Below are 225,321 nucleotides of genomic sequence, written 5' to 3'. Positions count from 1 at the left end.
GCTCGGCTTCACCGGCATCTATTCGTATCAGCGGCTCGGCCGTGCCGAAGATCCGTCGTTCACCGTCAAGGTCGCGGTGGTGTCGGCGATCTGGCCGGGCGCCACCGCCAAGGAGATGCAGGAACAGGTCGCCGACCCGATCGAGAAGAAGCTGCAGGAGCTGCCTTACTTCGAAAAGGTGCAGACCTATTCGAAGGCGTCGTTCACCGCGATGCAGGTGACGTTCCGCGACTCGACGCCGCCGTCCGAAGTGCCGCACCTGCTCTATCTGCTGCGCAAGAAGCTGTGGGACGTCGCGCCGCAATTGCCGAGCAGTCTGATCGGCCCGTCGATCAACGACGAATACGGCGACGTCGATTCCATACTCTACATGATGACCGGCGACGGCGCGAGCTACGCGCAGCTCAAGAAGGCCGCCGAAGGCCTGCGCCAGCGGCTGCTCAAAGTCGCGGGCGTCACCAAGGTCAACATCTACGGCACCCAGGACGAGAGGATCTATGTCGAATTCTCGCACGCCAAGCTGGCGACGCTCGGCCTGACGCCGCAGGCGATCTTCGACTCCCTCGCCAAGCAGAACGCGGTGGTGCCGGCCGGCACCGTCGAGACCTCGTCACAGCGGGTGCCCCTGCGGGTCACCGGCGCGCTCGACGGCGTCCAGGCGGTGGCGGAGACGCCGGTCGAGAGCGGCGGCCGGGTGTTCCGGCTCGGCGACGTCGCCGAGATTCGCCACGGCTATGTCGACCCGAGCGATTACCAGGTGCGGCAGAAGGGCAAACCGGCGATCGGCATCGGTGTCGTCACCGCCAGGGGCGCCAACATCCTGCAGCTCGGCGAGCAGGTCGGGGCGGCGACCGCCGGCTTCATGGCCGACGTGCCGCAGGGCATCGACATCGAACAGATCGCCGACCAGCCCGAAGTGGTGAAGCACGCGGTCGGCGAATTCATGCGCTCGTTCGTCGAGGCGCTGGTGATCGTGCTGTTCGTCTCGTTCCTGGCGCTCGGCTGGCGCACCGGCATCGTGGTGGCGCTGTCGGTGCCGCTGGTGCTGGCGATCGTGTTCATCGTCATGAACGCGATGTCGCTCGATCTGCACCGGATCACGCTCGGCGCGCTGATTGTCGCGCTCGGCCTGCTCGTCGACGACGCCATCATCGCGGTGGAGATGATGGTGGTGAAGATGGAGCAGGGCTGGGACCGCGCCAGGGCGGCGTCGTTCGCCTGGGAATCCACCGCGTTTCCGATGCTGACCGGCACGCTGGTCACTGCCGCCGGGTTCCTGCCGATCGGCTTCGCCAATTCTGCGGTCGGGGAGTATGCCGGCGGCATCTTCTGGATCGTGGCGATCGCTCTGATCGCCTCGTGGTTCGTCGCGGTGATCTTCACGCCCTATATCGGCGTCAAGCTGCTGCCGGACTTCGCCGGCAAGAAAGGCCACAATCCGGACGAGGTGTATCACACCCGGATCTATCGGGCGCTGCGCGCGGCCGTCTCTTGGTGCGTGCGCTGGCGTGGCACGGTCGTCACGGCCACGGTCGGCATCTTCGTCGCCGCGGTGGTCGGCTTCGGCCATGTTCAGCAGCAGTTCTTCCCGCTGTCGGAACGGCCCGAACTATTCCTGCAACTGCGCCTGCCGGAAGGCACCGCCTTCGATGTCACCACGAAGTCGGTGAAGGAAGCCGAGACGCTGTTGAAGGACGACGGCGATATCGCGACCTACACAGCCTATGTCGGTAAGGGCTCGCCACGGTTCTGGCTCGGCCTCAACCCGCAGCTTCCGACCGAGTCCTTCGCCGAGATCGTGATCGTCGCCAAGGACGTCGCGGCGCGCGAACGGATCAAGGCGCGGATCGAGCAGGCTGCGCACAGCGGCCGGCTCGCAGCGGCGCGGGTGCGCGTCGACCGCTTCAATTTCGGCCCGCCGGTCGGCTTCCCGGTTCAGTTCAGGGTGATTGGCCCGGACACCGCCAAGGTGCGCGAGATCGCCTATCAGGTCCGCGACGTGGTGAAGAACAACGCGAGCGTCATCGATCCGCATCTCGATTGGAACGAGCAGTCGCCGTATCTCAAACTCGTCGTCGACCAGTCCCGCGCCCGCACGCTCGGTCTGACTCCGCAGGACGTCTCGCAGGCGCTGGCGATGCTGATCTCGGGCGCGCAAGTCACCACGGTGCGCGACGGCGTCGAGAAGATCGGCGTGGTCGCCCGTGCGGTGCCGAACGAGCGGCTCGATCTCGCGCGGATCGGCGAACTCACCATCATGGCCCGCAACGGCGTGGCGGTGCCGCTGTCGCAGGTCGCCAAGGTCGAGTACGCGCACGAGGAGCCGATCCTGTGGAGGCGCAATCGCGACATGGCGATCACCGTGCGCGGCGACGTCGTCGACGGCGTTCAGGCCCCGGACGTCACCAATGCGATCTGGCCGCAGCTCGAGAGCATCCGCGCCAATCTGCAGCCGGCCTACCGGATCGAAGCCGGCGGCGCGATCGAAGAGTCGACCAAAGGGAATGCGTCGATCTTCATCCTGTTTCCGGTAATGGTGATCGCGATGCTGGCGCTGCTGATGATCCAGTTGCAGAGCTTCCCGCGGCTGCTGCTGGTGTTCCTCACCGCCCCGCTCGGCATCATCGGCGCCTCGCTCGGCCTCAACGTCGCGGCCGCGCCGTTCGGCTTCGTGGCGCTGCTCGGCCTGATCGCGCTCGCCGGCATGATCATGCGTAACGCGGTGATCCTGGTCGACCAGATCGAGAGCGACGTCGCGCACGGCTCGACCCGGCGCGAGGCGATCGTCGAGGCGACGGTACGCCGGGCGCGGCCGGTGGTGCTGACCGCGCTCGCGGCGATTCTGGCGATGATCCCGCTGTCGCGCTCGGCGTTCTGGGGCCCGATGGCGATCACCATCATGGGCGGCCTGTTCGTCGCCACCTTCCTGACGCTGTTCTACCTGCCGGGCCTGTACGCGCTGTGGTTCCGCAACAGTCTCGACGAGCGCGGCGGCGACGCTGCCGATCTTGCGGCGCAGCACGGCGCCGATCCGTCGCGGAGCTTTCCGCTTGCCGCCGCGGCCGAATGATTGAATATCTGTGCTGATGACGCTGCTGACCGAGAATACCGAAGCCGACATGCGCCACCGCATCCTGGTGGTGGCCGAGCGCCTGTTCCGTGAGATCGGCTACCAGAAGACCACGGTGGCCGACATCGCCAAGCTGCTGCAGATGAGCCCGGCCAATGTCTATCGCTTCTTCGATTCCAAGAAGGCGATTCACAAGGGCGTGGCCCGGCATCTGATGAGCGAGGTCGAGCAGGCGGCCGCGACGATCGCGCGCGCGCCAGGCTCCGCCCGGCAGCGGCTGCGCGATCTGCTCACGACGGTGCACCGGATGAATTGCGAGCGCTACATCGGCGACGCCAAGCTGCACGAGATGGTGGCGATCGCGATGGAGGAAAACTGGGATGTCTGCATCGCCCACATGGAGCTGGTCACCGGCACCATCGGCGAGGTGATCGCGCAGGGGGCCGAGAGCGGCGAATTCGACATTGCCGACGTGCCTGAGGCGGCGAGCTGCACCTGCGCCGCGATGGTCCGTTTCTTTCACCCGCAGATGATCGCGCAGAGCTTCACCAAGGATCGGCCGACCCTCGACCAGATGATCGATTTCGTGCTGGCCGCGCTCGGCGCCGGCCGGCGCGCCGAGACGCAATAACAACAAGGAAACCCGCGTGTCCGATCTGCACTCCTACCGGCCGGTGAACGGTCACGGCCTGAAGCACGACCCGTTCAACGCCATCATCGCGCCGCGGCCGATCGGCTGGATCTCGTCCTGCGACGCCGAAGGCCGCGTCAACCTCGCGCCCTACAGCTTCTTCAATGCCTTCAACTACCACCCGCCGCTGATCGGCTTCTCCTCGACCACCTGGAAGGACACCGTCGCCAATATCCAGCGTACCGGCGAGTTCGTCTGGAATCTGGTGACGATGGATCTGGCGCAGGCGATGAACGCGACGTCCGCGACCGTCCCGCACGAGGTCGATGAATTCACGCTCGGCAATCTGACCAAGCTCGGCAGCGAACTGGTCAAGCCGCCGCGCGTCGCCGAGAGCCCGGTGTCGTTCGAATGCAAGCTGTCGGAAATCGTTCGGCTGAAGGGCGCCGATGGCGTCGAGGTCGACGCCTGGCTGACGATCGGCGAGGTGGTGATGGTTCACATCGACAAGCGCCTGATCGAAGACGGTGTCTATCAAACCGCCGCGGCGCGGCCGATCGTGCGCGCCGGCCGGCGCGGCGACTATTTCGAGATCCGCCCCGACGCGATGTTCGAGATGCCGCGTCCGGCCTAGCGGCTTGTCAGTCCAGACGGCCGTCGCCTCGGTTTTGGCCTGTCCTACGGCCTTGCTGCGGTCACTGAGTCCTCACCCTGAGGAGCCCGGCGCAGTCGGGCGTCTCGAAGGGTGGGCCGCGCAGTACCAGCAGCCCATGGTTCGAGACGGCGGTTCGAGACGGCGCTTCGCGCCTCCTCACCATGGGGCCGTGCGTGTTGCGGAGCGCAGCCGTCTCGCGCCGCGCGTTGACCTGACGCGCGAACAGCCGCACCATGGCGCATCAACGTTGCAAGGTGCGTGCGTGACGGCTCTGACCCATCGTCAGTCTGAAATCCTCAATATCGCCCGGGCCTCGGGCCGGGTGATGGTCGAGGATCTGGTGCGGCGCTTCGAAGTGTCGGCGCAGACCATCCGCAAGGATCTCAACGATCTGTGCGACCAGCGCTCGCTGACCCGAATCCACGGCGGCGCGATCATCGCCTCCGGCGTCGCCAACCTCGCCTACGAGGCGCGCCGCTTCGTCGCCGCCGAGGAAAAGAAGGCGATCGGCGCGGCGGCCGCGGCGCGGATTCCCAACGGTTGCTCGCTGTTCATCAACATCGGCACCACCACCGAGGAGGTCGCCGGCGCGCTGTCGTCGCACCAGGATCTGTTGGTGATCACCAACAACCTCAACGTCGCGATGCTGCTGTATCGCCATCCGCGAATCGAGGTGGTGGTGGCCGGCGGCACCGTGCGCCGCGCCGACGGCGCGGTGATCGGCTCCACCGCCACCAGCCTGATCGGCCAGTTCAAGGTCGACTACGCCATCATCGGCGCCTCGGCGATCGATGAGGAGGGTGCGCTGCTCGACTTCGACTACCGCGAAGTCCAGGCGTCGCAGGCGATCATCGCCAACGCCCGCAGCGTGATGCTGGTGGCGGATTCGACCAAGCTGGAGCGCAACGCGCCGGTGCGGATTGCCCATCTCAGCCAGATCCAGACCTTCGTCACCGACAGGGCGCTGCCGCCGTCGCTGCAGGCGATCTGCGATGCGAAAGGTATCGAGGTAATCGAGGCCTGCCCGGCGAAACCCGATCTCGACGAATCCGCGGCCTGAACAGCCTTTCCACATCGTCAGTTGTGCTTGTCTCCCAGCGTTCGGCTGCGATTTCGCGCCGGAAACGCGATCCCTTTGCAGATCACAGTTGCTTTCGTTTCGGTTTGTGATTTATTCGCTTTCCAGCGTAAATCGACAGAAGCGAAAGTGCGTTGCAGCAATTTGTTGCAATGCGGTGAGGAGCGTCGGTGGGAACGGTGTACGACCTCGCGATCATCGGGGGCGGGATCAACGGCTGCGGCATCGCGCGCGATGCGGCGGGCCGCGGACATTCCGTGTTCCTGTGCGAGATGAACGACCTCGCCAGCGGCACCTCGTCGTGGTCGACCAAGCTGATCCATGGCGGCCTGCGCTATCTCGAATATTTCGAGTTTCGCCTGGTGCGCGAGGCGCTGATCGAGCGCGAGCGACTGTGGCAGATCGCGCCGCACATCATCGGGCCGCTGCGCTTCGTGCTGCCGCATCACGACGGCCTGCGCCCGGCCTGGCGGCTGCGGCTCGGGCTGTTCCTGTACGATTATCTCGGTGGCCGGAAGCTGCTGCCGCCGACCCGTTCGGTCGATCTGGCGCATGACGAAGTCGGCAAGCCGCTGATCCCCGGCCGCTACACCAAGGGCTTCGAGTATTCCGATTGTTTCGTCGACGACGCTCGCCTCGTGGTGCTCACCGCGCGCGACGCCGCCGAGCGCGGTGCCGAGATCCGCACCCGCACGCGCGCCGTGCAGGTCAGCCAGCAGGGCGGCATCTGGCAGGTGACGCTGGAAGACGTCGGCAGCGGCGCGCGCAGCACGATCCAGGCGCGTGCGCTGGTCAATGCCGCCGGTCCCTGGGTCGAGGGCGTGCTCGGCTCCGGCGCCGGGGTCGATGCCCGCTACAAGGTGCGGCTGGTGCAGGGCTCGCACATCGTCACCCGCAAGCTCTACGACCACGACCGCGCCTATATCTTCCAGAATGCGGACGGCCGCATCGTGTTCGCGATTCCGTATCAGGGCGAATTCACGCTGATCGGCACCACCGACCGCGACTATCACGGCGATCCGTCGCAGGTGAAGGCGACGCCGGAAGAGATCGAGTATCTGTGCGCTGCGGTGAGCGGCTATTTCGCCAAGCCGGTGACGCCGGCCGACGTGGTGTGGACGTTCTCCGGGGTGCGGCCGCTGTATGACGACGGCGCCAGCGAGGCCAAGGCCGCGACCCGCGACTACGTGTTCGAGCTCGACACCCCCGGCGGCGCGCCGCTGCTGTCGATCTATGGCGGCAAGATCACCACCTATCGCCGGCTCGCCGAAGAGGCGCTGGAGAAGCTGTCGTCCTATCTGAAGGGCGGCTCGGCCGAGCAGGGCTGGACCGCGCATCAGCCGCTGCCGGGCGGCGATTTCCCGGTCGACGGCGCGCCAGTGCTGATCGGCGATCTGTTGCGCGACTATCCGTTCCTCGCCTCGGCTCACGCCTCGCGTCTGGTGCATGCCTACGGCACCCGGGCGCGCGACGTGCTCGGTTCGGCCAAGTCGGCCGCCGATCTCGGCCGCGACTTCGGCGCCACATTGACGGAGGCCGAGGTCCGCTATCTGATGAGCCGTGAATGGGCCTGCAGCGCGGACGACATCGTCTGGCGGCGATCCAAGCTCGGCCTGCGGCTGACGCCGGCCGCGATCGCCGCACTCGACGAGTGGGTGATTGTCCATCGCGCCGCCCAGGCGTCGCTGCAGCAGGCGGGAGCATCGGCATGAGCGTCAGCCTGGAGAATGTCACCAGAGTGCTCGACGGAGTGCCGGCGATCCGCGACGTGTCGCTGACGCTGGAGCGCGGCACGCTCAGCGTGCTGCTCGGGCCGACGCTGTCGGGCAAGACCTCAATCATGCGGCTGCTCGCCGGGCTCGACAAGCCGACCACCGGCAGGGTGCTGGTCGACGGCAAGGACGTCACCGGTGCCGATGTGCGCAGCCGCTCGGTAGCGATGGTGTATCAGCAGTTCATCAACTACCCGTCGCTGACGGTGTACGAGAATATCGCCTCGCCGCTGCGGGTGCAGCGCAAGCCGCGCGCCGAGATCGAGCAGCGTGTGCAGGAGGCTGCGAAGCTCTTGAAGCTCGAGCCGTATCTGCAGCGCACCCCGCTGCAGCTCTCCGGCGGTCAGCAGCAGCGCACCGCGATTGCCCGCGCGCTGGTCAAGGGTGCCGATCTGGTGCTGCTCGACGAGCCGCTCGCCAATCTCGACTACAAGCTGCGCGAAGAGCTGCGCACCGAACTGCCGAAGATCTTCGAGGCGTCGGGTGCGATCTTCGTCTATGCGACCACCGAGCCGTCCGAGGCGCTGTTGCTCGGCGGCCGGACCATCTGCATGTGGGAAGGCCAAGCGCTGCAGGTCGGGCCGACGCCGCAAGTCTATCGCAAGCCCGACACCATGCGGGTGGCGCAGGTGTTCTCCGATCCGCCGCTCAACATCGTCGGGGCCGAGAAGAAAGCCGGCACCGTGCATTACTCCGGTGGCGTCACCGCGCCGGCGACCGGTGTATTCGCGAGCCTCTCTGACGGCACCTATCGGGTCGGCTTCCGTGCGCATCAGATCGAGGTGAAGAGCGCCGATCCGGAGCGGCATGCGTTCCAGGCGACCGTCGCGGTGACCGAGATCACCGGCTCGGAGAGCTTCGTGCATCTGAAGCGCGGCGACGACTATTGGGTCGCGGTGCTGCACGGCATCCACGAGTTCGAGCCGGGCCAGACGCTCGACGCCATCCTCGACCCCGCCAATCTGTTCGTGTTCGACGCGGCCGATCGTCTCGTCGCCGCGCCGAAGCCGATCTGAGGGGACAGCCCGATGGCGCGCATCGATCTCGTCGATCTTGCTCACTCCTATCTGGTCGGTGACGACCTGCCGCCGGCCGCCTATGCGCTGAAGCCGGTGTCGATGACCTGGCGGCAGGGCGGCGCCTATGCGCTGCTCGGGCCAAGCGGCTGCGGCAAGACCACGCTACTCAACATCATTTCGGGGATCGTGACACCGTCGCGCGGCAAGATCCTGTTCGACGGCCGGGACGTCACCGAGCTCTCCACCCGCGACCGCAACATCGCGCAGGTGTTCCAGTTTCCGGTGATCTACGACACCATGACGGTGCGCGAGAATCTGGCGTTTCCGCTGAAGAACCGCGGCGTGCCGAAGGCCGATATCGCCAGGCGCGTCGCCGAGATCGCCGATCTTCTGGACCTGACGCCGAACCTGAACCGCAAGGCGACGCGGCTGACCGCCGACGCCAAACAGAAGATCTCGCTCGGCCGCGGACTGGTACGCAGCGACGTCGCCGCAATCCTGTTCGACGAGCCGCTGACGGTGATCGATCCGCATCTAAAGTGGGAGCTGCGTTCGAAGCTCAAGGCGCTGCACCGCGCGCTCGATCTGACGATGATCTACGTTACCCACGACCAGACCGAGGCGCTGACCTTCGCCGACACCGTGGTAGTGATGCACGACGGCCGCGTCGTGCAGAGCGGCACGCCGGAAGAACTGTTCGAACGCCCCGCCCACACCTTCGTCGGCTATTTCATCGGCTCGCCGGGCATGAACATCGTTCCAGCCGAAGTGAAGGGTCGCGAGGCGCTGGTCGCCGGCCATCGCGTGCCGCTTGCGCGCAGTTACGAGAAACTGCCCGCCGGCAAGATCGAGATCGGGGTGCGGCCCGAATTCGTCCACCTCACCGCCAAGGCCCCGGGCCTGATGACCGGCCGCATCGAACGGATCGACGATCTCGGCCGTATCCGCTTCGCCTCGGTGCGGGTCGGTGACGTCAAGATCGCCGCGCGCGTGCCGGATGGCTTTTCGCCGAGCGGGGATGAAGCCGCGCTGCGGTTCGAGCCGTCGCGCATCCACGTCTATGCCGACAGCGAAATCGTCGAAGGCAGCTCACTGGAGCAGGTCGCCTGATGGACAAGGTCGTCAACCAGAAAGCCTGGTTCCTGGTGCTGCCGGTGTTCGCCATCGTGGCGTTCTCGGCGATCCTGCCGCTGATGACGGTGGTGAACTATTCGGTGCAGGACACCTTCGGCAACAATCAGTTTTTCTGGAACGGGGTCGGCTGGTTCAAGGAACTGCTGGATCCGTCGACCGATCTCGGCGGCCGGTTCTTCGCCTCGCTGTGGCGCAATCTGGCGTTCTCGGCGATCATCCTGGCGATCGAAGTGCCGCTCGGCATCGTGGTGGCGCTGGCGATGCCGCGTCACGGCTGGTCGGTCGCGTTCTGTCTGGTGATCATGGCGTTACCGCTTCTGATCCCGTGGAATGTGGTCGGCACCATCTGGCAGATCTTCGGCCGCTCCGACATCGGCCTGCTCGGCTACACGCTGAACAGCCTCGGCATCAATTACAATTACGTCTCCAACGACTTCGACGCCTGGGCCACGGTGGTAGTGATGGACGTCTGGCACTGGACCAGCCTGGTGGCGCTCTTGTGCTACGCCGGCCTGAAGTCGATTCCGGACGCGTATTATCAGGCGGCGCAGATCGACGGCGCCTCGCGCTGGGCGGTGTTCAAGGCGATCCAGTTGCCGAAGATGCACCGCGTGCTGCTGATCGCGGTGCTGCTGCGGTTCATGGACAGCTTCATGATCTACACCGAGCCGTTCGTCGTCACCGGCGGCGGGCCGGGCAATTCGACCACCTTCATCTCGATCGAGCTGGTCAAGATCGCGCTCGGCCAGTTCGACCTCGGCAAGGCCGCGGCGCTGTCGATCGTCTACAACCTGATCATCATCATCGTGTGCTGGGTGTTCTACACCGTGATGACCAATGCCGGCGCCGAGCGGCGGCCGGTCGAAGGGGGCATGTGATGCATTCGATCCCCGGCCGCCGCGTCGTCATGGTGCTGTATCTGTTGTTTTTGATGTTGCCGATCTACTGGCTCGTCAACATGAGCTTCAAGACCAATGGCGAGATCGTCTGGACCATGACGCTGTGGCCGCACCAGCCGACGCTGGAGAATTACCGGACGATCTTCACCGATCCGAGCTGGTATTCGGGCTACATCAACTCGCTGCAATACGTCGTCATCAACACCGTGCTGTCGATCTCGTTCGCGCTGCCGGCCGCTTATGCGTTCTCGCGCTACCGCTTCCTCGGCGACAAGCACCTGTTCTTCTGGCTGCTGTCGAACCGGATGGCGCCGGCCGCGGTCTATGCGCTGCCGTTCTTCAATCTGTATTCGGCGCTGAACCTGTTCGACACGCCGTGGGCGGTGGCGCTGGCGCACTGCCTGTTCAACGTCCCGCTGGCGGTGTGGATCCTGGAAGGCTTCGTCTCCGGCGTGCCGAAGGAGATCGACGAGACCGCATTCCTCGACGGCTATTCGTTCCCGCGGTTCTTCGTGAAGATCCTGATGCCGCTGATCGCCTCGGGCATCGGCGTCGCGGCGTTCTTCTGCTTCATGTTCTCCTGGGTCGAGCTGCTACTCGCCCGCACCCTGACTTCCGTGAACGCCAAGCCGATCTCAGCGGTGATGACCCGGACGGTGTCGGCGGCCGGCATGGACTGGGGCCTGCTCGCCGCCGCCGGCGTGCTCACCATCATCCCGGGTGCGCTGGTGATCTGGTTCGTCCGCAACTACATCGCGCGCGGCTTCGCATTGGGGCGGGTGTGAGGGCACGATGATGGATTCCTTTGCCTGGATGGCCTGGACCTGGCCGACCGCGATCTTCTTCATCGCGCTCGCCGGCACGCTCGCGACCATGACCTGGCTCGCGGTGGCCTCTCCCGAGGTCGAGCGCGTCGGCATCTTGCGGATCCCGACGACGCGCGGCGACCGGCTGTTTGTCTCGCTGATCCTGGCCGCGGTGATCCATCTCGTCTGGATCGCGCTGGTCGGGACCGATCCGATTGCGACCTTGCCGATCGGAGAAGGAGTCGAAGTGTCGAGCCTGTGGCTCGCCACGCTGCTGTCGCTGGTCTCGGCCGCTGCGATCTTCCGCACCGTCTGAGCCCGGCGAACGAGGAACAGATCCGGGATCAACCCGGACCTGAATGATATCGCTCAACGGAGGAAACGAACGATGACTGGATCGAAGCTCCACCTCAGCCGTTTGCGGCTGATGACGATGGCGAGCGCCGCAGCGCTGATGGCGGCGTCGATGACCCTGGCGGCGCCGGCATGGGCAGCCGACGACGCGGTGCTGAAGAAATGGATCGACGAGGAATTCCAGCCCTCGACGCTGTCGAAGGAAGAGCAGCTCAAGGAGCTGCAATGGTTCGCCAAGGCGGCCGAGCCGTTCAAGGGGATGGACATCAACGTCGTCTCCGAGACCATCACCACCCACGAATACGAAGCCAAGACGCTGGCCAAGGCGTTCAGCGAGATCACCGGCATCAAGCTGAAGCACGACCTGATCCAGGAAGGCGACGTGGTCGAGAAGCTGCAGACCCAGATGCAGTCCGGCAAGAACGTCTATGACGGCTGGATCAACGATTCCGACCTGATCGGCACCCACTTCCGCTACGGCCAGACCGTGGCGCTGTCGGACTACATGACCGGCGAGGGCAAGGACGTCACCAATCCGGGCCTCGACATCGAGGACTTCATCGGTCGCTCGTTCACCACCGCGCCCGACAAGAAGATGTACCAACTGCCCGACCAGCAGTTCGCCAACCTGTACTGGTTCCGCTACGACTGGTTCACCAATCCGGACTACAAGGCCAAGTTCAAGGCGAAGTACGGCTACGACCTCGGCGTTCCGGTCAACTGGTCGGCCTATGAGGACATCGCCGAGTTCTTCACCAACGACGTCAAGGAGATCAACGGCGTCAAGGTCTATGGCCACATGGACTACGGCAAGAAGGATCCGTCGCTCGGCTGGCGCTTCACCGACGCCTGGCTGTCGATGGCCGGCAACGGCGACAAGGGCCTGCCGAACGGCCTGCCGGTCGACGAATGGGGCATCCGGATGGAAGGCTGCCGGCCGGTCGGCTCGTCGATCGAGCGCGGTGGCGACACCAACGGTCCGGCCGCGGTGTACTCGATCGTCAAATATCTCGACTGGATGAAGAAGTACGCCCCGCCGCAGGCGCAGGGCATGACGTTCTCGGAATCGGGGCCGGTGCCGGCGCAGGGCAACGTCGCCCAGCAGATCTTCTGGTACACCGCCTTCACCGCCGACATGGTGAAGCCGGGCCTGCCGGTGATGAACGACGACGGCACGCCGAAGTGGCGGATGGCGCCGTCGCCGAAGGGCGCGTACTGGAAGGACGGCATGAAGCTCGGCTATCAGGATGTCGGCTCCGGCACGCTTCTGAAGTCGACCCCGCCGGATCGTCGCAAGGCCGCCTGGCTGTATCTGCAGTTCATCACCTCCAAGACTGTCTCGCTGAAGAAGAGCCATGTCGGCCTCACTTTCATCCGCGAGAGCGACATCTGGGACAAGTCGTTCACCGAGCGCGCCCCCAAGCTCGGCGGTCTGGTCGAGTTCTATCGCTCGCCGGCCCGCGTGCAGTGGTCGCCGACCGGCAACAACATCCCGGACTATCCGAAGCTGGCGCAGTTGTGGTGGCAGAACATCGGCGATGCGTCGTCGGGTGCCAAGACGCCGCAAGCCGCGATGGACTCGCTCGCGGCGGCGCAGGACTCGGTGCTGGAGCGTCTCGAACGCTCGAAGGTGCAGGGCGATTGCGGTCCGAAGCTGAACAAGAAGGAGACCGCCGAGTACTGGTACGCCAAGGCGGAGAAGGACGGCAACATCGCTCCGCAGCGCAAGCTGGCGAACGAAAAGCCGAAGGGCGAGACCGTCGACTACGACACCCTGATCAAGTCGTGGCCGGCGTCGCCGCCGAAGCGCGCGGAAGCGAAGTAACCACTCGCGAAGCCTCATGATGAGGCCTTTGCAAGAATCGAAAGGCCGGGGAGCGATCCCGGCCTTTTCATTGCGTCTTGGCAGTCATTCCGGGGCGCTCGCGAAGTGAGCGAACCCGGAATCTCGACATTGTGGAAATGTTGGAAGGTGCAGAACATCTCGGGATTCCGGGTTCACGCGCGTTGCGCGTGCCCCGGAATGACCCGTGCGTGGGGCTGGGCGCTTACTGCGCCGCCTGCGCCGGCTCCAGCGTCGGGTAGTCGGTGTAGCCCTTGGCGCCGCCGCCGTAGAAGGTGGACTTGTCGGGCTCGTTCAGCGGAGCATTCCGCTTTAGGCGTTCGACCAGATCGGGGTTGGAGATGAACGGCTTGCCGAACGCGATCAGGTCGGCCGCATCGGCGTCGAGCTGCTTGTCGGCGAGCGCGAGGTCGTAGGCGTTGTTGCCGATGTAGCTGCCGCTGAAGCGCTTGCGCAAGGATGCGTAGTCGAACGGTGCGATGTCGCGCGGCCCGCCGGTGGCGCCCTCGATGACGTGGATATAGACCAGCTTCAGCTTGTTCAGCTCGTCGGTGATGTAGTCGAACAGCGCCTGCGGGTTGGAGTCGGAGACGTCGTTGGCCGGGGTCACCGGCGAAATCCGGATGCCGGTGCGTTCCGGTCCGATCTCCTTGGCCACCGCCGCGGCGACTTCCAGCATCAGCCGCGCGCGGTTCTGGATCGAGCCGCCATACTCATCGGTGCGCTTGTTGGAGCTGTCGCGGGCGAACTGGTCGAGCAGATAGCCGTTGGCGCCGTGGATCTCGACGCCGTCGAAGCCGGCCGCAATCGCATTGGCGGCGGCTTTCCGGAAATCCTCGATGATGCCGGGAATTTCAGACAGCTCCAGCGCGCGCGGTTCGGAGACGTCGGCGAACTTGCCGCCCACGAAGGTCTTGGTGTTGGCGCGGATCGCCGAGGGCGCGACCGGAGCGCCGTGGTTCGGCTGCAGGTCGACATGAGAAATGCGGCCGACGTGCCAGAGCTGGATGAAGATCTTGCCGCCGCGCTTGTGGACCTCGCGGGTGACCTGTTTCCAGCCTTCCACCTGGGCCTGCGAATAGATGCCGGGCGTATCCTGATAGCCCTGGCCCTGCTGCGACACCTGGCTGGCTTCGGTAATCAGCAGGCCGGCGCTTGCGCGCTGGCCGTAATACTCGGCCGCCAGCGGGCTCGGGACCAGACCCTCGGGCACTGCGCGGTTGCGGGTCAGCGGCGCCATCACGACGCGGTTCGCGAGCGTGATCGCACCGAGCTTGTAGGGCTCGAACAGCTTGGAATTCGACATGAGGCGGTCCTGGACGGTTACGGATGTCAGGAACTTGGGGGGCGGCTCCCGAAACACAATGGCCCAGCCGAAAATAGATGCGCTCGCATGAAACTTTGGTGCGCGGCTTCCAAAATGTCGTTCAACAGGGAAGAGATTTGCCGAGAATAACGCTGCGCCGGGATATTTCCTGCTGACCCAAAGTTCGGCGGCGGACCAGCGCCGCCGAACTTTGTCTTCGCTATCGCGCGGTCGGTGCGCCTCTGTCAGGCGGCTACGACGGTGCGGCGCTGGCGGCGGAAGAACCAGAACACGATCGGGCCGACGAACAGCGTGCCGAATGCCGGCAGCGCAGCGACCCGCAGCATCGCGGTGGCGTCGAGCACTTCGCCGCCGATGCCGGCCTTGCCGAGCACGAAGACGGCGACCAGCGTGATAAACGGCCCGACCACCATCGAGGCGGCGCCGGCCGCCTGGCAGTACAATTTTCCTTCCGGCGCGGAGGCGGCCAGCACGCGCGCCACCATGGCGGTGGCGACGAAGGCGATCGCGGTAAGGACCAAGAGCAGCATCATTCCAACTTCCTGTTTGGTCGGACGATCCCCTGCCGCAGCGTGAAGATGGTGCTGGAGTAGGGAGAATGTCCTATGTCGACAAAGGCGCGGACTATGGGAGGGCGCCTGTTCAGCGGCAACAGGATACTTTGTGCGCTGCAAACGATGTTGATCGAGCGCAGAAATTGCTTCTTATTTTACCGTCGCGGGTGCTTGTCCAAGAGGTATCTCAGGACGCGAACAGGCAGTTTAATACCTAAATCCTGCACCCGTGCGCTGAGTGATCGCCTCGCCATCAACCTCCGGGGGTGAGAGGCGGCACTAAAAAGCCCGAAGCTGGAATCATTCAAAACGCCAAGCCCGGTTACGATGCGCCTACGACTTTCGTCGGGTCAATCTGCCGGCTTCGGCGCCCCGCGCAGCCGGCCGACGATTCCGGTCGGGAAGAAATACACGCTGGCGACGAACAGCAGCCCGAGCCACAGCAGCCAGCGGTCGGGATGCAGCAGGTTCGGCAGCAGCGGAAGGCCGAGCGATGCGGTGGCTTCGGAAGCGGCGCCCATCAGCGCCTGCAGATAGTTCTGCGCCAGGATGAAGATGGTGGCGCCGATGATCGCTCCGTAGATCGTGCCCATGCCGCCGATCACCACCATCAGCAGGATGTCGAGCATGATCGAGAAGCTCAGCGACGTGTCCGGTCCGGCATAGCGCAGCCACATCGCGTTGAGCACGCCGGCGGCGGCGGCGACCAGCGCCGCGATGACGTTGGCATAGGTGAGGTGGAACACGGTGCGATAGCCGAGCGCTTCGGCGCGGAAACGATTCTCGCGGACCGCCTGCAGCACCCGGCCGAACGGCGAATTCACCACCCGCAGCAGCGCCAGAATCATGCCGGCGCAGCCGATCAGGATGATGTAGTAGGTCAGGGTCCGACCGGTGATCCGCACCCCGAAGAAGTCCTTGATGAACACCGTGCCGGGCCGCAGAAGTTCCGGCAGGCTGAAGCTGCGGCCGTCCTCGCCGCCGGTCAGCCACGACAATTGCGACGCCAGCACCAGGAAGGCGGAGGCGACCGCAAGCGTGATCATCGCGAAGAAGATCGCCTCGACCCGCAGCGAGAACAGCCCGATGCCGAGCGCCAGCAATGCTGCGAGCGGCAGGCCGATCGCGATGCCGGTGCCGACCGCAGCCCAGCTCGGGCCCATGCCGTACAGCGCGATCGCAACCGCATAAGAGCCGATGCCGTAGAACATGGTGTGGGCGAACGACACCGTGCCGGTGTAGCCGAGCAAGAGGTCGTAGGACGCCACCAGCGCCGCGAAGATGCAGATCTTGGCGGCGACATTGAGCGGCTTGGCGCCGGGGAATAGGAACGGGGTGATTGCCAGCAGCACCACAATCGCGATCAGGAGCAGCGACAGCACCCGGCTGCGCGGCGGATCGCCCGACAGGATCATCATCGACTTGTCACCGCATAGAGCCCGCGCGGCCGCCACATCAGGATCGCGACCATCAGCAGGATGTTGGAGACCAGCGCCAGTTTCGGCAGCAGGAAGCCGCCGTAATTGGCGACCATCGCGACCAGGAGGGCGCCGATGAAGCAGCCGCCGACCGAGCCGAGCCCGCCGATGATCACCACGATGAAGATCAGCACGGTGAGCTCGTTGCCCATCGAGGCGTGAACCTGCTCGCGATACAGCGCCCACATCACGCCACCGAGCCCGGCCAGCGCCGAACCGACCATGAACACGCCGAGGAACAGCCGCTTGACGTGATAGCCGAGCGCTTCGACCATCTCGCGGTTCTCGACGCCGGCGCGGATCAACAGCCCGATCTTGGTACGGTTCAGCGTGAGCTGGATGCCGACGAACACCACGAGGCCGACCAGCATCACCAGCAGGCGATATTTGGCGATCGCGACGTCGCCGATGATGAACGAGCCGCGCAGCGACGTCGGCAGCGGCAGCGGGATGATCTGCGGGCCCCACAGCGCGTACAGCGCCTGCTCGGCGACGATCAGCCCGCCGGTGGTCATCAGGATCTGCTTCAGATGCTGGCCGTAGACCGGCAGGATCAGCACCCGCTCGACCACCACGCCGAGCGCGCCCGACACCGCCATCGCGGCCAGCACCGCCGGCACCAGCACGGCGAGATTGGTGAGCAGCGAATCCGCGCCCGACATCGCCGCCAGCGGCAGCAGCACCAGCGTCGCCACATAGGCGCCGACCGCGATGAACGCGCCGTGGCCGAAATTCAGTACGTCCATCAGCCCGAACACCAGCGTCAGGCCGGACGCCATGATGAAGATCATCATGCCCATCGCCAGGCTGGCGATCGTGAGCGTCACCCAGGACGAGAACGAGCCGACCAGCGGCAGCATCGCCAGCGCCAGGATCGCCGGCAGCAGCACCGGCACGAGGTCGCGCCTGGCCTGCGGCAGCGGGTCGGAGGTGGAGGGGGCGGGGATGTCGGTGCTGGTCATAGTTGCGCCTCCCGGCTGAGCGCGTAGCCCGCATGAGCGAAAGCGACATGCGGGGATGAGGCGACAACCCGCATATCGCTGCGCTCATGCGGGCTACGCGTTTCGCCGTCGGCTCGCAATGACGGGGAGAGGGCGGTGGTTCTCATCACTGATGCGCCTCCAGGCTGAGGCCGAGCAGGCGTTCCTGCAGCGGCACGTCGGCGGCAAGCTCGGCCATGGCGCCGCGATGCACGATCATGCCGTTGTCCATCACCAGCACGCTGTCGCCGATCTGTTGCGCGACATGGAAGTTCTGCTCGACCAGCAGAATGGTGGCGCCGGTGCGCTTGAGTTCGGCGAAGCAGTCGATCAGCGCGCCGATGATCGCCGGCGCCAGCCCTTTGGTCGGCTCGTCGATCAACAGCAGCTCGCGTGGCTCGACGATGGCGCGGGCGATCGACAGCATCTGCTTCTGCCCGCCGGACAGTGAGCCGGCGCGCGACAGCCAGAATTTTCGCAAGGCCGGGAAGAAGCCGAAGATCCAGTCGAGCCGCGCGGTGTCGAGGTCGCCGTCGCGCGCCGCCAGGATCAGGTTTTCCTTCACGGTGAGATCGGAGAACACCGCCATGGTCTCCGGCACGTAGCCGACGCCGAGCCGCGCGATGTCCGGCGTCGCCATCGCTTCGATCCGCCGGCCGCCAAGGGTGATCTCGCCGCGCGAGGCCGGCCACAGCCCCATGATGGTGCGCAGCGTCGTGGTCTTACCGGCGCCGTTGCGGCCGAGCAGCATCGTGGTCTGTCCGGCGGGGACGGCGAAGTCGACGCCCTGCAGGATGTGATAGCGGCCGATATTGGTGTGCACGCCTTCGAGCGTGAGGAGGTCAGTCATGCGACGTCCGTTGATGTGGAGGTATGACCTCTACCCGAAGCGAAGCCTGCTCCCCTCCCCCTTGCGGGGAGGGGTCGGGGGTGGGGGTCCACAACGGGACGCCATCCTTGGGGCGCCCTCACCCCAACCCTCTCCCGCAAGCGGGAGAGGGAGCGGGTTGGCGTGCTGGGAGGGGGCGTGACCAACATCGCAGAAGCTGGCGTCACCAACATCGAAGCATTCGACATCTTCATCATCACGCTCACGCCGCACTCTTCCCCGGTGCAATGCCCAGATAGGCCTCCTGCACAATCGGCGAAGCGATCACCTCGGCTGGCTTTCCGTCGGCGACGAGTTTGCCGTGGTGCAGCACGATGATGCGGTCGGCGAGGGAGCGGACGACGTCCATTTTGTGTTCGACCAAGAGGATGATTTTTGACGGATCGGTCTTCAGCCTCGCGATCAGATCGAGCACCACCGGGACCTCGTCGACGCTCATGCCGGCGGTCGGCTCGTCGAACATGTAGACCTTCGGCTCAAGCGCCATCATCAGCGCGACTTCGAGCTTGCGCTGGTCGCCGTGCGACAGCGCGGTGGCGGCGACGGTGCGGCGGGCACCCAGCGCAACGCTGTCCAGGATGGCGTCGGCGCGCTCGATCAGGTCGCGCCGGGTGCGCCACGGCCGCAGCATGTCGTAATGCGTGCCGCTGTGCGCCTGCACGGCGAGCCGGACGTTCTCCTCGACCGACAGATTGGGAAACAGATTGGTGAGCTGGAACGCGCGGCCGAGCCCGGCGCGGGTGCGCAGCGGCGCGGTCATTTGGGTGATGTCCGCGCCGTCGAACAGGATGCGGCCGGCGCTCGGGCGAAGCTGGCCGGAGATCAGATTGAAATACGTGGTCTTGCCGGCGCCGTTCGGTCCGACGATCGCGGTCAGCTCCCCGGGGCGAAACGCACAGCTCACCGCATCGACCGCGACATGGCCGCCGAACCGGATGGTGAGGGATTGGGTCTCGAGGGTGGTCATGAGGGAGCGAGCCTGCACGACGTTAGAGTTCGTCATTCCGGGGCGCGAGCGCAGCTCGCGAGCCCGGAATCTCGATGTAACAATCTCGGGATTCCGGGGGCGCGCTTCGCGTGCCCCGGAATGAATCCCTTGTGGCTGTCACCGTTTGTTCTTGATCGGGATCTCCATCTCCTCGATCTTGAGTTCGCGCACCGGCTCGAGCACGGCCCAGGCCAGCGCCGGCTCGACCTTGACCTTGAAGTGATACATGCTCTGCAGCGCCTGATGGTCTTCCTTGCGGAACATCATCTTGCCCTTGGGCGTGTCGAACTCCATGCCTTCCATCGCGGCGATCAGCTTCTCGGTGTCGGTCGACTTCGCCTTCTGCACGGCGGTGACCACCGCCATCGCGGCGGTGAAGCCGCCGGCAGTGAAGAAGTCCGGCGGCGCGTTGAAGCGCTTCTGGTGCTCGGTGACGAGCCAGTCGTTGATCGGGTTCTTGGGGATGTCGTAGTAGTAATAGGTCGCGCCTTCCATACCGGGCAGGCGCTTATAGGCGGCGAGCGCCGGCAGGATATTGCCGCCGGTCGACAGCTCGATGCCGTAGCGCTTCGGGTCCATGTCCTGCAGCTTGGTCAGCGGATCGCCGCCGCCGGCCCAGATCACCCAGATGACTTTTTTGCCCGGCTTGTCCTTCAGCGCATCGAACAGCCGCTGGCCGACCGCGGTGAAGTCGGTGGTGGTGGTCGGCACGTATTCTTCGGCGGCCAGCGTTGCGCCGGTCTTGGCCAGGGCTTCCTTGAAGGCGGCGACGCCGTCGCGGCCGAACGCGTAGTCCTGCGCCAACGTTGCGATGGTGACGCCCTGTTTGCCGATCGCGACCGCGTTGGAGATCGCGTCCTGCGACGAGTTGCGGCCGGTGCGGAAGATGTAGCGGTTCCACTTCTCGCCGGTGATCTGATCGGCGACCGCCGGCTCGACGATCAGGATCTTCTTGTTCTCTTCGGCGACCGGCAGGTCGGCGAGCGCCGCGGCCGACGACGAGGTGCCGATCGCGATGTCGGCGCCGTCATCCTGATAGGCTTCGGCGAGAGCGGCTTTGGAGAGGTCGGGCTTGGACTGATCGTCCTTGGTGATCACCACGATCTTGCGGCCGTCGAGCGTCATCGTGCCCTTGGTGGCGTATTCCAGCCCCATCATCAGGCCGGTCTCGGTCTGCTTGGCATAGGCTTCGAGGGGGCCGGTCTTGCCGTAGATCAGCGCGATCTTGAGGTCGTCGGCGGCATGGACCGCGGTGGTAGCCAGCGCGACAGCCGCGGCTGTCATGATCAACAGATGACGCACGTCGTTTCCTCCAGGATGTTATTGCGTCGCACCCTAGAGCAAGTCGGCGGAATTTGAAAAGCCGCGGCGCGGATTTTTCCGCTATTGCGGCAGCGGCGCGGCCGGTCGGTCGCGCCTGGCGCGCCGCGGTTCGGTGGCCGGCTCCGGTTCGGCGGAGGCCGACGGGGCCGCCGTGCCGCCCATCCGGGTGAGCAGCTCCGCGGTCGGCCAGGAATCCGCCGGCAGACGATATTTGATCTGCATCGCCTTCACGGCGCTGCGGGTGTTCTGGCCGAGCACGCCGTCGACCTTGCCGACGTCGTAGCCGGCGCGCACCAGAAGCTGCTGCAACTGCTTCATCTCGTTGAACGAGAGCTGCGCCACCGCGGCACGGGGCTTCTGCATCGGCGGCGCTCCGGCGATCCGGGTCGCCAGGTAAGCGGCTGTGGTGGCGTAGATCAGCGAATTGTTCCACTCGGTATAGGCGTCGAAATTGGCATAGGCCAGGAACGCCGGGCCGTGCCGTCCCATCGGCAGCAGCAGCGAGGCCGGCAGGGCATCGCTTTGCAGCGGGCGCCCGTTCGGGTAGGTCACGCCCCATTGCGCCCATTGCGAGCGCGGATGCTTCACGGTGAGATCGGCCTGATCCCACGGCAGGTTGTCCGGCGCCTGCACCTCCTGCAGCCACGGCTCGCCGCGACGCCATTTCAGGCCGGTAGCGATGTAGTGCGCGGTCGAGCCGATCACGTCGGGTGCGCTGCGCAGCATGTCGCGGTGGCCGTCGCCGTCGTAGTCGACCGCGTAGTCGTAATAGTGCCGCGGCAGAAACTGGGTCTGGCCGAGCTCGCCGGCCCAGGAGCCGATCATTTCTGCCGGCGTCAGATCGCCGCGATCGATGATCTTCAGCGCCGCGATGGTCTCGTCCTGGAACATCTCGGAGCGGCGGCAATCATAAGCCAGCGATACCAGCGAGCGCAGCGTCGACAGATTGCCCTGCACCGCGCCGAAATCGCTTTCCAGCGCCCAGAACGCCGCGATCACCGCCGGTGGCACGCCGTACTCCTTCTCGGCGCGGGCGAACGCGCCCGCGTATTGCTTGATCAGTTGCTGGCCCTTGACGCGCCGTCCTTCGGACGCCATCCGCCCGGCGAACACCGTGAAGATCTGCCCGAACACCCGCTGGCCGCGGTCGCGATTGACGATGCTCTGGTCGTAGACGAGATACGGCGAGGCTTGCGCGATCGCGCCTTGCGACACCCCGGCCGCGACGGCTTTCTGTTTCAGGCCGGCGAGGAACTGCGGAAAGCTCTGGCCGCCGTGGCACGACGCGCCGCGCTGGGCGAGGGCGGGGGAGGCCGAGATAGCTATCGCGGCCATCGCAAGTGCGCCTACTTTCAGTCCCGTCTTCTGTGCCGTCAAGTCGATCCGAAGAATTTTCTGCAGCATATATTCCTCAGCAGCAGGTCATTTCAGATTGCGGCCAATTGGGTAGGCACGCATTCGCTTTGAAGACTGTTGAAACAATTCGAGCGCTACAGTATCGCTGCATAGCGCAATTTTCAGTTCTTCTGTACGAGTGGTGCGGCATTTTCTGGTATATCGAATCCGATTCCGTAACCACCAGTTTCTTTGCGTACATTTATTCTCCAGAACGCGCAGTTACATTCTCTTGCTAGTCGTTGCTCGATTTTTTCCGAGGTAACTTCTCTTATAGGGCGAGCAAAACTGATGCCACCGTCCCATCTTCGAAATAATAAGCAGTAGTTGGCGTTGCGGAAGTAGATTGCTAGAGCATTGTGAGAAGGGATCTGCGCTGGAATAACCTCAAAATTGTAGTCGCCGGTTCGCGCCTCTCCAAAGAGGATGTCTCGCTCCGCGGACGGCGATATGTCCGGGTTTGGTTTTGCAAAGAGCGCAGATAGTTCTGGCCATAGTTGAGCTCGTTCATGCCCAATGACTAGGGTAATAGGAAATCCACCTACTGAGGGGATGCTTGAATCTTGTATTACGTCCGCCATTGCGCAAGAAGTTCGGGTACAAATTTGATGGACGGCATCATTCACGATCGCGGGGCGGATTGCACGGGTTCCTCGTTCGAAGCGAACAATGTTTGATACGTCTCCCTTTTTGGGATTTCCTGTTGGAACGAAGCTCCGTTGAAATCTATCAAATGCAAGTCCGTCGCCAATCCAAGTCGTATTACAAGTGGATCGATTGCAAATTCCACCTTTAAAGACATGAATGGCTGCTGTCCTGACCGAGATAAGAAGAAAGTCCGTTTCCCCATCGGGGTTGCGGCGCGATTCTTTGTGTGCGGATAATAGAATTTCGCTTGCGGTATGAAATGCTGGCGAGCCGGAAAATTGCTTCAAGGCGACATCTGCAAAATATGTATTACCTGCAAAGGCGACCACCCAGTTGCTATCAATGTTGACTACTTTGAGCGACTGGTCCAGCGGGGTCCATTTGCAACGTGTTGGGTCGGTTAGTTTTGTGTCAGAAACGATGAGCAAGAAGTCCTGCACTCGTTTCACTACAACTAGTGTCATGCATCCCTCCAGTCCCTCACAACTCCCTTGCATTGCTGAACGCAAAGCTGCTGGCCCTTCTCGTGTTCTCGTCGAGGATCAGCGTCCGTGTGATCGGCGGCTCGGCGCGTTGGCTGCAGTGTTCGCGTTCGCAGAGGCGGCAGTTGACGCCGATCGGAGTGCCTTCGGCTTTTTCCAGGTCCATGCCGGCGGCGTAGATCAGCTTTGAGGCGTGGCGGATTTCGCACCCTAAGCCGATGGCGAAGCGCGGTTGCGGCTGCGGGTGCGGGGCGATCGGGCGGCGGACCATCTGGGCGATCGAGAAGTAGCGGCTGCCGTCGGGCAGTTCGATCACCTGCTTGAGTAGCCGGTCCGGCGTGTCGAAGGTCGAGTGCACGTTCCACAAGGGGCAGGTGCCGCCGAATTTCGAGAACGGGAAGGTGCCGGACGAGAACCGCTTGGAGACGTTGCCGGCGTTGTCGACCCGCAGCATGAAGAATGGCACGCCGCGGGCGTTCGGCCGCTGCAGCGTGGTGAGGCGGTGGCAGACCTGCTCGAAGCCGGCGTTGAAGCGCTGCGCCAGCACGTTGACGTCGTAGGAGAGTTGCTCGGCGGCGGCGTGGAACGCCGCATAGGGCATCATCACGGCAGCAGCGAAGTAGTTGCCGAGCGTGATGCGATACAGCCGCCGCGCCTGGTCCTCGAGCCCGCCGGCCCGATGCACGATCGCGTCGATCACCCCGCCATGCTCGGTCAGCCCGGTCTGGAACGCGACCTGGAAGGCGCGGCCGGGGCCGTCGATCAGCTCGGAGATCAAGAGTTGCCGGCGATGGCGGTCGAACCTGCGCAGCGTCTCGCGCATCACGTCGACCGGCATGATCCGGGTGGTGATCGAATGGCGCTCCCGCAGTCGGTCGGTCAGCGCGCCGAACATCTCCTGCGAGCCGATATTCAGCTCGTCGCGCACCGCTTCGGCGGCCTGCTCCAGCTCGGGGAAGTAGTTGCGGTTGGCCTCGATCATGTCGCGGATCCGCTCGATCGGGTTGGCCTCGTAGCGGATCTGTTCGCGGTCGGCCATCTGCGCCGCCACCATGGTCTCGCCGCGGCGGGCCTCGGTATAGGCTGCGTACAGCCGCTGCAGCGAATGGGTCACGCCGGGGCACAGTTCGGCGAGGTCGCGCAGCTCCTGCTTGGGCAGGTCGATCTGCCGGAACAAGGGATCGGAAAAGATCTCGTTGAGTTCGGCGAAGAACCGGTCCTCGTCGGCGGTGGCGAGGTCGCGCAGGTCGAGATCGTAGGTTTCGGCAAGCCGCAGCAGGATCTGGGCGGTCACCGGGCGCTGGTTGCGTTCAATCAGGTTGACGTAGCTCGGAGAAATGCCCAATCCTTCGGCGATCTGGGTCTGCGACAGACCGAGCTGCTGCCGAATGCGGCGGAACCGGGGGCCCACGAACAGTTTTTTACCGGTATCGCCGGCCATTTTCACGATCCTTTCAGATTCCGCCCCGGATATCGCTTTTTACAAAATTTACAAAATAACAATTGTGACATGTACTGAAGTTACATGACATCACCATTCGTTCGCAAGAGGTCTGTACGTCTTCTGTCATCTCGCGTTTATCTCCCGGCACGTTTCGCAGCGCGATTGTCACGAATGTCGTGACTGCGAATTATTCGTACCGAAGGGATCATCGACATGAACTTCCAGCCCCGTGGGATCAGCGACCTGGCCATCCAGGGTCCGGCCACCTACAAGAGCGAAATCGAAGCCGCCGAAGCCCTCCTCAAGGACAAGCCGACCTGGACCGGTGTGACCGCTGAAGCCGTCGCCCGCATGCGGCTGCAGAACCGTTTCAAGACCGGCCTCGACATCGCGCGTTACACCGCGGCGGTGATGCGCGCCGACATGGCGGCCTACGATGCCGACCCGACCAAATTCACCCAGTCGCTCGGCTGCTGGCACGGCTTCATCGCCCAGCAGAAGCTGATCTCGATCAAGAAGCACGGCGGCGGCAAGACCGATCGTCGCTACATCTACCTGTCGGGCTGGATGGTCGCGGCGCTGCGCTCCGAATTCGGCCCTCTGCCGGACCAGTCGATGCACGAGAAGACCTCGGTGCCGGCGCTGATCGAAGAGATCTACACCTTCCTGCGCCAGGCCGACTCGCGTGAACTCAACGACATCTTCCGTCAGCTCGACGCCGCCCGCAAGGAAGGCGACAAGGCCAAGGAAGCGGCGCTGATCGAGAAGATCGACAACTTCCAGACCCATGTCGTGCCGATCATCGCCGACATCGACGCCGGTTTCGGTAACGCCGAAGCCACCTACCTGCTCGCCAAGAAGATGATCGAAGCCGGTGCCTGCGCGCTGCAGATCGAGAATCAGGTCTCGGACGAGAAGCAGTGCGGCCACCAGGACGGCAAGGTCACCGTGCCGCACGACGTGTTCATCGCCAAGGTCCGCGCGGTCCGTCACGCCTTCCTCGAGCTCGGCGTCGAAGACGGCATCATCGTCACCCGCACCGACTCGCTCGGCGCCGGCCTGACCCAGCAGATCGCCGTCAGCCACCAGCCGGGCGACATCGGCGACCAGTACAACAGCTTCCTCGACTGCGAGGAAGTCGACGTCAACAAGGTCGGTAACGGCGATGTGGTCATCAGCCGCAACGGCAAGCTGCTGCGTCCGAAGCGTCTGCCCAGCAATCTGTACCAGTTCCGTCCCGGCACTGGCGAAGACCGCTGCGTGCTCGACTGCATCACCTCGTTGCAGAACGGTGCCGACCTGCTGTGGATCGAGACCGAGAAGCCGCATATCGAGCAGATCGCCGGCATGGTCGACCGCATCCGCGAGGTCATCCCGAACGCCAAGCTGGCCTACAACAACTCGCCGTCGTTCAACTGGACGCTCAACTTCCGCTGGCAGGTCTACGATGCCTGGAAGGCCGAAGGGAAGGACGTCAGCAAGTACAACCGCGCCGAGCTGATGAAGGCGGAATACGACGACACCGCGCTGGCGATCGAAGCCGACGCGCGGATCCGCACCTTCCAGGCGGATGCCGCCAAGCGCGCCGGCATCTTCCATCATCTGATCACGCTGCCGACCTATCATACGGCTGCGCTGTCGACCGACAATCTCGCCAAGGAGTATTTCGGCGACCAGGGCATGCTGGGTTATGTTAAGAATGTGCAGCGCCAGGAGATCCGTCAGGGCATCGCCTGCGTGAAGCATCAGAACATGGCCGGTTCGGATATCGGCGACGACCACAAGGAATACTTCGCTGGCGAAGCCGCTCTGAAGGCCGGCGGTGCCCATAACACGATGAACCAGTTCAGCTAAACGGAAAGAAGCAGGAGAAGGACCATGACAGCGGGCAGCAACTTCTGGGTGATCGGTGGCGAGTTCGGTTCGATGAACTTCCACAAGCTCGTCGAAGGGTCGGCCCAGGTGAAGGGTCCGTTCAAGACGCGCAAGGAGGCCGAAGAGGCCTGGAAGGTCCTTTCCGAGGAGAATCGCCATCGCGCAGGCGTGCGGTTCTCGATCGTGGAAGAGCCGAACCGGGCCGTCACCCCGGCCTGATGCGTTCCTGAACCGCGGCGGCGCACGCGCCGCCCGGCGAGCTGACGAGATAGAAGACGTCCAAGGACTTTGGCGGTCCTGTCGGGGCAACCCGGCAGGGCCGCCATCGTCGTTTTGGGGAGCCCTCAAACCAGACGGTGGCACGTCCGTCAGACTGCCGTGGATGAGCCAACTGGTTGATCCGCAACCGGCTTTCGCGGCCGAAGGGTTACTGATAGGTTAATCGGCGGCGGGCTCAGGCAAGCATGAGGCTGAAGTCGAGAATGGCGGATGCTCACAACTCCGGAAGCACGGCGGCGCGGCCGATGCGGCTCAAGGATGCGCTGCGGCAGGCCCGGATCGAGGCCGCCGACCGCACCGGCGTGGTCGTCGACCTGCGCGATGCCGAGATTGCCCGGCTCGAAATCCTGAGCGAAGCGCTCGACCCGCTGTTCGCCGACATCCCGGCCGGGATCGAGCTGTTCGACCGCGGCATCAGCCAGGGCGACACGCCGCGGCTGTGGATCGATGTCGTCGCCCATGTGGTGATGGGCCGCGACAAGCGGATCTACCGCTTCGTCCAGGATACCGCTTACGGCCGGATCGTGCTGGCCGAATCCCATGAGGCGGCCAGGATCGTCGATGCGGTGACCGCCTATGTGGCCCGCCGGTTGGTCGAACGCGAGCGGGCGCTGTCGGCGCCTCCGGTCCAAGCCGCGCCGCCGCCGCCCGCGCCGCAGCGCCGCAGCGGATTGTGGACCTTCGTACTCGGCTTTGTCGCCGGCGCGCTGGCGCTGTTCGCCCTCGCGCTGTTCGCGGCGCTGCGGATTTCCTGACGCCGCGCGCGGCGCGCAGCCGCGGTATGCGGCACCCGGCGCTACAGCATTTCGGGCGGGCGCACGTCGACAATCTGTTCGCTGGCCTGGAAGCCGCGGACGCGGTGCTCGCAGCGCCAACCGTCATTGCCTTCGCTGATCGTAAACAGGTTGTAGGCTGCCGACGGGCGGTGACGGTCGTTCATCGCCGAGGCGGACGGCACGCCGACCACCGGAATCGCGCCGGACGGCGTCTCGATCCGAACCGTGGCGTGGACGTGGTCGTGGCCGTGCAGCACCAAGTCGACCGGATGCCGTTGCAACAGCGCGATCAGCTCCGCGGAATCGGTCAACCGCTTGTGCCGCGACCGCGATTGCAGCGGATGATGGATCAGCAGCACCTTGAACACGCGCTCGCCGGAAAGGCTCTGCAGCAGCGTCTCCAGCGCTGCGCGCTGCGCCGCGCCGAGCCAGCCGGTGGCGCGCAGCGGCGCGGTCGGCACCGCGCTCGACACCCCGATGATGGCGATTCCCTCGCGGCGGCGCAGATACGGAAAGCCGGGCACCGCGTCGTCGCCGCTGATGTAGTCCGGAAACGTCTCGGCGAAGCGGTGCGCGGTGGAGCGGACATAGGCGTCGTGATTGCCCGGCACCAGGCTGACGCGGTCGGCCGGCCCGACGCTCTCCAGCCATTGCCGCGCCGGGGCGAACTCGTTCAGCAGCGCGATGTTCATCAGATCGCCGGTGACCGCGATATGGTCCGGCTGCTGCGCCTGCAGATCGGCGACCAGCCTGTCGAGGATGTCGCGGCGGTGGATCTGGTGCCGGTTACGCCGCCAGTTCAGGTAGCCGAGCGCGCGCTTGGAGGCGAGGTGGCGCAGGCCGGTCTTGGGCGGCAGCGGCAGATGCGGGTCGGACAGATGCGCCAGAGTGAATACGGTCATCGCCCGATCCTGTCGCGACGCCGCGCATTGCGAGCCGGTCGCGAACTGCCGCCTGTGAAAACCTCTGCGGTTTTGGCAAGTTGGCCGGACCGGCGCAAGCCTCCGCTGCGCCTTTGGCGGAAGGGACGTCCGGCGGTGACGGCGGTTCAGAATCTACGTTTGAAGTTCGAGCCGGTGCTGACACGGGCGTTTCATCTGTATTGGCGATTCGCGCGCGGCATGACGCTCGGGGCCCGCGCCGTGGTGCTGGACGACCAGGACCGGGTGTTCCTGATCAAGCATTCTTATGTCGTCGGTTGGCATCTGCCGGGCGGCGGCGTCGAGGTCGGCGAGAGCTTCGTCGATGCGCTCGCCCGCGAGCTGATGGAGGAGGGCCGGATCGCGCTGACCGGCGCGCCGACGCTGCACGGCATTTTCCTCAACAGCCATGTGTCGCCGCGCGATCACGTTGCCGTTTACGTGGTGCGGAATTACCAGCAAGACAGGCAGCCCGAGCCGAACCGGGAGATCATCGCCAGCGGCTTCTTTGCGGCTGATGCGCTGCCGGCCGAAACCACGCCAGGGACGCGGTTGCGGATCGCCGAGGTGCTCGGCGGTAGACCGCCAATCGCGACCTGGCGCTAGCCTCAGCGCGTGTTCCCGAATGCTGGTGTCGCCACCGTTTCACAGCTTGTCTTGCGACCACAAACTGGCGACCACACAGATGGCCCATTTCGCCGCTAGTGGCGGTGCAGCATTGTCATGGTCTCGGATTGTCAGCCTCGCCCAAGGCGGGGCGAAGGCCGCCAGCGCGACCATTCATCCCGTATTCCTGCGAGAGGATCGATTTTGACGTCAACTGCACGTGCATTGGTTCGAGTTCTGATCGTTGTCGCCGCGATGTTGGCCGCTGGCCCCGGATGGGCACAGGTTCCTGGCGTCAACGGTAACGGCAGCGCCGCGGCGCCGGCGGCGCCGCCGGCACCGACCGATCCGCTCGGCCGCGAGACGCCGGCCGGCATGGTGGCGGGCTTTATCGCTGCTGCCGCGGAGCAGAACTACGAACGCGCCGCGATGTATCTCGATCTCAGCCAGGAGAAGGATGCCTGGGGACCAAGCGTCGCGCAGCAGCTCCAGCGTATCCTCGATCGCGGCGGCCTGTTGTATTCCCGGCTACGCCTGAGTTCGGAGCCGCAGGGCGACCAGGAAGACGGCCTCGCCCCGGACCTCGAGAAGTTCGGCCTGGTCCGTACCGACCACGGCACGGTCGACCTGCTGGCGCAGCGGGTCGACAGCAAGGACGGCGTCAAGATCTGGCTGGTGTCGGCTCGCACCGTCAGCGAGCTGCCGGAACTGTCCCGCACGGTGCTGTCGAGCTGGGTCGACAGGCTGCTGCCTTACGCCCTGCGTGACGAATATCGCATCGCCGGCGCGCCGGTCGGGCACTGGCTCGCCGTGCTGGTGCTCGCCGTCTTGGTCTATGGCGCGATCTGGCTGATCACCGGCGCGCTGGGGCTGCTGGTGTTCCGGCTGCGCAAGGCGTCCGGCGACTCGCGGTTCCGGCGCGTGCTGAGCGCCTCCGCGCTGCCGGTCCGGCTGTTCCTGACCGCCTGGGCGCTGCGGGTTGCGATGGTTCTGGCCGGCGTCTCGATCGTGGCGCGCCAGCACATGTCCGGCGTCACCGAGTTTCTGGCCTGGGTCGCGCTGTCGTGGATCGTCTGGCGGGTCGTCGATGCGCTCGCCGCATTCGCGATCGACCGCATGACGCTGCGCGGCAGGTTGTCGATGCTGTCGGCGGTCACCTTCATCCGCCGCAGCGTCAAGTTCGTCATCATCGCGTTTGCGATCATCGCCGGTCTCAACGCTTTCGGCTACAACGTCACCGCCGGTCTCGCCGCTCTCGGTATCGGCGGTATCGCGATCGCGCTGGGTGCGCAGAAGACCATCGAGCACCTGGTCGGCAGCCTGACCCTGGTCACCGACCAGCCGATGCGGGTCGGCGATTTCTGCAAGTTCGGCGAGACGATGGGCACCATCGAGGACATCGGTATGCGGTCGACCCGCATCCGCACCCTCGACCGCACAGTCGTCACGGTCCCGAACGGCCAACTCGCCGCGGTGCAGATCGAAAACTACAGCCGGCGCGACAAGTTCTGGTTTCACCCGGTTCTCGACCTGCGCTACGAGACCACGCCGGATCAGATCCGCGCGCTGATCGCCTCCCTCCGGCAAATGCTGCTCGATCATCCCAAAGTCGACGACGATCCCGCGCGGGTCCGATTTATCGGGCTCGGGGCGACTTCGCTCAGGGTGGAGATCTTCTCCTACGTCCACGCCGTGAGCATGGACGAATTCCTGGAGGTCCAGGAAGAACTGAACCTGCGGATCATGGAGCTGGTTGCGGAGGCCGGCAGCGGCTTCGCCTTCCCGTCGCAGACGGTCTATGTCACCCGTGACAAGGGCGTCGCGGTGCCGACGGAGCAGGCCGATGCCACGCAGTCTGCCGGCGGTCCCGACGGCGCCTCGCCCGCCGCCGCGCCTCAACGGGTTTAGGCCGGGAGCAGTCTGGCGGCGATGGACCTGATGCGGAGGCGGTGCTATTTCGCCTCCGTCATGTCCGATCTGAAACTCACCATCCTGCCCGAAGCCCCCAACGACGCGCACGCCATCGAACGGCTGCACGAGCGTACCTTCGGGCCCGGCCGCTTCGTGCTCAGCGCCTATCGGTTGCGCGAGCATGTCGACCACATCGCCGAGCTGTCGTTCACCGCCTGGATCGGCACGCTGCTGGTCGGCTCGGTGCGGCAATTGCCGGTGACGATCGGCGACACCCCGGCGCTGCTGCTCGGTCCGCTGACGGTCGAGCCGCCGTTCCGCTCGCGCGGAGTCGGCCGGCTGTTGCTCGAACGCGCGCTGGCGGATGCCAGGGCGCAGGGCCACAAGCTGATCGTGCTGGTCGGCGACGAGCCGTATTACAGCCGGGCCGGCTTCAAGAAGATTCCGAAAGGCCGGGTGACGATGCCGGGACCGGTCGATTACGGCCGTCTGCTGGTCGCCGAACTGGTCGAGGGCGCGTTCGATGGCGTCAGCGGCCCGATCCGGCCGGACTGGAGCAGGGCGCGGGCGTAAGCTCACTGCCCAGCGTATTCCGGGGCCCGCGGAGCAGCGAACCCCGGAATCTCTTTTTGCAACAACTTCTGGATTCCGGGTTCGCTCGCTGACGCGAGCGCCCCGGAATGACTTCGGTGGATCAGAACTTCACGTTGGCGAAGGCCCGGACGCCGATGCCGGGCATCAGCACGTTGTCCTTGCTGTAGGAGGTGGCGATGCGGATGTCCTCGTTCAGCAGATTGTTGCCGACGAGGCCGAGCAGCATTTCGCGCGCGCCCCAGACATTGGGATCGAGCTTGGTGCGATAGCTCACCTCGGCCTTCAGCAGGTTGTAGCCGGGCGTCGTGGTCTCGGCGATCGGGGCGACGTCGTTCTGCGCGAAGGCGTGCAGCAGGTTGACCTTCATCAGCCAGTTGGCGTCGCGCCAGTACAGGCCGCCGCCGACGCGCATCGGCGGAATCCGCGGCACGTTGGTGCCGTCCGCGAAAGTCGCCCGCACGATGTCGAACTGGTTCTCGATGCCGAAGGTGCCGCCATAGAGCTGGGCGACGTCGAGCTGGCTCTGGAATTCGCCGCCCTTGAAGGTGGCGTCACGCTGCGAATAGATCGCCTGATTGAGTTCCAGTCCGGCGCCGGCCGCGCACTCCACCTCCTCGCAGGTATTCCCGGTCAGGCGGCGATAGATGAAGCCGCTGAACTGCGTGTAGTAGGCGGTGATCTCGAACCGGAACGGACCATCGGCGCGGCGCAGTCCGACCTCGACCGACTTCGCGGTTTCGATCTTCAGGTTCGGGTTGCCGATGTCGAAGGTCGCGGTGGCGTCGTGGCCGCCGCGCGAGAACAGTTCGGCGGGCTTCGGCGCACGCTCGGTGTATTGTCCGGTGATGCTGGCGGACAGGCCCCACGGCAGCGCCTGGATCAGACCCAGGCTCAGGCTCTTCGGCGTGAACGACAGGTTGCGCTGGGTTGCCGGGCCGATCGCGCTCGGGTCGCTGTTGAGGTCGAAGATTTCCGGAATCAACGACGGCGTCGAGCCGGACAGTTCGACGTGCTCGATCCGGCCGGCGACCTGCGCCTTGGTGGTGTTGGTGAACTGCAGCTCGTTGAACACGTAGCCGGCCACCCGGGTGTTCTTGTTCGGGTCGAACAGGCCGTTCAGCGGGCTGCCCGGATCGTCCGGGCTCGGCGCGGTCAGTTCCTGATGTCCGGCCTGCACACCGACCGCGGTGGTGACCGCCGCGAAGCCGGCGTTGAACGGCGCCAGTTGCACTTCGAGGCGGCCTTCCTGCTCGCGGTTGGTGAAGGTCTGGCGCACGCCATCGGTGGTCGGGTCGCCGGCGGTGGCCTGACCGACCTCGTTGTGCTTGTAGTCCGTGGCGCCGACCCAGAACCGGATCGCGTCGATCGCTGCCGCATCCGGGCGATATTCGCCCTTGGCGTTGAACTTGGTCTGCTTGGCGTCGATCCGGGTGCCGACCTCCGAGCCCTCCACACCGGGGATGCGATACAGCGAATTGTTCTGGGTGATCGACGCGCCGATGAAGCCGCCGTCGAACAGATACGAGCCGCCGATCGAGGCACCTGCGGCGGTGGCGGCGGAGTTGGGCTGGCGGCCGTTGAACGGCATACCGGGGGCCGCATAGGGATAGCTCGGCACGTTGTAGTCGCCGGCGTTGCGGCCGTAGACGTCGGCATGGACCGCGACGTTCTTGCCGCCGGCATCGAGCAGCACTGCGCCTTCGACGCCGCGATCGACCGAGCTGACGGCGCTGCGGACTTCGCCGTTCATGCAGCCGGCACCGCCGATCAGCGTCGGCGCCTTGGCCGGCAGGCCGTAGCTCTGGAACGGCTGCGCGCACGGCGGCAGCGCATCGGGAATGCGGTTGTTGGTGGCGCTGACGACGCCGCCGATCGCGGTCGAGCCGTAGCGCAGCGTGGCTGGGCCGCGGATCACTTCGATCTGGTTGGTGGATAGCGGATCGACCGGCACGAAATGGTCTTCGCCGAGGTCGGAGGCGCCGTTGCTGCCGATGCCGTTCTCGATGATGCTGACGCGGTTGACGTCGAGGCCGCGGATGATCGGCCGGCTGGCGCCGCCGGGCGCGTATTGCGAGCCGGTGATGCCGGGCTTGTTGCCGAGCAGGTCGCCGAGCGTGCCGCCGCCGTTGCGGCGGATCTCCTCGTTCGGCACCACCGTGACGGTGGCGAACTGGTCGGTGACGATCGGCAGGATGCCGGGTTGCGGCGCCGGTGCGGCCTGCGCCACCGGGGGCGTCTCGGGCTGGGCGGGACCGCGCTGGCGCGTCGTGGTGGCGACGCGGGCGGCCGGGCGCTGCTGCGGGGCCGCCTGATGACGGCGCACGATCGGGCTGGGCGCCGTGACGGTGACCTCGGGCAGTGTGGTGGCGGATTGCGCGAAAGCGACCGGAGCACCGGCGCTGTAGACGGCGAGCGTTGCGGTGCCGAGCAGAAGCCCGGTCTTGAAACGAGATGACATGGTTCGGTCCTGACTGTCCGGCTCACAGTGAGCCGGGATCTGCGGTGACGCAGATCGATCACGAGGCCGCGCAGCGCCGTTTTGCGGCGTGGCGCGATGTTCACGAGGGATCGAGGTCAGGACAGCGGGGGCGCGCGGGGCTGGAATGCACCGGGCGGAGCGGACGGCTCGGCAATGCCGGATGCGGCCAGGCGGTAGTGGATGGCGTGTGCCTGCTGCTGCGGCAGCGTCGGGGGCGCGGCATCCAGCGCCGAGCCGGCCATCGCCGTGACGGCGCAGATCGCGCACAGATCGGCGGCCGCGCCGTGATGACGATCGTTATCCGGTTCGGCCGGGCTGTTGGTCTCCGCGGCTTCGACGATCGCCGTCGCCACCGCTTCCAGGCCATGGATGTGGCCGAATGACAGGGCGAATTGCAGCGCCAGCGCGATCAGCGCCAGCTTTGCCCCCCATCCGATGTTCGCCCGCGCCCAGCTCATCCCCACCCGCCCCGAACACCACCGGCGAGCCCGGGCCGATGGCGTTACACTGTAACATCACGGGAAGGTCGGCGGCTGTCAACGGAGTAGGGATAGTCCGTAGCCGAGTGTGTCTTTTGCGCACGGAGCGCCCCGCCGGAATGCGGGCATGGCCGCTGAGAGCCGTCTTAGAGCGGTTCATCGTTTGATTGAAACGATCCGACCTTTCCGAAGGCACTGAGTCCTCATCCTGAGGAGACCGGCGAAGCCGGGCGTCTCGAAGGATGGGGCAACGCATTCCCTGCGTCACATGGTTCGAGACGGCGCTACGCGCCTCCTCACCATGAGGTTGTGCGTGTGGCACGCGGTGCGGATCAGCTCTGATTCTATAAAAAGCAGAACTGCTCTGGGGGACGGCTCCGGTCTCGGCCGTTACTTGATCGTTACTTGGCCTTCGGAATCAGCGCCTTGAGCTTTTCGATGTCGGCGATGTTCATCTTCAGTCCGCCCGGCATCACGATGTCGCCCGGCTTCTGACCGTCCTTGCACGGGCCCAGCCATTTGGCTTCCAGCGTCATGCTGCCGTCCTTCGGCAGGCCGGGGAGCGGCTTGTCGGTGTGCGACGTGACTTTGACCGTATAGGCCGAGTTGAAGTCGCCGGTGACCTCGGAATGCGAGGTGGTGCTCATGCCGGCGACGTCGCAAACCGCATCGGTGACGTAGCCGGCCGCAGTCTTCTGCGTCTCCTGCTTGGAGCAGGTCTCGCTCGCCATCGGTTGCAGCGACTTCGTCATCCGCTTGTCGGTGGCTTCGTCGGTGCAATGCAGGATGGTGATGTCCGAGCCGGGGTCGCCGCCGGGCCGTGCCATCTTCAATTCCCACAGGCCCGCCTTGCGGGTCGGCAGCTCGATCGCCTGCGCCGCCGTCGCCGGTGCGGCGAGCAGAAGCGGAAGCAGCCAGACAGAACGAAGGCGGCCACGGCTCATCGCTGCGGCTCCGCTCAGTATTTGGTGCGCAGCGGCCGCTCGTCGGTGCCATACGGCACCCAACGGCAGGCGAACGAGATGTAGCCGCCGTAATTGGCCTGGACGCCGAGCAGCTTCACCACCTTGCCGTAGCGGGCGCAGTGATCGATCGCCATGGCGCGGACGTCGGCGTGGCCGATCAGATTGGAGGAGATGATGCCGCCGGTATCATTACCCTTGAACGGTGGCACATAATCGGCGCGCGCCGCCGTGCCCGCCAGCATCGCGCCCAGAACGGCCAAGCCGGCAGCCCCCATCAATCGCATCGCAATCTCCTCATGTCGCTGAAGACGAGTCTAGAACGCCGCCACGAGAATGGAAAGAATGCGTCTCCGTTCCGCATCGGGTTGTGCCGAGGTGTGGCCGGGCCGCACTTGACCTCGGCATGGCTTCGCGGCACCGTCCGCCGCATCGAATTCCGGTGGATGAGCCATGCGATTCATTTCGACGTTGAAAACGCCCGTCGCCGCGGTCGCGGCTCTGCTCGGCCTGTTCGCGCTGGCGCCGACCGCCCAGGCGGCCAATCCGCTCGAGATGAACTTCTGGCTGTCGGGGCCGCGCTACGACGGCAATCTGCCGCCGTGCGAAGCGGCGCTGCCGTCGATCACCCACCAGTTCGCCGAGAAGGAAGGCACCTTCTGGAATTCGGATCTGCGGATCACCGCCTACGGCAAGATCCGCGACGTCGCGTTCCGGCCCTGGCAGAGCGACAACATTCCGCGTCGCTTCTGCGCCGCCGAGGTGCTGCTGAACGACGGCAAGACCCATCCGGTGTATTTCTCGATCATCGAGGACGGCGGCCTGGCCGGCTTCACCGACGGCGTCGAGTTCTGCGTGGTCGGGCTGGATCGCAACTGGGCGTTCAATCCGGCCTGCAAGGCCGCCAAGCCCTGAGCCGGGCAGCGTTGCCACGCCGCAGCGCCATCGACCATTTGGGTTCTTGAAACGTTCCTGAGCTCGGGTAGGCTGATCGCACGCCGGCAGCGGGGCCTTGTCGCATGGTTGGATTTATTGGTCGTCGACGGTCGCTGATCGCCGCCTGTGCGGCGCTTGCAGTGCTGTTCGCAGCGCTGGTTGGGGCGCCGGGAGCCGAGGCTCAGGACCGCCAGAATGCACCCGGCGAGTTCGACTTCTACGTGCTGGCGCTGTCGTGGTCGCCGTCCTATTGCGAGCAGGCGTCCGAACGCGGCCTCAGCGGCCGGTCGCAGCAATTGCAATGCGGCGGACGCCCGTTCGCCTTTGTGGTGCACGGGCTGTGGCCGCAATACGAGCGCGGCTTTCCGGAATATTGCGAGCGTCCGGCGCCGCGGCTCGACCGCCGCATCGTCGAGTCGATGCTCGACCTGATGCCGGCGCCGGGTCTGATCTATAATCAATGGGACAAGCACGGCACCTGCACCGGGCTGCCGCAGCGCAGCTATTTCGAGCAGATCCGCAAGGCCCGCGCCGCGGTCCGGGTGCCGCCGGACTTCATCGACGCCAAGGAGCCGCGCACCGTCACCGCCGACGAGGTCGAGGACGCCTTCATCAAGGTCAATCCCGGGCTGTCGAACGCCGCGATCGCCGTGATGTGCGACCGCAAGCGGCTCAGCGAGGTGCGGATCTGCATGAGCAAGGATCTGCAATTCCGGGCCTGCGAGGAGATCGACCGCCGCGCCTGCCGCCGCGACCGGCTCGAAGTCCCGCCGCTGCGCGGCGGCTGAGCGAGCGTTTCCGGCTTCAGTCTCGTCAGAGGTGTCCCTGGGCGCTCCACGGCTTGACACCGCGCGCGGCTCCGCGTCACGGTCGCCTCCCCACCCGAAAGCGATGAACTGAATCCCAAATGACAGGCTTTGCCGTAATCCGCGACGAGACGCCGACGGCCGCGATCCCGAAGGGCGCGGTGGTGGCGATGGGCAATTTCGACGGCGTCCACCGCGGCCATCGCGCCGTGATCGGCGCCTGCCTCGACATGGCGCGGATCAAGAAAGCGCCGGCCCTGGCGGTGACGTTCGAGCCGCATCCGCGCAAGTTCTTCAGCCCCGATGTCCCGCAGTTCCGCCTCACCGACGAGACCGCCAAGCTGCGGCTGCTGGCCGGCACCGGGCTCGACGGTGCGGTGATCCTGAGTTTCGACGCGCGCCGCGCCTCGACCACGGCGCACGACTTCATCCAGCACGAGCTGATCGGCCGGCTCGGGGTGCAGGGCATTGCGATCGGCTACGACTTCCATTTCGGCAAAGGCCGTGGCGGCTCGCCGTCGATGCTGGTCGGCGAGGCGCCGGCGCTCGGCATCGAGGTCGACGTCCAGCCCCACGTCGATTTCGGCGATCACCCGGTGTCGTCGAGCGCGATCCGCAAATGCCTGGAGCAGGGCCATATCGCCGCCGCCACCGAGATGCTCGGCGGGCCGTGGTTCGTCACCGGCGAGGTGATCCACGGCGACAAGCGCGGCCGCGACCTCGGCTATCCGACCGCCAATATCAGGCTCGACCCGGAGTGCAGCCTGAAGCACGGCATCTATGCGGTGCGGGTCGGCCGCAAGGGCAGGCATTACGACGCGGTGGCGAATTTCGGTCGCCGCCCGACGTTCGACAACGGCGCAGCCTTGCTCGAAGTGTTCGTGTTCGATTTCAACGAGCCGCTGTATGGCGAGACGCTCGACGTCGCCTTCATCGCCTTCATCCGCGCCGAGGAGAAGTTCGAGAGCATCGAGGCGCTGATCCGGCAGATGGACGACGACTCGGCCCGCGCCCGCGCCGCGCTCGCCGCCGCCGCCGGCGCGTTCCCCAAGCTCGGGACGCTCGGATGAGCCGCACTGAGAAGGAGAAGATGCTGGCGGGCGAGCTGTATCGCCCCGGCAGCCCCGAGCTTGCCGCCGACGAGGCCGCCAACAAGGCTTGGATCGCCCGCTATAATGCGTCCGGCGCCCAGCCGGCTGCGGAGCGGCATGTGCTGCTGTCCGAGCATTTCGGCCATGTCGGCAAAAGTGCGGTGGTGCGGCCGCCGTTCTTCTGCGACTGCGGCTACAACATCTTCCTCGGCGACAACGTCTTCCTCAATTTCAACTGCGTGATCCTGGACATCATGCCGGTCCGGATCGGCGACCGCACCCAGATCGGGCCGGCGGTACAGATCTACGCCGCCGACCACCCGCGCGATGCCGCCACCCGCCGCGACGGCCTGGAATTCGGCCGCCCAGTCACGATCGGCGCCGACGTCTGGATCGGCGGCGGTGCCATCATCCTGCCCGGCATCAGCATTGGCGACGGCGCCGTGATCGGTGCCGGCAGTGTCGTCACCCGCGACGTCGCCCCGCACGCCATCGTCGGCGGCAACCCGGCCAAGCCGCTGGGGAAGGGCTGAAACAGCTCTATTCGCCGATCAGCCGCCGATCGAACGGAGCGTGGATGATCTCGGCGATCGCGATGCCTGCCGCGCCGGGGTGAGCCGGATTGAGCAGGTAGTTGACGGCTTGTGGCACGATGACTGAGGGCACCCGGAGCAACGGGTGCGACCCGCGATCGAGCCAATTGTCGCCGATCCGGCGACTTACTTCGAGCCGTTCGGCCCAATCCGAAGGCAGTTCGTCAGCCGCGACGATATCCGTTTCGACCCCGCTCGGGATCGCGACGCGCAGCATTTGGTAGGTCGGAGGCAGAAACTCGCGGTCCATGTGGACGAGCATTTCGAGCAGCGCGCTCGACGGATGATCGGCCAGATAGACGATCCGCCGCCCTCGGCTGTGCCAGCGGCCGCTGGCTCTGAGTCCGCCGGTCCCGGTCAGGTCCGCATAATTCGAGATCCGCCAAAGCTCCACGGCAGGGGACTCAGGCAAAGATTCCGTGGTCGATCTGCTCCAGTTCTTCGCGAACGACCGCAGCGCCGAGTTCGTCACGCAGCAGGTCCACGGGACGCTGTCCGTTCAAGCTGCGGTTCGGACGGCTGAGCCAGCCCTCTGCCTTGGCCGGATCGGCAAAGACCCGGTCCGCCAATGCGCGGATTTCGAGGGTGCGGATCAGGTCTATGGCGGAGTCGACCGGTCCACGAAGGGCCTGTCGGGCATCGTCCAGCAATTGGTCGAGGGGACGGCTATCTCCCTCGCGGCGAAGCCTCTTCAATTCCTCAAAAACTTCAGCAGGCGGCCTGACCGACATGGAATTCCTCCATCGATCAATAGATTAGTCTTTTGGAGGGCGGCTGCAACCGGCACCTTGCGGGTGTCCCGCAATCGGCGCATCTCGAAGCAAATTCGATTGCCGGGACGGTTCAATCGGGTTTCCGAAGCCCTCCAAAACCGCTATTCACGCCGCCATGACCGATAAGCCCGCCAAGACCGACGCCGCCCCGAGCGGCAACGACTATTCCAAGACCCTGTTCCTGCCGCAGACGGAGTTTCCGATGCGCGCCGGGCTGCCGCAGCGCGAGCCGGAGCTGCTGAAGCGCTGGGAGGAGATCGACCTCTACGGCAAGCTGCGCGAGGGCGCGAAGGGCCGCGCCAAATTCGTGCTGCACGACGGCCCGCCTTACGCCAACGGTCACATCCATATCGGCCACGCGCTGAACAAGATCCTCAAGGACGTCGTGACCAAGAGCCAGCAGATGCTCGGGTTCGACTCCAACTACGTGCCAGGCTGGGACTGCCACGGCCTGCCGATCGAATGGAAGATCGAGGAAGAGAACTACCGCTCCAAGGGCAAGCCGAAGCCGAACTTCAAGGACTCGGCCGCGATGGTGGCGTTCCGCAAGGAGTGCCGCGCCTATGCGCAGAAATGGCTCGACGTGCAGCGCGAGGAGTTCAAGCGGCTCGGCGTGATCGGCGACTGGGATCATCCCTACGCGACGATGAACTACGCCGCCGAAGCGCAGATCGCCCGCGAATTGATGAAGTTCGCCGCCAACGGCACGCTGTATCGCGGCAGCAAGCCGGTGATGTGGAGCGTGGTCGAAAAGACCGCGCTCGCCGAAGCCGAGGTCGAGTACGAGGACTACACCTCGGATACGGTGTGGGTGAAGTTTCCGGTCAAGACCGGCGATGCGTCGACCAAGGACGCCAGCGTGGTTATCTGGACCACGACGCCGTGGACGTTGCCGGGCAACCGCGCGATCAGCTTCTCGTCCAAGATCGGCTATGGTCTCTACAAGGTCACCGACGCTCCGGTCGATAACTGGGCCAAGGCCGGCGAGTTGCTGATCCTTGCGGACGCACTCGCCGAAAGCGTGTTCAAGCAGGCGCGCGTCGCGGCCTACGAGAAGGTGATGGACGTCGATGCCGACGTGCTGAAGGCGAGCGAGTGCGCCCATCCGCTGCGCGGTCTCGCTGGCGGCTATGAGTTCACCGTCCCGCTGCTCGACGGCGACCACGTCACCGACGATACCGGTACCGGCTTCGTCCACACCGCGCCGGGCCACGGCCGCGAGGACTTCGATATCTGGATGCACAATGCGCGTGCGCTGGAAGCGCGGGGCATCTCGTCGACCATCCCCTACACCGTCGACGAGAACGGCGCGCTGACCGATCACGCGCCGGGCTTCACCGGCAAGCGGGTGATCAACGACAAGGGCGAGAAGGGCGACGCCAACGAGGCGGTGATCCAGGCGCTGATCGCACGCGGAGCGCTGCTGGCGCGCGGCAAGCTGAAGCATCAGTACCCGCATTCATGGCGCTCGAAGAAGCCGGTGATCTTCCGCAACACGCCGCAATGGTTCATCGCGATGGACAAGGACATCCTCCCCCCTCCCCCTTGCGGGGAGGGGTCGGGGGTGGGGGTCCACGGCGGGACGCCATCCTCGGGGCGCCCTCACCCCAACCCTCTCCCGCAAGCGGGAGAGGGAGCGCGCAGCGATGCGGTGAGGGGGGATACGCTCCGAGCGAGGGCCCTGCAGGCGATCTCCGTCACCCAATGGGTGCCGCCGGCCGGCCAGAACCGCATCAACGGCATGATCTCCGGCCGTCCCGACTGGGTGATCTCGCGGCAGCGCGCCTGGGGCGTGCCGATCGCGGTGTTCATCAAGGACAAGGGCGACGGTTCGGTCGAGATCCTGCAGGACGAGATCGTCAACCAGCGCATCGCGGAGGCCTTCATGCAGGAAGGCGCCGACGCCTGGTACGCCGAAGGCGCCGCCGCGCGCTTCCTCGGCGAACGCGCGGCCGAAGGCTGGCAGAAGGTCGACGATATTCTCGACGTCTGGTTCGACTCCGGGTCGACCCACGCGTTCGTGCTGGAAGACGCGCAGAACTTCCCCGGCCTCGCCGGCATCCGCCGCAAGGTCGACGGCGGCGCCGACACCGTGATGTATCTCGAAGGCTCGGACCAGCATCGCGGCTGGTTCCATTCGTCGCTGCTGGAGAGCTGCGGCACCCGCGGCCGCGCGCCCTATGACGTCGTGCTGACTCACGGCTTCACGCTCGACGAGCAGGGCCGCAAGATGTCGAAGTCGCTCGGCAACACCACCGATCCGGCCAAGGTGATCGCATCCTCCGGCGCCGACATCCTGCGGCTGTGGGTGTGCGCCACCGACTACGCCGACGATCAGCGCATCGGTCCCGAGATCCTCAAGAACGTGGTCGAGACCTATCGCAAGCTGCGCAACTCGATCCGCTGGATGCTCGGCACGCTGCATCACTATCGTCGCGACGAGGCCGTGGCGTTCGCCGACATGCCGGAGCTGGAGCGGCTGATGCTGCATCAGCTCGCCGAGCAGAGCGCGACGATCCGCGCCGCTTATGCCGAGTTCGACTACAAGACGGTGGTGGCGTCGCTGGCGGCGTTCATGAACACCGAGCTGTCGGCGTTCTATTTCGATATCCGCAAGGACACGCTGTATTGCGATCCGCCGTCGTCGCTGGCCCGCAAGGCCGCGCTGACCACGATCGACATCATCTGCGACGCGATCCTGAAATGGCTGGCGCCGGTGCTGTCGTTCACCGCGGATGAAGCCTGGACGATGTATCGCCCGGACGCCGAGCCGAGCGTGCATTTGACGCTGTTCCCGCTGGATCTCGGCGGCTATCGCGACGACGCGCTGGCCAAGAAGTGGACGCTGATCCGCGCGGTGCGCCGCGTCGTCACCGGCGCGCTGGAAGTCGAGCGTGCGGCCAAGCGGATCGGATCGTCGCTCGAAGCCTCGCCGATGATCTACCTGCCGGAAGCGTTCATGGGCGACATCTTCGACGTCGACTGGGCGGAGATCTGCATCACTTCGAACGCGATGGTCGAGATCCTGCGCGGCAACGACACCCCGCCGGCCGACGCGTTCCGGCTGCCGGAGCTGGCCGACGTCGCCGTGGTGGTCGAACGCGCCCAGGGCACCAAATGCGCCCGTTCCTGGAAGATCCTGTCCAGCGTCGGCAGCGATGCCGACTACCCCGACGTCTCCCCCCGCGACGCCCAGGCGCTGCGGGAATGGAAGGCGCTGGGGGGCGCAGCGGCTTGAGCGGCGTGGCGCGCGCACCGGTCCCTCATGGTGAGGAGCGCGCCGATCGGCGCGCGTCTCGAACCATCAGGTTCCGTGGCCCTCATCCTTCGAGACGCGGCGCAGACGCCGCTCCTCAGGATGAGGAGGAAGCGACGGTTGCTCCGTCGCGGCTATGGCCGGGCATGACGACAGAGTGTGGGGCGAGGCCAAACCTATGACCCCCGTCCGCCTCGGCGTCCTCGCCGCCGTCGTCGCGCTGGTGCTCGATCAGGCCACCAAGCTGTGGCTGCTGTATGGTTTCGAGCTGGCGCGGAAGGGCGTCGTCCAGGTGCTGCCGTTCTTCGATCTGGTGCTGGCCTGGAACACCGGGATTTCCTACGGCTGGTTTTCCGACCAGGGCCCGACCGGGCAAATCCTGATGCTGGGGTTCAAGGCGGTGGCGATCGTGGCGCTGGCGATCTGGATGGCGCGCTCCACCACAAAGGTTGCGACCATCGGTCTCGGCCTGATCATCGGCGGCGCGATCGGCAATGCGATCGACCGGCTGGCCTATGGCGCGGTGGTCGATTTTGCGCTGCTTCACGCCGAAATCGGCGGCAAAATCTACAATTGGTACGTGTTCAACGTCGCCGACGTCGCGATTGTTGTCGGGGTGGCGGCCCTGCTGTATGACTCCCTGCTGGGGCCACCCGCCGCAAAAGCGCCCTGATCCCGGCCGATACCGACCGCGCGGAAGTGGGCCGCTCCCCGGGTGCAGCCCGATCGCAAGACGTGAATAGGATCAACGCCATGCGCCAGACCGACAGCCGCCTTCCGACGCTGGACACGTCCACCGCTGCGATGCTCCGCACCGTCCGGCTGGCCGCCGTTGCCATCGGGATCGGACTGGTGCTGACGGCCGGCGTCGCCCATGCCGAGGACGATGGTGACGACACCACCTTTGAGGAGAAGATCATCAAGGGTCTGATGTCCGGCATCGGCGCCACCAATATGGAAAATTCCGGCATCAATTATCGCGAGCGCTCGCCGCTGGTGGTGCCGCCCAAGCTCGACTTGCCGCCGCCGGAAACGGCGGCCGCCGCGGCCCCTGCGCCGAACTGGCCGAAGGACGCCGACCTGCAGCGCCGCAAGGAGATCAGGGCCGCCGAGTCCAAGGCGAAGCCGTCGCCGTGGGAATCGGCGCAGCCGCTGACGCCGTCGCAGCTCAAATCGGTCCGAGCCGAGGCCGGCAAGGGCGGCAACGATCCGATGCAGCCCGGCAACCAGCAGAACAATCCGATGTTGAGCCCGTCTCAGCTCGGCTTCAACGGTTCGCTGTGGAGCGTGTTCGGCGGCAGCAAGACCGAGACCGCGACCTTCTCGGGTGAGCCCACCCGCGAGACCCTGACCCAGCCGCCGGTCGGCTATCAGACGCCGTCGTCGAATTATGCCTACGGCACCGGTCCGAAAGAAGCGCTCGGCAACAAGCGCATCGACATCATGACGGGCAAAGAAACCAGCAATTGAGTCTGGTTGCTGTCCGGTCCGTCACGGCACGGAGCGCCGTCTCACGCGGCATCACCTGTATTGGTCTGCTCGGTTGCGCAGGCCCCGGCATCGTCGGGCCGTGGCGACGCCGCGCGACCTGCACTCGACCCTGCCCACGCACGCTCGACCCTGTCCTAATCTCCAGCCGGGATGATGCCTGATATGACCGCATCCGTCGCTTCGCGCCGCCGCCCGCTCGCCGCGTTCGCGGTCCTCGCCGCGGTGTTCGCCGCCGCGCCGCCATCCGCCGCCCAGACCGTCACCGCCGCGCCGCCGACGACCTTCACGCTGCAGAACGGCCTGCGGGTGGTGGTGATCCCCGATCATCGCACCCCGGTGGTGACGCAGATGATCTGGTACAAGGTCGGCTCCGCGGACGAGACCCCGGGCAAGTCGGGGCTGGCGCATTTCCTCGAACATCTGATGTTCAAGGGCACCGCAAAGCACCCGGCGGGCGAATTCTCGCAGACCGTGCTGAAGATCGGCGGCAACGAGAACGCGTTCACCTCCTACGACTTCACCGGCTACTTCCAGCGCGTGCCGAAGTCCCACCTCGAACAGATGATGACGTTCGAGGCCGATCGGATGACCGGCCTGGTGCTGAAGGACGAAAACGTGCTCCCCGAGCGCGACGTCGTGCTCGAAGAATACAACATGCGGGTCGCCAACGATCCCGATGCCCGGCTGACCGAGCAGATCATGGCGGCGCTGTATCTCAACCATCCCTACGGCCGGCCGGTGATCGGCTGGCATCAGGAGATCGCCAAGCTCGACCGCGAGGATGCGCTGGCGTTCTATCGCCGGTTCTACGCGCCCAACAACGCCACGCTGGTGATCGCCGGCGACGTCGAGGCCGGCGAGGTTCGCCCGCTCGCCGAGCGGATCTACGGCCCGATCCCGGCGCAACCGGCGATTCCGGCGCAGCGGGAGCGGCCGCAGGAGCCGACGCCGGCGGGACCGCGCACGGTGACGCTGGCCGATCCGCGCGTCGAACAGCCGGCGGTGCGGCGCTACTATCTGGTGCCATCGGCCCACACCGGAGCCAAGGGCGACAGCGTCGCGCTGGAAGTTCTGGCCCAACTGCTCGGCCACGGCAGCAATTCGTATCTGTACCGCGCGCTGGTGATCGACAATCCGCTGGCGATCACGGTCGGCGCCAACTACCAGGGGAATGCGCTCGACGACAGCTACTTCATCGTGGCGGGAACGCCGAAGCCCGGCGTCGAGTTTTCGGCGATCGAGAAGAAGATCGACGAGGTGATCGCCGACCTCGTCGCCAATCCGGTCCGCTCCGAGGATCTGGAGCGGGTCAAGACCCAGCTCATCGCCGCCGCGGTCTATGCCCAGGACAATCAGGCGACGCTGGCCCGCTGGTACGGCCAGGCGCTGACCACCGGACTGAGCGTGCAGGACGTCCAGAGCTGGCCGGCCCGCATCCGCGCCGTCACCTCCGACGACGTGCGGGCGGCGGCGAAACAATGGCTCGACCGCAATCGTTCGGCGACCGGCTATCTGGTCAACGGCCCGGCGGCGAAGCAGGAGGAGAAGCGCTCGTGAGCATCGACCTGTCTTCGGCGCGCCGCATCGCGCTCGCCGCCTGCGTCGGCATCGCCGTCGCATTGTCGTCCGCGCCGTCTGAGGCCGCCGCCAAGATCCAGCGGCTGGTCACCCCCGGCGGGCTCGAGGCCTGGTTCGTCCAGGACGCCACCGTGCCGCTGATCTCGATGGAGATCTCGTTCGACGGCGGCGCCAGCCAGGATCCCGCCGACAAGCCGGGCGTCGGCCACATGGTGGCGAACCTGATCGACGAAGGCTCCGGCGACATGGATTCGGCGAGCTTCCACGAGCGGCTGGATCGGCGTGCCATCAAATTGTCCTATGCGGTCAATCGCGATTATTTCCGCGGCTCGCTGCGGATGCTGAAGGAGAACCGCGACGAGGCGTTCGGCCTGCTGCGGACCTCGCTGACCAGGCCGCGGTTCGAGCCGAAGGACGTCGAGCGCATTCGCGCGCAACTGATCTCGACGCTGCGGCGCCAGGCGCTCGATCCGAACACGCTGGCGAGCCGCAAGTTTCTCGAAGTGGCGTTCGGCGATCATCCCTACGGCCGCCCCTCGACCGGGACGCTGGAGAGCCTGCCGAAGATCACCGCCGACGACATGAAGAGCTATGTCGGCCGGGTGCTGGCGAAGGACACGCTGAAGATCGCCGTGGTCGGCGATATCGACGCCGATGCGCTCGCCAAGCTGCTCGACGACACTTTCGGCAGTCTGCCGGCGAAGGCGCAACTCACGCCGGTGCCGGACGTCGTCGCCGCCAAGCCGCCGCAGCGGACCAACGTCACGCTGGAGGTGCCGCAGACCGTGGTGATGTTCGGCGGGCCGGGCGTCAAACGTCACGATCCGGATTTCATGGCGGCCTACGTCGTCAACCACATCCTCGGCGGTGGCTCGCTGTCGTCGCGGCTGTACAGCGAAGTGCGCGAGAAGCGCGGGCTGGCCTATTCGATCTACGAGCAACTGCTGTGGATGCAGCATTCGGCGCTGTTCATCGGCTCCACCGGCACCCGCGCCGACCGCGTCACCGAGACGATCGACGCCATCACCGCCGAGGTGAAGCGGATCGCCGAGCAGGGGCCGAGCGAGCAGGAACTCGCCGAGGCGAAGTCCTACATCAACGGCTCGCAGATGCTGTCGCTCGACACCTCGGCCAAGCTGGCGCAGGCGCTGCTGCAATATCAGAACGACGGGCTGCCGATCGAATACATCGACAAGCGAAGCGAAGTGGTCAACGCGGTGACGCTCGACGATGCCAAGCGGGTCGCGCAGCGGCTGTGGTCGAACGGCCTGCTCACGGTGGTGGTCGGCCGCCAACCGCAGGCCGCGGCCGAGCCCAACATGGTGAAGCCCGCCGGCACCCCGCCGCCGGCACGAGCGAACTGACGCCACGCTCAGACTCGTATTCGCCCAAGCTTTCCCCGAGCACGACCGAACCTCTCCCCGAGGCATAGTTGAACCTCTCCCCGCGCGCGGGGAGAGGTCGACCGGCGAAGCCGGGCGGGTGAGGGGGCGCCTCGACACGGCCGAGCCTCTGCGACGTGTGGAGACGCCCCCTCACCCCAGCCCTCTCCCCGCTCGCGGGGAGAGGGGGCGCGCCGCGGACGGCGAGATGCAGCTCTCTTCGCCGCAAGGAGCGCCTTGGTCGGCAAACATGCTACACAGCGGGCCGCCGTGCGGTCCGCGCGGCATCAACCGCTTTGGTGCCCCATGCTGCGGATCAGCCGCAACCTCGTGATCGAGGACGACGACATCGAGATCAGCTTCATCCGCGCCTCCGGGCCGGGCGGGCAGAACGTCAACAAGCTCGCCACGGCGGCGCAGCTTCGGTTCGACACCGCCAGGATCGCGCTGCCGGAGGATGCGGCGGCGCGCCTCGTCGGGCTCGCCGGCCAGCGCATGACCAAGGACGGCGTCATTGTCATCCGCGCCGACCGCTTCCGCACCCAGGAGCGCAACCGCGCCGATGCGCTGGAGCGGCTCGAACAACTGCTGAAAGCCTCCCTGGTGCGCCCGATCCCGCGCCGCGCCACCCGCCCGACGCTGGGCTCCAAGAAGCGCCGCCTCGAAGGCAAGAAGCGCCGCGGCGACATCAAGGCGGGGCGCAGCGGCAAGAGCTTCGATGATTGAGTGAAAGTTCCCCTCCCCCTTGCGGGGAGGGTGGCCGGCCGTAAGGCCGGTCGGGTGGGGGTAAGCCCCAAGCGCAGTGCCCGGGGCCCCCCACCCCGGCCTCCGCTTCGCTCGGCCGACCCTCCCCGCAAGGGGGAGGGGATCGGCAGCGCTAGCGTCGCAATTCCTCCTTCGCTCCCCTAAAGTCCGCGCTCTGCCAACCGAGTCGCCGCATGCCCGTCCGCCAGCTTCCCGAAACCATCGTCAACCGCATCGCTGCCGGCGAGGTGGTGGAGCGGCCGGCGAGCGTGGTGAAGGAGCTGGTCGAGAACGCGATCGACGCCGGCGCCAGCCGGATCGACATCTTTTCGGACGGCGGCGGGCGACGGAAGATCGTGATCGCCGACGACGGCTCGGGCATGACGGCGGCGGATCTCGCGCTCGCGGTCGATCGCCATGCGACGTCGAAGCTCGACGACGAGGATTTGCTGGCGATCCGCACCCTCGGGTTTCGCGGCGAAGCGCTGCCGTCGATCGGCGCGGTGGCGCGGTTGTCGATCACCACGCGCCATGCCAGCGAGCCGCACGCCTGGGCGATGCGGGTCGAGGGTGGCGACAAGACCCCGATCGCTCCGGCCGCGCTGAGCCAGGGCACCCGCGTCGAAGTCGCCGATCTGTTCTTTGCAACGCCGGCGCGGCTGAAGTTTCTCAAGACCGATCGCACCGAGGCCGAGGCGATCCGCGAGGTGGTGCGGCGGCTGGCGATGGCGCGACCCGACGTCGCCTTCACGCTCGCCGGCGAAGAGCGCGCGCCGGTGACCTGGGCAGCGGCGCTGCCCGGCGCGCCGGGGCAATTGATCCGGCTCGGCGACATTCTCGGCGCCGACTTCCGCGCCAATGCCATCGAGGTCCGCGCCGAGCGCGAGGGCGTGGTGGTCGAAGGCTTCGCCGCGGCGCCGTCGCTGACCCGCGCCAATGCGCTCGGCCAGTATCTGTTCGTCAACGGCCGCCCGGTGCGCGACAAGCTGATCTTGGGGGCCGTGCGCGCCGCGTATTCGGATTACTTGCCGCGCGACCGCCATCCGGTGGTGGCGTTGTTCGTCACGTTGGATAGCCGCGAGGTCGACGCCAACGTGCATCCGGCCAAGACCGAGGTGCGTTTCCGCAATGCCGGCCTGGTCCGCGCGCTGATCGTGCACGCGTTGAAGGAAGGTCTGGCGCGCGAAGGACGCCGTACCGCGGCCAACAGCGCCGGCAGCGTGATCTCGACCTTCCGTCCTGCTTCTATGCCGCCGGCGAATTGGGACTGGCGGACTTCGCCGTCCTATCCGGTCGGCGGCAGCGCGGCGCCGTCGTTCGCCGAGCGGGCGCAGGCGGCGTTCGATGTCGGCGCGCCGAGCGCCGACATTCGTCCGCAGGAGGTGACGCCGGATCTGCTCGACCGTCCGCTCGGTGCTGCGCGCACGCAGATCCACGAGACCTACATCGTGTCGCAAACCCGCGATGGCCTGATCGTGATCGATCAGCACGCGGCGCACGAGCGCATCGTCTATGAGCGGCTGAAGGCGTCGCTCGAAGCCAACGGCGTGCAGCGCCAGATCCTGCTGATCCCCGACATCGTCGAGATGGACGAGGCGACGGTCGAGCGTCTCGTGGCGCGCGGCGAGGAACTGGCGAAGTTCGGCCTCGTCATCGAGAGCTTCGGCCCCGGCGCGGTGGCGGTGCGCGAAACGCCGTCGCTGCTCGGCAAGACCGATGCCGGCGGTCTGCTCCGCGATCTCGCCGAACACATGGCCGAATGGGACGAAGCGCTGCCGCTGGAACGCCGCCTGATGCACGTCGCCGCCACCATGGCCTGCCACGGCTCGGTGCGGGCCGGGCGCGTACTCAAGCCCGAGGAAATGAACGCGCTGCTGCGTGAGATGGAAGCGACGCCGAATTCCGGCCAATGCAACCACGGCCGCCCGACCTATGTCGAACTGACGCTGACCGACATCGAGAAGCTGTTCGGGCGGAGGTAATTGGCTCCGTCATTCCGGGGCGCGAGCGGAGCTCGCGAACCCGGAATCTCGATATGTTCTGCGGAGCGAGATTCCGGGTTCGCCCGCTGGCGCGAGCGCCCCGGAATGACTCGTGGTGAGAGTGGTGCCCTAACTAATAGACCCTCAGAACACCTTCTTGATCCAGCCGTGCTTGTCTTCGGCGCGGCCGTATTGGATGTCGACGAGCTGTTTGCGCAGGCCCATCGCCACTTCGCCGGCCTGGCCGCCGCCGATGGTGAAGTCACCGTGGTTGGAGCACACCTTGCCGATCGGCGAGATCACCGCGGCGGTGCCGCAGGCGAACGCTTCCTTCAGCTTGCCGCTCGCCGCATCGGCGCGCCACTGCTCGATGGTGTACGGCTCCTCGCGCACGGTGCGGCCGGCGGCGCGCGCCAGGGTGATGATCGAGTCGCGGGTGATGCCGGGCAGGATGGTGCCGAGCGGCGGCGTCGACAGCGAGCCGTCGTCGAACACGAAGAACACGTTCATGCCGCCGAGTTCTTCGACGTAGCGGCGCTCGAGCGCGTCGAGAAACACCACCTGGTCGCAGCCGCGCTCGATCGCCTCGGCCTGGGCGCGCAAAGACGCCGCGTAGTTGCCGCCGCATTTGACGCCGCCGGTGCCGCCGACCGCCGCACGGGTGTAATTCTCCGAGACCCAGATCGACACCGGGGCCGGGCCGCCCTTGAAGTAGGAGCCGACCGGCGAGGCGATCACCGCGAAGATGTACTCCGCCGACGGCTTGACGCCGAGGAAGATCTCGCTGGCGATCATGAACGGCCGCAGATACAGGCTGCCTTCGCCGCCCGGAATCCAGTTGCGGTCGATCTTCACCAGTTGCTCGATCGCCTCGATGAACACCTGCTCGGGAAGCTGCGCCATCGCCATGCGGTCGGCGCTGTCGCGGAAGCGGCGCGCATTGGCGTCGGGGCGGAACAGGTTCACGCCGCCGTCGTCGCGCTTGTAGGCCTTGAGACCCTCGAAAATCTCCTGCGCGTAGTGCAGCACGGCGTGAGCCGGATCGAGCGGGAAGTTCGAGCGCGACTCGATGCGGGCGCCGTGCCAGCCGTGGGTCTGGTCGTAGCGCACGATCGCCATGTGGTCGGTGAAGACCCGGCCGAAGCCGAGATTTTCCAGCTTCGCGTCGCGTTCCTTGTCGGGGGTCGGGTTCGCCGAGGGCTGGATGTCAAAGTTCAGCCAGAGCGAGCCGTCGATCTTGTCGAACGAAACTCCCATCGATCTTCTCCTGGACCGGCGCGCCTGCGGGTGGCCGTGGTTGTGGCGGATCCCGCTGCGAAGCCGGCCGCATAGGGTGGTTATCGGTCCCGGCGCATCGCCGGGAGATGTCTTTGGCGGAATTGCCGAACTCCGCTAATGTTTCGGCCGAGCCGTCCGACCATCGCATGCAGGCCGCCGGGCAGCTTTCCTTTATCGGACTGCACGGGCGCGGGTCGCAAGCGGAATAGTCGAATATTTCGTCTTGGTCGGCGGTTTTGTAACATAAAGACCTGATATGTCAACATGGCTGACATAAATTTCAACGAGATGGTTCGGCCGACCGCCGACATCCCCGCGGAGACTGCGTCCGGTGCGGACCCGCATCCGCCGCGCTGGGACATTATCGAGCTGCTGTTCTTCGCCTATCGCGACTTCGTCGGCGACGCCGACCATGTGCTGGAGGCGTTCGGCTTCGGCCGCGCCCACCACCGCGTGGTGCATTTCGTCTGCCGCTATCCCGGCCTGACGGTGGCGGATCTGCTCGACGTGCTCCGGATCACCAAGCAGTCTCTCAGCCGGGTGCTGAAGCAGCTCCTGGACGAGGGCTACATCGTGCAGAAGGCCGGCGACAGCGACCGCCGCCAGCGCCTTCTTTTCGCCACCGCAAAGGGCGAGGCGCTGGTGGAGAAACTGGCCCGGCTGCAGACCGAGCGGATCGACCGCGCGCTGCGCGATCTTCCGCCCGCCGGCGCCGAGGCGGTCGGCAAATTCCTCCGCGCCATGATCGATCGGGACGATCCGGACAAGGTGCTCCAGACCATCCTGCACGGCGGCGCCAGCGCAAAGGACGTGACGTGATCCAGCTCGCAGCACTGGCGAAGAAACCGGTCCGCCCCGCCGACGATGCGCCGCATCTGCTGCTGGTCGACGACGACCGCCGGATCCGCGATCTGCTGTCGCGGTTTCTCGCCTCCGAGGGCTACCGCGTCACCACCGCGCAGAGCGTGCGCGACGCCCGCGCCAAGCTGGCGGGGCTCGACTTCGACCTCTTGATCCTCGACGTGATGATGCCGGGCGAGACCGGCTTCGATCTCGCCCGCTCGATCCGCCAGACCTCCGACGTGCCGATCGTGATGCTCACCGCCCGGCACGAGGCGGAGAGCCGGATTGAAGGGCTGCAGATCGGCGCCGATGACTACGTCGCCAAGCCGTTCGAGCCGCGCGAATTGCTGCTGCGGATCGGCAATATCCTCAAGCGCACCGCGCCGGCGCCGGCCGCCAAGGCCGAGACGGTGGCGTTCGGGCCTTACGTGTTTCACATCGAGCGCGGCGAACTGCGCCAGGGCGACGAGATCGTCCATTTGACCGACCGCGAGCGTGACATGCTGCGGATGCTGGCCGCGGCGCCCGGCGAGACGGTGCCGCGCGGCGATCTCAGCGGCGCCGGTAATGCCAATGAGCGCGCGGTCGACGTCCAGATCAACCGCCTCCGCCGCAAGATCGAGCGCGATCCAGCCAACCCGCTATTCCTGCAAGCCGTCCGCGGCATCGGCTACCGCCTGGTGGCGGCGCCGTAGGGCCTGATTAGTTTGGTGATGAGCAGAGCTTTGCCCCAGGCACCGTGCAACCTCTCCCCGCAAGGGCGGGGTGAGGGAGCTCGCCATGCTGGGGGCGGGTGCTTTGCTTTCAGCGTCGGCGCTGAAAGGGAAAGCGCTCGCGCATTTGGGCGGCCTTCGTCATGAGCACGCTCGACACCGGGCTGACGCTGATCCGCTCCGCGACGCGGCGGGTGTCGGCGGCCAACGGTTACTTAGGGCAGCGCTTCAACGACTTCATGCCGAAGGGGCTGTATGCCCGCGCGCTCTTGATCATCATCGTGCCGATGGTGCTGCTGCAGTCGGTGATCGCCTTCGTGTTCATGGAGCGGCACTGGAACACGGTGACGCAGCGGCTGTCGGCGGCGGTGGTGCAGGACATCGCGACGCTGATCGACGTCTACAAGAGCTATCCGCAGGACAAGGACCGCGCGGTGCTGCGGCGGATCGCGCAGACCCGGCTCGGGCTCGTCGTCGACTTCCTCGGCCCCGGCGAAATGCCGCCGCCCGGGCCGAAGCCGTTCTTCTCGCTGCTCGATCAGTCGATCAGCAAGCAGATCAGCCGGCAGATCGCCCGGCCGTTCTGGATCGATACTGTCGGCCGCTCCAGCCTGGTCGAGATCCGCATCCAGCTCGACGACGCGGTGATGCGGGTGTTCGCGCTGCGCAGCGCCGCCTACGCGTCGAACTCCGAAATCTTCCTGCTATGGATGGTCGGTACATCGACGGTGCTGCTGATCGTCGCGGTGCTGTTCCTGCGCAATCAGATCCGGCCGGTGCTGCGGCTCGCCGACGCCGCCGAGAGCTTCGGCAAGGGCCGCGACGTGCCGAACTTCCGGCCGCGCGGCGCCCGCGAGGTGCGGCGCGCCGCCTATGCGTTCATCGAGATGAAGGCCCGCGTCGAGCGCTCGATCGAGCAGCGCACCGCGATGCTGGCCGGCGTCAGCCACGATCTGCGCACCATCCTGACTCGCTTCAAGCTCGAACTCGAACTGATCGGCGACGCGCCCGAGACCGAGGGGATGCGCAAGGATGTCGACGAAATGTCGGCGATGCTCGAGGCGTATCTGGCGTTCGCGCGCGGCGACAGCGGCGAGCAGTCGCAGCCGACCGACATGGTGGCGGCGCTGGAGGAGCTGCGCTCCGACGCCGAGCGCCACGGCCACGTCGTCAGCGTCGCCTTCAGCGGCCAGCCGGTGGTCACGGTGAAGCCGGCCTCGTTCAAGCGCTGCCTCGCCAATCTGGTGTCGAACGCCGCTCGCCACGCCCACACCATCGCCATCACCGGGCAGCGCGATCACCGTTATCTGACGGTGACCATCGACGACGACGGTCCGGGGATTCCGACGGCGATGCGCGAGGAAGTGTTCAAGCCGTTCCTGCGGCTCGACGATGCCCGCAACCAGGACGAAGGCGGCACCGGCCTCGGCCTCGCCATCGCCCGCGACATCGCCCGCTCGCACGGCGGCGACATCACCCTCGGCGACAGCCCGATGGGCGGCCTGCGGGCGATCGTGCGGGTGCCGGTGTAGTTGTATTCGTGTCGTTCGCGGCGTCTCTCCATCCTCAATCGTCATCACCCGCGCATGCGGGTGATCCAGTATTCCAGAGCGCCAGTTATTTCACACGAGCGCTCTGGAATACTGGGTCGCCCGGACGAGCCGGGCGATGACGTGGGTGTGTTTAACGAAGCGTCATCGCCGGGCTCGACCCGGCGATCCATCCTCTTCGCGGAATGCTGCTGCATCTGAGCGCGCGCTTGCGCGCGATGGATGCGCGGGTCAAGCCCGCGCATGACGTCGGTATTCTGCTTACTTCGCCAATTCCTTCGACCGCTTCGTCGCCGCCGCCACCGCGCGGGTCAGCAGCGGGCGGAAGCCGTCCTCCGCCATCAGCACCTCCAGCGCCGCAGCGGTGGTGCCGCCGGGGGAGGTGACGTTCTTGCGCAGCGTTGCGGCGTCGAGGTCGGAGCGGTGCAGCAGCTCGCCGGAGCCGGCGACGGTGGCGCGCGCCAGCGTCATCGCGAGCTCTTCCGGCAGGCCCGCTTCGACGCCAGCGCGGGCGAGTTCTTCGGCGAGCAGGAACACGTAAGCCGGGCCCGAGCCGGACACCGCTGTCACGGCATCGATCAGGGCCTCGTCCTCGACCCACTCGACGCCGCCGGTGGCACGCAGCAGCGCATCGGCAGTGCCGCGCTGCGCGGGGGTGACGCTAGAGGCCGCGACCGCGACGGTGATGCCGCGGCCGATCGCGGCCGGCGTGTTCGGCATGGCGCGGACGACGTGGCCGCCGAGCTGCTCGGAGAGCGCCGCGATCGGCTTGCCGGCCATGATCGATACCACCAGGGTCGACGGCCCGACATAGCCGCGCAGCGCTGCGGCGGCGTCGGCGAACATCTGCGGCTTGACGGCGACCACCAGCGTCGACACCGCGCCGACGTCGCTGGCGGAGGCATTGAGGCGGACGCCGCGCGCGCTCAGCGCGGCGATGTCGTCGGTGGGATGCGGTTCGATCACCACCACGTCGCCGCCGTCCAGTCCCTGCGCCAGCCAGCCGGTGAGCAGCGCGCCGCCCATTTTGCCGGCGCCGGCCAGCACCACCGTGCCGCCGAGCTGTTGCAGGGGAGACTTCGAGGAAGTGGTCATCGCGCGCATCCATCGGCGCCGCAGGCGGCGGCGTCATCCGGTCAGCGTTCTAGGAGAAGGCGGCAGCGCTCACAAGGGCCGAAACGCGCAAGTGGCCTCTCCACGTCATTGCGAGCCGAAGGCGAAGCATCCAGAGGATCAGTGCACGGAGCGCTTGGTCGGCTTTGCCTTCTCGCAATGACGGAGAAATCGAGCAGGGAGCCGTCAGGCCTCGCCCTGAGTGTCGAACATCGCCGCGCTCATCGCTTCGGCGGCGGTCTTGCCGGCCCACACCGTGAACTGGATCGCCGGGTAGTAGCGCTCGCAGGCGTGGATGGCGCTGATCAGCATGGTCTCGCACTGCGCTTCGGTGGCGGCGAGCCCGCCCGGCAGCACCAGCGCCTGACGGTACATCACGGTGCCGGTGTGATTCCACACGTCGAAATGACCGACCCAGAGCTGTTCGTTGACCGCTGCGATCAGCCGCAGCGTCTCGGTGCGGCGTGCGGCCGGCACCTTCATGTCGAAGGCGCAGGCCAGATGCAGCGCTTCGATCTCGTGCATCCAGGTGAACGACAGCGTGTAGTCGGTCCACTGGCCCTTGGCGACGATGGTGATTTCGTCCTCGCCGGAGCGCTCGAAGGCGAGGTCGTTCGACGCTGCGATGTCTTCGACGACCGCGAGCGGATTATTTCGTGAATCGATGATGCCTTCGAGCAAGGGCATGCCGTCTCGACCTTACGTTGGATTATGCTGATACGCATGAGGCAGGCCGGTACGCGCCTGTACCCGTGCTCGTGCCGGAAGGATTAGTCCGGACGAACCGAGGTTGCAGGGATGAAATGATGTGATTTGCGGAATCCGTGCAATGCCGGGCTTCGCCAATTCCACAACCAAAGAGTAACCCGTCCACAGCCGAGCGAGCAGGGCGAGAACAAAACGGAATCGGATTCGCGTGGTCCGAGTCCGGCGCGCGGAATTCGCTCCACACGAGTCTTTCGACGCAGCCGCAACTTTGATTCGTGCGCGCCCGCTGGTAGCCTGGGCCGACCTTCAGATCACAGCCGAGCGAGCCTGCCGATGACCGACACCGTGACCGATCCCGCCGAAACGGCTCCGCCGCCGGCCGAACGGACCTATCCGCGCTTCGCCAAGCCGCAGCGCGTCGCCTTCGTGCAATCGTCGTGGCATCGCGACGTGGTCGGCGCTTGCTGGGAGTCGTTCGAGCGCGAGATCGTCGTGCGCGGCATCCCCGCTTCGCAGGTCGATCTGTTCGAGGTGCCGGGCTCGTTCGAAATTCCGCTGCATGTGCAGCTCCTGGCGAAGACCCGGCGCTATACCGCGATCGTCGCCGCCGGCCTCGTGGTCGACGACGGGCTGACCGGCTTCGTCGCGCCGACGGTGATCGAGGCGTTGATGGAGGTGCAATTGCGCACCGAGGTGCCGGTGTTCTCCGCGGTGGCGACGCCGCAAGGCTTCGATCGCGACGCGCCGCAAGCCGAGCGCTTCACCCAGCATTTCGCCGCCAAGGGCGCCGAACTCGCCCACGCCTGCGCCGACACTCTGCTCAGCCTCGAACGCCTGCGCGGCCAGGTCGCGGCGGGGATCGTGTAGTCGCGGGATCGTGTGGTCGAATGACTCCGTCATTCCGGGGCGCGAGCGAAGCTCGCGAACCCGGAATCCAGAGATTGTTGAAATATCGCTGGTGCCTCGAACGTCGAGATTCCGGGTTCGCTCACTTCGTGAGCGCCCCGGAATGACGACGTTCTTGTCGATTAAGAGATTCCGGGTTCGCGAGCTCTACTCGCGCGCCCGGAATGACAAAAGAGACGCTGATTGCGTCGAATGACGACGGAGATCAGGGAAACTTAGTCGAACAGGCTCGACACCGACTCTTCCGCCGCGGTGCGGCCGATCGCTTCGGCGATCAGGGAGGCGATGGAGATGGTGCGGATGTTCGGCGCCTTGCAGACGCCTTCGGTCGGCTGGATCGAGTCGGTGATCACCAGTTCCTTGAGCTTGGAATTGGTGATGCGGGCGCAGGCGCCGCCGGATAGCACGCCGTGGGTGATGTAGGCATAGACGTCGGTGGCGCCGTTGGCCAGCAGCGCTTCGGCCGCGTTGACCAGGGTGCCGCCGGAATCGACGATGTCGTCGAGCAGGATGCAGGTGTAGCCGGCGACTTCGCCGATCACGTTCATCACTTCGGATTCGCCGGCGCGTTCGCGGCGCTTGTCGATGATCGCCAGCGGCGCGTTGATGCGTTTGGCGAGACCGCGGGCGCGGACCACGCCGCCGACGTCGGGCGACACCACCATCACCTTCGACAGGTCGAAGCGCTCCTTGATGTCGCGCACCATCACCGGCGAGGCGTAGAGGTTGTCGGTCGGAATGTCGAAGAAGCCCTGGATCTGGCCGGCGTGCAGGTCCAGCGTCATCACCCGGTCGGCGCCGGCATGGGTGATCAGATTGGCGACCAGCTTGGCCGAGATCGGCGTGCGCGGGCCTGCCTTGCGGTCCTGCCGGGCGTAGCCGAAATACGGGATCACCGCGGTGATGCGGCGCGCCGAGGCACGGCGCAGCGCGTCGGTGATGATCAGGAGTTCCATCAGGTGGTCGTTCGCCGGAAACGAGGTCGACTGGATGATGAAAACGTCCGAGCCGCGGACGTTCTCCTGAATCTCGACGAACACTTCATTGTCGGCGAAGCGGCGGACGCTGGCTTTGGTCAGCGGCATGTTCAGCCACTGCGCGATGTCGCGCGCCAGCGCCGGATTGGAATTGCCGGCGACCAGTTTGACCGATCCGTTCTTGCCCGACATCGACGCGTCCCCCCTCGGCGCGGTGGATACTACGTTCAGCATATCGGTTGACTCGCGAAATCGGACTGTTTTGCGAGCGAGGTGATATCAGTCGCCCGCCAGCGATGGCAACCCATCGTGACGGTTTTCCGGTGCGGATTCGACCTATGTCGCGTGCAATTGCGGCAATCAGCGTGCAGCGTAACTCAGGGCTGCGGAGGGCGCATCGCTGCTTGCCGCCGGTGCCGGCTCGGCGCTCGCGATCGCCGGACCGCTCGCCGCTGTCGCCGAAGGCGCGGCCGGCTCGGCTGGTAACCCGCCGTTCACCAATCGGCCGAGCCCGGTCAAGCCGGCCTGGGCGATCCGGCGCAGCACCACGTCGTCGGCCTGCGCCCATGCATCGCGGCCGTTGCCGGCCGGTTCCTCACCGGACAGCCGCAGCGCGCGCTGCTGGTCGCGGTCGTAAACGTCCCACACCCAGGCGATGTTGGTGCGATTGCCGCGGACCTGCGCCGACAGATAGCTGCGGACCCGATAGGCCGCGCCGCCCTCGCGAGAGACCACCGGGATCTGGCGCAGCTTGGATTCACTGTCGAGCACCGCGACCATGCGGTCGAACACCTGCGGCGGCGGGCCGTCGATCGACTCGAACGCGACGCCGCTGCCGCCTGCCGAAGCCATCGGACCGGCACCGGGGCCGCCTTGGGTGACGCAGCCGGCGAGGCCGGTGAGCAGTGCGAGCAGAAGGGCGGTGCGCGTCGTGCGCGAGGCGATCAGGCGGGGCAGGCGAGCCGACATGCAGGGTCCCGTCGAAAGCGCGGCGCAGCGGCCGCCGAACGACGGAAGCGATATCGTTAAAATGCATTAAGGTCTAGGGCGGGGCGAGTCCCAGGTTAACCCTTTGCCGCCGGCCGGATCAAATTTATCTAAAATTTTCAATCGATTGCCGCGACTGCCGGGGGCTCGGGCGTAAACCAACGTGGTTAATTCTCGTTCATCATTGCCGCTTGCCGGAGGCGCGGCACTCAGGCGTCCGTGTCCAGCACGATGGCATGGACGTGGCGGCCGTAGTCCGGCTCGTTGCGATGCGTGGTACGGCGATAGGAGAAGAATCGCTCGTCCGGATAGGTGTCGATGCCGAGATCATCGATCGCCCCGACGCCGGCGGTCTGAAGCCGCATCCGGATGAAGCCGCCGAGGTCGAACATCGCGTGGCCGGCGCGTTCGGCTGCGGCGAAGAAGGCCGCGTAGGCCGGATCGGCCGCGGTGAAGCGGGCGACGAACTCGTCGCCGACCTCGTAAGACGGCTGCCGGATCAGCGGGCCGATCGCGGCGACGACGCGGCTGCGGGCGGCGCCGAGCCGTTCCATCGCATCGAGGGTGGATTCCAGCACGCCGGTCAGCGCGCCCTTCCAGCCGGCATGGGCGGCGCCGATCACCCGCGCGGCCGGATCGGCGAACAGGATCGGACCGCAATCGGCCGCAGAGGCTCCGATCGCGAGACCCGGCGTCCGGGTCACGATGGCGTCGGCCTTCGGCCGGTTCGCCGCGGCCCAAGGCGTCTCGGCCACCGCCACGTCCGGCGAGTGCACCTGATGGACGGTGAGGAAATGCTCCGACGCGACCCCCAGCGCTGCTGCCATCCGCCGCCGGTTCTCGGCAACCTTGGCCGGGTCGTCGTTCGAGCCGACGCCGGCGTTCAGCCCGGCATAGATCCCCTCGGATACGCCGCCTTCGCGGGTGAAGAACGCGTGACGCACGCCCGGCGCGGCCCCGAGCAGCGGCGAGGTGATGATCATCCGCTGATCCCTTGCCGGCGCTCGGCGGCGCGATCGGTGTCGTCGCTGAGCGCGACCAGGGTCTCGATCTTCGGATCGGACACCCCGATCACCTTGAACATCGAGCCCATTGCGCCGCGGCCTTCGCCGGTCAGGCGCTGCAGCGCGCCGGCGATGTCTTCCGACACCTGCGGCGTCGCCTTCGCCATCAGCGACAGCGCCCGGGTTTCGATGCCGAGCCGCCTCAGGAACGTGCCCTGCGTCACCGGACCATGGGCGCGGGCGCCGACGCTTTCGGCGGCGCGGCCGAGCGCGTCGAAATCGACATGCGCGGTGAGGTCGGCGCGGCCGGGATGCTGCAGCGGATCGGCATAGCTGTGGCTGGCGATCGCCTGGAACGTGTCGCCGACGTCGCTGCGCAGATGGCCGTAATCGATGATCAGTGCGGCGCCGCCCTGGTCGCGCACCCGGCTGGCGATCTTGAGGATTTCGGCGTCCGGCCGCCATTCGAACACCGCGCCGGGCGGTGCCAGCCGCGCCAATGGCGGCAGCAGCGCCTCGAAACCGGGGATCGGATCGGCGGCGACGCCGAACACCAATTCGCCGGCCGGGCCGATCTCGATCACCCGCTCGTGCCAGCCGGTCTCGCGCTTGGTCGCCTGGTGGATCGGCAGCACGTCGAAATATTCGTTGGCGAGAACGACGGCGGGGCCTTCCGGCACGTCGTCGAAGCTGTCGTGCCAGTGGATGTTGCGGATGCCGGCCAGCGTGGTCTGCTGCTTCTGGCGCAGCACCGGATTGATCTCGACCAGATGCACGCTGAGCGACTGGTACAGGATCGGCAGCACCCGCAGCGCGCGCAGCGCGTCGGCCATCATGGTGCCGCGGCCGGGTCCGATCTCGATCAGCCGCAGCGTCTGCGGCTCGTCGGCGGCCTTCCACACCGAAGCCGACCACAGCCCGAGCAGTTCGCCGAACATCTGGCTGATCTCGGGCGAAGTGGTGAAATCGCCTTCGCGGCCGAGCGGATCGCGGGTGACGTAGTAGCCGTGCTCGGGATGGCTGAGGCACAATTCCATGTAGCGCCACACCGGCATCGGGCCGGCCGCCTTGATCAGCCGCTTGATCTCGGTGGCGAGCGCAGTCTGGTCGATCATGACGCCACCTCGCCGGACCGGGGCGCCGCCGCTCGTCCGCGACGCCAGGTCGTGATCATCACCGCGATGCCGACGATCACCATCGGCACAGACAGCAGCATCCCCATGGTCATGCCGCCCCACAGGAAGCCGAGCTGCGGGTCGGGCTCGCGGAAGAATTCGCCGGTGATGCGGGCGAGGCCGTAGAAAGCCAGGAACGCGCCGATGATCAGGCCCGGCCGCTTCAACGCGCCGGCGCGGATCATCACCGCCAGCACGATGAACAGCGCGATGCCCTCGAGCCCGGCTTCATAAAGCTGGCTCGGATGCCGCGGCAGCGGCCCGGCATTGGGAAACACCATCGCCCACGGCACCGAGGCGTCGGCCGGCCGGCCCCACAATTCGCCGTTGATGAAGTTGGCGATGCGGCCGAGGAACAGCCCGATCGGGCCGACCGCGCAGGTGATGTCGCCGAGCGACAGGATCGGCACCTTGCGCTTCCATCCGAACAGCACGACCGCCAGCACGCAGCCAATGAAGCCGCCGTGGAACGACATTCCGCCCTTCCACAATTCGAAGATCTCCGCCGGATGCCGGATGAAGAAGTCGAGATTGTAGAACAGCACATAGCCGGCGCGGCCGCCGAGGATGATGCCGATGGTGATCCACAGGATGAAGTCGTCGAACGCCTCCAGCGAGATCGGCGACGGGCCGCCCCACAGCCGCTGACGCTTGATCAGGATGCGGGCGTACAGCCAGCCGACCACAATGCCGGCAATATAGGCCAGCGCGTACCAGCGGATCGCGAACGGACCGATCGCGACGGCCACCGGATCGAATACGGGAAAGGCGACGGCGAAGAATGGCATTGTGGGTTTGGCTTATCTCCAAAGCCCGCAACGGTACAGCGTCAATTGCCGCCGCGCGCGCCGCCGGAGTTGTCGACCGATCCTTAAATCGACCTTGCGACGAGGGTGCGAACGTCGCAAGGAGGGGCACATTGGATCGGGCCGGCGCGGGGCGCGTCAGGCGGCCTTGAAGTAGGCCCGATCCATCGCCATTGTCACCGCCAACGCCTGTTCGGCCTGCAACCGCGCACGATGCGCGACGGAGATCTCGACCATGACCCAGACCAACAACCGGCTTTTCGACGAGATCGGCCGCCTGATGAACGACGCCGCCGGCGCCGCGCAGGGCGTCAAGCGCGAGCTCGACGGGGTGGTGCGCAGCCAGGCCGAGAAGATCCTGCGCGACCTCGATCTGGTGAAGCGCGAGGAGTTCGAGGCGTTCAAGGAGATGGTCCGCCTCACCCGCGAAGAGAACGAGGCGCTGAAAGCCCGGATCGCCGCGCTGGAAGCCCGTCAGGGCGGCGGCTCCGAACCCCCGACGGCGCTGGCGTAAGGACGGCGGACAGGCGCCAGTTTGCCTGCTTGAGTCCCTGATGGTGAGGAGGCCGCGAAGCGGCCGTCTCGAACCATGAAGGCCAATGAGGTCAAGCCGACACACGGGTGCATCCTTCGAGACGCCCCGCCGCCGCGTTGCGGGCGGCGCCGGGCTCTTCAGGATGAGGCCGTGCTCGGAAAATGCGATTTCCTTGTCATTTGCGGCCTTTGCGGCTAGAACCCCGGCACGTCAGCGGCCCCCGCACCCCTGGAGGCTTGCCGCGACGTCTGCAATGGGCCGCTTCGCGGCCTTTAACTTTTTACAGATCAAGGACTTAAGCAGATGACGAGCGTCTTGGAACTGAAGGCGACCGCGCGTCCGAAGAGCGGCAAGGGGGCCGCCCGGGCCGAGCGTCGCGCCGGCCGCGTGCCCGGAGTGATCTACGGTGACAACCAGCCCCCGCTGCCGATCTCGGTCGAAGAGAAAGAGCTTCGCCTGCGGATTTTGGCAGGCCGGTTCCTGACCACGATTTTCGACGTCGTCCTCGACGGCCAGAAGCATCGCGTCATCCCGCGCGACTATCACCTCGATCCGGTGAAGGACTTCCCGCTGCACGTCGACTTCCTGCGGCTCGGCGCCGGTGCGACCATCCGCATCAGCGTGCCGCTGCACCTGAAGGGTCTTGAAGTCGCTCCGGGCGTGAAGCGCGGCGGCACCTTCAACATCGTCACCCACACCGTCGACCTGGAAGCGCCGGCCGACAACATCCCGCAGTTCATCGAAGCCGACGTGTCGAACCTCGACATCGGCGTGTCGCTGCATCTGTCGGACATCGCGCTGCCGACCGGCGTCAAGTCGGTGTCGCGTGAGGACGTCACGCTGGTCACCATCGTGCCGCCGTCGGGCTACAACGACGACAAGGCGGCGGCGGGTGCCGCACCTGCGGCCGCTGCCGCGCCGGCCGCTGCGGCGAAGGCTCCGGCTGCCGCCAAGGCTCCGGCGGCTGCGGCTCCGGCGGCCAAGAAGAAGTAATCCGGCGCGGGGTTCCGCGTCATGCGGCTGTTCGTCGGGCTCGGCAATCCCGGTACGAAGTACCAGGACAACCGGCACAACATCGGCTTCATGGTCATCGACGAGATCGCACGGCGTCATGGCTTCTCGCCATGGCGCCGTCGTTTTCAGGGCGAGACCGCCGACGGCGTGCTCGACGGGATCCGCATCACGCTGCTGAAGCCGTCGACCTACATGAACGACTCCGGGCGCGCCGTGCAGGAAGCCGCCGGCTTCTACAAGATCGGGCAGGACGAGATCGCGGTGTTTCACGACGAGATCGAACTGCCGCCGGCGAAAGTTCGCGTGAAGGTCGGCGGCGGCATCGCCGGACACAACGGCCTGCGCTCGATCTCGGCCCATGTCGGCAACGATTATCTTCGCGTCCGTCTCGGCGTCGGCCATCCGGGCGCGAAGGAGCTGGTGCACAATCACGTGCTCGGAGATTTCGCCAAGAGCGAGCGGCCGTGGGTCGAAGCTCTGTGCGAGATCTCCGCAGACAATGCCGGGCTGATCGCCAACGGAAAGGACGCCTCGTTCGCCAACAAGGTGCACCTGGCGATGCAGGCCAAGGGATTTTACGACAACGACAAGGGCGACAAAGTCGCCAAGTAACACACCGTCATGGCCGGGCTTGTCCCGGCCATCCACGCCTTCGCCGAGCGGCAACGCCGTAAGGCGTGGATGCCCGGCACAAGGCCGGGCATGACGAACTCTGGATCGAGGACGACATGGGCTTCAAATGCGGGATCGTCGGGCTGCCGAATGTCGGCAAATCGACGCTGTTCAACGCGCTGACCGAGACTGCGGCGGCGCAGGCGGCGAACTATCCGTTCTGCACCATCGAGCCGAATGTCGGCGAGGTCGCGGTGCCGGATCCGCGGCTCGACAAGCTGGCCGAGGTCGGCAAGTCGCAGCAGATCATTCCCACCCGGCTGACCTTCGTCGACATCGCCGGCCTGGTGAAGGGCGCCTCCAAGGGTGAAGGTCTCGGCAACCAGTTCCTCGCCACCATCCGCGAGGTCGATGCGATCGCGCATGTGGTGCGCTGCTTCGAGGACGGCGATATCACCCATGTCGAGGGCCGGGTCGCACCGCTCGCCGATATCGAGACCATCGAGACCGAGCTGATGCTCGCCGATCTCGAGAGCCTGGAGAAGCGCGTCGACAACCTGACCAAGAAGGCCAAGGGCGGCGACAAGGATTCCAAGGAGCAGCTCGAGCTGGTCACCCGCGCGCTGACGCTGCTGCGCGACGGCAAGCCGGCGCGTTTCCTGGAGCGCAAGCCGGAGGAAGAACGTGCGTTCCGGATGCTCGGCCTGCTCACCTCGAAGCCGGTTCTGTACGTCTGCAACGTCGAGGAAGGCTCGGCCGCCGAAGGCAACAAGTTCTCCGAACAGGTGATGGCGCGCGCCAAGGAAGAAGGCGCGGTCGCGGTGGTGATCTCGGCCAAGATCGAATCCGAGATCGCGACGCTGTCGAAGGAAGAGCGCACCGACTTCCTCGATACGCTCGGCCTGCACGAGGCCGGTCTCGACCGGCTGATCCGCGCCGGCTACGAGCTGCTGCACCTGATCACCTATTTCACGGTCGGCCCCAAGGAAGCCCGCGCCTGGACCATCACCAAGGGCACCAAGGCGCCGCAGGCCGCCGCCGTGATTCACACCGATTTCGAGAAGGGCTTCATCCGCGCCGAGACCATCGCCTATGACGACTACATCCGTCTCGGCGGCGAAGCCGGCGCCCGCGACGGCGGCAAGCTCAGGCTGGAAGGCAAGGAATACATCGTCGCCGACGGCGACGTGATGCACTTCAGGTTCAATACCTAAGGCTGATCTTCCGGCGACGTCTCATCGAGTCATTCCGGGGCGCTCGCGCCAGCGAGCGAACCCGGAATCTCGTTCTTTGCGGTGCTGTCTTAAATCATCTCCAGATTCCGGGTTCGCGCTGCGCGCGCCCCGGAATGACGGTCACTTTGTTATCTGAACCCCTGCTGGTCGCGGATCGCGCCGAGGTGTTCGTTGATGCGGAACACGATCAGCACGAACTCGGCGACGATACGCGAGAACACGATCCCGACCAGGATCGAGGCGAGGCTGGACAGCACCAGGAGAAAACCGCCGAACGGGCTCACCGCCATCGCCGCCAGCCCGGAAAACACGCCGGATATGCCGAGCAGCACGATCATCGCGATCACCAGCCAATAGAAGGTCTTGATGATGGTCGGCGTGATGAACCGGTCCCATTGAAACAGGTCCCGAAAATTGAACATCGGTGGTCTCCCCCAACAAACCGAATGATGGGGTTGTGATCGACCGCAATAACGGCCACAATCAGGCCTCCCACCAGCAAATGCCATGACAGCCCTGTTCTTCGAAAACTTCGCCCCCGGTCACTTCGGCCGCTACGGACCTCGCCGCGTCACGCGCGAGGAGATCATCGCTTTTGCTTCGGAATACGATCCGCAGCCGATGCATCTGGACGAACACGCCGCCAACGCCTCGATGCTGCAAGGCATGTCGGCCTCGGGCTGGCATCTGTCGTCGCTGATGATGCGGATGATGTACGACGGCTTCATCAAGGACACCGCCTCGCTCGGCTCGCCGGGCGTCGACGAGATGCGCTGGATGTCGCCGCTGCGCCCCGGGGACGACCTGCTGCTCGATGTCGAAGTGATCGAGGCGCGGGTGTCGAAAAGCCGGCCGGAGACCGGCATCGTCACCTTCAAGTGCTATGTGCGCAACGGCCGCGGCCAGATGCTCAGCGAGATGGTGTCGCCGATCATCGTCAAGCGTCGCGCCGCCGCCGCCGGCAGCAACGGATAGCGATCACCATGCGTTTCCTGGAAGACATGACGGTCGGCGAACGCCGCGAGGTCGGCTCGTTCACCTTCACGGCCGACTCGATCAAGACCTTCGCACAGCAGTTCGATCCGCAGCCGTTCCACCTCGACGAGGAGGCCGGCAAGAACTCGCTGTTCGGCGGGCTCGCCGCGTCCGGCTGGCACGTCGCCGCGGTGTGTATGAAACTGATGGTCGCGGATGCCCAGCGCGAGTCCGCGGAGGCCGCCAAGCGCGGTGAGCTGGTGGCGACCGGCGGTCCGTCCCCGGGATTCCGCGAGCTGCGCTGGCTGAAGCCGGTGCTGGCCGGCGACACCGTCACCTACTACAAGCAGATCGAGAATCTGCGGCCGTCCGATTCGCGTCCGCAATGGGGAATCTTGCAGGCCCGCAACACCGCGATCAATCAGCGCGGCGAGGTGGTGTTCTCATTCCTCGCCACGGCATTCGTGCCGCGTCGGCCGAATGCGGAGTGAGGCGCACGGGACACAACCGCCGGCATTTTAACCAAATGCGGGGTTTTTCCGCGAGACGGCTCCGGAACGCTCGGGATATTAACAAGTTGTGAACCTTGCGAGCGTCACGGTCGACGAACGCAGGGCTGAGGGAAATTCAAGACAATGGCTGACCAGGCTGGACTGAAATGGGTGGGCGTGATCTTCGCGACCGTGACGGTCGCGGTGATGATCACCACCGGAATGATCGTGAAGGGTTACGCGGTGGGCTCCTACAGCCTCGACCCCGCGCCGGTGGCGAGCTCGTCCACGTTCTCCGACCGCTGAGCTGAAGCTCGCGGGTGGCCGGCCGCCGCGCCGGCCTTTTCGGCTTCGATCCGAATCGCAATTCGAACCGTCGCAAAAGAAAAGCAGCCACCTCGCGATGGCTGCTTTTGTCGTTTCAAGACGGGTCTTGTCGTGACGTGTCTTGACGTTCAGGGCCGGCGATCCTCAGGATCGCGGCCGGATCAGCCGTGACGCAGCGTGTCGGCGGTGCGTTTCCACTGTGCGACGTTGTCGGCGATCATCCGGGTGGACTTCATCGCCGCCTGGCTGAGCTGGGCATAGCTCGAGATCTCGCGCTGAACCCGCTGACCTTCGGCGTGCAGCAGGTCGCGCAGCGCTTCCAGTTCGCCGATCAGGCTTTCGATCTCGCCGAGCGAGGTGCCGGCGACGCGCTGGATCAACGAATTGACGTTGTTGACGGCGGCCTCCGCGGTGCTGTCGAGCGCCAGCCCGGAGGTTGCTGCGGCAGCATCCGGCGAGGTCGTCGCCGAGGGCCGGCGCAGATAGGCGATGTCGTTGCGGACGAAGTCACGGATACCGGCTTCCACTTCGGAGACGGCGGCGAGGTTTTCGTCGGCTTCCGACGTCTCGATCTTTTCAGAAGGAATGGCGTTCATTCGGTTGGTCCCCTGTTTGAGCGTCACGCCGCGCGGGGATCCCCCGCACGCAATCTGCCGCCGCATCACTCCAGTGTAATTTGACCGCATCGCGGCCGTTCTGCGGCGCCGCCTCGGTGTTTCGGCGACAATCCTCAACGTCCCATTAACGACGCGGCTGCCAGCCTCAGGGGAGAAGCCGGCAGCGCCACAACTCCGACGATTGTTTCAGGCGATCTTCGGCAGATGGATCGGGCGGCCGAGGGCCTGTTCGACCAGGTCGAAGGTGTCGATCACCATCCGCAGATTGGTCAGCCGGCCGTCGTGGAATTGGGTGAACAGCGCCATCCGCACGCTGATCGGCCGGTTGGTCCCGGCGGCGGTGAGCGAGTAGCGCACCATCGAGGCGGCCAAGTCGACCCCGAGCATCACCGACTCGCGATGATAGCGAAAGATCCGCACGCTGTCGGCGATCTGCCGGCAGACTTCCAGCACCGCGACCTTACCCTGACGGGCGCCGAAGAAGGGAAACATCGCACTCGGACCGTAGATCGCCCAGTCGATGTTGTCGTCGAGGATGGCAGCGAGGTCTTCCTGCTGGCGGTCGTTGAGGGCGCGATGCAATGCGCGCGAGAACCGCCAGAGACTGTGCTCTGTCATTTGGCAATCCCGTTCGAGGTTGGGTGTCAATGCAAGCAGCGGCACCTGGGCATCGCTGACGATGCCGTGCCCTTCGCGATTTGCTGCGCTGTGCGCTTCGATTAGTTACACTAAGAGTTAATTGCAATCTAATTTTGTGCGTTGCACAAATTTCGTCTCGCGGACCCGGATCGCCCTTTCGGCAGGCATCGGTCGGTCAGAACCGCCACAGTTCTGCCGGCATTCCTGCAGTTTTCGGATACTCGCGGTCGATATCGAGCAATCAGGTTGCTGCGACCTCGGAGAAGTCCGAGGGTGACGGCGGGCCGATGGCTGTCGCCGCAGTGGCCGTCATCGGCGCTGATCCGGCGCGAACGGCACGGCGCCCGACAGACGCCCTGCGCGACGAAGATCTGATTCGCAAAATCGCCGCGGCGCTGACGGGCGATATAGCCTGCTGATAGCAGGGGGCGGCCGTATTCGAGCCGCCCCCCCGCCACGATCAGGATCAGCGCCCGGCCTGCTTGGCGGCCCGCTTCTTCGCGCCGGTCTTGGCCGGCTTCGCGGCGGGCTTGTCGGCCGCGGTCTTCGCCCCTGGCTTTGGCGCCGTCTTGTCCGCCGCTTTGGATTTCTCCGCCGCCTTGGACTTGGCAGCCGCTGCGGCTGCCGCTGCCGCGGCGGCATCTTCGGCCGCCTTGCGCATCGCGCGGGCGTAGGCATCGGCGGCGTTGTCGGCCGCGGTCTGCAACCGCTTTGTCGCCGCCAGTCCGAGTTCATAGGCGACGGTCGCCAGCGCCTTGGCCTGCGCCTTGCCGGTCGCATCCTTGGCCTTGGCGCCGCGCGCCAGCAGCGCGGCGCGGCGTTTCTTCACCACGGCCGTGAGCGTCTTCGTTTGCTGTTTCGCGAGCTGCCGGATGATCGCGTCGAGATCGGCCTCGGCCATGTTGATAGTCCCCCAGAACTGTCTCGGTAGAAGTGTCTTGTTTGCGCGCGACTATGCAGAGGCGCATCGCGCTTGGCAATTCGCCAGTTCCGCTGTGCGGCATAAGCCGCCGCGCCGGGACGATTGCATGGTGCGGCGTCGCCGCTGCGGCTTGACTTCGTCGCCGTCTCGGACAATCTCGCCGCCAAGCCCCAACAAACCGCAAACAACATCGGGAGAAGAACAAGATGGCAGACGCCTATATCATCGACGCAGTCCGCACCCCCCGCGGCATCGGCAAGGTCGGAAAGGGCGCTCTGGCCGACATGCATCCCCAGCACCTCGCCGCCACCGTGCTGAAGGCGATCGCCGAACGTAACAAGCTCAACACCGCCGACGTCGACGACATCATCTGGTCGACCTCGACCCAGCGCGGCAAGCAGGGCGGCGACCTCGGCCGCATGGCGGCGCTCGACGCCGGCTACGACATCAAGGCCTCCGGCACCACGCTCGACCGCTTCTGCGGCGGCGGCATCACCGCGGTGAACTTCGCCGCGGCGCAGATCATGAGCGGCATGGAAGACGTGGTAATCGCCGGCGGCACCGAAATGATGTCGCTGACCGCGTCGATGGCGGCGGAGGACATGGCGGCCGGCAAGCCGCCGCTCGGCATGGGCTCGGGCAACGCCCGTCTCGCCAAGGTGCATCCGCAGTCGCATCAGGGCATCTGCGGCGACGCGATCGCCAGCATGGAAGGCATCAGCCGCGAGACCCTCGACGCGCTCGGCCTCGAAAGCCAGCGCCGCGCCGCGATCGCGATTCAGGAAGGCCGCTTCGACAAGAGCATCGTTCCGGTGGTCGACGACGAGGGCAAGGTGGTGCTCGGCAAGGACGAGTATCCGCGTCCCGAGACCACCGCCGAAGGCCTCGCCGCGCTGAAGCCGGCCTTCACCGCGATGGCCGACTATCCGCTCGACGACAAGGGCACCACCTATCGCAAGCTGATCAACCAGAAGTATCCGGACCTCGAGATCAAGCACGTGCACCACGCCGGCAATTCGTCGGGCGTGGTCGACGGCGCCGCGGCGCTGCTGCTGACCTCGAAGGAATACGCCGAGAAGCACGGCCTCAAGCCGCGCGCCAGGATCCTGGCGATGGCCAATATCGGCGACGATCCGACCCTGATGCTCAACGCCCCGGTGCCGGCCGCCAAGAAGGTGCTGCAGAAGGCCGGCCTGACCAAGGACGATATCGACCTCTGGGAGATCAACGAGGCGTTCGCGGTGGTCGCCGAGAAGTTCATGCGCGACCTCGACCTCGACCGCTCCAAGGTCAACGTCAACGGCGGCGCGATTGCGCTGGGCCACCCGATCGGCGCCACCGGCGCGATCCTGGTCGGCACTGTGCTCGACGAACTCGAGCGCCGCAATCTCAAGCGCGGCCTCGTCACCATGTGTGCCGCCGGCGGCATGGCGCCTGCGATCATCATCGAGCGGGTGTGAGGCGAGAGGACGCGTAGGATGGGTTGAGCGTCAGCGAAACCCATCGCCCGCGCACCAGAGCTGAAGTGGTTAAAAAGGGCGGCGCCACAAGCGTCGCCCTTTTTCTGTGTCACCCCACCGCGGTCCCTCATGGTGAGGAGGCGCGCAGCGCCGTCTCGAACCATGAGGTCGTGAGGCCGCCGCCATCCTTCGAGACGCCCGGCGCGCCGGGCTCCTCAAGATGAGGTCCGTGCTTGGAGCAAGAATTCGTAAGATGGGTTGAGCTCAGCGAAACCCATCATTCACGCGCGTGGAGTTCGATGGGTTTCGCTGCGCTCAACCCATCCTACGCGGCCCGATCGTCCCTATATGACGATCATGCCCACCAAATCCTCCCTCCCCATCGCCCGCCCCAAACGCCCGCCGCCGGTGCTGATCTGCGGCAAATGCCTGTCGAAGATCGACGGCGGCAAGAAGCTGAAGCAGGCGCTGAAGGCCGAACTGAAGCACGCCGCCGCCGCGCAGGGCGGCAAGCGGCCCAAGCTCGTCACCACCGGCTGCCTCGGCATCTGTCCCAAGCGCGCGGTGGTCACGGCGAGCGCAGCGACGTTGGGACGCGGGGAGTATGTATTGATCGGGAGCCGGGATGAAGCCGGGGAAGCGGTGACAGCATTGGTGAATCAGAGCTGAGCCGCGCCGAAAAGTCACGAATTGACGTCACCCTCGATGTCCTCGTCGGGACCGAACACCCTGCCTTCCGTCAGTTCCGTTATGCGCTTCAACGTCTCTGCTGGCATGGTCTTGAGCTGCGCCGGGGCGCGCCTCACCGTCGCGATCGCCTTATCGATCAAAGCGGGATCTTCGGAAGCAAGAGCCTCGTCAAGATAGGCGGCGATCATCTCCGGACTGTCGAGATAGTCGGCCACGTCGAACGCCGTTGTGCTCACCATGTCCGATCCTCCAGCTTCGGTGTCCGTTGCTTCCGTAGTCCGTTTACTCCGCGGCGAGCACGCGGACGCGCGGCTCGATAGCGGGCCAGTCTGCGGCGCGGGCGCGGCGCAGGTCGTAGGACGCCTGCAGGTTCATCCAAAGTTCGGGCGTCGTGCCGAAGTACTTCGCCAGCCGCAGGGCGACGGCGGCGGTGATCGCAGAGCGGCCGTGCACGATGTCGTTGACCCGAGCCGGGTTGATGTCGATATCGCGCGCCAGCCGGTTCTGACTCATCCCGTTCGGGCGCATGAATTCATCGATCAGAATCTCGCCGGGAGGGATCGGGGGGAGCTGCTTTGGTTTGGCCATCCTGAGCGCCTCAACTGATAGTCCACAATTTCAACCATCTCGGCGCCGTCGTCGCGCCAATCAAAGCAGATCCGCCATTGATCGTTGATGCGGATCGAATGTTGGTCACGGCGTTCCGAAGCCCTCCCATCTTCCGGGCGCCCGCTTCCAAGCCTAGCTCGATTTTCCGAGGATTCCTGTGAATTTTGCTTGAGAACAAATGGAGTACATTGTACAAATCGCTTCTAGGCGGCGCCAGACCATGAACAATGGTCACATGCCGAATCATTCGTTTGTCCCTGACGATATTGCTGCGCGTTACGAGGTGTTCGAGTGGCGCAACGGGATTGCGATACTTTCGGCGGCACACCCCGAGAAATGGGCCGACATCCTCGCCGTCCTGCGGGGCTTTTCGTTCTCGACCTCCGATGTGATGATGCCTGGAGGGGCGAAGGGACTTATCGCGAGCAAGCTGGATTCGCATTTCACCAAGCTCGGATGGGTCGAGAAGAAATTCGAGACCAAGATTGTCGTGGACGAAGCAGAACATGCTGCCCCCACACACAAGGTCGATTGTTACAAGGATCGTGTCGCGCTCGAAGTGGAGTGGAACAACAAGGATCCATTTTACGATCGGGATCTCAACAACTTCCGTCTGCTGTTCGATCTGCGCGCGATCGACGTCGGCGTCATCATCACGCGTTGCTCCGAACTTCAGACCATCTTCAACGAACTGGGTAGAGGGCCGAGCTTTGGGAACTCAACGACCCACATGGCGAAACTACTACCGAGGCTTGAAGGCGGAAGCGGCGGCGGATGCCCCGTTGTTGTCTTTGGAATTAGAGCAACCTGCTATGTCAAAGACAAATAACTCCGCCGCTGACGATCTGCTGAGGTTCACCGGCAAGCGAAAGTTCGCGACGATCCTGGCTGACCCGCCTTGGCAGTTCACAAACAAGACAGGTAAGGTTGCGCCGGAGCATCGCCGTCTGTCGCGCTACGGCACCATGAAGCTGGACGAGATTTGTTCGCTGCCGGTACAAGACATCGCTGCTCCGACATCGCACCTCTACTTGTGGGTGCCCAATGCGATGCTGCCGGACGGCCTCGCCGTCATGCAAGCTTGGGGGTTCACCTACAAGTCAAACATCGTCTGGCACAAAGTTCGTAAGGATGGTGGTTCTGACGGTCGAGGCGTAGGCTTCTATTTCCGTAATGTCACCGAACTAATCTTGTTCGGCGTGCGCGGCAAGAACGCGCGCACGCTGGCGCCGGGCAGGCGGCAGGTCAATTTGTTGGCGACCCGCAAGCGCGAGCATTCGCGAAAGCCTGATGAGCAGTATGAAATAATTGAGTCTTGTTCGCCTGGCCCCTTTGTCGAGCTTTTCGCTCGCGGAACTCGGCAAGGTTGGGCGAACTGGGGCAACCAAGCAAACGAGGATTATCGTCCAACGTGGAAAACGTACTCGCATCATTCGCGAGCAGGACTAGAGGCGGCCGAGTAGAATGGCGGAAGTTCAACATTCACAAATAAAGAGTAAGCTCCTCGAAATAGTTGCTCCACTCGTTGATCAGTCGGATATTAGCGGAAAAGCCCCATCGGACGTTGAGACACACTCGCTCTCTCGATCCATGGCGGTGGCTGCTGTTAAGATTCTGGCCGAAATCGAGTATGATGCTGCGGTTGCCTCACTAGTGGATGGTGGGAAAGATAACGGAATTGATGCAATCTATTACGATGCGCAGGCGAAGACTCTTTATCTGGTCCAGTCCAAATGGAGTAATTCTCACGCAAGTTCGATAGCAAGCGGTGAAGTTCTGAAATTCCTCCAAGGGGTGCAGGATCTCGTATCTCTCAAGAAGGGCCGCTTTAATGAGAAAATTCAGAAGCGTTGGAGTGTTATTGAAGACTCCTTGAAGAGGCTAACGAGTGTTCGGCTTGTGATTGCGTATCCTGGGTCCGGTAAAGTTGATCCGGATATTCAGAGTAAGATAGATGATTTCCTTAAGAGCCAGAACGATACCTCTGATCTGTTCTTTTTTTCGGTTTTGACGCAACGAGAATTATTCCAGCACTTCGTTCACGAGGCAGCACCACCGCAAATCGATTTGACTATTCGACTCACGCACTATGGTCTGGTTGAAAGCCCGCTGCGGGCCGTTTACGGGCAGGTTTCGGCGGTAGACGTTGCAAGCTGGTACAGAACTCACGGAAACAATCTGTTCGTGGGGAATATCAGAAATTTTCTTGGATCATCTGAGGTGAACTCCGCAATTGAACAGACTCTAGTCGGAGACCCGGCGCATTTTTGGTTCTACAACAACGGAATTACAATTATTACAACTAACCTTAAGCGCCAGCCCATCGGGGGTAACGATCGGTCGGTCGGTATTTTCGATTGCGGGAACGTAACCATCGTGAACGGTGCTCAGACCGTAGGAACGATAGGTCGAGGCCTTGTAGGAGACGACAGTTCTGCCTTCTTACAGGTTCGTGTCATCGAAGTTAGTGATCCTGATTCTTCGCTGGGTAAGCTAATTACGCGTGCTTCAAACACGCAGAATAAGATCGATGCGAGAAACTTCGTTGCACTTGATCCGGAACAGGAGCGTATCCGGACGGAATTGCTAATTGAAAAGGTTGCCTACGAGTATCGTGAAGGCGAGCCGCTCGAATCGACTGTCGATGGTTTCGAATTTATCGAAGGTATCGCTGTTTTGGCTTGCGCTAGCGACGAAATCTCTTTCGTTGCCCTCTCAAAGGGGTACGTAGGAGGGCTTTATGCAGATATCAACACTACGCCGTATAAGGCCCTATTTAACCCTTCGACCTCGTCTCTACGTCTCTGGAGCCTCGTTCAATTGGCGCGGCGAATAGACCTCGCAATCAAGAAAAGTGCAGACCAGTCCTCGCCCACGCAACGAGGTATCGTTGTTCACGGCAATAGGTTTACGCTTCACTGTATATTGAGAAGGATTTCTCAATTTGCTGATATCTCAGCGAGTCCCTCGATAGCTGAAGATGTCATTGGCGACGCCGTGATGCACGTGCTTGCAGGCGTTTCGGAAATAATCGATGCTGATTACGCTGATGCTTACCTGGCGCCTCTCTTTAAGAATGTGAAGAAGTGCACTGATATTCGGATGAAGTACGAGAAACGATCTTAGCTCACCGCTTCTTCCACCCACCCCTCTTCCCCGGCGCGCCGCCGGTCGAGCGCGGGGAGGGGCCGAATTCGGGGCCGGCTTCGCGGCTGGAGGTCGGCTGATAGATCTTGCTCTCGGTCCCCGGGCCCATTTCGTCGAGCGTCGGTTTGCGCGGCTTGGGGCGCTGGACTTTCTTGACTTCGTGCCAGCCGGCGATGCCCATTTCGTCGAGGTCGGGTTTGTGGACTTTCGACACCGTGCTCGCGGCACCCCCACCCCGGCCTTCGGCCGACCCTTCCTGCGAGGGGGAGGGTGACGCGGCGGCGCCGCCTCGTGATCCTGACTTGCCGCGTCCGCCTTTGCCTGCCTCGGCCGGCAGGTTCGCGGCCGCGCCGTAGCGCTTGGCGCCGGCGTAAGCCCCGGCTTTGTCGGCGACCTTGCGCTGCTTCACGGTCGGATCGTCGATCACCGCGAGCTCGGTGGCGCGGAGGCGTTTGACTTCGTCGCGCAGCCTTGCGGCTTCCTCGAAGTTCAGATCGGCGGCGGCTTCGCGCATCCTGGTTTCGAGATCGGCCAGCACCGCCTCGAAATTGTGGCCGATCACAGCGGCGTCGTCGGTGAAGCCGGCGCCCTTGCCGTCGCCGATCTCGACCAGCACATGGTCGCGCTCGTACACGCTGTTCAGGATGTCGCCGATCGACTTCTTGACGCTCTCCGGCGTGATGCCGTGCGCGGTGTTGTATTCGATCTGCTTCTCGCGGCGGCGGTTGGTCTCGTCGATCGAGCGCTGCATCGAGCCGGTGATCTGGTCGGCATACAGGATCACCTTGCCATCGACGTTACGCGCTGCGCGGCCGATGGTCTGGATCAGCGACGTCTCGCTGCGCAAAAAGCCTTCCTTGTCGGCATCGAGGATCGCCACCAGCGCGCATTCCGGAATGTCGAGGCCTTCGCGCAAGAGGTTGATGCCGACCAGCGCGTCGAACGCCCCGAGCCGCAGGTCGCGGATGATCTCGATCCGCTCGATGGTGTCGATGTCGCTGTGCATGTAGCGGACGCGGATGCCCTGCTCGTGCAGGAACTCGGTGAGGTCCTCGGCCATCCGCTTGGTCAGCACGGTGATCAGCGTGCGATAGCCGCGCGCCGCGGTGGCGCGAACCTCGCCGACGAGGTCGTCGACCTGGGTGCGGGCTGGGCGGATATCGACCGGCGGATCGATCAGCCCGGTGGGGCGAATGACCTGCTCGACGAACACGCCGCCGCTCTCGTTCAGCTCCCACGCCGCCGGCGTCGCCGACACCGCGACGGTCTGCGGACGCATCATGTCCCATTCTTCGAAGCGCAGCGGCCGGTTGTCCATGCAGGACGGCAGCCGGAAGCCGTATTCGGCCAGCGTCGCCTTGCGGCGGAAGTCGCCTTTGAACATCGCGCCGATCTGCGGGACCGAGACGTGGCTCTCGTCGGCGAACACCAGCGCGTTGTCGGGCACGTATTCGAACAGCGTCGGCGGCGGCTCGCCGGGCCGGCGGCCGGTCAGATACCGCGAGTAGTTCTCGATGCCGGCGCAACTGCCGGTCGCTTCCATCATTTCGATGTCGAACGTGGTGCGTTGCTCCAGACGCTGCGCTTCGAGCAGGCGGCCCTGCGCGTGCAACTGATCGAGCCGCCATTTCAGCTCGGTCTTGATCGAGGAGATCGCCTGGATCAGCGTCGGCCGCGGCGTCACGTAGTGCGAATTGGCGTAGATCTTGACGAACTCCAGCTCGTCCTGCTTGTGGCCGGTGAGCGGGTCGAATTCCTCGATGCCCTCGATCTCGTCACCGAACATCTTCACCCGCCAGGCGCGATCCTCGTAGTGCGCCGGGAAGATGTCGATGACGTCGCCGCGCACCCGGAAGGTGCCACGGGTGAAGTCGGCCTGGGTGCGCTTGTATTGCAGCGCCACCAGATCGGCGATCAGTTGGCGCTGGTCGATGCGCTCGCCGCGCTTCAGCGCGAAGGTCATCGCCGTATAGGTCTCGACCGAGCCGATACCGTAGATGCACGACACCGAGGCGACGATGATGACGTCGTCGCGTTCCAGCAACGCGCGGGTGGCGGCGTGGCGCATCCGGTCGATCTGCTCGTTGATCGACGAATCCTTCTCGATATAGGTGTCGGTGCGCGGAACGTAGGCTTCCGGCTGGTAGTAATCGTAATACGAGACGAAATACTCGACCGCGTTGTCGGGGAAGAAGTTCTTGAACTCACCGTAGAGCTGCGCCGCCAGCGTCTTGTTCGGCGCCAGGATGATCGCCGGGCGCTGCGTCGCCTCGATCACCTTGGCCATGGTGTAGGTCTTGCCCGAACCGGTGACGCCGAGCAGCACCTGGGTGCGATCGCTGCGGTCGATGCCTTCGACCAGCTCCTTGATCGCCTGCGGCTGGTCACCGCGCGGCTGGTAGTCGGATTTCAGTACGAAGCGCACGCCGCCTTCGGACTTCTCCGGGCGCGGCGGCCGGTGCGGCACCCACAGCTTGACGCCGCCGTCCTCGCCCTTGAATTCGGGGCGGCCGTCGCGGATCAGGCTCTCCAGTGCGTCGGCCGTGGCCTTGACGCCGAGCGCCTCCATCTTGCTGCGCGGCGGCCGCGCCAGCGCGTCGGCGTCGTCCTCCTCGGTCGGCAAGCCGAGCTGCCGCGCCAGCTCCGGATCGAGCGTCGGGATGGTGGCGGCGGTGCCGTAATTGGCCTGCGGCGCTTCGGCAAAGCCTTGACCCAATCCTTGCCCGAGGCCCCCCACCCCCGACCCCTCCCCGCGAGGGGGAGGGGAGCCCCGAGGCGGCTGCGGATAAGGCTGCAGCGCGGTCGGCCGCGGCGTCGCGCCGTCTCCCGCTCTGGCGGTCGAGGCCCGGCCGCGATGCACCGCGGCCTCGCCGCCGCTGCGGCGGTCGTGCGAATTGTCCGGCGGCGGCTGCAAGCCGGTGCCGGAGCCGAGGCCGGCATCGCCGCGGTTCAGCGCCGGGTTCAGCAGCTCGGCCAGCGCCGGGCCGATCGGCTTCACGTCCGGCCGATGTGCTTTGGATTTCGGGGTTTTTGCCGGCTTGCCAGGCTTGTCGGGAGTCTTCGCCATGCCGGCAATATGGGGCGAAGCGGGGGGCGAATAAAGGGTGCGCCGCCCACTCGTGTCGCCTAGGCCGGCACCACCCGCAGACGCCGCATCCCCTTCGGCAGCCGCGCGTCGCACCACGCTTCGATTGCCGGCTGGCGGCGATGCAGGAACAGCCCGAGCGCGATGATGGCGATGCCGATCAACGACAGCGCGAACGGGAACAGCAGCGAGTCGCGGAACAGTTTTTCGGCGAGATCGCCGAGATAGATCGCGATCCCGAGCGCGCCGAACACCGCGAACACCCGCCGGCCCAGCACCACCGCGATGCCGAGGAAGACGACGTTCATGGCGCAGTACAGCGCCTTGTCCAGGTTGGTCCCGTTCGAGGTCGCGGTGATGCCGCCCCAGAACGTCATCACGCCGAACAGATACAGCCAGAATGCGAAGTCGCCGCTGCGCTGGCGCAGATGCACGATCACCGCGGCGATCACCATGCCGGCGCCGAAGCCGATCGAGACCTTGCGGGCGGTTTCGAAATTGCCGTGCGGCGCGCCGGTGATCCACGGCACCAGGTCCATCGACAGGAACCACAGCGCCACCGCCATCAGAAACACGATGAACGGAAAGCGGTAGAACGCCAGCGCCACCAGGGTCGCCACGATGGTGGCAAGCTCCATGAAGATGAAGCTGCCTTTGACCCAGATGTAGAAGCTGCGAACGGTGTCTGGCTTGCCGAATTCGGACCACAGCCCGAACGCCTCCTGCACGCCGAACACCGCGAGCGGCATCATCCCGACCGCCACGGCGATGCACAACCCGCCCGGCGTGCGCAGATCTTTCACGTGCCACAGATAGTGCCCGGTCCACCAGAACGCGACGGCGTAGATCAGCGCGGTGGCGGTCAGCGCCGCGCCGCCGAGGCCGGCGAACGCCATGGTCGAGAACAGCCCCATGGCGCTGATCACGATCAGCGCGCCCGCATACCAGAGCAGATGTACGATATCGAAGCGTGGGGCTTCGTTCGCGGCCGCCGGGCGCCGGGCGTCCAGGAAGGTGCGGAGCGCCGCTTCCTGCGCCGGCGTGATCACGCCAGCCTGGGTCGCTGCCTGCAGGTCTTCGCCCGAATAGCGCATCGTCGCTCCCCTCCACCGGGCCGCTCGCGGCCGCCGGTAGTGTCAGTGAGGAGCGATCATGTTCAATTCGCGTTACGGAATACTTTGCAGTGCGGGAAAAACAGGAGCTGTGGAGAGCTGAAGCCGAGGGAGGAAATTTCAATGTCGCGAGCAGGATTGCGATGGCCATCGCGACGGGAACCGGGCGATGATCCGTGCCCTTCCGGAGATTGAGCATGGCACGAATTATACCGTCATTGGCATTGGCGGCTGCCGCCGCGATGTCGCTGCTGGCCGCGCCGCTGGCCGCCCAGCCGAACGACGCCGAACCGGCGACCCGCGCCGCCAACGAGGCGGTCGCCAAGGCGCTGCCGCTCGCCGACCGCGCCGATTTCGAAGACGCGCAGCGCGGCCTGATCGCGCCGCTGCCGGACGGCGTCGTCGCCGGTGCCGCGGGTGCGCCGCCGGTGTGGAATCTGAAGCCCTTTGATTTCCTGAAAGGCGGAGCATCGCCGCCGACGGTGAATCCGAGCCTGTGGCGGCAGGCGCAGCTCAATCTCGCCAACGGCCTGTTCCAGGTCGCCGAGCGCGTCTATCAGGTGCGCGGGCTCGATATGGCCAACCTCACCATCGTCGAGGGTGACACCGGGCTGATCGTCACCGACACCACGATGACGGTGCCGACCGCCAAGGCGGCGCTCGATCTGTATTATCAGCACCGGCCGAACAAGCCGGTGGTGGCGCTGATCTACACCCACAGCCACATCGACCATTTCGGCGGCGCGCGCGGCCTGATCAGCGAGGCCGACGCCGCGAGCGGCAAGGTCAAAGTGATCGCGCCGGCCGGCTTCATGGAGCACGCGGTCGCCGAGAACGTCATCGCCGGCAACGCGATGAGCCGCCGCGCCCAGTTCCAGTTCGGCGCGCCGCTGCCGGTCGGCGCGCGCGGCCAGGTCGATGCCGGGCTCGGCAAGGCGCTGGCGCTCGGGCCGTTGTCGCTGATCCCGCCGAACGACACCATCCAGCAGTCCTACGAGACCCGCACGATCGACGGCGTCGAGATCGAATTCCATCTCGTACCCGGCTCCGAAGCGCCGTCGGAGATGATCTCGTATTATCCGCAGTTCAGGCTGCTGAACATGGCGGAGGACACCACCCACACCCTGCACAACCTCTACACGCTGCGCGGCGCGGCGGTGCGCGACGGCCGGCTGTGGTCCAAATATATCGGCGAGGCGATTGCCCGCTACGGCGACAGGACCGAGGTGGTGATCGCGCAGCACCATTGGCCGGTGTGGGGCCGCGACCGCGTCGTCGGCTATCTGAAGAAGCAGCGCGACGTCTACAAATTCATCCACGACCAGAGCGTGCGGCTGCTCAATCACGGGCTGACGCCGACCGAGATCGCCGAGCGGCTGACGCTGCCGCCGTCGCTGGCCAGCGAATTCGCCGCGCGTGGCTATTACGGCTCAGTCAGCCACAACGCCAAGGCGGTGTATCAGTTCTATCTCGGCTGGTACGATGCCAACCCGGCCGACCTCAATCCTCTGCCGCGGGCCGAACAGGCGAAGAAGGAGATCGACTATATGGGTGGCGCCGCCGCCGTGCTGGCCCGCGCCCGCGACGACTACAAGGCCGGCCAGTATCGCTGGGTCGCGAGCGTCGCCAGCAAGCTGGTGTTCGCCGATCCGGCGAACACGGAGGCCCGCGCGCTCGGCGCCGACGCGCTGGAGCAGCTCGGCTATCAGGCCGAGGCGGCGACTTGGCGCAACGCCTATCTGCTCGGCGCGCAGGAACTGCGCAGCGGCCTCACCCCGATGCCGGTCAGCACCGCCAATCCGGATCTGCTCAAGGGCGTGTCGATCGATCTGGCGTTCGATTTCCTCGCGGTGCGGCTGAACGCGGCCAAGGCCGAAGGCAAGCACATCGTGGTGAACTGGACCTTCACCGACCTGAAGGAGACCTACACCATGAACCTGGAGAATTCGGCGCTGACTCACGTGGCCGGCAAGCTGTCCGACAATGCCGACGTCAGCGTCACGCTGAACCGCGCCACCTTCGACGCGATCTCGCTGAAACAGCGCGGCTTCCTCGGCGCCGTGCTGAGCGGCGATCTCTGGGTCAGCGGCAACCCGCTGAAGCTGCGCGAACTGTTCGGCCTGTTCGAGGAGTTCTCGCCGAACTTCGAAGTGATCGAGCCGGTCAGGGCGAAGCTGGAGTAGGGGCGCCTCTCGCGCACGTCATTCCGGGGCGCGCCTTTCAGGCGCGAACCCGGAATCCAGAAGTTGGTTCGGCAGGTAGTCCAATGAGATTCCGGGTTCGCCGCTGCGCGGCGCCCCGGAATGACAGTCGATGCATCAAATCCCGTCATGCGCGGGCTTGACCCGCGCATCCATCATCTTGAAAAAATGGATCGCCGGATCAAGTCCGGCGATGACGTGACGTGTGTGGCGAGCGCCCGGCGCCGGAATGTTCGGCGAGCGCCCGCGACCAACGCGAGACCCGAGGACGCGCGACATGACTCTCAAACTGTTCGAACTGGTCGGGGCCGATGTGGGCCGGCCGTTTTCGCCGTTCGTGTGGCGGACGCGGATGGCGCTGGCGCACAAGGGGCTGCAGGCGGAGACGATTCCGTGGCGCTTCACCGATAAGGCGGCGATCGCGCCGTACGGCTCCGAGAAAGTGCCGGTGCTGCTCGACGGCGACAAGGCGATCGCCGACTCCTGGGCGATCGCCAACTATCTCGAAGACGCCTATCCGGACCGGCCGTCGCTGTTCGGCGGCGACGGCGGCCGGGCGATGGCGCGGATGCTGAACTGGTGGGGCGATCTTGCGATCGTCGGCGGCATCTTCCCGTTGATCGTCGCCGACATCGTCGACCATCTGCGCCCCGAGGACGCGGCCTATTTCCGCGCATCGCGCGAAGCGCGGTTCAACAGGTCGCTCGAAGAGGTGTCGGCCGGCCGAGACAAGGCGGTGGAGGGCTTCCGTAAGTCGCTCGATCCGCTGCGTCTGACGCTGAAGACGCAAGCCTTCATCGGTGGCACTGCGCCGAACTACGCCGACTACATCGTGTTCGGCGGCTTCCAATGGGCCCGCATCGTCAGCGATTTCCAACTGCTGCAGAACGACGACCCGGTCTACGCCTGGCGCGAACGGCTGCTCGATGCGTTCGGCGGGTTGGCGCGCGCCACGCCGGGCTATCCGGTCTGAGTTGCCGCGCGCGGCCGGTCGCGCCAGTCGGCGAGGCCGCGCGCCAGCTCCTCGCCGCCGGCCAGTGCGGCGAATTGGGCGCGCTCGACCAGCAAACCCTCGTCGATCGACAGATTGAGCCCCCGCGTCGCGGCGGTGATCACCGCCGCCACTGCGCCCGGCGGATGCCGGATGATCTGCCGCGCCAGCGCGTCCGCCGCGGCCAGCAGCTCGCCATGCGGCACCACGCGATTGACCAGGCCGATCGCCAGCGCATGCGCGGGTGAAAACGGCTCGCCGGTGAGTAACAGCTCCAGGCCGCGCTTGCGGCCGGCGAGGCGCGGCAGCCGCTGGGTGCCGCCGAAGGTCGGCGGCATCGCCAGCTTGATCTCGGGCTTGGCGAAGCGGGCGCGCTCGCTCGCCACCGCCAGATGCACCGCCTCGGTGATCTCGCAGCCGCCGCCATAGGCGAGGCCGTTCACCGCCGCGATCACCGGCTTGGAAAAGCTCTCCAGCCGCGCCGTCATGGTCTGGCCGCGGCGGACGAAATCGCGCACCGCGTGATCCGCGCCGCGCGCGACGCTGCCGGAGAATTCGGCGATGTCGGCGCCGGCGGAAAACGCCCTGTCGCCGGCGCCGGTCAGGATCACGGCGCGGATCGCGTCATCGACCTCGATCGCATCGAGCCGCTGCATCAGCCGGTCGATCAGCGCGTAGTTCAGCGCGTTCAGTTTGTCGGGGCGGTTCAGCGTCAGCAGCGCGACGCCGTCGCGCAGCTCGATCGGCACCAGCTCGGTCATGTCCGGGTCTCCATCGGGGCACCCGATCGCTACCGCTTCAGCCGCGTTGTGTATATTCACTGGTCGGTATACATAAGGGGATGGCCGCCCCAACGTCCGCAGCATCTGCGAAGACCCGCGAGGGCAATACCACGCGCGAGCGCATCGTCGCCGCCGCCGCCAAGCTGTTCTATGCCGAGGGCATTCGCGCGGTCGGGGTCGATGCGGTAGCCGAGAAGGCCGGCGTCACCAAGCGGACGCTGTATTATCACTTCCGCAGCAAGGACGATCTGGTCGCCGCCTATCTCGAGGGCCGCGACCAGCCGAATCTGGCGCTGTTCCGGCAGTGGTTCGAGGGCACGCCGGGCGTGCTTCCGGACAAGGTCGAAGGCATCTTCACGAATCTCGCCCGCGCCGCGCGGCATCCGAAGTGGAAGGGCTGCGGCTTCCTGCGCACCTCGGCGGAGCTTGCCAATCTGCCGGGCCATCCGGCGATCAAGATCGGCGCCGCGCACAAGAAGAAATTCGAGCGCTGGCTACGCGACACGTTCGCCGAAGCCGGCATCGCCGGCGCCGACGAACTGGCGCGTCAGATGCTGCTGCTGCTCGACGGCTCGTTCGCCGTGGTGCTGCTGCATCGCGATGCGAGCTACATGGAAACCGCGGGGGCTGCGGCGGCCAGGCTGGTGGCCGCGGCGCTGCCGCGCCGGGTCAGCGCGGCGCGGCCAACGCGTCCGATGTCGCGAACCGGCCGCGGGTCTCGAGCAAACTCCGCACCGCGTTGAGATCCGGTAGCACCGCGGCGCATCTGCCGCGTGTCGTGGCATCGGGTTGCAGCAGGTCCGGCACCATCAGGGTGATGGCGCCTGCGGCGGCCGCCGCGGTGACGCCGACGCTGGAATCCTCGACCGCGATGCAATTCGCCGGCGGCACGCCGAGCCGGTCGGCGGCGAGCAGATACAGATCCGGCGCCGGCTTGCCGTGGGCGACGTCGTCGCGGGTCAGGATGGTGCCGAACCGGCCGCGGATGCCGGCGAGCGTCAGGTGCAGGTCGGCGGTCTTGCGCGACGACGAGGTCACCACCGCCACCGGGCAGCGCGCCTCGTCGAGCGTATCGAGCAGTTCGCAGGTGCCGGGCTTCACCGGCAGGCCTTGCGCGAACCGCGCGTCGCGCTTTGCGACGAAGGCGCGGTTGATGTCGGGCAGCGGCAGCGCCTCGCCGTAGCGCGCGACCAGCAACGCCTGGCACTCCGGCCCGGGCAGTCCGATCATCGACTCGCAAGTTTCGATCGCATCCGGCAGGCCGAACCCGTTCAGCACCTCGGTCAGGCTTTCAAGATAGACCCGCTCGGTGTCGACCAGCGTGCCGTCCATGTCGAGCAGCACCGCTGCGATCAGCCAGTCCTGCACGGCCCTCACGATTTGCGGCTCGCCTTCGCGGCCTCGCGCAGACAGTCCGGGCACAGGCAGTCGACCGCATCCGACGGCAGCGGCAGATGCGCCGGCTCCGCCGAGCACCAGCAGCCGCTGTCCATCGTGCACGAAAACTCGGCGCCGCAGCCGGCGCAGATCAACCGCCGCGGCGGCGGGGAAGGTGTGGCGGACGAGGTCGGGCGGAGCGGCATGAGCAAGGATCGGTGAACGCTGGTTTAAACACGCTCGCAGCGTACTCCGCCTGGGCCGCGAAGCAATACGCGGAAGGTCGCGGAGGCGAGGGGGGGCGGCGGCAGTCAGGATCCGGAGAACGGGCGCGATCTCTCCACCTGTCATTCCGGGGGGCTCGCGCAGCGAGCGAACCCGGAATCCCGCTGTGCAGGGCGAAGGGCCTCAATGCAGAACACCTCGAGATTCCGGTCTCGCGCCCTGACGGGCGCGCCCCGGAATGACCGTCGAGGTTGGACGACGGGCGCTGTCTGCCGCCAACTACCCCTTCGTAATCGCGTCGACCTCCGCCATCTCCTCGGCGGTCAGCTTCCAGCTCGCGGCCTTGACGTTCTGCTCGATCTGTTCCGGCGTGGTGGCGCCGGCGATCACGCTGGAGACTTGCGGGCGGCAGGCGAGCCAGGAGAACGCCAGTTCGAGCAGCGAATGGCCGCGTGCTTCGGCGAACGCCTTGAGCTGATCGACGACGTTGAGATTGACTTCGGTGAAGTAGCGGTCGCGGATCGCCGGCATCTTGGCGAAGCGGGTGTGCGCCGGCGCCTCCGTGCCGCGCTGATACTTGCCGGTGAGAAGTCCGCTCGCCAGCGGGAAGAACGGCAGCAGGCCGAGCTTGTATTCCTGCGCGGCCGGCAGCAGGTCTTTTTCGATGTCGCGGACGACGAGGCTGTATTCGTCCTGGCACGACACGAAGCGATGCGTGCCGAGCGCGCGGGCGACGTATTCGGCCTCGGCGATCCGCCACGCCGGAAAATTCGAATTGCCGATGTAGCGTACCTTGCCGGCGCGGATCAGGTCGTCGAGCGCGCGCAGCGTCTCGTCGATCGGCGTCAGCGGATCGTAGTCGTGCTGCTGATACAGGTCGATCCAGTCGGTCTTCAGCCGCTTCAGGCTGGCTTCGACCGCCTCGACGATGTAGCGCCGCGACGCGCCCTGCTTGGTGCCGTCGGTCGCCATCGGCTTGCAGAACTTGGTCGCCAGCACGATGTCCTTGCGGCGGTCGCCGAGCACATTGCCGAGCACGGTCTCGGAGCCGCCCATGCCGGCATAGATGTCGGCGGTGTCGAACAGCGTGACGCCGAGGTCGATCGCCTTGTGGATCACCTGCTTCGAGGTTTCGGGATCGGTGCGCTGGCCGAAATTGTTGCAGCCGAGGCCGACGACCGAGACCCGCAGGCCGCTGCCGCCGAGATTGCGAATGTCCATGAAGTGTCCTTGAGAGATGCTTGAAGCGGTGCATTGTGGCGCGCGCCCCGCAGCGCCGCAAGGCAGCGCCCCGATCACAGCCGCGTCATGCCGTGCGTCGTCACGGCATTGCTGAGCGAAGGCCGCTTTCGGCTTGCCACCCGACCTATTACTCATGCCTGCCCGAGGTCGTCATTCCGGGGCACGCGCGTCAGCGCGTGAGCCCGGAATCTCGCGGTTTGGGGCACGGCCGGGGCGCTTGTATCTTCCGGATTCCGGGTTCGCTCGCTTGCGCGATCGCCCCGGAATGACGGCTTGTGGCAGTGCGTGAGTGCTGCGCGCGCTACGCCGCTTCCGGCTGCACGTCTGGCGTCGTCACCGGCGCTGCGACGGGCCGCGGCGCGATGGTGCCGCGCATGCCGGCGCGGCGGGCTGCTTCGCACATCCGGCGGACCGACTGCTCGGCGTCGCGGGTGATCTGCTTGCGGTCGGCGGCGGAGGAGGTGGCGACCGCATTGCCCCAACTGACGGTGACGTCGATCGCGCCGGCCGACAGCAGCGCCACAAAATGCGGGATCAGATCGGCGTCGCCGTACCAGGCGACGCGGTCGCGCAGTTCGCGCCCGATCGGCAGGCCGCTGAGCCCGGTATAGGTCACTGCCATCGGCTGCACCGCGACGCCGGCGCCGCTCTGTTCGCCGATCGCGTGATGCACCGCGCCGACCAGCGCCGAGCGGAACGGCAGCACCCGGCTGCCGTCGGACGAGGTGCCCTCGGCGAACAGCACGATCGCGTCGCCGTCCTGCAGCCGCGCGCCGATTTCGCGCGTCACCTCGCCGGTGCGATGCCGCGCCTGGCGATCGATGAACACGGTGCGCTGCCAGCGCGCCAGCGCGCCGAACACCGGCCAGCCGGCAACCTCGCTCTTGGCGATGAACGACACCGGGGCCACCGCCGAGATCACGCAGATGTCGAGCCAGGAGACGTGATTGGACAGGATCAGCGCCGGCCCGTCGCAGCGGCGGCCGACCTGATGAATGCGGACGCCGATCAGCGCGCAGACGATGCGGTGATACAGTTGGGGAATCGTGCGCTGCGCGCGCCAGCCGAACCGCTTCGCCAGCAGATGCACCGGCAGCAGTGTCAGCGTCAGCGGCACCACGGCGGCAATGACCAGGATGAATCGCAGCATGGCAATGACTTTGCGCCGCTCAAAAAGGTGCGGCCCCGGTCAGACGCGGCGACTGACGGGGACCGCTGGGGACGTTGATCGGCGACGGGGGGCCTCGATCAGACGCGAGCGGACCCTAGCGGTAGTTTGTTACACGGCGGTGACGCGTCAACTACGTCTTAACCTGTGAGACGATCGCGGCGGTGAGCGGAGGTCTCGGCCGACATGACGGCTTAGTTCGCCGCCGGCCTCACCCGCAGAATCCGCCCCGCGGTGCTGTCGGTGAGCAGCCACAACGCGCCGTCGGGGCCCTGGCGAACGTCGCGAATGCGCTCGCTCAGCGTCTGCAGCAGCCGTTCTTCGCCGGTAATTCTGTCGCCGTCGAGCGACAGCCGCACCAGCATCTGTCCGGACAGCGCGCCGACGAACAGGTTGCCGTTCCAGCTCGGAAACAGCTTGCCGGTGTAGAACGCCATGCCGCTCGGCGAGATCGACGGCACCCAGTATTTTGCCGGCTGCTGCATCCCCGGCTTCGCGGTTGCCTCGTGGATCTTGGCGCCGCTGTAATCGACGCCGTAGCCGATCACCGGCCAGCCGAAGTTCTCGCCCTTGCGGATCAGGTTGACCTCGTCGCCGCCGCGCGGGCCGTGCTCGACTTCCCACAGGCTGCCGTCGGCGGGATTGAAAGCGAGCCCCTGCGGGTTGCGGTGGCCGAGGCTCCAGATCTCCGGCCGGGCGCCGTCACGGCCGGCGAACGGATTGTCCTTCGGCACGCTGCCGTCGGGCGCGATCCGCACGATCTTGCCGATATGATCCGACAGGCTCTGCGCCTGATTGCGCGGGCCGTAATGGTCGCCGAGCGTGACGAACAGATCGCCGCGCGCGTCCTGGGCGATCCGGCAACCGTAATGATTGCCGGACGACAGCGGTCCCTGCTGGCGGAAGATCACCTTCACGGCGTCGAGCCTCGGCGCTTCGCCGTCGACCAAGGTGCCGCGGGCCACTGCGGTGCGGCCGCCGCGGCCGTCGCGTTCGGCGTAGCACAAGTAGATCGTCCGGTTGGCGGCGACGTCCTTGTCGGCGACGACGTCGAGCAGCCCGCCCTGGCCCGAAGCCCACACTTCGGGCACGCCTGCGAGCGGTTGCGACAACTCGCCACGAGGCGTCACCAGCCGCAGCCGGCCGGGCCGCTCGGTCACCAGCATCCGGCCGTCGGGCAGAAACGCCAGTCCCCACGGATGCGCCAGATTCTGCGCAACGGTGTCGACCACCAGCGGGCCGGCGGAGGATGGAAACGTGGTGACCTCGCCGCGGCTGGCGGTGGCGATCAACAGCGAGGCGGCAACCAGCGCGGTGGCGGCCGTCAACGTGCCGGAAACCCAGACGATCGGTGCCTTCATCGCAATGCCCCTTCGCAGCAAGCTCTGGTCGCGGGCCGTCCGTCGCGGGCGCCGGACGGCGATCGTTTCATGCGCCGGTGCGGAAGACGATCTTTGCCGGGGCGATCAGAGCGCGAAAGGTGTCGACATGCCGCACGCATCGCCGCATTGGGCCGACAGCAGCGTCAGCGCCAGGATGGTGCCGAGCGATGCCACCGCGATGACGAGCGACGCGGCGACCGCGCGAAGCAAATGAGGGGAGGTGACGGGCGCGGCGGGTCGAATGAAGCCGGGCGCCGGGCCGGACGACGAATGCATGACTCGAAATCCTCGAACCAAATGCCGGCGAATCACCGGCATTGGTGGATTGTCCTGCAATCACCGGCATTTATGCGGCCCCGAAAGGGACAATCGTGACCAAAACGCGGCGGAAATCGAGCGCGGGGCCGCTCAGGCTTCGGCGGCGAAATCCGCGGCGTCGGCGGCCGCCGCGTCCGGGGTCCAGTCCATGGTGATGAAACCCGGGGTCTGTTCGACCCGTCGCAGCCAGGCGTTCACCGCCGGAAACGTCGACAGGTCGAAATCGCATTGGTCGGCGACGTGGGTGTAGCCGTACAGCGCGATGTCGGCGATGGTGAGCTGGCCGGCTGCGAAGTAATCGTTGGTCTTGAGGTGGTTCTCCATCACCTGCAGCGCCGCATAGCCGCGCTCCAGCCAGTCCTCCAGCGCGTGGGTCTGCAGGTCGCGGCCGCCCTTGACCAGACACAGCCAGAAATACGCCGAGCCGATGTTGGGCTCCAGCGCATGCTGCTCGAAGAACATCCATTGCAGCGCTTCGGCGCGGTCCATCCTGGTGTCCGGCGCCAGCGAGGTGCCGACGGCGAGGTACCACAGGATCGCATTGGATTCGGCGAGATAGCGGCCCGGCGCGGTCTCCAGCAGCGGCACCTGGCCGCTCGGATTCTTGGCGAGGAAATCGGGCGTGCGGCTTTCGCCGCGCAGGATGTCGACCTCGATCGCGCGGTACGGGGCATCGAGAAATGCCAGCGCAAGGCGCACCTTGTAGCTGTTTCCCGATCGCTGCATCGAATAGAGCTTGTACATCCTGAAGGTCGCTTCGCTCTCCCTGCCGCCGGCATCTGCCGCGCCCAACGCGGCTAAACAATGATGCCCCCCGGCAGGCGTCGCAAGCCCCAAGCGCTGGAAAGCGTCGAAATCCCATGCCGCACTGCGATCGAGCCGCTGCGGCGTGGAAAACCCCGCCGCGGCGTCCGTTTTATCCCTTTCGCCATGCGAAATCGCCGGGTGGCGGATGGCGTCGCGCATGACTGGCAACAGCCGTTTTCTGTCCGCGCGGCGAGACCGCCCGTGTCGGCGGTGCCTACGACCGGACAATGCCGCCATTCCCGCAAGCTTCTTGCGATGCAACGTGTCGGCGCTTAGTGTGTGGCCGTTCCCGTCAGATATGGAAGAGTCGCGCCAAATGCCGGCTCATGACGGCTGCAAGGAGAAGACGATGCCGTTCCTCGCCACCGCGCTCGATCGTGTGAAGCCGTCCGCGACCATCGCGGTGTCGGACAAAGCGCGCGAGCTGAAAGCGGCCGGGCGCAACGTCATCGGGCTGGGCTCCGGCGAGCCGGATTTCGACACGCCGGCCAACATCAAGCTGGCGGCGATCCATGCGGTCGAGGCCGGCAAGACCAAGTACACCGCGGTCGACGGCATTCCGGAGCTGAAGCAGGCGATCATCGACAAGTTTCAGCGCGAGAACGGCCTGACCTACAAGCCGAACCAGATCATCGTCGGCACCGGCGGCAAGCAGGTACTGTACAACGCCCTGATGGCGACCATCAATCCGGGCGACGAGGTGATCATCCCGGCGCCGTATTGGGTCAGCTATCCGGAGATGGTGGCGCTCGCCGGCGGCGAGAGCGTGCCGGTGGTGTGCACCGCCGAGTTCGGCTTCAAGCTGCAGCCGGCGGCCTTGGAAGCGGCGATCACCCCGAAGACCAAGTGGATCATCCTCAACTCGCCGTCGAACCCGACCGGCGCCGCCTACACCCGAGCCGAATTGAAGGCGCTCACCGACGTTCTGCTCAAGCACCCGCATGTCTGGGTGATGACCGACGACATGTACGAGCACCTCGTCTACGACGATTTCGAGTTCACCACCCCGGCGCAGATCGAGCCGAAGCTGTTCGACCGCACCCTGACGGTGAACGGCGTGTCGAAGTCGTATTGCATGACCGGCTGGCGGATCGGCTATGCCGGCGGCCCGGCCGAGCTGATCAAGGCGATGGCGACGATCCAGTCGCAATCGACTTCGAATCCGTGCTCGATCGCGCAGTGGGCTGCCGTCGAGGCGCTCAACGGTCCGCAGGAATTCATCGCCGCCCACAACAAGGTGTTCAAGGAGCGCCGCGATCTGGTGGTGTCGATGCTGAACCAGGCGGCCGGGATCGACTGCCCGCGCCCGGAAGGCGCGTTCTATGTCTATCCGTCCTGCGCCGGCACCATCGGCAAGACCTCGCCGTCGGGCAAGACCATCGAGACCGACGAGGACTTCGTCACCGAGCTTCTGGAAGCCGAGGGGGTCGCGGTGGTGCACGGTTCGGCGTTCGGCCTCGGCCCGGCGTTCCGCATTTCCTACGCCACCAAAACCTCTGATCTCGAGGACGCCTGCAAGCGTATCCAGCGGTTCTGTGGAAATTTGCGGTAAGTCTTCATCAAGAATCCGAAACCCCGCACAGGATTCGTTCCAAAATTGCGGAAGCGCCTTGTTTTGGCCAAGACGCTTCCTTCTTGTCGCCTCCGCAATCTCAATCCCACATGCGGAGTTTGTTTCTATGAAGACCCTCAGACAGTTCGGCATCGCTGCGGTCGCGTTGATCGCCTCGGTTGCGAGCGCGAGCGCTCAAGAGCGCGTGCAGGTCGGCGTGATCGAGTGCGCCGGCGGCCCGAACGTCGGTTACGTGGTGGGCTCGTCCACCCAGCTCGAATGTCTGTTCAAGTCCGGTGACCGCCGCCCCGAGCCCTACCTCGCGAACGTGCAGCGCATCGGCGTCGACCTCGGCTTCACCCAGAACACCGGCCTGGCCTGGGCGGTGTACGCCCCGACCCGTCGCATCGGTCGTGGCGACCTCGGCGGCAGCTATGGCGGCGTCGGCGCCAATGCGTCGTTCGGCTTCGGCTTCGGCGGCAACCTGCTGGTCGGCGGCTCCAACAACGCCTTCGCGCTGCAGCCGCTGAGCCTGCAGGGCCAGACCGGCTTCAACGCCACTGCCGGCATCGTCGACGTGCAGCTCCTTCCGGCGCCGATCGCCAAGAAGAAGTACCGCAAGCACCACCGCCGGCATCATCATCGCTGAGCGATGACGTTTACGAAGCATTAGCATCGTAGGTAAAAGGGCTCGCATTCGCGGGCCCTTTTCGTATCTATCAGCCGTGTATCAGCATCGATCGGTACGGCGGGGCGCAGGTGCCGTCATTGAAGATTTATCGATGCTGTGACTAGATGGCCGCGCTGTTCGATCGCGTTCGCCCGAATCGCGGCGCGTTTCGCATCACCATCCCACGTCGGAGATCTTCGCCATGCGCCGCCTCTCGCTTCTCGTTGGATTAGCCGCCGCCACGCTCACCGCCACCGCAGCCGATGCGCAGCAGGGCCGGGTGCGCGTCGGCATGCTGGAATGTCGCGGCGGTGCCAGCATGGGCTTCATCGTCGGCTCGGTCACCAATCTCGGCTGCGTGCTGCGCAGCGAAGGCCGGCCCGACACCCCCTATGTCGCCACCATCCGCAAGATCGGCCTCGACATCGGCATCACTCCGGAAACCGCGCTCGGCTGGGCGGTGTTCGCGCCGGTCGAGCGTTTCGGCCCCGGCGACCTCGCCGGCAACTACGCGGGTGCGCAAGGCTCGGCCTCGGTCGGCGTCGGGCTCGGCGCCAATGTGCTGATCGGCGGCTCGGCCAATTCGATCGCGCTGCAGCCGCTCAGCCTGCAGGGCCAGACCGGCGTCAACGTCGCGGTCGGCCTGCAGGAACTCGAGCTGCGTCCCGGGCGCTAACTAACAGCGCGCCTGCTGTTATTCCCGGTCCACGGTTTAGCGCTGCGATGCAACCGCGTCGCAGCGCTTATTTTTGCCTGTCCTTGATCCGGCTCAAGGTCGACATCGAAGCGTCGCAATTTTTCGCGCTTGCCAAGTGTCGTGTGTTGCGAAAGCATCACGTCTTGCCGACCCAATCACGGGCCGAGCTCCAAAGTCAGGAGGCGGCGATGGGACAAGACGTCAGAAGTCCCCGCGGTCCCCGGTGCATCGCACTGGTGGGCCCATTCCAAAGCGGAAAAACCACACTACTCGAAGCGATCCTGGCGCGAACCGGCGCCATCCCCCGGGCCGGCTCGGTCGATGCCGGCACCTCGCACGGCGACTCCAGCCCCGAGGCCCGCCAGCACAAAATGGGCCTCAGCCTCACCGCCGTCACCACCCAGTTCATGGGTGAGACCTACACCTTCCTCGATTGTCCCGGCTCCGTCGAATTCGCGCACGACATGCGCGCGGCGCTTCCCGCCGTCGACGCCGCCGTGGTGGTGTGCGAAGCCGACGAGCGCAAGCTGCCGCAGTTGCAGCTCATCCTGCGCGAACTCGAAGATCTCGGCATTCCCAGATTTCTGTTCCTGAACAAGATCGATCGCGCCAACAAACGCGTTCGCGAAGTGCTCGACAGTCTGCAGCCGGCATCCCGCATCCCGCTGGTGCTGCGCCAGATTCCGATCTGGAACGGCGAACTGATCGCCGGCTATGTCGACCTCGCGCTGGAGCGCGCTTTCGTCTATCGGGAGCACAAGCCCTCCGAAGTGATCGACCTCGAAGGCGGCGATCTCGACCGCGAGAAGGAAGCGCGGTTCTCGATGCTCGAGAAGCTCGCCGATCACGACGACGCGCTGATGGAGCAACTGCTCGAAGACATCCCGCCGCCGCGCGACGCGGTGTTCGACGACCTCGCCCGCGAGCTGCGCGAAGGCGTGATCTGTCCGGTGCTGCTCGGCTCGGCGCTGCGCGAGAACGGCGTGATGCGTCTGCTCAAGGCGCTGCGCCATGAAGCGCCGGACGTTAGCGAGACCGCGGCACGCCTCGGCGTCACTGCCGGCAAGGACGCGATCGGCTACGTCTTCAAGACCCAGCATCTGCAGCACGGCGGCAAGCTGTCGCTGGCGCGGGTGCTGTCCGGCACGCTTGCCGACGGCGACAATGTACAGTCGTCGGCCGGCGAGTCCGCGCGTGTCTCCGGCATTCAGGCGGTCGGCGGCGGCCATGACAGCAAGCGCTCGTCGGCCTCGGCCGGCGACGTCGTCGCGCTCGGCAAGCTCGACGCGATCAAAACCGGCGACACTTTCGCCAACGGCAAGGCCGCACCCGCCGCGCTGGTCGAGGTCTCCGCCGTCCCGCCGGTGCTGGCGATGGCACTGGCCGCCGCCGACCGCAAGGACGACGTCAAGCTCGGCCAGGCGCTGCAGCGGCTGAACGAGGAAGATCCCTCGCTGACCGTCGTGCACGATCCGCAGAGCCACGAGATGGTGCTGTGGGGTCAGGGCGAGATGCATCTGCGCGTGACGCTGGAGCGGCTGCACGACCGTTACGGCGTCACCGTGAAGTCGCACGCCCCGGCGATCGGCTACCGCGAGACCATCCGCAAGCCGGTGACCCAGCGCGGCCGGCACAAGAAGCAGTCCGGCGGCCACGGCCAGTTCGGCGACGTCGTGCTCGACATCAAGCCGCTGCCGCGCGGCGAGGGCTTCGCCTTCGCCGAGACCGTGGTCGGCGGCGCGGTGCCGCGCAACTACATGGGCGCGGTGGAGGAGGGCGTGATCGACGGCCTGCGCGCCGGCCCGCTCGGCTTCCCGGTGGTCGATGTCCACGTCACCTTGACCGATGGCTCGTACCACAGCGTCGATTCCTCGGATCAGGCATTCCGCACCGCGGCGCGGATCGGCATCACCGAGGCGCTGCCGCAGTGCCAGCCGGTGCTGCTGGAGCCGATCCACACCGTCGAGATCGTCTGCCCGACCGAGGCCACCGCCAAGGTCAACGCCATCCTGTCCGGGCGGCGCGGCCAGATTCTCGGCTTCGATACCCGCGAGGGCTGGCTGGGGTGGGACACGGTGCGGGCCACCATGCCGGAGGCCGAGATCGGCGACCTGATCGTCGAGCTGCGCTCGGCCACCGCCGGCGCCGGCAGCTTCACCCGCGGCTTCGACCATATGGCCGAGGTCACCGGACGCACCGCCGACCAGATCGTCGCTGCCCGCCGTCAGGCGGCGGCCTGACCCAGACCAGCGCCGGGCGGGAAGGCTCCGGCCCGGCGCTCACTAAAATATGACTGCTCTGGAGCGGCTGGATTGATGTTTTAAACATCACTCCAGCCGCTTTTTATTTGCATGGTGCTGCTCAAGGCATCATATTGCAGACTTCAGACATCAGAGTTCATGCCTCACCCATGATGACCGCAGCCCAATTGCGCGCCGCGCGCGCGCTGCTTGGCATCGACCAGCGCACGCTGGCCGAATTGTCCGGCGTGTCGCTGCCGACCATCCAGCGGATGGAGGCGAGCGAAGGCAACGTCCGCGGTGTGGTGGAATCCCTCACCAAGGTCGTCGAGGCGCTCGACCGCTGCGGCGTGACCCTGATCGGAGACAACTCCCGCAGCGAAGGCGGCGGCCGCGGCGTCCGGTTCAAAGAGCCGGCGCCGCCCCGCAACGAGGCCTGACGGTTTCGGTGCAGCAGCGGGGCGGACCAGGAGAAACGGCATGGACACCTCCCGGCGACTTGTATCTGCGGCCAAACCGAGCTTCCGCGAGCTGTTCACGCCCAAACTGATCACCGTCCTGCGCGAGGGCTACGGCCTCGGCGATTTCCGCGCCGACCTGATCGCCGGCCTCACCGTCGCGATCGTGGCGCTGCCGCTGTCGACCGCGATCGCGATCGCCTCCGGCGTCACGCCGGATCGCGGGCTGTACGCCGCGGTGGTCGGCGGTTTCCTGGTCTCGCTGCTCGGCGGCTCCCGCTTCCAGATCGGCGGGCCGGCCGGCGCGTTCATCGTGCTGGTGATGCTCAGCGTGCAGCGTCACGGCATCGACGGCGTGCTGCTGGCCACCTTCCTGGCCGGCATCATGCTGGTGATCGCCGGCTTCCTGCAGATCGGCACCTACGTCAAATTCATTCCCTATCCGGTCACGGTCGGTTTCACCGCCGGCATCGCGGTGATCATCTTCGCCAGCCAGCTCAAGGATCTGCTCGGCATCGATCTGGCGCACGAGCCGGGGCCGTTCATTCCCAAACTCGAGGCGCTGGCGCAGGCGCTGCCGACCATGAACGTCTACGCGCTCGGCATCGCCGTCACCGCGATCGTGCTGATCGTGGGCTTGAAGAAGCTGCGCCCGAACTGGCCGGGGCTGCTGATCGCAGTCGCCGTCACCGCGGCGCTGGTGTGGGGCTTCTCGCTGCCGGTCGCGACCATCGGCACCAAGTTCGGCGGCATTCCGGAGAGTTTTCCGCTGCCGTCCTGGCCGGTGTTCTCGGTCGCCAAGGTGATCGAGGTGCTGCCCGACGCGATCGCGTTTGCGCTGCTCGGCGCCATCGAGTCGCTGCTCTCGGCGGTGGTCGCCGACGGCATGACCGGGCGGCGGCATCGCTCGAACTGCGAACTGGTGGCGCAGGGCGTCGCCAATATGGGCTCGGCACTGTTCGGCGGCATCTGCGTCACCGGCGCGATCGCCCGCACCGCCACCAACATCCGCACCGGCGCGCGCTCGCCGATCGCCGGCATGCTGCACTCCGTTTTCCTGCTGGTGTTCATGCTGGTGGCGGCGCCGCTGGCGAGCTACATCCCGCTCGCCACGCTCGCCGCGGTGCTGGCGATCGTCGCCTGGAACATGGCGGAGAAGCACGAATTCGCCACGCTGGTGCGCTCGTCACGTGGCGACGCGGTGGTGGTGCTGGCGACCTTCCTGCTCACCGTGTTCCGCGATCTCACCGAGGGCATCGTGGTCGGCTTCGCGCTCGGCGCGGTGCTGTTCATCCACCGCATGTCCGAAGTCACCGGCGTCGAGGCCTATTCCGGTCTGGCGCAGGAAGACCGGGCCGACGAGAGCGGCAAGCGCCGCGGCACCGCCGCCGACCTGGCGCTGGTCACCGATCCGGATGTCGTCGTCTATCGTATCACCGGGGCGTTCTTCTTCGGCGCCGCCGCGACGGTCTCTTCGGTGCTCAACAACATCGCCGATCGCCACAAGGTGTTCGTGGTCGATTTCGCCGCGGTGCCGCTGCTGGATTCCACCGCCGCGAATGCGATCTACCGGGTCGCGCTGTCGGCGCAGCGCAAGCGCATCAGGCTGATCATCACCGGCGCCTCGCCGACGGTGCGCCGCGCGCTGCTGACCCATGGCGTCAAGCCGCCGCTGGCGCACTACCGCGCCGACATCGCCAGCGCGGTCGACGAGATCAAGGGCAAGACCGCGGCCCCCGAGGACGCGGCGTCACAACAGCCCGTCTCGGCGTGAGGCCACGACTTCCGTCGGGCCGGCGTGTTTTGCGTTGACGCTGGCGCGGCGGCCTGATTTTCACAGGCTTCGGAGGTCTCGCGTCTGCTGGAGGGCGAAATGGCTGCGACCAAGCGCGCCGCGTGTCTGATCGGCTGGCCGGCGGCGCATTCGCGCTCGCCGCTGATCCATCATTACTGGCTGCGCCAGCTCGGCATCGAGGGCGGCTATTCGATCGAGGCGGTGCCGCCGGAAGGCTTCGCCGAATTCGTGCTGCATCTGAAGTCGCACGGCTATGTCGGCGCCAACGTTACCATCCCGCACAAGGAGCGCGCGCTGCAGCTCACCGAGCCGGACGCGCGCGCCCGCGCGGTCGGCGCCGCCAATACGCTGTACTACGATGGTGACTTGCTGCGCTCGACCAATACCGACATCGAAGGCTTCATCGGCAATCTCGACGCCTCGGCGCCGGGCTGGGACCGTACCGCGCATGCGCTGGTGCTGGGCGCCGGCGGTTCGTCGCGGGCGGTGGTGTATGGCCTGCTGGAGCGCGGCGTGCAGCGCATCGCGCTCGCCAACCGTTCGATCGAACGGGTGCAGGCCTTGCGCGATCTGTTCGGCGACCGGGTGGTGCCGATCGCCTGGCAGGACATTCCGGTGGCGCTGCCGGGCGCCGGGCTCCTGGTCAACACCACCTCGCTCGGGATGAAGGGGCAGCCGCCGCTTCAGATCGACCTGTCGGCGCTGCCGGCCGACGCGGTGGTGGCCGATCTGGTCTACGTGCCGCTGGAAACCGATCTGCTCGCCGCCGCCAGGGCGCGCGGCCTGCGCACCGCGGACGGCCTCGGCATGCTGCTGCACCAGGCGGTACGCGGCTTCGACCTGTGGTTCGGCGCGCGGCCCCACGTCACCGCGGAGCTGCGGGCGCTGGTCGAGGCGGATCTGCTCGGACACACATGAGGCGGACGCCTGCCACCGGCCTGCACGCGTGTCATTCGTCCCGGGCGCCGGGCCGGGATCGATAACGCGGCAGCGACCAGCCGCGCTGCAGCGCCGCGGCACGGATCAGCAGCGCCAGCGTAAAGCCGGCGATCGTGCCGAGTTCGCGGCTCGCGCCCAGAGCGGTGGACGCCTCGTAGGTCGCAGCGCCGACCAGCGCGGCGGTGACGTAGATCTCGCGGCGGAGGATGACCGGAATTTCGCCGCCGAGCAGATCGCGGATGATGCCGCCGAAGGTCGCCGTGACGACGCCCATCGCCACCGCGACGATGCCGTTGGCGCCGGCCAGCGCGGCGCGCTCGGCCCCGCTGACCGCAAACAGCGCCATGCCGATGGCGTCGAGCCACAACAGCATTTTGTAGCGCGAATGCGGGATGTGCGCGGTGAAGAACACGATTCCGGAAACCAGCACGCAGGCCACCAGATAGGCCGGCTCGCGGATCCAGAACACCGGCTGGTCGAGCAGCACGTCGCGCAGCGTGCCGCCGCCGATGCCGGTCGCGGTGCCGAGCAGCGCGAAGCCGACGATGTCCATTTCCTTGCGCGACGCCACCAGCGCGCCGGTGACGGCGAACACCACCACGCCGAGCCAGTCGAGCAGCGTCGTGACGGTCTCGAACATCGTGCGTCTCCGAGCAGTCGCCGGTCCTCAGCGGCCGACGAACTTCGCCTCGCGCTTCTCCATGAAGGCCGCGATGCCTTCCTTCATGTCCTGCGTCTTGAACAGCGGCAGGAGCTGCAAGTACACGTGATGGACGTGATCCGGGAAGGTTTCGTTGAGGCCCATCCGCATCATCCGCTTGGCCGCCTGCACCGCCAGCGGCGCGTTGCCGGCGATCTCCCTGGCGACCGCGCGGGCGCGGCCCATCAGCTCGGCGTCGGGCACGACTTCGTTGGCGAGGCCCCATTCCAGGCTCTCGCGCGCGCTTAACGTACGCCCGGTGAAGATCAGCTCGGCTGCCTTGGCCCAGCCGATCATTCGCGGCAGAAACCAGGTGCCGCCGCTCTCCGGCACCACGCCGCGCTTGACGAACGCGGCAGCCAGCTTGGCGGATTCCGCCATGATCCGGATGTCGCAGCCGAGTGCGGTATCCATGCCGTAGCCGGCCGCGCCGCCATTGACCGCGCAGATGGTCGGCTTGTCCATCGCCTGCAGCACGGTCGGCGGGGTGTTGCGCAGGTCGAGCGTGGTCGGCGACGACGCAGCGCTGAGGCCTTCGTCGCCGCGCTCCTTGGTGAGGTCGAGCCCGGCGCAGAACGCCCGGCCGTTGCCGGTGAGAATGACGCAGCGGACGTCCGGGTCTTCATTCGCCTTGGTGAGCAGCGCCGCCAGCGTGTTGAGCATCGGCCCGGAGATGGTGTTCAGCCGCTCCGGCGCGTTCAGCGTGATCGTGGCGATGTGATCCTCGACCGCATAGAGCACTTCGCTGGAAGCGGTCTGCGGCGCGCGTTGCGTATCAGTCATGGATTTCCTCCGGTTGTTGTTGTTCGTTGTTTGTGAGTTATCTCCCCGTCATTGCGAGGAGGCGAGGCCGACGAAGCAATCCAGCTCAGAGGACCGGGCTCTGGACTGCTTCGCGGAGCTTGTCATCGGGCGTCATTTCGTGTCGCCCCGTTGGCGCGCAATGACGCGCGGAGAGTGCAGGTCGGACTTACTCCGCCAGCACCTTCTCGTCGATCTCGTGGATCGAATTGACGCCGCACAGGCCCATCGTGGTCGACAGCTCTTTGCCGATGATGTCGATCGCCTTGGCGACGCCCGGGCCGCCATAGGCGCCGAGGCCGTAGATGTAGGCGCGGCCGATCATGCAGCTCCTGGCGCCGAGCGCCAGCGCCCGCATCACGTCCTGGCCGGAGCGGATGCCGCCGTCGAACATCACCTCGATGTGCGACCCGACGGTGTGGACGATCTCCGGCAGCACCTCGATCGACGACGGCGCGCCGTCGAGCTGGCGGCCGCCGTGGTTCGACACCACCAGCGCCTCGGCGCCGACCTTCACCGCCTCGCGGGCGTCCTCGACGTCGAGAATGCCCTTGATGATCAGCTTGCCCGGCCAGATCGAACGGATCCAGTCGATGTCGCGCCAGTTCAGCGAGGCGTCGAACTGCGACGCCACCCAGGCCGACACCGATTCCAGATCCTTGGAACCGGGCAGGTGGCCGGCGATGTTGCCGAAGTTGCGCCGCGGCGTGCCGAGAATGCCCTTCACCCAGCCCGGTTTGGTGGCGATGTCGAGCACGTTCTTCAGCTTGAACAGTTGCGGCGGCACCGTCATGCCGTTCTTGATGTCCTGATGGCGCTGGCCGATCACCTGCAGATCGACCGTCAGCACCAGCGCGCTGCATTTCGCCGCGATCGCGCGCTCGATCAGCGCTTTGACGAAGCCGCGGTCGCGCATCACGTAGAGCTGGAACCAGAACGGCTTGTCGACATTGGCGGCGACGTCCTCGATCGAACAGATCGACATCGTCGACAGCGTGTAGGGGATGCCGGCGGCCTGTGCGGCGCGGCAGGCGAGGATCTCGCCGTCGGCATGCTGCATCCCGGTCGAGCCGACCGGCGCCAGAATCAGCGGCATCGCATAGGTGTCGCCCAGGATGGTGGTCGACAGTTCGCGCTTGGAGATGTCGACCAGGATGCGCTGACGGAACTTGATCCGCTTCAGGTCGTCCACATTCGCCCGCAGCGTCTCCTCGGCGTAGGAGCCGTGGTCGACGTAATCGAAGAACATCTTCGGCACCCGCCGCTTGTGAATCTGGCGGAGGTCTTCGATGCAGGTGATCTCTTTCATGGAATTGCCGTCTGCCTGTTGCCGTTGGGGTGCGCGGTCCGTCCTGTAGCACGCGGACGCAATGTGCAAAATCGTCGCGTCAGGGGCCCGGTGAGGTCCGGGAACTCGCTGCATCGCAGCGCGTTTTCCATTCCAGTTCGCAAAGGTGGAGCAGGAGGACGTGATGACCGACGCCAAGACCGCCGATACCCCGACCAAGGACAAGAAAGAGTTGGAAGAGCAGCTCAACGAGGGCCTTGAAGAGTCGTTTCCGGGCTCCGATCCGGTCAGCGTCACCCAGCCGGCACCGTCGAAGCCGGATGGGGATAAGCGCCGGAAGGGTTAATCACCCAACCCTGAGCATTGCCGGATAAACTCGGTATTTCAAAGGATTACGCCGCTGGCCCAGGTCGGCGGCGTAATCTTTGATTACATTTTTTGAAGTCCCCGCAACCATTTTGGGCCTATAAGGCCGTTTCGCCGCACGGCAAGCCCCGGACGAATCGGGGTTTTTTGATCGTGACCGGCAAGGGCGGGGGATGATTGGATGAGCCGCAGATATTTCGGGACGGACGGAATCCGGGGCCGCGCCAATGGTCTGATCACGCCGGAATTGGCGTTGAAGGTCGGTCAGGCCGCCGGCCTCGCGTTTCAGCGCGGCGAGCACCGCCATCGGGTGGTGATCGGCAAGGACACCCGCCTGTCCGGCTATATGATCGAGAACGCGCTGGTCGCGGGCTTCACTTCGGTCGGGATGGACGTGCTGCTGGTCGGCCCGATGCCGACGCCGGCGGTCGCGATGCTGACCAAGTCGATGCGCGCCGACCTCGGCGTGATGATCTCGGCGTCGCATAATCTGTTCGAGGACAACGGCATCAAGCTGTTCGGCCCGCTCGGCTACAAGCTCAGCGACGACGTCGAAAAGCAGATCGAGCTGATGCTCGACGATTCGCTCGACAAGAAGCTGGCGCAGAGCGCGAGCCTCGGCCGCGCCCGCCGCATCGACGGCGTCCACGACCGCTACATCGAATTCGCCAAGCGGACGCTGCCGCGCGAACTGAGCCTCGAAGGGCTGCGCGTGGTGATCGATTGCGCCAACGGCGCCGCCTACCGGGTGGTGCCGGAGGCGCTGTGGGAGCTCGGCGCCGACGTGATCTCGATCGGGGTCGAGCCCGACGGCTTCAACATCAACAAGGAATGCGGCTCCACCGCGCCGCAGGCGCTGTGCGCCAAGGTCCGCGAGATGCGCGCCGACATCGGCATCGCGCTCGACGGCGATGCCGACCGCGTCATCCTGGTCGACGAGCGCGGCCACGTGGTCGACGGCGATCAGCTTCTGGCGGTGATCGGCCAGAGCTGGAAGGAAGACGGCCGGCTCGCCAAGCCGGGCGTGGTCGCCACCGTGATGTCCAATCTCGGGCTGGAGCGCTTCCTGGCGAGCGAGGGCATCGCGCTGCTGCGCACCCCGGTCGGCGACCGCTACGTGCTCGAGCAGATGCTGAAGGACGGCTACAATGTCGGCGGCGAGTCCTCCGGCCACATCATCCTGTCGGACTTCAACACCACCGGCGACGGCTTCGTCGCGGCGCTGCAGGTGCTGGCGATGGTGCAGAAGCTCGGCCGTCCGGTGTCGGAAGTCTGCCACCGCTTCGATCCGCTGCCGCAGATCCTGAAGAACGTGCGCTATCGCAGCGGCCGTCCGCTCGACGACAGCGGCGTGATCGCGGCGATCGAGGACGGCGAGAAGCGGCTGAACGGCCACGGCCGGCTGCTGATCCGCCCGTCGGGCACCGAGCCGGTGATCCGGGTGATGGGCGAGGGCGACGATCACGACGTCGTCGAGGAAGTGGTCGACAGCATCGTCGACGCGCTCGGCAATGCGGCGTCGGCCGCCGCCTGAGCGGGGCATCTGCGACAGGCGGCGCGTTGCAACGCTGCCATCGCGAATCCGCGCTACACACCCGCGCTACCTGCTACTAATTTGACGGCGGTCGGCCAATGTGCCGGCCGTTCGTCGTTATTGCGCCGCGAAATTCAGCCGGCGCCAGCACGCCATTTCAGGAAACGCCGTGAACAAGCCTGTCATCGTCGATGCGGATATCGCTGCTCCGGTCAATCCGGCCGAGCTGCCGCTCCCCGAACTCACCAAGCCGGCGGCGCCGGCCGCGGCCGGGCCGGCCTATGTCGTGCTCGGGGGCATCAGTTTCTCGCATTTCCTCAACGACACCATGCAGTCGCTGATTCCGTCGGTGTATCCGATCCTGAAGGCGAACTACGCGCTCGACTTCGGCCAGATCGGCATGATCACGCTGGCGTTCCAGTTCACAGCCTCGCTGTTGCAGCCGGTCGTCGGGCACATCACCGACAAGAAGGCGCAGCCGTTCTCGCTGGCGATCGGCATGGGCTCGACCTTTCTGGGCCTGCTGCTGCTCAGCGTCGCGCATTCCTACGCGGTGATCCTGATCGCCGCGGCGATGATCGGGCTCGGCTCGGCGGTGTTTCACCCCGAGTCGGCGCGGATCGCGCGGCTCGCCTCCGGGGGCCGCCACGGCATGGCGCAGTCGGTGTTTCAGGTCGGCGGCAATGCCGGCACCGCGCTCGGCCCGATCCTGGCGGCGCTGATCGTGGTGCCGTTCGGCCAGCCGTCGATCGCCTGGTTCTCGTCGATCGCGTTCCTGGCCATCATCGTGCTGTGGCGGATCGGCGTGTGGTACAAGCCGCAGGTCGCCGGCAAGAAGAAGATGGTGGTGCAGCCGCATCCGCACGCTCCGAGCCGGCGCCGGGTGATGGTCGCGCTGGTGGTGCTGGTGGCGCTGCTGTTCTCCAAGCAGCTCTATCTGTCGAGCCTGTCGAGCTACTACACGTTCTATCTGATCGAGAAGTTCCAGGTCTCGACCCAGACCGCGCAGATCTTCCTGTTCATCTTCCTGGCCGCCACCGCGGCCGGGGTGTTCTTCGGCGGGCCGCTCGGCGACCGGTTCGGCCGCCGCTACGTGATCTGGTTCTCCATCCTCGGCATCCTGCCGTTCACCCTGGCGCTGCCCTACGCCGGGCTGTACGGCAGCGCGGTGCTGACGGTGTTCATCGGCTTCATCCTGGCGTCGGCGACGCCGGCCATCATCGTGTTCGCCCAGGAGCTGATGCCGCACCGGTTCGGCATGATCTCCGGGGTGTTCTTCGGCTTCGCCTTCGGCATCGGCGGCCTCGGAGCGGCGGCGCTCGGCGAGCTCGCCGACATCCGCGGCATCGATTTCGTCTACCAGGTCTGCTCGTTCCTGCCGGCGCTCGGGCTGCTGGCGGTGCTGCTGCCGAAGATGCCGCGTCACATGCACTGATTTGGGCCGTCCGCAGTCGGTACGCGTCGGCCGCAGCCTCGGTCGATCCACGGCTCCGGTTCCGTTCGGGAACCGGGGCCGTCGTCGTTTGGCACAGCGCTCTGCGCGGGCGTCGTCAACGATTTGTTAGCAATCAAGACCGTCGTGCCGGCTCGCTGCCGCCCGCTTGGTTATCAGTCAGGTAGTTGGGGTCATCAAATATCAACCTTAAAAATTAGGGTTAAGTTGCGCTTAAGGAATTGGTGGCATCGTCCGATCTCATAGGTTTCCGGGTGTGGGGCCTTCGTAATTGATCATTGGACCAAAGGACGAAGCCAATGCGTAGCGTGAAGATGATGATGGCCGCCGGAGCGGCTTCGCTGATTGCCTCGGCCGCGATGGCGGCCGACATGCCGATCGCCCCGCCGCCCGCTTATGCGCCGCCCCCGGCCGAGGATTTCGGCGGCTGGTATCTGCGCGGCGACATCGGGTTCAGCAACCAGCAGGTCAAGCGTCGCGAATATTACAGCTACCCGAACCTGCAGTCGCTCGACCAGAGCACCAGTTTCGACTCCGCGGGCATCTACGGCATCGGCGTCGGTTATCAATTCAATCCCTGGCTGCGTGGTGACATTACGGGTCAGTATCGTGGCAAGGCCAACATGAAGGGTCTTGATCTGACTTCGTATTACGACACGGGCACCCTACAGCGCGGCAGTAATGTCTATGGCGGTAGCAAGTCCGAGTGGGTCGTAATGGCAAACGCCTATGTCGATCTGGGCACTTGGTGGTGCATCACGCCGTTTGTCGGCGCCGGCGTCGGTATGTCGTACAACACCATCTCCAATTTCACCGACATGGGCGCGAACGGCTCTTATCTGTATGGTACTGTGCCGAGCGCGGCTTATGCGTCGAGCGCCTCGAAGTGGAATTTGGCCTGGGCGGCGCATGCCGGTCTGGCCTACAAGGTCAATCCGAACCTGACGGTCGAATTGGCCTACAGCTACATGAATCTCGGCGACGGTCTTACCGGCAGCTTGATCACCAAGGATGGCGCGACGGCGAATCAGGCGATGACCTTCAAGGACATCACCTCGCACGACGTGAAATTCGGCGTCCGCTGGAATCTCGACTCTGGTCCGGTCTACCCCGCCCCGCCGGTGCTGATGCGCAAGGGCTGACCGCCCTCCATTCGTTTACGAGTGTTAACGGCGCGGGAGCTTCCCGCGCCGTTTTTGTTATCTGCGGAGTTGCTCCGACAACGAAGAATTAAGGTTAACGCCGCATGATCAGCAGCGTGGAAAGGTTTCGTCGGGGGAGTGTGGCGATGCGTAGAGTTGTGGTGGCCGCTGCGGTCGGCGTGATGGCACAGACGGCGTATGCGGCCGACATGCCGGACTACGGCCCGCTCCGCGGCGCGCTGGTAGAGACTGCCCGGGTGGTCAATTGGGAAGGCTTCTACGTTGGTGGCCAGGCCGGCTACGGCACGTCAGACATGGATTTCACTGACGCCACCAGCAGCCTCGCGCATCAGCAGATGGTGCTGACCGCCATCGAGAACGAGTACAACGTTTCACGCTGGCCGGTCCTCGGCAAGAAATCCAGCCATGGCAGCGGCTACGGCGGATTCATCGGCTACAATTGGCAGTGGGACGATGTCGTGCTCGGACTCGAAGCCAACTACATGCATGGCAATTTCGGCGGTTCCGACTTCGGCGGGATGGGTCGCATCTTCACCACGTCGAACGGCTACACCAACGACGTGTATTATTCGGCCGCTGCGACGATGAATGTGAAAGACATCGGATCGGTGCGGGCCCGCGCCGCCTATGCGTTCGGCAGCTTCCTGCCCTATGCGTTCGGCGGGGTTTCACTCGGCCAGGCCGACATTGTCCGCACAGCCTCGATTTCGGGTACCCAGGTCAACACCAGCGCTGCGCCCGGCTTCCAGTATGTTCCGTTCAGCGGCAGCCTCACTCAGGTGCAGAACAACCACTTCATCTACGGCTACGCAGGCGGCGTCGGCATGGACATGATGATCACGCGCGGCCTGTTCGTCCGTGCCGAGTGGGAGTATCTGAAATTCGCGGCGCCGATCAACACGGCAGTGTCTACGGTCCGTGGCGGCATCGGCTACAAGTTCTGATCTTGCCGGTCGATGGAGGCGCGGGTCGCTGCCCGTCTCCATCTGGAGAGGGAGCATCCTGTAGGCTATGAAGATCTACGGCGATCTCAATTCCGGCAACTGCCTGAAGGTGAAGTGGACCTGCGACCGGCTGGGGCTGCCGTATGAGTGGATCGCCGTCGATACGATGAAGGGCGAGTCCCGGACGCCGGCGTTTCTGGCGCTGAACCCGGCCGGGCAGGTTCCGGTGGTCGGCTTCGACGATGGCCGCACGCTGGCGCAGTCCAATGCCATCATCCGCTATCTGGCCCGCGGCAGCGATCTGATCCCGACTGATCCGTGGCTCGCGGCCAAGATGGACGAGTGGCTGTTCTGGGAGCAGTACAGCCATGAGCCGTATATCGCGGTGTGCCGATTCCAGATGGTCTATCTCGGTATGCCGGCCGACGAACTCGACCCGGACAGGGTACGCCGCGGGCACGTGGCGCTGAAGCGGATGGAGCAGCATCTGGCGGCGTCCGCCGTTCTCGTCGGCGATCGGCTGTCGCTCGCCGACGTGGCGCTGCTGGCGTATACGCGGATGGCCGAGCAGGGCGGCTTCGCACTGCAGGACTATCCGGCCGTTCGGGACTGGATCGGCCGCGCCGAGGCCGGCCTCGGCCTGCCTGCGTTCGACCCCGCGACCTGATCGCCTCGATGAGTGCCGATCCCGCCGTCGCCATTCGCTCGGCCCGCCGCGCGGATGTGTTCGCGATCGTCGCGATGCTCGCAGACGATCATCTGGGCGCGGGGCGCGAGCGGCTCGAAGACCCGCTGCCGGACTCCTACTACGCGGCGTTCGACGCGCTGCAACGGTCGCCGCAGATCCGGATGGTGGTGGCGGAAGATCAGGACGGCCGCGTGGTCGGCTGCCTGCAGCTCGCGGTGCTGCCCGGCCTCAGTTCGCAAGGTGCCTCGCGGGCGATCATCGAGGATGTGCGCGTCGCCCGCGACTGCCGCAGCCGCGGCATCGGCGAGGTGCTGGTGCGCTGGGCGATCGGGCAGGCGCGCGACCAGGGCTGCCGGCTCGTCGAATTATTCACCCATCAGAGCCGCGTCGACGCCCAGCGGTTCTATGCCCGGCTCGGCTTTCAGCCGTCCCATGTCGGGATGACGATGCGGTTTTGAATCGATTGTTCCACAATACCATCATACCCAGGTATTGCTACTGAGTGGCAGTTTAACGCAGCAGTAAGCCGGTCGATCAGAATCTGTGCGGTAGAAGACGCGTCGTTGTCTCAGGGGGAAAACCCGTCTGAGACCGTCATTCAGGCGGAATCAACCAGGAGCGCACGACCGATGGCTCGGCCGCAGGTGAAGCCGACGGGTATCGAATGCCCGTTCGACGAAGATGAGTTGATCGTATCCAAGACCGACCTCAAGGGACATATTACTTACGCCAACGACGTGTTCGTCCGGCTGGCAAAATTCCCCCGCTCGGAAGTAATCGGCGCGCCGCATTCGCTGGTGCGCCACCCGGACATGCCGCGCGCGATCTTCAAGCTGCTGTGGGACACCATCCAGGCCAAGAAGGAGATCTTCGCCTATGTGGTGAACATGGCCCGCGACGGCGATCACTACTGGGTGTTCGCCCACGTCACGCCGACGCTCGACGCCAACCGCAACGTCACCGGCTTCCATTCCAACCGCCGCAAACCCGATCGCGAACAGGTCACCCGAATCGAGGCGCTGTATCGCCAGTTGCGCGACGAGGAGAACCGGCATCGCAACGCCAAGGACGGCATGTTGGCGGGCTATGCGTTGCTGATGAGCACGATCAAAGAGCGGGGAGTGGAGTACGATGAATTCATCTTCTCTGTCTAAGGCGATCGTCGCCCTCGTCGCCGCCGCGGTGGTGATGGTGGGGCTGAGCGCCATCGGCATGGTGATCGGGTCGCTCGGCTATGTCGTCGAGTTGGTTGCGATGGGCATCGGCCTTTCTTTGCTCGGTTACGCGGTGTGGCTGCTGCGCCGAACCTCCGCGGCGATGAACGAGATCGCCGCGGTTTGCGTCGAGGCCGCGCACGGCAATCTGGAGGCGCGTGTCCAGGGCCGCCGCGACGGCGGCGAGATCGGGCGGGCCCAGGCCGAGGTCAACAACATGCTCGACATCGTCGACGCCTTCGTTCGCGAGGCGTCGGCGTCGATGGAGTATGTCAGCCAGGGCAAGACCTTCCGCAAGGTGCTGACCCGCGGCCTGCCGGGCTCGTTCAAGAACGCCTCGGTGGTGATCAACAGCGCTTCCGACTCGATGGACCGCCGGGTGCGCGAGGTGGCCAAGGAAGCGCAGTGCTTCGCGGCCGGCATGGACGACGTCGCAGGACTGCTGACGACGGCTTCCACCGGGTTGAAGTCCGATGCCGGTGCGATGGCCGAGGCGGCCGAAGAAACCAGCCGTCAATCGGTCAGCGTAGCGTCGGGCGCCGAACAAGCCTCGGCGAACGTGCAGACGGTGGCCAGCGCGGCGGAACAGCTCACCGCGTCGATCGCCGAGATCTCCCGGCAGATCCAGCATTCCACCACCAGCACCCATCAGGCGGTGGACGAGGCGGCCCAGACCACCGACAAGATCAGGCGCCTCGCCGACGCGGCGCAGCGGATCGGCGACGTCGTCAAGCTGATCAACGCGGTCGCGGCGCAGACCAATCTGCTGGCGCTCAACGCCACGATCGAGGCGGCACGCGCCGGCGAGTCCGGCCGCGGCTTCGCGGTGGTGGCGGCGGAAGTGAAGGCGCTCGCCAGCCAGACCGCCAAGGCCACCGAAGAGATCACCGCGCGGATCGGCGAGATGCAGTCGATCACCGAGGAATCGGTCGGCGCCGTCGAGGCGATCAGCTGGCGGATCAGCGAGATCAACGAAGTCAGCACCTCGATCGCCTCCGCGGTCGAGCAGCAGGGCGCGGCGACGCGCGAGATCGCCAGCAACGTGCAGCAGGCCTCGTCCGGCACTGCGCTGGTGACGTCGAACGTCGTTGGTATCAGTCACGCCGCCGAAGACACCGGCAAGATCGCGATGCGGGTCAACGGCGTCTCCGGCGAGATCGCCGGCCAGGTCGATAAGTTGCGCGCCGAGGTGCACAGATTCGTCGCCAAGGTCGCCTGAGCCGGAGCGCGGACATCGCGCGGCCGATCTGATGCGGCGCCGGCGGGACACGTCGGCGTCGCTGTTGGTCGTGGTCGACCGTCATCGCCGCGTCACGGCCCGGCGGAACGGAACCCGGCGGTTCCGAAAGTCGTAGTTGTCCGTGATCTTCCGGATCGCGAAGTTCCTTGACATTGGAAGCCAAAGGACTATCCCCAGCGACGGGAAACCTCTCCCCACCGAGAGGCAGCTATCTGGAAGGATAGATGATGACTGCTACGAAGCCCGCATTGCGGCCCACGACGCCTAATTTCTCTTCCGGCCCCTGCGCCAAGCGCCCCGGCTGGTCCCCCGAAAATCTCAAGGACGCCCCGCTCGGCCGCTCGCATCGCGCGAAGGTCGGCAAGGCCAAGCTCAAGCTCGCGATCGACCTGACCCGCGAAGTCTTGGAAGTGCCGGCCGACTACAAGATCGGCATCGTTCCGGCGTCCGACACCGGCGCCGTCGAAATGGCGCTGTGGTCGCTGCTCGGGCCGCGCCCGGTCACCACGCTGGCCTGGGAATCGTTCGGCGACGGCTGGGTCGGCGACGTCACCAAGGAGCTGAAGCTCCCCAACGTCACCAAGCTCAAGGCTGGTTACGGCGAAATTCCCGACCTCACCAAGGTCGATTGCAACACCGACGTCGTCTTCACCTGGAACGGCACCACCTCGGGCGTCCGCGTTCCGAACGCCGACTGGATCAAGGCCGATCGTGAAGGTCTGACCATCTGCGACGCCACCTCGGCTGCGTTCGCGCAAGCCTTGGATTGGGCCAAGCTCGATGTCGTCACCTTCTCCTGGCAGAAGGCGCTCGGCGGCGAAGCCGCGCACGGCATGCTGATCCTCAGCCCGCGCGCCGTGGCCCGGCTCGAGAGCTACACCCCGACCTGGCCGATGCCGAAGATCTTCCGCCTCACCAAGGGCGGCAAGCTGATCGAGGGCATCTTCCAGGGCGAGACCATCAACACCCCGTCGATGCTGTGCGTCGAGGACTACATCGACGCGCTCGAGTGGGCGAAGTCGGTGGGCGGCCTCAAGGGTCTGATCGCCCGTGCCGACGCCAACACCAAGGTGCTGACCGACTGGCAGGCGAAGGCCAAGTGGGCCGACTTCCTGGCGGCCGATCCGGCGATCCGCTCCAACACCTCGGTCTGCCTCAAGGTGGTGGATCCCGCGATCACCGCGCTGTCTCCGGAAGCCCAGGCCGACTTCGCCAAGAAGCTGGTCGCGGTGGTTGAGAAGGAAGGCGCCGGCTTCGATCTCGGCGCCTATCGCGATGCCCCGGCGGGCTTGCGGATCTGGTGCGGCGCCACGGTGGAAACCGCCGATGTCGCCACCCTGACGCAGTGGCTCGACTACGCGTTCGAGACCACCAAGGCCGGCCTCGCGCAAGCCGCTTGAGCCTTTTCACCTCTCCCCGCTTGCGGGGAGAGGTCGACCCGGCGGAGCGCAGCGTAGCTGGGTCGGGTGAGGGGGCGCTTCCGCACATCGCGGACTCAGGTGCCCCTCACCCCAACCCTCTCCCCGCAAGAGCGGGGCGAGGGAGCGCGCCGCGACTCGTTGGACCGCTTCCCCTATTCAAGATTCATCAGGATCACATCCCATGACCGCTCCCAAAGTCCTCATTTCCGACGCGCTGTCGGAAGCCGCCGTGCAGATCTTCAAGGATCGCGGCATCGACGTCGATTTCCAGCCGAACCTCGGCAAGGACAAAGACAAGCTGGCCGAGATCATCGGCAATTACGACGGCCTCGCGATCCGCTCGGCCACCAAGGCGACCGCCAAGATCCTGGAGAAGGCCAACCGGCTCAAGGTGATCGGCCGTGCCGGCATCGGCGTCGACAACGTCGAGATTCCCGCGGCGACCGCCAAGGGCATCATCGTGATGAACACCCCGTTCGGCAATTCGATCACCACCGCCGAGCACGCCATCACCATGATGCTGTCGCTGGCCCGTGAGATCCCCGCCGCCGACGCTTCGACTCAGGCCGGCAAGTGGGAGAAGAACCGCTTCATGGGCGTCGAGATCACCGCCAAGACCCTCGGCGTGATCGGCTGCGGCAACATCGGCTCGATCGTCGCCGACCGCGCCCTCGGCCTGAAGATGAAGGTGATCGCGTTCGATCCGTTCCTGTCGCCGGAGCGCGCCAAGGACATCGGCGTCGAGAAGGTCGAGCTCGAAGACATCTTCAAGCGCGCCGACTTCATCACGCTGCACACCCCGCTCACCGACAAGACCAAGAACATCATCGACGCGGCAGCCATCGCCAAGATGAAGAAGGGCGTCCGCATCATCAATTGCGCCCGCGGCGGTCTGGTCGACGAGAATGCGCTCGCCGAAGCCCTGAAGTCCGGCCAGGTTGCCGGTGCGGCGTTCGACGTGTTCTCCGAAGAGCCGGCCACCAAGAACGTGCTGTTCGGTCTGCCGAACGTGATCTGCACCCCGCATCTCGGCGCCTCGACGACGGAAGCGCAGGAGAACGTCGCGCTGCAGGTCGCCGAGCAGATGAGCGACTACCTGCTGACCGGCGCGATCACCAACGCGATCAACTTCCCGTCGATCACCGCGGAAGAAGCCCCCAAGCTGAAGCCGTTCATCGAACTCGCCGAAAAGCTCGGCTCGTTCGCTGGCCAGCTCACCGAGACCGGCATCACCAAGGTCACCATCACCTATGAGGGTGAAGTGGCCGAGATGAAGATCAAGGCGCTGACCTCGGCGGTGCTGTCGGGCCTGCTGCGCCCGATGCTCGGCGACATCAACGTCGTTTCGGCGCCGGTGATCGCCAAGGAGCGCGGCATGGTGGTGGACGAAGTCGTCCGCGCCGCCGAGAGCGACTATGAGAGCCTGATCACCCTGACGGTGACCACCGAGAAGCAGGAGCGGTCGGTGTCTGGCACGGTCTATGCCGACGGCAAGCCGCGCCTGGTCGACATCAAGGGCATCCGCGTCGACGCCGAGTTCGGTGCCTCGATGATCTACGTCACCAACGAGGACAAGCCGGGCTTCATCGGCAAGTTCGCCAGCCTGCTCGGCGACGCCAAGGTCAACATCGCGACCTTCAACCTCGGCCGTCACACCGAAGGCGGCGACGCCATCGCGCTGGTGACGATCGACGGTCCGGCTCCGGCCGAGGTGCTGGAGAAGGTGCAGGCGCTGCCGCAGGTCAAGCAGGTCAAGGCGCTGACGTTCTGATCGAAAGGTCGAATCGTACCGCTGTGGAGCAGCTCAGCTCTGCAGCTTGATCCCGAGAACGACGACATCAAGCCCTCTCCCCGGTAACGGGGGGAGGGCTTTTGTTTGCACGCCGCGCGCGAAGTGGATGACAAGTTCGCAAAATGGATGATTGCGTGCGCTGCAGTAACCGTCCGGGAAGATTTCCCGCGTAGTTGTACGAGGCGCAAAGTTCTCGCGCGGCGTCGCATGTCGGGAGAAGTCCGTGAAGTTCAGTAATCTTCGAATTACTCCGAAGCTGGGCCTGCTGGTCGCAGGTACCCTGATCGGCTTGTGCGTGGCCGGCATTCTCGCCGGTGTGATGATGCAGCGTGAGATGCTCAACGCGAGGTTCGAGCAGGCCAAGGCGATCACCGAGATGGGCCGCAATCTCGCGGTCGGCCTGCAGAAGAAGGTCGATGCCGGCGAGCTGACCAAGGAGGCCGCCCAGGCCCAGTTCGCCAGCGCTGCCGCGATGGCGACCTACGACAACGGTCAGGGCTACCTGTTCGCCTACACCATGGACGGCGTGACCATCGCCACCCCGGACAAGAAGGCGGTCGGCACCAACCGGATGAACACCCCGACCGGCGACCGTTACCTGGTGCGCGAGTTGCGCGACGGCGTCGCCGCCAAAGGCGACGTCACGCTGTACTACGACTTCCGCCGCCCCGGCACCGAGGAGAACGTCCGCAAGGTGTCGTACGGTCTGGCGATCCCCGGCTGGAACATGTTCGTCGGCACCGGCGCCTATCTGGACGACATCGATGCCAAGCTGAAGCCGATCTTCTGGACTCTCGGCGGCGCGATCTTCGCGATCGCGATCGTCGCCGGTCTGTTCGCCGTGATGATCGCCCGCAGCATCACCCGCCCGCTCGGTCGGCTCGGCGCCCGGATGGCCTCGCTCGCCGACGGCCAGTTGGAGCAGCCGATTCCCGGCATCGAGCGCGGCGACGAAGTCGGCGAGATGGCCAAGACCGTGCAGGTGTTCAAGGACAACGCGCTGCGCATCCGCGACCTCGAACGGGCCGAGGAGGCCGTCAAGGAGCGCGCCGAAGCCGAACGCCGCGCTGCGATGGAGCGGCTCGCCGACGAGTTCGAACACAGCGTCAACGGCGTGGTGCAGTCGGTCGCCACCGCCACCGCCGGCATGCAGCAGACCGCGCAGTCGATGACCGCGACCGCCACCGACGCCAGCGCCCGCGCCGCGACGGTGTCGTCGGCGTCGGCCAACGCCTCCAACAATGTCGGCACGGTGGCGTCCGCCGCCGAAGAGCTGTCGGCATCGGTGACCGAGATTTCGCGCCAGGTCGAACAGTCCCGCGAGATCGCCGGCAAGGCGGTCGACGACGCCGCGCTCACCAACCAGACCGTCAAGCTGCTGGCGACCGGCGCCGAGAAGATCGGCGAGGTGGTGCAACTGATCCACTCGATCGCGTCGCAGACCAATCTCTTGGCGCTCAACGCCACCATCGAAGCCGCCCGCGCCGGCGAATCCGGCCGCGGCTTCGCGGTGGTGGCCAGCGAAGTGAAGGCGCTGGCCAGCCAGACCGCCAAGGCGACCGAGGAGATCTCGGCGCAGGTCGCGGCGATGCAATCCTCCACCAACGATGCGGTGCAGTCGATCGGCGGCATCACCGCGACGATTGCGCAAATGAGCGAGATCACCATGGCGATCTCGACCGCGGTGGAGCAGCAGGGCGCCGCGACCCGCGAGATCGCCCGCAACATCCAGTCGGTGGCGGCCGGTTCGAGCGAGATCAGCACGCATATCGGCGGTGTCACCGAAGCGGCGACCGCCACCGGCTCGGCAGCCGGCCAGGTGCTGGCGAATGCCCGCGAACTCGACGCCCAGTCCGGCGAGCTGCGCCGCGCGGTCGACGACTTCCTCGGCAAGGTCCGCGCCGCCTGAGCCGCCGCAGCTTCGGCTGATCACATAGCCCCGGGCAGATCCGACGGTCTGCCCGGGGCTCGGCGTTTGTATCTGTGAGAGCGCGCTCATCGACCGAGCGCTTTCGGAGCGCCGCGCTCATTCCAACAAGCAGGCCGGCGTCCGACCCTCGGGTTCCTACGAGGGAACTTATAAACTGATTGGAGACTCTGTGGCCGTAACACTCCCTGCACATCGTTCTGAATGCGCAGGAGTCCTTTGCTGTGAAGTTCACCAATCTGCGGATCACGCCGAAGCTCGGGATCCTGGTCGCCGTCGCAATGCTCGGCCTCCTGGCGTCCGGTCTGTTCGCCGCGTCGATGCTGCAGCGGGAAATGCGCAACGAGCGGTTCGAGCAGACCAAGGCGCTGGTCGAGACCGCGCTGAACATGGCGATCGGGCTGCAGAAGCAGGTTGCGGCCGGCAAGCTCACCAAGGAGCAGGCGATCGCCGAGTTCCAGCAGCGCAGTCAGAACATGACCTATGACGGCGCCAACGGTTACTTCTTCGCCTATAAGATGGACGGCACCACCGTGCTGATGGCCGATCCGAAGATGATCGGCACCAACCGTATCGACGTCGAGACCGCCGGTCGCAAGATCGTCCGTGAGCTGCGCGACGGCGTCGCCGCCAAGGGCGACGTGACGCTGATCTACGAATTCATGAAGCCGGGCAGCACCGAACTGCTGCGCAAAATCTCCTACGCGGCCGCGATTCCCGGCTGGGACATGTTCGTCGGCACCGGCGTGTACTTGCAGGACATCAACGCCAAGCTGAAGCCGCTTCTGACCTGGCTCGGCGTGGTCATCGTCGGCATCGGCGTGGTGTGTGCCCTGGTCGCCTGGCTGATCAGCCGCAGCATCACCCAGCCGCTCGGCGCGCTCGGCACCCGGATGACGGCGCTGGCCGAAGGTCAGCTCGACGCGCCGATCCCCGGCGTCGACCGCGGCGACGAAATCGGCGCGATGGCCAAGACCGTGCAGGTGTTCAAGGACAACGCGATCCGCATCCGCGGCCTCGAGCAGCAGGAGCAGGAAGCGCAGCGCCGCGCCGCGGCCGAGCGCAGCGCACTGATGCAGGGCATTGCCGACGATTTCGAGCGAAGCCTTCATGGCGTGGTACGCAACGTCGCTGACGCCACCCGGCAGATGCAAACGACCGCGCAGTCGATGACCTCGACCGCGGCGGACGCCTCGACGCGCGCGGCGGCGGTCGGTGCCGCGTCCGATTCCGCATCCGAAATGGTCGGCACCGTGGCATCGGCCTCCGAGCAGCTCTCGAGTTCGGTGCAGGAAATCTCCCGTCAGGTCGATCAGTCGCGCTCGGTCGCCGGCAAGGCCGTGAGCGATGCCGAACAGACCAACGAGACGGTGATGCAGCTCTCGGTCGGCGCCGAGAAGATCGGCGAGGTGGTGCAGCTCATCCATTCGATCGCGTCGCAGACCAATCTGCTGGCTCTCAACGCCACTATCGAGGCGGCGCGGGCCGGCGAGTCCGGCCGCGGCTTCGCGGTGGTGGCGAGCGAGGTGAAGGCGCTGGCGAGCCAGACCGCGAAAGCGACCGAAGAGATTTCCGCTCAGGTCGCAGCGATGCAGTCCTCGACCGCGAGCGCGGTGGAGTCGATCGGGGGCATTACCGCGACGATCGGCGAGATCAACAAGATCACCGTGGCGATTGCGACCGCGGTCGAGCAGCAGGGCGCTGCAACCCAGGAGATCGCGCGAAACATCCAGTCGGTGGCGGCCGGCTCCAGCGAGATCAGCGAACATATCGGCGGCGTCAGTTCAGCCGCTCAGGCGACCGGTGACGCGGCTTCAGACGTGCTGTCGCATGCCCGGGCGCTCGACAGCCAGTCGGGTGCGCTGCAATCGGCAGTCGACGACTTCCTGCGCAAGATCCGCGCCGCCTGATCGTGCGGCGGGCTTGAACCTTTTGGCCTCCAGCGCCGACAATTCTCTGCTGGGGGGATGCGTGAAGGACGAGAGGCAGCGCATGCCCATGATGTTGCAAGGCACCGTCGCTTTCGAACCTGAATTCGTCGGCAATCTGGCGTGGCTGACGCGTGCGCTGATCGCCCGCGACATCGATCCGGACGGGGTCAGCATCGCCAAGGATCTGGCCGGCGCAGGCCTGACGTCGCGGGCTGGCGGCCTGCGCTATGTCTACACGGTGTCGACCGGCGATGGGGATTTCGTCGTGATCGAAACCTCTGATGCGCTGTTTCTCGAACAGTTTCTGGGCCGCCTCGAATCCGCCGACGACACCCCGCCGGCGCTGCCGCCGAAAGGCGTGTTCGCACGGCTGACGCGCTGGATGTCGCCGCCGGCGTGAAGACGGGCGCCGCTTCGATTGCCGTAAGCGAGCCTTTCTATCACAACGTCATTCCGGGGCGCGCCGACAGGCGCGAACCCGGAATCTGGAGATGTTGAAGTAACGCCTCGGATCATCACCGCGAGGTTCCGGGTTCACGCGCTGATGCGCGTGCCCCGGAACGACGGCGGTGGTTGGTTTGCCGTGGGGCTAGGAGCGGCGCTCACTCCCGGGCGACGTCATTCGGGGATGCGTGCGCAGCACGCAGACCCGGAATCTGGAGATGTTGAAGTAACGCCTCGGATCATCACCGCGAGGTTCCGGGTTCACGCGCTGATGCGCGTGCCCCGGAACGACGGCGGTGGTTGGTTTGCCGTGGGGCTAGGAGCGGCGCTCACTCCCGGGCGACGTCATTCGGGGATGCGTGCGCAGCACGCAGACCCGGAATCTGGAGGTGTTGAAGCAACGCGTGGATCGTCACCGCGAGGTTCCGGGTTCACGCGCTGATGCGCGTGCCCCGGAACGACGGCGGTGGTTGGTTTGCCGTGGGGCTAGGAGCGGGCGCTCACTCCCGGGCGACGTCATTCCGGGATGCGTGCGCAGCACGCAGACCCGGAATCTGGAGGTGTTGAAGTAACGCCTCGGATCATCACCGCGAGGTTCCGGGTTCACGCGCTGATGCGCGTGCCCCGGAACGACGGCGGTGGTTGGTTTGCCGTGGGGCTAGGAGCGGCGCTCACTCCCGGGCGACGTCATTCGGGGATGCGTGCGCAGCACGCAGACCCGGAATCTGGAGGTGTTGAAGCAACGCGTGGATCGTCACCGCGAGGTTCCGGGTTCACGCGCTGATGCGCGTGCCCCGGAACGACGGCGGTGGTTGGTTTGCCGTGGGGCTAGGAGCGGGCGCTCACTCCCGGGCGACGTCATTCCGGGATGCGTGCGCAGCACGCAGACCCGGAATCTGGAGATGTTGAAGCAACGCGTGGATCGTCACCGCGAGGTTCCGGGTTCACGCGCTGATGCGCGTGCCCCGGAACGACGCAGTGGTTATGTCGGCTGTGACGCTTACTTCGCCTTGAGGAAGTCGGCGACTTCGAGCAGCACGAACTCGTTGTCGTCGGCCTTGTTCGGATCGCGGCTGGTCGAGAACGGCAGGTTGTTGTCGTTGCCGACGATGATGTGGCGGTCGTCGACCTTGTCGACGTTCTCGATCGTGAAGAACGGGAACGCCAGTACGCCGTCGGTCAGCGGCTTCTTCGCCTTCTTGTCCGGATCGCGGATCTTCATCAGGTCGATGAAGCCGATCTTCTTCACCGGTTTGCCGGCGCCGGCGTCGGTGAGTTCGATCTTGTAGATCCGCTTGAACTTGGCGAGATCGGCGAAGCAGTCGGTGCCCGGCTTGCCTTCGGGGCAGGCCTTGTCCTTGGTGCCTTCGCCGTTATCACGCTCGATGACGAGGCCGTGGCTGTCGTCGATCATGTTGAAGTCGCCGATCGCGTTGCCGTTCTGCTCGAACACGTAGGTCCAGGAGCGGCCGGTGAACTTCTTCTGCGCGACGTCGAATTCAAGGATCCGCGCGGCTTCCTTGCCACCCGACTTTTCCCAGTCCTTCTTGTCGGCGTCCCACAGCGGGCCTTCGAGCAGGCCGTACAGGAACTTGCCGTCCTTGGAGGCGGCGAAGCCTTCATAGCCCTTGGAGCGCTTCAGGTTGACGGCGGCGTTGTAGCTGGCGCCCGGCGCGCCGGGCGACTGCACCGACCAATGATCCGGCGACTTCACCGGCTTGCCGTCCGCGGTGGTCTCGTACACGCCGAGCACCTTGCCGGCCATGTCGGCCTCGATCAAATGCGGGCCGAATTCCTCGCCGATCCAGATGCGGTCGCCGATGATCTGAAAGCCCTCGGGGTCGAAGTCGGCGCCGGTCAGGTAGCGCTTGTCGGTGTTCTCGTGAACGATCCGGAACGGCACCTTCTTGTCGGGATCGTGCAGGAACACGGTGGCGATGCGGTCGACCTTGCCGCCGGCCCAGTCGATCTTGAGATGGCTGAGAAACAGCATGGTGTCGGCCGAATTGTAGCGCGAGCCGAAGCCGTTGTCGGTCAGCACCCAGAAGCTGCCGTCATCCATCTTCTTGATGCCGGAGTGGCCCTGCAGCGGTTGGCCCTTGAACGGCAGCGACACGCCGGTCGGTCGGCCGTTGGACTTGCCCTCGATGCTGCCGAGCGCTTCGATGCGCTTGCCGGTGGTGTACTTGCCCGACGTCTTCAGATCGTCCGGCGCGTCCTGCGGCGCGTCGATGAACGACGCCGCCGGCAGCATCGCGTGACCGGCGAGGGTCGCGGGGAATTCGCCTTCGGATTGCGCCAGCGCGGCGGACGTCGCCAGCGCAAAGACCGCGACCGAACCGAGCAGTAGTTTTCGCATGAAACAGCCTCCTGTGATGGAAAGCGGTCTTGTGGCCGCGCGACGTCACAGTGGCCTGACGAATCGATGAAGCAGCGATGACTGTCGGTGCGACGATTTGGTAGCGGGTCGATGCCGCGGCTTTGACAGTCGAGGGGCGCAAGCCTATTTAGAAGCGTTCTAAATTAAAGAGCAGTGCGATGAAGGCGTTTTCCGAGCTGACCGAACGCGAAATCCTGGCGGTGGCGATTGCCAGCGAGGAGGAGGACAGCCGGATCTATCTCGCCTTCGCCGAAGACCTCGCCGAACGCTATCCGGATTCGGCGCGGGTGTTCACCGAGATGGCCCAGCAGGAAAAGGGCCACCGCCACATGCTGCTGCGGATGTACGAGGAGCGGTTCGGTCCCAACCTGCCGCCGATCCGCCGCCAGGACGTCAAGGGCTTCATCCGCCGCCGCCCGATCTGGCTGACCCGCAACCTGCCGCTCGACCGCATCCGCAAAGAGGCCGAGACGATGGAGTTCGAGGCGCAGCGCTTCTACGAGCGCGCCGCCGAACGCGCCACCGACGTCCACATCCGCAAGCTGCTCACCGATCTCGCCGAGTTCGAAAAGCGCCACGAGCAGCGCGCGGTGCAGCTCACCGACAAGATTCTCACTCCCGATGCCCGCAGCGCCGAGGATCACGCGGCGCGGCGGATGTTCGTGCTGCAATATGTTCAGCCCGGGCTCGCCTGCCTGATGGACGGCTCGGTGTCGACGCTGGCGCCGCTGTTCGCCGCCGCCTTCGCCACCCACCAGAACTGGCCGACCTTCCTGGTCGGTCTTGCCGCCTCGATCGGCGCCGGGATCTCGATGGGGTTCGCCGAAGCGCTGTCCGACGACGGCTCGATGACCGGTCGCGGCTCGCCCTGGCTGCGCGGCAGCATCTGCGGACTGATGACCACGCTCGGCGGCCTCGGCCACACGCTGCCTTATCTGGTGCCCGATAGCTGGGCCAACGCGTTCTGGATCGCGACTGGCATCGCCGCGCTGGTGGTGTTCGTCGAACTGTGGGTGATCGCCTACGTCCGCGCCCGCTACATGGACACGCCGTTCCTGCACGCGGTGTTCCAGATTGTGCTGGGCGGCGTCATCGTGCTCGGCGTCGGCATCCTGATCGGCGGTGCGTAGTCCCGCCGCGGATCGTCGAGTGCGACCTAAGTTGTAGTCGGTCGTCCGGTTTCCTCGTAACCGCACGAGGCTTTTGCTTAAGAGATTCCATACGGCGGACGATCAGTCTGAGGCTCTCCCAGGAGTTCCTCATGTCGTTCTCGTTCAAGTCCATCCGCAAAATTCAGGTCAAGATCGCATTGGTCGCCGGCCTCTGCCTGACCGGCGCCAGCCTGATCCTGATCGGCTACAGCGTGCTGTCGGCGCAAAGCACCCATCGCTACGTTGCCGCCGAAGTGATGAAGCTGGTCGATCAGCAGACCAAGGAAAGCCTGCTCAACCGCGCCAATTCCGAAGCCGCGGTGATCAAGGCCGAACTCGACCTCGGACTCGATTCCGCGCGGAACATGGCGCACGCGTTCGAAGTGCTGGCCGATCCCAACAACGCCGGCACCACCGACGGCAACCGCCGGCTTCAGCTCAACGCGGTGCTCAAGAACACGCTGGAGCAGAACCCGGGCTTCAACGGCACTTACTCGGCCTGGGAGCCGAACGCTCTCGACGGCAACGACGTCGCGTTCAAGGGTCGCCAGACCATGGGGTCGGACAACACCGGCCGCTTCCTTCCCTACTGGACCCGCAGCGCCAGCGGCTCGATCGCGCTGCAGCCGCTGGTCGAATACGACAGCCAGGAACGGCATCCGAACGGTCTGGTGAAGGGTGCCTGGTTCATCAATCCGAAGGCGACCGGCAAGGAGAACATCCTCGGTCCGCTGCCCTACATCGTGCAAGGCAAGGCGGTGTTCCTCGCCACCATGTCGGTGCCGATCAAGATCGACGGCAAGTTCGTCGGCGTTGCCGGCGCCGACTACAATCTCGACTTCGTGCAGAAGCTCGCCGCCCAGGCCAACCGCTCGCTGTTCGGCGGCAAGGGCAAGGTCGCGATCCTCAATGACACCGGCCTGATCGTCGCCAACAGCGCCAATCCGGAATCGATCGGCAAGGCGGCGTCGAACGCCGATCCGCGCTGGTCGGAGAGCCAGGCGATCGTCAAGGACGGCAAGGGAGTGGTGCTCGACGATCCGAAGTGGGAGAATGTCGAGATCTACTCGCCGATCTCCGTGGGGCGCACCGGGACGCCGTGGTCGGTGCTGATCTCGGTGCCGCGCAGCGTGGTGCTGGCCTCGGCCCATGAACTCGACACCGCGCTGAACGACCGCGCCAACTCGGCGATGTTCTGGCAGCTCGGCACTGGCATCCTGGTGGTGGTGCTCGCCATCACGGTGATCGCTTTCGCGGCCCGCAGCATCGCCCGGCCGATCGGCGACTGCGCCACTTTCGCCGACGGCATCGCCAAGGGCGACCTCGACCAGAAGCTGGCGATCGAACAGGCCGACGAGGTCGGCGTGCTCGCATCCTCGCTGCGCACCATGCAGGGCGAGCTCAAGCGCAGTATCGCGCAGCGTGCGGAGGATCAGGCCAGCGCCGATCTGGCGCGCCGGCGCGACATGAACGACATGGCCGACAAGTTCGAATCCGCGGTCGGCAAGATCGTCGAAACGGTGTCGTCCGCTTCGACCGAACTCGAAGTCTCGGCCGGCAAACTGACGTCCACCGCCGAACGTTCGCAGCAATTGACCTCGATGGTCGCCTCGGCGTCCGAAGAGGCCTCGTCGAACGTGCAGTCCGTCGCCACCGCCACCGAGGAGATGTCGGCGTCGGTCGACGAGATCAGCCGGCAGGTGCAGGAGTCGTCGCGGATCGCGTCCGAAGCCGTGCATCAGGCCCAGACCACCAACGATCGGGTCGGCGAGCTCGCCAGGGCCGCGACGCGGATCGGCGACGTGGTCGAGCTGATCAACACCATCGCCGGCCAGACCAACCTGTTGGCGCTGAACGCCACGATCGAGGCGGCGCGCGCCGGCGAGGCCGGCCGCGGCTTCGCCGTGGTGGCCGCCGAGGTCAAGCAGCTCGCCGAACAGACGGCCAAGGCCACCGGCGAGATCAGCGCCCAGATCAGCGGCATCCAGTCGGCCACCGGCGAGTCGGTGACGGCGATCAAGGAGATCACCGACACCATCGGGCACATCTCGGAGATCGCCGCCTCGATCGCCTCCGCGGTCGAGCAGCAGGGCGCCGCCACACGGGAGATTTCGCGCAACATCCAGCAGGCCTCGCGCGGCACCAACCAGGTCACCGGCAACATCTCCGACGTGCAACGCGGCGCCAGCGAGACCGGCAGTGCGTCGTCGCAGGTGCTGGCGGCGGCGCAATCGCTCGCCGGCGACAGCAATCTGCTCCGACGCGAAGTCGCCCGCTTCCTCGACACGATCCGCGCCGCCTGACCTGGCTGTCGTCAGTCGCGGTAGCGACCCCGGCGCCGCCGTCTCGCACGGCGGCGCCGCCGTATTTTGAGGGTGTAAGTAACAAGCGACAGGGCCTTCGTCTTTCGTCGCTGAGGACTCATACGTAGTCCGCGATTAACGAAGATTGATACTCGCACAGGTAGTGTCGATCCGCCGCGATTGGCGTGATGCCCGGCGTTCAACGGCGAACCCCACCATCGAAATCGGACCACTGGATTTCCTGCGGCCTGTTCCATTTTCGGAACAGGCGCGCGTCGCCGTCGCTCGTTCTGACATGCGCCAACAGGAGCCGGCGATGACTCTCAAGATCCGTGTATTGCTGCCATTGATCGTCGTTACGCTCGCGGCGACCGCCATGACGCTCGCCGGTTTCGAAGCCCGCGACGCGGTCGTCCGCCGCCACCAGTCCGAAGCCTTCGTCGAGGTCAATCGCATCTCGCAATTGTTGTTGAAGAGCGCCGGCCGGTGGGCGCTGGAGCGGGGCCTGAGCAACGCGGCGCTCAACGGACCGGAGCCCGCGGACCCGGAGCGCCGAGCCGACATCGCCAAGGCGCGTATCTCCGGCGACACCGCCTTTGTGGAAGCGATGCGGCTGATCGGCGAGGTGCCGCAGATGAAGGCCGGTGCCGTTGCGATCGCCGACGCTCAGCGCGCGCAGCAGGACCATGTCGCCCTGCGTTCGCGCGTGGATGAAGCGATTGCCAAGCCGGCGTCCGCACGCGATCCGGAGGTGGTGCGCGGCACCTTCGGCATCATCACCCGCAGCATCGATGTCGCCGGCACTTCGCTGCGCAGCACGCTGGAGACGCTGACCGATCCGCCGTCGGTGGCACTGGCGCAAATGATCCGGCTCCGGCATCTGGCGGCGGTGATGGCCGAAAACGCCGGGCGCGAGCGCGCTTATCTCGGTGCCAAAATCAGCGCGCGGTCCAAGTTCACGGCCGCGGAGATCGGTGAGATCTCTGCGTTCCGCGGACAGATCGATCTGGCCTGGCCGATGATCGCCGCATTGAAGCAGCGTGCCGATACGCCGGCCGCGGTGATCGACGCGATTCGGGGCGTCGAAACTGATTACTTCGGAACCTATGTGCAGGTTCGCAGCAGCGTGCTCGCTGCCGGCGACAGCGGCGCCTATCCGCTCGGCGGCAGCGACTACATCGCGCGCGCCACCGACGGCGTCGAGACCATCCTCAAGCTCGCCGGCGCGATCGGCCGGGCGGCCGATGCCGAAGCTGCCGCGGATTCCGCCCGCAGCAGTTCGCGGCTGATCCAGGCGCTGGCCGCGCTCGGCGCCGCCGGCGCGCTGGTGGTGATCAGCCTGTGGATCACCTTCCGCCGCGTGCTGCGCCCGCTCGCCGAACTCGGCGGCGCGCTGCACAAGCTGGCGCAGGGGCAGCTCGATCTGACGCTGCCGGGGCTCGACCGCAAGGACGAGATCGGCGACATGGCGAACGCGATCGAGGATCTCAAGGTGCACGCCGCAGCCAAGGCCCGGGAGGAGGCCGATGCCCGGATTCGCCAGGACGCGATCGTCGCCGCGCAGCGCCGCGCCGACATGCACAAGCTCGCCGACGATTTCGAAGGTGCGATCGGCGAGATCATCGAGGCGGTGTCGTCCGCCGCGACGGAGCTGGAAGCCTCCGCCGGGACGCTGAACGCCAATGCCGAGCGCGCCCAGCATCTCACCGTCACGGTCGCCGGCGCGTCGGAAGAAGCCTCCACCAACGTCCAGTCGGTGGCGTCCGCTTCAGAGGAGATGACCGCGTCGGTCGAAGAGATCAGCCGCCAGGTGCAGGCCTCCGCGAAGATCGCCTCCGATGCGGTGGAGCAGGCGGCTTATACGAACCATCGGGTCGAAGAATTGTCACAGGCCGCGGCGCGGATCGGCGACGTCGTCGAACTGATCAACACCATTGCGCAGCAGACCAACCTGCTGGCGCTCAATGCCACCATCGAGGCAGCGCGGGCCGGCGAGGCCGGCCGCGGCTTCGCGGTGGTGGCCGCCGAAGTGAAGGCGCTGGCCGAGCAGACCTCGAAGGCGACCGGCGAGATCGGTCAGCAGATCGCCAGCATCCAGTCGGCGACGCACGAGTCGGTCGAAGCCATCAAGGGAATCGGCGGCACCATCGAGAAGATGTCGGAGATCGCCTCGACCATCGCCTCGGCGGTGGAAGAGCAGGGCGCGGCGACGCGGGAGATTTCGCGCAACATCCAGCAGGCGGCCGAAGGCACCCACGCGGTGTCGTCGAACATCGTCGAAGTCGAGCACGGCGCCAGCGGCACCGGCGCTGCGGCCGGCGAAGTGCTGCATGCCGCGCAGTCGCTCGCCGGCGAGAGCAACCGGCTCAAGCTGGAAGTCGGCAAGCTGCTGCACACGGTGCGCGCGGCCTGACGGCTGCGCGTTTCGTCACCGGCGGGCGGCGATGAACACGCCGGCCACCACCATGGCGTAGCCGGCGAGGTGGAACAGCTCCGGCTTTTCGCCGAGCAGCACGATCGCCATCACCGAGCCGAACACCGGCATCAGATGCAGAAACGGCGCCGAGCGGTTCGGCCCGATCAGCGCCACGCCGCGGTTGAAGCACAGATACGCCAGCATCGACGGGAAGATCACCACATAGGCGAGGGTGACGGCCGTCAGCCAGTCGGCGCTCGGCCGCACGCCGCTGGCGTATTCCCAGGCCGCGAACGGCAGCAGCAGCAGCGCGCCGCCGCCGGTGGTCACCACGATCAGCGACAGCGGATGCGTCGCCGGCCGCTTCGGCATCAAGGCCGAATACAGCCCGAACGCGCACAGCGCGCCGGCCAGCATCAGGTCGCCGCGGTTGAGTTCGATCGCCGCCAGCGCCGCGAAGTCGCCGCGCAGGATGATGGTCAGGACGCCGAGCAGCGACAGCGCGATGCCGGCCGCCTGCATCCAGGTCAGCCGCACGCCGAACAGCAAGAGCGACCACAGCGCCACGAACAGCGGCCCGGAGGATTGCATCAGCAGCGCGTTGAGCGCCTGGGTGTATTGCAGTCCCCAATACGACAACGCGTTGTTGATCGCGAAGCCGGTCGCCGACAGCACGATCATCAGCTTCCAATGCGCCCGCAGCTTGCGCCAATCGTGCCGCAGATGCGGCCAGGCGAACGGCAGCAGCAACAGCATCGCGCCGACCCAGCGCGCGCAGCTCAGCGTCACCGGCGGCACGTGGCCGGCGACCGCGCGGCCGAGCACGATGTTGCCGGCCCAGAACAGCGAGGTCAGGCTGAGCAGCAGATAGGGCTGGTGGGCGAGCCAGCCGAAAGTGGAGCGGGACCAGGCGATCAAATCGAGAGCCGGCGCGAGGGAACCATTTCGGCTTTGGTGCCTCAATTCACGTCGGCGCAAAAGAGGCGCGCGGCGGATTGCTGGCATGCGCGGTGGAGCTTTGCGCCCCGAAGTGAGTTCCATGCGCTGCGGGGGTGCGAGCGTTGCTGCGGCGCGGCCTGCCGCGGCAGAGAATCGGCTACCACGTCGCCGGCGATCTGCGCATGCTGGCGTTGGAGATCGAACGGGGCGGACATGAAGATCGACGAACTGAACATCGAAGGGTTGACGGCGCTGGAGCGCGACGATCCCGGGCCGGTGGTGATGGTGAACCTGATGCGGTTTCACGAGCAGTCCGCCGACGGCGAGGGCACCGGCTGGGACGCCTATTTGCGCTACAGTTCGCAGAAGGTGGCGCTGATCAAGACCCACGGCGGCATGCTGCTGTGGAACGGCAACGCCAAGGGCCTGGCGCTCGGCGGCGGCGACCGGGCGGCCTGGGACTACGTTTCGCTGGTCTACTATCCCTCGGTCGAAGCCTTCGTGACGATGATGCAGTCCCCGGACTATCTCAGCCAGTGCGAGCCGCATCGCCGCAACGCCTGCGCCGACCATCTGATCATCTGCACCCGCGAAGCCTTCAGCAAGTTTCACATTCCCGCCAAGTGAGCCAGGAGAGACTGGCGTCCGCTCAGCTCGCTTTCGGCTTGCGCGCCGCGACGATGACGCCGGTCAGCACCAGGGCGTAGCCGACCGCGTGGTAGAGATGCGGCTGCTCGCCGAGAAACACGATCGCCATCGCCGAGCCGAACACCGGAATCAGATGGAAGAACGGTGCCGAACGGTTGGCGCCGATCAGCCGGACGCCGCGGTTGTAACAGAGATAGGCCAGGATCGATGGAAACACCGCGACATACAGCAGCGCGCCGACATTGGACCAGTCGAACGCCGGGAGCGGCCTGGTGGTCAGCTCCCAGATTTGAAGCGGGATCAGGAACAGCGCGCCGCAGCCGAAGGTGAAGGAGAGAAACGACAGCGCGTGCATCTGCGGGCGCTTCTGCGTCAGCGCGGTGTACAGCCCGAAGGTGGCGAGCGCCCCGATGAACAAAAGGTCGCCGAGGTTGAGTTCGATCGCGGCGAGTTCGGCGATATTGCCGTGCAGGATGATCACCACGACGCCGATCATCGAGGCGGCGATGCCGAGCGCCTGCGTCGCGGTCAGCCGCGCGCGCAGCACGATCAGTGCCCACAGCGCCACGAACAGCGGCGCGGTGGATTGCAGCAGCAGTACGTTGAGCGCCGTGGTGTATTGCAGGGCGGTGTATTGTAGGGTGTTGAAGGTCGAGATGCCGATGATCGACACCGTCACCATCAGCGGCAGATGGCGGCGGATCACCTTCCAGTCGGCGATCAGGTGCCGCCAGGCGAATGGCGCGACGATCATGAACGCGACGGCCCAGCGCAGGAACGACAGCGTCACCGGGGGAAAATGTCCGGCGACGGCGCGGCCGACAATGGCATTGCCGGCCCAGAACAGCGAGGTCAGGCTGAGCAGCAGATAGGGCTGGTCGGAGATCCAGCCGAAGCGGTGCGCTTCGGCAGGGGGCGTCGTGGTGGTCATCGGTCGGCTCGGTGGTTGAGGGCGGCGCACGCCACGCCGTGTCCGCACGAGCCGAACGCCGCCTCCCTTTGAGTTTGCGACAGCAATACGTGTTTTCGCGCCGATCACAAGCCGGCTGCACGCATTGCGCGCATGCGGGGGCGATTGGATGGCGATCTTAATCCGCCGCGATCGGGCGGGCCACGGCGCCGAGCGCCGCGACGGCGGCGTTCGGATCGAGTTCGATCTGCAGGCCGCGCTGACCGCCGTTCAGATACACCGTGGTCTCGGCGAGCGCGGCTTCGTCGATCGCCACCGGCACGCGCTTCTTCTGGCCGAACGGCGAGATGCCGCCGACATGATAGCCGGTCAGCCGCTCGGCATCGGCCGGCTTCATCATCTTGGCACTCTTGCCGCCGAGCGCGGCCGCCAGCTTCTTCATGCTGACTTCCTTGTCCGAGGCGATCACCGCGCACACCGGTTTGCCGTCGAGTTCGGCCATCAGCGTCTTCAGCATCCGCTTCGGCTCGACGCCCACTGCCGCCGCAGCCGCCAGCCCGATCGCCTCGGCGTTCGGGTCATAGTCGTAGCTGTGCAGCTTGAACGCGACGTCGAGCTTGTCGAGCATCTGGGTGGCGCGGGTGGATTTCGACATGGTGAGGACTCGGGGGAGTTAGCAGGACAGCGCGGAGAGGCCTCGCGCGCCGCGCGCACATTGTCACTGCACGCAAGCCGACGCAATGCAACGCCATCATGTCTCCTCACGCCGTCATTCCGGGGCGCTCGCGCCAGCGAGCGAACCCGGAATCTCGCGGCCATGGAGCACCGCGGGTCGGCCAGCACCTCCGGATTCCGGGTTCGCGCTGACGCGCGCCCCGGAATGACGGGTGTGTGGTGAAGACGCGCGCGGCTGCTGTTACTTCGTGCTGGCCACTAGCCGTCATTCCGGGGCACGCGCGTCAGCGCGTGAACCCGGAATCTCGCGGCTATGGAGCACCGCGGGTCGGCCAGCACCTCCGGATTCTGGGCTCGCTCGCTGGCCGCGAGCGCCCCGGAATGACGGGTGTGTGGTGACGGCGCCCGCCGCGGCGGAAGCCTGTTACTCCGCATCCCACTCCGGCGAGAACGCCGGTGTGACGAAGCGCTGGGTCTTCGGCAGCCTGGCGATCACTGCCTTGTCGGCATCGTCGAGCTTGATGGTCAGCGCGCCGAGATTGCTGCGCTGGCTGGCTTCGCTGCGCGCCTTCGGGATCGCCATCACGCCGTCCTGCTCCAGCAGCCAGGCCAGCGCCACTTGCGCCGCGGTGGCGCCGTGCTTGTCGGCGATCTGCTGCAATTCCGGATAGGAGGCGAGCCGGCCCTGCGCCAGCGGCGCGTAGGCGGTGAGCGGAATGTGTTTGCTCTGCAGATAGGGCAGCAGCTTGGTCTGGCCGAGCAGCACGTGATACTCGACCTGGTTGCAGGCAATCGGCGCGCCGATCTCGTCCACCGCCTGCTTCATCAGCGCCACCGGGAAGTTGCACACCCCGATCGCGCGGGCGCCGCCTTCGTCCTTGATCTTCAGCAGCGTCTCCAGCGCGGCGCCGAGATTCATGTCCGGCGCCGGCCAGTGGATCAGATAGAAGTCGACATAGTCGGTCTTCAGCTTGCGCAGGCTCTGCTCGAACGCCTTGCGGATCGCGTCGGGCGCGAGGTTGGTCCACCACACTTTGGTGGTGAGATGGATCTGATCGCGCGGCACGTCGGTGTCTTCCAGCGCGTCACCGACGAAATCCTCGTTGGCGTACATCTCGGCGGTGTCGATATGGCGATAGCCGAGTCCGAGCGCGGTCAGCACCGCCTCGTGGCAGTCCTTGCCCTGCAGTTTGAAGGTGCCGAGCCCGAGCTTGGGCACGTCGAGTCCCTGGGTCTTGATGCCGTCCATGTCGTCTCCTGGAGCGTCTTGGCGTGAATGCGACTCCAGCCCGCTTGAAGAACCGCGTCAAATCCCAAGGTGCGCCGAGCCGGTCCTGATTTGATCAGGACGGCGCGACCGGTCGGCCTCGTCACCCAGAGGAAAGGCGCCCGGCGCCGGAGATAAGGTCAACGCATCGTGAATGCGAATGCCCGACATCTGCATCGGATTTTACCAATCAGAAGTGGTTGTGAAATACGATCCGCCACAACTGATGGGGGTAGTTGTTCCAGGAGCCGGTCGTCGGTTGTCGAGCCCGAGTCCTTGGGCGGCTCGTCGGTCCGTCGGTTCGAGGATTTCAAAGCAAGACGATTAGCTGCGACGACGCTGTCGCGGCGCCAAGAATTGCACGGAGCCGAGCGTGACCTATGGCGACCGCAAAGACCCGCGCGTGAAGTTCGAAGCCGCGCTCGATTCGGTGATGATCGGCGTCGATGGCACCTGGCATCGCGAATGCGCCATTGCCGACATCTCCCAGACGGGCGCGAAGCTGATTCTGAAGACCTCGATGGCCGGGCTCAACCTGCGCGAATTCTTCCTGGTGCTGACGCCGAACGGCAAGGCGTATCGGCGCTGCGAGCTGGTCCGGGTGGAGGGCGATACCATCGGGGTACGCTTCATCGCCGTCCACAAAGGTGCCAGACGGGCACTAGGTTTGCGGGCACGCGTTTGAAGTCGTAGCGGTATCTTGTCCTGGGTCAGGGACGGCCGCTGCGCCGCAGCGGGCCGGGTGCTGCCCTCATCCCAGACGGCGGCGGATTTCAGAGGGGATACAATGTGTTGCAGTGGCGTAGCGTGGGCCTTTCGCTTGCGTCGTAGGCCGGCTTCCGATATCCGGTGCCGTGCCTCGCGTGCGAGCGGCCGCGGTCGCGATTGCCAGGGCGCGCGAGCCCGATCGGTCATCGTCGCCACCGGCGCGCCGCGATCGTGCTTCATCCGGTAGAGTGGCAGGGGAACCTTCTCGAAATGGCCAATGTCGTCGTGGTCGGCGCCCAGTGGGGCGACGAAGGCAAGGGAAAGATCGTCGATTGGCTCTCCGAGCAGGCGGACATCGTCGCCCGCTTCCAGGGCGGCCACAATGCCGGCCACACGCTGGTGATCAACGGCGAGACCTACAAGCTTGCGCTGCTGCCGTCGGGCGTGCTGCGGCCGTCGAAGCTCGGCGTGATCGGCAACGGCGTGGTGTTCGATCCGCAGGCGTTTCTCGACGAGGTCAAGAAGCTGCAGGGGCAGGGCGTTTCGATCTCGCCGGACAATCTGCGCATCGCCGAGAACGTCACGCTGATTCTGCCGCTGCACCGCGAGCTCGATTCGTTGCGCGAAAACGCCGCCAAGGCCGGTGCGATCGGCACCACCCAGCGCGGCATCGGACCGGCTTATGAGGACAAGGTCGGTCGCCGCGCGATCCGGCTGATGGACCTCGCCGATCCGGACACGCTGCCGCAGAAGATCGACCGCCTGCTGGCGCACCACAACGCGCTGCGCCGCGGCTTCAATCTGCCGGAATTCGACGGCGCCGCGATCCTGAAAGACCTGATGGCGATGGCGCCGCAGCTTCTGCCTTACGCCGAGACGGTGTGGCGGCTGCTCGACATCAAGCGCCGCGAGGGCAAGCGTATCCTGTTCGAGGGCGCACAGGGCGCGCTGCTCGACGTCGACCACGGCACCTATCCCTACGTCACCTCGTCCAACACGGTGGCGGCGCAGGCGGCGACCGGCACCGGCATGGGCCCGGGTGCGGTCGGCTATGTGCTCGGCATCTGCAAGGCCTACACCACCCGCGTCGGCGCCGGCCCGTTCCCGACCGAGCTCCTCAGCGAGATCGGCGAAGAGATCGGCCGCCGCGGCAAGGAATTCGGCGTCAACACCGGGCGCAAGCGGCGCTGCGGCTGGTTCGACGCGGTGCTGGTGCGGCAGACGGTGCGGACCTGCGGCATCCATGGTCTGGCGCTGACCAAGCTCGACATTCTCGACGGCTTCGACAGTGTCGAGGTCTGTGTCGGCTATCGTCTCGACGGCAAGGAGATCGACCATCTGCCGGCCGGCGAGGGCGCCCAGGCCCGGGTCGAGCCGATCTACGAGACCATCGAAGGCTGGAAGGAGCCGACCGCGGGCGCCCGTTCGTGGGCCGAGCTGCCGGCGCAGGCGATCAAATACGTCCGCCGCATCGAGGAACTGGTCGGCTGTCCGGTGGCTTTGTTGTCCACCAGCCCGGAGCGCGAAGATACAATTCTGGTGCAGAATCCGTTCGAGGCTTAATAAGGTGTTACCGAAAGACATCGTAAATTGAGTCGAGATGGCTGATTACTATCCGCTGATCGCACGCGCTATTTCGAGCCTGGACCCGAGTGCTCCGGGCGAGCAGCGGCGTGCGATCTACGAACGCGCGCGTGCGGCGCTGATCGCCCAGTTGCGCGGCGTGCAGCCTCCGCTGACCGAATCGGAAATCACCCGCGAGCGTCTGGCGCTCGAAGAGGCGGTGCGCAAGGTCGAGTCCGAGGCCGCGCAGCGCGCCCGCGATGCCGCCCGCGCCGAGCTGAAGGGCCGTGGCCGTCCCGGCGATGCGCCGCGACCGGGCGATGCGCTGCGTGCCTCCAGCCGGCCGCTCGGCCGTCCCGGCGATCCGCCGCCGCAGGTCAATCGCGGCGCCGCGCCGAATTCGATGCCGGAGCCGGAGTTGCCGTCGTCGGTGCGCCCGCGTGCGCCGGACGATGAGCCGATTTCGGAAGAGCCCGCCGAGCAGCGTCCGTCGCGCACCCTCCGGGTCGATCCGCCGCCGATTCCGCCGGAGCCGCCGCTGTCCGGCCGTGCTCCCGCCACGCCGCCGCGCCGCGGTGTGCCGCCGAACCAGCCGCCGCCGCCGGCCAATTCGCCCGGCCTGCGCGGCTTCCGCGACGTCACTGCCGATCTCGACGGCCTCGGCAACGCAGCGGCTCAGGCCAATCGCGCGGCGCGGAAGACCTACGCCAACGTCGCGCCGTCGCCGGAATTCGATCGGCTCGAGCCGACGATGGAGAACCGCTCCGATCCGGACGCGCCCTACGCCTACGACGAATCGATCGACGAAGCCGCGCGCTATGCGCCGCCGCCGGCCGGGATGCGGCCGCCGGCCGAGCCCAAGCGCAAGCCGCCCCGCGCGCCATGGAAATTCCCGCTCCGCAGCGCGCTGGTGATCGGTGTGGTGGTGATGCTGATCGGTGCCGGCCTGGTCTGGGGACCGGGCGTGGTGTCGAGTCTGATGTCGCTGATGCGCTCGCCCTCGACCCAGACCGCGGCGCCCGCCACCCCGGCGCCGTCGACCGAGCGGCCGAAGATCACCGATCGGGTCGGCCAGCCGTCGACCGAGCAGGCCGCGCCGGTGGCGCAGCGTGTGGTGCTGTACGACGAGGATCCGAACGATCCGAAGGGCAAGCAGTATGTCGGCTCGGTGGTGTGGAAGACCGAGCAGGTCAAGGGCGCCAGCGCCAAGGGCGGCGGCGACATCGCGGTGCGCGCCGACATCGAGGTGCCGGAGCGGCAGTTCAAGATGACGATGTCGTTCCGCCGCAATACCGACACGTCGCTGCCTGCCAGCCACACGGCGGAATTGACCTTCATCCTGCCGGCCGATTTCCAGGGCGGCGGGGTGTCCAACGTGCCGGGCATCCTGATGAAGTCCAACGAGCAGTCGCGCGGCACGCCGCTCGCCGGGCTCGCCGTCAAGGTCACCGACGGCTTCTTCCTGGTCGGCCTCAGCAACGTCGAAGCCGATCGCTCGCGCAACCTGCAACTCCTCAAGGAGCGCTCCTGGTTCGACGTGCCGATCGTCTATGGCAACGGCCGTCGCGCCATCATCGCGATCGAAAAAGGCGGCCCCGGCGAACGCGCTTTCAACGACGCGTTCAAGGCGTGGGGCGAGTAGTTAGCAAGGGTAGGGCGCCCGCGCCTTTTTGCGCGGGGCCTGCGTGCTTCCATTCCTTCAAGTTGCGGTTCGACCTACAGAGTCATTCCGGGGCGCTCGCGTTGGCGACCGAACCCGGAATCTCGACGCCGGCAAATAACAACGCCCGTCATCGCCCGCGCAGGCGGGCGACCCAGTATTCCAGAGCCTCGGTGCCAATCACCAGCTCTCTGGGATATTGGATCCCCGCTTGCGCGGGGATGACGTCAGAAGCGAGCGTCGCCCAGAATGGACAGCTTCGCGCGGCACGCAGAACACTGCGAGATTCCGGGTCTGCGTGCTCTCGCACGCATCCCGGAACGACGGCGGGTGGAGAGGGGCGCGCGTGGCGTTCGTTCACTGCTCGGGCTTCTCCCCGAGTCATTCCGGGGCGCGAGCGCAGCTCGCGAACCCGGAATCTCGACGCATGCAAATAACAACAGCCGTCATCGCCCGCGCAGGCGGGCGATCCAGTATTCCAGAGCGTCCGTGCCAATCACCAGCTCTCTGGGATATTGGATCCCCGCTTGCGCGGGGATGACGTCAGAAGCGAGCGTCGCCCCGAATGGACAGTTTCGCGCGGTACGCAGAACACTGCGAGATTCCGGGTCTGCGTGCTTTCGCACGCATCCCGGAATGACCGTGGGTGGTAAGGCGCGTGCGCGGTGTTTTTCGCGCCGTCACTATCCCCCGAATCAAAACGCGCCGCGGAGGCCGCGGCGCGTGGGGGATGAAGCGTGACGAGTGGATTACGGCGCGCCGCTCGCGCCGGCGCGGACGGCGTCGTCGACCAGCGCGTGCGCGTCGGTGATGCCGCGTGCCGCGTTCTGCACGATGATTTGCGCCATCATCGCCTTGGTGGCCGGGGTTCGGTGCTCCGCCGCGATCTGCTCGACCGCGATATCGAGCACTTCGCGCAGCGTCGCGACGTATTCGGGATCGAATTTCGGCGGTTCGTTGGCAGTCATCGTCGTCTCCTTCAGTTACGGCGCGCACCATGCCGAGCCAATGCGGCTCAAGTGCGGAGCGCAGATGAAGTTGCAGTGACGCGGGCGGATTTCGCAGTCCGTTACGGCGAATTCATGAATCGCGAAAACCCTTGCGGGACAATAACAAACGCCGTTGCACAAGGCGCCTCGAATGGCTCCAGTTTAGGTCGAATCCAAAACCGCGAGACGGCTCCGCGCGCACTCGCTTCGTGCAGCGACAATGCGGCGACAAAAACAAAACGCCTGCCGGAGCCCCCGCACGAGGGGCGCCGACAGGCGTCTTGTCAGCTTCGTCGAAGTAAGAAGCTTACTTCTTGGCGGCCGGAGCGGCCGGCGCCGGCGCAGCAGCGGCCGGGGCGGCGACGGTGGCGCCGTTCCAGTACTTCGGGAACCAGGTGGTGTTGCTGAGAACAGCGTAGTGCACCAGGATCGCGATCACGGTGACGCTGCCGAGCAGCAGCGGCAGGCCGGCGCCCGGGTTCACGACGGTCCAAATACGACCTTGATTCATGTTCGATACTCCTTAGTGCAGCCAGGGCGTATAAACATACGCCAGGAAATGCGCGACGATGGCGATCGCACCGAAGATGCGCGTGCCGTCGATCACATGCTTGTGGAGCTCTTCCGACTCCGCGATCGTCAGACCGGTCGGCCAGACCTTGTTCGGATCGTCTGCCATTGTAAAAAACCTCCTGAGAGACTTCGATCATTGCGTGCGGTTCGCACGCGTCAGTGCTGCTAGCAGCGCCCGGGGCGCCAGATCCGGTTGGGCTCGCGACCGCCGCTCGAGGCTGTCGCGCCACCTTCCGGACCCGTTCGGTCCCGGTTGAGACCTCCGTGTCCGTGCCACCAAGTGTGCGGCAGCGTACCGATCACGTCGTTCTCTCGCTCGGTCACATTATCGTGACAACCCCCCTTGTCAACTTGACATGACACTGACTGTTGTCCGGTTCATTCCGGACATCAGTCCGTAACGGGGCGGCCGCAGCGGGAAATCGGCAACCGCACACCGCCGGCTAGCCCCGCTCGGACGTTCCGCGCCGCGCCGTGCCCAGAACGGGATCGTGGCTGCCGTGCCGCGGCGGGCGATAGGAGATCACCGCGCAGGCGATCGCCAGGATCAGGATGGCGCCGCTCTCGTACAGCAGGTTCTCCGGCGGCTGGTCCTTGCCTTGCAGGATGAGGAGCCGCGAGATCGCCGTAATGGCGATGAACATCGGCAGCGTGATCGGGATCTTCTTGCTCTCGTAGTACACCGCGACCATCGCGATCACCTCGACATAGATGAACATCAGCAGCAGCTCTTTCAGCGTGACGCGGACGTTCAGCACGGTCTCGTAGACTTCCTGCGCCATCGCCACCACGGCGAAAGTGCCGATCAGCAGCAGGAAGGCGTTCTCGATCAGTTGGAAGCCTTTGCGGATCAGCGGCATCGGCGGGGACGGCGGCGGCAGGTCGTTCATCGGCAGGAATCCGGTTGCGGCGCGGCTTTGCGCCCGATCCGGCGGATCTAGCGGATCGGGCGAACAGCGTCTTTGACCCCGTCCCGCACTGCGGAAAAACGCCGCTGCGGCGGATCGCACCGCGCCGCCTCGTTCACGGCATCGGCTGCGCCCGCTCCACCACCGCCTGCTGCGCGCTGGTCTCGATCGCGCCGCGGCCCCGCGCGGCACGCACCTGCGCGATCGCTGTGGTCGGCGGCACGCCGAGTTCGACCAGCAGCCGCGCCGCGATCATGCCGGCGCGGCCGAGCCCGCCCTTGCAATGCACCAGGACGTCGTCGCCGGCGCGCAGCCGCTGCCGGATCAGGCGGCCCTCGGTGTCCCAGCGCCGTTCGAACTCCGCGGTCGGCGGGTGATAGTCCGGGATCGGCAGATGCAGCCATTGCATGGCGCGGCGCTCGACCTCGGCGCCGAGCTCCGGCACCCTCAGCAGCTCCAGTTCGCGCCGCTCGACCAGCGTGAGCACCACCTGCGCACCCCAGGCCTGGATCGCGTCGAGATCGGCGGCAAGATCGCGCGCCCAGCCGCCGGTCAGCGCCGAATGATCGTGCTTGCCCGGGCAGAAGGTGATGCCGATGCGGCCGTGGTCCGGGCCGGCCCGCACTTCGGCGATCTGCAGCGGATGGGTCTGGCTGGTGCGCAGCGGCGCCATCATTCCTCCATGGTGTCGAAGGCGCGGGCTCGGGCGGTGTCGCCGGCCCCGGCCGCGACGCGGCGGATCAGGTCGTCGCGCCGCGCCAGCAGCAATGCGGTCAGCGCGCGCGCCTCGCCGGTGTCGCCGAGCACCTCGCGGACCACCGCGCCGATCGCGGGCTCGGTCAGTCGCGCCACCTTGGCGACCGAGGCGGCGAGCGCCGGTCGGCTCATCGCGCCGAACACGCCGGCCGCCACCGCGTTGGCGCGGGCGTCGCGCAGCGTGTCGAATTCGATCGCCTCGGGACCGAAGTCGGTCTTGCGCGCGCCGCGGGCGCGATACGCCAGCGCGCCGCCCTGGTCGATCCGCACCACGCCGCGGTCGCGGGTCACCAGCACGTTGTCGAGATCGACGCCGAGCACGTCGCGATTGGCGAGCCAGGCGTCGACCGCGAAATCGCCGCACACCTCGGCGGCGACGCCGTTGTCCGGAAACGCCAGCGCTTCGCCGAGCGAGGCGCCGCGCAGCATCGCGCTGGCGACCGCAAGGCCGCCGCCGCGCCGCACCAGCTCGACCTCGGCGACGTTGGTGCCGGCGAGCCGGTACAGCCGGTTGGCCAGCACCTCGTTGCGGGCATGATCGTCGCTCGGCGGGGTTTTGACATACCAGGCGCGACCGTGCGGGTCGGCGTACAGCCCGCCGGCGTTGGAGCCGGCCTGGCCGCCGATCGCGGTCCAGCCGTCGGCGTTCCGCAGGCTGGGCGCGGTGTCGCTGTCGTCCGGCATGAACTCCCCGAGCAAGCTTCAGCGCAGGCGATTTGCGCGAAATCAAGCGACATCGCGCCGCCCGCCGACTAGCGTAGCGCCGCCGCTGGCCTGCGCAACATCGACCAAACGCTGACGACGGGGAGGCGAGGCGATGTCGTTGTCGAAGATGTGGGGCTTGCTGACCGGGCGCGACCACCGCGCCGCGAGCAGCATCGATTGGGATGCCCGCTACGGCACCGACACCCGCTCCACCGTCGAACTGCACGGGCTGACCATTGCGCACGACAGCCGCCGCTTCGGCGAGCGCTATCAGGCCAGCGATCCGTCGGCGCTCGGCGACGCGGTGGCGTTCGCCGGGCTCGATCCGCGGCTGCATCGCTTCGTCGATCTCGGCTGCGGCAAGGGCCGGATGCTGATCGTCGCCGCCGAACTCGGCTTCAGATCCTGCGTCGGCGTCGAATTCGCGGGCGAGCTGGCCGCGACCGCGAAGGCCAATGTCGCGGCGGCCGGCTTCAGGACCATCTCGATCGTGCACGGCGACGCCGGCGCCTACGCGTTCCCGGAGCAGCCGTTCGTGCTGTATCTGTTCAATCCGTTCGGCAAGCCGATCATGGAGCGGGTGCGCGACAATCTCGCGAAGCTGCGCCGCGCCGACTACTACGTGATCTACAAGAACCCGCGCGAGCGCCGGATCTTCGACGAGATGCCGACGCTGCACTATCTCGGCACCCCGCCGGCGCACAAGGGCGTGTGGGGCGTGCATGTCTGGGCGCCGCGGGGCGCGTAGTTCGTCCGATCGAGATTCCTGTATCTGCGAGGTGCTGGTGCATAGTCAGCACGACGGAGGCCGCTCGGTAGATTCCCGGCCGATCATCTCGCCGTAACCCGGTGCGGGCGCCTCTGTCGGTGTTGCTTGATCGAACAGTCGCACGGGCATTGCCGTTGCGGTGATCGCCCGCATACAGGACCGATGCCCATGACGATTGCAGTGCCGCTTGCGGTTGCGGCCGGCGTCGATGCCGGCCAACGTTTTCTCGATGTCGCGCTGGCTCCGTCGGGCCAGACCTTCCGAATGCCTAATCTGGCCGAGGGCATCGCCGAGATCATCGCCCGCCTCGAACGCTCCGGCGTCAGGCGGGTGGTTCTGGAGGCGATCGGTCCCTATGCCGAACCGCTTGTCAAAGCGCTTTCGGTCGCCGGCTTCGAAGTCGGTATCGTCAATCCGCGCCGGATCAAGGCGTTCCGCGAGGCCGAAGGCGGTCGCGCCAAGACCGACAGGCTGGACGCGCGGCTGATTGCGCGCTTCGCTCTGACTATGCCCGAGACCCTGCGCCCCCTGCCCACCGACACCCAACTCGAGCTGAAAGCGTTGTCGCTCCGACGCCGCCAGCTCACCGAGATGATCGCGATGGAGAAGACCCGGATGAAGCAGGTCCGTGGCACGCTCCTGCTCGATAGTCATCGGGCCGCGATCGCCGCGTTGTCGGCGCAGTGCCAAGCCATCGAGGCCGAACTCGCCAGGCGCATCGGCGACGACGCCGAACTCCGCCGCGTCCTTCACATCCTCAAATCGATCCCCGGCATCGGCGAACGGGTGGCCACGCTCCTCATCACCGACCTACCCGAACTCGGCCAGCGCGATCGCAAGGCCATCGCCAGCCTCGCAGGGCTCGCGCCGCACGTCAGCCAATCCGGCGCAGCACCGCCTCGCGCCGCCATCGCCGGCGGACGTCCTTGCGTTCGCGCCGCCCTCTACATGGCCGCCCTGGTCGCCGCCCGCCACCACCCCAAGCTCCGCGACGACTACAACGCCCTTCGCCTGCAAGGAAAACCCGGAAAGGTCGCGCTCATCGCAATCGCCCGAAAACTGCTCGTCACAGCCAACGCACTCGTCAAAGCCGACACGCCATATCAAGGTAAGACCCTTGACACATGAGACAGTCGCCGGGTTCACGCGCTGACGCGCGCGCCCCGGAATGACTGGGTGGAGCCACGCGTGCGCCTCTCCACCCGCCGTCATTCCGGGATGCGTGCGACAGCACGCAGACCCGGAATCTCGCAGTTGTGACGAAAGAAGATGCCGAGAAGCGTGCGACGGTCGCGTGCATGAGCTCGTCGTGATTCCGGGTTCACGCGTCGGCGCGCGTGCCCCGGAAGGACTCGGTGCGTCACCCGAACGCGTAGCCGGAGATGAGCTTATTGCCGATGGCGTCGTGGAACACGCGGCGGCCGGGATCTAGGCCGCCGGCGCCGGCGGCGACCATCAGCGGGATCAGATGTTCCTCGCGCGGATGGCAAGCGCGGGCGCCGGGCGCGCCGGCCCATTGCGCCAGCCGCTGGTTGCGGACCGCCGCATCCGGCGCGGTCGCGGCGTCGGTGAGCCAGCGGTCGAACGCTTCGGACTCCGCCACCTGTCCGTCGAAGAAGGTCGAGAGGTTGTGGAAGCTGTTGCCGCTGCCGATGATCAGCACGTTGTCGTCGCGCAAGGGAGCCAGCGCCGCGCCGATCACCAGATGCCGAACGGGATCGAGGTCCTGCTGCAGCGACAGCATCACCACCGGAATCTGCGCGTCCGGATCGACGATCAGCATCGGCACGAACACGCCGTGGTCGAAGCCGCGTGTCGCATCGGTGGCGGTGGCGATCCCGGCATTGCCGAGCAGCGCCTGCACCCGCGCGGCCAGCGCCGGATCGCCCGGCGCGGGGTAGCTCAGCCGGTAGGTGTGTTCGGGAAAGCCGTAGTAATCGAACAGCATCGATGGAGCGGCCGAGGTGCTGACGGTCGGCAGCGCGGCTTCCCAATGGCCCGACACGATCAGGATCGCGCGCGGCCGCGCCGGCAGCGAGGCCAGCACGCCGGACAGATAGGCGCGCAGGCCGTCATAGGCGTTCGGCCCGAACCGCCGCGGCGGCTCCATCCAGAAGCAGGGGCCGCCGCCGTGCGACAGGAAGATGGTGGGCTGACGGGGCATCGTCGCAATCTCCCTGATTGGAAGGCGTGTCGCTCAGCCGCCGCGTCACAGCACCCGGCAGGCGTCCTCGAACGAAAGCCGCGGGTTGCGCGGAAACAGCTTGTCGGCATCGCCGTAGCCGATGTTGCACAGGAAGTTCGACTTCCAGCGGCCGTCGGGGAAGAACTCGGCATCGAGCGCGGCGTGGTCGAAGCCCGACATCGGCCCGGCGTCGAGCCCGAGCGCGCGGGCGGCGAGGATCATGTAGGCGCCCTGCAGCGCCGAGTTGCGCTTGGCCGTCTCGGTGATCAGCTCCGGCTTGCCGACGAAGCCGCTGCGCATGTCGCGCGCCGGAAACAGCTCCGGCAGCAGGTCGTGGAATTCGCTGTCGTAGGCGACGATCACGCAGCACGGCGCTTGCTTCACCTTGTCGACATTGCCGGGCGCGACGCTGTTCAATAGCCGCGCCTTGGCCTCGGCGCTGCGCACGAACACGAACCGGCCCGGATTGCTGTTGGCCGCGGTCGGCGCCCATTTCAGAAGATCGTACAGCGCGCGAATGGTGTCGTCGGTGACCGGCTTCGGCGTCCAGGCATTATGGGTGCGGGCCTGGACGAACAACTGGTCGAGATGGGGGGCGGGCAGCGCAGTGCTCATGAATGGTTTCTTTGCGAGGGCAAGGGGAGATGCGCCCGCCGCCGGATGCGACGGGCGCGGAGAGTCGAAAGCGATCAGTTCTGCTTTTCGAACGCGGCGCTGATCTCGAGGCCGACCTCGTCGCTGATCAGCGGCACGTATTTCGTCACGCCGAACTCGCTGCGCTTGATCGTGCCGGTGAGATCGAACCCGACCGTCACCTTCTTGTTCAGCGGGTTGACGCCGGCGCCGTGCAGCCGGGCGTCGAGCGTCACGGTCTTGGTGACGCCGTGCAGCGTCAGCTCGCCGCTGACCTTGGCCTGGCGCGGCCCGGTGACGGTGACCTTCTGTGATTTGAACAGGATCTCCGGATGCGCCTTGGCGTCGAGCCAGTCGGCGGCCTTCAGCTCCTCGGTCAGCTTGTCGACCGGGGTGTTCACCGAGGCGGTCGGCAGCTTGATGTCGAACTTGCTTTTGGCCGGGTCGGCGCCGTCGAGCTGCAGCGTGCCGGAGACGTCGCCGAGCCGGCCGCGGAATTCCGAGAAGCCCATATGCGACACCACGAAGCCGACCTGGGTGTGGTCGGGGTCGATCGCGTAAGCGCCGCTCTCGACCTTCACCGGCTCGGTCTTCGCCGCCGGGGCCTTGGCGGCCTTCGGTGCGGTCTCGGCGAACGCGGCGGGCGCCACCGCCAGCGCGGCGGCCAGGATCGGAAACAGCAGGTGACGTCGGATCATGAGTGTCCTCCAGTTTGGCTGTCGGTCTGACTTAAGAGCCCCGGCAACCTGAAGAAAGTGATGAAGTCTTGCTGATCTTGATCTAAAATTTCGATGATGAATGACGGTCTCACCCTCGACCAGATCCAGCTCCTGCTCACGGTGGCGGAGGAAGGCAGCTTTTCGGGCGCCGCCCGCAAGCTGCGGCGGGCGCAGTCGGCGGTCACCTACGGGGTGCAGAAGCTGGAGCGGCAGATCGGCGTCGCGCTGTTCGATCGCTCGCAGTACCGGCCGGTGCTGACCGAGGCCGGCCGTGCGCTGCTGGCGCGGGCGCGGCGGATCGCCGAGGAGACGGCGGCGTTCCGCGATCAGGCCCGCAGCCTGGCCGGCGGCCTGGAATCGGAACTGACGCTGGTGCTGGACTCGATGTTTCCGATGCCGCGGATGGTCGATGCGCTGCGCGCCTTCACCGATGCCTTCCCCACCGTGACGCCGCGGATCTTCGTGCAGTCGCTCGGCGCCTCGGCCGAGCTGGTGCTGAACGGCACCTGCATGATCGGGCTGGTGCCGGAGCCGTTCAGCGATCAGCCCGCGCTGAAGCGCTATCCGCTGTCGACCGTCCAGCTCCTGCCGGTGGTGGCGCAGCATCACCCGCTGGCCGCGATCGAGGGCCCGATCCCGACCGACGTGCTGCGCCGCTACGTCCAGCTCGTGCTCACCGACCGCTCGGCGCTGACCGAGGGGCGCGACTACGGCGTGCTGTCGACCCAGACCTGGCGGCTGGCCGATCTCGGCACCAAGCACGCGATGCTGCTGGCCGGGCTCGGCTGGGGCAGCATGCCGACCCATATGGTGGCGGACGATGTCGAAGCCGGCCGGCTCAAGCTGATCCAGCCGCTCGAATTCGAGGATCGCACCGCGCAACTGGTGATGACCGCCGCGCACCTCGCTGCACGCCCGCTCGGCCCCGCGGCGCAATGGCTGCTGACCTACCTGCGCGCCCAGAGTCCGCGGGGCTGAGACCGTGCTCCTGAGAGCCCGACTGGAAATGCGGGCAATGAAATCAAGCACGTTCGTTTCAACCCGTCATGCCCGGCCTTGTGCCGGGCATCCACGTCTTGCAGCGAAACCATCAAGAAAGGCGTGGATGGCCGGGGCAAGCCCGGCCATGACGAAACTAATCGTCAATTGAACGGCTTATGAAAGCCTTTTGAATTTGCTGCCCGCATTTCCGGTCAGGCTCTAAGAACGCGGGCAGCGTCCGGCTGCGGCTTCAGCTCTTGCCCGACGCTGCGAAGGTCCGATCGGGCGACAGCTCGGCGTCGTAGGCCATTTCCATGACGATCTTGAACAGCCGGTCACACTGTTCGTCGGGCGCGAAGTGGGTGTCGGTCCTGATCCAGCCGAGCGCCTTCTCCCAGCTCGGCGAGCGGCCGATATAGGCCATCGCCCAATTCGGAAACTGCCGGCTCTCGACCTCTGCGGCCGACATCACCTGGATCTTGCCGTGACGCCGGTCTTGCCGGATCGCTTCGAAGATCCGCTCGACATGATCGCGCGGCCCTTCCAGCACCTGGGCGAAGAAGCCGCAATTGAAGATCAGCGCGCCGGTGATGTCGAACGCGTCGTTGTTGCGGCGGGAGCTGTCGAGGATGCGTTCGATTTCAGCGGCGACATCCGCGACACCGCCCTCGATCCGATTTTCGCTGACATACAGCAATCGATACAATTGCGCCGATTCAGTCATCACCGCGATGGTTTAGACGGCGCAGCGCCGTCAGCCAATCCTTCCGCGCCATTCAGGAGCGCCGTGCCCGCTCCCGCCTTGCGCCGCATCAAATCTCGTTGCGCCGGCTCTCGCCCGTCGTTCCGGAGCGCCGACGCCGGCGAGCGACCCGGCGGATCGGCGAGGCAGGCGGGCCGACCGGCCCTCAGCCCGGCACATGCAGCAGCCGGTACGCCACCGCCACGGCGAGCGCGATCGCGGCCCAGATCAGGATGTGATTGAGACGTTGGCCGGCACTGGCTCCGCGCAGCATGCCGCGGCCGATGAACAGCATCAGCGCCGACAGCATCGCGACGCTGACCACGGTCGAGGATTCGAACAGCTCGCCGCCATAGGCGGTATCGTTGACGATCGCCGCCACCCCGCCGGTCACCAGAATCGCAATCAGAACCCATAAGTACGCCATCCGCGAAGTCTCGGCCGCGCCGCGCGCCCCTGTCAATGCGGGGCAGCGACGCGGGGGAAGGGCGCTCCGCAGCTCCAGCGTATCGCGGCACGACGTCCTCTCCCGGCGTCATTTCCGGGATGCGCGCCTCCGGCGCGCAGGCCCGAAATGACGTGGAGAGAGGATTGTAGAGTTAGGCTGAGCAGGTCATTCCGGGGCGCTCGCGAAGCGAGCGAACCCGGAATCTCGACGTTGTGGCAAGGATCGCCCCTCTGAGCTTGAAGCACGGGCCATGCCGCAGATCGCAGCGCGCTCCCTCTCCCGCTTGCGGGAGAGGGCTGGGGTGAGGGCGACGCAGGTGGTGAGTCCAGTGTGGAGTCCGCATGAGGGTCGCGAAACGCGGGACGAAGCGAGGCCCACAGATCGCGACAGGCCGCTTCGTCGGACTCCAAACGTCATTCTGAGAATGTCGCGAACGGATCAACGCCCCGTACCGGAAGTCTCATCCGACGCGGCATAAGTTCGACATCTCGACAAGGCGAGGCCTGCATCGCATCGACCAGATCGCGTCCGGTCCGAGCCGTGTCCGGCGCGGGTGTGCTGGTCGTCCTTTCGGCGTCCCGAGCGATGCCGGACGGCCTCCGCTTGTTCGTCATAGAAGGCGTCCTCGCACCAGACCCTGCGGTCGCTTCGGTCGCGCGGGCTATGATTGCAGACGGCGCGCAAGCTGGCGCAGAAGTAAGGCGAGTTAGCCGAGGCGTAACCCGACGATGTGCAGTGTCAATGAAGACGGCGGATGACGCTACGCACATCCGCCCTACGGTTGATCCAATCGTCGGCGCAAGGCGCGCTTCAAGTCGGTAGCCCGCATGAGCGCAGCGACATGCGGGAGCGGCAAACCTGGATGTCGCTTCGCTCATCCAGGCTACGCTTGCTAGTCGTCTCCGCGCCTCACGCGCTTCAGGCGGCTGAGGATGTCGTCAGCAGGCGCGTCGCCAGCTTGTGAACTTGCCGAACGCCGTGCTGATCCAGATCCCAGGTCGCGACTTCGCTGCGGATCAGATCGGGGTGCTTCTTGCTGATGTCCCGCAGGGCGTTGCCGACCGACTTGCGCAAGTACTCGCTGTCGTCGGTCCGCAGCAAGCGTAGCCCGCGTGAGCGAAGCGACCGCGGGATCTTTTGCAAGGATGACTTCTATGACGAACAAGCGGAGGCCGTCCGGCAGGTGGGCGGATTACGCTTCACCAATCCCCCTATGGGCGAAAGGTGAGAGTAGAAATGCGTGAGAAGGCGATTTCAAGGATCGGAAGCAGATCAGCGTTTACGCCAAAATATGCGCTATGAGCTTCTCATTGGAGGTAATTGTTTCTTGGAACGATTGGCTGCAGTCAATCGTCTCTAGCCCAGTTGAATAAAAAGCTGTGTGATAGAAATTTCGAAGAATAAACGAAATGAACCTCGCAGGTGTTAATGGACAGGCAAGCGGGATGCGGCAATTGGGGTACTGCCCCAAGGTTAGATGCGATTTTGGATGCTTAACGTCTACGTGCAGCGCTTCATCAATGCAAAAATCGAAGCGAATTGGAAAGTGAACGATATTTCTTCCGACTATGTCCCCATAAAGTTCGTCTTGCAGATAAAGGTCGGGTTGATTGTCAAAGCTATCCAGATCAGGCGCCGGAAACATGCATAACCTGTGGCTATGAATGCTATCGCCCGCAAATCGATAGCACATTTGCAGTAAGGCTCCGTCGAGCATCTTGATGTGGAATGCGTTGTCCGCAAGAAGTGTGAGATAAATTTCCTCGTAAGGAATGTTTTTCATGCCAATGCTTAGAGATGGATTATTTTGAATGCCAATCTCTGTCAGGCCTCGCGAATTTATGAAGGATGGCCAGTTCTGTTGATCTGACAGGCTCGTCTCAATTAGCTTGGTGATTATCGCGCTAATCTCTGATGCAGTTGCTCTTGGCGTCATACCATCTTCCCGATAATCTTTTGGAGCTTGCTCTGGATGTCTTGAGGTAAGTCTTCAAGCGTCACAGTCCCCAGATCAATCTCGTCAAGTATTCTGCCCAAATCTGAGATATTGCGCACAAGCGACTTCTTCTCGTCGTGCGTCATGTCTCTGTTGATTATATGCAATTCTTTTCTCTTCTGTTCGTTGGGGTATTGAAAATTGAGGCAGAAGTCGTTCTGCTTTATCGTTTCGAACTCGCGCGCAAGGGTTTTCATGTCAGCGCCTACGCCAAGAACCCTTACCCATGCCTTGGATCTCGTTATTGCAGTAAAAAGTTGACTGCGGATTCGAGCTCTAAGGACAGGAAAGTAAGAGTCGTAGCAATCATTAGCGTTGATGATATACACCATCGCGGCCTCGTTGCCCTTGGCTCGGAAGATGCCCGTGAAAGTTATGGCATCATTCTCAAAAAATACATCGGGCGAAGAGGATACGCCTGCCAATGTTGAGTTTATCTCCTTCTTGAACAGAAGGGATCGCGCCCGCGCAACGGCCTTTCTTGTCTTCAGGGGGTCGGGGTTTATTACAACGATGTCTTCTGGAAGTAAGTCGTCCTCTTTGAGATTTTTCTCTATCTCGCCCGCTAACCACTCGTCCTGCGCTTCAGTCGTTTCGAAACACTTGAAGGAGATGATGTCGTCGATGGGAGAGTGAGATTCTAAAAATCTCGGACTTGTCCGGTCGGTTCGATGGAGCGATACGCGCTGATCGTCGGACAGGCTTCCTGTCTTTATCTCGTAGCCAACGTCGAGCCAGAGGTCGTGCTGATCAAAGAACTGAACTAGCCCTGCGGTGCGATAGATGCCAAATCCTAGAGCATGAGCAGTTGCCAGTATAGGGCGCGAGTTCCGGTAACATTTTTCAAGGATGATGTCTTGGCGAGGCTCGCCAGAGGAAGAGTTCGTCAATGATACTAGCGGACGATTTTGGGAGTCCCTTCCGAAGATGTCTTCTGGTGGAAGCATGGAGGCATTAGTGAGGTTCTGAAGTTCGTCGTACGCGTAAACAAGGCGCTTCGGCTCTTTCAGGAAGCGATAACACAGTCGCAGGAATTCCGGAGGGAAGTCCTGCGCTTCGTCGACCAGTATCGCGTCGTAGAAAGGTTGCGGATTAATCGCTTCTTTTAGCGCTAAGCTGCACGCTCCCTGGAATTCTTTCCCTGGAAAGCGTTCCTGAGCAGACTTAAAGTCAAAGTAGGTTGTGCCGTTGGCTCTGCAGAATTTATAGTAGATTCCTGTTCTATCAGAGCTTCCCGGAGCTCCCCACGCATTTACGATCTCGATCTTGTCCCAATCGGGCTCTTCGCTGGTTTGCTCGTACACGAAGTTGGTAATCAAACGTTCGAATTGTCCCTTCAGTGAACGAGTGTTGAACGTGACTGCAATATTCCATTCGGGATTTTGTGCGTGGAGATAAGCAACCTTGAGTGCGAGGACAATGGTCTTGCCAGATCCCGCCAAGCCTCGAATGCGCTGGACGCCAGGCACGGTTTCAATTACCGCTGCACCTTGGTTGACGTCCAGATTCGCAATCGTTTCTTCCAGTCTTCGAAGCTTTGCGCCGCGAGAATCAGGCCGGGCGGATTCGCGTTTCTTTTTGCCTCGTCGAATGGTGGAAAGTGATTGAATTGCGGAAGCGAGTGCGGGGTATAGTTGTTTGTTTTCCCAAGAGATGGTCGGTATGAAATCTCTTAGGGAGGCGCTGTCGAGAAGATGATAGTCTGGTCCGACATCGAAGCGCTTAACGAGCGTTGCGGGAGCAAATGTGGCAACGGTCAGTTCGACGCCGAGTTCTCGTCGCTGGACGAGATTTGGAAATTGCATCAAGCGTGATTTTACTTTTGTGTAGATCTCGTCCTGACGCTGCTGGAAGTCGGTCGGATCTCGTCCCTCCACGACATCGAATACGATGATCCCGTGCTCAGGGCTGAGAAGAGTCGCATCTATCGGAAAGGCACCTGAAGGTGTACCCAGGATCGGGTAGCCAATATAGAGCGTTCCCTCTAAATCATCGGCAGCTTCCAGAATTTCAGCAAGCCTTCTCGATGACGCGGGCTTGGAAGAACTGCCCCAAATAACTTCAACCATATCGCTCTCTGTCGGCTAGATCGTCGGTGCCACATTAGACCACGTGCGTGTGAATTTTCCTATCCGAGCATTGAGTGATTGACGTGTCTGGACGATAAGTCTATATTCCTATCCATCCCGCCCCATCGAGGGGCGCGTTGCCGGGACGCTGGTCGTCGCGGGGCGGGGTGTGGCGCCTGCGGGTGTGGGGTGGACGTCGCCCTGTACCTCCGGGAGGCTGAGGGTCGCCGTCCGCCGCTACTACGAGCGGCCGCCGCGACAGAGGCTGGACGGGTACGGTAGAGGCCGGGGAAAGCCCGCAAGCTCGCCGTGTCCCGGAAGAACGGTCCTTCAGCCAAAAGTCGCCACGGTGGAGCGTCGAAAGACGTTTCCGCGGCGCTCGCGCTTCGGCGATCCGAGGCATGAGGCCGCGGGTACTACCAAAGGCGCGTCTTTCGGCGCTCCACCTCCCTCGGCCCGATGGCCGACCGGAGGCCCCCTGAACCCACCACTCACGCAAGGCTTTTGCGGGCAACGCCGCCGCATGCGCGCGCGCCCGCTGGTATCAGCATCAGGAGGGAGCGATGCCGACTTGGCCGACCGACCAACGAAGCTGGGATCACGCGCGGCTGGTTGCGCTCGAGCAGCAAGCCAGCGCCGAGCGGGCGCAGCTTCGGCTCGACATCGACATGCTGGCGGCACGCCGCGCGCTGCAGCGCGCGCTGGCAGATGAAGCGCAGGCGCACAAGCGCTGCCCAGTGAAGCACTGCCGCCGGGCGCGCGGCTGCCGCACGCCGATGCTCTGCGCCGTGGTGCCGATGGAGCCACCGACCGAGCCACAGTGGAAGATCATCGACACGCTGTACACCAACCTGCAGCGCCGCCGCCGAGATCAGGCGCTGGCGCGGCTGCAGGACCGCGAGCGGATGCGCGATGGGCCCAAGGCGGGGAGCGGGCGATGACGATGAGGGTGGGGAGGGCGCTTTGCGCTGATGCCGGCCGCGGAGCCGCAACGCGCCGGGTCCGTCATCCTCCGCGCAAGCGGAGGATGGAGTATTGCAGAGCGCCTGCGGTCAGTAACGTGCGCTCAGGGATACTGGTTCGCCCGCCTGCGCGGGCGATGACGGGGAGGGTGGGCGGCTCAGAAGCCGCCGTCTTCGTCCTCGTCGTCGTGCTTCTTGCCGCCGATGGTCTTGAGCTTGGCGAACACCGCGTCGACGTCGAGATCGTCCTGGCTCTTGCCGGAGGTCGCCGCTTCGTATTCGGCTTCCTTGCGGGTGGTCTCGGACGCCGGCAGCAAAGTGGCGCCGCCATATTGCTGGTCGGCCGGCTTCTCCTTGGCGGCGCGCTGCACCTCGAAGTCGAGGTCGAGCTGCGAGCACAGGCCGAGCGTCACCGGGTCCATCGGGGTCAGGGTCGCGGCGTTCCAGTGGGTGCGGTCGCGCACGGACGCGATCGTGGTCTTGGTGGTGCCGACCAGGCGCATGATCTGCGCGTCCTTCAGCTCCGGATGATTGCGCACCAGCCACAGGATCGCGCTCGGCCGCTCGTGGCGGCGCGACACCGGGGTGTAGCGCGGCCCCTTCTTCTTGGCGGCCTGCGGCAGCACCACCTTGCTCTCGGCGAGCTTGAGGCGGTAGTCCGGATCGCCTTCGCCCTTCTCGATCTCGTCGCGGGTGAGCTGTCCGCTGGAAATCGGGTCCATCCCCTTGATGCCCTGGGCGGCGTCGCCGTCGGCGATCGCCTTGACCTCCAAGACGTGCATCTTGGTGAAGTCGGCGACCTGATCGAACGTCAACGCCGTGTTGTCGAGCAGCCAGACGGCGGTGGCCTTCGGCATCAGCGGTGCGTTGCTCATGGGCAAATCTCCTTTGTCCCTTGCCCCTCCGGATTCGTCCTGAGGCAAGGCGGGTCGTCGAGGATGACGGGAATTGCCGCTTATATATGCCGTCCGGGGCTTCCCGCGCAAGGAGCCTTGCTAAAGTGCAGGGGCGACGGCCTTGACAGGGCCGCAAACCCGGCCCAATTCCTAAGCTGTTCGACCCATGCGCAACGCCGATGGCGTGCGCCTGTTTTCCGCCGGTTCTGCTCGGCGCCCAGGCCCCCGGATCGCTGCCAATGCTCGCGAAATCGCCGCTGAAAATCGTGCTTTGCTCGCCGCGCGGATTCTGCGCCGGCGTGGTGCGGGCGATCGATACCGTCGAGCGGGCGCTCGCGCTGTACGGCGCCCCGGTCTATGTCCGGCACGAGATCGTCCATAACAAATACGTGGTCGACAGCCTGCGCGCCAAGGGCGCGATCTTCGTCGAGGAACTGGAAGAGATCCCGGACACCAAGGCCCCGGTGGTATTCTCCGCCCATGGGGTGCCGAAATCGGTGCCGGAAGACGCGACGGCGCGGAATTTCTTCTCGATCGACGCCACCTGCCCGCTGGTCACCAAGGTGCACCGCGAGGCGGCGATCCATTTCAAGCGCGGCCGCGAGATCCTCTTGATCGGCCATTCGCACCATCCGGAAGTGGTCGGCACCCTCGGCCAGCTTCCGGCCGGCGCGGTGACGCTGATCGAGACCGCGGCCGACGCTGCGGCGTATCAGCCCAAGGATCCCGACAACCTCGCCTTCGTCACCCAGACCACGCTGTCGATCGACGACACCGCCGGCATCGTCACGGTGCTGCGCGAGCGCTTCCCGAACATCTCCGGGCCGCACCGCGAGGACATCTGCTACGCCACCACCAACCGCCAGGCGGCGGTGAAGAAGGTGGCGCCGGTGGTCGACGCCATGATCGTGGTCGGCGCGCCGAATTCGTCGAATTCGCAGCGGCTGCGCGAGGTCGCCGAGCGCGAGGGCTGCAAGGTCGCGGTGCTGGCGCAGCGCGCCTCCGATCTCGACTGGAGCCAGTTCGAGGGCGTCAGGGTGCTCGGGCTCACCGCCGGGGCCTCCGCCCCCGAGGTGATCGTCGAGGAGATCATGGGCGCCTTCGCCGAGCGGTTCGACCTGTCGGTCGAGACGGTGTCGGCAGCCGAAGAAAACGAGTTCTTCCCGCTGCCGCGCGCGCTGCGACCGGACGCCGCCGAATAACTCCGGCCGGAGCCGCGGGCCCTCCCCCCGGGGCGCCCTTTCTTCGCGCGCCGTCTTGGTCTAGGAAGCCGCCAGCTTCCTTCCTTCTGATCGGATCACGCCATGGCGGTCTATACCGACGTCGCCGCCGACGAGCTTGCGGATTTTCTGAGCCGCTACGACATCGGCGATTTGCTGTCCTACAAGGGCATCGCCGAGGGCGTCGAGAACTCGAACTTCCTGCTGCACACCTCGCGCGGCTATTTCATCCTGACGCTGTACGAAAAGCGCGTCGCCCGCGACGATCTGCCGTTCTTTTTGTCGCTGATGACGCATCTGGCCGGAAACGGCATCAACTGCCCGCAGCCGGTCGCCGATCGTGCCGGCAACACGCTGGCGACGCTCGCCGGCCGTCCGGCGGCGATCATCGGCTTCCTCGACGGGGTGTGGCCGCGCAAGCCGAGCGTGGTGCATTGCGCCGGCGTCGGTCAGGCGCTGGCCAAGATGCATCTGGCCGGCCGCGGCTTTGCGATGCAGCGGGCGAATGCGCTGTCGGTCGCCGGCTGGCGGCCGCTGTTCGCAGCCGCCGAGGCGCGCGCCGACGAGGTGCAGCCGGGCCTGCGCGATTTTCTCGCCGCCGAGCTCGACTATCTGGAAAGCGGGGTGTGGCCTTCCGATCTGCCGCAGGGGCTGATCCACGCCGACCTGTTTCCGGACAACGTGTTCTTCATCGGCGACGAGGTCTCCGGCATCATCGACTTCACCTTCGCCTGCACCGATCTTTTGGCCTACGACGTCGCGATCTGCCTGAACGCCTGGTGCTTCGAGCCCGACCACGCCTTCAACGCCACCAAGGCCCGCGCGCTGCTCAGCGCCTACACCCGCGAGCGCCCGCTCGATGCCGCCGAGCAGGCCGCGCTGCCGCTGCTCGCCCGCGGCGCCGCGCTGCGCTTCCTGCTGACCCGGCTGGTCGACTGGCTCAACGTGCCGGAAGGCGCGCTGGTCAAGCCGAAGGATCCGATGGAGTACGTCCGCAAGCTGCGCTTCCAGCAAAATGTCGTCGGGATTCGCGACTATGGTGTCGAACTCGCAGGGGCGGTGGCGTGAGCGAGGCCGACCAGAAGCCGGTGATCATCCACACCGACGGCGCCTGCTCCGGCAACCCCGGCCCCGGCGGCTGGGGCGCGATCCTGAAATTCGGCGACGTCGAAAAAGAGCTGAAGGGCGGCGAGCCCCACACCACCAACAACCGGATGGAGTTATTGGCGGCGATCTCGGCGCTCGAAGCGCTGACGCGGCCGTGCTCGGTGGATCTGTATACCGACAGCCAGTATGTGAAGAACGGTATCGGTAGCTGGATTCACAACTGGAAGCGCAACGGCTGGAAGACCGCCGACAAGAAGCCGGTCAAGAACGTCGATCTGTGGCAGCGCCTCGACGCCGCGCTGAAGACTCACAGCATCCGCTGGCACTGGGTCAAAGGCCACGCCGGCCACGCCGAAAACGAACGCGCCGATCAGCTCGCGCGGGACGGGCTCACCGAGAACCGGATGAAGTCGCGGCTGAAGTAATCGCTTCACCGTCGTCGTCACCCGCGCATGCGGGTGATCCAGTATCCCAGAGCGGCAATTAGTAAAATTAGCGCTCTGCAATACTGGGTCGCCCGGTCAAGCCGGGCGATGACGCGGTTAGTTGGAGCGGCCGCGTGCGCAGATTAACGTTGTGAAGATACGAGCGCGACGGCCGTCAGGGTGACTGAAAGCTGCGCGCCCGCAATCGGCTCACAACTGCCCGAGCAGCGTGTCGCCGCCGGAGACTTCGACCTTGCCGGGGTTCGGCTCGAGGTTGAGGGTCTTCACCACGCCGTCGTCGACCAGCATCGAGTAGCGCAGCGACCGGGTGCCGAGGCCGAAACCCGAACCGTCCATTTCCATGCCGATCGCCTTGGTGAACTCGGCATTGCCGTCGGCCAGGAAGATCGCCTCGTCGCGCTGGTCGGTGTCGCGCTTCCAGGCGTTCATCACGAAGGCGTCGTTGACCGAGACGATCGCGATGGTGTCGACGCCCTTGTCCTTGAGCGCATAGGCGTTGAGGAAGATGCTCGGAAGGTGCATCTTGTGACAGGTGCCGGTGTAAGCGCCCGGAACGGCGAACAGCGCCACCTTCTTGCCCTTGAAGACGTCGTCGGTGGTCTTCACCTCGACGCCGTCCGCAGTCATCACGCGAAACTGGACGTCGGGCAGCCGGTCGCCAACCTTGATGGTCATCGGTATCTCTCCCTGTTGTGCGGATGATTTCTAGCCCGCGGGTATGACAGTGACAATGTCGCAGGATCGGTCATTGCGGGATCGGTCAGGCGATTGTGCTGGCGGCGGCACGCCGTCCAAGCACACTGCCGTCATTCCGGGGCGCTCGCAAAGCGAGCGAACCCGGAATCTGAAACGGGCAGGATAATCGCGGGATTCCGGGTTCACAGGCTGGCGGCCGCGCCCCGGAATGACGTGCGAGGAAGCGGATCAGGCTTAAGCCGCCGCTTGGCTGCTCTTCTTCTCGTCGCGCAGCTCGCGGCGCAGGATCTTGCCGACATTGGTCTTCGGCAGCGTGGTGCGGAATTCGATCTGCCGCGGCACTTTGTAGTTGGTCAGCTCGTTGTGGCAGAACTTGATGATGTCCTCGGCGGTCACATCCGGGTCCTTCTTCACCACGAACGCCTTGACGGCCTCGCCGGTGCGCGAGTCCGGGACGCCGATGACCGCGCATTCCAGCACGCCGGGATGGCTGGCGATCACTTCCTCGACCTCGTTGGGATAGACGTTGAAGCCGGAGACCAGGATCATATCCTTCTTGCGGTCGACGATCTTGGTGAAGCCGTCCTGGTTCATGATGCCGACGTCGCCGGTGCGGAAATAGCCGTCGGCGGTCATCACCAGCGCGGTCTCGTCGGGCCGGTTCCAATAGCCGGCCATCACTTGCGGGCCCTTGGCGCAGATCTCGCCGGCGGTGCCGAGCGGGACTTCGTTGCCTTCGTCGTCGCGGATCGAGATGTAGGTCGAAGGCACCGGAATGCCGATCGTGCCGTTGAATTCGGTGACGGTCGCCGGGTTGCAGGTCAGCACCGGCGCGGTCTCCGACAGGCCGTAGCCTTCGGCGATCGGGCAGCCGGTCAGCTTCAGCCAGGCTTCGGCGACCGGTCGTTGCACCGCCATGCCGCCGCCGTTGGAGATCTTCAGCTTGGAAAAGTCGACCTTGTCGAAGCCGGGTGCATGCAACAGGCCATTATACAGCGTGTTGACGGCCGGGAAGGTGTTGACCTGATACTTCATCAGTTCCTTGATGAAGCCGGGGATGTCGCGCGGGTTGGGAATCAGCAGGTTGACGCCGCCGGCGCGCAGTCCGAGCAGGTAGCACGCGGTCAGCGCGAAGATATGGTACAGCGGCAGCGCGCAGACGATGAAAAGCTGATCGATGTGCGGCGGCTTGTCGAGCGCCGGCTGCAGCCAGGCGTCGTTCTGCAGCACGTTGGCGACGACGTTGCGATGAAGCAGGGTCGCGCCCTTGGAGACGCCGGTGGTGCCGCCGGTGTATTGCAGGAAGGCGACATCGTCCGGGCCGATCACCGGCTTGGTGAGCCTGGCGCCGCGGCCGGCGGAGACGGCGTCGTTGAACGACACCGAGCCCGGCAGCGAAAACGCCGGCACCATCTTCTTGATCTTGCGGACCACCAGATTGACGATCACGCCCTTGAAGCCGAGCATGTCGCCCATCGCGCCGACGATGACGTGTTTGACCGGGGTGCGCGCGATCACCTGCTCGACGGTGTGGGCGAAATTCTCCAGCACGATGATGGCTTCGGCGCCGGAGTCCTTGAGCTGGTGTTCGAGCTCGCGCGGGGTGTACAGCGGGTTGACGTTGACCACGGCGAAGCCGGCGCGCAGCACCGCGGCGATGGCCACGGGATATTGCAGGACGTTCGGCATCATCAGCGCGACGCGCGCGCCCTTCTGCAGGCCCTTGCCCTGGAGATAGGCGCCGAGCGCGGCCGACATTTCATCGAGCTCGCGATAGCTGATCGCCTTGTCCATGCAGATGAAGGCTTTGCGGTCTCCGAACTTACGGAAGCTCTCCTCGAACAGATCGACCAACGAGGGATACTGCGTCACGTCGATGTCCGCCGGGATGCCCGCCGGGTAGTGCTTGAGCCAAATCCGCTCCATGGTGTGTTCCTCGTGTCGCCTGCCCGAAGCTGCCGCTCCGTGCGATTATGATTGTTGCATATCGGTCGGGGGCGGCGAATTGGCCGAAAGACGCCGCGGGCTGTTTGTTGCGTTGCGAAAAGACGTGCTCGAAAACCGCCTTCGCCCGCCCGTTGTTGGCGGAGTATTGAGCGAAGCGATCAGCGAACGCAAGCGGCTGCACGCCGCACCAAGGCGGCGGTCTGTGAACGACCAAGCGGCGGCAATGCGAGGGATTTCGCTGCCGCGCCCGCCGGATCAGGATTTCGGCTTGGCGTCGCTGACTGCGCCGCCGGACGCAGGTTTGGCAGCCGCCTTCGGCTTGGCCGGAGCTGCAGGCTTGGCTGCGGAAGGCTTGCCATCGGCAGACTTGGCATCGGCAGACTTGGCGCCGGCAGACTTGGCACCAGCAGGCTTGGCACCGGCCGCCGGCTTGGCCGGCCTGTTGGTATCGACGATCACCGCGGTGCGGGGCTTGGTGCCTTTCGGGGTGGCCTGGTCGACGCTGGCTTCCGGACCTTCCGAAGCAGGGCTCTTCTTCTTTGCAGTACGGGCTTTCTTCTTGGACGGTTTGGCAGCCTGCTGCCGCTCGGCATCATTGGCCTCGGCGGCGATCAGCGCCGGACCGCTGCGGGTCGGTCCGGTATAGACCACCACCGGCTGGGTCGGCTCGGGCGCCGCGGCGATCATGTCGACCGGACGCAGTGTCGGCGGCTGGAACATGGACAGCACCGCGTCGCCTGACAGCGCGTTGGCCACGGTCTCGTCTTCGTCGCTGGCCGGGCGCTTGCGCTTGGGCCCGCACATTTCGTCGCGCAGGTCGGGTGGCGTCGCCGCGATCGGCGCGAGGTTATCGACCGTGCCGAGCGACGGCGTCAGCCAGGCGAGGGTGTTGGTGGAGAAGCCGCGCTCCAGCAATTGTGCCGCCTTCACGGCGCGGTCCTGGCCGGAATTGGCGCCGAGCACCACGGCGATCAGCCGACGTCCGTTGCGGGTGGCGCTGGCGACGAGATTGTAGCCGGAGGCGCAGATGAAGCCGGTCTTGAAGCCGTCGGCGCCGGGGTAGCGGCCGATCAGCTTGTTGAAATTTCGCGTCACCCGCTTGCCGAAGCGGATCGCAGGAATGTGGACGTAATACTCGTACTCCGGCAGATCCCGAATGACCGCGCGGGCGAGGATCGCCTGGTCGCGGGCCGACGTCACCTGTTCGTCGGCGGGCAGACCGTTGGGGTTGACGTAGCGGGTCTGCGTCATCCCCAGCCGCGCCGCGGTGTCGTTCATCATGGCCGAGAAGCCATCGACCGAGCCGCCGACGCCTTCCGCCAGCACAACGGCCATGTCATTGGCCGACTTCACCATCATCATCTTCAGCGCGTTGTCGACGGTGATCTGGGTGCCGGGGCCAAAGCCCATTTTCGACGGCGATTGCGCGGCCGCGATCGGCGACACCGTCAGCAGACTATCCTGGGTGAGGCGACCCTGTTTCACCGCCTGCAGCGTCACGTACAGGGTCATGAGCTTGGTGAGCGAGGCCGGATGCCACGGATAGGTTGCGTTGTCGGCCTGCAGCACCTTGCCGGTGTCGGCTTCGATCAGCAGCAGCGCCTCGGCACTGGCGGCGCGCGGCAGCACGGTCAGCGACAGCAGCGCCGCCGCGACGATGGCCAAAAACGAGGATGAACGGCGAGGCTGTGCGTTGATCAAAGGCACGTTCCGATTCCGGTCCTGTGAGTTCCGTCGCGCCGGCGAGACGATCGCGGCGCGGTGACGTTCGGGTTTCAGGCGGTGGCCCCAGCAAACCCGACCCTATACCGGCTCGCGCCCGCAGAACAGGGCTGGGGCCCGGTAATCGTGGATGAAAGGGGCTGAAATTCGACCGCTCAGCGCTGCGCGTCGGCGGCCGGGGCGACGGCGGAGCGCGTCCTCTCCTGCACCATGAACTGCGCCCGCGCCAATTCGGCGAAAGCGCCGCCGCGGGCCACCAGTTCGTCGAACGTTCCGCTTTCGATCACTTTGCCGTTGTCGAACACCAGAATACGGGTGGCGTCGCGGATCGTGGACAGCCGATGCGCGATCACGAAGGTGGTGCGACCTTTCATCACCTCGTCGAGCGCGAGGTTGACCTTCGCCTCGGTCACCGCGTCGAGTGCCGAGGTGGCTTCGTCGAGGATCAGGATCGGCGGGTCTTTCAGCAATGCGCGGGCGATCGACAGCCGCTGCCGTTCGCCGCCGGACAGCATCCGTCCGCGTTCGCCGGCATTGGTATCGAATGTGTGCTCGCTGCGCTCGATGAACTCCAGCGCCTGCGCGCGTTCGGCGGCGAGGCGCAGCTCGTCGAGGGTGGCGTCCGGCTTGCCGACCCTCAAATTGTCGGCGATCGAGCGATCGAACAGCAGGGCCTCCTGAAACACCACACCGATGTTCCGCCGCAGGCCGGCAAGCGTCAGGCCGCGGATATCCATGCCGTCGATCTTGACGATGCCGGATTGCGGATCGAACGCCCGGTGCAGCAGTGCGATCGCGGTCGACTTGCCGGCGCCGGTGGCGCCGACCAGCGCGATGGTGTCGCCGGGCAGCGCGGTGAAGCTCAGATCCTCCACCGCCGGGCGCCTGCCGTCGTAGGAAAACGACACGTTCTGGAATTCCACCAGGCCGGACAGCCGGCCGGGGTCGATGGCGTCGCTGCGGTCGCGCACCGCCGGCACGGTGTCGAGCACGTCGATGAACTCGCGCAGCCGCGGTGCTTCCATCAGCACGTTATTGATGAAATTCACCACCTGCTCGAGTCGCTGGATCAGCAGCGTCGCGAACGAAACGAACATCACGATCTCGCCGACGCTGGTGAGACCCTGCTGGTTGAGCCAGATGCCGAGCGTGAAGATCGCCAGCACCGTGATGGTGGTCGAGGCCCGGGTGATCACCGTCACCAGCGCCCACCACGACAGTACCGGCATCTGCGCCGCGAGCAGCCGTCCGGAGACGTTGCGCAGGCTCTGAACCTCCGCGTCGACGCGGACGAAGCTCTGCACCAGCGCGACGTTGCCGAGCGCGTCCGAGGCGCGCGCCGACAGGTCGCTGTACTGCGCTTCGACCTCGCCCTGCTTGCCGTAGGTCTTGTGCACCACCAGCGTGGTGAGCACCGTGAACACCACGCACAGCACGAACAACAGGATCGCCAGCCGCCAGTTGATGTACAGCGACAGCGGGAGCAGCACGACCAGCGACAGGATCGCGGCGAAGTGCTCGCGGAAGAAGCCGAGCCACATCCGCCACAGCGCGTCGGTGCCTTGCAGCATCACCTTCATCAGCCGGCCCGAATGGGTGCCGGTGTGGAAGCTGATCGGCAATTGCAGGATGTGCTCGAAATAGCTGGTCAGCACCGCCTGGCGCTGCCGGTGCGCGAGTCGGTCGGCCTGCAGCGCGACGATTGCAGAGCATAGAATGGTGAACAGGCCGAAGCAGGCCCAGGCGCCGAGCAGTGGCCAGGGCGACCGCGTCTCCGGCACCAGCGCGCCGGTCGCGAGATTGCCGCTCATCACGTCGACGATGCGACCGAACAGAACCGGCTCGGCGAATTGTGCGGTGGCGAGCAGCAGGTTGGCGACCGCGAGAATCCAGCCGAGCCGTGCCTCCCCGCCGAGCAGTTGCAATACGCGGGTGTAGAGATGAAGCAGCGACATCGGTCGGCCCAGGATGAGACAACTATCAATAGATCATTTCAGAGCCGGGCGGAAATGCGCCTGCAGGCCTGTCCACGTGTGGTTTCGGCGAGGCTGTCCGCAAAACCGCGGGCGGCTCCGCGGCGCCGTCGCCGATGCTGTCGCCGCGGTTGCGGGGGCGTGGTCGTTTGTTCAGCGTGGCAACGTGCCGCAGATTTGCGAGGGGGGCGATTCGGGTGCCTCGGGTGCACCGCGAGGACTGTACAAAGCCCTGCCGCACAGCACCTTTCCGGGATCTGTTACCAAGTTCCAAGTGTCGGAAATCACAGCAAGATTCTCACGTTATCGTGGCCGCGGAGTTGATCCGCGTCAACCGGGCTTGACGGGTCGGATGGCATGGTGACGATGCGTTAACAACCCGACTTCTACACCCCACGTCGGATCGTTCGTGATCCGCTCTTCCGCTGTTTGTTGGAGCCTTGCCGGTGGGTGATCTGACCCTTCCGATCGATTCGGGCGCCGCACTCGCCATCCACGTCGCACTGTCGGCCGGGATCGTTGCGGCGATCATCGTGGTCGCAGCCTGGCTGCGCGAGAAGCGCGCCGGTGCGCGCCCCGACGTGCCCTACGAAGGCGGCGTGCTGCCGGCGCAGCCGCAGCAGGGGCCGCTGAATGCGCCGTATTTTCTAATCGCCGCGCTGTTCGTGATCTTCGACATGGAAGCCGCGATTCTGTTCGCCTGGGCGGTCGCCGCGCGTGACACCGGCTGGCTCGGCCTGATCGAAGCGGCGGTGTTCATCGGGGTGCTGTTGCTGGCGCTGGTGTATCTGTGGCTCGACGGCGCGCTCGACTGGGTCAAGGGCAAGCGCCGATGACGATAACGCCGCACCATCCGGGCATGCCGGGCGAACAGCGCTCGGTTGAAGAACATATGGCGCTGTCGAGCCTGTTCACCACGCTCGAAGACCTCACCGCGTGGTCGCGCAAGCACAGCCTGTGGCCGTTCAATTTCGGGCTGTCGTGCTGCTACGTCGAACAGGTCACGGTGCTGACCCCGGTCTACGATCAGGCGCGGTTCGGCGCCGAAGTGATCCGGGCTTCGCCGCGCCAGGCCGATCTGCTGGTCGTGTCCGGCACCGTGTTTCACAAGATGGCGGCGCCGCTGCTGCGGCTGTACGAGCAGATGCGCGCGCCGCGCTGGGTGATCGCGATGGGGGCCTGCGCCTGTTCGGGCGGCATGTACGACATCTATTCGGTGGTGCAGGGCGTCGATCGCTTCATTCCGGTCGACGTCTACATCCCCGGCTGTCCGCCGCGGCCGGAGGCGGTGCTCGACGCGCTGATCATGCTGCAGCAGCAGGTCGGCAGCGAGCGGCGCCCGCTCGGCGTCACCGTCGGCAACACCGCCGGCCTCGGCTTCGACGCGCCGCGCCGGCGCGACCAGCGCCGCGACGAACGTATGGCGCAGACCCTGCTCGATCCGCCGGAGTCATTGTGAGCGCATCCGAACTCGTCACCGAGCTCAGCGCGCGCTTCAAGGATGCGGTGCTGGGCCAGCAAGTTACTGCCGATCGGTTTCCGACCGTATGGATTCGGCCGGACGCGACGATCGACGTGCATCGCTTTCTGAAGCACGAGATCGACCGGCCGTTCAGGATGCTGGTCGACCTGTGGGCGATCGACGAGACCGCACGCAAGCATCGCGAGGGTCTGCCGCCGTCGGGCATCACCATCGCCAGCCATCTGATGTCGCACGAGCGCAATGCCGACATCCGGCTCAAGATCGCGCTCGATGCCGAATATCCGCGCGCCAAGTCGATCGGCACGGTGTTTCCCAACGCGCCGTGGTACGAGCGCGAAGCCTACGACATGTTCGGCGTCGAGTTCGAAGCTCAGCCGCACTCGCTGCGCATCCTGCTGCCGCCGGGCTGGGAAGGCCACCCGATGCGCAAGACCCAGCCGGGTCGCGCCACCGAGCGGCCGCTGTTCAACATGACGGCGGCTCTGTTCGACGCCAAGGAACATGCACTCGCGGCCGATCCGGAGAAGTTCGGCCTGCCGACGCATCGCGACGGCGTCGAACTGATGATCCTGAACTACGGGCCGCATTCGATGGCGACCCACGGCGTGTTCCGGATCGTGCTGGCGCTCGACGGCGAGGAGATTGTCGCGGCGCGCCCCGATATCGGCTTCCACCATCGCGGCGCCGAGAAGATGGCCGAGCGCCAGACCTGGCACAACTTCCTGCCCTACACCGATCGCGTCGATTACCTGGGCGGGGTGATGGGCGAGATGCCTTATTTGCAGGCGGTCGAGAAGGCCTGCGGCATCAAGGTGCCGGACCGTGCGCTGACGGTGCGGATCATGCTGTCAGAAATGTTTCGCATCATGAACCACCTGCTGTTCTACGGCACCATGGCGCAGGACACCGGGGCGATGTCGCCGGTGTTCTACATGTTCACCGACCGCGAGCGCGGCTACCGGGTGATCGAGTCGATCACCGGCGCCCGGATGCATCCCGGCTTCTTCCGCATCGGTGGCCTGTCGATGGATCTGCCAGACGGCTGGGACAGGCTGGTTCGCGAGTTTCTCGACTGGATGCCGTCGCGGCTCGACGACTACGAAGGCATGGTGCTGCGCAACGAGATTTTCCGCGCCCGCACCAAGGGCATTGCGGCCTACGACACCGCGATGGCGCTCGACTGGGGCGTCACCGGTCCGGGCCTGCGCGCCACCGGCTATGCCTGGGACGTGCGCAAGGCGCGGCCCTATGCGGGGTTCGAAAACTTCGACTTCGAGATTCCGGTCGGCCACGCCGGCGATTGCTACGACCGCACCGTGGTGCGGGTCGAAGAGATCCGGCAATCGCTGAAGATCATCCGGCAGTGCGTCGACAACATGCCGTCCGGCCCGATCAAGGCCGATCATCCGCTGACGACGCCGCCGCCGCGCGAGCGGATGCTGCACGACATCGAGACCATGATCCATCACTTCGTCAACACGAGCTGGGGGCCGGTGCTGCCGCCGGGCGAATACACCGGCCAGGTCGAGACCGTGCGCGGCCTGACGCAGTTCGCGCTGATTTCGGATGGCGAGCCGTCGAGCTATCGCACCCGGATCCGCACGCCGTCGTTCGCGCATCTGCAGATGATTTCCGCGGTCGCCCCCGGCATGATGGTGGCCGATCTCGTCGCCTATCTCGGCAGCATTGACTACGTGATGTCGGACGTCGACCGATGAGCCTCAGTCCCGCCCTCAAGACCGCAATCCAGCACGCTGCCGCCACCCATGGCGGCGCGAAGGCTGCGATGGTGGAAGCGCTGAAGTTGGTGCAGGAAGCCGAAGGCTGGGTGTCCGATGCGCACCTGAAGGAAGCCGCCGACGTGCTCGGCGTCACGCCTGCCGAGATCGATGCGCTGGCGACCTTCTACAGCCAGATCTTCCGCTCGCCGGTCGGCGACACCGTGATCCTGCTCTGCGACGGGCTGAGCTGCTATCTGTGCGGCGGCGATGCGGTGCGCGATGCGGTGATGAGCAAGCTCGGCATCGGCTTCGGCGAGACCACGCCGGACGGCAAATTCACCCTGATCAACATCTGCTGCGTCGGCGGCTGCGATCGTGCGCCGGTGGCGCTGGTCGGCCCGGAACGTAAGCTGATCGGTCCGCTGACGCCGGACGATCTCGACGCGCTGATCGGCGGCGCTGTAGTGGGAGGCCAGCCATGAGCGACAAGCCGCTCACCGGCCGCGCCCGTGCCGACCGTCAGCCGCACAGCCTTGCCGCCTGGCGCGGGCTCGGCGGCTACGCGGCGCTGTCGCTCGCGCTCAAGCGCCACAGCCCGGAAGCGATCATCGCGATGGTCGAGGCCGCCGGCCTGCGCGGCCGCGGCGGCGCGGGCTTCCCGACCGCCAACAAATGGCGCTTCATGCGGACCGGCAGCGAAAGGGCCGGTCCGGGCGCGCGCTATTTGTGCGTCAACGGTGACGAGACCGAGCCCGGCTCGTTCAAGGACCGGCTGTTGATGGAGGCGCTGCCGCATCAACTGATCGAGGGCGCGACCATCGCCGCCTACGCGATCGGCGCCACCGAGGTGATCATCCTGGTGCGCGACGAGTATCGTGCAGCGGCTACCGCGCTCGGCCGCGCGATTGCGGAAGCGGAAGCCGTCGGCTTGCTCGGCCGCGACATCCTCGGCTCAGGCTTCGATCTGACGATGCGGGTGCACGCCTCCGCGGGCCGCTATATCGTCGGCGAAGAGACCGCATTGATCGCGGCGATCGAGGGCGAGCGTCCGGTGCCGCGGCATCGCCCGCCTTATCCGGCGGTCAGCGGCCTGTGGGGCCGGCCGACCACGGTCAACAACGTCGAGACGCTGTCGTCGGTGCCGTCGATCATCGAGAACGGCGCCGACTGGTATCGGTCGCTGTCGTTCACCGACGAAGGCGGCACCAAGCTGTACGGCATCTCCGGCTGCGTCGAGCGCCCGCAACTGATCGAAGCGCCGATGGGCTCGACCGCGCGTGAGCTGCTGCATCGTGCCGGCGGCATTCGCAATGGCCGTGCGCTGCTGGCATTCCAGCCCGGCGGCGGCGCCACCGCGTTCTTCGAGAAGGCCGAGCTCGACGTGCCGCTCGATTTCACCAGCACCAAGAAGGCCGGCAGTTCGCTCGGCACCGGCGCGCTGATCGTGCTCGACGACCGTGCCTGTCCGGTGGCGGCGATCGGGCGTCACATGCGGTTCTACGCGCGCGAGAGCTGCGGACTGTGCACGCCGTGCCGCGACGGCCTGCCGTGGGTATCGAAGCTGCTCGATACGCTGGAGGCCGGCAAGGGCACGCGCGCCGACATCGACCTGCTGCACCAGCACGTCGCGCTGTCCGGCCCGTCGGGCCGCTCCTACTGCGATCTCAACACCGGTGCGCTGACGCCGCTGCGCAGCGGTCTCGAGCGCTTCGGCGACATCTTCACGGCCCACCTCCAGGGCTTCTGTCCGGTGGGCCGCGCATGACCAAGAAGAAGATCGAGATCGACGGCCGCGTCATCGAAGCCAAGGACGGCGAGGATCTGCTGTCGGCCTGCCTGACCCACGGCATCGACGTGCCGTATTTCTGCTGGCACGGTGCGCTCGGCTCGGTCGGCGCCTGCCGGCAGTGCGCCGTGAAAGTCTATGACGGCCCGGACGACACCGAAGGCCGCATCGTCATGAGCTGCATGACGCCGGTCGCCGACGTCGAGCGGGTCTCGGTGAGTGATCCGGAAGCCGTGGCGTTCCGTGCCCAGGTGATCGAATGGCTGATGGTCAACCATCCGCACGATTGCCCGGTGTGCGAGGAGGCCGGCTCCTGCCATCTGCAGGACATGACGATCGCCACCGGCCATATCGACCGCCGCTACAAATTCACCAAACGCACCCATCGCAATCAGGATCTCGGGCCGCTGGTGACGCACGAGATGAACCGCTGCATCGCCTGCTATCGCTGCACCCGGTTCTATCGCGACTATGCGGGCGGTCGCGATCTCGACGCGTTCGGCGCCCATGACAACGTGTATTTCGGCCGCGCCGAGGACGGCCCGCTGGAAAGCCCGTTCGCCGGCAACCTCGCCGAAGTGTGTCCGACCGGCGTGTTCAACGACAAGGGCTGGTCACGCGATTATTCGCGCAAATGGGACATGCGGGCGACGCCGTCGATCTGCCCGCATTGCTCGCTCGGCTGCAACATCCTGGTCGATCAGCGCGACGGCCGGGTGAAGCGGGTGCAGAACCGCTACCACGGCGCGCTCAACGGCTACTTCATCTGCGATCGCGGCCGCTATGGTCCGCTGCACGTCGTCTCCGAGCATCGGCTGCGGCAGCCGCTGATCGGCGGCGCGCCGGCGAGCGAGCACGAGGTCGCCTCCGCCGCCCATGCCATCGTGGCCGAAGGCGCGATCGGGATCGGCTCGCCGCGCGCCTCGCTGGAAGCCAACTACGCGCTGCAGCGTTTGGTCGGGCCAGAGCGGTTCTTCGCTGGCGTCTCCGACGTCGAAGCCGGTCTGGCTCGCCGTATCGTCGAGATCCTGCGTGCCGGTCCTGCCAAGATCGCGTCGCTGCACGAGGTCGAGCACGCCGATGCCGTGCTGGTGCTCGGCGAGAATCTCACCGGCACCGCGCCGCGGCTCGCCTTGGCGCTGCGGCAGACCGCACGCGGCGCCGAGCGCGAGCTTGCGGCGCAGAAGGGCGTCCACGCCTTCCTCGATCCGGCGGTCCGTACCGCCGGCGAGGGCCGCCGCTCGCCGATCGTGCTGGCGACACCGCTGCCTGATGCGCTTGACGATCTCGCAGCGTCGTCGCTGCGGCTCGACCCGCAAGGCGTTGCCGCGTTCGGCGCGAGCGTTGCGGCCGTGCTTGGCGCGGGCCCTGCCGACGCGGTCGAGGAGCATTCGGAAGCGGCGCGTGTGGCTGAGATCCTGGCGAATGCCGAGCGCCCGCTGATCGTCGCCGGCTGCGCCCTGATGTCGGCCGAGATCATCGAGGCGGCGGCGCGCACCGTCGCCGCGCTCGGCACGAAAGCGCGGATCGTGCTGCTGGCGCCGGAAGCCAACAGCATCGGGCTGGCTCTGCTCGGCGGTGACGGCCTCGACAGCGCTGCCGCTTTGCTCGAGCGCGGCGGTGCCAAGACCGCGATCGTGCTCGAGAACGATCTGTTCGACCGTGCCCCGCGCGCCAGTGTCGAGCGGCTGTTTGCCGCCGCAAAGGGCGTGGTCGCGCTGGACTCGATGGCCAATGAGACCACGGCGCGTGCGGCGGTTGCGCTGCCGGTGGCGCCGTTCACCGAGGCGACCGGCACCTTCGTCAACTATGAAGGCCGAGCGCAGCGCTTCTTCGCCGCGGTGGCGCCACAGGATTCCGCGCCGGCGAGCTGGCGGCGGCTCGATGCGTTCGGTGCCGGCGATTGGCACGGGCTCGACGCGCTGATCGGCGATCTCATCGTCGAGCGTCCCGATCTCGTGGCGGTGGCCGACGCCGCGCCGGGCGAAGATTTCGGAATGCCCGACGGCAAGGTCACCCGCGCGCCGCGGCCCTACACCGGCCGCACCGCGGACGATCGCGCCGGGCAGTTCGCCGATGCGGTGATCCCGGTCGATCACGACGGCCCGATGACCTTCGGCATCAAAGGCGCGCGCGGCACCGCGGTGCCGCCGCCTTTGATCACCAGCTACAAGACCTCCGGCCTGCACTCGGCCAACAACGTCACGCGATTCCTGGAAGAAGTCGGCGGGCCGCTGCGCGGCGGCGATCCCGGCGCCTTGCTGATCAGGCCGGGCGAAGCGTCGCTGCCGGAGGCCGTGCCGCCGCCGGCCCTCGCCGGCGAGGGACTGTGGCTGATCCCGTTGCACGACGCCTTCACCGGCGGCGAGCTGAGCCGCGCCAGTGCGCTACTTGCTGCGCGCCGGCCGGCGCCGCGATTGCTGCTGCATCCTGACGATGCGGCGCTTCATGGTTTCCGTGACGGCGCCGCGGTGCAGGTCGACGGCAATCCCTGCGCGCCGGTGGTGACGCTCGACGCAACGGTGCCGCGCGGCACCGTGGTGATCAGCGCCGGCTCGTGCCAGCCGCGCGGTCCGCTGCGCCGGGTCAAGGTCGAGGCGGCGCCATGATCGGGATGATCATCACCGCCACCATCTCGGTCGCGCTGATCATGGTGCTGCTTGTGCTCGCCGGCACGTTCACCTGGGTCGAGCGGCGACTGCTCGGCTTCGTGCAGGAGCGCTACGGTCCGAACCGCGTCGGCCCGTTTGGCTCGCTGCAATGGGTCGCAGACACCGTGAAGATCCTCACCAAAGAGGATCGGCCGCCGCCGGGCGCCGACAAGCTGCTCTACATCTTGGCGCCGGCCGTCGCCGCGACGCCGGTGCTCGCCGGCTTCGGCGTCGTGGCGATCGGTGACGGCTGGGCGCTGGCATCGGTGGATGTGGGGCTGTTGTTCCTGCTGGGCATGATGGGCCTGACCGCCTATGCGGTGGTGCTCGGCGCCTGGGCGTCGCACAACCGATTCGCGCTGCTCGGCGGTATGCGCGCCGCCGCGCAGATGCTGGCCTACGAGGTGTTCCTCGGCCTGTCGGTAATGGGCGTGGTGATGCTGGCAGGCTCGCTGTCGATGACCGAGATCGTCGAGGCGCAGCGCGGCGCCTGGTTCGTTCTGCTGCAACCTCTCGGCATGGTGCTGTTCACCATCGCGGGTGTCGCCGCGGCCCACCGGCTGCCGTTCGATCTGCCGGAATCCGAGAACGATCTCGTCGCCGGCTTCATCACCGAATATACCGGGATGTCGTTCGGCCTGTTCTTCCTGGGCGAATATCTCGCTGTGCTGCTGGTGTCGGCGCTGGCGGTGACGCTGTTCTTCGGCGGCTGGCTCGGCCCGTGGCTGCCGGGGCCGATCTGGTTCGGGCTTAAGACCGCGGCGATCGCCGTCGCGTTCGTCTGGCTGCGCGCGACGCTGCCGCGACCGCGCTACGACCAGTTGCTCGGCTTCGCCTGGAAGGTGGCGCTGCCGCTGTCGCTGCTCAACCTGCTGCTGACCGGCATCGTCGTGGTGGCGAGGAGCGCGTCATGATCGGATTCGGATGGCTCGAAGCCCTGCTGCGGGTCGGTCGCAAGCTGTTCGTCAAGCCGGAGACCCAGCTCTATCCGGAAGAGAAGCCGAAGCTGTATCCGCGCGCCCGCGGCCGCATCGTGCTGACCCGCGATCCGGACGGCCAGGAGCGCTGCGTCGCCTGCAATCTGTGCGCGACCGTGTGCCCGGTCGGCTGCATCGATCTGGCCAAGGCGGTGGCCGACGACGGCCGCTGGTATCCGGAGCATTTCCGCGTCAACTTCGCCCGCTGCATCTTCTGCGGTTTCTGCGAAGACGCCTGCCCGACCGCGGCTATCCAGCTCACGCCGGACTACGAATTGTCCGAATGGCGCCGCGACGCGCTGGTGTACGAGAAGCACGATTTGCTGATCTCCGGTGAGGGCAAGGTGCGCGGCTATCGCTATTGGTCGGTCGCCGGCAAGGCGATCCCCGGCAAAGACAAGGGCGAGGCCGAGCACGAGGCGCCGCCGGTCAATCTGAAGGGGCTGCTGCCATGAGTTCGCTGCTTGCGATCTATGCCGGTGGCTTCGCGCTGATTTCGGCGGCGCTGTCGGTGACGCGGCCGAATGCGGTTCACGCGCTGCTGTATCTGGTGGTGACGCTGCTGGCGCTGGCGGTGTGCTTCTTTGCGCTCGGCGCGGCATTCGCCGCCGTTCTGCTGATCATGATCTATGCCGGCGCCATCGTGGTGCTGTTCGTGTTCGTGGTGATGACACTGCCGATCTCGCCGGAGGCGATCACCCGCGAGCGCGCGCTGCTGCGCCGTGCCTGGCCGCTGCCGCTTCTGATGTCGGTGCTGATCATCGCGCCGTTCGCGTTCGGTGAATTCGGCCTCACCGCCACCGGCCAGCCGGCGCCGGTGTCGGCCCAGGAGGTCGGCAGGCTGCTGTTCGGGCCGTGGGCGCTGGCGGTCGAACTCGCCTCGCTGCTGCTGCTCGCCGGCCTGATCGGCGTTCGCCACATCGGTCGCAACGATCGCAGCCCGAGGAGCGGATCATGACCGGCTCCGACCTGATCGGCATCATGATCCTCGCCGCCGGCCTGTTCGCGGTCGGCGTGTTCGGCGTGCTGGCGCGCCGTGGCATGCTGTTCCAGCTCGTCGCGCTGGAGGTCGCGCTCAGCGGTCCGGCGCTCGGCTTCATCGCCGCCGGCGCCTATCACGCCGATCCCGAAGGGCAGGGCATGTTCATTCTGGTGCTGACGCTCGCCGCCGCCGAGGTCGCGGTCGGGCTGGCGCTGTTTCTGCGCCTGCGCCGGATCACCGGCACCGACGACAGCGACGCCATCAGCGGGCTGAAGGGGTGAGCATGGCGGATCTGCTTCCCTTCGTCCCGGTGCCGGCGCTGCTCGGCTTCGTGATTCTGTCGCTGCTCCCGGTGCCGCTGTCGCGCGCCGTGGTGATCGCGCTCGGCGTCGGCGCCGCGGTGCTGCCGGCGCTGCTGTTCTTCCCGGTCGCGCTGTCCTGCATCGAAGGCGTCTGCGTCGCCGGCGCGACGGTGCCGATCCTGTCGATCGACACCGGGGTGTTCGTCGCCCAGATCGCGATGTCGATGGATCCGCTCAGCATGGTCACCGGCGGCACGGTGGTGCTGGTCGGCGCGCTGGTGCTGATCTATTCCGGCGCCTACATGGCGTCCGAGCCGCTGCCCGATCTGCGCCGTTTCTTCGCGGTAATGAACCTGTTCCTCGCCGGCATGCTGGCGGTGGTGTTCGCCGCCGACGTCATCCTGCTGTTTCTCGGCTGGGAGACGATCGGCCTGTGCAGCTTCATGCTGATCGCGTTCTACGACCGGCTGCCCAAGGCGGTGGCCGCAGGACGCAAGGCGCTGATCACCACCCGCGTTGCCGACAGCCTGCTTCTCGCCGGCCTGATGATGCTGTTCCTGAACGCCGGCACCACCCGGCTCGACGGCATGCTCGCCGCGGTGCCGGGAATCGACCCGTGGCGGCTGGCGCCGATCGCCGGGCTGATCGCGCTCGGCGCGCTCGGCAAGTCGGCGCAGATCCCGTTCCACACTTGGCTGCCGAGCGCGATGGCCGGCCCGACACCGGTGTCGGCGCTGCTGCATTCGGCCACCATGGTCGCCGCCGGCGTGATCCTGCTGGCGCGGCTGGCGCCGCTGTTCGCCGCGGCGCCCGAGATTTCGGCCATGGTGGCGATGCTCGGCATCCTCACCGCGGCGCTCGGCGCGCTGGTCGCGCTGATCCAGACCGACGTCAAGAAGCTGCTGGCGTTCTCGACCATGAGCCAGATCGGCTTCATGGTGCTGGCGCTCGGGCTCGGCGCGCCGGCCGTGGCGCTGTCGCATTTCGCCATCCATGCCGCGTTCAAGTCGTTGCTGTTCCTCAGCGCCGGCGTGATGAGCCATGCCGCCGGAGGCTCCACCGCGATCGAAGCGCTGCGCGGCTCGCGCTATCGCCAGCCGCTGGCGTTCTGGAGCTTCGCGATCGGCGCCGCGTCGCTCGCCGGACTGCCGGTGATCACCGCGGGCTGGTACTCGAAGGAAGCGGTGCTGGCGGCGGTGTGGAGCAGCGGGCCGTGGGGTGTGCCGTTGTGGCTGCTCGCCGCCACCGCGGCCGTGCTCACCGGCGCCTACGCCTTTCGCGTGGTGTTCGTCGCGGCGAGCCAGACGGCGGATCTCGCCGCGCCGCCGTGGGGCGGCCTCGCCGTGGTGGTGCCGCTGTTCGTCCTGACCTTCGTCGCCGTAGTCGGCGGCCTGTCGGTCGGCGCGCTGATCAGCTTCACCGGCGGCGCGCCCGAGCACATCCCGTTGGTGCCGGCGCTGCTCGGTGCGGCTGCGCCGATCCTCGGCGTGTTCCTGGCGCGATGGCTGGTCAGGCATCCGCAGGATCTGGAGCGTCTGACGACGCGGATGCGGCACATCCGCATCTTCCGCGTCGACGTGTTGTACTACTACTACTTCGTTCGACGCTTCCGCCGGGTCGCAGCGGTGCTCGGTAACGCCGAGGGCACCGAGGCCGTGGCCGATGCGGTGGCGCTGCGGCGTGAGGGCGTTGACGTGCCCGGACTCGTGACCGACGATCCGCTCGGCCGCGGCGCGGGGCAGGTGCGCGGGATTCGTACCGACCTGATCACGCGCGCGACCGACGGCCAGACGCCGGTGGTGCGGATGGTGGCCGGCGATCCGGTCGGCCGGCTGCTGATCGTCGCGGCCCGGCTGTTCGTCGGATTCTTCGTGGCGCGATTCAATCCGGACCGGATCGATCGCGCCTGGATGGGCTTGGCCGGCGGTGCCGGCCAAGCCTGGGCGCTGGCGCGGCGCACGCAGACCGGCCGCGTCCGCGATCACTCGCTGTGGATCGCGCTTGGTTGCGCGGGACTTCTGTTGTTTGCCTGGGGGACGTCATGGCGTTGATTGCGCTCATCCTGCTGCCTGCGATCGGCGGCCTCGTCGCATTCTTCGCCGCCGGCAAGGGCGAACGCGAGCGCTGGGTCACGATCGCGACCTTCGCGCTGATGCTGGTGCTGCTGTTTGCGATCGTCGCTGCCGGGGACGACGGGCGCTGGTACGATAAGGTGTCGTATCCGTGGGTGCCGTCGTTCGGCATCTCGCTCGAGTTCGCGATCGACGGGCTGTCGGCGGTCATGATCGCGCTCGCCGCCGGGCTCGGCATCATCTCGGTGATGGCGTCGTGGTCGGAGATCCGCACCCAGTCCGGCCTGTTTCACGCTAGCCTGTGCTGGACGGTGGCGGCCACTGTCGGCGTATTCCTGTCGTTCGATCTGCTGATCTTCGCGTTCTTCTGGGAGGCGATGCTGGTGCCGGCGTTCACGCTGATCGCGGTGTGGGGCCACGGCGATAAGGAAGGCGCGGCGCTGAAGTTCCTGATCTTCAACGCGGCCGCCGGGTTCGGTCTGCTGGCGGCGTCGTTTGCGCTGGCGGCGATGGCCGACCACATGACGTTCAGCGCGTTCGAACTCGCCGAGATGAAGCTCTCGACCCATGTCCAGGTCTGGATGCTGCTCGGCTTTTCGCTGGCCTTCATGGTCAAGCTGTCGGTGCCGCCGTTCCACGCCTGGCTGCCGGAGGCGCACACGCTGGCGCCGACGGCCGGCTCGATCCTGCTCGCCGGCCTTTTGCTGAAGACCGGCGCCTACGGCCTGTTCCGGTTCGCGCCGATGCTGTTTCCGGACGGGCTGGCCGCGGTCGCGCCCTACGGCATCGCGCTCGGCGCCGCCGGCGCGCTGTATGGAGGCCTGGTCGCCTGCGGCCAGAACGACGCCAAGCGGCTGGTCGCCTATACCTCGATCGCGCACATGTCGATCGTGCTGATGGGCATCTCGGCCGGCGTGCACTACGCGCTGGCCGGCGCCGCGGTCGAGATGGTCGCGCATTCGTTCTCGGCCTCGGCGCTGTTCCTGCTGATCGGCGCGCTGTACGAGCGCACCCACACCCGCGACCTGCGCCAGCTCGGCGGGCTGCAGCAGACCGCGCCGAAATTCGCCGCCGCGTTCGCGCTGTTCTGCTCGGCGCTGCTGGCGCTGCCCGGCACCGCCAACTTCGTCGGCGAGGCGCTGGTGGTGGTCGGCATCTTCCAGGTCAACTGGGTGTTCGCGCTGCTGGCGCTGTCGACGCTGATCGTGTCGGTGATCTACGCCACGCGGCTGCTCAAGGGGCTGGTGTTCGGGCTGCCGCAGCCCAAGCCGCCGCTCGCCGACATGAGCTGGCGCGAATACTGGCCGATCGTGGTGATGGGCATCGGCACGCTGATCGTCGGCCTGTATCCGCAGAGCCTGCTGGCGCTGCTGGAGCCGGCGATCAAGGCCGCGCTGATCCAGACGCCGTGATCGCCGCGCCATGACCGCAGCCCAATTCGCAGCCCTGTCGCCGATCGTGGTGCTGGCCATCGCCGCCGTCGCGGCGATGATGCTGGTGCCGCTGGCGCGGCTGCAGATCGTCCAGGCGGCGGCCGCGGCAGGGCTGGCGCTTGCCGCCGCGGTGGCGTTGCTGCGGATCGGTGCGCCGGCGGCGCCGATGGGGGCGCTGTTCACCGACGACGGGCCGGCGCGGTTCGGCATCGTGTTCGCGTGCCTGGTGTCGCTCGGCGCGCTGGTGTTTCTGCGCACCGGTCACCCTGCCAAGGAGGCGCCGTCGCTCTTAGTGCTGGTGGCGATCGGCGCCGCCACGTTGGCCGGCGCCGGCCATGCCGCGACGCTGTTTCTCGGCGTCGAGATCCTCAGCCTGTCGCTGATCGCGCTGTTCGCGTTTCGCCTCACCCGGCAGGGGCTGGAGGCGGCCTACAAGTTTCTGGTGATGAGCGGGCTGGCGTCTTCCGCGCTGCTGCTCGGCATTGCGCTGATCTTCGCCGAGACCGGCGCGCTGGCGTTCGCCGATTGGGGCGGCCGCGGTGCGCTGACCGCATTCGGCACCGCGCTGCTGCTGGCCGGTCTCGCGTTCAAGTTCTCGCTGGTGCCGTTCCACATGTGGACGCCGGACGCGTTCGAGGCGGCGCCGGCCAGCGCCGCGACGCTGGCCGGCGTGGTGTCGAAATCGGCGGTGGCGATCGTGATCCTGCGGCTGGCGCTGAGCGGCCATCTGCCTGAGCCGGTGTGGAGCCAGGGGCTCGCCGCGCTCGGCGGCGCCTCGGTGCTGATCGGCAACCTCTTGGCGCTGCGGCAGCCGCAACTGCCGCGGATGCTCGGCTATTCGACGATCGCGCATTCCGGCTACATCGCGCTGATTATCGCCTCCGGCACGCCGCATGCCGGCGAGGCGGTGCTGTTCTATCTGGCGATCTATGCGCCAGCGATGCTGGGCGCGCTGTGCGTCTCTGCCGCGCTCGGCCGCGCCCCGACGCTGCCGGATCTGCACGGGCTGATGAAGCGGCGCCCGCTGGAGGCGATCGCGCTGTCGCTGTCGCTGCTATCGCTCGCCGGCTTGCCGGCGGCGGGCGGTTTCATCGCCAAACTGTTCCTGCTGCGGGTCCTGATCGATGGCGGGCTGTGGGTGCTGGTCGGGATCGTGGTCGCCGGCTCGTCGCTCGGCTTCTTCTACTACGCGAAGTTCTTCACCGCGCCGTTCGTCGGCCACACTCACGACGAATCCGAGCCGCTGCATCGACTCGATCGCGGCCTGTTGATCGTCTGCATCGCCCTGATCGTGATCTTCGGCGTCGCCCCGGCCGGGCTGATGAATGTCGTCGCCGCGACGATGGCGCCGTAGCGCCGTAGGGTGGGTTAGCGCGGAGCGCGTAACCCACCGATCTACGTTTCGTCGAAAGCTGGTGGGTTACGGCGCGAGTGCGCCTAACCCACCCTACAGCTTTGTGCGTTACGCCGCGTTCGACAGTCGTCCGGCCGCGAGACCGCGGTCGAGGTCGGCGAGGATGTCGTCGATGTGCTCGAGCCCGATCGACAGCCGCACGTAGCCGTCCGATACGCCGGTCGCGAGCTGCTCTTCGGTGGAGAGCTGCGAATGGGTGGTCGAGGCCGGGTGGATCGCAAGGCTACGCGCGTCGCCGATATTGGCGACGTGATAGAGCAGCTCCAGCGCGTCGATGAACTTACGACCGGCCTCACGACCGCCGGCGAGCTCGAAGCCGACCAGACCGCCGAACTTGCCCTTCAGATACTTCTCGGCGCGTTCGCGGGCGAGGCCGGTCTGCTTCGACGGATGGATCACCCTCACGACTTCGGGGCGCTTCTCCAGATAGTCGGCGACCTTCTGGGCATTCGCGACGTGACGCTCGATCCGCAGCGGCAGCGTTTCCAGGCCCTGGATGATCTGGAAGGCGTTGAACGGCGACAGCGCCGCGCCGAGATCGCGCAGCAGCGTGGTGCGCGCCTTGATGATGTAGGCGACCGGGCCGATCGGCTTCACCGCATCGACCCAGACCGCGCCGTGATAGCTCGGGTCCGGCGTGTTCAGCGCCGGCTGGCGCTGCGGGAACTGCTCCCACGGGAAATTGCCGCCGTCGACGATGATGCCGCCGATCGAGGTGCCGTGGCCGCCGAGATATTTGGTCGCCGAATACACCACGATCGCGGCGCCATGTTCGAGTGGCTTCACCAGCAGCGGCGCGGTGGTGTTGTCGACGATCAGCGGGATGCCGTGCCGGCGGCCGATCGCGGCGACTTCCTCGATCGGAAACACCGCCAGCTTCGGATTCGGCAGCGTCTCGGCGTAGTAGGCGCGGGTGCGCTCGTCGGTGGCGCGTTCGAACGCCTCCGGGTCGGACGGATCGACGAAGCGGACCTCGATGCCCTGGTCCCTCAGGGTGTTGGCGAACAGATTCCAGGTGCCGCCATACAGATCGGTCGACGACACGATGTTGTCGCCGACCTTGGCGAGATTCTGGATCGCGTAGGCTGACGCGGCCTGGCCTGACGCCACCGCCAGCGCCGCAACGCCGCCTTCCAGCGCCGCCACCCGCTGCTCCAGCACGTCAGTCGTCGGATTGCCGAGCCGGGTGTAGATGTTGCCGAGTTCCTTCAGCGCGAACAGGTTCGCGGCGTGCTCGGTATCGCGGAACTGATACGAGGTGGTCTGGAACAGCGGCACAGCGACCGAGCCGGTCGAAGGGTCGGCGCGCCAGCCGGCATGCAGCAGGAGAGTTTCGGGGTGGAGCTTCTGGGTCATGGCGACATCCTTCGGGCAATGAGAGCCGGGCTGTGACCGCGATCGTGACGGCGACGCAGGTCAGCGGGCGTTCATCAGGACGGCGCACATCCTCCAAGTCAATCGATCATGTGAAATAGAAATCTCCTTATCGGCGACAACGCGGTCTCGATATGTTCCTTCCTCGCCAACCACGGGATGAAAGAGAAAATTCTTCCATGACGAGGGCGGGGCATGACGTCGCGCCGGCACTGCTCCAAACAGAAAAGGCCACCATTGCTGGTGACCTCTCTGTCCGATCCGATGAAAGAGATTCTGCGGCGGGTGAGCCGCCGAGGCTGACTCAGGCGTCGAGATTGCGAAGCTGGGCGCGATTGCGCAGTTCGATCTGGCGGGCGCCGGAGAAGCCGAGAATGCCCTTGCTTTGAAGCTGCGACAGCGCGCGGGAGACGGTTTCGAGGGTCAGGCCGAGATAGTCGCCGATGTCGCGGCGGCACATCGGCAGCGCCATCATGCCGGCGACGGCGAGGCGGCGGTCCATTTCCAGCAGGAAGTTGGCGACCCGCTCCATCGCATTCTTGCGGCCGAGCAGCAGCATATGGTCTTCGGCGTGGCGCAGCTCGCCGGCGGTCATCGACCACAGGCCGCGGGCGATGTTGACGTCGGTGGCGGCCGCCTGTTCGAGGCTGCGGCGCTTGATCAGGCGGACGGTGGTGTCGACGATGGCTTCGGCGGTAAGGCGATGGGTCGGTCCCGACTCCAGCCCGAACACGTCGCCGGGAAGATAGAAGGCGCCGATCTGGCGGCGGCCGTCGGACAGCAGCTTGTAGCTGCGCACCGCGCCGGACACGACCTGGTAGACGTACTCGGACGGCTCGTCCTCGCCGTAGATCTCTTCTTCCTTCTTGTAGGCGAATTCCGAGGCGATCAGGCCGGCGTGGCCAGTGGTCGCGAAGAACTGCTCGGCCGTGGAACAGGAAGGATCAATCGGGGCAGTGGCGGTGGCGGGGGTCCTGAGCGACTGGTTCAGCATCTGGCCATCTCCTATGGATCGGATGGCCTGGGTTGTACGGAAGATTCCGAGGGCGAGGTATTTCGCTCCATATCTTAAGTGGGTTCCCCTAAGTAGGTTTACGTAGGCGCGGGGTTGTGGCCTTAGGGGAAATCCGAAGTCTTAACAAGAACTTAAGGGAAGCGGAGGTGTTTGATGCAGGCCACGTCAGGCCGCGGCACCGCTCTCCTGCAGGGCGGCGCGAATGTGCGACACCAGGCTTTCTTCCAGGTGCGGTTTCACCACCACATGCTGCACGCCGACCACGCTGGCGCGGCTGGAAATCGTCTCGTCGGGGTATCCGGTGATCATCACGATCGGGGCGCGCACATTGCGCTCGCGGAGTCCGCGGGCCAGATCGATCCCGTTCATGCCGGGCATCTTGTAGTCGATCACGATGCAGTCGACCGGGCCCTGATCGATGGCGTCGAGCAGCGCCGGACCGCTGCGGAAGGTGCGCACCGCGAAGCCGTCAGTCTCGAGCAGAAAGCGCAGCGATCCCAGCACGCCCTGATCGTCGTCGACTACATAAACGATGGTTTTCGCCGACGCGCCTGGCATCACCTACCTCACGCGCCGAAGACGGCTGTGAACGATTGCATCCTCGAACCATAGGGGCTGGCCGAGGGGGCGTTTTGATTTGTCTCAATCCTTGATGACGCCGCCGCGCATCGCCATCCGGACCAGTTCCGACAGGCTTGAGGCCTGCATCTTGGTCATCACGTTGGCGCGATAGACCTCGATGGTCCGCGGACTGATATCGAACTCGCGGGCGATCACTTTGTTCGACATGCCGGCGACCAGGCCGTCCATCACCTGGCGTTCCCGCGGGCTCAGCGACTGGATCCGCAGCGCGATGTCCTGCGTAACCGCTTCGCTCCTGGCGCCTTCCTGCGCCTGCTTCAGCGCCAGTTCGATCAGTCCGATCAGGCGATCGTCGTCGAACGGCTTCTCGATGAAGTCAGAGGCGCCGAGCTTCATCGCTTCGACCGCGAGCGGCACGTCGCCGTGGCCGGTCATGATCAGCACCGGCAGCTTGCTGCCGGCTGCCTTTTGCCGCTTCAGCAGGTCGAGACCGTCGATGCCGGGCATCCGCACGTCGGACAGGATGCAGCCGAACTCGACCTCCGGCTCGTCGAGAAACGCCTGTGCGGATTCGTACAGCCTGACCTCGTAGCCGGCCGAGCCGAGCAGGAATTCGATCGATTCCCGCATCGCCAGGTCGTCGTCGATCACATGCACGGTTCCCTTAGGCATCAGTCATATCCCCGACGGGCGCCAGCGGCAGCGTGAAACGGAACGTCGCGCCGCCGGCGCTGTTGGTTTCTGCCCACATCCGGCCGCCATGCGCCTCGATGATCGAACGGCTGATCGAAAGTCCGACCCCCATTCCGGTTTCCTTGGTGGTGAAGAACGTCTGAAACAGCTTGGCCTTGACCTGCTCCGGCAGACCGCTGCCGGTATCCGAGACAGTAACCTCGACCATGTCGTCGGCGACGCGGGCGTTGGCCGCCGACAATTCCTTCTTAGCGGAATTCGCCATCGCTTCCAGCGCATTGCGAAACAGATTGACCAGAACCTGCTGGATCTGGACCCGGTCGACCAGCACCAGATCGTGCGCCGGATCGAGATTGAAGCGGAGCACCACGCCCTGTTCGCGGGCACCGGTGAGCCCGAGCGCGCCGGCCTCCTCGATCAGCTTGGCGAGGCTTTCGACCCGCTTCTCGGATTCGCCGCGCGCGACGAAATCGCGCAGCCGCCGGATGATCTGGCCGGCGCGCAGCGCCTGCTCGGCGGCGCGCTCCATCGCGCTCTCGATCTTGACGGTATTAGGATCGGTGCTGCCGGCGAGCAGCCGGCGCGAGCCCTTCATGTAGTTGCTGATCGCCGACAGCGGTTGGTTCAATTCGTGCGCCAGCGCCGAGGCCATCTCGCCCATCGCGGTCAGCCGCGAGACGTGCACCAGTTCCGCCTGCAACTCGTGCAGCCGCGCCTGGGTCTGCTGATACTCGGTGAGATCGCGGATGAAGCCGGTGAAATAGCGCTCGCCGCCGGATTCCATTTCGCCGATCGACAGGTGGATCGGAAACGTGCTGCCGTCCTTGCGCTGGCCGGTGACGATCCGGCCGATGCCGATAATGTGGCGCTCGCCGGAGACGTTGTAGCGGTCGATATACTGGTCGTGGCGGGTGGCGTCGGGGCGGGGCATCAACACGCTGATGTTCTGTCCGATCGCTTCGCGCTCGGACATGCCGAACATCCGCTCCGCCGCGCGCGAGAAGAAACGCATGATGCCACGGCCGTCGATCAGGATCATCGCGTCCGGCACGGTGTCGAGGATCGAGCGGAGCTGCCCCTGTTGCAGCCGCAGCTCCTGCTCGAGCACCTTCTGCTGATCGATGTCGAGCACGATGCCGCAAAGATAGGAGGCACCGTCCTCGTGGACGATGCCGCCGCGGGCGCGCAGCCAATGGCTGGGACGGTCTTTCTCCGCCACCCGGTACATCACGTCGATCTTGTCGCCGTGCTCGATTGATTGCTGCAGTGCGAGGGCAATTTGCTCCCGATCGTCTGGATCGACCAGGGAGATGAAGGTGTCGTAGGTGAGGGGAGCGTCGGCCGGCACGCCCAACAGCTTGCGCGCGGTCGCCGAACAGGCCAATTCCCGGGTGGCGAGATTGAGCTCCCAGGTGCCGACGCCGTACCCGTCGATGCCCTGCTGCAAACGGCGATCACGCGCAAGGAGTTCGGTCGACGGTGGGGCTGGTTCGGTCACGCGACGCCTGAAATGCTCTCTTTGCCGCTCTTAACACGACGGCATTCCGATCCGCAACACGGCGAACCAGCGCGGAATCACCAGCCTCAGCGAGCAGGTCGCCCGCCTCCTGCCAGGAACACAATAACACTCGGGTCGCTGGGGAGTTCAGCTCGCTTTCTTGGCGGCCCGGTCGTCCTCCGGCGAATTCAGGTAGAAGCCCGACATGGTGTCCACCCAGCACAGGTGATCATGCACCTCGCGCACCCCGCAGACGTTCTCCGCGACCACGATCGCGGCCTGCCGGGACCGCTCCTCGGTGATCACGCCGTTGAGGTGCACCACGCCGTCCCGCACCAGCACGCTGAGGCCGAACGGGCGCCAGTCGTTGCGATCGATCTCGGCGATGATCCGGTCGCGGATCTTGTCGTCCGCCGCGTTCGGCTCGGGAGCCTGACGCGCCAAATCGGCGACCGCGCGCAACAGATTCTTGCGGGTGACGATGCCGACCAACAGATCGCCGCGCATCACCGGGAAACGCTTGACGTGATGCTTCTCCATCAGCTTGACGATGGTCTCGATCGAGGTTTCCTCGGTCACCGTATAGGGGTGCCGGGTCATCACCTCGCCGACCTTGCGGCCGTGCTCGTGGACGAAGTCGCCGGCGCAGGTGCCGGGGCCGAGCAGCATCCGCAGCCACCTTCCGCGCTTGCGTTCGGTGCCGATCTCGGCGCGGCGGATGAAGTCGCCTTCGGAAATGATCCCGATCAGCTTGCCGTCGTCGTCGACGACCGGCAGGCCGCTGATGTGATTGTCGATCATCGCGTTGGCGGCGTCTACGATCGAGGCCTCGGGTCCGATCGTCACCACCTGCCGCGTCATGATCTGATGAGCGCGCATTTTCCGTCTCCCCTTTGCCGCGTCCGATCCCGCAGCGCCACGCGGGTCGCGCCGTGGCTGGTTGTGTCGCCGTTCCTCCCGCGTCGCGTCAATGCGAGATCAGCGCGGGCAAGGTCAGCGACTTGAAGATGCCTCGGGTGACGCCGCCGAGGATGAATTCGCGCAGCCGCGAATGGCCGTATCCGCCCATCACCAGCAGGTTGGCGCCGCTGTCGGCGGCGAACGACAGGATGGTGTTGTGGATGTTGCCGGGAGCGGCGGTGAGCTGGTGGCCGGTCGCGGCCAGATCGTGACGCAGCAGATGCGCCAGCAGGGCGTTCGACGAGGCCTGCCCAACGACATCCTCGTCCTCGTTGACGGCGACGACGTCGATGGTCTGCGCCCGGCCGAGGAACGGCATGGCGTCGTGAACCGCGCGCGCCGCGGGACGCCCGCCGTCCCAGCAGATCAGCACGCGGTCGAAGGTGAGCGGGCCGGTGTGGATATAGGGCACCATCAGCATCGGCTTGCCGGAACTGAACAGCACGGCTTCCGGCAGCGGATCCTGATGGCCGGGCCTGGCGCGGTCCGGCTGCATCAGCACGGTGAGATCGTACAGCCGCGAGATTTCCGACAGCGCCTGATTGGCCAGCACCGGCGTATCGCAGATCGAGCGCGCGCCGTGGGTCACGCCGGCGGCGCGCGCGGCGATCTCGAACTGATCGAGCCGGGCGGCGGCTTCGTCGGAGTCGGTGTTGTGCTGGGTGGCGGCGGCGTAGTACGCCGCCGAGGCGCCGACCATGATGGCCGGATTGATCGGCTGATAGGTGCAGACGATGCCGTCCAGATGCGCGTCGAACGCTTTGGCGACCGAGACGGCGCAGGCGACGACACCGTCGGCCGGTCGATCGGCCGGGATGTGGACGACGATGTCACTCGGCATTGCAAAGCACTCCCGCTTCGATCGTTCCCGTGATCGTGATCGGAGCAGAATATATGGCCGCGTCGGCGGGTTACTTTGATCTAGCTCATCGTATCGCGGCGGTCTGCGGCGTGATCATGAAATCGTTGCAGCGGCCGCAAGCGGCGAACGGCGGCTGCGTTCGCGTTGTGATTGCCGCGATGGTTCCGGGGAGGCGCTGATGACATACTCGACGGTGATGGTCGCGCTCGCGTTCGACCAGCCCAGCGCGTGTCGTCTCAGCATCGCGGCGGAGCTGGCTGAAAGGTTCGAGTCGCGCCTGCTTGGTATCGCGGCGTCCGAACTCAGTCCGCCGGTCTACTACATGTCCGGACCGCAGGCCGAGCGGCTGATGATGCAGGGACTGGCGACCATCAAACAGCGGCTCGCCGAGCTGGAGGCCGAATTCCGCCACGCCATGAGCGGGCATACCCGCGAGCTGGAATGGCGCAGCGCGATCGAGCAGCCGTCGCGCTACATCGTGCAGCAGGCGCGTGCCGCGGACCTCGTGGTGTGCGGTGCGGGTGCGCCGAACATCCTGAGCGATCCGTTCGCGGTGGCCGACCCGGCCGATCTGGTGATGGAGATCGGCCGCCCGCTGCTGGTGGTGCCGCCCAATGTGTGCCGGATCGATCTGTCGAGCGTGCTGGTGGCATGGAAAGACAATCCGGAGGCGCGGCGCGCGATCGTGGCGTCGCTGCCGCTGCTGCGCCAGGCCAGCCGCGTCACCGTCGTCGAGATCGTCGAGAGCGAGGAGGACGACGGCCGCGCCGCCGCGCTCGCCGGCGTGCACGATGTCGTCGACTGGCTGTCGCGGCACCGCATTCACGCGGTCGGCGAGGTGCCAGAGCCGGCCGGCGAGGTGTCGCGACAGATCACCGACGTCGCCCGCCGGGTCGGCGCCGGGGTCGTGGTTGCCGGAGCCTATGGACGTTCGCGCTTCCGCGAATGGATCCTCGGCGGCGTCACCCAGCATCTGCTGGAGCAGACCTCGCGTTGCGCGTTCCTGGCACGCTAGGGAAATCGACGGGGCTGGCAGCTCCTATCCGCGGTTTGAGCAAGGTCAAGCGCGCGGTTCGAGCCGGATGCGAGGCTTCGCATCCGGCTCCGCTACCACGACTTAACCATTTTCGCGGGCGGCCAACTCCAAAAGCGGCGGATGACTGCATGATGACATCTTGGTCGTCCTATATGTGAAGCGCAGGGGGCGTACCGAATTGCCATCGGGCGGGCGAAACTAGCCACAGGCCGTGCCGGCGTTTCCGCGCGACGACCGCGACGAGGTGATGATGTTGCAGACTTCTCCGCCGGCGCCGAGCGCCGCTTCCCAGCAAATTCAGCCGCCCGCCAGACACCTCGGTCCGAGCGACAGCGACCGCACTCTGCATGCGACACTGGCGCCGCTGACCGGCGGGTTGTCGCCGACGGCGCTGACGCTCGCCTATTTCGACTGGCTGTCGCATCTGTTCTGGGCACCGACGCAGCGGATGGATCTCGTCAGCGATGCGCTGCGCCGTGGGACGCAGCTCGCCGAAGCCTCGATCGGCCAGACCGCGCCGTGGTCGCTGATCGCTCCGCAACCGCAGGATCGCCGCTTCAGTGCGCCGGAATGGCGCGAGCCGCCGTTCAACATGATGGCGCAGGGATTTCTGCTGGCCGAGCAGTGGTGGCACGACGCTACCACCAACATTCGCGGGGTCTCGGAGCAGAACGAGAAGATCGTCGAATTCGCCACCCGGCAGATGCTCGACGTGTGGGCGCCGTCGAACTTCGCCCTCACCAATCCGGAAGTGCTTCGCCGCACCGTGTCGACCGAGGGCCGCAACCTCGCCGACGGCTTCCGCAACTGGTGGGAGGATCTGCTCGAGCTGATGGCGCACGAGCCGAAGCACGATTTCGTCGTCGGCAAGGATGTCGCGGTCACCCCCGGCAAGGTGGTGTACAGCAACAAGCTGATCGAGCTGATCCAATACGCGCCCGCGACCGAAGCGGTGCGGCCCGAGCCGGTCCTGATCGTGCCGGCCTGGATCATGAAGTACTACATCCTCGACCTGTCGCCGCACAATTCGCTGGTGAAGTATCTCACCGGGCAGGGCTACACCGTGTTCATGATCTCGTGGCGCAATCCGACCGCCGCGGATCGCGATGTCTCGCTCGAAGACTATCGCCGCCTCGGCGTGATGGCGGCGCTCGACAGCATCGGCGCCATCCTGCCGGGACGCCCGATCCATGCGGCGGGCTATTGCCTCGGCGGCACGCTGCTGTCGATCGCGGCCGCGGCGATGGGGCGCGACGGCGACGACAGGTTGAAATCGATCACGCTGTTCGCCGCACAGACCGATTTCACCGAGGCCGGCGAACTGACATTGTTCATCAACGAGAGTCAGGTCGCGTTCCTCGAGGACATGATGTGGAACCGCGGCGTGCTCGACACCACCCAGATGTCCGGCGCATTCCAGATGCTGCGCTCCAACGACCTGATCTGGTCGCGGCTGGTGCACGACTATCTGATGGGCGTGCGCTCCGAGCCGAACGATCTGATGGCATGGAACGCCGACGCCACCCGGATGCCGTATCGGATGCATTCCGAATATCTGCGCAAGCTGTTCCTCGACAACGATCTCGCCGAGGGCCGCTATGTCGTCGACGGCCGCCCGATCGCGCTGTCCGACATCCACACGCCGATGTTCGTGGTGGGAACGCAGCGCGACCACGTCGCCCCTTGGCGATCGACCTTCAAGATCCACCTACTGGCGGATGCCGAGATCACCTTCTGCCTGACCGGCGGCGGCCACAATGCCGGCATCGTCTCGCCGCCGTCGCCGAAGGCGCACGGTTATCAGGTCATGACCAAGGCGGCCGACGGCCCCTATGTCGGGCCGGATCACTGGCTGCAGGAGGCCCCGCACGCCGAGGGATCGTGGTGGGTCGAATGGCTGCATTGGCTCGGCGCCCGCTCGGGCGAGCCGGTCGCACCGCCGCGGATGGGGCTGCCGGATGCCGATGCCGCGACTTTGCCCGAGGCGCCGGGCAGTTACGTGCTGCAGACCTGATCGTTCTGCGGCAGCGCCGTCAGCGCGCGGGCCAGCGTCTCGGCCGGAGTGCCGGAAGCGTCGATCGTCGTCCATCCGATCTCACCGGAGGCGTAGCTCTGCTGCTGGCGGACGATCTCCGGCGTCGCGTCCGAGGCATCGCCGACGCGGCCGGCCACCCGCGCGATCCGGGTGCCGATATCCGCGGTCAGAAACAGTCCGTGGAACGGGACGGCGTGTCCCGTCGCGACGGCTTCGATCGCGTGGCGCTCCTCCGGCTTCGAGAACACCGCATCGACGATCACCGAATGTCCCTGCTTCAGGATCTGGCCGGCGCGATCGGCGAGGCTGCGATACACCTTGTCGGTGACATCCGCCGCGTAGGCGGCGGCCGGCAGCCGTTCGGTGTCGGCCGCGCCGAACAGCCTCTTGCGGACGATATCCGATCGCAGCACCACTGCGCCCGGCAGCGGTGCGACATGGCCGGAGAGCATTCGCGCTAGCACTGATTTGCCGGTTCCCGACAGGCCGCCGACCGCGACCAACCGGGCAGGGGGCGGCGCGATCAGCCGCAGCGTCAGGTTGAAATAGGATTCGGCGCCGGCCCGATTGGCGCGCCGGGTCGGCTCGTCGGCGGCGGGCCGCGCCAGCATCACCTTGGCGCGGATCGCGGCACGCATCGACAGCAGCAGTGGCAGCGCCGCCAGCGCATCGACATTGTCGTCGGCCGTTACTGCGAGGTAGCGGTTCAAAAGTTGTGTGGAGTCGCTGCCGCGGCCGTAGTGCAACAGATCCATCAGCGGGAAGGCGAGGTCATACAGGACATCGACCGACGCCATCGCCGGATCGAACTCGATCGCGTCGAACAATGTCGGCTTGTCGTCGATCACCACGATATTGGCGAGGTGAAGATCGCCATGGCACCACCGCACGAACCCTGCGGCGCCGCGCCGTTCCAGCAATCCGCGCAACTTCGCGAGCGCGGCGCGGCTGCTCTGGTCGATGGCCGCGACGTCGTCCGCGTCGAACCCGCCGTCGGCGAGTTCGCTGCTGTTGTCGGCCAGGATCGGTTCGATCGAGGCGATCCACGGCACGGTGGCGGCCAGCGGCGCTGCACGGTGCGAGGCCGCGATCGCATCGGCGATCGCGTCGACCAGTTCGGGACCGAGCGGGCCGGCGCTGGCGAGATGATCCAGCGTCCTGCTTTCGTCGAACCGGCTCATCTCGACCGCCCATTCCACCACGGGCCCGTCCCCGTCGATTTCCAACGCGCCGCTGACTGATCGGCAGATCGGGACCACCCGGCGATAGATCGCGGGAGCGAATCGTCGCCCCACCGCGAGTTCCTGCTCACAGGCGCGATGGCGCTTCTGCAGCGTCGAATAGTCGAGGAACGGGAACTTGATCGCTCGCTTGATCTTCAGCACCCGGTTCCCCTGCAGGAAGACGGCGGCGCCGTGGGTGTCGATCTGCACCACGGGGGTGCCGTCGGGGCATCGCAGGCCGCCGAGGAAACCGAGCACTTCCTGCTGGGAGACGGCGGGCTCTGTCGTTGGCTTTGTCATCGCAACCGCTGCTACTTGGGGATTTGAGAACAGTTCGAGGATGCACACAGGTTGCGGTCCCCGACACCAGATCCGACCGGTGAATTCATGAGGATTGTTGTACAAAAAACAAGCGGCGGCCGAATTGCCGCCTGTTTGACCTTGATCAATTCAATTCGCCAAAGCTGCGGTCAATTTGCACACCACGACGATTAGCAGGGCCGCCATTGGGTCGCCGGAAATCGTTGGTGAACATTCCGAGTGATTGGGTCTGGTCTTGTATAAGTTTCTAGAGGCAACCGTTGCCGACCATATGACGCGAGCGGTGAAGGCCGTATCGCGTGAACTGACCATGCGCGAGCTGGAGGACAAGTTTGAACACGACGACTTCAACGCCTATCCGGTGGTGGAGGATCAGCGTGTCATCGGCATGGTGACAAAGTACGATTTCCTGAATTGCTTCGCCTTTCACCCGACCCAGATGCTGCCGCACTATGACGATCTGATGAATCGGACGGTCGGCGACATCATGTCGGCGGACTTCCTCTACGTGCACTCCGATACCAAGCTCACCCGGGTATTGCAGTTGATGGTCGAGCATCAGACCCGCAGCATCCCCGTGCTCGACGCCGATCGCAAGCTGGACGGTATCATCTCGCGCGAGGACGTCATCAAGGCGCTTGCGAGTTTCACCAAGGTTCGCTGACGGCCTGCGGTACGCGTCTCTCCGCCGCGCCCGGCCGGCGTTGGCTTGTTGCTGCATCTGTCGTACATAGTGCGAGCGCGGATTCCGCATCGCGAGACGGCTGCCGTTCGCCGCTGGCCGTCCGGTGGCGAGGTGAGATGTCGACCTATCGATTGAGCACTCTCCTGTCTCCCGGTGCGGTCGCTGTGGTCGGTGCCAGTCCTCGCCCCGCATCACTCGGTCGCGCGATCCTCACCAATTTGCGCGAGGCGGGATTTAAAGGCGCGATCGGCGTCGTCAATCCGCGCTATCCGGAGATCGGCGGCTTCAAAACCGTCGATTCCCTCGCGCGGCTTTCGTTCGTTCCCGACCTGATCGTGATCACCGCGCCGCCGCGTTCGGTGGCGAAGGTCGTCGCCGAGGCCGGCGAGCTCGGCGTCGCCGGCGCGATCATCATCAGTTCGGAGATGGGGCGCGGCAAAGGCTCCTACGCCGAAGCGGCGAATCGTGCCGCGCGAAAATCCGGCATCCGCCTGATCGGGCCGAACTGTCTCGGCATCATGATCCCGGGCGCCAATCTCAACGCCAGCTTCGCCGCCCACATGCCGCGCCGGGGCAATCTGGCGCTGATCTCGCAATCCGGCGCGATCGCCGCCGGCATGGTGGATTGGGCGGCGGTGAAGGAGATCGGCTTCTCCGGCATCGTGTCGATCGGCGATCAGCTCGACGTCGACATCGCCGATATGCTCGACTTCTACGCCGCCGATCTCGAGACCCGCGCGATCCTGCTCTACATCGAAGCCGTCACCGACGCCCGCAAGTTCATGTCGGCGGCGCGCGCCGCGGCGCGGGTCAAGCCGGTGGTGGTGGTGAAGTCGGGTCGGATGGCGCACGGCGCCAAGGCGGCGGCGACCCACACCGGCGCGTTCGCCGGCGCCGACGCGGTGTACGAAGCCGCATTCCGCCGCGCCGGCATGTTGCGGGTGTACGATCTGCGCGAACTGTTCGACTGCGCCGAGACTCTCGGCCGCGTCAGCGCACCGCGGGGCAAGCGCGTTGCGATCCTCACCAATGGCGGCGGCATCGGCATTCTGGCGGTCGACCGGCTGGTCGAGCTCGGCGGCGAGCCGGCGACGCTGTCGGCCGATCTGCACAAAAAGCTCGACGCAATCCTGCCGACCTCGTGGTCCGGCTTCAATCCGATCGACATCACCGGTGATGCCGACGCCGAGCGCTATTCGGCGACGCTGTCGATGCTGCTCGCCGATCCGGACAACGACGCGGTCCTGGTGATGAACGTGCAGACCGCGGTGGCGTCGCCGCGGGACATTGCCCGCGAAGTGATCCGCGTGGTCGGCGAGGAACGCGTTCGCCGCACGCTGTTCAAGCCGGTGTTCGCGGTCTGGGTCGGCGCCGAGGAGGCGGTCACCCACGCCTTCGACGCGGCCTCGATCCCGAACTATCCGACCGAGGACGACGCTGTCCGCAGCATCATGAACATGGTGCGCTACCGCGAGGCGGGGCAGCTTCTCACCGAAGTGCCACCCAGCCTGCCGAAGGATTTCGACCCGGACACCGAGAGCGCCCGCGCGATCGTCGAGAAGGCGCTCCGCGAGAAGCGTTCCTGGCTCGATCCGCTGGAGATCAGCGGTCTGTTCGCGGCGTATCAGATCCCGATGATTCCGACGCTGGCGGCCACCAATGCCGAGGAAGCGGTGTCGTGGGCGTCGTCGTTCCTGTCGCAGGGCGTCACCGTGGTGGTGAAGGTGCTGTCGCGCGACATTCCGCACAAGTCGGACATCGGCGGCGTCGTGCTCAACCTCACCAGCGTCGAAGCGGTCCGCGTCGCGGTCGACGAGATTCTGGCGCGCGCCGCCAGGCTGCGGCCCGATGCACGGCTCGACGGCGTGATGGTGCAGCCGATGATCCTGCGGCCGAAGGCACGCGAACTCACCATCGGCATCGCCGACGATCCGACCTTCGGTCCGGTAATCGCCTTCGGCCAGGGCGGCACCGGCGTCGAGCTGATCGACGACCGCTCGCTGGCACTGCCGCCGCTCGACCTGCCACTCGCGGAATCGCTGATCGGACGCACCCGGGTTTCGAAGCTGCTCGGCGCTTATCGGGACGTGCCCGAAGTCAAGCGCAGCGCGGTGGCGCTGACGCTGGTGAAGCTGTCGCAGATGGCGGCCGATCTGCCGGAGATCCGCGAGCTCGACGTCAATCCGCTGCTCGCCGATGAAAACGGCGTGGTGGCGATCGACGCTCGCGTCGTGGTGCGAGAGGCGGAGCGCAAATTCGCCGGCCGTGGCAACACGCATTTCGCGGTGAAGCCGTACCCGACCGAATGGGAGCGGCATCTGTCCGTGAAGGACGGCTGGCGGGTGCTGGCGCGGCCGATCCGCCCCGACGACGAGCCGGCGATCCACGACTTCCTCAAGCACGTCACGCCGGAGGATCTGCGCCTGCGGTTCTTTGCGGCGATGAAGGAGTTCAGCCACGCCTTCATCGCCCGGCTGTCGCAGATCGACTACGCCCGCGCGATGGCGTTCGTGGCGTTCGACGAGATCACCGGCGAAATGCTCGGTGTCGTCCGAATTCACTCCGACTCGATCTACGAGAGTGGCGAATACGCGATCCTGCTGCGTTCCGACCTGAAGGGCAAAGGGCTGGGCTGGACGCTGATGAAACTGATCATCGAGTATGCCCGCTCCGAGGGCTTGCACTACGTCTGCGGTCAGGTTCTTCGCGAGAACACTGCGATGCTGCGGATGTGCCGTGACCTCGGCTTCGAGTCCAAGACCGACCCCTCCGAGCCGGACATCCTCAACGTCCGGCTGCCGCTGACCGAGGAAGCCGCCCGCGCCGCCAAGTCGGCGTGACGACCCGTGGTTTATTGACCGCTACAGCCGGCTCACCGAGACCACACGGAAGGTGTGCATGTCGCCTTCCTCGCGCAGCGACACGTACTCGCCTTGCACGAAACGTTCGTCGGCGAAGTGATAGCCGGCTTCGTCCGGGAGGTTGGCGGCGCTGTCGTACTGGAACGCCCAGGAGCCGCCGGGTCGATGCACCAGATGACCGAGACTGTCGGACTGACGCGGCCGCTGCCGCGCCACCCGGCAGGCTTCGCGGTGCTTCTTCCAGATCTCGGCGTCGATCCGATCGTCACTGTCGAGCGGCGCGACGATCACATAGGCGATGTTGGCTTCGCCCTCCGGATGTCCGGGCTCGCGCGCGAGTTCGAGCCTGATCTGGCGGAAGCACGCCGGCAACGAGGTGTTGAGGATGGTGGAGGGCGTGGCCTTGGTCATTGTTTCGCTCCTGGCGTTGTCGACAATGCTGACGCAGAGCAGAAGGACCATAATTGATTTGCATCAATCGCGGTGCGCGACGCAAACTGTGCACTGCAACGCCTCGGCGCGAATCGAAACGGAGCAGCGTATGCTGGCCTTCGAGACCGGATGGGACCAGCCGTGAGTTCGGCGCCTGGACTGAACGCCAAGATCGATGGCGATACGCTGGAGCTCGAGCCGACCGGAGCGTGGACGGCGACGAACAGCAAGATCATGGAGCAGCTCTCTGCCGGAGCTGCGCAGCAGATCGCGTCCGCGAAGTCGCTCACCATCGACATGGCGACGATCGGCGAGATCGACACGATCGGCGCATGGGTTCTGGAGAAGCTGTCGCGCAGCGCCGCGGAAGCGGGCAGTCCCGCGCAGTTCAAGGGTATTGCCGACAGCTACGCCGAACTGATCGACGAGGTGCGGCAGCTCAACCGCCGCGGACCGACGCCGCATCCGAAGCCAAATCCGATCATCGCCAAGCTCGACGAGATCGGTCGCTCGGCCTGGAGTGCCACCGCCGATATCGCGGTGTTTCTGCAGATGCTCGGTGCTCTCGGCGTTGCCGTGCTCGGCGTGCTGCGCCGGCCGCGCTCGTTGCGACTGACCTCGTTGACCTACCAGGTGTACCGGGTCGGCTGGCAGGCGATCCCGATCATGGTGCTGATCACCTTCCTGATCGGCGCCATCATCGCGCAGCAGGGCATTTTCCATTTCCGCAAGTTCGGGGCGGACTCGTACGTCGTCGACATGGTCGGCATTCTGGTGCTGCGCGAAATCGGCGTGCTGATCGTGGCGATCATGGTCGCCGGCCGCTCCGGCAGCGCCTACACCGCCGAGCTCGGCTCGATGAAGATGCGCGAGGAGATCGACGCACTGTCGACCATGGGGCTCGACCCGGTCGAAGTCTTGATCCTGCCGCGGATCATCGCGCTGGTGATCGCGCTGCCGATCCTCGCCTTCATCGGCTCGATGGCGGCGCTGTATGGCGGCCTTTTGACGGCATGGTTCTACGGCGGGATGCAGCCCTCGGTGTTCATCGCGCGGCTGCACGAGGCGGTGTCGCTGAATTCGTTCCAGGTCGGCATGTGGAAGGCGCCGTTCATGGCGCTGGTGATCGGCATCGTCGCCTGCAGCGAAGGCTTGCGGGTCAAGGGCAGCGCCGAGTCGCTCGGCCTGCAGACCACCACCTCGGTGGTGAAGTCGATCTTCCTGGTGATCGTGCTGGACGGGTTGTTCGCCGTGTTCTTCGCGTCGATCGGGATGTAGCGATGGGCGGGCCCGCCGAATCTCATGCCATCCGCGTCGCCGACCTCGTGGTCGGGTTCGGCCGGCAGACCGTGCTCGATCATCTGTCGCTCGACGTCCGCCGCGGCGAAATCCTCGGCCTGGTCGGCGCTTCGGGCGGCGGCAAGTCGGTGCTGATGCGCACCATCATCGGCCTGATCCCGAAACAGAGCGGGCACATCGAAGTGATGGGGCACGACACCGAACGCGGTTTCGGTCGCGGCAAAGCTTCGGTGGCGGCGACCTGGGGCATCCTGTTTCAGCAGGGAGCGCTGTTCTCCTCGCTCACCGCGCGGCAGAACGTGCAGTTTCCGCTGCGCGAGACGCTGGAGATGTCCGAGAAGCTGCAGGACGAGATCGCCACCGCCAAGCTGGAGATGGTCGGCATCGCGCCCGACGACTGGGACAAGTATCCGTCGCAATTGTCCGGCGGCATGACCAAGCGAGTGGCGCTGGCCCGCGCGCTGGCGCTCGATCCCAGCATCGTATTTCTCGACGAGCCGACCAGCGGCCTCGATCCGATCGCCGCCGGCGATTTCGATCAGTTGATCAAGACCCTGCAAACCACGCTCGGGCTCACCGTGTTCATGGTGACCCACGATCTCGCCAGCCTCAACGTCGTCTGCGACCGCGTCGCGGCGCTGGCCGACGGCAAGATCGTGGCGGTGGGGCCGATGCGCGAATTGCTGCAATCCGACCATCCCTGGGTGCGGGCCTATTTCCACGGCAAGCGCTCGGCGATGCTCCAGCCCAGACAGGACTAGGACGCCACGCCATGGAAACTCGTGCTCCTTTCGCGATCGTCGGTGCGTTCGTGCTCGCGGCGATCTTCGCGGTGTTCGGCTTCGTGTTCTGGCTGCACAACACCTCGGGCGTCGGCGCGCGCACGACTTACCAGCTTCAGTTCCGCGATCCGGTGCCCGGGCTGCTGGTCGGTGCGGCCGTGCTGTTCAACGGCATCCGGGTCGGCGAGGTCACGGCGCTGGCGCTGGCGCCCGACGATCCGCGGCGGGTGGATGCGACGATCGCTGTGGCGCCGTCGACGCCCGTCCGTCCGGATACCAAGGTCGGGTTGGATTTCCAGGGCTTGACCGGGGTGCCCGTGGTGGCGCTCGAGGGCGGCAAGCAACTCACCGGCTCGGCGGCCGCGACCACGTTGGTGGCAGAGCCGGGCGCCGGGATGAGCATGACGCAGGCGGCGCGCGAGGCGCTTCGCAAAGTCGATTCCGTTCTCGGAGAGAACTCCGGCCCGCTGAAGGACACCATCGCGAACTTCAAAACGTTCTCGGAATGGCTGGCCGGCAAGACCGACAAGCTGGACGGCATTCTCGGCGGTGTCGAGCGGATGACCGGCGCCAACGAACCGGAGGTGAAGAAGGTCGTGTACGACCTCGCGGCCGCCGCCGGCTTCCCGCCACCGTCGCCGCCGCTCAAGGGACAGCTCACCATCCCGGAGTCCAATACCGTGATCCTGTTCGACAGCCAGAAGATGCTGCTGGCTCCGGGGCTGGAGATCCAGGCATTCGCCGGCGCACAGTGGAGCGACAGCATTCCGAAGATGCTGCAGGAGAAGCTGATCCAGAGCTTCGAAAACTACGACATCGCCCACGCTCCGATGCGTCCCAACGACGCCGTGCAGCCGGACTATCAATTGCTGACCGACATCCGCAGTTTTCAGGTCGTCGGTGAGCGCGACAACCTGAAGGCCGAGATCGCCTTCAGCGGCAAGATCATCGACAAGGATGGCAAGCTGGTCGCAGCGAGGGTGTTTCAGCAGGCGACGACGCTCGCCAAACCGGAGCCGATGGCCGCGGTTGCGGCGTTCGACAAATCCTTCGATGCGATTGCCAAGGATCTGGTTCCGTGGACCGCACAGGCGCTCGCCGCCGGCCATAGCGAGGCCGAACCAGCCCCGCCCGCCGCGGCCAGACCGTCTATCGCTCCAAGGTCTTCAGGTACGACAAAAGGTCGTTGATCTCATCCGGGTCGAGTTCAAACTCGGGCATCCGCGGGTGGCCGGTATAAATACCTTCCGCAAACGCTTCTGCCAGTGTTTCGACCGGGTAGCGGGTGTGCAGGGTGCGGAACGGCGGCGCCTGAGCGAGCCGACTTTTGCCCGAGCGGCCGATGGCGTGGCATCGGGCGCAATGCGACTTGGCGAATTCGAGGCCTCGACGTTCCGAGGGGGGCGCGGCCGTCGCCTGGCCGGCCATCATCAGCAGGATCGCCGCACCGGCGAAAACACATCGCATCGAGCCGCCCGCTGGGTAAAACTGGTAGCGAAACAACAACTTGCACCATGCATGATGGTCGTGGCATCACCTTGATCTGTGTCAAGCCGTCTTGACGATTTGCCGACATATTGGCCCTCTTGGCGCAGAAGGGCGGTCGGTCGACGGCGACGCGCACCAGGAGAGTTCAGTGTCACGACCGCATGGAGTGATGGATGCCGCATCTCGCTTATCCGACGACGACTTGCGATGGATTCCGGTGTGAGACGCATTGTGCGGTGCGAGCGTTGGCGATTTGCGGCGAACTCGGACCGGCCGATCACGAGGAGTTCGAACGGCTCGCTCAGCACGTGCGCTATGGGCCGAAGGAAGCGCTGTTCTCCGAGGATGAAGTCGCGGATTCGGTCTACAGCCTGATCGAGGGGATCGCCCGCCTGTACAAGCTGCTGCCCGATGGTCGCCGTCAGATCATCGGCTTTGCGCTGCCCGGCGACTTCCTCGGCATGGCGCCCGGCAACCGCTACTCGTTTTCGGCGGATTCGATCGGCGGCGTGACCGTCTGTAAGTTCTTCCGCGGTCCGTTCCTGCGCTTCATCGAGAATCGCCCACAGATGCTGCTCCGCATGAACGACTTCGCCACCCGCGAACTCAGCCTCGCTCAGGATCAGATGTTGCTGCTCGGGCGCCGCTCGGCCGAAGAGAAGGTTGCGGCCTTCCTGGTCGGTTGGCGCGATCGGCTGGCGCGGCTGGAAGGCGTCACCAAAACCGTCAGCCTGCCGATGGGGCGGCAGGACATCGCCGACTTCCTAGGCCTGACGATCGAGACGGTGAGCCGCACCTTCACCAAGCTCGAGCGTGAGAAACTGATCGTCATCGTGCCGGACGGCGTGCGGGTGCTCGACCCGAAGCGCTTCGACGCGCTGGCGGCAGCCTAGACGACGATCCGTCTCGAGTACTCTCCCTCTACTATCGAACTCCCCGCTGTTCACTCCGCCGCGACGGCAAACGGCATCGCGGCCCGAATAGCGCGCTGTTTGGTTCGCCGTTTCGGGAATTGGCCGGGGCTCGCCAACGATCGCTGGGCCGCGAGAAACGCCATGACCTTGTTTCCGGCGTCCGCGAACGAGGCGCCTACCGGCAATCCGAATTTTCGGCAGTGCTCCGGCGACAAAGGCTGACTGGCATGACGCAGTGCCATCGCGGGGCCCCACCACCAGCCCGGAGCCGGCGCGCGCGCGTCGGGGGGAACCGCGCGCCAGGCCGAAATCTCCTGCGCCAGTCGGTCGAATTCGATGTGTTGAGCTGGATGCATGTCTCGCCCGTCGTCCCTGTTGCGCAGGCATAACGATCCCACGTCCGAAAAGTTGCAGACGGCCGGCGAGGGGAGGTGACGCTGGTGGACAGGACGCTGGCCGGGCCGGGGCACGTTCTCAGCCGGCAGAGTTCGTGCTAACGATTCGCACATGAGCCAGCCTGTCGCGATCGACATCCGCCACTCGACCTGTCCGCATGATTGCCCATCGGCCTGCGCGCTGGATGTCGAAGTGATCGACGGCTCGACCATCGGACGGCTGCGTGGCTCGAAGCGGCAGACCTACACGGCGGGCGTCGTCTGCGCCAAAGTTGCCCGCTACGCGGAACGCATCCATCATCCCGACAGGCTGACCTATCCGATGCGCCGCATCGGCCCGAAGGGCTCCGGACAATTCGCGCGGGTGTCCTGGGACGAGGCGCTGGACGAGATCGCGGCCAGGTTCGACGCCGCCGAGGCGGCCTTCGGTGCCGAGTCGGTTTGGCCGTATTACTATGCGGGGACCATGGGGCTGGTGATGCGCGACGGCATCAACAGGCTCGCCAACGTCAAGAAATACTCGCGGTTCTATTCGACGATCTGCGCCAACATCGCGTGGTCCGGCTATGCCGCCGGAGTCGGCAAGGTCGCCGGCGTCGATCCGCGGGAGATGGCCAGGTCGGATCTGATCGTAATCTGGGGCACCAATCCGGTGTCGACCCAGGTCAATGTGATGACCCATGCGGCCCGTGCCCGCAAAGAACGCGGTGCCAAGATCGCCGCGGTCGATATCTACGACAACGAGACCATGCAGCAGGCCGATATCCGGATCATCCTGCGCCCGGGGACCGATGGCGCCTTTGCCTGTGGCGTGATGCATGTGCTGTTTCGGGACGACCTCGCCGATCGGGCCTATATGGCGCGCTACACCGACTGCCCGGACGCACTGGAAGCGCATCTGGCGACGCGGACGCCGGCCTGGGCCTCGGCGATCTGCGGTGTGGCGGAGGCCGAGATCGAAGCCTTCGCCCACGCCGTCGGCGAAACCAGGCGCAGTTTCTTCCGGCTGGGCTACGGCTTCACCCGTAGCCGCAACGGCGCGGCGCAGATGCACGCTGCGCTGTGTATTCCGGCGGTGACCGGCGCCTGGCAATACGAGGGCGGTGGGGCGTTCTTCAACAACGGCGCGATCTTCGGCTTCGACAAGTCGCTGATCGAAGGGCTCGATCGGCTCGATCCGGCGACCCGGGTGCTCGATCAGTCCAAGATCGGCCGCATCCTCACCGGCGACGCCGAGGCTTTGCGTGGCGGAGCCCCGATCAAGGCGATGCTGATCCAGAACACCAACCCGATGACCGTGGCGCCGGAGCAGGAGCTGGTTCGCACCGGCTTCGGTCGCGACGACCTGTTTGTTGCGGTGCACGAGCAGTTCATGACCGAGACGGCGCTGATGGCGGACATCGTGCTGCCGGCGACAATGTTTCTCGAGCACGATGACCTGTACTACGGCGGCGGACACCAGCATATCTCGGTCGGCAGCCGGCTGGTCGAGCCGCCGGGCGAATGTCGTTCCAACCACGAGGTGCTGCAAGGCGTCGCGCGACGGCTCGGCGTCGACCACCCGGCGTTCGCCATGACGCCGCGCGAAGTGATCGATTCGACGCTGAAAAGCAGCGGCCATGGCGGCATCGCGCAACTCGAGGCCGAGCTTTGGCGGGATCTGCAGCCCGACTTCCGCGCGTCGCACTTCCTGGACGGCTTCGCCCATGCCGACGGCAAGTTTCACTTCCGCGCCGATTGGGGGAACGTCAACGTCCCGCGCAAGCTGAAATTCGGACCGTGGGAGGCGATGCCGAGCCTGCCGGATCACTGGGCGGTGACCGAACAGGCCGACCCGCAGCATCCGTTCCGCCTCGCCACCAGCCCGGCCCGAAGCTTCCTCAACACGACCTTCAACGAGACCCCATCCTCGCAGGCGCGCGAGGGCGAGCCGAGCGTGCTGATCCATCCGGACGACGCCGACCAAATCGGGATCGAGGACGGCGAGGTCGTGGTGCTGGGAAATTCCCGTGGGGAGACGATGCTGACCGCCAGACTTTCAGACGGGCTGCGCCGCGGCGTGGTGATCGCCGAATCAGTATTTCCGAACCGCGCGCATCGCGGAGGACGGGGAATCAACGTCCTCACCAGCGCAGAATCGGTCGCGCCGCACGGTGGTGCGGCGTTTCACGACAACAAAGTCTGGATCAAGAAGGCTGGGGCGCCACTCGCGAAGCGCGACTGATGAACCCGATGAGCCCGGCTGGAGCCGGCGATCGGCAGTCGTGGTCGCTTCGCGAGGTGCGCGTTCAGGCTCAGCGCTGGTGGCCGAGGCCGATACCGAGCTTCAGCGCCTTCTGACGCAGCGAGCCGACGGTCCGATTGGTCAGACGGGCGATTTCCGCCACCGGAGTGCGCGCCTTCGAATGCGCCTTCAACTCCTTGATGTCTTCCTTGGTGTATTCGCGGCGAGTGATCTTGCCCTTCTTGGCGGCCTTGGCCTTGGTAGCGGTCTTCGCCGCGGCCTTGGTCACCACCTTCTTGGCCTTCTTCGACTTCGCTGCGGTCTTCGCAGTCTTTGCTTTCGCTTTCTTTGCCACGCGTAGGCTCCTTTAGTGAAGCGCCCTTCTACTACACCCGTTCCGTGCCGACAATTCTGAATTTCGATTGTTCGAAATGATCGGGGCGGCTTCGGTTAGCATTCGTTTAAGCACGTGTAGTTTCGATTCAGGCGAAAATAGGTACTCGCCGCGTAGTGACAATCCTCGTTTGGTCGATACTGAAGGACGGGCGATGCGCCTGTTGTGCGGTCTGGCGGCATCCGTCGGGCGATTGCCGCGTTTTCCCGCAAAGTGGAATCGTGCCGCCGAATAGTGCAGACGGTGGTCGTTTCGGCGTGTATTTCGCGGAGTCAGCAGCCGATAGGGAGACGATTTGTCGCGAGCGGACGCTTTGCAAGGGGTGCGTAGTGTCTGAGCGGATGCGAGAGCGCGTCCAACCAAAGACGTAACGATGCGCTTCCGACGAGGTAATCAGCCCGATCGCCTCCGCGGGATGCGGATTGCTCAGTGCGGTGATTTCGCGTTTGACGCGAGTGCAGCACGAGCGCGGGCCAAGGTTCGCTCGTAATAGTCCTCGCGGTCCCGCTTCAAGCTGATCTGCAAATTTCGGAAGGCTGCAATGCGTTTCGCGATTTCTTCGCGTTCGCTGGATGCGCTGAGTTCGGCATGGAGTGCCTGTTCTGCTGGAAACTCAGCCGCAGATACCTGAGCCGCCTCGCCAGGAAGCCGCGATCCCGGCTCCTTTGACACCGCCTCGGGCGTGTGGACCGTCTTGGCGGCCGTCTCCCGCAGGCGCTCGTCCTGGCTGCTGTTACCGCTGTGGTCAGCGGATTCGGAGGTCGGCTGTTGCGGCATTGCTCGTCCTGTTCGGCGTCATTGGAAGTGTTTGATTAGTTACGTCAATCGAAATGCGCGGTGTGAGCCGGAGTGGTGGATAAATCGCCCGCGGGTTGCACGAGCTGGCGGTACCCGGTAGCGCGGCGTCGAACGCAGGAGGTGGAGCCACCGCCTAGATCGCTTCGACTCGCTCAGTATCGAGAAACTTGCCGGGTTCAGGGCGAAGCGAGCGACAAGCTCCACCGGCACGAATGCCGGACGCCGCGCCAAGGATCAGTTCGCGACGAAGGTCGCATCCGCTCACCGCGGCCGTGTACGGCTTGCAATCCGATGGCGTATCGTTCTTATTTGCCGGCTTGCGGCGCTGCCTGATCGGGCTCAATCGTGTTCGCCGCCTCGTGCCAGGCTCAAGCGGAATCCATTATGTCGGGTGATCACGGTCCTCTTCGCGTCGGTATCGGCGGTCCGGTCGGTTCGGGCAAGACCGCGCTGATGGACTTGCTCTGCAAGTCCATGCGCCAGCGCTACGATATCGCTGCCATCACCAATGACATCTATACCAAGTGGGACGCCGAGTTCCTGGTGCGCTCCGGCTCCCTGACGCCGGATCGGATCGCCGGCGTGGAAACCGGCGGCTGTCCGCATACCGCGATCCGCGAGGACGCGTCGATGAATCTGGCCGCCGTGGCCGAGATGCGCGGCAAATTCCCCGGTCTCGACCTGGTGTTGATCGAGTCCGGAGGTGACAACCTTGCGGCGACTTTCTCTCCGGAACTCGCCGACCTCACCATCTATGTGATCGACGTCGCTGCGGGCGACAAGATCCCGTCCAAAGGTGGGCCTGGTATCACCCGCTCCGACCTCCTGGTGATCAACAAGATAGATCTGGCGCCCCATGTCGGCGCCTCGCTGGAAAAGATGGACACCGACGCCAAACGGATGCGAGGAGCCCGGCCGTTCGTCATGACAAACCTGAAGAACAAGGTCGGTCTGGAGCGCATCATCGAGTTCATTGAGGAGAAAGGCGGCCTGACGCCGCGCGCGCCGGGCTGAACCGTTACCGGATCCCGCACTTGGGTAAAGTCCCAGGTGAGTTGGGGTGCGATGCTGTACCAAATTCGTGATCCCTCGAGCCGGAACGAAATCCGACGGATTGCGGTTGAACCGCTCTTGGATTTCGAGCCCGCCCGTCCGCTTCTTCATGGATCGTTGAGTTGCGCTGAGGTCGACGCTTCTTCATGGTGGGCCGGCATAGATATGGTGGATAGGTGAGGCGGACGCTCCGCCTCGGACAACGAGTAAGAGCGTGGTTCGGCTAGGCTTCATCATCGGCTTGATCGCCATTGTCGGGGTGGTGCTGTCCGGCTTTTCCGCATCTCGCGTTTACGAGCAGGAAGCGGCCATTCAGCGGATCGCGCTCGGACGTGCCATCGACGTCCATGCCAGTCAGGTTCAGGATCGGTTGACCGAGCGCGAGCTGCTCGGCCGTGTGGCGTCCGGCCTGTTCCGCAAGCCGTCGGTAATCAAGGCCGACATGCTGCAGCCGCTGCGATCGTCGATCTATACCTTCAAGACCGATTTCGTACTCGCCACCTGGGTTGCCCGGTTGAAGCCCGAGGAAGTGCCCGCGGCAGAGGCCGAGTTGACAAGGGCCGGCTTTCCCGAGCCGACCGTCCGCGATTATGACGGCCAGCCCCTGGATCTGACCCGCGATCCGGTGCTGGACGTCGTGATGGATGTCGAGCCGCGGAATGCGGAGACGATGGCGCTCACCGGACGGATGCTGGATCACGATCCGATTCTGGGCCGAACCTTCGCCCAAGCGTTGGCCGAAGGCCAGCCGCACGTGTCCGACCCGTTGCCGCTGACCGGCAACGGCCCGATCGGCGTGGTGCTGGCGGCGCCTGTGATGAATACTGACAGCTCCGATATCGTCGGCTTCGTGACCTTCTCGTACAACCTCGCCACCTTGATGCTGACCAATGATGATCTGTCGTTGTTCTCGGTGGTGCTGAAGGATCCGAGCCGCGCAGGTTACGAGCTGGTCGCCGACGAGAGCGGGCAGATCAGTTCACGAGCCCATCCCGAGGGCTTCCACCCGTTCATCATGCGTACCGTGACGTTCGGCAACCGCGACTGGTCGCTGGCTTATTACCCGAAGATCGATCCTTACGACCGTGCCCAGAAGATGGCGCTGATCATCGGGCTGGCCGGCCTGGCGCTGACGCTGATCGTCTGCGGGCTGTTCGGCTATGTCAGCTACAGCAATATCCGGCTACGGCGCGAGATTCAGATGCGGATCGGCTTCGAGCGCCGCCTTACCGCAGTGATCGACGAACTCAACCACCGGGTGAAGAACATCCTGGCGGTTATTCAGTCGATCGTCACCCGGACGCTGCGCCACGGCTCGGATCTCGACGTCGCCCGCGAATTGCTGATCGGGCGGATTCACGCGATGTCCAACGTGGTTTCGCTGCTCAGCGACAGCCAATGGCAGGGCGTGATGCTGAAAGGCCTGTTCGAGGGGCGGGCGATCCCGCATGCCGACCGGATCGAAGTCGATGGACCGGACATTGCGGTCAGCGCCCGGGCGGCACAGAGCTTGTCGCTACTGTTCTTCGAGCTGGCGTCGCATTCCGACGAGGGGCTGGCCGTGGTCGGCAAGCATCCGAGCGTAGTGGCAAGCTGGTCGGTGACCGGCGAAGGCAAGGACGCGACGTTCTATTTCCGGTGGGAAGAGTTCAACACCAGCGCGGCCACCCGCCGCCCCGACAGCGAGTTCGGTATCATCCTGCTCGACCGTGTCGCGCCCGAAGCGCTCGGCGGCACTTCCAAGCGCTATTTCACCGATGTCAGCTACGTCTATGAGCTGACAGCGCCGCTCGAAACCGTTGTCGACGTCAACGAGCGGGCCCGGACCGGGCAGATCACCGCGCCGGTCCGGCCGGTCCGCAAGCCGCGTCATCCATAGCAACAAGCGATCAGATCCATCCCGCCTGCTGATCAGATCGGGCTGGTCGAATCAAACAGCAGAGGGGCCCGGCTACGGGGCCCCTCCGCATCAGGGTTGAGGAGTGGGGATTGACCGATTGCTCGACGCGCCATTGGATCGAGGAAATCGGGCGGTGCGTCAGCCGTTGCCGCCGATCACGGCGCGTACGGTATCGTCCGGACCGAAATCCTCCGCACCGTCGACGTAAAGCAGGGCGCTGAGCTTGGATCTGGCGCGGTTGACCCGGCTCTTGATCGTGCCGACCGCACAGCCGCAGATCGCCGCGGCGTCTTCATAAGAGAAGCCGGAGGCGCCGACCAGGATCAGCGCTTCGCGTTGATCCTGCGGAAGTTTGTCCAGTGCGGTGCGGAATTCCTCGAATTCCAGATGCGCGGTCTGCCCGGGCTGCGACTTGAGCGTCTTGGCGTAGCTGCCGTCCGCGTCCTCCACCTCGCGCCGCCGTTTGCGATAGTCGGAGCGAAACAGGTTGCGCAGGATCGTGAACAACCAGGCCGGCAGGTTGGAGCCCGGCTGGAAGGAATCGATGTTGGCGAGAGCGCGCAGCAAGGTCTCCTGGACCAGGTCGTCGGCGCGGTCGGCGTTGCCGCTCAGCGAGATCGCGAACGCGCGCAGGCTCGGCACCGCGGCGAGAATGTCGTCCCGGAGGGAATCGGTGAGAGGCATTAGTCCCTCCCTTCGGTGCTGCTGTTGGTATCCGAGGCAGTCGCGGCTTCCGCCGCCCGCTGCGGGTCGTCCAGCTTCTTGATCAGGTCCGCGAACCGATCAGGAACACCCTGCCGCACCACGTCGTCGTACATCGCCCGTAATTGATGTCCGATCCGAGCCTGAATTTCGGCGTTGAGACCACCCTTGGTGCCTGGAGCCGACTTCTTCATGGTTTGAGCCTTGAATTCTTGCATGACTGATCCAATGTTTTCCCCATGGTCAAGTCCCCTGAACTTCGAGGGTTTTCTTGATCGGTCGCCGTTTTCACTGGAGCCTAATGCGATCCCGACCTGAAAGTTCCACGACCCAATGGAACTTTTGCCGCGTTGGTGCGTAGTTGCCCTCGCAGAGGTGCCGGCCCGCGGCGGGCGGTTGCCGAGATGACTGATGGAGTGGGGATGTCGAGATCACAGGTTGTTGCAGAGCATTTGCCCTTGCTGCGCCGCTATGCGCGCGCGCTGACCGGTAGCCAGACCTCCGGCGACGCCTATGTGGGCGCCATGCTGGAGGCACTGCTCCAGGACCCCGCCCTTCTCGACGAGCGGCACGGCCCGCGCGCCGGTCTTTTCCGTTTGTTTACCCAGATTTGGAACTCGGTCGCCCTGAACGACGACGCCGAGGTTCGCACCCTGCCGATGCCTTCGGAGCGGCGGCTGTCGGCAATCACACCCCTGCCGCGCCAGGCGTTTCTGCTTTTGTCGCTGGAAGGTTTCTCCGAGGAGGAGGTGGCCTTCGTGCTCCAGGCCGATGTCAGCGAGATTCGTGAGTACGTCGACGCCGCCGGCCGCGAGATGGCCGAGGAGATCGCGACCGACGTTCTGATCATCGAGGACGAGACTTTCATCGCCATGGACCTCGAGAGCCTGGTCAAGGGCCTCGGTCACAACGTGATCGGCGTCGCCCGCACCCATGCGGATGCGATTGCGCTGGCCCGCACCAAGAAGCCCGGCCTGATCCTGGCCGACATCCAGCTCGCCGACGGCAGCTCCGGCCTCGATGCGGTCAACGAGCTGCTGCGCACTTTCGAGGTGCCGGTGGTGTTCATCACGGCATATCCGGAGCGCTTCTTGACGGGAGAGCGCCCCGAGCCGGCGTTCCTGATATCGAAACCGTTCCAGACCGCGATGGTGTCGGCGGTTGCCAGTCAGGCCCTGTTTTTCCAGCGAAACTCGCGGAACCGGAAGCCCAGCGCCGTCGCTTCCTGACGATCAGAACAGTTGCCGCAGTGAACGCCGTCCGGAGGATTTCGGGCGGCGTTTTTCATGTCGATGGTGGTCCGTCACAACGCCCGCGCAATCGGCTCAAGCGGGCCCATCGACATGAACAGGGCGCGGCTGGCATCACGCAGCCGCGCCCTGGGTCGCCGGTTTTGGGGCAGGGGGACTACCGGCGCTCGAAGAACGTCCGGTATGCCAAAACCGTTCCCGTCAACTGATAAAATCGTTAACACGCTCAGTTGATCGATCACCGTCGAACCGCTTTCCCGCCCGCGCGATTAATCATTGCGGGCGCTGCGAATGACGTAGTGGCGGCGCCGCACAGGGAAAGCGGCACAAACGCCGGCTACAACAAAAGCGGCAAATCATCATGTCACACATTGTGCGGGGAATTCTGGGCGCCCTTGCTATCACCGGGACGCTGGGTGCGGCGCAACTGGCGGTCGGCGAGGATCTCGGCCGCACGATGTTGCTTCGGCAGGCATCCGCCGTGCCGACGCAGGACGTCAATCGCTCCGGCAAGGCCGATCGCGCCGGCGCGATCAGTGAGTCCCAGCCAGGGCAGACCGTCGCGGTGACCCTGATCGGTCAATCCGTTCTGGTCCGGGTCCCGCAGCAGCAGATCGGTGGGGCGCTACGCGCTCCGGCGCTGAACAAGCCCGCGATGGCACCTAAGCCGATCGTGGCTTGCGAGCCGGTGGTGAGCGTTCTCACCGAAGCCGCCAAGCAGCTCGCGCCTGGCCGCTGCCTCGCCTGACGGCGCTCCGTTTATTTAAGTGTACGACTGAAAGCCGCATCCGCCCCGTTGGGCGGATGTTCGCGTTTCCGCCTCCCCGCGGCGAGGCGGTCTCAGTGGCTGTCGGGTAGCTGCGGCGAATTCACCGGGAGCAGATGCTCCTTCAGTACCAGTCCGACGATCAGCAAGGGCGAGGCGAGGAAGGCACCCATCGGTCCCCACAGCCAGGTCCAGAATGCGATTGCGATGAACACCGCCAGCGCGTTCAGCGCCAGCCGGCGCCCGATGATGGTCGGGGTGATGAAATGGCCTTCGATGAAGGTCAGGCAGGCGAAGCCGAATGCCGCGAGCAGCCCGGCGCCGAGCGTCGGCATGCTGACGATTCCGACCACGCACAGGATCACGAACATCACGAAAGGACCGATGATCGGAATGAAGTTCAGCGTCGCCGCCAGCGCACCCAGGCCGGCCGGGTTGGGCATGCCGGCCGCGGCCAACAGCAGGCCGGTCGCGGCGCCGTAGCACAGATTGATCACCGTTACCGTCAACAGATAGGCGCCGAGGCTCTCCTCGATTTCGTTCAGGATCCGCAGCGTGCGCAGCCGAGCATCGCGGCCCGCGAACAGCATCACCAGCGCCCGCCGCAGGCCTCGCCAGCTCGCCACGAACAACACCAGCGTCACCAGAAACAGCACCAACTCGGTGAGGGTGGGGGAGAGAAACTCGACGGTGGGCTGCATCCAGTCGAGCTTCGGCATCTGGACCGTCGCCGGGGCGAGCGCCTCGGCGCCGCCGAGCGCGGTTTGTAGCTGTCGCCACATCGCCACCGGCTTGTCCAGCACGTGCAGTTTGTCCCGCATCAGCGAGCCGAGCTCCGGCAGCCGGTTGGTCCATTCGATCAGCGGCACCGAAATCAGTCCGATCATGAACACGACCCCGGCGAGGCCGGCCAGCACGATCAGCACTGCGCTGACGCCGCGCGGGATATGCCAGCGCTCGAACAGGCTCGCCATCGGCGACAGCATCGTGCCGACGACGAAAGCGGTGACGATCGGCAGGAAGAACGGCTTTCCGACATAGAGCAGGCCGATCAGGAAGATCAGCAGCAGCGACACCAGGCTGAATGCGACAACTTCGGTGCGCCTGATCAGGGGGGGACGGTCGTCGGCACTGTCGGGGAGCGGGGTGCCCGGCGGTTCGGCTGGAAGAACGCGCAAAAGACCCCCCCGGCGGCTGGACCGAATCGAGCCGGCGATGCGACGCGGGCGTGCGCACTAAACCACCGCTGAGGCGGAAAGTTCCGATGCCGTTCCGGCCGCCTCCGGAGGGGTGGGGCGGAACGGTTTTGGACCGGACGACGTTTGTCAGCAGCGCAGCGAGAGGCTGCAACTAACAAGCGGGGACGCAATCATGATTGCCGTTTCGAAGACCTCCGATGCCGACGGGTCGCTGTCGCGCGGAATTCGTCCATGGCTCGTCGGTGTCGCCGCCGTGCTGCTCGCTGGTGCGTTGCCTTCCGGCGCGGCGTCTGCGCAGACGCTCGGCTATGCGGCCGTGCCGCAGGCCGGTCCGTTCATTGCCGACGAGGAGATGCTGCTGCCGTCCGAACGCGAGGCCATTCCAGATGCTGGCGAGGATGGGCAGCTTCCCGATCGGTTGCGCCGGACCGTGGTGTCGTATCAGACCAATCAGCCGGCCGGCACGATCGTGATCGATACTGCAAATACCTATTTGTACTACGTGCTCGGCGGCGGCAGGGCGATTCGCTACGGTGTCGGCGTCGGCCGGGAAGGCTTCACCTGGTCGGGCGTGCAGACCATCACCCGCAAGGCTGAATGGCCGGATTGGCGGCCGCCGGCCGAGATGATCGCGCGTCAGCCGTATCTGCCGCGCTTCATGGCGGGCGGTCCCGGCAATCCGCTCGGCGCCCGGGCGATGTATCTCGGCTCCACGACTTATCGCATCCACGGCACCAATGATCCCGCGACCATCGGCAAGTTCGTATCGTCCGGCTGCATTCGCCTCACCAACGAGGACGTCGAGGATCTGTTCAACCGTGCCGGTGTCGGAACCCGGGTGGTGGTGCTGCCGAAATCGGCGTCGCGGCCGGTGGAGGCGCGCACGACGCCCCGCCCGGCCCGGCAGGCCATGAACATTTCGATCTCGTCGATCGACTAAGCCGTAACAGTCGGGAAAACGTCATGAGCAAGCTCACCCCAGGCCGGATCTTCGCCTGTACTGCGGCGGTGGCGGCCGTCGTGATCGCCTCACCGGCGCCGGCCCAGGATTTCTTCCAGAGCCTGTTCGGGGGCTTCCATGCGCCGCGTGGCGCCTATCATCCTCGGATGCCCGCGCTGCCGTTCGCTGAAGACGGTTATGTTCGAGAGCGAGAGCGGGTGTCCCGCCCCAGCCAGCGCAGCTACTCTTCCGGCAGCGGGCAGGCGTTCTGCGTTCGTACCTGTGACGGGCGCTACTTCCCGATTTCCGCGACCGGTGGCGCTGCCAAGAGCGAGACTTGCAGCAGCTTCTGTCCGGCGAGCGCGACGCAGGTTGTGTACGGATCGGCGATCGAAAATGCCCGTACGTCGGGAGGCAAGCCTTACTCCGACTTGCCGAACGCGTTCAAATATCGCACCGAGATCGTGGCGGGCTGTACCTGCAACGGCAAGGACCAGTTCGGTCTTGCCCAGATCGCGATCCAGGACGATCCGACCGTCCGCAGGGGTGACATCATCGCCGGCAAGGATGGTCTGATGGTTGCTGCCCGGAATGCGTCCGGCGGCGACGGCAAGGTCGCGCTCGCGCCGGCGTCCGGCGCCGATCACGTCCGCGCCGGCTATTCCAGGGTGCCGGTGCTGGCTCAGGATTGACGCTTCGAACCCAGTCGAAGGGGGTCGCACGACAGCGGCCTCTGCATTCTTCTGAAGACTATTCGGCAAGCAAGCTCCAGTTCCGAAGTTGGAACCGATCTGCATCTCGGCGATTGATCCAACGCGGCGTGACCGCGGGTTGGAGCTAGAAAGATGAGCCTTCTGATCGGAATTCTGATTACCTTTCTCGTCGTCATTTTGGTGTTGTATCTGATCAACATGCTGCCGCTCGACGGCCGCGCCAAGCAGATCGCACGTGTCGTCGTCATCATCATCGGCATCGTGTCACTGCTGAAGTATCTGGCAGTGTTCTGAGTCGGCTCCGGCCGGGTGGTCAGCCCGGCCGGAGCTGCCGTGCGGGCAGCTTGTCGAGCGATTTGTCGATCGAGGAGCGCTTCGTCGATCGAAGCCGGCTCGGCTGCCGCTCTCATTGCCGCAGTCCTGAGTCCGTAATAACAGCTTGGACCGGTTCATCGTTTGATTGAAACGACCCGACCTTCCGAGGGCACTGAGTCCTCATCCAGAGGAGCCCGGCGAAGCCGGGCGTCTCGAAGGATGGGGCAACGCATTCCGTGCGTCACATGGTTCGAGACGGCGCTACGCGCCTCCTCACCATGAGGTTGTGCGTGTGGAGCGCGGTGCGGATCAGCTCTGATTCGATAAAGAGCAGAACTGCTCGAGGCTCTGTCGACGTCCGCAAACAAAAAGCCCCGGCGTGCTGTGCCGGGGCTCATCGTGTCGACCTGTGGGCCGATTACTTCAGGGTCGAGAACCAGTCGTCGACGTCCTTGCGGACCTGGTCCTTGGCGTAGCCGTATCGCTCCTGCAGCTTGCCTTCGAGCTGATCGCGGCGGCCTTCGATCACGTCGAGATCGTCGTCGGTGAGTTTACCCCACTTCTCCTTGACGTTGCCCTTGAACTGCTTCCAGTTACCTTCAACGCGATTCCAGTCCATCCTGTCCTCCAGTGTTTGGATGCCGGTCAACGGGCAGCTCCGAGGATGGTTCCGGTCGGTGCAGCGGCAAGCCGTCACCCGGGGTTTGCACCACGCGCGCTTGAAATTGCTGGACAGTAATGAGCTACCAAAGCAAAAGACCTCCCCGTTGCGGGGGAGGTCTCGTGACTACCGAAGTAACAGTTCCGACGGCCTATCGCAGCGTTTCGAGATGCGCCGCCTTCGCCTCGCGGCGGCGTTCGTGCAGGATGAACTCGGTGTAGCCGTTCGGCTGGGCGCGGCCCTTGAAGATCAGGTCGCAGGCGGCTTCGAACGCGACGCCGTCGAAATCCGGCGCCATCGGCCGGTACAGCGGATCGCCTTCGTTCTGCTTGTCGACCACCACCGCCATCCGCTTCAGCGAGTCGAGCACCTGCTCCTTGGTGACGACGCCGTGATGCAGCCAGTTGGCGAGGTGCTGGCTGGAGATGCGCAGCGTGGCGCGGTCTTCCATCAGGCCGACGTCGTGGATGTCCGGCACCTTGGAGCAGCCGACGCCCTGGTCGATCCAGCGCACCACGTAGCCGAGAATGCCCTGACAGTTGTTGTCGATCTCCTGACGGACATCGTCCGGCGCCCAGTTCGAGTTCGACACCGGGATGGTGAGGATGTCCTCGAGCTTGGCGCGCGGGCCGCCCTTGGCCAGCTCCTGCTGCCGCGCGATCACGTCGACCTGGTGATAGTGCAGGGCGTGCAGGGTCGCGGCGGTCGGCGACGGCACCCAGGCGGTGGTGGCGCCGGCCTGCGGATGGCCGATCTTCTGCGCCAGCATGTCGGCCATCTTGTCGGGCGCTGCCCACATGCCCTTGCCGATCTGGGCGTGACCGGGCAGGCCGTCGACCAGACCGGTGTCGACGTTCCAGTCCTCATACGCCTTGATCCAGGGCTGCGCCTTCATCTCGTTCTTGCGGATCATCGGACCCGCTTCCATCGAGGTGTGGATCTCGTCGCCGGTGCGGTCCAGGAATCCCGTGTTGATGAAGCAGATCCGCTTGGACGCGTTCTGGATGCAGGCCTTGAGGTTCACCGTGGTGCGGCGCTCCTCGTCCATGATGCCGACCTTCAGCGTGTTCTCGGTCAGGCCGAGCATCTTTTCGACGCGGCCGAACAGTTCGACGGTGAGTGCGACTTCATCCGGGCCGTGCATCTTCGGCTTGACGATGTAGACCGAGCCGGTGCGGCTGTTGCGGGTGTTGCCGAGGTGCTTGAGATCGTGGATCGCGATCAGACCCGACACCGCGGCGTCGAGGAAGCCTTCCGGGATCTCCTGACCTTCGCTGTCGAGCACCGCGTCGGTCCACATGTGGTGGCCGACGTTGCGCATCAGCAGCAGGCTGCGCCCGTGCAGCGTGATCTGCTTGCCGTCGGCGCCGGTGTAGCTGCGGTCGCCGTTGAGCGCGCGGGTAACGGTCTTGCCGCCCTTCTCGAAGCTTTCCGACAGCGTGCCGTCCATCAGCCCGAGGGTGTTGCGATAGATCAGCACCTTGTCGTCGGCGTCGACGGCGGCGACCGAGTCTTCCATGTCGAGAATGGTCGACACCGCCGACTCGATGATCAGGTCGGCGACGCCGGCCGGATCGTCCTTGCCGATGGTGTTGGCGCGGTCGATCTTGATCTCGATGTGCAGGCCGTTGTTGACCAGCAGCACGGCGCTCGGCGAGGCCGCATCGCCGTTATAGCCGGCGAACTGCTCGGGCTTCTTCAGGCCGGCGGCATTGCCGCTCTTCAGCTTGGCCGAGAGCTGGCCGGCGATCACGCTGTAGGCGGTGACGTCGCTGTGGCTGCCGGCGGCGAGCGGAGCGGCCTGGTCGAGGAACGCCTTGGCCTTGGCGATCACCTTGTCGCCGCGCGCCTTGTCGTAGCCCTTGGCCTGGGCGGCTTCCTGCGGGATCGCATCGGTGCCGTAGAACGCGTCGTACAGCGAACCCCAGCGCGCATTGGCGGCGTTCAGCGCGTAGCGCGCATTCGACAGCGGCACCACGAGCTGCGGACCGCACAGCTTGCCGATTTCCTCGTCGACATTGGCGGTCTCGACCGGAGCGGTCGCCGGCTCCGGCATCAGGTAGCCGATTTCCTTCAGGAACGCGGTGTAGGCCGCCATGTCCTGCTTCTTGCCCTTGTTGGCGAGATGCCAGGCGTCGATCTTGGCCTGAAGGTCGTCGCGGGTCTTCAGCAGCGCGCGGGTCTTCGGCGCCAGATCACGAACGATCGCAGCGAGCCCGGCCCAAAATACGTCGGCAGCGATGCCGGTTTTCGGCGCGGCTTCCTTGGCGATGAAGTCGAACAGCACAGGAGCGATTTTCAGTCCGTGGGCATCAATACGATTCATTTGATTATCCAGCCAGAAAAGGTCGAAACCGCCGTTGACGGGGTCCGGGGACAGCGCCGCCTCCCCAGCGGCGCCCACGGCCTTTTAGCGCCAAAGCCTCCGAAATTGGAAGGCCCAGGGACCACCGTCGCCCGCCGCAGCGATTTCGGGCGACGGATATCGGCTCGGGAGACGAAAACGCGCAAATCAGACCCGGAGCGTTGGTTCCGATTCGATCAGGACCGCGGCGGCGCTAGGTCAGCGGCCGTTCGTCGCCGGACAGCCGTTCCAGGAGGAGTTTCAACAGGATGGTCACCAGGGCGACGGCCGTCAGGGTGGTGGCGGCGGCGAACGCGCCTGCGACATTGTAGTCCTGGTACAGAAGTTCGATCTGCAACGGCAGCGTGGTGGTCTGGCCGCGCACATTGCCGGACACCACCGACACCGCGCCGAATTCGCCGAGCACGCGGGCATTGCACAGGATCGCCCCGTACAGCACCGCCCACCGGATGTTGGGCAGCGTGACGCGCAGGAAGGTCGCAAAGCCCGACGCCCCCAGAGTTACCGCCGCCTCCTCTTCGTCGGTCCCCTGCACCTGCATCAGCGGGATCAGCTCCCGGGCGACGAACGGCGCGGTCACGAACATGCTGGCCAGCACGATGCCCGGCAGCGCGAACATCACCTTGATGCCGAGTTGCTCGAGCAGCGGGCCGAACAGCCCCTGCGAACCGTACACGAACAGATAGGCGACACCGGCGACGATCGGCGAGATCGAATAGGGCAGTTCGATCAGCGCAATCAGCAGCGTGCGCCCGGGAAACTCGAACTTGGTCACCGTCCAGGCGGCGGCGAGGCCGAACAGGATGTTGACCGGCACCGCGATCAGCGCGGTGATCGTCGTCAGCCACATCGCGTGCAGCGTGCCGGGGTCGCCGAGATTGCGCAGGAACACGCCGACGCCCTGGGCAAACGCCGAGGTCAGGATCACCGCCAGCGGCGCGACCAGGATGAACAGCGTCAGCACGGCCACGATGCCGAGGACGACGCAACGCGTCACCGGCCCGGCGCCAACGGGCGTCACCATCCAGTCCTTCTTCACGGGAGCGCTCGGTTTGGCCGTCATGTTCCGCTCTTGCCGAGATAGCGGAGCTGCCAGGCTTGCACCGCGTTGGTGATGATCAGCATCACGAAAGCCATCACCAGCATCGCCGAGGCGATCGCCGCTGCGGCGGGGTAGTCGTATTCTTCGAGCCGGATGAAGGCGAGCAGCGCCACGATCTCGGTCTTCATCGGCTGGTTCCCGGCGATGAAGATGACGGCGCCGAACTCGCCGAGGCTGCGCGCGAATGCCAGCGAGGCGCCGGCCAGCAGCGCCGGAAAGATCGACGGCAGGATGATCTTCGACAGGATCTGCAGATCGTTGGCGCCCAGCGAGCGGCTGGCCTCCTCGACGTCGCTGCCGAGATCCTCGATCACCGGCTGCACCGTACGCACCACGAACGGAATGCTGGTGAACGCCATCGCGATCGCGATTCCGAGCGGCGTGTAGACGATCTGCAGTCCGAGCGCATCGAGCGGCGCGCCGAACCAGCCGGATTTCGAGAACAGCGCCGTCAATGCGAGGCCTGCCACCGCGGTCGGTAGCGCGAACGGCACGTCGATCAGCGCATCCAGCAGTCGCTTGCCGGGAAACGTGTAGCGCGCCAGCACCCAGGCCAGCAGCGTGCCATACAGCGCGTTGAACAGCGTGGCGACCAGCGCCATCGTCAGTGTCAGCCGGATCGCCGCGAGTGTCCGCGGCGAACTCAGAATAGCCCAGAGCTGAGCCGCGCCGATGTCGGACGCCTTCAGGATCAGCGCGGCCAGCGGCAGCAGCACGATCGCGCCGAGATACAGCAACGTGATGCCGAGGCTGAGGCCGAAACCGGGAATGACGCTGCGTCGCAAGGCGGTGATCCGAAGAGAGTGACGAGGGTGGGTGAGGGTTAGTCAATTGCAGATCTACGCCTCACCGCGTCATTGCGAGGAGCACTCGGATCGGCGCTTTGCGCCGTCCGAGCACAGGCTCCGCGACGAAGCAATCCGGCTTTGCGCAGTGGGATCTGGATTGCTGCGCTCCGCTCGCAATGACGAACAGATTTGGCGTTCGTCATTCGGGGATGCGCGCTGTCGCGCGCAGCCCCGGAATCTAGTGGTTGTAGCGAAGAGAGATTTCCGTGTTCGCGCCGCGCTCGCGCCCCGGAACGACGAACTTGTTGTCGGCGCCTGGAGGTAAGCTCGGCCTGCCGCCTCATCGCCCCCCGAACAACTGATCCAGCTTCGCGCCCGAGGCCAAGTGCTCGGCGTTCAGCTTGTCCCAGCCCCCGAACTCGTCCTCGACCCGGTACAGCTTCACCTCCGGGAACTTGTCTTTGAATTTCTCGATCACGGCCTTGTCGTGCACCCGGTTATAGGCCTTGGCGAGGATCGTCTGCCCCTCGGGCGAATACAGATATTCGAGATAGGCGGTGGCCAGCGCTCGTGTGCCGTGCTTGTCGGCGTATTTGTCGACGACGGCGACCGGGAACTCAGCCAGCAGGCTGGTGGGAGGGACCACCACTTGATATTTGTCGGCGCCCGCCAGATCGCGGATCGCGCTGGTCTCTGCCTCGAAAGTGATCAGCACGTCGCCGGTCTGGCGTTCGACGAAGGTCGTCGTGGCGGCGCGGCCTCCAGTGTCGAACACCGGCACATTGGCGAACAGCTTCTTGATGAAGGCGTCGGCCTCGGCATCGCTGCCGTATTTGTGCCTGGCGAAAGCGTAGGCTGCCAGATAGGTGTAGCGGGCGTTACCCGACGTCTTGGGGTTCGGGAAGATCACTTTGACGTCCGGCTTCACCAGATCGTCCCAGTCCTTGATTCCCTTTGGATTGCCGGCGCGCACCAGGAACGCGGGCAGCGAGTAGTACGGCGAGGAGTTGTTCGGCAGCCGCTGAGCCCAATCCGCCGGGATCAGCTTGCCCTTGTCGTGCAGCACCTGGACGTCGGTGACCTGATTGAAGGTCACGACATCGGCCTCCAGTCCTTCCAGGATGGAACGCGCCTGCCGCGACGATCCGCCGTGCGACTGGTTGATGGTGATGTCCTGGCCGGTCTTCGCCTTCCAATGGGGGATGAATGCGGCGTTGATCTCCACATAGAGCTCGCGCGCGATGTCGTAGGAGACGTTGAGCAGCGTCGTCGATGTTTGCGCCTGCGCCGGGGCCGCCGTCAGCAGCGCTGCGAAGCCGGCGAACAATGAGAGAGCGAAACGGTTCACGAGATCTCCTCGACTGACAATGGACGGTTCTGCGATCGGCGTAGCACCGCCGCTACCTTACGTGATGATGGTCGTCAGATAGGCGATCGAAGGAGGTGTGGGAAGCCGTCCCACCGGCGCGTGGCGCGCTGCCAGATCGTTGCGGCGGCCGGGCTTCCCGCGCTCGGGGAACGGTCGTCTACCTATTGAACGTTTTGAGGAACGAAATTCTACGTCGTCCACGAGCGGCGCAAAGGAATGGTTTTCTTCTCGGGCGGCTTGTAACGTTTCCATGCAGAAAATAATTCTGGGTTCGTTCAAAGCGGAGTCGGCATGCGGTTTCTTCCGGTGTTTCTCGATCTGGCGACGGGCCCCGTGGTGCTGGTGGGCGCCGGCGAGATGGCGCGTGCCAAGCTGAGGCTGTTGCTCGGCGCCGGTGCTTCGGTCCGCTGGTACGTCACCGATGGCGATCGCGATCTGACCGGTCTGACCGAGGCCGAGCGCGCGCGCATCAGTTTTCCGGAAGGTGATCCGCTGCGCGCCGATCTCACCGGCGCGATCGCGCTGTTGTGTGCGGGGGCCGGCGAGGTCGCCGCGCCGCTGGCCGCGAAGGCGCGCGTCCTCGGCGTGCCGGTCAACGTCATGGACGAGCTGTCGCATTCCACCTTCATCTTTCCGGCAATCGTCGATCGCGGCGACGTGGTGGTGGCGATCGGCACCGGCGGGTCTTCGCCGGTGGTGGCGCGCCGCCTCCGCGAACTGATCGAGACCGTGGTGCCGGCGCGGATCGGCGAACTTGCCGCGCTGATCGGCCGCTGGCGCGCCCCGATCAAGGCGCGGATTCCTGAATTCCCGCTGCGCCGCCGGTTCTGGGAGCGCGTCGTCGACGGTCCGATCGGTCGCGCCGTGCTCGACGGGCGCCTGACCGATGCCGAGACCGAACTGAAGAAGATCGATGATGCCAGCGACTACGCGCGGCATTCGCTCGGCCGCCGCGCCGATGGTCATGTCAGCATCGTCGGTGCAGGGCCCGGCGATCCCGATCTGCTGACGCTGAAAGCGCTGCGGGCGCTGTCGGATGCCGACGTGGTGTTCTACGACGAGCTGGTTTCGCCCGACATCCTCGACCGCATCCGCCGCGACGCCAAGCGCGTGCCGGTCGGCCGCCGTGTCGGCCAGCCGGGCATCGGTCAGGACGCGATCAACAAGCTGCTGATCGAAGCGGCTCGGTCCGGCCAGCGCGCCGTGCGGCTGAAGGGCGGCGATCCGTTCGTGTTCGGCCGCGGCGGCGAAGAGGTCGAAGCGCTGCGCGAAGCCGGCGTGTCTTACGTGGTGGTGCCGGGTATCAGCGCCGCGCTTGGCGCGGCGTCGCAGTTCGAGGTGCCGCTGACCTATCGCCACGAGGCGCTGCGCATCACCTTTCTCACTGCCCATAAGGCCAAGGATGCCGAAACCGTCGACTGGTCGGCTCTGACCGATCAGAAGATGACCGTCGTGGTCTATATGGGCATGAGCGCGGGGCCGACGATCCGCGAAGGGCTGCTGGCTGCCGGCCGCGCCGCCGATACGCCGGTCGGTGTATTCGCGCGGGTGACGCGGACGGACGCTGCATCGGCTGTCGGAAGGCTCGACGACCTGCCGGCGCTGGTCGAGCAGGTCGACGGCGGACCGGCACTGCTGGTGATCGGCGACGTCGTCGCGCATTCGGCGCCGTGGCGCCAGCAACAACTCCTGCAACTCGTCTCGACCTATCAGATGGCCGCCGAATGACGTCCCCGCTGCAACAGAAGATCAAGATCACCGGCCCTTCGGTGATCACCGCGAACCGCACCATTGATGGCGTGGTGATCTACCGGACCGCGCAGAGCGGCTGGTCGACCGATCTGGCCGACGCCGCCATCGTGCGCGAGGCTGAGCCGGCGCGCGCGCTGCTCGCCGCCGCGACGGCCGACGATGTCGGCGCGGTCGGTGCCTACATCGCGCCGGTCGAAATCGCCGCGGATGGCGCAATCCGCCCCGGAAACCTGCGCGAAAAAATCCGGCGCAACGGCGTCACCATCGCGCTGCCGGTCCAGGCTTGAGGACTGCTCCATGTATGCTTACGACGACATCGACCGCGCCATCGTCCACGAACGCGTCGACGAGTTCCGCGATCAGGTGCGCCGACGCCTGTCTGGCGAACTCACCGAGGACGAGTTCAAGCCGTTACGCTTGATGAACGGCGTGTATCTGCAGCTCCACGCCTACATGTTCCGCGTGGCGATTCCCTACGGCACGCTGTCGTCGGACCAGCTTCGCAAGCTGGCGCATGTGGCGCGGACCTACGACCGCGGCTATGGCCATTTCACCACCCGGCAGAACATCCAGTTCAATTGGATCGCGCTGAAGGATCTGCCCGACGCGCTCGCCGACCTCGCCGAAGTCGGCATCCATGCGATGCAGACCTCGGGCAATTGCACCCGCAACGTCACCGCCGATCAGTGGGCCGGCGTCGCGCCGGGCGAGATCGAGGATCCGCGGGTCTGGGCCGAAATCCTGCGCCAGCACACCGCGCTGCATCCGGAGTTCTCGTTCCTGCCGCGCAAGTTCAAGTTCGCCATCACCGCGTCCGATCACGACCGTGCGGCGATCAAGATCCACGACATCGGCCTGAAGCTGGTCAGAAACGACGCCGGCGACACCGGCTTCGAAGTGCTGGTCGGCGGCGGACTGGGTCGCAGCCCGTTCATCGGCCGCACCATCAAGCCGTTCGTCGCCGGGCGCGACATCCTCAGCTATATCGAGGCGATCCTGCGCGTCTACAATCAGTACGGACGTCGCGACAACATCTACAAGGCCCGGATCAAGATCCTGGTGCACGAGCTCGGCATCGAGAAGTTCGCCGCCGAGGTCGAGCAGGCGTGGAGCGAGATCGCCGACGGTCCGCTGACGCTCGACGACGAGATGATCGAGGACATCCGCTCGCGCTTTGTCTACCCAGCCTATGAAGAGCTGCCGGCCGAGCCGGACGAGCTTCGCGCGGCGGCCGGCGATGCGCGGTTCGAAGCGTGGCGGGCCAATTCGGTCGCGCCGCATCGCCAGGACGGCTACGCCATCGTCACGCTGTCGCTTAAGCCCGCGGGCGGCGCGCCGGGCGATGCCACCGCCGAGCAGATGGATGCGGTCGCCGACCTTGCCGACAAATATTCGTTCGGCGAGATCCGGGTCGGCCACGAACAGAACCTGGTGCTGCCGCATGTCGCCAGACGCGATTTGCCGGCGCTGTGGGCGGCGCTCGACGGGCTCGGCCTCGCCACCCCGAACGTCGGTCTGGTCAGCGACATCATCGCTTGCCCTGGCCTCGATTACTGCTCGCTGGCGAATGCCCGGTCGATCCCGATCGCCCAGGAGCTGTCGCGGCGCTTCGCCAATCCCGACACCGCGGCTCTGATCGGGCGGCTGCACATCAACATCTCCGGCTGCATCAACGCCTGCGGCCACCACCATGTCGGCCACATCGGGATTCTCGGCGTCGAGAAGAACGGCGAGGAGTTCTATCAGATCACCATCGGCGGCCGTGCCGACGAGGGCGCCGAGCTCGGCGTGCTGATCGGCCCCGCGGTGCCGTACGGCGACGTCGCCGACGTGATCGAGGACATCGTCGAGGCGTATCTCAGCCTGCGGCAACGGCCGGACGAGTTGTTCGTCGACGCGGTCAAGCGGCTCGGCGTCGAACCCTTCAAGGAGCGGGTCTATGCCACTCGTTAAGAACGGACAGATCGTGGCCGACGAATTCGCCGCGGTGGCCGACGACGCTGAGTTGCCGGCCGCCGGCTCGGTGCTGATCTCGGCTGCGCGCTTTCTGGCCGATCCGGACTCCTTGGCGGCGCGCAACAGCCCGCTCGGGGTGATCTGGCCGAACAACCGCGACGTCGCCGAGCTGAAACCCTGGCTCGACCGGCTGGCGCTGATCGCGCTGGTGTTCCCGACCTACAAGGACGGCCGCGCCCACAGCCAGGCGCGGCGGCTGCGCGAAATTTACGGCTATCGCGGCGAGCTGCGCGCCACGGGTCAGGTGCTGCGCGATCAGTTCACCTTCCTGGTCCGCAACGGCTTCGACGCGCTCGACGTGAGGAAAGAGGCCGACGCGCACGCCTTCGGCGAGGCGACGCATCGCTACACCGAATTCTATCAACCGACCGGCGACGGTCACCGTAGCGCGCTGCAGCTCCGCCGGCAGCGGCATCTGACGTCGGCGAGTTAGTAACCCTGGCAACGGGCGTGGCCTAACCTCTCCCCGCGCGCGGGGAGAAGGGGCCGGCTTTGCTCGCGGCGATGTCCCTGCCTACACGCAATCCTGCTTCCTCTTTGGCCTTGCGTTCCCGTCGGGCTTGTCCTTCTCTCCGCCGCTATGAGCAATTACCTTCTCGACCGCGCCGTTGCCGAAATCGCCGACGAGATGGCGCAGCGGGCGGACCGCGGCGAGGTGGCGAGCTACATCCCCGAGCTGGCGCGGGTCGACCCGAAGCGCTTCGGGCTGGTGGTGATCGACGCCGATGGTCACGTTGCCGCCGCCGGTGATGCCGACGTGCCGTTCTCGATTCAGAGCATCTCGAAGGTGTTCACGCTGACACTGGCGCTCGGCAAGGCCGGCGATCGGCTGTGGCGGCGCGTCGGCCGTGAGCCGTCGGGCTCGGCGTTCAATTCGATCGTGCAGCTCGAACACGAGCGCGGCATTCCGCGCAATCCGTTCATCAACGCCGGCGCCATCGCGGTCACCGATCTGATCCTGTCCGGACACCAGCCGCGCGAGGCGCTCGGCGAAATTCTGCGCTTCATGCAGTTCCTCGCCGGGGATACGTCGATCGTGATCGACGATGCGGTCGCGAAGTCCGAGCAGCGCACCGGGTTTCGCAATGCCGCGCTCGCCAACTACATGAAGTCGTTCGGGGTGCTGGACAATCCGGTCGAATACACGCTCGGGGTCTATTTCCATCACTGCGCGATCGCGATGAGTTGCCGGCAATTGGCGATGGCCGGGCGTTTTCTGGCGTACAACGGCCAGAACCCCTCGACCGGCCACAATGTGGTGTCGAGCGAGCGCGCCCGGCGCATCAACGCGCTGATGCTGACCTGCGGCCATTATGACGGTTCGGGCGAATTCGCCTACCGGGTCGGCCTGCCGGGCAAGAGTGGCGTCGGCGGCGGCATCCTCGCGGTGGCACCGGGCAAAGCCTCGATCGCGGTGTGGGCGCCGGGGCTTGATGCCGCGGGGAACTCCCATCTCGGCCGCGTCGCGCTGGAGGCGCTGACCAAGCGCATGGGCTGGTCGATCTTCGGCGTCTGACGATCAACCGAACGCACCCGGTACCAACAAAAAGGGCCGAACGCGTGCGCCGGCCCTTCGTCAGTCGGTCTGATGATCGCGGCGGAGGGGCCGCGCAAGCTGCGGTGTCATGGCCGTTTGGTGGACTGCTCTTCGAGCATTGCGATCTCGTGATACCAGCTCGAACAGGTCAGGATATTGGCGGGATTCGATGCCGCTTCGCTGCTCGGCAGCGAGGTGCGGTTGGCTCCATCCCGGCCGCCGACCGGGAACTGGTAGATCTTGGCGGAGGTCTGGTTCAGGCTGCTCACGCGATCTCTCCTTATGTCTCCTTCGGGTCGATGAAGCGGCTCGACGAGCGGTCCGGCCGCGCGTCGCAACGGATGATAACGCGATTGCTTCGCGTGCAGGCAGAATGATCAACAAAGAATCAGTCAACGGCGATTCTTTGCGCATTTTCCCGTCTGCTGACGAACTCGGCATTGGTTGATGCAACGCGGCCGGGATGGCTTGGTTGCGCACTCCCCCTTCCGAGAAAATCGTGCGCCCGAGGGGTTAATTTTGTTCACCGCTGCGGGCGCGGAGAAATACGGAGTGATCGACGATTTCGCGTGTCGCGCTACGGCGCCCTAGACGCGGAGCCCCTTGCGTTGACCGCGCCGTCGCGGCGCTGCCCTGCCTGCGGCGATTTGGCTCATTCTGGCATATTAAATGCTTCATGTTCGGCGGACAGAAGGCCGCCGGGAGCGGTTCTGCGTCCGCCACCAGCCGAACGCCGGTGGCATCTCCAACGAGAGGACCGCATGACCAAGTACAAGCTCGAGTACATCTGGCTCGACGGCTACAAGCCGACGCCGAATCTGCGCGGCAAGACGACCATCAAGGAATTCGAGATCTACCCGACGCTGGAGCAGCTTCCGCTGTGGGGCTTCGACGGCTCGTCGACGTTACAGGCCGAAGGCCACAGCTCGGATTGCGTGCTGAAGCCGGTCGCGATGTACCCGGACGCTGCGCGCAAGAACGGCATTCTGGTGCTGTGCGAAGTGATGATGCCGGACGGCGTCACCCCGCATCCGACCAACACCCGCGCCACCATCCTGGACGACGAAGGTGCCTGGTTCGGCTTCGAGCAGGAATACTTCTTCTACAAGAACGGCCGGCCGCTTGGTTTCCCCGATTCCGGCTATCCGGCGCCGCAGGGGCCGTATTACACCGGCGTCGGCTACAAGCATGTCGGTGACATCGCTCGCCAGATCGTCGAAGAGCATCTCGACCTCTGCCTCGCCGCCGGCATCAACCACGAAGGCATCAACGCCGAAGTGGCCAAGGGCCAGTGGGAATTCCAGGTGTTCGGCAAGGGATCGCGGACCGCCGCCGACCAGATGTGGATGGCGCGCTACCTGATGCTGCGTCTCACCGAGAAGTACGGCATCGACATCGAATTCCACTGCAAGCCGCTCGGCGACACCGATTGGAACGGCTCGGGCATGCACTGCAATTTCTCGACCGCCTACATGCGCGAAGTCGGCGGCAAGGAGTATTTCGAAGCGATGATGAAGGCGTTCGAGGCCAATCTCGACGACCACATCGCGGTTTACGGTCCGGACAACCACATGCGCCTGACCGGCAAGCACGAGACCGCGCCGTGGAACAAATTCTCCTACGGCATCGCCGATCGTGGCGCGTCGATCCGGGTGCCGCATTCCTTCGTCAACAACGGCTACAAGGGCTATCTGGAAGATCGCCGCCCGAACTCGCAGGGCGACCCCTACCAGATCGCTTCCCAGGTTCTGAAGACGATTTCGTCGGTCCCCACCTCGAAGTCGGCAGCCGCCGCCTGAACCTCCACGGCGACTGCTCGCGGCCCGGACGCAAGTCCGGGCCGTTGCCGTTTGGGGGCCTGATTGCGTGTCCGGGCCTGCGGTATCTTCACCTTTCAGCCACTGTTGACGTGCAACAACTCCCCGGCGCGGCGTGAGCCGGTGACGGGCCGGCGGTGCCGATCGCGCGCGATGGGGAATTTCGGAATGTTTCGCGGGGTGATGGCCGTTCTCGGCCTGTTGGTGCTGGCAGGCTGTGCCGGCGATGTCGCACCTTCGGTCGACACGCCGTCAATGTATCAGAGCATGGCGCGAGAAGGCGCCCGGGTCGACGTCGCCGCCGCGGCCGTCATGATCTCGCAATATCGCCAGAACAACGGCCTCGGCCCGGTGACGGTCGATCCGGCGCTGACCAAGCTGGCCGAGGACCAGTCCTCGACCATGGCGAGGCGCAACAAGCTCGACCATGACGTCAAGGCGCCGCTGGCGCAGCGGCTGAACGCCTCCGGCTATCCTGCAGCGGTTGCGGTCGAGAACGTCTCGGCCGGCTATCACACGCTGGCGGAAGCGTTTTCGGGCTGGCGGGATTCGCCGCCGCACCGTGCCAACATGTTGAAAACGGGTGTCGACCGGATCGGCATCGCCGCCAGCTATGCGCCGGGCACCAAATACAAGGTGTTCTGGACCATGATTCTCGCCTCCACCGACACGCCGCGATAAACTGGGCGTGATCGCGTCCCGCCGTTGGCGCGATTGACGCTGGCGCCGCGCCCCGCCAAGTTGCCGGCGTCCCTGCCCGAGGTGCAACCGACCGGATGGACCCGACCCCGCACAAAAAGCCCTCGAGGCCCTGCGACGCGCGCCGCGTGCTGGTGCTGCAGGGCGGCGGCGCGCTCGGCGCCTATCAGGCCGGCGCCTATCAGGCTCTGTGCCATCACGATTTCGAGCCGCAATGGCTCGCCGGAATCTCGATCGGCGCCATCAATGCCGCGATCATCGCCGGCAATCCGCGCGAGCAGCGCGTCGACAAGCTGAAGCAGTTCTGGGAGATGGCGTCATCGCCGGTGCCGTGGCAGCCCCTGCTGCACGACGACCACGCCCATTCGCTGTTCAACGAGACCTCGGCGGCGGTGATCGCCGCCTTCGGCGTGCCGGGTTTCTTCACGCCGCGGTTTCCGCCGACGCATCTGCTGCCCTCGGGCAGGCCGTCCAATTTGAGCTATTACGACACCGCGCCGCTGCGTTCGACGCTGGAGCGGCTGGTCGATTTCGACCGCCTCAACCACAACGGCATCCGCCTCAGCGTCGGTGCGGTCAATATCGTCACCGGCAACTTCGTGTATTTCGATACCACCAAGCAGACCATCGGCCCCGAGCACATCATGGCCTCTGCCGCGCTGCCGCCGGGGTTTCCGGCGATCGAAATCGACGGCGCGTATTATTGGGATGGCGGCGTCGCGTCCAACACCCCGCTCGACTACGTGCTCGACTGCGAGCAGCGCGAAAATCTGCTGATCTTCCAGGTCGATCTGTTCAGCGCCCGCGGCCGGCTGCCGGAGACGCTGCTGGAGGCCGCCGAGCGCGAGAAGGACATCCGCTATTCCAGCCGCACCCGGCTGAATACCGACAAGAACAAGATGATCCACAACACCCGCAAGGCGCTGCGCGACCTGATCGATCGGCTGCCCGCGGAATTGCGCGACGATCCGGCCTACGCCATCCTGCATCAGGCGGCGCAGGAGAATGCCGTCACCGTCGTGCATCTGATCTATCGTAAACGCGACTACGAGGCGTCGTCGAAGGACTACGATTTCTCCCGGCTGAACATGACCGAGCACTGGAAGGCCGGCGAGCAGGACGTCTATGTCTCGATGCGCGACCAGAGCTGGCAGCGGGCGCCGCAGGACGGCGAAACCATGGTGACCTGGGACCTCACCCGGGATGCATTCGAATAAGCGGCCTGTTCTGCGCCGCTTTCTCAACTTCGCGAACAGGAGCGGATGATGACGAATCTGACAGGCAAGACCGCGGTCGTGACCGGCTCGACCTCGGGGATCGGGCTCAGCTATGCGCGCGCCTTCGCCAAGGCCGGCGCCAACGTCGTGATCAACGGCATGGGCGAAGCTGACGCGATCGAGAAGGAGCGCAAGGCGATCGAGAGCGAGTTCGCCGTCAAGGCGGTGTACTCGCCGGCCGACATGCTGAAGCCGGCCGAGATCGCCGAGATGATCAAGCTCGGCGAGACCACCTTCGGCTCGGTCGACATTCTGGTCAACAACGCCGGCATCCAGTTCGTTTCGCCGGTCGAAGATTTCCCGATCGAGAAGTGGGACGCGATCATCGGCATCAATCTGTCGTCGGCGTTCCACGGCATCCGCGCCGCGGTGCCGGGGATGAAGAAGCGCAGTTGGGGCCGCATCATCAACACCGCCTCGGCGCACTCGCTAGTGGCATCGCCGTTCAAGTCGGCCTATGTGGCCGCCAAGCACGGCATCGCCGGCCTGACCAAGACCGTGGCGCTGGAGCTCGCCACCCACAAGATCACCTGCAACTGCATCTCGCCCGGCTACGTCTGGACCCCTCTGGTCGAGAAGCAGATCCCCGACACCATGAAGGCGCGCGGCCTGACCAAGGAGCAGGTGATCAACGACGTCCTGCTCGCCGCCCAGCCGACCAAGCAGTTCGTTACCCCCGAACAGGTCGCCGCCCTCGCAGTCTATCTCTGCGGCGACGACGCCAGCCAGATCACCGGCGCCAACCTGTCGATGGACGGCGGCTGGACTGCGGCGTAAGGCGGGTTGGGGGCCGTCCACATTTGGTCGGGCCCCGCCTTCGCCTCACGAACGAACGTCATCCTCCGCGCAAGCGGAGGAGCCAGTATTGCAGAGCATTTCGTCTCTGGGATACTTGGTCGCCCGGTCAAGCCGGGCGACGACGTGAGTGTGATGAAATAAGTCTCGCTCACCCCGTCTTCCCGAACGCCAGCACGTGCAGGCCGAGGCGTTTGCGGACGATCCAGAACAGCAGCACGGTTTCGAAGGTCAGCGCCGCGGAGGTGGCGGCGGCGGCGCCGTAGCCGCCGAAGCGGGGAACCAGGATCAGGCACAGCGCCAGATTGACTGCGAACGCCAGCGCGTAAGCCAGTGCGCAGACGTGCTGGTGGCCGAGCATGTTGAGCAGCCGCTCGACCGGGCCGATCGCGGCACGGACCATCAGGCCGATCGCGGCGACGAACATGATGCCGTAGCCGGCGGTGAACTGCGGTCCGAACAGCCACAGCAGCGGCTTGCCGAGCGCCAGTAGAACCAGCGTCGCCGCCAGCGACGGCCAGAACGTCCACTGAATCGCATGGCGGACATAGGCGGCCAGCCGCACGGTATCGCCGGCGACGCTATATTCGGTGAAGCGGTGCGCGGTGGTGGCCGACATCGCGTAGTGAATGAACGACACGAGCGCCAGGGTCTTCACCACCGCGTAGTAGATGCCGACCTCTTCCGGCGTACTGAATTGCTGCAGCACCAGCACGTCGGTGTAGGACAAAAGCAGATAGAAGCTCTCCACCAGCAGGATCGGCAACGAAGTCGCGAGCCAGCCGCGGACGTCGTAGGCGCGCGGGCCGGCGGGGACATGGCCGGCGAGCCGGCGGTTGAGCGCGAGCATCTGTCCCAGCATGGCGATCCACACCGCCGCGCAGCTCGCCGCCATTGCGGCGACCGCGCCGAGGTCGAAGCCGAGGGCGAACAATCCGGCGGTGAAGCCGATGATCAGCGCCTGCCGGATGATGAATTGCGGCATCAGGCCGAGCCGCATCCAGTCGTGCGAGCGGGCGATGCCGTCCTGGGTGTTGGCGACCACGAAGGCGGGCAGTGTCAGGCAGCCGAGATACAGCGGCACCACGGTCGCATCGCCGATCAGCGGCGATAGTGCCCACACCAGCGCGGCCAGCAGCAGCGAAACCATGCCGGAGGCCGCCAGCGTGCCCCAGCGGCTGCCGGACAGAAAGCCACGCAGCCGGTCGAGATCGCCGCTCGCGCGATATTCTGGAATGATCTTCTGCGCCGAGGCGGAGATGCCGAAATCCAGCATCGAGCCGAGCAGCAGCACCCAGGTCCAGACATAGACGTAGATGCCGTAGTCCGACGCGCCCATCCAGCGCGCCAACAGGATCTGAGCCCCATAGGCCAGCGCCGCACTGACCACGCGGATCAGGAAGATGGTGCCGGCGAGGCGATTGGTCAGCGAGGCCTCGTTTGATCCGCCGAACATCGCGCCGAGGCGCGCCTTCAGCGCCGCCAGGGGCGTTGCTGCGGGTCGAGAGTCCATGGCGGCCAAAGCGTTTCCCCGAACCGGCCGCACCGGGCGCGACGCGGCGTCCGCCTGACCTAGCAACCAGATGTTAAGAATCGGTTGGATCAGGCGGGGGAGGGCGGCCGCTGCGCCGGTGGAACTCGGACCCGCCGGAAGCGTTGGCTGCGCACGATAGCCGCTCCGACAAATGCAGAGCCGGCATCGAAGCGGAGCATCCCAGATGCCGACTTGGTCGATGCCGAAACTGTCGCGAAAGATCATCGGGTGGTTCGTGGCCGCCGTTGTCATCGCCGCCGTGTTGAGCGTTGCGACGATCAACGGGATGGGGCTGTCCGGTCAGTCGGTGCGGGTGGCGGCGCTGAACCTCGCCAGCCTCGTGGTGGCATTCCTGCTGATCGCAGGGGTCGGACGTCGCCAGAACGACAAGCGGTGATGCCGGACAGTATTTCCGTATCTGTCAGGCAAAGCACTACAACCGAAGTTGGTAGCAA

General features: G+C 65.7%; 214 protein-coding genes and 1 pseudogene (1 of these 215 running past the window's edge). 123 read left to right on the top strand and 92 right to left on the bottom strand.

Annotated elements, in window-relative coordinates:
* The 11 genes from FLL57_RS17330 to FLL57_RS17280 all read left to right on the top strand — a co-directional run.
* On the top strand, nt 1–3,070 hold the 3' portion of the coding sequence (locus FLL57_RS17330) for an efflux RND transporter permease subunit (RefSeq protein ID WP_142883526.1). 65 nt of this gene lie to the left of the window's left edge; 3,070 of the gene's 3,135 nt are visible here — the last part of the coding sequence; the start codon falls outside the window, past its left edge; its stop codon occupies nt 3,068–3,070.
* Nucleotides 3,071–3,086: 16 nt separating this feature from the next.
* A complete protein-coding gene (locus tag FLL57_RS17325; protein ID WP_142883525.1) occupies nt 3,087–3,701 on the top strand; it encodes a TetR/AcrR family transcriptional regulator in 615 nt (204 codons plus the stop codon).
* A 16-nt stretch (nt 3,702–3,717) separates the two neighbouring features.
* The gene (locus FLL57_RS17320; protein WP_142883524.1) at nt 3,718–4,335 is read left to right on the top strand and encodes a flavin reductase family protein; all 618 of its coding nucleotides are present in this window, start codon (nt 3,718–3,720) and stop codon (nt 4,333–4,335) included.
* 283 nt (nt 4,336–4,618) lie between these two features.
* On the top strand, nt 4,619–5,416 hold the full coding sequence (locus FLL57_RS17315; RefSeq protein WP_047310166.1) for a DeoR/GlpR family DNA-binding transcription regulator: 798 nt from the start codon (nt 4,619–4,621) through the stop codon (nt 5,414–5,416).
* A gap of 188 nt (nt 5,417–5,604) precedes the next feature.
* Nucleotides 5,605–7,146: a glycerol-3-phosphate dehydrogenase gene (gene glpD / locus FLL57_RS17310; RefSeq protein ID WP_142883523.1), complete on the top strand. Its 1,542-nt coding sequence runs from the start codon at nt 5,605–5,607 to the stop codon at nt 7,144–7,146.
* Nucleotides 7,143–8,222, top strand: a complete 1,080-nt coding sequence (locus tag FLL57_RS17305; RefSeq protein ID WP_142883522.1) for an ABC transporter ATP-binding protein — start codon at nt 7,143–7,145, stop codon at nt 8,220–8,222. Before glpD ends, FLL57_RS17305 begins: the two co-directional genes overlap by 4 nt.
* Nucleotides 8,223–8,234: 12 nt before the next feature.
* Entirely contained in the window at nt 8,235–9,335 is a 1,101-nt protein-coding gene (locus tag FLL57_RS17300) for an ABC transporter ATP-binding protein (protein ID WP_142883521.1), read from the top strand.
* Complete coding sequence (locus FLL57_RS17295) at nt 9,335–10,237, top strand: carbohydrate ABC transporter permease (protein ID WP_142883520.1); 903 nt, start codon at nt 9,335–9,337, stop codon at nt 10,235–10,237. The genes FLL57_RS17300 and FLL57_RS17295 overlap by 1 nt, the downstream gene beginning before the upstream one ends.
* The gene (locus FLL57_RS17290; RefSeq protein ID WP_142883519.1) at nt 10,237–11,043 is read left to right on the top strand and encodes a carbohydrate ABC transporter permease; all 807 of its coding nucleotides are present in this window, start codon (nt 10,237–10,239) and stop codon (nt 11,041–11,043) included. The genes FLL57_RS17295 and FLL57_RS17290 overlap by 1 nt, the downstream gene beginning before the upstream one ends.
* Before the next feature lie 10 nt (nt 11,044–11,053).
* Nucleotides 11,054–11,380, top strand: a complete 327-nt coding sequence (locus FLL57_RS17285) for a DUF2160 domain-containing protein (protein WP_047310177.1) — start codon at nt 11,054–11,056, stop codon at nt 11,378–11,380.
* 72 nt (nt 11,381–11,452) lie between these two features.
* Nucleotides 11,453–13,243, top strand: a complete 1,791-nt coding sequence (locus FLL57_RS17280; protein WP_047310171.1) for an ABC transporter substrate-binding protein — start codon at nt 11,453–11,455, stop codon at nt 13,241–13,243.
* A gap of 223 nt (nt 13,244–13,466) precedes the next feature.
* Here FLL57_RS17280 and FLL57_RS17275 read toward each other — a convergent pair whose 3' ends face one another.
* From FLL57_RS17275 to FLL57_RS17225, 10 genes are all read right to left on the bottom strand, one after another.
* Nucleotides 13,467–14,567, bottom strand: coding sequence for an alkene reductase (locus tag FLL57_RS17275; RefSeq protein WP_142883518.1), 1,101 nt, complete (start codon nt 14,565–14,567; stop codon nt 13,467–13,469).
* A gap of 245 nt (nt 14,568–14,812) precedes the next feature.
* Nucleotides 14,813–15,121, bottom strand: a complete 309-nt coding sequence (gene pufW, locus FLL57_RS17270; protein ID WP_041807531.1) for a reaction-center light-harvesting complex 1 protein PufW — start codon at nt 15,119–15,121, stop codon at nt 14,813–14,815.
* Between the two features lie 371 nt (nt 15,122–15,492).
* On the bottom strand, nt 15,493–16,560 hold the full coding sequence (locus FLL57_RS17265; protein ID WP_185966154.1) for a branched-chain amino acid ABC transporter permease: 1,068 nt from the start codon (nt 16,558–16,560) through the stop codon (nt 15,493–15,495).
* A complete protein-coding gene (locus FLL57_RS17260) occupies nt 16,557–17,582 on the bottom strand; it encodes a branched-chain amino acid ABC transporter permease (protein ID WP_142883516.1) in 1,026 nt (341 codons plus the stop codon). The genes FLL57_RS17265 and FLL57_RS17260 overlap by 4 nt, the downstream gene beginning before the upstream one ends.
* 145 nt (nt 17,583–17,727) lie before the next feature.
* On the bottom strand, nt 17,728–18,450 hold the full coding sequence (locus FLL57_RS17255; RefSeq protein ID WP_047310175.1) for an ABC transporter ATP-binding protein: 723 nt from the start codon (nt 18,448–18,450) through the stop codon (nt 17,728–17,730).
* 241 nt (nt 18,451–18,691) lie between these two features.
* On the bottom strand, nt 18,692–19,456 hold the full coding sequence (locus FLL57_RS17245; protein WP_047307268.1) for an ABC transporter ATP-binding protein: 765 nt from the start codon (nt 19,454–19,456) through the stop codon (nt 18,692–18,694).
* A gap of 138 nt (nt 19,457–19,594) precedes the next feature.
* Nucleotides 19,595–20,779, bottom strand: coding sequence for a substrate-binding domain-containing protein (locus tag FLL57_RS17240; RefSeq protein ID WP_142883515.1), 1,185 nt, complete (start codon nt 20,777–20,779; stop codon nt 19,595–19,597).
* An 81-nt stretch (nt 20,780–20,860) separates the two neighbouring features.
* Complete coding sequence (locus FLL57_RS17235) at nt 20,861–22,135, bottom strand: lytic murein transglycosylase (protein WP_142883514.1); 1,275 nt, start codon at nt 22,133–22,135, stop codon at nt 20,861–20,863.
* A gap of 182 nt (nt 22,136–22,317) precedes the next feature.
* A complete protein-coding gene (locus FLL57_RS17230; protein ID WP_142883513.1) occupies nt 22,318–23,307 on the bottom strand; it encodes a hypothetical protein in 990 nt (329 codons plus the stop codon).
* A 16-nt stretch (nt 23,308–23,323) separates the two neighbouring features.
* Complete coding sequence (locus FLL57_RS17225) at nt 23,324–24,766, bottom strand: helix-turn-helix domain-containing protein (RefSeq protein ID WP_013504260.1); 1,443 nt, start codon at nt 24,764–24,766, stop codon at nt 23,324–23,326.
* 216 nt (nt 24,767–24,982) lie between these two features.
* Between FLL57_RS17225 and FLL57_RS17220 the strand changes: the two genes are divergently transcribed.
* The 3 genes from FLL57_RS17220 (at nt 24,983) to FLL57_RS17210 (ending at nt 27,678) form a co-directional block, all read left to right on the top strand.
* The gene (locus tag FLL57_RS17220) at nt 24,983–26,623 is read left to right on the top strand and encodes an isocitrate lyase (protein WP_142883512.1); all 1,641 of its coding nucleotides are present in this window, start codon (nt 24,983–24,985) and stop codon (nt 26,621–26,623) included.
* A gap of 24 nt (nt 26,624–26,647) precedes the next feature.
* Nucleotides 26,648–26,863: a DUF4170 domain-containing protein gene (locus tag FLL57_RS17215; protein WP_013504258.1), complete on the top strand. Its 216-nt coding sequence runs from the start codon at nt 26,648–26,650 to the stop codon at nt 26,861–26,863.
* 263 nt (nt 26,864–27,126) lie between these two features.
* Complete coding sequence (locus FLL57_RS17210; RefSeq protein ID WP_013504257.1) at nt 27,127–27,678, top strand: hypothetical protein; 552 nt, start codon at nt 27,127–27,129, stop codon at nt 27,676–27,678.
* 41 nt (nt 27,679–27,719) lie between these two features.
* On the opposite strand, the gene FLL57_RS17205 is transcribed toward FLL57_RS17210, so the two are convergent.
* Nucleotides 27,720–28,601, bottom strand: coding sequence for a metallophosphoesterase family protein (locus FLL57_RS17205; protein ID WP_142883511.1), 882 nt, complete (start codon nt 28,599–28,601; stop codon nt 27,720–27,722).
* Between the two features lie 135 nt (nt 28,602–28,736).
* Here FLL57_RS17205 and FLL57_RS17200 point away from each other — a divergent pair, with 135 nt between their 5' ends.
* The 3 genes from FLL57_RS17200 to FLL57_RS17190 all read left to right on the top strand — a co-directional run bounded on the left by FLL57_RS17200 (nt 28,737) and on the right by FLL57_RS17190 (nt 31,709).
* Entirely contained in the window at nt 28,737–29,225 is a 489-nt protein-coding gene (locus FLL57_RS17200; RefSeq protein ID WP_013504255.1) for an NUDIX domain-containing protein, read from the top strand.
* 255 nt (nt 29,226–29,480) lie between these two features.
* A complete protein-coding gene (locus tag FLL57_RS17195; RefSeq protein ID WP_047308125.1) occupies nt 29,481–31,133 on the top strand; it encodes a mechanosensitive ion channel family protein in 1,653 nt (550 codons plus the stop codon).
* Nucleotides 31,134–31,193: 60 nt separating this feature from the next.
* The gene (locus FLL57_RS17190; RefSeq protein WP_041808073.1) at nt 31,194–31,709 is read left to right on the top strand and encodes a GNAT family N-acetyltransferase; all 516 of its coding nucleotides are present in this window, start codon (nt 31,194–31,196) and stop codon (nt 31,707–31,709) included.
* A gap of 121 nt (nt 31,710–31,830) precedes the next feature.
* On the opposite strand, the gene FLL57_RS17185 is transcribed toward FLL57_RS17190, so the two are convergent.
* The 4 genes from FLL57_RS17185 to FLL57_RS17165 form a co-directional block, all read right to left on the bottom strand.
* Nucleotides 31,831–34,188: a TonB-dependent receptor gene (locus FLL57_RS17185; protein WP_047308658.1), complete on the bottom strand. Its 2,358-nt coding sequence runs from the start codon at nt 34,186–34,188 to the stop codon at nt 31,831–31,833.
* A 116-nt stretch (nt 34,189–34,304) separates the two neighbouring features.
* Nucleotides 34,305–34,667, bottom strand: coding sequence for a hypothetical protein (locus FLL57_RS17180; protein ID WP_047308659.1), 363 nt, complete (start codon nt 34,665–34,667; stop codon nt 34,305–34,307).
* A 422-nt stretch (nt 34,668–35,089) separates the two neighbouring features.
* Nucleotides 35,090–35,632 (bottom strand): DUF3617 domain-containing protein, encoded by a 543-nt coding sequence (locus FLL57_RS17170; RefSeq protein ID WP_047307228.1) that lies wholly within the window; start codon nt 35,630–35,632, stop codon nt 35,090–35,092.
* A gap of 14 nt (nt 35,633–35,646) precedes the next feature.
* Nucleotides 35,647–35,937: a hypothetical protein gene (locus tag FLL57_RS17165; RefSeq protein ID WP_047307227.1), complete on the bottom strand. Its 291-nt coding sequence runs from the start codon at nt 35,935–35,937 to the stop codon at nt 35,647–35,649.
* A 166-nt stretch (nt 35,938–36,103) separates the two neighbouring features.
* On the opposite strand from FLL57_RS17165, the gene FLL57_RS17160 reads away from it, so the two are divergent.
* From FLL57_RS17160 to FLL57_RS17145, 4 genes are all read left to right on the top strand, one after another.
* The gene (locus FLL57_RS17160; protein WP_013504248.1) at nt 36,104–36,565 is read left to right on the top strand and encodes a hypothetical protein; all 462 of its coding nucleotides are present in this window, start codon (nt 36,104–36,106) and stop codon (nt 36,563–36,565) included.
* A 104-nt stretch (nt 36,566–36,669) separates the two neighbouring features.
* Nucleotides 36,670–37,374, top strand: a complete 705-nt coding sequence (locus tag FLL57_RS17155) for a ribonuclease T2 family protein (protein ID WP_142883510.1) — start codon at nt 36,670–36,672, stop codon at nt 37,372–37,374.
* Nucleotides 37,375–37,493: 119 nt separating this feature from the next.
* Entirely contained in the window at nt 37,494–38,462 is a 969-nt protein-coding gene (locus FLL57_RS17150; protein ID WP_047307226.1) for a bifunctional riboflavin kinase/FAD synthetase, read from the top strand.
* Nucleotides 38,459–39,016: a sugar O-acetyltransferase gene (locus FLL57_RS17145; protein WP_047307225.1), complete on the top strand. Its 558-nt coding sequence runs from the start codon at nt 38,459–38,461 to the stop codon at nt 39,014–39,016. The genes FLL57_RS17150 and FLL57_RS17145 overlap by 4 nt, the downstream gene beginning before the upstream one ends.
* A gap of 7 nt (nt 39,017–39,023) precedes the next feature.
* On the opposite strand, the gene FLL57_RS17140 is transcribed toward FLL57_RS17145, so the two are convergent.
* Nucleotides 39,024–39,470, bottom strand: a complete 447-nt coding sequence (locus FLL57_RS17140; protein WP_047307224.1) for an RES family NAD+ phosphorylase — start codon at nt 39,468–39,470, stop codon at nt 39,024–39,026.
* A gap of 10 nt (nt 39,471–39,480) precedes the next feature.
* Nucleotides 39,481–39,807: an MbcA/ParS/Xre antitoxin family protein gene (locus FLL57_RS17135; protein WP_047307223.1), complete on the bottom strand. Its 327-nt coding sequence runs from the start codon at nt 39,805–39,807 to the stop codon at nt 39,481–39,483.
* Between the two features lie 157 nt (nt 39,808–39,964).
* On the opposite strand from FLL57_RS17135, the gene ileS reads away from it, so the two are divergent.
* The 7 genes from ileS (at nt 39,965) to mutL (ending at nt 50,282) form a co-directional block, all read left to right on the top strand.
* Complete coding sequence (gene ileS, locus FLL57_RS17130; protein ID WP_142883509.1) at nt 39,965–43,087, top strand: isoleucine--tRNA ligase; 3,123 nt, start codon at nt 39,965–39,967, stop codon at nt 43,085–43,087.
* Between the two features lie 196 nt (nt 43,088–43,283).
* Nucleotides 43,284–43,778 carry a signal peptidase II gene (lspA, locus tag FLL57_RS17125; protein ID WP_013504243.1) on the top strand — a complete coding sequence of 165 codons (495 nt, stop codon included), beginning with the start codon at nt 43,284–43,286 and terminating at the stop codon, nt 43,776–43,778.
* A gap of 80 nt (nt 43,779–43,858) precedes the next feature.
* The gene (locus FLL57_RS17120; protein WP_013504242.1) at nt 43,859–44,575 is read left to right on the top strand and encodes a hypothetical protein; all 717 of its coding nucleotides are present in this window, start codon (nt 43,859–43,861) and stop codon (nt 44,573–44,575) included.
* 183 nt (nt 44,576–44,758) lie between these two features.
* Nucleotides 44,759–46,153, top strand: coding sequence for a M16 family metallopeptidase (locus tag FLL57_RS17115; RefSeq protein WP_142883508.1), 1,395 nt, complete (start codon nt 44,759–44,761; stop codon nt 46,151–46,153).
* Nucleotides 46,150–47,538 carry a M16 family metallopeptidase gene (locus FLL57_RS17110; protein WP_142883507.1) on the top strand — a complete coding sequence of 463 codons (1,389 nt, stop codon included), beginning with the start codon at nt 46,150–46,152 and terminating at the stop codon, nt 47,536–47,538. Before FLL57_RS17115 ends, FLL57_RS17110 begins: the two co-directional genes overlap by 4 nt.
* Before the next feature lie 324 nt (nt 47,539–47,862).
* A complete protein-coding gene (gene arfB / locus FLL57_RS17105) occupies nt 47,863–48,282 on the top strand; it encodes an alternative ribosome rescue aminoacyl-tRNA hydrolase ArfB (protein WP_142883506.1) in 420 nt (139 codons plus the stop codon).
* A 212-nt stretch (nt 48,283–48,494) separates the two neighbouring features.
* Nucleotides 48,495–50,282: a DNA mismatch repair endonuclease MutL gene (gene mutL, locus FLL57_RS17100; protein ID WP_142883505.1), complete on the top strand. Its 1,788-nt coding sequence runs from the start codon at nt 48,495–48,497 to the stop codon at nt 50,280–50,282.
* A 144-nt stretch (nt 50,283–50,426) separates the two neighbouring features.
* Here mutL and FLL57_RS17095 read toward each other — a convergent pair whose 3' ends face one another.
* Nucleotides 50,427–51,539, bottom strand: a complete 1,113-nt coding sequence (locus FLL57_RS17095) for a branched-chain amino acid aminotransferase (RefSeq protein WP_142883504.1) — start codon at nt 51,537–51,539, stop codon at nt 50,427–50,429.
* A 285-nt stretch (nt 51,540–51,824) separates the two neighbouring features.
* Between FLL57_RS17095 and FLL57_RS17090 the strand changes: the two genes are divergently transcribed.
* From FLL57_RS17090 to FLL57_RS17080, 3 genes are all read left to right on the top strand, one after another.
* Entirely contained in the window at nt 51,825–52,379 is a 555-nt protein-coding gene (locus tag FLL57_RS17090; protein ID WP_013504236.1) for a MarR family winged helix-turn-helix transcriptional regulator, read from the top strand.
* Nucleotides 52,376–53,098 carry a response regulator gene (locus FLL57_RS17085; protein ID WP_142883503.1) on the top strand — a complete coding sequence of 241 codons (723 nt, stop codon included), beginning with the start codon at nt 52,376–52,378 and terminating at the stop codon, nt 53,096–53,098. Before FLL57_RS17090 ends, FLL57_RS17085 begins: the two co-directional genes overlap by 4 nt.
* Before the next feature lie 161 nt (nt 53,099–53,259).
* Nucleotides 53,260–54,648 carry an ATP-binding protein gene (locus FLL57_RS17080; protein ID WP_142883502.1) on the top strand — a complete coding sequence of 463 codons (1,389 nt, stop codon included), beginning with the start codon at nt 53,260–53,262 and terminating at the stop codon, nt 54,646–54,648.
* A gap of 279 nt (nt 54,649–54,927) precedes the next feature.
* Here the strand turns inward: FLL57_RS17080 and proC are convergent, their stop codons facing one another.
* On the bottom strand, nt 54,928–55,761 hold the full coding sequence (gene proC, locus FLL57_RS17075; protein ID WP_425327007.1) for a pyrroline-5-carboxylate reductase: 834 nt from the start codon (nt 55,759–55,761) through the stop codon (nt 54,928–54,930).
* A 204-nt stretch (nt 55,762–55,965) separates the two neighbouring features.
* Nucleotides 55,966–56,466, bottom strand: coding sequence for a YbjN domain-containing protein (locus FLL57_RS17070; protein WP_013504232.1), 501 nt, complete (start codon nt 56,464–56,466; stop codon nt 55,966–55,968).
* A 354-nt stretch (nt 56,467–56,820) separates the two neighbouring features.
* Between FLL57_RS17070 and FLL57_RS17065 the strand changes: the two genes are divergently transcribed.
* Nucleotides 56,821–57,354, top strand: coding sequence for a 6,7-dimethyl-8-ribityllumazine synthase (locus FLL57_RS17065; RefSeq protein ID WP_047308105.1), 534 nt, complete (start codon nt 56,821–56,823; stop codon nt 57,352–57,354).
* A gap of 254 nt (nt 57,355–57,608) precedes the next feature.
* On the opposite strand, the gene FLL57_RS17060 is transcribed toward FLL57_RS17065, so the two are convergent.
* From FLL57_RS17060 to lgt, 5 genes are all read right to left on the bottom strand, one after another.
* Nucleotides 57,609–58,562 (bottom strand): ribose-phosphate pyrophosphokinase, encoded by a 954-nt coding sequence (locus FLL57_RS17060; RefSeq protein WP_041807523.1) that lies wholly within the window; start codon nt 58,560–58,562, stop codon nt 57,609–57,611.
* Nucleotides 58,563–58,730: 168 nt separating this feature from the next.
* Nucleotides 58,731–59,339 carry a hypothetical protein gene (locus FLL57_RS17055; protein ID WP_142883501.1) on the bottom strand — a complete coding sequence of 203 codons (609 nt, stop codon included), beginning with the start codon at nt 59,337–59,339 and terminating at the stop codon, nt 58,731–58,733.
* A 227-nt stretch (nt 59,340–59,566) separates the two neighbouring features.
* A complete protein-coding gene (pgeF, locus tag FLL57_RS17050) occupies nt 59,567–60,340 on the bottom strand; it encodes a peptidoglycan editing factor PgeF (RefSeq protein ID WP_142883500.1) in 774 nt (257 codons plus the stop codon).
* Nucleotides 60,337–61,476 (bottom strand): class I SAM-dependent methyltransferase, encoded by a 1,140-nt coding sequence (locus FLL57_RS17045; protein ID WP_142883499.1) that lies wholly within the window; start codon nt 61,474–61,476, stop codon nt 60,337–60,339. Before FLL57_RS17045 ends, pgeF begins: the two co-directional genes overlap by 4 nt.
* Nucleotides 61,473–62,324, bottom strand: a complete 852-nt coding sequence (gene lgt, locus FLL57_RS17040; RefSeq protein ID WP_142883498.1) for a prolipoprotein diacylglyceryl transferase — start codon at nt 62,322–62,324, stop codon at nt 61,473–61,475. The genes FLL57_RS17045 and lgt overlap by 4 nt, the downstream gene beginning before the upstream one ends.
* Nucleotides 62,325–62,577: 253 nt before the next feature.
* On the opposite strand from lgt, the gene FLL57_RS17035 reads away from it, so the two are divergent.
* From FLL57_RS17035 to ychF, 4 genes are all read left to right on the top strand, one after another.
* Nucleotides 62,578–62,856 carry an accessory factor UbiK family protein gene (locus FLL57_RS17035; protein WP_142883497.1) on the top strand — a complete coding sequence of 93 codons (279 nt, stop codon included), beginning with the start codon at nt 62,578–62,580 and terminating at the stop codon, nt 62,854–62,856.
* A gap of 324 nt (nt 62,857–63,180) precedes the next feature.
* Nucleotides 63,181–63,870: a 50S ribosomal protein L25/general stress protein Ctc gene (locus FLL57_RS17030; protein WP_047308744.1), complete on the top strand. Its 690-nt coding sequence runs from the start codon at nt 63,181–63,183 to the stop codon at nt 63,868–63,870.
* Nucleotides 63,871–63,891: 21 nt separating this feature from the next.
* Nucleotides 63,892–64,503 (top strand): aminoacyl-tRNA hydrolase, encoded by a 612-nt coding sequence (pth, locus tag FLL57_RS17025; RefSeq protein WP_013504224.1) that lies wholly within the window; start codon nt 63,892–63,894, stop codon nt 64,501–64,503.
* Nucleotides 64,504–64,619: 116 nt separating this feature from the next.
* A complete protein-coding gene (gene ychF / locus FLL57_RS17020) occupies nt 64,620–65,717 on the top strand; it encodes a redox-regulated ATPase YchF (protein ID WP_013504223.1) in 1,098 nt (365 codons plus the stop codon).
* Between the two features lie 149 nt (nt 65,718–65,866).
* Here ychF and FLL57_RS17015 read toward each other — a convergent pair whose 3' ends face one another.
* Nucleotides 65,867–66,160 carry a DUF4282 domain-containing protein gene (locus FLL57_RS17015; protein ID WP_142883496.1) on the bottom strand — a complete coding sequence of 98 codons (294 nt, stop codon included), beginning with the start codon at nt 66,158–66,160 and terminating at the stop codon, nt 65,867–65,869.
* A gap of 85 nt (nt 66,161–66,245) precedes the next feature.
* On the opposite strand from FLL57_RS17015, the gene FLL57_RS17010 reads away from it, so the two are divergent.
* The 3 genes from FLL57_RS17010 to FLL57_RS23390 all read left to right on the top strand — a co-directional run bounded on the left by FLL57_RS17010 (nt 66,246) and on the right by FLL57_RS23390 (nt 67,510).
* Nucleotides 66,246–66,713 carry a MaoC family dehydratase gene (locus tag FLL57_RS17010; RefSeq protein ID WP_013504221.1) on the top strand — a complete coding sequence of 156 codons (468 nt, stop codon included), beginning with the start codon at nt 66,246–66,248 and terminating at the stop codon, nt 66,711–66,713.
* Nucleotides 66,714–66,721: 8 nt separating this feature from the next.
* Nucleotides 66,722–67,204, top strand: a complete 483-nt coding sequence (locus FLL57_RS17005; protein ID WP_142883495.1) for a MaoC family dehydratase — start codon at nt 66,722–66,724, stop codon at nt 67,202–67,204.
* 144 nt (nt 67,205–67,348) lie between these two features.
* Nucleotides 67,349–67,510 (top strand): hypothetical protein, encoded by a 162-nt coding sequence (locus FLL57_RS23390; RefSeq protein ID WP_013504219.1) that lies wholly within the window; start codon nt 67,349–67,351, stop codon nt 67,508–67,510.
* A 182-nt stretch (nt 67,511–67,692) separates the two neighbouring features.
* On the opposite strand, the gene FLL57_RS17000 is transcribed toward FLL57_RS23390, so the two are convergent.
* Nucleotides 67,693–68,127: a hypothetical protein gene (locus FLL57_RS17000; RefSeq protein WP_013504218.1), complete on the bottom strand. Its 435-nt coding sequence runs from the start codon at nt 68,125–68,127 to the stop codon at nt 67,693–67,695.
* A gap of 207 nt (nt 68,128–68,334) precedes the next feature.
* Nucleotides 68,335–68,766, bottom strand: coding sequence for a nuclear transport factor 2 family protein (locus FLL57_RS16995; RefSeq protein ID WP_142883494.1), 432 nt, complete (start codon nt 68,764–68,766; stop codon nt 68,335–68,337).
* Between the two features lie 308 nt (nt 68,767–69,074).
* Here FLL57_RS16995 and FLL57_RS23630 point away from each other — a divergent pair, with 308 nt between their 5' ends.
* On the top strand, nt 69,075–69,206 hold the full coding sequence (locus tag FLL57_RS23630; RefSeq protein WP_283805250.1) for a hypothetical protein: 132 nt from the start codon (nt 69,075–69,077) through the stop codon (nt 69,204–69,206).
* 47 nt (nt 69,207–69,253) lie between these two features.
* Here FLL57_RS23630 and FLL57_RS16990 read toward each other — a convergent pair whose 3' ends face one another.
* Nucleotides 69,254–69,688: a hypothetical protein gene (locus tag FLL57_RS16990; protein WP_142883493.1), complete on the bottom strand. Its 435-nt coding sequence runs from the start codon at nt 69,686–69,688 to the stop codon at nt 69,254–69,256.
* A gap of 227 nt (nt 69,689–69,915) precedes the next feature.
* Here FLL57_RS16990 and FLL57_RS16985 point away from each other — a divergent pair, with 227 nt between their 5' ends.
* Together FLL57_RS16985 and FLL57_RS16980 are read left to right on the top strand one after the other, a co-directional pair.
* A complete protein-coding gene (locus FLL57_RS16985; RefSeq protein WP_142883492.1) occupies nt 69,916–71,169 on the top strand; it encodes an acetyl-CoA C-acetyltransferase in 1,254 nt (417 codons plus the stop codon).
* 348 nt (nt 71,170–71,517) lie between these two features.
* On the top strand, nt 71,518–71,838 hold the full coding sequence (locus FLL57_RS16980) for a (2Fe-2S) ferredoxin domain-containing protein (RefSeq protein ID WP_142883491.1): 321 nt from the start codon (nt 71,518–71,520) through the stop codon (nt 71,836–71,838).
* Nucleotides 71,839–71,852: 14 nt separating this feature from the next.
* On the opposite strand, the gene FLL57_RS16975 is transcribed toward FLL57_RS16980, so the two are convergent.
* The 3 genes and pseudogenes from FLL57_RS16975 to FLL57_RS23565 all read right to left on the bottom strand — a co-directional run.
* On the bottom strand, nt 71,853–72,098 hold the full coding sequence (locus FLL57_RS16975) for a DNA-binding protein (RefSeq protein WP_142883490.1): 246 nt from the start codon (nt 72,096–72,098) through the stop codon (nt 71,853–71,855).
* A 43-nt stretch (nt 72,099–72,141) separates the two neighbouring features.
* Entirely contained in the window at nt 72,142–72,447 is a 306-nt protein-coding gene (locus FLL57_RS16970) for a HigA family addiction module antitoxin (RefSeq protein WP_142883489.1), read from the bottom strand.
* 14 nt (nt 72,448–72,461) lie between these two features.
* A pseudogene (locus tag FLL57_RS23565) lies at nt 72,462–72,563 on the bottom strand (type II toxin-antitoxin system RelE/ParE family toxin); the annotation flags it as partial.
* An 83-nt stretch (nt 72,564–72,646) separates the two neighbouring features.
* Between FLL57_RS23565 and FLL57_RS16960 the strand changes: the two are divergent.
* From FLL57_RS16960 to FLL57_RS16950, 3 genes are read left to right on the top strand one after another with little or no spacing between them, the layout of a single operon-like run.
* Complete coding sequence (locus FLL57_RS16960; protein WP_235677160.1) at nt 72,647–73,297, top strand: BglII/BstYI family type II restriction endonuclease; 651 nt, start codon at nt 72,647–72,649, stop codon at nt 73,295–73,297.
* Complete coding sequence (locus FLL57_RS16955; protein ID WP_142883488.1) at nt 73,281–73,931, top strand: MT-A70 family methyltransferase; 651 nt, start codon at nt 73,281–73,283, stop codon at nt 73,929–73,931. Before FLL57_RS16960 ends, FLL57_RS16955 begins: the two co-directional genes overlap by 17 nt.
* A gap of 1 nt (nt 73,932) precedes the next feature.
* Complete coding sequence (locus FLL57_RS16950; RefSeq protein ID WP_142883487.1) at nt 73,933–75,594, top strand: AIPR family protein; 1,662 nt, start codon at nt 73,933–73,935, stop codon at nt 75,592–75,594.
* A gap of 1 nt (nt 75,595) precedes the next feature.
* Here the strand turns inward: FLL57_RS16950 and uvrB are convergent, their stop codons facing one another.
* On the bottom strand, nt 75,596–78,682 hold the full coding sequence (gene uvrB, locus FLL57_RS16945) for an excinuclease ABC subunit UvrB (protein WP_142883486.1): 3,087 nt from the start codon (nt 78,680–78,682) through the stop codon (nt 75,596–75,598).
* A 59-nt stretch (nt 78,683–78,741) separates the two neighbouring features.
* Nucleotides 78,742–79,794 carry a hypothetical protein gene (locus FLL57_RS16940; RefSeq protein ID WP_142883485.1) on the bottom strand — a complete coding sequence of 351 codons (1,053 nt, stop codon included), beginning with the start codon at nt 79,792–79,794 and terminating at the stop codon, nt 78,742–78,744.
* A 215-nt stretch (nt 79,795–80,009) separates the two neighbouring features.
* Between FLL57_RS16940 and FLL57_RS16935 the strand changes: the two genes are divergently transcribed.
* Both FLL57_RS16935 and FLL57_RS16930 read left to right on the top strand, forming a co-directional pair.
* Nucleotides 80,010–81,995: an alkyl/aryl-sulfatase gene (locus tag FLL57_RS16935; RefSeq protein WP_142883484.1), complete on the top strand. Its 1,986-nt coding sequence runs from the start codon at nt 80,010–80,012 to the stop codon at nt 81,993–81,995.
* A 295-nt stretch (nt 81,996–82,290) separates the two neighbouring features.
* Nucleotides 82,291–82,986 (top strand): glutathione S-transferase family protein, encoded by a 696-nt coding sequence (locus tag FLL57_RS16930; protein ID WP_142883483.1) that lies wholly within the window; start codon nt 82,291–82,293, stop codon nt 82,984–82,986.
* On the opposite strand, the gene FLL57_RS16925 is transcribed toward FLL57_RS16930, so the two are convergent.
* On the bottom strand, nt 82,974–83,765 hold the full coding sequence (locus FLL57_RS16925; RefSeq protein WP_142883482.1) for a crotonase/enoyl-CoA hydratase family protein: 792 nt from the start codon (nt 83,763–83,765) through the stop codon (nt 82,974–82,976). The genes FLL57_RS16930 and FLL57_RS16925 overlap by 13 nt on opposite strands.
* A gap of 80 nt (nt 83,766–83,845) precedes the next feature.
* Here FLL57_RS16925 and FLL57_RS16920 point away from each other — a divergent pair, with 80 nt between their 5' ends.
* The gene (locus FLL57_RS16920) at nt 83,846–84,529 is read left to right on the top strand and encodes a TetR/AcrR family transcriptional regulator (protein WP_142883481.1); all 684 of its coding nucleotides are present in this window, start codon (nt 83,846–83,848) and stop codon (nt 84,527–84,529) included.
* Here FLL57_RS16920 and FLL57_RS16915 read toward each other — a convergent pair.
* From FLL57_RS16915 to FLL57_RS16885, 7 genes are all read right to left on the bottom strand, one after another.
* Nucleotides 84,456–85,163: an HAD family hydrolase gene (locus FLL57_RS16915; RefSeq protein ID WP_142883480.1), complete on the bottom strand. Its 708-nt coding sequence runs from the start codon at nt 85,161–85,163 to the stop codon at nt 84,456–84,458. The two genes, FLL57_RS16920 and FLL57_RS16915, sit on opposite strands and share 74 nt — an antisense overlap.
* Nucleotides 85,160–85,369 (bottom strand): cysteine-rich CWC family protein, encoded by a 210-nt coding sequence (locus FLL57_RS16910; RefSeq protein ID WP_080964199.1) that lies wholly within the window; start codon nt 85,367–85,369, stop codon nt 85,160–85,162. Before FLL57_RS16910 ends, FLL57_RS16915 begins: the two co-directional genes overlap by 4 nt.
* Before the next feature lie 298 nt (nt 85,370–85,667).
* Nucleotides 85,668–86,609, bottom strand: coding sequence for an aldo/keto reductase (locus tag FLL57_RS16905; RefSeq protein ID WP_047308660.1), 942 nt, complete (start codon nt 86,607–86,609; stop codon nt 85,668–85,670).
* 322 nt (nt 86,610–86,931) lie between these two features.
* Nucleotides 86,932–87,780, bottom strand: coding sequence for a lysophospholipid acyltransferase family protein (locus tag FLL57_RS16900; protein ID WP_142883479.1), 849 nt, complete (start codon nt 87,778–87,780; stop codon nt 86,932–86,934).
* A 212-nt stretch (nt 87,781–87,992) separates the two neighbouring features.
* Nucleotides 87,993–89,159 carry a PQQ-dependent sugar dehydrogenase gene (locus FLL57_RS16895; RefSeq protein WP_142883478.1) on the bottom strand — a complete coding sequence of 389 codons (1,167 nt, stop codon included), beginning with the start codon at nt 89,157–89,159 and terminating at the stop codon, nt 87,993–87,995.
* 105 nt (nt 89,160–89,264) lie between these two features.
* Complete coding sequence (locus tag FLL57_RS16890) at nt 89,265–89,498, bottom strand: HtrA2 peptidase (protein WP_234713343.1); 234 nt, start codon at nt 89,496–89,498, stop codon at nt 89,265–89,267.
* Nucleotides 89,499–89,588: 90 nt separating this feature from the next.
* Nucleotides 89,589–90,242: a glutathione S-transferase family protein gene (locus FLL57_RS16885; RefSeq protein ID WP_041808070.1), complete on the bottom strand. Its 654-nt coding sequence runs from the start codon at nt 90,240–90,242 to the stop codon at nt 89,589–89,591.
* A gap of 412 nt (nt 90,243–90,654) precedes the next feature.
* Here FLL57_RS16885 and FLL57_RS16880 point away from each other — a divergent pair, with 412 nt between their 5' ends.
* From FLL57_RS16880 to FLL57_RS16850, 7 genes are all read left to right on the top strand, one after another.
* Nucleotides 90,655–91,857, top strand: coding sequence for a pyridoxal phosphate-dependent aminotransferase (locus tag FLL57_RS16880; RefSeq protein WP_142884240.1), 1,203 nt, complete (start codon nt 90,655–90,657; stop codon nt 91,855–91,857).
* Nucleotides 91,858–91,984: 127 nt separating this feature from the next.
* Nucleotides 91,985–92,506 carry a DUF992 domain-containing protein gene (locus tag FLL57_RS16875; protein ID WP_013504194.1) on the top strand — a complete coding sequence of 174 codons (522 nt, stop codon included), beginning with the start codon at nt 91,985–91,987 and terminating at the stop codon, nt 92,504–92,506.
* A gap of 223 nt (nt 92,507–92,729) precedes the next feature.
* The gene (locus FLL57_RS16870) at nt 92,730–93,203 is read left to right on the top strand and encodes a DUF992 domain-containing protein (RefSeq protein WP_013504193.1); all 474 of its coding nucleotides are present in this window, start codon (nt 92,730–92,732) and stop codon (nt 93,201–93,203) included.
* 209 nt (nt 93,204–93,412) lie between these two features.
* Nucleotides 93,413–95,464: an elongation factor G gene (locus tag FLL57_RS16865; RefSeq protein ID WP_142883477.1), complete on the top strand. Its 2,052-nt coding sequence runs from the start codon at nt 93,413–93,415 to the stop codon at nt 95,462–95,464.
* A gap of 170 nt (nt 95,465–95,634) precedes the next feature.
* Nucleotides 95,635–95,904: a helix-turn-helix domain-containing protein gene (locus FLL57_RS16860; protein WP_013504191.1), complete on the top strand. Its 270-nt coding sequence runs from the start codon at nt 95,635–95,637 to the stop codon at nt 95,902–95,904.
* A gap of 40 nt (nt 95,905–95,944) precedes the next feature.
* Nucleotides 95,945–97,696, top strand: coding sequence for a SulP family inorganic anion transporter (locus FLL57_RS16855; RefSeq protein WP_142883476.1), 1,752 nt, complete (start codon nt 95,945–95,947; stop codon nt 97,694–97,696).
* Between the two features lie 99 nt (nt 97,697–97,795).
* Nucleotides 97,796–98,635, top strand: a complete 840-nt coding sequence (locus FLL57_RS16850) for a shikimate dehydrogenase (protein WP_142883475.1) — start codon at nt 97,796–97,798, stop codon at nt 98,633–98,635.
* Nucleotides 98,636–98,666: 31 nt separating this feature from the next.
* On the opposite strand, the gene FLL57_RS16845 is transcribed toward FLL57_RS16850, so the two are convergent.
* From FLL57_RS16845 to FLL57_RS16835, 3 genes are all read right to left on the bottom strand, one after another.
* Nucleotides 98,667–99,296, bottom strand: coding sequence for a trimeric intracellular cation channel family protein (locus FLL57_RS16845; RefSeq protein ID WP_013504188.1), 630 nt, complete (start codon nt 99,294–99,296; stop codon nt 98,667–98,669).
* Nucleotides 99,297–99,323: 27 nt separating this feature from the next.
* Nucleotides 99,324–100,139: an enoyl-CoA hydratase/isomerase family protein gene (locus FLL57_RS16840; protein ID WP_142883474.1), complete on the bottom strand. Its 816-nt coding sequence runs from the start codon at nt 100,137–100,139 to the stop codon at nt 99,324–99,326.
* 187 nt (nt 100,140–100,326) lie between these two features.
* On the bottom strand, nt 100,327–101,466 hold the full coding sequence (locus tag FLL57_RS16835) for an alpha-hydroxy acid oxidase (RefSeq protein ID WP_142883473.1): 1,140 nt from the start codon (nt 101,464–101,466) through the stop codon (nt 100,327–100,329).
* A 163-nt stretch (nt 101,467–101,629) separates the two neighbouring features.
* Between FLL57_RS16835 and FLL57_RS23385 the strand changes: the two genes are divergently transcribed.
* The 14 genes from FLL57_RS23385 (at nt 101,630) to FLL57_RS16770 (ending at nt 117,518) form a co-directional block, all read left to right on the top strand.
* Nucleotides 101,630–101,791 (top strand): hypothetical protein, encoded by a 162-nt coding sequence (locus FLL57_RS23385; RefSeq protein WP_185966153.1) that lies wholly within the window; start codon nt 101,630–101,632, stop codon nt 101,789–101,791.
* Nucleotides 101,792–101,992: 201 nt separating this feature from the next.
* Nucleotides 101,993–103,345 (top strand): phosphoglucosamine mutase, encoded by a 1,353-nt coding sequence (gene glmM, locus FLL57_RS16830; protein WP_013504184.1) that lies wholly within the window; start codon nt 101,993–101,995, stop codon nt 103,343–103,345.
* 169 nt (nt 103,346–103,514) lie between these two features.
* Nucleotides 103,515–104,780, top strand: coding sequence for an MFS transporter (locus FLL57_RS16825; RefSeq protein ID WP_142883472.1), 1,266 nt, complete (start codon nt 103,515–103,517; stop codon nt 104,778–104,780).
* A 317-nt stretch (nt 104,781–105,097) separates the two neighbouring features.
* Nucleotides 105,098–105,940, top strand: coding sequence for an outer membrane protein (locus tag FLL57_RS16820; protein WP_142883471.1), 843 nt, complete (start codon nt 105,098–105,100; stop codon nt 105,938–105,940).
* 146 nt (nt 105,941–106,086) lie between these two features.
* Nucleotides 106,087–106,905, top strand: a complete 819-nt coding sequence (locus FLL57_RS16815; protein WP_142883470.1) for an outer membrane protein — start codon at nt 106,087–106,089, stop codon at nt 106,903–106,905.
* Between the two features lie 67 nt (nt 106,906–106,972).
* Nucleotides 106,973–107,572, top strand: coding sequence for a glutathione S-transferase family protein (locus FLL57_RS16810; RefSeq protein ID WP_142883469.1), 600 nt, complete (start codon nt 106,973–106,975; stop codon nt 107,570–107,572).
* Nucleotides 107,573–107,580: 8 nt separating this feature from the next.
* A complete protein-coding gene (locus tag FLL57_RS16805) occupies nt 107,581–108,051 on the top strand; it encodes a GNAT family N-acetyltransferase (protein WP_142883468.1) in 471 nt (156 codons plus the stop codon).
* A 171-nt stretch (nt 108,052–108,222) separates the two neighbouring features.
* Nucleotides 108,223–108,747, top strand: a complete 525-nt coding sequence (locus FLL57_RS16800) for a PAS domain-containing protein (protein ID WP_142883467.1) — start codon at nt 108,223–108,225, stop codon at nt 108,745–108,747.
* Complete coding sequence (locus FLL57_RS16795; RefSeq protein WP_142883466.1) at nt 108,725–110,026, top strand: methyl-accepting chemotaxis protein; 1,302 nt, start codon at nt 108,725–108,727, stop codon at nt 110,024–110,026. The genes FLL57_RS16800 and FLL57_RS16795 overlap by 23 nt, the downstream gene beginning before the upstream one ends.
* 248 nt (nt 110,027–110,274) lie before the next feature.
* A complete protein-coding gene (locus FLL57_RS16790; protein WP_142883465.1) occupies nt 110,275–111,447 on the top strand; it encodes a phosphoserine transaminase in 1,173 nt (390 codons plus the stop codon).
* 202 nt (nt 111,448–111,649) lie between these two features.
* Complete coding sequence (serA, locus tag FLL57_RS16785) at nt 111,650–113,239, top strand: phosphoglycerate dehydrogenase (protein ID WP_142883464.1); 1,590 nt, start codon at nt 111,650–111,652, stop codon at nt 113,237–113,239.
* Nucleotides 113,240–113,483: 244 nt separating this feature from the next.
* Nucleotides 113,484–115,169: a methyl-accepting chemotaxis protein gene (locus FLL57_RS16780; protein WP_142883463.1), complete on the top strand. Its 1,686-nt coding sequence runs from the start codon at nt 113,484–113,486 to the stop codon at nt 115,167–115,169.
* 242 nt (nt 115,170–115,411) lie between these two features.
* Complete coding sequence (locus FLL57_RS16775) at nt 115,412–117,097, top strand: methyl-accepting chemotaxis protein (protein ID WP_142883462.1); 1,686 nt, start codon at nt 115,412–115,414, stop codon at nt 117,095–117,097.
* 82 nt (nt 117,098–117,179) lie between these two features.
* Entirely contained in the window at nt 117,180–117,518 is a 339-nt protein-coding gene (locus FLL57_RS16770; RefSeq protein WP_013504172.1) for a hypothetical protein, read from the top strand.
* A 1,044-nt stretch (nt 117,519–118,562) separates the two neighbouring features.
* Here FLL57_RS16770 and FLL57_RS16765 read toward each other — a convergent pair.
* Nucleotides 118,563–119,921, bottom strand: a complete 1,359-nt coding sequence (locus tag FLL57_RS16765; RefSeq protein WP_142883461.1) for an esterase-like activity of phytase family protein — start codon at nt 119,919–119,921, stop codon at nt 118,563–118,565.
* A gap of 179 nt (nt 119,922–120,100) precedes the next feature.
* On the opposite strand from FLL57_RS16765, the gene mbfA reads away from it, so the two are divergent.
* The 3 genes from mbfA (at nt 120,101) to FLL57_RS16750 (ending at nt 125,809) form a co-directional block, all read left to right on the top strand.
* Nucleotides 120,101–121,072 (top strand): iron exporter MbfA, encoded by a 972-nt coding sequence (gene mbfA / locus FLL57_RS16760; protein WP_142883460.1) that lies wholly within the window; start codon nt 120,101–120,103, stop codon nt 121,070–121,072.
* Between the two features lie 131 nt (nt 121,073–121,203).
* Complete coding sequence (locus FLL57_RS16755) at nt 121,204–123,396, top strand: methyl-accepting chemotaxis protein (protein WP_142883459.1); 2,193 nt, start codon at nt 121,204–121,206, stop codon at nt 123,394–123,396.
* Between the two features lie 316 nt (nt 123,397–123,712).
* Nucleotides 123,713–125,809: a methyl-accepting chemotaxis protein gene (locus FLL57_RS16750; protein WP_142883458.1), complete on the top strand. Its 2,097-nt coding sequence runs from the start codon at nt 123,713–123,715 to the stop codon at nt 125,807–125,809.
* Nucleotides 125,810–125,824: 15 nt separating this feature from the next.
* Here FLL57_RS16750 and FLL57_RS16745 read toward each other — a convergent pair whose 3' ends face one another.
* Nucleotides 125,825–126,730: a DMT family transporter gene (locus FLL57_RS16745; protein ID WP_142883457.1), complete on the bottom strand. Its 906-nt coding sequence runs from the start codon at nt 126,728–126,730 to the stop codon at nt 125,825–125,827.
* A 234-nt stretch (nt 126,731–126,964) separates the two neighbouring features.
* On the opposite strand from FLL57_RS16745, the gene FLL57_RS16740 reads away from it, so the two are divergent.
* A complete protein-coding gene (locus FLL57_RS16740; protein ID WP_047308641.1) occupies nt 126,965–127,378 on the top strand; it encodes a DUF1330 domain-containing protein in 414 nt (137 codons plus the stop codon).
* A gap of 22 nt (nt 127,379–127,400) precedes the next feature.
* Here the strand turns inward: FLL57_RS16740 and FLL57_RS16735 are convergent, their stop codons facing one another.
* The 3 genes from FLL57_RS16735 to FLL57_RS16725 all read right to left on the bottom strand — a co-directional run bounded on the left by FLL57_RS16735 (nt 127,401) and on the right by FLL57_RS16725 (nt 130,233).
* Nucleotides 127,401–128,330 (bottom strand): DMT family transporter, encoded by a 930-nt coding sequence (locus FLL57_RS16735; RefSeq protein ID WP_142883456.1) that lies wholly within the window; start codon nt 128,328–128,330, stop codon nt 127,401–127,403.
* A 157-nt stretch (nt 128,331–128,487) separates the two neighbouring features.
* A complete protein-coding gene (ybaK, locus tag FLL57_RS16730; protein WP_142883455.1) occupies nt 128,488–128,964 on the bottom strand; it encodes a Cys-tRNA(Pro) deacylase in 477 nt (158 codons plus the stop codon).
* Between the two features lie 444 nt (nt 128,965–129,408).
* On the bottom strand, nt 129,409–130,233 hold the full coding sequence (locus tag FLL57_RS16725) for an aldo/keto reductase (protein ID WP_142883454.1): 825 nt from the start codon (nt 130,231–130,233) through the stop codon (nt 129,409–129,411).
* 391 nt (nt 130,234–130,624) lie between these two features.
* Here FLL57_RS16725 and FLL57_RS16720 point away from each other — a divergent pair, with 391 nt between their 5' ends.
* From FLL57_RS16720 to FLL57_RS16710, 3 genes are all read left to right on the top strand, one after another.
* Complete coding sequence (locus tag FLL57_RS16720) at nt 130,625–130,936, top strand: PilZ domain-containing protein (protein WP_142883453.1); 312 nt, start codon at nt 130,625–130,627, stop codon at nt 130,934–130,936.
* A gap of 293 nt (nt 130,937–131,229) precedes the next feature.
* Nucleotides 131,230–132,522 carry an adenylosuccinate synthase gene (locus FLL57_RS16715; protein ID WP_142883452.1) on the top strand — a complete coding sequence of 431 codons (1,293 nt, stop codon included), beginning with the start codon at nt 131,230–131,232 and terminating at the stop codon, nt 132,520–132,522.
* A 37-nt stretch (nt 132,523–132,559) separates the two neighbouring features.
* Nucleotides 132,560–134,164, top strand: a complete 1,605-nt coding sequence (locus tag FLL57_RS16710; RefSeq protein WP_013504160.1) for a hypothetical protein — start codon at nt 132,560–132,562, stop codon at nt 134,162–134,164.
* Between the two features lie 767 nt (nt 134,165–134,931).
* On the opposite strand, the gene FLL57_RS16705 is transcribed toward FLL57_RS16710, so the two are convergent.
* The 6 genes from FLL57_RS16705 to FLL57_RS16680 all read right to left on the bottom strand — a co-directional run bounded on the left by FLL57_RS16705 (nt 134,932) and on the right by FLL57_RS16680 (nt 138,092).
* Entirely contained in the window at nt 134,932–135,150 is a 219-nt protein-coding gene (locus FLL57_RS16705; protein WP_013504159.1) for a hypothetical protein, read from the bottom strand.
* Between the two features lie 328 nt (nt 135,151–135,478).
* Entirely contained in the window at nt 135,479–135,682 is a 204-nt protein-coding gene (gene pufA / locus FLL57_RS16700; protein ID WP_013504158.1) for a light-harvesting protein, read from the bottom strand.
* Nucleotides 135,683–135,694: 12 nt separating this feature from the next.
* The gene (gene pufB, locus FLL57_RS16695; RefSeq protein ID WP_013503694.1) at nt 135,695–135,850 is read right to left on the bottom strand and encodes a light-harvesting antenna LH1, beta subunit; all 156 of its coding nucleotides are present in this window, start codon (nt 135,848–135,850) and stop codon (nt 135,695–135,697) included.
* A 337-nt stretch (nt 135,851–136,187) separates the two neighbouring features.
* On the bottom strand, nt 136,188–136,634 hold the full coding sequence (locus tag FLL57_RS16690) for a phosphate-starvation-inducible protein PsiE (protein WP_047308358.1): 447 nt from the start codon (nt 136,632–136,634) through the stop codon (nt 136,188–136,190).
* 133 nt (nt 136,635–136,767) lie between these two features.
* Nucleotides 136,768–137,325: a cyclin-dependent kinase inhibitor 3 family protein gene (locus FLL57_RS16685; RefSeq protein ID WP_142883451.1), complete on the bottom strand. Its 558-nt coding sequence runs from the start codon at nt 137,323–137,325 to the stop codon at nt 136,768–136,770.
* Nucleotides 137,325–138,092 (bottom strand): type III effector HopAG1, encoded by a 768-nt coding sequence (locus tag FLL57_RS16680; RefSeq protein WP_142883450.1) that lies wholly within the window; start codon nt 138,090–138,092, stop codon nt 137,325–137,327. Before FLL57_RS16680 ends, FLL57_RS16685 begins: the two co-directional genes overlap by 1 nt.
* A gap of 133 nt (nt 138,093–138,225) precedes the next feature.
* Between FLL57_RS16680 and FLL57_RS16675 the strand changes: the two genes are divergently transcribed.
* Nucleotides 138,226–138,861: a class I SAM-dependent methyltransferase gene (locus FLL57_RS16675; RefSeq protein WP_142883449.1), complete on the top strand. Its 636-nt coding sequence runs from the start codon at nt 138,226–138,228 to the stop codon at nt 138,859–138,861.
* A gap of 189 nt (nt 138,862–139,050) precedes the next feature.
* Nucleotides 139,051–140,010 (top strand): IS110 family transposase, encoded by a 960-nt coding sequence (locus FLL57_RS16670; RefSeq protein ID WP_142884215.1) that lies wholly within the window; start codon nt 139,051–139,053, stop codon nt 140,008–140,010.
* Nucleotides 140,011–140,242: 232 nt separating this feature from the next.
* Here FLL57_RS16670 and FLL57_RS16665 read toward each other — a convergent pair whose 3' ends face one another.
* The 3 genes from FLL57_RS16665 to FLL57_RS16655 all read right to left on the bottom strand — a co-directional run bounded on the left by FLL57_RS16665 (nt 140,243) and on the right by FLL57_RS16655 (nt 142,398).
* Entirely contained in the window at nt 140,243–141,046 is an 804-nt protein-coding gene (locus tag FLL57_RS16665) for a DODA-type extradiol aromatic ring-opening family dioxygenase (RefSeq protein ID WP_142883448.1), read from the bottom strand.
* Nucleotides 141,047–141,091: 45 nt separating this feature from the next.
* Nucleotides 141,092–141,682, bottom strand: coding sequence for a malonic semialdehyde reductase (locus FLL57_RS16660; RefSeq protein WP_142883447.1), 591 nt, complete (start codon nt 141,680–141,682; stop codon nt 141,092–141,094).
* Between the two features lie 74 nt (nt 141,683–141,756).
* Complete coding sequence (locus FLL57_RS16655) at nt 141,757–142,398, bottom strand: YceI family protein (RefSeq protein WP_142883446.1); 642 nt, start codon at nt 142,396–142,398, stop codon at nt 141,757–141,759.
* Nucleotides 142,399–142,494: 96 nt separating this feature from the next.
* Here FLL57_RS16655 and FLL57_RS16650 point away from each other — a divergent pair, with 96 nt between their 5' ends.
* Nucleotides 142,495–143,397: a LysR family transcriptional regulator gene (locus tag FLL57_RS16650; protein ID WP_235677159.1), complete on the top strand. Its 903-nt coding sequence runs from the start codon at nt 142,495–142,497 to the stop codon at nt 143,395–143,397.
* 253 nt (nt 143,398–143,650) lie between these two features.
* Here the strand turns inward: FLL57_RS16650 and FLL57_RS16645 are convergent, their stop codons facing one another.
* From FLL57_RS16645 to FLL57_RS16625, 5 genes are all read right to left on the bottom strand, one after another.
* Nucleotides 143,651–144,124: a BLUF domain-containing protein gene (locus FLL57_RS16645; protein ID WP_142883444.1), complete on the bottom strand. Its 474-nt coding sequence runs from the start codon at nt 144,122–144,124 to the stop codon at nt 143,651–143,653.
* 184 nt (nt 144,125–144,308) lie between these two features.
* The gene (locus tag FLL57_RS16640) at nt 144,309–144,569 is read right to left on the bottom strand and encodes a hypothetical protein (RefSeq protein WP_142883443.1); all 261 of its coding nucleotides are present in this window, start codon (nt 144,567–144,569) and stop codon (nt 144,309–144,311) included.
* A gap of 939 nt (nt 144,570–145,508) precedes the next feature.
* A complete protein-coding gene (locus FLL57_RS16635; RefSeq protein ID WP_047309028.1) occupies nt 145,509–145,691 on the bottom strand; it encodes a hypothetical protein in 183 nt (60 codons plus the stop codon).
* A 178-nt stretch (nt 145,692–145,869) separates the two neighbouring features.
* Nucleotides 145,870–146,526, bottom strand: a complete 657-nt coding sequence (locus tag FLL57_RS16630; protein ID WP_080964206.1) for a DUF2290 domain-containing protein — start codon at nt 146,524–146,526, stop codon at nt 145,870–145,872.
* Nucleotides 146,523–148,655: a DEAD/DEAH box helicase gene (locus FLL57_RS16625; RefSeq protein ID WP_047309029.1), complete on the bottom strand. Its 2,133-nt coding sequence runs from the start codon at nt 148,653–148,655 to the stop codon at nt 146,523–146,525. The genes FLL57_RS16630 and FLL57_RS16625 overlap by 4 nt, the downstream gene beginning before the upstream one ends.
* A 563-nt stretch (nt 148,656–149,218) precedes the next feature.
* Here FLL57_RS16625 and FLL57_RS16620 point away from each other — a divergent pair.
* Nucleotides 149,219–149,596: a hypothetical protein gene (locus tag FLL57_RS16620; RefSeq protein WP_047309030.1), complete on the top strand. Its 378-nt coding sequence runs from the start codon at nt 149,219–149,221 to the stop codon at nt 149,594–149,596.
* 179 nt (nt 149,597–149,775) lie between these two features.
* On the opposite strand, the gene FLL57_RS16615 is transcribed toward FLL57_RS16620, so the two are convergent.
* Nucleotides 149,776–150,492, bottom strand: a complete 717-nt coding sequence (locus FLL57_RS16615) for a DUF1013 domain-containing protein (protein ID WP_047309031.1) — start codon at nt 150,490–150,492, stop codon at nt 149,776–149,778.
* A 260-nt stretch (nt 150,493–150,752) separates the two neighbouring features.
* Here FLL57_RS16615 and ispH point away from each other — a divergent pair, with 260 nt between their 5' ends.
* From ispH to rnhA, 3 genes are all read left to right on the top strand, one after another.
* Nucleotides 150,753–151,715, top strand: coding sequence for a 4-hydroxy-3-methylbut-2-enyl diphosphate reductase (gene ispH, locus FLL57_RS16610; RefSeq protein ID WP_013504143.1), 963 nt, complete (start codon nt 150,753–150,755; stop codon nt 151,713–151,715).
* Between the two features lie 102 nt (nt 151,716–151,817).
* Nucleotides 151,818–152,801 carry a homoserine kinase gene (locus FLL57_RS16605; RefSeq protein WP_047309032.1) on the top strand — a complete coding sequence of 328 codons (984 nt, stop codon included), beginning with the start codon at nt 151,818–151,820 and terminating at the stop codon, nt 152,799–152,801.
* Nucleotides 152,798–153,265, top strand: a complete 468-nt coding sequence (gene rnhA, locus FLL57_RS16600; protein ID WP_047309033.1) for a ribonuclease HI — start codon at nt 152,798–152,800, stop codon at nt 153,263–153,265. Before FLL57_RS16605 ends, rnhA begins: the two co-directional genes overlap by 4 nt.
* Nucleotides 153,266–153,475: 210 nt before the next feature.
* Here the strand turns inward: rnhA and FLL57_RS16595 are convergent, their stop codons facing one another.
* The 4 genes from FLL57_RS16595 to FLL57_RS16580 form a co-directional block, all read right to left on the bottom strand.
* A complete protein-coding gene (locus FLL57_RS16595; protein ID WP_013504140.1) occupies nt 153,476–153,961 on the bottom strand; it encodes a peroxiredoxin in 486 nt (161 codons plus the stop codon).
* Between the two features lie 255 nt (nt 153,962–154,216).
* Nucleotides 154,217–155,908 (bottom strand): long-chain fatty acid--CoA ligase, encoded by a 1,692-nt coding sequence (locus tag FLL57_RS16590; RefSeq protein WP_013504139.1) that lies wholly within the window; start codon nt 155,906–155,908, stop codon nt 154,217–154,219.
* Nucleotides 155,909–156,184: 276 nt separating this feature from the next.
* The gene (locus FLL57_RS16585) at nt 156,185–157,636 is read right to left on the bottom strand and encodes a D-alanyl-D-alanine carboxypeptidase family protein (protein WP_047308045.1); all 1,452 of its coding nucleotides are present in this window, start codon (nt 157,634–157,636) and stop codon (nt 156,185–156,187) included.
* Between the two features lie 170 nt (nt 157,637–157,806).
* Nucleotides 157,807–159,606, bottom strand: a complete 1,800-nt coding sequence (locus FLL57_RS16580; protein WP_142883442.1) for a glucan ABC transporter ATP-binding protein/ permease — start codon at nt 159,604–159,606, stop codon at nt 157,807–157,809.
* A gap of 464 nt (nt 159,607–160,070) precedes the next feature.
* Here FLL57_RS16580 and FLL57_RS16575 point away from each other — a divergent pair, with 464 nt between their 5' ends.
* Genes FLL57_RS16575 through FLL57_RS16515 form a run of 13 tightly spaced genes read left to right on the top strand, consistent with a single transcriptional unit; the run spans nt 160,071 to nt 174,385 of the window.
* The gene (locus FLL57_RS16575; protein ID WP_013504136.1) at nt 160,071–160,460 is read left to right on the top strand and encodes an NADH-quinone oxidoreductase subunit A; all 390 of its coding nucleotides are present in this window, start codon (nt 160,071–160,073) and stop codon (nt 160,458–160,460) included.
* Entirely contained in the window at nt 160,457–161,083 is a 627-nt protein-coding gene (locus FLL57_RS16570; RefSeq protein ID WP_142883441.1) for a NuoB/complex I 20 kDa subunit family protein, read from the top strand. The genes FLL57_RS16575 and FLL57_RS16570 overlap by 4 nt, the downstream gene beginning before the upstream one ends.
* Nucleotides 161,080–162,825 (top strand): NADH-quinone oxidoreductase subunit C/D, encoded by a 1,746-nt coding sequence (gene nuoC, locus FLL57_RS16565; protein ID WP_142883440.1) that lies wholly within the window; start codon nt 161,080–161,082, stop codon nt 162,823–162,825. The genes FLL57_RS16570 and nuoC overlap by 4 nt, the downstream gene beginning before the upstream one ends.
* Entirely contained in the window at nt 162,822–163,310 is a 489-nt protein-coding gene (nuoE, locus tag FLL57_RS16560; RefSeq protein ID WP_142883439.1) for an NADH-quinone oxidoreductase subunit NuoE, read from the top strand. The genes nuoC and nuoE overlap by 4 nt, the downstream gene beginning before the upstream one ends.
* Entirely contained in the window at nt 163,307–164,593 is a 1,287-nt protein-coding gene (locus tag FLL57_RS16555; RefSeq protein WP_142883438.1) for a complex I 51 kDa subunit family protein, read from the top strand. Before nuoE ends, FLL57_RS16555 begins: the two co-directional genes overlap by 4 nt.
* A complete protein-coding gene (gene nuoG, locus FLL57_RS16550) occupies nt 164,590–167,223 on the top strand; it encodes an NADH-quinone oxidoreductase subunit NuoG (RefSeq protein WP_142883437.1) in 2,634 nt (877 codons plus the stop codon). The genes FLL57_RS16555 and nuoG overlap by 4 nt, the downstream gene beginning before the upstream one ends.
* On the top strand, nt 167,220–168,179 hold the full coding sequence (gene nuoH / locus FLL57_RS16545; protein WP_013504130.1) for an NADH-quinone oxidoreductase subunit NuoH: 960 nt from the start codon (nt 167,220–167,222) through the stop codon (nt 168,177–168,179). The genes nuoG and nuoH overlap by 4 nt, the downstream gene beginning before the upstream one ends.
* Entirely contained in the window at nt 168,176–168,697 is a 522-nt protein-coding gene (nuoI, locus tag FLL57_RS16540) for an NADH-quinone oxidoreductase subunit NuoI (RefSeq protein ID WP_142883436.1), read from the top strand. The genes nuoH and nuoI overlap by 4 nt, the downstream gene beginning before the upstream one ends.
* Nucleotides 168,694–169,200 (top strand): NADH-quinone oxidoreductase subunit J family protein, encoded by a 507-nt coding sequence (locus FLL57_RS16535; RefSeq protein WP_142883435.1) that lies wholly within the window; start codon nt 168,694–168,696, stop codon nt 169,198–169,200. The genes nuoI and FLL57_RS16535 overlap by 4 nt, the downstream gene beginning before the upstream one ends.
* Nucleotides 169,197–169,505: an NADH-quinone oxidoreductase subunit NuoK gene (gene nuoK / locus FLL57_RS16530; RefSeq protein ID WP_142883434.1), complete on the top strand. Its 309-nt coding sequence runs from the start codon at nt 169,197–169,199 to the stop codon at nt 169,503–169,505. The genes FLL57_RS16535 and nuoK overlap by 4 nt, the downstream gene beginning before the upstream one ends.
* Before the next feature lie 2 nt (nt 169,506–169,507).
* Nucleotides 169,508–171,577 carry an NADH-quinone oxidoreductase subunit 5 family protein gene (locus FLL57_RS16525; protein WP_142883433.1) on the top strand — a complete coding sequence of 690 codons (2,070 nt, stop codon included), beginning with the start codon at nt 169,508–169,510 and terminating at the stop codon, nt 171,575–171,577.
* Nucleotides 171,568–173,010 carry a complex I subunit 4 family protein gene (locus FLL57_RS16520; protein ID WP_142883432.1) on the top strand — a complete coding sequence of 481 codons (1,443 nt, stop codon included), beginning with the start codon at nt 171,568–171,570 and terminating at the stop codon, nt 173,008–173,010. Before FLL57_RS16525 ends, FLL57_RS16520 begins: the two co-directional genes overlap by 10 nt.
* A 10-nt stretch (nt 173,011–173,020) precedes the next feature.
* On the top strand, nt 173,021–174,385 hold the full coding sequence (locus FLL57_RS16515) for an NADH-quinone oxidoreductase subunit N (protein WP_047308056.1): 1,365 nt from the start codon (nt 173,021–173,023) through the stop codon (nt 174,383–174,385).
* A gap of 108 nt (nt 174,386–174,493) precedes the next feature.
* Here the strand turns inward: FLL57_RS16515 and FLL57_RS16510 are convergent, their stop codons facing one another.
* The 7 genes from FLL57_RS16510 to FLL57_RS16480 form a co-directional block, all read right to left on the bottom strand.
* On the bottom strand, nt 174,494–175,801 hold the full coding sequence (locus tag FLL57_RS16510) for an O-acetylhomoserine aminocarboxypropyltransferase/cysteine synthase family protein (RefSeq protein ID WP_142883431.1): 1,308 nt from the start codon (nt 175,799–175,801) through the stop codon (nt 174,494–174,496).
* Nucleotides 175,802–176,123: 322 nt separating this feature from the next.
* The gene (locus FLL57_RS16505) at nt 176,124–176,813 is read right to left on the bottom strand and encodes a helix-turn-helix domain-containing protein (RefSeq protein ID WP_013504122.1); all 690 of its coding nucleotides are present in this window, start codon (nt 176,811–176,813) and stop codon (nt 176,124–176,126) included.
* Nucleotides 176,814–176,999: 186 nt separating this feature from the next.
* A complete protein-coding gene (locus tag FLL57_RS16500; RefSeq protein WP_013504121.1) occupies nt 177,000–177,392 on the bottom strand; it encodes a response regulator in 393 nt (130 codons plus the stop codon).
* 84 nt (nt 177,393–177,476) lie between these two features.
* A complete protein-coding gene (fixJ, locus tag FLL57_RS16495) occupies nt 177,477–178,088 on the bottom strand; it encodes a response regulator FixJ (RefSeq protein ID WP_013504120.1) in 612 nt (203 codons plus the stop codon).
* Complete coding sequence (gene fixL / locus FLL57_RS16490; protein ID WP_047308058.1) at nt 178,081–179,607, bottom strand: sensor protein FixL; 1,527 nt, start codon at nt 179,605–179,607, stop codon at nt 178,081–178,083. The genes fixJ and fixL overlap by 8 nt, the downstream gene beginning before the upstream one ends.
* Before the next feature lie 147 nt (nt 179,608–179,754).
* Nucleotides 179,755–180,486: a CBS domain-containing protein gene (locus tag FLL57_RS16485; RefSeq protein WP_013504118.1), complete on the bottom strand. Its 732-nt coding sequence runs from the start codon at nt 180,484–180,486 to the stop codon at nt 179,755–179,757.
* A gap of 88 nt (nt 180,487–180,574) precedes the next feature.
* On the bottom strand, nt 180,575–181,408 hold the full coding sequence (locus FLL57_RS16480) for a universal stress protein (RefSeq protein WP_142883430.1): 834 nt from the start codon (nt 181,406–181,408) through the stop codon (nt 180,575–180,577).
* 29 nt (nt 181,409–181,437) lie between these two features.
* On the opposite strand from FLL57_RS16480, the gene FLL57_RS23380 reads away from it, so the two are divergent.
* The 3 genes from FLL57_RS23380 to FLL57_RS16470 all read left to right on the top strand — a co-directional run bounded on the left by FLL57_RS23380 (nt 181,438) and on the right by FLL57_RS16470 (nt 184,479).
* Entirely contained in the window at nt 181,438–181,608 is a 171-nt protein-coding gene (locus FLL57_RS23380; protein ID WP_185966152.1) for a hypothetical protein, read from the top strand.
* The gene (locus FLL57_RS16475) at nt 181,608–182,444 is read left to right on the top strand and encodes a universal stress protein (RefSeq protein ID WP_142883429.1); all 837 of its coding nucleotides are present in this window, start codon (nt 181,608–181,610) and stop codon (nt 182,442–182,444) included. The genes FLL57_RS23380 and FLL57_RS16475 overlap by 1 nt, the downstream gene beginning before the upstream one ends.
* Nucleotides 182,445–182,715: 271 nt before the next feature.
* Nucleotides 182,716–184,479 (top strand): PHA/PHB synthase family protein, encoded by a 1,764-nt coding sequence (locus tag FLL57_RS16470; protein ID WP_142883428.1) that lies wholly within the window; start codon nt 182,716–182,718, stop codon nt 184,477–184,479.
* Here FLL57_RS16470 and FLL57_RS16465 read toward each other — a convergent pair.
* Entirely contained in the window at nt 184,461–186,023 is a 1,563-nt protein-coding gene (locus tag FLL57_RS16465; protein ID WP_142883427.1) for an AAA family ATPase, read from the bottom strand. The two genes, FLL57_RS16470 and FLL57_RS16465, sit on opposite strands and share 19 nt — an antisense overlap.
* Nucleotides 186,024–186,279: 256 nt before the next feature.
* On the opposite strand from FLL57_RS16465, the gene FLL57_RS16460 reads away from it, so the two are divergent.
* Both FLL57_RS16460 and FLL57_RS16455 read left to right on the top strand, forming a co-directional pair.
* The gene (locus tag FLL57_RS16460; protein WP_013504113.1) at nt 186,280–186,708 is read left to right on the top strand and encodes a CBS domain-containing protein; all 429 of its coding nucleotides are present in this window, start codon (nt 186,280–186,282) and stop codon (nt 186,706–186,708) included.
* A 137-nt stretch (nt 186,709–186,845) separates the two neighbouring features.
* Entirely contained in the window at nt 186,846–189,569 is a 2,724-nt protein-coding gene (locus FLL57_RS16455) for a bifunctional acetate--CoA ligase family protein/GNAT family N-acetyltransferase (RefSeq protein ID WP_142883426.1), read from the top strand.
* Nucleotides 189,570–189,590: 21 nt separating this feature from the next.
* Here FLL57_RS16455 and FLL57_RS16450 read toward each other — a convergent pair whose 3' ends face one another.
* Entirely contained in the window at nt 189,591–190,001 is a 411-nt protein-coding gene (locus FLL57_RS16450) for a hypothetical protein (RefSeq protein WP_013504110.1), read from the bottom strand.
* 150 nt (nt 190,002–190,151) lie between these two features.
* On the opposite strand from FLL57_RS16450, the gene FLL57_RS16445 reads away from it, so the two are divergent.
* Genes FLL57_RS16445 through FLL57_RS16435 form a run of 3 tightly spaced genes read left to right on the top strand, consistent with a single transcriptional unit; the run spans nt 190,152 to nt 193,293 of the window.
* Complete coding sequence (locus FLL57_RS16445; RefSeq protein WP_047308061.1) at nt 190,152–191,300, top strand: ABC transporter permease; 1,149 nt, start codon at nt 190,152–190,154, stop codon at nt 191,298–191,300.
* Nucleotides 191,301–191,302: 2 nt separating this feature from the next.
* On the top strand, nt 191,303–192,082 hold the full coding sequence (locus FLL57_RS16440) for an ABC transporter ATP-binding protein (protein WP_013504108.1): 780 nt from the start codon (nt 191,303–191,305) through the stop codon (nt 192,080–192,082).
* Nucleotides 192,083–192,093: 11 nt separating this feature from the next.
* Complete coding sequence (locus FLL57_RS16435) at nt 192,094–193,293, top strand: ABC-type transport auxiliary lipoprotein family protein (protein WP_013504107.1); 1,200 nt, start codon at nt 192,094–192,096, stop codon at nt 193,291–193,293.
* Here FLL57_RS16435 and FLL57_RS16430 read toward each other — a convergent pair.
* Complete coding sequence (locus FLL57_RS16430; RefSeq protein WP_142884239.1) at nt 193,253–193,570, bottom strand: c-type cytochrome; 318 nt, start codon at nt 193,568–193,570, stop codon at nt 193,253–193,255. The genes FLL57_RS16435 and FLL57_RS16430 overlap by 41 nt on opposite strands.
* Before the next feature lie 194 nt (nt 193,571–193,764).
* Here FLL57_RS16430 and aadR point away from each other — a divergent pair, with 194 nt between their 5' ends.
* Nucleotides 193,765–194,484 (top strand): transcriptional activatory protein AadR, encoded by a 720-nt coding sequence (aadR, locus tag FLL57_RS16425; protein ID WP_013504105.1) that lies wholly within the window; start codon nt 193,765–193,767, stop codon nt 194,482–194,484.
* 50 nt (nt 194,485–194,534) lie between these two features.
* Here aadR and FLL57_RS16420 read toward each other — a convergent pair whose 3' ends face one another.
* Nucleotides 194,535–194,861, bottom strand: coding sequence for a hypothetical protein (locus FLL57_RS16420; RefSeq protein WP_142883425.1), 327 nt, complete (start codon nt 194,859–194,861; stop codon nt 194,535–194,537).
* 151 nt (nt 194,862–195,012) lie between these two features.
* On the opposite strand from FLL57_RS16420, the gene FLL57_RS16415 reads away from it, so the two are divergent.
* Nucleotides 195,013–197,124 (top strand): molybdopterin-containing oxidoreductase family protein, encoded by a 2,112-nt coding sequence (locus FLL57_RS16415; protein WP_142883424.1) that lies wholly within the window; start codon nt 195,013–195,015, stop codon nt 197,122–197,124.
* 70 nt (nt 197,125–197,194) lie between these two features.
* Here FLL57_RS16415 and FLL57_RS16410 read toward each other — a convergent pair whose 3' ends face one another.
* Complete coding sequence (locus FLL57_RS16410) at nt 197,195–197,479, bottom strand: hypothetical protein (RefSeq protein WP_011159765.1); 285 nt, start codon at nt 197,477–197,479, stop codon at nt 197,195–197,197.
* A gap of 465 nt (nt 197,480–197,944) precedes the next feature.
* On the bottom strand, nt 197,945–198,295 hold the full coding sequence (locus tag FLL57_RS16405; protein WP_142883423.1) for a hypothetical protein: 351 nt from the start codon (nt 198,293–198,295) through the stop codon (nt 197,945–197,947).
* 405 nt (nt 198,296–198,700) lie between these two features.
* Here FLL57_RS16405 and ureG point away from each other — a divergent pair, with 405 nt between their 5' ends.
* Nucleotides 198,701–199,330, top strand: coding sequence for an urease accessory protein UreG (ureG, locus tag FLL57_RS16400; protein ID WP_142884238.1), 630 nt, complete (start codon nt 198,701–198,703; stop codon nt 199,328–199,330).
* Nucleotides 199,331–199,583: 253 nt separating this feature from the next.
* Entirely contained in the window at nt 199,584–201,248 is a 1,665-nt protein-coding gene (locus tag FLL57_RS16395) for a CHASE domain-containing protein (RefSeq protein ID WP_142883422.1), read from the top strand.
* A gap of 159 nt (nt 201,249–201,407) precedes the next feature.
* On the opposite strand, the gene FLL57_RS16390 is transcribed toward FLL57_RS16395, so the two are convergent.
* Both FLL57_RS16390 and FLL57_RS16385 read right to left on the bottom strand, forming a co-directional pair.
* Nucleotides 201,408–201,953, bottom strand: coding sequence for a sigma-70 family RNA polymerase sigma factor (locus FLL57_RS16390; RefSeq protein WP_013504099.1), 546 nt, complete (start codon nt 201,951–201,953; stop codon nt 201,408–201,410).
* Complete coding sequence (locus FLL57_RS16385) at nt 201,953–202,189, bottom strand: NepR family anti-sigma factor (protein ID WP_142883421.1); 237 nt, start codon at nt 202,187–202,189, stop codon at nt 201,953–201,955. The genes FLL57_RS16390 and FLL57_RS16385 overlap by 1 nt, the downstream gene beginning before the upstream one ends.
* 204 nt (nt 202,190–202,393) lie before the next feature.
* Between FLL57_RS16385 and FLL57_RS16380 the strand changes: the two genes are divergently transcribed.
* Together FLL57_RS16380 and FLL57_RS16375 are read left to right on the top strand one after the other, a co-directional pair.
* A complete protein-coding gene (locus tag FLL57_RS16380) occupies nt 202,394–203,200 on the top strand; it encodes a response regulator (RefSeq protein WP_013504097.1) in 807 nt (268 codons plus the stop codon).
* A 382-nt stretch (nt 203,201–203,582) separates the two neighbouring features.
* Nucleotides 203,583–203,969, top strand: a complete 387-nt coding sequence (locus tag FLL57_RS16375) for a hypothetical protein (RefSeq protein WP_013504096.1) — start codon at nt 203,583–203,585, stop codon at nt 203,967–203,969.
* A gap of 92 nt (nt 203,970–204,061) precedes the next feature.
* Here FLL57_RS16375 and FLL57_RS16370 read toward each other — a convergent pair whose 3' ends face one another.
* Nucleotides 204,062–205,165 (bottom strand): AI-2E family transporter, encoded by a 1,104-nt coding sequence (locus FLL57_RS16370; protein ID WP_013504095.1) that lies wholly within the window; start codon nt 205,163–205,165, stop codon nt 204,062–204,064.
* A 193-nt stretch (nt 205,166–205,358) separates the two neighbouring features.
* Here FLL57_RS16370 and FLL57_RS16365 point away from each other — a divergent pair, with 193 nt between their 5' ends.
* From FLL57_RS16365 to FLL57_RS16355, 3 genes are all read left to right on the top strand, one after another.
* A complete protein-coding gene (locus FLL57_RS16365) occupies nt 205,359–206,126 on the top strand; it encodes a L,D-transpeptidase (protein WP_142883420.1) in 768 nt (255 codons plus the stop codon).
* Nucleotides 206,127–206,149: 23 nt separating this feature from the next.
* The gene (locus FLL57_RS16360) at nt 206,150–206,818 is read left to right on the top strand and encodes a DUF2865 domain-containing protein (RefSeq protein ID WP_142883419.1); all 669 of its coding nucleotides are present in this window, start codon (nt 206,150–206,152) and stop codon (nt 206,816–206,818) included.
* Nucleotides 206,819–206,971: 153 nt separating this feature from the next.
* Complete coding sequence (locus FLL57_RS16355) at nt 206,972–207,133, top strand: Thivi_2564 family membrane protein (protein ID WP_013504092.1); 162 nt, start codon at nt 206,972–206,974, stop codon at nt 207,131–207,133.
* 439 nt (nt 207,134–207,572) lie between these two features.
* On the opposite strand, the gene FLL57_RS16345 is transcribed toward FLL57_RS16355, so the two are convergent.
* The 5 genes from FLL57_RS16345 to cysP all read right to left on the bottom strand — a co-directional run bounded on the left by FLL57_RS16345 (nt 207,573) and on the right by cysP (nt 213,418).
* On the bottom strand, nt 207,573–207,773 hold the full coding sequence (locus FLL57_RS16345) for a CsbD family protein (RefSeq protein ID WP_013504091.1): 201 nt from the start codon (nt 207,771–207,773) through the stop codon (nt 207,573–207,575).
* A 193-nt stretch (nt 207,774–207,966) separates the two neighbouring features.
* On the bottom strand, nt 207,967–210,141 hold the full coding sequence (locus tag FLL57_RS16340) for a malate synthase G (RefSeq protein WP_142883418.1): 2,175 nt from the start codon (nt 210,139–210,141) through the stop codon (nt 207,967–207,969).
* A 232-nt stretch (nt 210,142–210,373) separates the two neighbouring features.
* The gene (gene cysW / locus FLL57_RS16335; protein ID WP_142883417.1) at nt 210,374–211,243 is read right to left on the bottom strand and encodes a sulfate ABC transporter permease subunit CysW; all 870 of its coding nucleotides are present in this window, start codon (nt 211,241–211,243) and stop codon (nt 210,374–210,376) included.
* The gene (cysT, locus tag FLL57_RS16330) at nt 211,240–212,067 is read right to left on the bottom strand and encodes a sulfate ABC transporter permease subunit CysT (protein WP_013504088.1); all 828 of its coding nucleotides are present in this window, start codon (nt 212,065–212,067) and stop codon (nt 211,240–211,242) included. The genes cysW and cysT overlap by 4 nt, the downstream gene beginning before the upstream one ends.
* Before the next feature lie 343 nt (nt 212,068–212,410).
* Nucleotides 212,411–213,418 (bottom strand): thiosulfate ABC transporter substrate-binding protein CysP, encoded by a 1,008-nt coding sequence (gene cysP, locus FLL57_RS16320; protein WP_013504087.1) that lies wholly within the window; start codon nt 213,416–213,418, stop codon nt 212,411–212,413.
* 312 nt (nt 213,419–213,730) lie between these two features.
* Between cysP and cysG the strand changes: the two genes are divergently transcribed.
* From cysG to FLL57_RS16295, 5 genes are all read left to right on the top strand, one after another.
* On the top strand, nt 213,731–215,167 hold the full coding sequence (gene cysG, locus FLL57_RS16315) for a siroheme synthase CysG (protein ID WP_142883416.1): 1,437 nt from the start codon (nt 213,731–213,733) through the stop codon (nt 215,165–215,167).
* Nucleotides 215,164–215,478 (top strand): DUF2849 domain-containing protein, encoded by a 315-nt coding sequence (locus FLL57_RS16310; protein ID WP_013504085.1) that lies wholly within the window; start codon nt 215,164–215,166, stop codon nt 215,476–215,478. The genes cysG and FLL57_RS16310 overlap by 4 nt, the downstream gene beginning before the upstream one ends.
* A 10-nt stretch (nt 215,479–215,488) precedes the next feature.
* A complete protein-coding gene (locus FLL57_RS16305; protein WP_047309897.1) occupies nt 215,489–217,144 on the top strand; it encodes a nitrite/sulfite reductase in 1,656 nt (551 codons plus the stop codon).
* Entirely contained in the window at nt 217,131–217,640 is a 510-nt protein-coding gene (locus tag FLL57_RS16300; RefSeq protein ID WP_047309898.1) for a DUF934 domain-containing protein, read from the top strand. Before FLL57_RS16305 ends, FLL57_RS16300 begins: the two co-directional genes overlap by 14 nt.
* A 147-nt stretch (nt 217,641–217,787) precedes the next feature.
* Nucleotides 217,788–218,723 (top strand): glutaminase, encoded by a 936-nt coding sequence (locus FLL57_RS16295; protein ID WP_142883415.1) that lies wholly within the window; start codon nt 217,788–217,790, stop codon nt 218,721–218,723.
* Between the two features lie 107 nt (nt 218,724–218,830).
* Here the strand turns inward: FLL57_RS16295 and FLL57_RS16290 are convergent, their stop codons facing one another.
* On the bottom strand, nt 218,831–219,013 hold the full coding sequence (locus FLL57_RS16290; RefSeq protein ID WP_013504081.1) for a DUF2735 domain-containing protein: 183 nt from the start codon (nt 219,011–219,013) through the stop codon (nt 218,831–218,833).
* Nucleotides 219,014–219,505: 492 nt separating this feature from the next.
* On the opposite strand from FLL57_RS16290, the gene FLL57_RS16285 reads away from it, so the two are divergent.
* The 4 genes from FLL57_RS16285 (at nt 219,506) to FLL57_RS16270 (ending at nt 223,314) form a co-directional block, all read left to right on the top strand.
* Nucleotides 219,506–220,543, top strand: a complete 1,038-nt coding sequence (locus FLL57_RS16285; protein WP_013504080.1) for a glutamine synthetase beta-grasp domain-containing protein — start codon at nt 219,506–219,508, stop codon at nt 220,541–220,543.
* Between the two features lie 186 nt (nt 220,544–220,729).
* On the top strand, nt 220,730–221,242 hold the full coding sequence (locus FLL57_RS16280) for a CAP domain-containing protein (protein ID WP_013504079.1): 513 nt from the start codon (nt 220,730–220,732) through the stop codon (nt 221,240–221,242).
* Nucleotides 221,243–221,337: 95 nt separating this feature from the next.
* Entirely contained in the window at nt 221,338–222,477 is a 1,140-nt protein-coding gene (locus tag FLL57_RS16275) for a DUF3734 domain-containing protein (protein WP_142883414.1), read from the top strand.
* A gap of 48 nt (nt 222,478–222,525) precedes the next feature.
* Complete coding sequence (locus tag FLL57_RS16270) at nt 222,526–223,314, top strand: 3-hydroxybutyrate dehydrogenase (RefSeq protein WP_142883413.1); 789 nt, start codon at nt 222,526–222,528, stop codon at nt 223,312–223,314.
* Nucleotides 223,315–223,483: 169 nt separating this feature from the next.
* Here FLL57_RS16270 and FLL57_RS16265 read toward each other — a convergent pair whose 3' ends face one another.
* Nucleotides 223,484–224,845, bottom strand: a complete 1,362-nt coding sequence (locus tag FLL57_RS16265; RefSeq protein ID WP_142883412.1) for a lipopolysaccharide biosynthesis protein — start codon at nt 224,843–224,845, stop codon at nt 223,484–223,486.
* A 220-nt stretch (nt 224,846–225,065) separates the two neighbouring features.
* Between FLL57_RS16265 and FLL57_RS16260 the strand changes: the two genes are divergently transcribed.
* Nucleotides 225,066–225,263, top strand: a complete 198-nt coding sequence (locus FLL57_RS16260) for a hypothetical protein (RefSeq protein WP_235677158.1) — start codon at nt 225,066–225,068, stop codon at nt 225,261–225,263.
* The last annotated feature ends 58 nt before the right edge of the window (nt 225,264–225,321 follow it).

The organism is Rhodopseudomonas palustris (genome assembly GCF_007005445.1).
Taxonomy (GTDB): domain Bacteria; phylum Pseudomonadota; class Alphaproteobacteria; order Rhizobiales; family Xanthobacteraceae; genus Rhodopseudomonas; species Rhodopseudomonas palustris_G.
This window is presented reverse-complemented; position numbering and strand designations above follow the sequence as displayed.

What these genes read in the sequence shown, in the direction of transcription:
- FLL57_RS16465 (WP_142883427.1), bottom strand. Translation starts at nt 186,023, where the DNA reads ATGACAAAGCCAACGACAGAGCCCGCCGTCTCCCAGCAGGAAGTGCTC.
- FLL57_RS16740 (WP_047308641.1), top strand. Translation starts at nt 126,965, where the DNA reads ATGAAGATCGACGAACTGAACATCGAAGGGTTGACGGCGCTGGAGCGC.
- FLL57_RS16930 (WP_142883483.1), top strand. Translation starts at nt 82,291, where the DNA reads ATGACTCTCAAACTGTTCGAACTGGTCGGGGCCGATGTGGGCCGGCCG.
- mbfA (WP_142883460.1), top strand. Translation starts at nt 120,101, where the DNA reads ATGAAGGCGTTTTCCGAGCTGACCGAACGCGAAATCCTGGCGGTGGCG.
- FLL57_RS16365 (WP_142883420.1), top strand. Translation starts at nt 205,359, where the DNA reads ATGATTGCCGTTTCGAAGACCTCCGATGCCGACGGGTCGCTGTCGCGC.
- FLL57_RS16690 (WP_047308358.1), bottom strand. Translation starts at nt 136,634, where the DNA reads ATGAACGACCTGCCGCCGCCGTCCCCGCCGATGCCGCTGATCCGCAAA.
- FLL57_RS16480 (WP_142883430.1), bottom strand. Translation starts at nt 181,408, where the DNA reads ATGCCGAGTGACATCGTCGTCCACATCCCGGCCGATCGACCGGCCGAC.
- FLL57_RS16455 (WP_142883426.1), top strand. Translation starts at nt 186,846, where the DNA reads ATGTCGACCTATCGATTGAGCACTCTCCTGTCTCCCGGTGCGGTCGCT.
- FLL57_RS16790 (WP_142883465.1), top strand. Translation starts at nt 110,275, where the DNA reads ATGACTGCTACGAAGCCCGCATTGCGGCCCACGACGCCTAATTTCTCT.
- FLL57_RS16285 (WP_013504080.1), top strand. Translation starts at nt 219,506, where the DNA reads ATGACCAAGTACAAGCTCGAGTACATCTGGCTCGACGGCTACAAGCCG.
- FLL57_RS16470 (WP_142883428.1), top strand. Translation starts at nt 182,716, where the DNA reads ATGTTGCAGACTTCTCCGCCGGCGCCGAGCGCCGCTTCCCAGCAAATT.
- FLL57_RS16390 (WP_013504099.1), bottom strand. Translation starts at nt 201,953, where the DNA reads ATGCCTCTCACCGATTCCCTCCGGGACGACATTCTCGCCGCGGTGCCG.
- FLL57_RS17000 (WP_013504218.1), bottom strand. Translation starts at nt 68,127, where the DNA reads ATGAACGCCATTCCTTCTGAAAAGATCGAGACGTCGGAAGCCGACGAA.
- FLL57_RS17245 (WP_047307268.1), bottom strand. Translation starts at nt 19,456, where the DNA reads ATGACCACCCTCGAGACCCAATCCCTCACCATCCGGTTCGGCGGCCAT.
- FLL57_RS16520 (WP_142883432.1), top strand. Translation starts at nt 171,568, where the DNA reads ATGGCGTTGATTGCGCTCATCCTGCTGCCTGCGATCGGCGGCCTCGTC.
- FLL57_RS16840 (WP_142883474.1), bottom strand. Translation starts at nt 100,139, where the DNA reads ATGACTGATACGCAACGCGCGCCGCAGACCGCTTCCAGCGAAGTGCTC.
- FLL57_RS16865 (WP_142883477.1), top strand. Translation starts at nt 93,413, where the DNA reads ATGGGACAAGACGTCAGAAGTCCCCGCGGTCCCCGGTGCATCGCACTG.
- FLL57_RS17255 (WP_047310175.1), bottom strand. Translation starts at nt 18,450, where the DNA reads ATGACTGACCTCCTCACGCTCGAAGGCGTGCACACCAATATCGGCCGC.
- FLL57_RS17070 (WP_013504232.1), bottom strand. Translation starts at nt 56,466, where the DNA reads ATGCCCTTGCTCGAAGGCATCATCGATTCACGAAATAATCCGCTCGCG.
- FLL57_RS16630 (WP_080964206.1), bottom strand. Translation starts at nt 146,526, where the DNA reads ATGACGCCAAGAGCAACTGCATCAGAGATTAGCGCGATAATCACCAAG.
- FLL57_RS17090 (WP_013504236.1), top strand. Translation starts at nt 51,825, where the DNA reads ATGGCTGACATAAATTTCAACGAGATGGTTCGGCCGACCGCCGACATC.
- FLL57_RS16620 (WP_047309030.1), top strand. Translation starts at nt 149,219, where the DNA reads ATGCCGACTTGGCCGACCGACCAACGAAGCTGGGATCACGCGCGGCTG.
- FLL57_RS16805 (WP_142883468.1), top strand. Translation starts at nt 107,581, where the DNA reads ATGAGTGCCGATCCCGCCGTCGCCATTCGCTCGGCCCGCCGCGCGGAT.
- ileS (WP_142883509.1), top strand. Translation starts at nt 39,965, where the DNA reads ATGACCGATAAGCCCGCCAAGACCGACGCCGCCCCGAGCGGCAACGAC.
- FLL57_RS16940 (WP_142883485.1), bottom strand. Translation starts at nt 79,794, where the DNA reads ATGCGCTATTCGGGCGAAGACCTGCAGGCAGCGACCCAGGCTGGCGTG.
- FLL57_RS16430 (WP_142884239.1), bottom strand. Translation starts at nt 193,570, where the DNA reads ATGCGATGTGTTTTCGCCGGTGCGGCGATCCTGCTGATGATGGCCGGC.
- FLL57_RS16535 (WP_142883435.1), top strand. Translation starts at nt 168,694, where the DNA reads ATGAGTTCGCTGCTTGCGATCTATGCCGGTGGCTTCGCGCTGATTTCG.
- FLL57_RS23390 (WP_013504219.1), top strand. Translation starts at nt 67,349, where the DNA reads ATGGCTGACCAGGCTGGACTGAAATGGGTGGGCGTGATCTTCGCGACC.
- FLL57_RS16605 (WP_047309032.1), top strand. Translation starts at nt 151,818, where the DNA reads ATGGCGGTCTATACCGACGTCGCCGCCGACGAGCTTGCGGATTTTCTG.
- FLL57_RS16570 (WP_142883441.1), top strand. Translation starts at nt 160,457, where the DNA reads ATGACGATAACGCCGCACCATCCGGGCATGCCGGGCGAACAGCGCTCG.
- FLL57_RS17160 (WP_013504248.1), top strand. Translation starts at nt 36,104, where the DNA reads ATGCGATTCATTTCGACGTTGAAAACGCCCGTCGCCGCGGTCGCGGCT.
- FLL57_RS16625 (WP_047309029.1), bottom strand. Translation starts at nt 148,655, where the DNA reads ATGGTTGAAGTTATTTGGGGCAGTTCTTCCAAGCCCGCGTCATCGAGA.
- FLL57_RS17115 (WP_142883508.1), top strand. Translation starts at nt 44,759, where the DNA reads ATGACCGCATCCGTCGCTTCGCGCCGCCGCCCGCTCGCCGCGTTCGCG.
- FLL57_RS16270 (WP_142883413.1), top strand. Translation starts at nt 222,526, where the DNA reads ATGACGAATCTGACAGGCAAGACCGCGGTCGTGACCGGCTCGACCTCG.
- FLL57_RS16815 (WP_142883470.1), top strand. Translation starts at nt 106,087, where the DNA reads ATGCGTAGAGTTGTGGTGGCCGCTGCGGTCGGCGTGATGGCACAGACG.
- nuoK (WP_142883434.1), top strand. Translation starts at nt 169,197, where the DNA reads ATGACCGGCTCCGACCTGATCGGCATCATGATCCTCGCCGCCGGCCTG.
- FLL57_RS16665 (WP_142883448.1), bottom strand. Translation starts at nt 141,046, where the DNA reads ATGCCCCGTCAGCCCACCATCTTCCTGTCGCACGGCGGCGGCCCCTGC.
- FLL57_RS16415 (WP_142883424.1), top strand. Translation starts at nt 195,013, where the DNA reads ATGAGCCAGCCTGTCGCGATCGACATCCGCCACTCGACCTGTCCGCAT.
- FLL57_RS16970 (WP_142883489.1), bottom strand. Translation starts at nt 72,447, where the DNA reads ATGGCCAAACCAAAGCAGCTCCCCCCGATCCCTCCCGGCGAGATTCTG.
- FLL57_RS17260 (WP_142883516.1), bottom strand. Translation starts at nt 17,582, where the DNA reads ATGACCAGCACCGACATCCCCGCCCCCTCCACCTCCGACCCGCTGCCG.
- fixJ (WP_013504120.1), bottom strand. Translation starts at nt 178,088, where the DNA reads ATGCCTAAGGGAACCGTGCATGTGATCGACGACGACCTGGCGATGCGG.
- FLL57_RS17275 (WP_142883518.1), bottom strand. Translation starts at nt 14,567, where the DNA reads ATGTCGAATTCCAAGCTGTTCGAGCCCTACAAGCTCGGTGCGATCACG.
- FLL57_RS17145 (WP_047307225.1), top strand. Translation starts at nt 38,459, where the DNA reads ATGAGCCGCACTGAGAAGGAGAAGATGCTGGCGGGCGAGCTGTATCGC.
- FLL57_RS16295 (WP_142883415.1), top strand. Translation starts at nt 217,788, where the DNA reads ATGAGCAATTACCTTCTCGACCGCGCCGTTGCCGAAATCGCCGACGAG.
- FLL57_RS16725 (WP_142883454.1), bottom strand. Translation starts at nt 130,233, where the DNA reads ATGGACGGCATCAAGACCCAGGGACTCGACGTGCCCAAGCTCGGGCTC.
- ybaK (WP_142883455.1), bottom strand. Translation starts at nt 128,964, where the DNA reads ATGTCGAAATCCACCCGCGCCACCCAGATGCTCGACAAGCTCGACGTC.
- FLL57_RS17080 (WP_142883502.1), top strand. Translation starts at nt 53,260, where the DNA reads ATGAGCACGCTCGACACCGGGCTGACGCTGATCCGCTCCGCGACGCGG.
- FLL57_RS16310 (WP_013504085.1), top strand. Translation starts at nt 215,164, where the DNA reads ATGACGTCCCCGCTGCAACAGAAGATCAAGATCACCGGCCCTTCGGTG.
- FLL57_RS16660 (WP_142883447.1), bottom strand. Translation starts at nt 141,682, where the DNA reads ATGAGCACTGCGCTGCCCGCCCCCCATCTCGACCAGTTGTTCGTCCAG.
- uvrB (WP_142883486.1), bottom strand. Translation starts at nt 78,682, where the DNA reads ATGGCGAAGACTCCCGACAAGCCTGGCAAGCCGGCAAAAACCCCGAAA.
- nuoH (WP_013504130.1), top strand. Translation starts at nt 167,220, where the DNA reads ATGATCGGGATGATCATCACCGCCACCATCTCGGTCGCGCTGATCATG.
- FLL57_RS17215 (WP_013504258.1), top strand. Translation starts at nt 26,648, where the DNA reads ATGACAGCGGGCAGCAACTTCTGGGTGATCGGTGGCGAGTTCGGTTCG.
- FLL57_RS16345 (WP_013504091.1), bottom strand. Translation starts at nt 207,773, where the DNA reads ATGGACTGGAATCGCGTTGAAGGTAACTGGAAGCAGTTCAAGGGCAAC.
- FLL57_RS17265 (WP_185966154.1), bottom strand. Translation starts at nt 16,560, where the DNA reads ATGATGATCCTGTCGGGCGATCCGCCGCGCAGCCGGGTGCTGTCGCTG.
- FLL57_RS17325 (WP_142883525.1), top strand. Translation starts at nt 3,087, where the DNA reads ATGACGCTGCTGACCGAGAATACCGAAGCCGACATGCGCCACCGCATC.
- pgeF (WP_142883500.1), bottom strand. Translation starts at nt 60,340, where the DNA reads ATGATCATCACCTCGCCGCTGCTCGGGGCCGCGCCGGGCGTGCGTCAC.
- FLL57_RS17225 (WP_013504260.1), bottom strand. Translation starts at nt 24,766, where the DNA reads ATGGCCGGCGATACCGGTAAAAAACTGTTCGTGGGCCCCCGGTTCCGC.
- FLL57_RS16340 (WP_142883418.1), bottom strand. Translation starts at nt 210,141, where the DNA reads ATGAATCGTATTGATGCCCACGGACTGAAAATCGCTCCTGTGCTGTTC.
- ureG (WP_142884238.1), top strand. Translation starts at nt 198,701, where the DNA reads ATGTCGGGTGATCACGGTCCTCTTCGCGTCGGTATCGGCGGTCCGGTC.
- FLL57_RS16860 (WP_013504191.1), top strand. Translation starts at nt 95,635, where the DNA reads ATGATGACCGCAGCCCAATTGCGCGCCGCGCGCGCGCTGCTTGGCATC.
- FLL57_RS17060 (WP_041807523.1), bottom strand. Translation starts at nt 58,562, where the DNA reads ATGTCGGGCAAGAACGGATCGGTCAAACTGGTCGCCGGCAATTCCAAT.
- FLL57_RS16870 (WP_013504193.1), top strand. Translation starts at nt 92,730, where the DNA reads ATGCGCCGCCTCTCGCTTCTCGTTGGATTAGCCGCCGCCACGCTCACC.
- FLL57_RS16680 (WP_142883450.1), bottom strand. Translation starts at nt 138,092, where the DNA reads ATGCCGGACGACAGCGACACCGCGCCCAGCCTGCGGAACGCCGACGGC.
- FLL57_RS17055 (WP_142883501.1), bottom strand. Translation starts at nt 59,339, where the DNA reads ATGTCGGCTCGCCTGCCCCGCCTGATCGCCTCGCGCACGACGCGCACC.
- arfB (WP_142883506.1), top strand. Translation starts at nt 47,863, where the DNA reads ATGCTGCGGATCAGCCGCAACCTCGTGATCGAGGACGACGACATCGAG.
- FLL57_RS17185 (WP_047308658.1), bottom strand. Translation starts at nt 34,188, where the DNA reads ATGTCATCTCGTTTCAAGACCGGGCTTCTGCTCGGCACCGCAACGCTC.
- glmM (WP_013504184.1), top strand. Translation starts at nt 101,993, where the DNA reads ATGAGCCGCAGATATTTCGGGACGGACGGAATCCGGGGCCGCGCCAAT.
- FLL57_RS17135 (WP_047307223.1), bottom strand. Translation starts at nt 39,807, where the DNA reads ATGTCGGTCAGGCCGCCTGCTGAAGTTTTTGAGGAATTGAAGAGGCTT.
- FLL57_RS16440 (WP_013504108.1), top strand. Translation starts at nt 191,303, where the DNA reads ATGGGCGGGCCCGCCGAATCTCATGCCATCCGCGTCGCCGACCTCGTG.
- FLL57_RS17030 (WP_047308744.1), top strand. Translation starts at nt 63,181, where the DNA reads ATGACGAGCGTCTTGGAACTGAAGGCGACCGCGCGTCCGAAGAGCGGC.
- FLL57_RS17220 (WP_142883512.1), top strand. Translation starts at nt 24,983, where the DNA reads ATGAACTTCCAGCCCCGTGGGATCAGCGACCTGGCCATCCAGGGTCCG.
- FLL57_RS16275 (WP_142883414.1), top strand. Translation starts at nt 221,338, where the DNA reads ATGGACCCGACCCCGCACAAAAAGCCCTCGAGGCCCTGCGACGCGCGC.
- FLL57_RS16890 (WP_234713343.1), bottom strand. Translation starts at nt 89,498, where the DNA reads ATGCCGGTGATTCGCCGGCATTTGGTTCGAGGATTTCGAGTCATGCAT.
- FLL57_RS16645 (WP_142883444.1), bottom strand. Translation starts at nt 144,124, where the DNA reads ATGACTGAATCGGCGCAATTGTATCGATTGCTGTATGTCAGCGAAAAT.
- FLL57_RS16995 (WP_142883494.1), bottom strand. Translation starts at nt 68,766, where the DNA reads ATGACAGAGCACAGTCTCTGGCGGTTCTCGCGCGCATTGCATCGCGCC.
- mutL (WP_142883505.1), top strand. Translation starts at nt 48,495, where the DNA reads ATGCCCGTCCGCCAGCTTCCCGAAACCATCGTCAACCGCATCGCTGCC.
- FLL57_RS17015 (WP_142883496.1), bottom strand. Translation starts at nt 66,160, where the DNA reads ATGTTCAATTTTCGGGACCTGTTTCAATGGGACCGGTTCATCACGCCG.
- FLL57_RS17300 (WP_142883521.1), top strand. Translation starts at nt 8,235, where the DNA reads ATGGCGCGCATCGATCTCGTCGATCTTGCTCACTCCTATCTGGTCGGT.
- FLL57_RS17305 (WP_142883522.1), top strand. Translation starts at nt 7,143, where the DNA reads ATGAGCGTCAGCCTGGAGAATGTCACCAGAGTGCTCGACGGAGTGCCG.
- FLL57_RS17205 (WP_142883511.1), bottom strand. Translation starts at nt 28,601, where the DNA reads ATGACCGTATTCACTCTGGCGCATCTGTCCGACCCGCATCTGCCGCTG.
- FLL57_RS16925 (WP_142883482.1), bottom strand. Translation starts at nt 83,765, where the DNA reads ATGACCGAGCTGGTGCCGATCGAGCTGCGCGACGGCGTCGCGCTGCTG.
- FLL57_RS17195 (WP_047308125.1), top strand. Translation starts at nt 29,481, where the DNA reads ATGTTGGCCGCTGGCCCCGGATGGGCACAGGTTCCTGGCGTCAACGGT.
- FLL57_RS16955 (WP_142883488.1), top strand. Translation starts at nt 73,281, where the DNA reads ATGTCAAAGACAAATAACTCCGCCGCTGACGATCTGCTGAGGTTCACC.
- FLL57_RS16305 (WP_047309897.1), top strand. Translation starts at nt 215,489, where the DNA reads ATGTATGCTTACGACGACATCGACCGCGCCATCGTCCACGAACGCGTC.
- FLL57_RS16260 (WP_235677158.1), top strand. Translation starts at nt 225,066, where the DNA reads ATGCCGAAACTGTCGCGAAAGATCATCGGGTGGTTCGTGGCCGCCGTT.
- FLL57_RS16855 (WP_142883476.1), top strand. Translation starts at nt 95,945, where the DNA reads ATGGACACCTCCCGGCGACTTGTATCTGCGGCCAAACCGAGCTTCCGC.
- FLL57_RS16675 (WP_142883449.1), top strand. Translation starts at nt 138,226, where the DNA reads ATGTCGTTGTCGAAGATGTGGGGCTTGCTGACCGGGCGCGACCACCGC.
- FLL57_RS16800 (WP_142883467.1), top strand. Translation starts at nt 108,223, where the DNA reads ATGGCTCGGCCGCAGGTGAAGCCGACGGGTATCGAATGCCCGTTCGAC.
- FLL57_RS16685 (WP_142883451.1), bottom strand. Translation starts at nt 137,325, where the DNA reads ATGGCGCCGCTGCGCACCAGCCAGACCCATCCGCTGCAGATCGCCGAA.
- ispH (WP_013504143.1), top strand. Translation starts at nt 150,753, where the DNA reads ATGCTCGCGAAATCGCCGCTGAAAATCGTGCTTTGCTCGCCGCGCGGA.
- FLL57_RS17290 (WP_142883519.1), top strand. Translation starts at nt 10,237, where the DNA reads ATGCATTCGATCCCCGGCCGCCGCGTCGTCATGGTGCTGTATCTGTTG.
- FLL57_RS17010 (WP_013504221.1), top strand. Translation starts at nt 66,246, where the DNA reads ATGACAGCCCTGTTCTTCGAAAACTTCGCCCCCGGTCACTTCGGCCGC.
- FLL57_RS16975 (WP_142883490.1), bottom strand. Translation starts at nt 72,098, where the DNA reads ATGGTGAGCACAACGGCGTTCGACGTGGCCGACTATCTCGACAGTCCG.
- FLL57_RS16435 (WP_013504107.1), top strand. Translation starts at nt 192,094, where the DNA reads ATGGAAACTCGTGCTCCTTTCGCGATCGTCGGTGCGTTCGTGCTCGCG.
- FLL57_RS16960 (WP_235677160.1), top strand. Translation starts at nt 72,647, where the DNA reads ATGGAGTACATTGTACAAATCGCTTCTAGGCGGCGCCAGACCATGAAC.
- FLL57_RS16935 (WP_142883484.1), top strand. Translation starts at nt 80,010, where the DNA reads ATGGCACGAATTATACCGTCATTGGCATTGGCGGCTGCCGCCGCGATG.
- FLL57_RS16880 (WP_142884240.1), top strand. Translation starts at nt 90,655, where the DNA reads ATGCCGTTCCTCGCCACCGCGCTCGATCGTGTGAAGCCGTCCGCGACC.
- FLL57_RS17295 (WP_142883520.1), top strand. Translation starts at nt 9,335, where the DNA reads ATGGACAAGGTCGTCAACCAGAAAGCCTGGTTCCTGGTGCTGCCGGTG.
- ychF (WP_013504223.1), top strand. Translation starts at nt 64,620, where the DNA reads ATGGGCTTCAAATGCGGGATCGTCGGGCTGCCGAATGTCGGCAAATCG.
- cysG (WP_142883416.1), top strand. Translation starts at nt 213,731, where the DNA reads ATGCGGTTTCTTCCGGTGTTTCTCGATCTGGCGACGGGCCCCGTGGTG.
- FLL57_RS17065 (WP_047308105.1), top strand. Translation starts at nt 56,821, where the DNA reads ATGACCGACACCGTGACCGATCCCGCCGAAACGGCTCCGCCGCCGGCC.
- FLL57_RS17045 (WP_142883499.1), bottom strand. Translation starts at nt 61,476, where the DNA reads ATGATCGACCAGACTGCGCTCGCCACCGAGATCAAGCGGCTGATCAAG.
- lspA (WP_013504243.1), top strand. Translation starts at nt 43,284, where the DNA reads ATGACCCCCGTCCGCCTCGGCGTCCTCGCCGCCGTCGTCGCGCTGGTG.
- FLL57_RS16595 (WP_013504140.1), bottom strand. Translation starts at nt 153,961, where the DNA reads ATGACCATCAAGGTTGGCGACCGGCTGCCCGACGTCCAGTTTCGCGTG.
- pufA (WP_013504158.1), bottom strand. Translation starts at nt 135,682, where the DNA reads ATGAATCAAGGTCGTATTTGGACCGTCGTGAACCCGGGCGCCGGCCTG.
- FLL57_RS16835 (WP_142883473.1), bottom strand. Translation starts at nt 101,466, where the DNA reads ATGAAAGAGATCACCTGCATCGAAGACCTCCGCCAGATTCACAAGCGG.
- FLL57_RS17005 (WP_142883495.1), top strand. Translation starts at nt 66,722, where the DNA reads ATGCGTTTCCTGGAAGACATGACGGTCGGCGAACGCCGCGAGGTCGGC.
- FLL57_RS17190 (WP_041808073.1), top strand. Translation starts at nt 31,194, where the DNA reads ATGTCCGATCTGAAACTCACCATCCTGCCCGAAGCCCCCAACGACGCG.
- FLL57_RS16485 (WP_013504118.1), bottom strand. Translation starts at nt 180,486, where the DNA reads ATGCGCGCTCATCAGATCATGACGCGGCAGGTGGTGACGATCGGACCC.
- cysW (WP_142883417.1), bottom strand. Translation starts at nt 211,243, where the DNA reads ATGACGGCCAAACCGAGCGCTCCCGTGAAGAAGGACTGGATGGTGACG.
- FLL57_RS17210 (WP_013504257.1), top strand. Translation starts at nt 27,127, where the DNA reads ATGGCGGATGCTCACAACTCCGGAAGCACGGCGGCGCGGCCGATGCGG.
- FLL57_RS16405 (WP_142883423.1), bottom strand. Translation starts at nt 198,295, where the DNA reads ATGCCGCAACAGCCGACCTCCGAATCCGCTGACCACAGCGGTAACAGC.
- FLL57_RS16420 (WP_142883425.1), bottom strand. Translation starts at nt 194,861, where the DNA reads ATGCATCCAGCTCAACACATCGAATTCGACCGACTGGCGCAGGAGATT.
- FLL57_RS17285 (WP_047310177.1), top strand. Translation starts at nt 11,054, where the DNA reads ATGGATTCCTTTGCCTGGATGGCCTGGACCTGGCCGACCGCGATCTTC.
- FLL57_RS16810 (WP_142883469.1), top strand. Translation starts at nt 106,973, where the DNA reads ATGAAGATCTACGGCGATCTCAATTCCGGCAACTGCCTGAAGGTGAAG.
- FLL57_RS16590 (WP_013504139.1), bottom strand. Translation starts at nt 155,908, where the DNA reads ATGGAGCGGATTTGGCTCAAGCACTACCCGGCGGGCATCCCGGCGGAC.
- nuoI (WP_142883436.1), top strand. Translation starts at nt 168,176, where the DNA reads ATGATCGGATTCGGATGGCTCGAAGCCCTGCTGCGGGTCGGTCGCAAG.
- FLL57_RS16920 (WP_142883481.1), top strand. Translation starts at nt 83,846, where the DNA reads ATGGCCGCCCCAACGTCCGCAGCATCTGCGAAGACCCGCGAGGGCAAT.
- FLL57_RS16555 (WP_142883438.1), top strand. Translation starts at nt 163,307, where the DNA reads ATGAGCGACAAGCCGCTCACCGGCCGCGCCCGTGCCGACCGTCAGCCG.
- FLL57_RS17150 (WP_047307226.1), top strand. Translation starts at nt 37,494, where the DNA reads ATGACAGGCTTTGCCGTAATCCGCGACGAGACGCCGACGGCCGCGATC.
- FLL57_RS17280 (WP_047310171.1), top strand. Translation starts at nt 11,453, where the DNA reads ATGACTGGATCGAAGCTCCACCTCAGCCGTTTGCGGCTGATGACGATG.
- lgt (WP_142883498.1), bottom strand. Translation starts at nt 62,324, where the DNA reads ATGCCATTCTTCGCCGTCGCCTTTCCCGTATTCGATCCGGTGGCCGTC.
- FLL57_RS16450 (WP_013504110.1), bottom strand. Translation starts at nt 190,001, where the DNA reads ATGACCAAGGCCACGCCCTCCACCATCCTCAACACCTCGTTGCCGGCG.
- FLL57_RS16710 (WP_013504160.1), top strand. Translation starts at nt 132,560, where the DNA reads ATGGCTGATTACTATCCGCTGATCGCACGCGCTATTTCGAGCCTGGAC.
- FLL57_RS16820 (WP_142883471.1), top strand. Translation starts at nt 105,098, where the DNA reads ATGCGTAGCGTGAAGATGATGATGGCCGCCGGAGCGGCTTCGCTGATT.
- FLL57_RS16640 (WP_142883443.1), bottom strand. Translation starts at nt 144,569, where the DNA reads ATGGCGTACTTATGGGTTCTGATTGCGATTCTGGTGACCGGCGGGGTG.
- FLL57_RS16750 (WP_142883458.1), top strand. Translation starts at nt 123,713, where the DNA reads ATGACTCTCAAGATCCGTGTATTGCTGCCATTGATCGTCGTTACGCTC.
- FLL57_RS17230 (WP_142883513.1), bottom strand. Translation starts at nt 23,307, where the DNA reads ATGACACTAGTTGTAGTGAAACGAGTGCAGGACTTCTTGCTCATCGTT.
- FLL57_RS17035 (WP_142883497.1), top strand. Translation starts at nt 62,578, where the DNA reads ATGACCCAGACCAACAACCGGCTTTTCGACGAGATCGGCCGCCTGATG.
- FLL57_RS16475 (WP_142883429.1), top strand. Translation starts at nt 181,608, where the DNA reads ATGACATACTCGACGGTGATGGTCGCGCTCGCGTTCGACCAGCCCAGC.
- FLL57_RS17235 (WP_142883514.1), bottom strand. Translation starts at nt 22,135, where the DNA reads ATGGCCGCGATAGCTATCTCGGCCTCCCCCGCCCTCGCCCAGCGCGGC.
- aadR (WP_013504105.1), top strand. Translation starts at nt 193,765, where the DNA reads ATGCCGCATCTCGCTTATCCGACGACGACTTGCGATGGATTCCGGTGT.
- FLL57_RS17095 (WP_142883504.1), bottom strand. Translation starts at nt 51,539, where the DNA reads ATGGGAGTTTCGTTCGACAAGATCGACGGCTCGCTCTGGCTGAACTTT.
- FLL57_RS16385 (WP_142883421.1), bottom strand. Translation starts at nt 202,189, where the DNA reads ATGCAAGAATTCAAGGCTCAAACCATGAAGAAGTCGGCTCCAGGCACC.
- FLL57_RS16670 (WP_142884215.1), top strand. Translation starts at nt 139,051, where the DNA reads ATGACGATTGCAGTGCCGCTTGCGGTTGCGGCCGGCGTCGATGCCGGC.
- pufB (WP_013503694.1), bottom strand. Translation starts at nt 135,850, where the DNA reads ATGGCAGACGATCCGAACAAGGTCTGGCCGACCGGTCTGACGATCGCG.
- FLL57_RS17155 (WP_142883510.1), top strand. Translation starts at nt 36,670, where the DNA reads ATGGTTGGATTTATTGGTCGTCGACGGTCGCTGATCGCCGCCTGTGCG.
- FLL57_RS16980 (WP_142883491.1), top strand. Translation starts at nt 71,518, where the DNA reads ATGACGATCATGCCCACCAAATCCTCCCTCCCCATCGCCCGCCCCAAA.
- FLL57_RS16735 (WP_142883456.1), bottom strand. Translation starts at nt 128,330, where the DNA reads ATGACCACCACGACGCCCCCTGCCGAAGCGCACCGCTTCGGCTGGATC.
- FLL57_RS16765 (WP_142883461.1), bottom strand. Translation starts at nt 119,921, where the DNA reads ATGCGAAAACTACTGCTCGGTTCGGTCGCGGTCTTTGCGCTGGCGACG.
- FLL57_RS16950 (WP_142883487.1), top strand. Translation starts at nt 73,933, where the DNA reads ATGGCGGAAGTTCAACATTCACAAATAAAGAGTAAGCTCCTCGAAATA.
- FLL57_RS16905 (WP_047308660.1), bottom strand. Translation starts at nt 86,609, where the DNA reads ATGGACATTCGCAATCTCGGCGGCAGCGGCCTGCGGGTCTCGGTCGTC.
- FLL57_RS16355 (WP_013504092.1), top strand. Translation starts at nt 206,972, where the DNA reads ATGAGCCTTCTGATCGGAATTCTGATTACCTTTCTCGTCGTCATTTTG.
- FLL57_RS16795 (WP_142883466.1), top strand. Translation starts at nt 108,725, where the DNA reads ATGAATTCATCTTCTCTGTCTAAGGCGATCGTCGCCCTCGTCGCCGCC.
- FLL57_RS16985 (WP_142883492.1), top strand. Translation starts at nt 69,916, where the DNA reads ATGGCAGACGCCTATATCATCGACGCAGTCCGCACCCCCCGCGGCATC.
- FLL57_RS16875 (WP_013504194.1), top strand. Translation starts at nt 91,985, where the DNA reads ATGAAGACCCTCAGACAGTTCGGCATCGCTGCGGTCGCGTTGATCGCC.
- FLL57_RS16770 (WP_013504172.1), top strand. Translation starts at nt 117,180, where the DNA reads ATGCCCATGATGTTGCAAGGCACCGTCGCTTTCGAACCTGAATTCGTC.
- pth (WP_013504224.1), top strand. Translation starts at nt 63,892, where the DNA reads ATGCGGCTGTTCGTCGGGCTCGGCAATCCCGGTACGAAGTACCAGGAC.
- FLL57_RS23385 (WP_185966153.1), top strand. Translation starts at nt 101,630, where the DNA reads ATGACCGACGCCAAGACCGCCGATACCCCGACCAAGGACAAGAAAGAG.
- FLL57_RS17120 (WP_013504242.1), top strand. Translation starts at nt 43,859, where the DNA reads ATGCGCCAGACCGACAGCCGCCTTCCGACGCTGGACACGTCCACCGCT.
- FLL57_RS16910 (WP_080964199.1), bottom strand. Translation starts at nt 85,369, where the DNA reads ATGCCGCTCCGCCCGACCTCGTCCGCCACACCTTCCCCGCCGCCGCGG.
- FLL57_RS16650 (WP_235677159.1), top strand. Translation starts at nt 142,495, where the DNA reads ATGAATGACGGTCTCACCCTCGACCAGATCCAGCTCCTGCTCACGGTG.
- FLL57_RS17165 (WP_047307227.1), bottom strand. Translation starts at nt 35,937, where the DNA reads ATGCGATTGATGGGGGCTGCCGGCTTGGCCGTTCTGGGCGCGATGCTG.
- FLL57_RS16990 (WP_142883493.1), bottom strand. Translation starts at nt 69,688, where the DNA reads ATGGCCGAGGCCGATCTCGACGCGATCATCCGGCAGCTCGCGAAACAG.
- FLL57_RS16375 (WP_013504096.1), top strand. Translation starts at nt 203,583, where the DNA reads ATGTCACACATTGTGCGGGGAATTCTGGGCGCCCTTGCTATCACCGGG.
- FLL57_RS16525 (WP_142883433.1), top strand. Translation starts at nt 169,508, where the DNA reads ATGGCGGATCTGCTTCCCTTCGTCCCGGTGCCGGCGCTGCTCGGCTTC.
- FLL57_RS16300 (WP_047309898.1), top strand. Translation starts at nt 217,131, where the DNA reads ATGCCACTCGTTAAGAACGGACAGATCGTGGCCGACGAATTCGCCGCG.
- FLL57_RS16510 (WP_142883431.1), bottom strand. Translation starts at nt 175,801, where the DNA reads ATGACCCAGAAGCTCCACCCCGAAACTCTCCTGCTGCATGCCGGCTGG.
- FLL57_RS16715 (WP_142883452.1), top strand. Translation starts at nt 131,230, where the DNA reads ATGGCCAATGTCGTCGTGGTCGGCGCCCAGTGGGGCGACGAAGGCAAG.
- FLL57_RS16280 (WP_013504079.1), top strand. Translation starts at nt 220,730, where the DNA reads ATGTTTCGCGGGGTGATGGCCGTTCTCGGCCTGTTGGTGCTGGCAGGC.
- pufW (WP_041807531.1), bottom strand. Translation starts at nt 15,121, where the DNA reads ATGATGCTGCTCTTGGTCCTTACCGCGATCGCCTTCGTCGCCACCGCC.
- FLL57_RS16360 (WP_142883419.1), top strand. Translation starts at nt 206,150, where the DNA reads ATGAGCAAGCTCACCCCAGGCCGGATCTTCGCCTGTACTGCGGCGGTG.
- FLL57_RS16895 (WP_142883478.1), bottom strand. Translation starts at nt 89,159, where the DNA reads ATGAAGGCACCGATCGTCTGGGTTTCCGGCACGTTGACGGCCGCCACC.
- proC (WP_425327007.1), bottom strand. Translation starts at nt 55,761, where the DNA reads ATGACCACTTCCTCGAAGTCTCCCCTGCAACAGCTCGGCGGCACGGTG.
- FLL57_RS16755 (WP_142883459.1), top strand. Translation starts at nt 121,204, where the DNA reads ATGTCGTTCTCGTTCAAGTCCATCCGCAAAATTCAGGTCAAGATCGCA.
- FLL57_RS16885 (WP_041808070.1), bottom strand. Translation starts at nt 90,242, where the DNA reads ATGTACAAGCTCTATTCGATGCAGCGATCGGGAAACAGCTACAAGGTG.
- nuoG (WP_142883437.1), top strand. Translation starts at nt 164,590, where the DNA reads ATGACCAAGAAGAAGATCGAGATCGACGGCCGCGTCATCGAAGCCAAG.
- FLL57_RS16900 (WP_142883479.1), bottom strand. Translation starts at nt 87,780, where the DNA reads ATGCTGCGATTCATCCTGGTCATTGCCGCCGTGGTGCCGCTGACGCTG.
- FLL57_RS23630 (WP_283805250.1), top strand. Translation starts at nt 69,075, where the DNA reads ATGGCTGTCGCCGCAGTGGCCGTCATCGGCGCTGATCCGGCGCGAACG.
- FLL57_RS16380 (WP_013504097.1), top strand. Translation starts at nt 202,394, where the DNA reads ATGTCGAGATCACAGGTTGTTGCAGAGCATTTGCCCTTGCTGCGCCGC.
- FLL57_RS16265 (WP_142883412.1), bottom strand. Translation starts at nt 224,845, where the DNA reads ATGGACTCTCGACCCGCAGCAACGCCCCTGGCGGCGCTGAAGGCGCGC.
- FLL57_RS16515 (WP_047308056.1), top strand. Translation starts at nt 173,021, where the DNA reads ATGACCGCAGCCCAATTCGCAGCCCTGTCGCCGATCGTGGTGCTGGCC.
- FLL57_RS16505 (WP_013504122.1), bottom strand. Translation starts at nt 176,813, where the DNA reads ATGCTGAACCAGTCGCTCAGGACCCCCGCCACCGCCACTGCCCCGATT.
- FLL57_RS16615 (WP_047309031.1), bottom strand. Translation starts at nt 150,492, where the DNA reads ATGAGCAACGCACCGCTGATGCCGAAGGCCACCGCCGTCTGGCTGCTC.
- nuoE (WP_142883439.1), top strand. Translation starts at nt 162,822, where the DNA reads ATGAGCCTCAGTCCCGCCCTCAAGACCGCAATCCAGCACGCTGCCGCC.
- FLL57_RS16845 (WP_013504188.1), bottom strand. Translation starts at nt 99,296, where the DNA reads ATGTTCGAGACCGTCACGACGCTGCTCGACTGGCTCGGCGTGGTGGTG.
- FLL57_RS17180 (WP_047308659.1), bottom strand. Translation starts at nt 34,667, where the DNA reads ATGAGCTGGGCGCGGGCGAACATCGGATGGGGGGCAAAGCTGGCGCTG.
- FLL57_RS16705 (WP_013504159.1), bottom strand. Translation starts at nt 135,150, where the DNA reads ATGACTGCCAACGAACCGCCGAAATTCGATCCCGAATACGTCGCGACG.
- FLL57_RS16655 (WP_142883446.1), bottom strand. Translation starts at nt 142,398, where the DNA reads ATGATCCGACGTCACCTGCTGTTTCCGATCCTGGCCGCCGCGCTGGCG.
- FLL57_RS17170 (WP_047307228.1), bottom strand. Translation starts at nt 35,632, where the DNA reads ATGAGCCGTGGCCGCCTTCGTTCTGTCTGGCTGCTTCCGCTTCTGCTC.
- FLL57_RS16580 (WP_142883442.1), bottom strand. Translation starts at nt 159,606, where the DNA reads ATGTCGCTGCTTCATCTCTACACCCGCGTATTGCAACTGCTCGGCGGG.
- serA (WP_142883464.1), top strand. Translation starts at nt 111,650, where the DNA reads ATGACCGCTCCCAAAGTCCTCATTTCCGACGCGCTGTCGGAAGCCGCC.
- FLL57_RS16500 (WP_013504121.1), bottom strand. Translation starts at nt 177,392, where the DNA reads ATGCCAGGCGCGTCGGCGAAAACCATCGTTTATGTAGTCGACGACGAT.
- FLL57_RS16850 (WP_142883475.1), top strand. Translation starts at nt 97,796, where the DNA reads ATGGCTGCGACCAAGCGCGCCGCGTGTCTGATCGGCTGGCCGGCGGCG.
- FLL57_RS16445 (WP_047308061.1), top strand. Translation starts at nt 190,152, where the DNA reads ATGGGACCAGCCGTGAGTTCGGCGCCTGGACTGAACGCCAAGATCGAT.